The 224993-nt window shown below is 62.6% G+C and carries 221 protein-coding genes, 2 tRNA genes, 1 other RNA gene and 2 pseudogenes (2 of these 226 only partly in view); 104 read left to right on the top strand and 122 right to left on the bottom strand.

From position 1 onward, the window contains the following. Nucleotides 1-283 carry the final stretch of a response regulator transcription factor gene (locus YH62_RS12295; protein WP_046794518.1) on the top strand. 653 nt of this gene lie to the left of the window's left edge, so the window shows 283 of its 936 coding nt (coding positions 654-936); its start codon lies off the left edge, out of view; it ends in the stop codon at nucleotides 281-283. Nucleotides 284-376: 93 nt separating this feature from the next. On the opposite strand, the gene YH62_RS12300 is transcribed toward YH62_RS12295, so the two are convergent. The 7 genes from YH62_RS12300 to YH62_RS12330 all read right to left on the bottom strand — a co-directional run bounded on the left by YH62_RS12300 (nucleotide 377) and on the right by YH62_RS12330 (nucleotide 6410). Beyond that, a complete protein-coding gene (locus YH62_RS12300) occupies nucleotides 377-781 on the bottom strand; it encodes a VOC family protein (RefSeq protein WP_046794519.1) in 405 nt (134 codons plus the stop codon). An 82-nt stretch (nucleotides 782-863) separates the two neighbouring features. Continuing rightward, on the bottom strand, nucleotides 864-1982 hold the full coding sequence (locus YH62_RS12305; protein WP_046794520.1) for a branched-chain amino acid ABC transporter substrate-binding protein: 1119 nt from the start codon (nucleotides 1980-1982) through the stop codon (nucleotides 864-866). A 139-nt stretch (nucleotides 1983-2121) separates the two neighbouring features. After that, nucleotides 2122-2475 (bottom strand): DUF6867 family protein, encoded by a 354-nt coding sequence (locus tag YH62_RS12310; RefSeq protein WP_046794521.1) that lies wholly within the window; start codon nucleotides 2473-2475, stop codon nucleotides 2122-2124. A gap of 24 nt (nucleotides 2476-2499) precedes the next feature. After that, nucleotides 2500-3228, bottom strand: a complete 729-nt coding sequence (locus YH62_RS12315; RefSeq protein ID WP_046794522.1) for an ABC transporter ATP-binding protein — start codon at nucleotides 3226-3228, stop codon at nucleotides 2500-2502. Next, nucleotides 3228-4085 carry an ABC transporter ATP-binding protein gene (locus YH62_RS12320; RefSeq protein ID WP_170986325.1) on the bottom strand — a complete coding sequence of 286 codons (858 nt, stop codon included), beginning with the start codon at nucleotides 4083-4085 and terminating at the stop codon, nucleotides 3228-3230. Before YH62_RS12320 ends, YH62_RS12315 begins: the two co-directional genes overlap by 1 nt. Nucleotides 4086-4117: 32 nt before the next feature. Beyond that, the gene (gene livM, locus YH62_RS12325) at nucleotides 4118-5506 is read right to left on the bottom strand and encodes a high-affinity branched-chain amino acid ABC transporter permease LivM (protein WP_046794524.1); all 1389 of its coding nucleotides are present in this window, start codon (nucleotides 5504-5506) and stop codon (nucleotides 4118-4120) included. A gap of 1 nt (nucleotide 5507) precedes the next feature. Continuing rightward, the gene (locus tag YH62_RS12330; protein ID WP_046794525.1) at nucleotides 5508-6410 is read right to left on the bottom strand and encodes a branched-chain amino acid ABC transporter permease; all 903 of its coding nucleotides are present in this window, start codon (nucleotides 6408-6410) and stop codon (nucleotides 5508-5510) included. Nucleotides 6411-6925: 515 nt separating this feature from the next. Between YH62_RS12330 and YH62_RS12340 the strand changes: the two genes are divergently transcribed. From YH62_RS12340 to YH62_RS12350, 3 genes are all read left to right on the top strand, one after another. Next, nucleotides 6926-7951, top strand: a complete 1026-nt coding sequence (locus YH62_RS12340) for a DUF2793 domain-containing protein (protein ID WP_046794527.1) — start codon at nucleotides 6926-6928, stop codon at nucleotides 7949-7951. Between the two features lie 191 nt (nucleotides 7952-8142). Continuing rightward, entirely contained in the window at nucleotides 8143-8418 is a 276-nt protein-coding gene (locus tag YH62_RS12345) for a DUF1153 domain-containing protein (protein ID WP_018327815.1), read from the top strand. A 166-nt stretch (nucleotides 8419-8584) separates the two neighbouring features. Next, entirely contained in the window at nucleotides 8585-8866 is a 282-nt protein-coding gene (locus YH62_RS12350; protein WP_046794528.1) for a GNAT family N-acetyltransferase, read from the top strand. 103 nt (nucleotides 8867-8969) lie between these two features. Here YH62_RS12350 and YH62_RS12355 read toward each other — a convergent pair whose 3' ends face one another. Next, complete coding sequence (locus YH62_RS12355; RefSeq protein WP_046794529.1) at nucleotides 8970-9320, bottom strand: hypothetical protein; 351 nt, start codon at nucleotides 9318-9320, stop codon at nucleotides 8970-8972. A gap of 422 nt (nucleotides 9321-9742) precedes the next feature. On the opposite strand from YH62_RS12355, the gene ctrA reads away from it, so the two are divergent. Further along, complete coding sequence (gene ctrA / locus YH62_RS12360) at nucleotides 9743-10444, top strand: cell cycle two-component system response regulator CtrA (RefSeq protein ID WP_046794530.1); 702 nt, start codon at nucleotides 9743-9745, stop codon at nucleotides 10442-10444. A 140-nt stretch (nucleotides 10445-10584) separates the two neighbouring features. Here ctrA and YH62_RS12365 read toward each other — a convergent pair whose 3' ends face one another. Together YH62_RS12365 and YH62_RS12370 are read right to left on the bottom strand one after the other, a co-directional pair. Next, entirely contained in the window at nucleotides 10585-10947 is a 363-nt protein-coding gene (locus YH62_RS12365) for a response regulator (RefSeq protein ID WP_046794531.1), read from the bottom strand. A gap of 104 nt (nucleotides 10948-11051) precedes the next feature. Continuing rightward, nucleotides 11052-11699, bottom strand: coding sequence for a histidine phosphotransferase family protein (locus YH62_RS12370; protein ID WP_046794532.1), 648 nt, complete (start codon nucleotides 11697-11699; stop codon nucleotides 11052-11054). A gap of 177 nt (nucleotides 11700-11876) precedes the next feature. On the opposite strand from YH62_RS12370, the gene YH62_RS12375 reads away from it, so the two are divergent. Together YH62_RS12375 and YH62_RS12380 are read left to right on the top strand one after the other, a co-directional pair. Beyond that, nucleotides 11877-12470 (top strand): EipA family protein, encoded by a 594-nt coding sequence (locus YH62_RS12375; protein WP_046795062.1) that lies wholly within the window; start codon nucleotides 11877-11879, stop codon nucleotides 12468-12470. A 106-nt stretch (nucleotides 12471-12576) separates the two neighbouring features. Next, a complete protein-coding gene (locus YH62_RS12380) occupies nucleotides 12577-13770 on the top strand; it encodes a hypothetical protein (protein WP_046794533.1) in 1194 nt (397 codons plus the stop codon). A gap of 25 nt (nucleotides 13771-13795) precedes the next feature. Here the strand turns inward: YH62_RS12380 and YH62_RS12385 are convergent, their stop codons facing one another. Continuing rightward, on the bottom strand, nucleotides 13796-14638 hold the full coding sequence (locus tag YH62_RS12385) for an RNA methyltransferase (RefSeq protein ID WP_046794534.1): 843 nt from the start codon (nucleotides 14636-14638) through the stop codon (nucleotides 13796-13798). Beyond that, nucleotides 14635-15018, bottom strand: coding sequence for a hypothetical protein (locus YH62_RS12390; RefSeq protein WP_046794535.1), 384 nt, complete (start codon nucleotides 15016-15018; stop codon nucleotides 14635-14637). Before YH62_RS12390 ends, YH62_RS12385 begins: the two co-directional genes overlap by 4 nt. Nucleotides 15019-15055: 37 nt before the next feature. On the opposite strand from YH62_RS12390, the gene YH62_RS12395 reads away from it, so the two are divergent. The 5 genes from YH62_RS12395 (at nucleotide 15056) to rpoH (ending at nucleotide 18708) form a co-directional block, all read left to right on the top strand. Beyond that, nucleotides 15056-16081 (top strand): RluA family pseudouridine synthase, encoded by a 1026-nt coding sequence (locus YH62_RS12395; protein WP_046794536.1) that lies wholly within the window; start codon nucleotides 15056-15058, stop codon nucleotides 16079-16081. Between the two features lie 62 nt (nucleotides 16082-16143). Beyond that, nucleotides 16144-16977 (top strand): AraC family transcriptional regulator, encoded by an 834-nt coding sequence (locus YH62_RS12400; RefSeq protein ID WP_046794537.1) that lies wholly within the window; start codon nucleotides 16144-16146, stop codon nucleotides 16975-16977. An 82-nt stretch (nucleotides 16978-17059) separates the two neighbouring features. Then, nucleotides 17060-17221: a hypothetical protein gene (locus YH62_RS30495; RefSeq protein ID WP_170986324.1), complete on the top strand. Its 162-nt coding sequence runs from the start codon at nucleotides 17060-17062 to the stop codon at nucleotides 17219-17221. Nucleotides 17222-17299: 78 nt separating this feature from the next. Then, the gene (locus YH62_RS12405) at nucleotides 17300-17623 is read left to right on the top strand and encodes a DUF1127 domain-containing protein (RefSeq protein WP_046794538.1); all 324 of its coding nucleotides are present in this window, start codon (nucleotides 17300-17302) and stop codon (nucleotides 17621-17623) included. Between the two features lie 182 nt (nucleotides 17624-17805). Beyond that, nucleotides 17806-18708 carry an RNA polymerase sigma factor RpoH gene (gene rpoH / locus YH62_RS12410; protein ID WP_046794539.1) on the top strand — a complete coding sequence of 301 codons (903 nt, stop codon included), beginning with the start codon at nucleotides 17806-17808 and terminating at the stop codon, nucleotides 18706-18708. A 74-nt stretch (nucleotides 18709-18782) separates the two neighbouring features. Here rpoH and YH62_RS12415 read toward each other — a convergent pair whose 3' ends face one another. The 4 genes from YH62_RS12415 to YH62_RS12430 all read right to left on the bottom strand — a co-directional run bounded on the left by YH62_RS12415 (nucleotide 18783) and on the right by YH62_RS12430 (nucleotide 24490). Further along, nucleotides 18783-20207 carry a PepSY-associated TM helix domain-containing protein gene (locus YH62_RS12415; RefSeq protein ID WP_046794540.1) on the bottom strand — a complete coding sequence of 475 codons (1425 nt, stop codon included), beginning with the start codon at nucleotides 20205-20207 and terminating at the stop codon, nucleotides 18783-18785. Nucleotides 20208-20370: 163 nt separating this feature from the next. Then, a complete protein-coding gene (locus YH62_RS12420; RefSeq protein ID WP_046794541.1) occupies nucleotides 20371-20769 on the bottom strand; it encodes a hypothetical protein in 399 nt (132 codons plus the stop codon). A gap of 81 nt (nucleotides 20770-20850) precedes the next feature. Beyond that, a complete protein-coding gene (locus YH62_RS12425) occupies nucleotides 20851-23133 on the bottom strand; it encodes a hypothetical protein (protein ID WP_046794542.1) in 2283 nt (760 codons plus the stop codon). A 58-nt stretch (nucleotides 23134-23191) separates the two neighbouring features. Further along, the gene (locus tag YH62_RS12430) at nucleotides 23192-24490 is read right to left on the bottom strand and encodes an adenylosuccinate synthase (RefSeq protein WP_046794543.1); all 1299 of its coding nucleotides are present in this window, start codon (nucleotides 24488-24490) and stop codon (nucleotides 23192-23194) included. 297 nt (nucleotides 24491-24787) lie between these two features. Here YH62_RS12430 and YH62_RS12435 point away from each other — a divergent pair, with 297 nt between their 5' ends. Then, nucleotides 24788-25711, top strand: a complete 924-nt coding sequence (locus tag YH62_RS12435; protein WP_137326718.1) for a DMT family transporter — start codon at nucleotides 24788-24790, stop codon at nucleotides 25709-25711. On the opposite strand, the gene YH62_RS12440 is transcribed toward YH62_RS12435, so the two are convergent. After that, nucleotides 25669-25878: a hypothetical protein gene (locus tag YH62_RS12440; protein WP_046794545.1), complete on the bottom strand. Its 210-nt coding sequence runs from the start codon at nucleotides 25876-25878 to the stop codon at nucleotides 25669-25671. The genes YH62_RS12435 and YH62_RS12440 overlap by 43 nt on opposite strands. A gap of 249 nt (nucleotides 25879-26127) precedes the next feature. Here YH62_RS12440 and YH62_RS12445 point away from each other — a divergent pair, with 249 nt between their 5' ends. Together YH62_RS12445 and YH62_RS12450 are read left to right on the top strand one after the other, a co-directional pair. Continuing rightward, the gene (locus YH62_RS12445; RefSeq protein WP_046794546.1) at nucleotides 26128-26700 is read left to right on the top strand and encodes a transglycosylase SLT domain-containing protein; all 573 of its coding nucleotides are present in this window, start codon (nucleotides 26128-26130) and stop codon (nucleotides 26698-26700) included. Nucleotides 26701-26812: 112 nt separating this feature from the next. Then, nucleotides 26813-27493 (top strand): DUF1353 domain-containing protein, encoded by a 681-nt coding sequence (locus YH62_RS12450; RefSeq protein ID WP_245282098.1) that lies wholly within the window; start codon nucleotides 26813-26815, stop codon nucleotides 27491-27493. Nucleotides 27494-27586: 93 nt separating this feature from the next. Here YH62_RS12450 and YH62_RS12455 read toward each other — a convergent pair whose 3' ends face one another. The 6 genes from YH62_RS12455 to galE form a co-directional block, all read right to left on the bottom strand. Next, nucleotides 27587-29014, bottom strand: coding sequence for an aldehyde dehydrogenase family protein (locus YH62_RS12455; protein WP_046794547.1), 1428 nt, complete (start codon nucleotides 29012-29014; stop codon nucleotides 27587-27589). A gap of 70 nt (nucleotides 29015-29084) precedes the next feature. Continuing rightward, on the bottom strand, nucleotides 29085-29699 hold the full coding sequence (locus tag YH62_RS12460; RefSeq protein WP_046794548.1) for an alpha/beta hydrolase: 615 nt from the start codon (nucleotides 29697-29699) through the stop codon (nucleotides 29085-29087). Between the two features lie 24 nt (nucleotides 29700-29723). Continuing rightward, a complete protein-coding gene (locus YH62_RS12465; protein WP_046794549.1) occupies nucleotides 29724-30653 on the bottom strand; it encodes a VOC family protein in 930 nt (309 codons plus the stop codon). A gap of 135 nt (nucleotides 30654-30788) precedes the next feature. Then, a complete protein-coding gene (ung, locus tag YH62_RS12470; RefSeq protein ID WP_046794550.1) occupies nucleotides 30789-31478 on the bottom strand; it encodes a uracil-DNA glycosylase in 690 nt (229 codons plus the stop codon). A gap of 10 nt (nucleotides 31479-31488) precedes the next feature. Further along, complete coding sequence (locus tag YH62_RS12475) at nucleotides 31489-31884, bottom strand: VOC family protein (RefSeq protein WP_046794551.1); 396 nt, start codon at nucleotides 31882-31884, stop codon at nucleotides 31489-31491. A 14-nt stretch (nucleotides 31885-31898) separates the two neighbouring features. Next, nucleotides 31899-32888, bottom strand: a complete 990-nt coding sequence (gene galE / locus YH62_RS12480; protein ID WP_046794552.1) for a UDP-glucose 4-epimerase GalE — start codon at nucleotides 32886-32888, stop codon at nucleotides 31899-31901. 388 nt (nucleotides 32889-33276) lie between these two features. Between galE and YH62_RS12485 the strand changes: the two genes are divergently transcribed. Further along, nucleotides 33277-33639, top strand: a complete 363-nt coding sequence (locus YH62_RS12485; protein WP_046794553.1) for a YbaN family protein — start codon at nucleotides 33277-33279, stop codon at nucleotides 33637-33639. Here the strand turns inward: YH62_RS12485 and YH62_RS12490 are convergent, their stop codons facing one another. From YH62_RS12490 to YH62_RS12500, 3 genes are read right to left on the bottom strand one after another with little or no spacing between them, the layout of a single operon-like run. Then, entirely contained in the window at nucleotides 33640-34422 is a 783-nt protein-coding gene (locus YH62_RS12490) for a heme ABC transporter ATP-binding protein (protein WP_046794554.1), read from the bottom strand. Next, nucleotides 34419-35507 carry an iron ABC transporter permease gene (locus YH62_RS12495; RefSeq protein ID WP_046794555.1) on the bottom strand — a complete coding sequence of 363 codons (1089 nt, stop codon included), beginning with the start codon at nucleotides 35505-35507 and terminating at the stop codon, nucleotides 34419-34421. The genes YH62_RS12490 and YH62_RS12495 overlap by 4 nt, the downstream gene beginning before the upstream one ends. Then, on the bottom strand, nucleotides 35507-36391 hold the full coding sequence (locus tag YH62_RS12500) for an ABC transporter substrate-binding protein (protein WP_046794556.1): 885 nt from the start codon (nucleotides 36389-36391) through the stop codon (nucleotides 35507-35509). Before YH62_RS12500 ends, YH62_RS12495 begins: the two co-directional genes overlap by 1 nt. 164 nt (nucleotides 36392-36555) lie before the next feature. On the opposite strand from YH62_RS12500, the gene YH62_RS12505 reads away from it, so the two are divergent. After that, a complete protein-coding gene (locus YH62_RS12505; RefSeq protein WP_046794557.1) occupies nucleotides 36556-36903 on the top strand; it encodes an antibiotic biosynthesis monooxygenase in 348 nt (115 codons plus the stop codon). A gap of 11 nt (nucleotides 36904-36914) precedes the next feature. Further along, nucleotides 36915-37454 (top strand): heme utilization cystosolic carrier protein HutX, encoded by a 540-nt coding sequence (gene hutX, locus YH62_RS12510; RefSeq protein ID WP_046794558.1) that lies wholly within the window; start codon nucleotides 36915-36917, stop codon nucleotides 37452-37454. Nucleotides 37455-37590: 136 nt separating this feature from the next. Here the strand turns inward: hutX and YH62_RS12515 are convergent, their stop codons facing one another. The 3 genes from YH62_RS12515 to YH62_RS12525 all read right to left on the bottom strand — a co-directional run bounded on the left by YH62_RS12515 (nucleotide 37591) and on the right by YH62_RS12525 (nucleotide 39211). Then, nucleotides 37591-37821: a hypothetical protein gene (locus tag YH62_RS12515; RefSeq protein WP_046794559.1), complete on the bottom strand. Its 231-nt coding sequence runs from the start codon at nucleotides 37819-37821 to the stop codon at nucleotides 37591-37593. A gap of 18 nt (nucleotides 37822-37839) precedes the next feature. Next, nucleotides 37840-38949 (bottom strand): flavodoxin family protein, encoded by a 1110-nt coding sequence (locus tag YH62_RS12520; RefSeq protein ID WP_046795064.1) that lies wholly within the window; start codon nucleotides 38947-38949, stop codon nucleotides 37840-37842. Nucleotides 38950-39022: 73 nt separating this feature from the next. Continuing rightward, nucleotides 39023-39211, bottom strand: coding sequence for a DUF3008 family protein (locus tag YH62_RS12525; protein ID WP_046794560.1), 189 nt, complete (start codon nucleotides 39209-39211; stop codon nucleotides 39023-39025). Between the two features lie 95 nt (nucleotides 39212-39306). Between YH62_RS12525 and YH62_RS12530 the strand changes: the two genes are divergently transcribed. The 3 genes from YH62_RS12530 (at nucleotide 39307) to YH62_RS12540 (ending at nucleotide 41344) form a co-directional block, all read left to right on the top strand. Continuing rightward, on the top strand, nucleotides 39307-39612 hold the full coding sequence (locus YH62_RS12530; RefSeq protein WP_046794561.1) for a hypothetical protein: 306 nt from the start codon (nucleotides 39307-39309) through the stop codon (nucleotides 39610-39612). A gap of 179 nt (nucleotides 39613-39791) precedes the next feature. Then, complete coding sequence (locus tag YH62_RS12535; RefSeq protein WP_046795065.1) at nucleotides 39792-40571, top strand: nucleotidyltransferase family protein; 780 nt, start codon at nucleotides 39792-39794, stop codon at nucleotides 40569-40571. Beyond that, nucleotides 40568-41344 (top strand): metallophosphoesterase, encoded by a 777-nt coding sequence (locus tag YH62_RS12540; protein ID WP_082118336.1) that lies wholly within the window; start codon nucleotides 40568-40570, stop codon nucleotides 41342-41344. The genes YH62_RS12535 and YH62_RS12540 overlap by 4 nt, the downstream gene beginning before the upstream one ends. A gap of 146 nt (nucleotides 41345-41490) precedes the next feature. On the opposite strand, the gene lpdA is transcribed toward YH62_RS12540, so the two are convergent. From lpdA to YH62_RS12560, 4 genes are all read right to left on the bottom strand, one after another. Then, the gene (gene lpdA, locus YH62_RS12545; protein ID WP_046794562.1) at nucleotides 41491-42909 is read right to left on the bottom strand and encodes a dihydrolipoyl dehydrogenase; all 1419 of its coding nucleotides are present in this window, start codon (nucleotides 42907-42909) and stop codon (nucleotides 41491-41493) included. A gap of 15 nt (nucleotides 42910-42924) precedes the next feature. Next, a complete protein-coding gene (locus YH62_RS12550) occupies nucleotides 42925-44229 on the bottom strand; it encodes a dihydrolipoamide acetyltransferase family protein (protein WP_046794563.1) in 1305 nt (434 codons plus the stop codon). A gap of 1 nt (nucleotide 44230) precedes the next feature. Beyond that, nucleotides 44231-45244 carry an alpha-ketoacid dehydrogenase subunit beta gene (locus YH62_RS12555; protein ID WP_046794564.1) on the bottom strand — a complete coding sequence of 338 codons (1014 nt, stop codon included), beginning with the start codon at nucleotides 45242-45244 and terminating at the stop codon, nucleotides 44231-44233. A gap of 177 nt (nucleotides 45245-45421) precedes the next feature. Next, nucleotides 45422-46654 carry a 3-methyl-2-oxobutanoate dehydrogenase (2-methylpropanoyl-transferring) subunit alpha gene (locus YH62_RS12560; protein WP_046794565.1) on the bottom strand — a complete coding sequence of 411 codons (1233 nt, stop codon included), beginning with the start codon at nucleotides 46652-46654 and terminating at the stop codon, nucleotides 45422-45424. A gap of 258 nt (nucleotides 46655-46912) precedes the next feature. Between YH62_RS12560 and treZ the strand changes: the two genes are divergently transcribed. The 4 genes from treZ (at nucleotide 46913) to YH62_RS12585 (ending at nucleotide 53291) form a co-directional block, all read left to right on the top strand. Beyond that, nucleotides 46913-48724, top strand: a complete 1812-nt coding sequence (gene treZ / locus YH62_RS12565; protein WP_197082522.1) for a malto-oligosyltrehalose trehalohydrolase — start codon at nucleotides 46913-46915, stop codon at nucleotides 48722-48724. Continuing rightward, nucleotides 48721-51252, top strand: a complete 2532-nt coding sequence (treY, locus tag YH62_RS12570) for a malto-oligosyltrehalose synthase (protein ID WP_137326714.1) — start codon at nucleotides 48721-48723, stop codon at nucleotides 51250-51252. Before treZ ends, treY begins: the two co-directional genes overlap by 4 nt. A 420-nt stretch (nucleotides 51253-51672) precedes the next feature. Next, entirely contained in the window at nucleotides 51673-53010 is a 1338-nt protein-coding gene (locus YH62_RS12580) for an NAD(P)/FAD-dependent oxidoreductase (RefSeq protein WP_052760398.1), read from the top strand. Beyond that, nucleotides 53007-53291 (top strand): hypothetical protein, encoded by a 285-nt coding sequence (locus YH62_RS12585; RefSeq protein WP_046794568.1) that lies wholly within the window; start codon nucleotides 53007-53009, stop codon nucleotides 53289-53291. Before YH62_RS12580 ends, YH62_RS12585 begins: the two co-directional genes overlap by 4 nt. 37 nt (nucleotides 53292-53328) lie before the next feature. Here YH62_RS12585 and YH62_RS12590 read toward each other — a convergent pair whose 3' ends face one another. Then, complete coding sequence (locus YH62_RS12590) at nucleotides 53329-54186, bottom strand: SDR family oxidoreductase (protein ID WP_046794569.1); 858 nt, start codon at nucleotides 54184-54186, stop codon at nucleotides 53329-53331. Nucleotides 54187-54297: 111 nt separating this feature from the next. Continuing rightward, the gene (locus YH62_RS12595; RefSeq protein ID WP_046794570.1) at nucleotides 54298-54723 is read right to left on the bottom strand and encodes a DUF983 domain-containing protein; all 426 of its coding nucleotides are present in this window, start codon (nucleotides 54721-54723) and stop codon (nucleotides 54298-54300) included. Nucleotides 54724-54936: 213 nt separating this feature from the next. Here YH62_RS12595 and YH62_RS12600 point away from each other — a divergent pair, with 213 nt between their 5' ends. Next, nucleotides 54937-55746 (top strand): SDR family NAD(P)-dependent oxidoreductase, encoded by an 810-nt coding sequence (locus YH62_RS12600; RefSeq protein ID WP_046794571.1) that lies wholly within the window; start codon nucleotides 54937-54939, stop codon nucleotides 55744-55746. A gap of 11 nt (nucleotides 55747-55757) precedes the next feature. Here YH62_RS12600 and YH62_RS12605 read toward each other — a convergent pair whose 3' ends face one another. Further along, entirely contained in the window at nucleotides 55758-56048 is a 291-nt protein-coding gene (locus tag YH62_RS12605) for a lipoprotein (protein WP_046795069.1), read from the bottom strand. A 197-nt stretch (nucleotides 56049-56245) separates the two neighbouring features. On the opposite strand from YH62_RS12605, the gene YH62_RS12610 reads away from it, so the two are divergent. Together YH62_RS12610 and YH62_RS12615 are read left to right on the top strand one after the other, a co-directional pair. Beyond that, a complete protein-coding gene (locus tag YH62_RS12610) occupies nucleotides 56246-56509 on the top strand; it encodes a membrane protein (RefSeq protein ID WP_046794572.1) in 264 nt (87 codons plus the stop codon). A 641-nt stretch (nucleotides 56510-57150) separates the two neighbouring features. Then, nucleotides 57151-57720, top strand: a complete 570-nt coding sequence (locus YH62_RS12615) for a hypothetical protein (protein ID WP_046794573.1) — start codon at nucleotides 57151-57153, stop codon at nucleotides 57718-57720. Nucleotides 57721-57748: 28 nt separating this feature from the next. On the opposite strand, the gene YH62_RS12620 is transcribed toward YH62_RS12615, so the two are convergent. The 3 genes from YH62_RS12620 to YH62_RS12630 form a co-directional block, all read right to left on the bottom strand. Continuing rightward, a tRNA-Met gene (locus YH62_RS12620) sits at nucleotides 57749-57825 on the bottom strand. Between the two features lie 134 nt (nucleotides 57826-57959). Next, complete coding sequence (gene mnmA, locus YH62_RS12625; protein ID WP_046794574.1) at nucleotides 57960-59156, bottom strand: tRNA 2-thiouridine(34) synthase MnmA; 1197 nt, start codon at nucleotides 59154-59156, stop codon at nucleotides 57960-57962. 138 nt (nucleotides 59157-59294) lie between these two features. Beyond that, complete coding sequence (locus YH62_RS12630; protein WP_052760399.1) at nucleotides 59295-60416, bottom strand: mechanosensitive ion channel family protein; 1122 nt, start codon at nucleotides 60414-60416, stop codon at nucleotides 59295-59297. A gap of 125 nt (nucleotides 60417-60541) precedes the next feature. On the opposite strand from YH62_RS12630, the gene YH62_RS12635 reads away from it, so the two are divergent. After that, complete coding sequence (locus YH62_RS12635; protein WP_046795071.1) at nucleotides 60542-60985, top strand: DUF1810 domain-containing protein; 444 nt, start codon at nucleotides 60542-60544, stop codon at nucleotides 60983-60985. On the opposite strand, the gene YH62_RS12640 is transcribed toward YH62_RS12635, so the two are convergent. The 15 genes from YH62_RS12640 to ybgC all read right to left on the bottom strand — a co-directional run bounded on the left by YH62_RS12640 (nucleotide 60970) and on the right by ybgC (nucleotide 78941). Next, a complete protein-coding gene (locus YH62_RS12640) occupies nucleotides 60970-61998 on the bottom strand; it encodes a Tim44 domain-containing protein (protein ID WP_046794575.1) in 1029 nt (342 codons plus the stop codon). The genes YH62_RS12635 and YH62_RS12640 overlap by 16 nt on opposite strands. A 291-nt stretch (nucleotides 61999-62289) precedes the next feature. Beyond that, on the bottom strand, nucleotides 62290-63885 hold the full coding sequence (serA, locus tag YH62_RS12645) for a phosphoglycerate dehydrogenase (RefSeq protein ID WP_046794576.1): 1596 nt from the start codon (nucleotides 63883-63885) through the stop codon (nucleotides 62290-62292). Between the two features lie 80 nt (nucleotides 63886-63965). Beyond that, on the bottom strand, nucleotides 63966-65147 hold the full coding sequence (locus YH62_RS12650; RefSeq protein ID WP_046794577.1) for a phosphoserine transaminase: 1182 nt from the start codon (nucleotides 65145-65147) through the stop codon (nucleotides 63966-63968). Nucleotides 65148-65284: 137 nt separating this feature from the next. After that, nucleotides 65285-66412, bottom strand: coding sequence for a GNAT family N-acetyltransferase (locus YH62_RS12655; protein WP_052760400.1), 1128 nt, complete (start codon nucleotides 66410-66412; stop codon nucleotides 65285-65287). A 137-nt stretch (nucleotides 66413-66549) separates the two neighbouring features. After that, nucleotides 66550-67374, bottom strand: a complete 825-nt coding sequence (locus tag YH62_RS12660; protein WP_046794579.1) for an outer membrane protein — start codon at nucleotides 67372-67374, stop codon at nucleotides 66550-66552. Between the two features lie 185 nt (nucleotides 67375-67559). Next, nucleotides 67560-68912, bottom strand: coding sequence for a phosphoglucosamine mutase (gene glmM / locus YH62_RS12665; RefSeq protein WP_046794580.1), 1353 nt, complete (start codon nucleotides 68910-68912; stop codon nucleotides 67560-67562). Between the two features lie 377 nt (nucleotides 68913-69289). Beyond that, entirely contained in the window at nucleotides 69290-71224 is a 1935-nt protein-coding gene (gene ftsH, locus YH62_RS12670; RefSeq protein WP_046794581.1) for an ATP-dependent zinc metalloprotease FtsH, read from the bottom strand. A 101-nt stretch (nucleotides 71225-71325) separates the two neighbouring features. After that, complete coding sequence (gene tilS / locus YH62_RS12675) at nucleotides 71326-72639, bottom strand: tRNA lysidine(34) synthetase TilS (RefSeq protein WP_046794582.1); 1314 nt, start codon at nucleotides 72637-72639, stop codon at nucleotides 71326-71328. 16 nt (nucleotides 72640-72655) lie between these two features. Continuing rightward, nucleotides 72656-73672, bottom strand: coding sequence for a tol-pal system protein YbgF (gene ybgF / locus YH62_RS12680; protein WP_046794583.1), 1017 nt, complete (start codon nucleotides 73670-73672; stop codon nucleotides 72656-72658). 172 nt (nucleotides 73673-73844) lie between these two features. Further along, on the bottom strand, nucleotides 73845-74378 hold the full coding sequence (gene pal / locus YH62_RS12685) for a peptidoglycan-associated lipoprotein Pal (RefSeq protein ID WP_046794584.1): 534 nt from the start codon (nucleotides 74376-74378) through the stop codon (nucleotides 73845-73847). A gap of 189 nt (nucleotides 74379-74567) precedes the next feature. Further along, nucleotides 74568-75872, bottom strand: coding sequence for a Tol-Pal system beta propeller repeat protein TolB (tolB, locus tag YH62_RS12690; RefSeq protein WP_046794585.1), 1305 nt, complete (start codon nucleotides 75870-75872; stop codon nucleotides 74568-74570). 25 nt (nucleotides 75873-75897) lie between these two features. Next, nucleotides 75898-77022, bottom strand: coding sequence for a hypothetical protein (locus YH62_RS12695; RefSeq protein ID WP_046794586.1), 1125 nt, complete (start codon nucleotides 77020-77022; stop codon nucleotides 75898-75900). Nucleotides 77023-77028: 6 nt separating this feature from the next. Continuing rightward, nucleotides 77029-77487, bottom strand: coding sequence for a protein TolR (gene tolR, locus YH62_RS12700; RefSeq protein WP_046794587.1), 459 nt, complete (start codon nucleotides 77485-77487; stop codon nucleotides 77029-77031). Nucleotides 77488-77501: 14 nt separating this feature from the next. Continuing rightward, nucleotides 77502-78221 carry a protein TolQ gene (tolQ, locus tag YH62_RS12705; protein WP_046794588.1) on the bottom strand — a complete coding sequence of 240 codons (720 nt, stop codon included), beginning with the start codon at nucleotides 78219-78221 and terminating at the stop codon, nucleotides 77502-77504. 270 nt (nucleotides 78222-78491) lie between these two features. Continuing rightward, nucleotides 78492-78941: a tol-pal system-associated acyl-CoA thioesterase gene (gene ybgC, locus YH62_RS12710; RefSeq protein ID WP_046795072.1), complete on the bottom strand. Its 450-nt coding sequence runs from the start codon at nucleotides 78939-78941 to the stop codon at nucleotides 78492-78494. 123 nt (nucleotides 78942-79064) lie between these two features. On the opposite strand from ybgC, the gene YH62_RS12715 reads away from it, so the two are divergent. From YH62_RS12715 to YH62_RS12725, 3 genes are all read left to right on the top strand, one after another. Next, entirely contained in the window at nucleotides 79065-80285 is a 1221-nt protein-coding gene (locus YH62_RS12715; protein ID WP_046795073.1) for an NAD-dependent epimerase/dehydratase family protein, read from the top strand. A 193-nt stretch (nucleotides 80286-80478) separates the two neighbouring features. Further along, nucleotides 80479-81291 carry a glycosyltransferase gene (locus YH62_RS12720; protein WP_046794589.1) on the top strand — a complete coding sequence of 271 codons (813 nt, stop codon included), beginning with the start codon at nucleotides 80479-80481 and terminating at the stop codon, nucleotides 81289-81291. Then, complete coding sequence (locus tag YH62_RS12725; RefSeq protein WP_046794590.1) at nucleotides 81288-82175, top strand: NAD(P)-dependent oxidoreductase; 888 nt, start codon at nucleotides 81288-81290, stop codon at nucleotides 82173-82175. The genes YH62_RS12720 and YH62_RS12725 overlap by 4 nt, the downstream gene beginning before the upstream one ends. Here YH62_RS12725 and YH62_RS12730 read toward each other — a convergent pair. From YH62_RS12730 to ruvC, 10 genes are all read right to left on the bottom strand, one after another. Further along, nucleotides 82159-82539, bottom strand: coding sequence for a hypothetical protein (locus tag YH62_RS12730; protein ID WP_046794591.1), 381 nt, complete (start codon nucleotides 82537-82539; stop codon nucleotides 82159-82161). The genes YH62_RS12725 and YH62_RS12730 overlap by 17 nt on opposite strands. A gap of 52 nt (nucleotides 82540-82591) precedes the next feature. Further along, nucleotides 82592-83104 carry an NUDIX hydrolase gene (locus tag YH62_RS12735; RefSeq protein WP_046794592.1) on the bottom strand — a complete coding sequence of 171 codons (513 nt, stop codon included), beginning with the start codon at nucleotides 83102-83104 and terminating at the stop codon, nucleotides 82592-82594. Between the two features lie 4 nt (nucleotides 83105-83108). After that, nucleotides 83109-83981 (bottom strand): metallophosphoesterase, encoded by an 873-nt coding sequence (locus tag YH62_RS12740; protein ID WP_046794593.1) that lies wholly within the window; start codon nucleotides 83979-83981, stop codon nucleotides 83109-83111. Continuing rightward, complete coding sequence (gene ruvB, locus YH62_RS12745; RefSeq protein WP_046794594.1) at nucleotides 83982-85022, bottom strand: Holliday junction branch migration DNA helicase RuvB; 1041 nt, start codon at nucleotides 85020-85022, stop codon at nucleotides 83982-83984. Beyond that, entirely contained in the window at nucleotides 85019-85426 is a 408-nt protein-coding gene (locus YH62_RS12750) for a type II toxin-antitoxin system VapC family toxin (protein ID WP_046794595.1), read from the bottom strand. The genes ruvB and YH62_RS12750 overlap by 4 nt, the downstream gene beginning before the upstream one ends. After that, the gene (locus YH62_RS12755; RefSeq protein ID WP_046794596.1) at nucleotides 85423-85701 is read right to left on the bottom strand and encodes an AbrB/MazE/SpoVT family DNA-binding domain-containing protein; all 279 of its coding nucleotides are present in this window, start codon (nucleotides 85699-85701) and stop codon (nucleotides 85423-85425) included. The genes YH62_RS12750 and YH62_RS12755 overlap by 4 nt, the downstream gene beginning before the upstream one ends. A 68-nt stretch (nucleotides 85702-85769) precedes the next feature. Further along, complete coding sequence (ruvA, locus tag YH62_RS12760) at nucleotides 85770-86387, bottom strand: Holliday junction branch migration protein RuvA (RefSeq protein WP_046794597.1); 618 nt, start codon at nucleotides 86385-86387, stop codon at nucleotides 85770-85772. Continuing rightward, a complete protein-coding gene (locus YH62_RS12765) occupies nucleotides 86384-86815 on the bottom strand; it encodes a type II toxin-antitoxin system VapC family toxin (RefSeq protein ID WP_046794598.1) in 432 nt (143 codons plus the stop codon). The genes ruvA and YH62_RS12765 overlap by 4 nt, the downstream gene beginning before the upstream one ends. Before the next feature lie 3 nt (nucleotides 86816-86818). Then, nucleotides 86819-87073, bottom strand: a complete 255-nt coding sequence (locus YH62_RS12770) for an AbrB/MazE/SpoVT family DNA-binding domain-containing protein (protein WP_046794599.1) — start codon at nucleotides 87071-87073, stop codon at nucleotides 86819-86821. Between the two features lie 59 nt (nucleotides 87074-87132). Further along, the gene (gene ruvC / locus YH62_RS12775) at nucleotides 87133-87642 is read right to left on the bottom strand and encodes a crossover junction endodeoxyribonuclease RuvC (protein WP_046794600.1); all 510 of its coding nucleotides are present in this window, start codon (nucleotides 87640-87642) and stop codon (nucleotides 87133-87135) included. Between the two features lie 203 nt (nucleotides 87643-87845). On the opposite strand from ruvC, the gene YH62_RS12780 reads away from it, so the two are divergent. Beyond that, nucleotides 87846-88823: a methyl-accepting chemotaxis protein gene (locus tag YH62_RS12780; protein ID WP_046794601.1), complete on the top strand. Its 978-nt coding sequence runs from the start codon at nucleotides 87846-87848 to the stop codon at nucleotides 88821-88823. A 117-nt stretch (nucleotides 88824-88940) separates the two neighbouring features. Then, nucleotides 88941-89942, top strand: coding sequence for an LLM class flavin-dependent oxidoreductase (locus YH62_RS12785; protein WP_046795074.1), 1002 nt, complete (start codon nucleotides 88941-88943; stop codon nucleotides 89940-89942). A gap of 122 nt (nucleotides 89943-90064) precedes the next feature. On the opposite strand, the gene YH62_RS12790 is transcribed toward YH62_RS12785, so the two are convergent. The 8 genes from YH62_RS12790 to YH62_RS12820 all read right to left on the bottom strand — a co-directional run bounded on the left by YH62_RS12790 (nucleotide 90065) and on the right by YH62_RS12820 (nucleotide 95803). Next, nucleotides 90065-90811, bottom strand: a complete 747-nt coding sequence (locus YH62_RS12790; protein ID WP_046794602.1) for a YebC/PmpR family DNA-binding transcriptional regulator — start codon at nucleotides 90809-90811, stop codon at nucleotides 90065-90067. Nucleotides 90812-90931: 120 nt separating this feature from the next. Further along, entirely contained in the window at nucleotides 90932-91774 is an 843-nt protein-coding gene (locus tag YH62_RS12795; RefSeq protein WP_046794603.1) for an MBL fold metallo-hydrolase, read from the bottom strand. 123 nt (nucleotides 91775-91897) lie between these two features. After that, nucleotides 91898-92722: a YmdB family metallophosphoesterase gene (locus tag YH62_RS12800; RefSeq protein WP_046794604.1), complete on the bottom strand. Its 825-nt coding sequence runs from the start codon at nucleotides 92720-92722 to the stop codon at nucleotides 91898-91900. 11 nt (nucleotides 92723-92733) lie between these two features. Beyond that, a complete protein-coding gene (locus YH62_RS12805) occupies nucleotides 92734-93312 on the bottom strand; it encodes a 5-formyltetrahydrofolate cyclo-ligase (protein ID WP_046794605.1) in 579 nt (192 codons plus the stop codon). Continuing rightward, nucleotides 93312-94592: a hemolysin family protein gene (locus YH62_RS12810; protein WP_082118338.1), complete on the bottom strand. Its 1281-nt coding sequence runs from the start codon at nucleotides 94590-94592 to the stop codon at nucleotides 93312-93314. Before YH62_RS12810 ends, YH62_RS12805 begins: the two co-directional genes overlap by 1 nt. 322 nt (nucleotides 94593-94914) lie before the next feature. Further along, a non-coding RNA gene (ssrS, locus tag YH62_RS29460) (6S RNA) lies at nucleotides 94915-95073 on the bottom strand. Between the two features lie 66 nt (nucleotides 95074-95139). After that, nucleotides 95140-95517: a cell division protein ZapA gene (locus YH62_RS12815; RefSeq protein WP_046794607.1), complete on the bottom strand. Its 378-nt coding sequence runs from the start codon at nucleotides 95515-95517 to the stop codon at nucleotides 95140-95142. 13 nt (nucleotides 95518-95530) lie between these two features. Beyond that, nucleotides 95531-95803, bottom strand: a complete 273-nt coding sequence (locus YH62_RS12820; RefSeq protein ID WP_046794608.1) for a DUF4164 domain-containing protein — start codon at nucleotides 95801-95803, stop codon at nucleotides 95531-95533. Nucleotides 95804-96129: 326 nt separating this feature from the next. Here YH62_RS12820 and tkt point away from each other — a divergent pair, with 326 nt between their 5' ends. The 9 genes and pseudogenes from tkt (at nucleotide 96130) to YH62_RS12865 (ending at nucleotide 106032) form a co-directional block, all read left to right on the top strand. Continuing rightward, nucleotides 96130-98112 carry a transketolase gene (tkt, locus tag YH62_RS12825; RefSeq protein ID WP_046794609.1) on the top strand — a complete coding sequence of 661 codons (1983 nt, stop codon included), beginning with the start codon at nucleotides 96130-96132 and terminating at the stop codon, nucleotides 98110-98112. 42 nt (nucleotides 98113-98154) lie between these two features. Then, nucleotides 98155-99165, top strand: coding sequence for a type I glyceraldehyde-3-phosphate dehydrogenase (gene gap / locus YH62_RS12830; protein WP_046794610.1), 1011 nt, complete (start codon nucleotides 98155-98157; stop codon nucleotides 99163-99165). Between the two features lie 407 nt (nucleotides 99166-99572). Further along, on the top strand, nucleotides 99573-101417 hold the full coding sequence (locus YH62_RS12835; protein WP_046794611.1) for a potassium/proton antiporter: 1845 nt from the start codon (nucleotides 99573-99575) through the stop codon (nucleotides 101415-101417). Between the two features lie 92 nt (nucleotides 101418-101509). Then, complete coding sequence (locus tag YH62_RS12840) at nucleotides 101510-101755, top strand: type II toxin-antitoxin system ParD family antitoxin (protein WP_348625756.1); 246 nt, start codon at nucleotides 101510-101512, stop codon at nucleotides 101753-101755. Next, nucleotides 101748-102038: pseudogene (locus YH62_RS12845) on the top strand (type II toxin-antitoxin system RelE/ParE family toxin). Before YH62_RS12840 ends, YH62_RS12845 begins: the two are co-directional and overlap by 8 nt. Nucleotides 102039-102105: 67 nt before the next feature. Next, entirely contained in the window at nucleotides 102106-103308 is a 1203-nt protein-coding gene (locus tag YH62_RS12850) for a phosphoglycerate kinase (protein WP_046794612.1), read from the top strand. Nucleotides 103309-103522: 214 nt separating this feature from the next. Next, entirely contained in the window at nucleotides 103523-104419 is an 897-nt protein-coding gene (locus tag YH62_RS12855; RefSeq protein WP_046794613.1) for a fructose bisphosphate aldolase, read from the top strand. 149 nt (nucleotides 104420-104568) lie between these two features. Then, nucleotides 104569-105015 carry a hypothetical protein gene (locus YH62_RS12860; RefSeq protein WP_046794614.1) on the top strand — a complete coding sequence of 149 codons (447 nt, stop codon included), beginning with the start codon at nucleotides 104569-104571 and terminating at the stop codon, nucleotides 105013-105015. A 111-nt stretch (nucleotides 105016-105126) separates the two neighbouring features. Further along, the gene (locus tag YH62_RS12865; RefSeq protein WP_046794615.1) at nucleotides 105127-106032 is read left to right on the top strand and encodes a PhzF family phenazine biosynthesis protein; all 906 of its coding nucleotides are present in this window, start codon (nucleotides 105127-105129) and stop codon (nucleotides 106030-106032) included. Here the strand turns inward: YH62_RS12865 and YH62_RS30500 are convergent, their stop codons facing one another. Next, the gene (locus tag YH62_RS30500) at nucleotides 106033-106194 is read right to left on the bottom strand and encodes a hypothetical protein (protein ID WP_170986347.1); all 162 of its coding nucleotides are present in this window, start codon (nucleotides 106192-106194) and stop codon (nucleotides 106033-106035) included. It abuts the gene before it with no gap. 185 nt (nucleotides 106195-106379) lie between these two features. Between YH62_RS30500 and YH62_RS12870 the strand changes: the two genes are divergently transcribed. The 3 genes from YH62_RS12870 to YH62_RS12880 all read left to right on the top strand — a co-directional run bounded on the left by YH62_RS12870 (nucleotide 106380) and on the right by YH62_RS12880 (nucleotide 108701). Continuing rightward, nucleotides 106380-107675, top strand: coding sequence for an MFS transporter (locus YH62_RS12870; RefSeq protein ID WP_046794616.1), 1296 nt, complete (start codon nucleotides 106380-106382; stop codon nucleotides 107673-107675). Then, nucleotides 107659-107850: a DUF1192 domain-containing protein gene (locus YH62_RS12875; RefSeq protein ID WP_046794617.1), complete on the top strand. Its 192-nt coding sequence runs from the start codon at nucleotides 107659-107661 to the stop codon at nucleotides 107848-107850. Before YH62_RS12870 ends, YH62_RS12875 begins: the two co-directional genes overlap by 17 nt. A 338-nt stretch (nucleotides 107851-108188) precedes the next feature. Beyond that, the gene (locus YH62_RS12880) at nucleotides 108189-108701 is read left to right on the top strand and encodes a DUF1465 family protein (protein WP_046794618.1); all 513 of its coding nucleotides are present in this window, start codon (nucleotides 108189-108191) and stop codon (nucleotides 108699-108701) included. Nucleotides 108702-108735: 34 nt separating this feature from the next. Here the strand turns inward: YH62_RS12880 and YH62_RS12885 are convergent, their stop codons facing one another. The 3 genes from YH62_RS12885 to rpmE form a co-directional block, all read right to left on the bottom strand. Further along, nucleotides 108736-109161, bottom strand: a complete 426-nt coding sequence (locus tag YH62_RS12885; RefSeq protein WP_046794619.1) for a hypothetical protein — start codon at nucleotides 109159-109161, stop codon at nucleotides 108736-108738. Nucleotides 109162-109170: 9 nt separating this feature from the next. Further along, nucleotides 109171-109425 (bottom strand): type II toxin-antitoxin system prevent-host-death family antitoxin, encoded by a 255-nt coding sequence (locus tag YH62_RS12890; protein ID WP_046794620.1) that lies wholly within the window; start codon nucleotides 109423-109425, stop codon nucleotides 109171-109173. A gap of 143 nt (nucleotides 109426-109568) precedes the next feature. Continuing rightward, complete coding sequence (gene rpmE / locus YH62_RS12895; RefSeq protein WP_046794621.1) at nucleotides 109569-109790, bottom strand: 50S ribosomal protein L31; 222 nt, start codon at nucleotides 109788-109790, stop codon at nucleotides 109569-109571. Nucleotides 109791-109977: 187 nt separating this feature from the next. Here rpmE and YH62_RS12900 point away from each other — a divergent pair, with 187 nt between their 5' ends. Then, nucleotides 109978-111774 carry an ABC transporter transmembrane domain-containing protein gene (locus YH62_RS12900; RefSeq protein WP_046795076.1) on the top strand — a complete coding sequence of 599 codons (1797 nt, stop codon included), beginning with the start codon at nucleotides 109978-109980 and terminating at the stop codon, nucleotides 111772-111774. Between the two features lie 10 nt (nucleotides 111775-111784). Here the strand turns inward: YH62_RS12900 and YH62_RS12905 are convergent, their stop codons facing one another. The 6 genes from YH62_RS12905 to YH62_RS12930 form a co-directional block, all read right to left on the bottom strand. Next, a complete protein-coding gene (locus tag YH62_RS12905) occupies nucleotides 111785-112003 on the bottom strand; it encodes a hypothetical protein (protein ID WP_046794622.1) in 219 nt (72 codons plus the stop codon). A gap of 14 nt (nucleotides 112004-112017) precedes the next feature. Continuing rightward, a complete protein-coding gene (locus tag YH62_RS12910) occupies nucleotides 112018-113049 on the bottom strand; it encodes a peptidoglycan -binding protein (protein WP_046794623.1) in 1032 nt (343 codons plus the stop codon). A gap of 3 nt (nucleotides 113050-113052) precedes the next feature. Continuing rightward, the gene (locus tag YH62_RS12915) at nucleotides 113053-114108 is read right to left on the bottom strand and encodes a hypothetical protein (protein ID WP_046794624.1); all 1056 of its coding nucleotides are present in this window, start codon (nucleotides 114106-114108) and stop codon (nucleotides 113053-113055) included. A gap of 109 nt (nucleotides 114109-114217) precedes the next feature. After that, nucleotides 114218-115018: an inositol monophosphatase family protein gene (locus tag YH62_RS12920; RefSeq protein WP_046794625.1), complete on the bottom strand. Its 801-nt coding sequence runs from the start codon at nucleotides 115016-115018 to the stop codon at nucleotides 114218-114220. 297 nt (nucleotides 115019-115315) lie between these two features. Then, entirely contained in the window at nucleotides 115316-116452 is a 1137-nt protein-coding gene (locus YH62_RS12925) for a tetratricopeptide repeat protein (RefSeq protein ID WP_046795077.1), read from the bottom strand. Nucleotides 116453-116460: 8 nt separating this feature from the next. Then, entirely contained in the window at nucleotides 116461-117114 is a 654-nt protein-coding gene (locus YH62_RS12930) for a thiamine phosphate synthase (RefSeq protein ID WP_046795078.1), read from the bottom strand. Nucleotides 117115-117290: 176 nt separating this feature from the next. On the opposite strand from YH62_RS12930, the gene YH62_RS12935 reads away from it, so the two are divergent. Further along, nucleotides 117291-117551: a metalloregulator ArsR/SmtB family transcription factor gene (locus YH62_RS12935; protein ID WP_046794626.1), complete on the top strand. Its 261-nt coding sequence runs from the start codon at nucleotides 117291-117293 to the stop codon at nucleotides 117549-117551. A gap of 124 nt (nucleotides 117552-117675) precedes the next feature. Here YH62_RS12935 and YH62_RS29465 read toward each other — a convergent pair whose 3' ends face one another. Further along, nucleotides 117676-117852, bottom strand: coding sequence for a DUF465 domain-containing protein (locus tag YH62_RS29465; RefSeq protein ID WP_046794627.1), 177 nt, complete (start codon nucleotides 117850-117852; stop codon nucleotides 117676-117678). Between the two features lie 229 nt (nucleotides 117853-118081). Between YH62_RS29465 and YH62_RS12945 the strand changes: the two genes are divergently transcribed. The 6 genes from YH62_RS12945 (at nucleotide 118082) to YH62_RS12970 (ending at nucleotide 121942) form a co-directional block, all read left to right on the top strand. Continuing rightward, entirely contained in the window at nucleotides 118082-118285 is a 204-nt protein-coding gene (locus YH62_RS12945; protein ID WP_046794628.1) for a DUF465 domain-containing protein, read from the top strand. A gap of 13 nt (nucleotides 118286-118298) precedes the next feature. After that, on the top strand, nucleotides 118299-118790 hold the full coding sequence (purE, locus tag YH62_RS12950; protein WP_046794629.1) for a 5-(carboxyamino)imidazole ribonucleotide mutase: 492 nt from the start codon (nucleotides 118299-118301) through the stop codon (nucleotides 118788-118790). A gap of 21 nt (nucleotides 118791-118811) precedes the next feature. Continuing rightward, complete coding sequence (locus YH62_RS12955; RefSeq protein ID WP_046794630.1) at nucleotides 118812-119891, top strand: 5-(carboxyamino)imidazole ribonucleotide synthase; 1080 nt, start codon at nucleotides 118812-118814, stop codon at nucleotides 119889-119891. Between the two features lie 129 nt (nucleotides 119892-120020). Then, nucleotides 120021-120146: a type B 50S ribosomal protein L36 gene (gene ykgO / locus YH62_RS12960; RefSeq protein ID WP_003497670.1), complete on the top strand. Its 126-nt coding sequence runs from the start codon at nucleotides 120021-120023 to the stop codon at nucleotides 120144-120146. 95 nt (nucleotides 120147-120241) lie between these two features. Continuing rightward, complete coding sequence (locus YH62_RS12965) at nucleotides 120242-120871, top strand: hypothetical protein (RefSeq protein WP_046794631.1); 630 nt, start codon at nucleotides 120242-120244, stop codon at nucleotides 120869-120871. 27 nt (nucleotides 120872-120898) lie between these two features. Further along, a complete protein-coding gene (locus tag YH62_RS12970) occupies nucleotides 120899-121942 on the top strand; it encodes an alpha/beta hydrolase (RefSeq protein ID WP_046794632.1) in 1044 nt (347 codons plus the stop codon). A gap of 56 nt (nucleotides 121943-121998) precedes the next feature. Here YH62_RS12970 and pyk read toward each other — a convergent pair whose 3' ends face one another. Both pyk and YH62_RS12980 read right to left on the bottom strand, forming a co-directional pair. Beyond that, nucleotides 121999-123438: a pyruvate kinase gene (gene pyk, locus YH62_RS12975; protein WP_046794633.1), complete on the bottom strand. Its 1440-nt coding sequence runs from the start codon at nucleotides 123436-123438 to the stop codon at nucleotides 121999-122001. Continuing rightward, nucleotides 123438-123824, bottom strand: a pseudogene (locus tag YH62_RS12980) (DUF1036 domain-containing protein); the annotation flags it as partial. The gene pyk and the pseudogene YH62_RS12980, both read right to left, overlap by 1 nt. A 281-nt stretch (nucleotides 123825-124105) precedes the next feature. Here YH62_RS12980 and YH62_RS12985 point away from each other — a divergent pair. From YH62_RS12985 to YH62_RS13005, 5 genes are all read left to right on the top strand, one after another. Continuing rightward, complete coding sequence (locus YH62_RS12985; protein ID WP_082118339.1) at nucleotides 124106-124897, top strand: N-formylglutamate amidohydrolase; 792 nt, start codon at nucleotides 124106-124108, stop codon at nucleotides 124895-124897. A gap of 161 nt (nucleotides 124898-125058) precedes the next feature. Beyond that, nucleotides 125059-125331 (top strand): DUF2312 domain-containing protein, encoded by a 273-nt coding sequence (locus YH62_RS12990; RefSeq protein WP_046794635.1) that lies wholly within the window; start codon nucleotides 125059-125061, stop codon nucleotides 125329-125331. A gap of 229 nt (nucleotides 125332-125560) precedes the next feature. Then, on the top strand, nucleotides 125561-126334 hold the full coding sequence (locus YH62_RS12995) for an amino acid ABC transporter substrate-binding protein (RefSeq protein WP_046794636.1): 774 nt from the start codon (nucleotides 125561-125563) through the stop codon (nucleotides 126332-126334). Nucleotides 126335-126435: 101 nt separating this feature from the next. Further along, on the top strand, nucleotides 126436-127116 hold the full coding sequence (locus YH62_RS13000; protein ID WP_046794637.1) for an amino acid ABC transporter permease: 681 nt from the start codon (nucleotides 126436-126438) through the stop codon (nucleotides 127114-127116). Next, nucleotides 127113-127874, top strand: coding sequence for an amino acid ABC transporter ATP-binding protein (locus YH62_RS13005; RefSeq protein ID WP_046794638.1), 762 nt, complete (start codon nucleotides 127113-127115; stop codon nucleotides 127872-127874). Before YH62_RS13000 ends, YH62_RS13005 begins: the two co-directional genes overlap by 4 nt. 22 nt (nucleotides 127875-127896) lie before the next feature. Here the strand turns inward: YH62_RS13005 and YH62_RS13010 are convergent, their stop codons facing one another. Further along, nucleotides 127897-128793, bottom strand: a complete 897-nt coding sequence (locus YH62_RS13010) for a LysR family transcriptional regulator (protein WP_046794639.1) — start codon at nucleotides 128791-128793, stop codon at nucleotides 127897-127899. A gap of 142 nt (nucleotides 128794-128935) precedes the next feature. On the opposite strand from YH62_RS13010, the gene YH62_RS13015 reads away from it, so the two are divergent. Beyond that, entirely contained in the window at nucleotides 128936-129550 is a 615-nt protein-coding gene (locus YH62_RS13015) for a nitroreductase family protein (protein WP_046794640.1), read from the top strand. Further along, nucleotides 129547-130419 (top strand): EamA family transporter, encoded by an 873-nt coding sequence (locus YH62_RS13020; protein WP_046794641.1) that lies wholly within the window; start codon nucleotides 129547-129549, stop codon nucleotides 130417-130419. Before YH62_RS13015 ends, YH62_RS13020 begins: the two co-directional genes overlap by 4 nt. Nucleotides 130420-130496: 77 nt before the next feature. Here the strand turns inward: YH62_RS13020 and YH62_RS13025 are convergent, their stop codons facing one another. Then, the gene (locus YH62_RS13025) at nucleotides 130497-132320 is read right to left on the bottom strand and encodes a DUF882 domain-containing protein (protein WP_046794642.1); all 1824 of its coding nucleotides are present in this window, start codon (nucleotides 132318-132320) and stop codon (nucleotides 130497-130499) included. Between the two features lie 209 nt (nucleotides 132321-132529). Next, nucleotides 132530-134092, bottom strand: a complete 1563-nt coding sequence (locus tag YH62_RS13030; protein ID WP_137326808.1) for a sigma-54 dependent transcriptional regulator — start codon at nucleotides 134090-134092, stop codon at nucleotides 132530-132532. A gap of 170 nt (nucleotides 134093-134262) precedes the next feature. Here YH62_RS13030 and YH62_RS13035 point away from each other — a divergent pair, with 170 nt between their 5' ends. The 7 genes from YH62_RS13035 (at nucleotide 134263) to hemH (ending at nucleotide 143696) form a co-directional block, all read left to right on the top strand. Continuing rightward, complete coding sequence (locus YH62_RS13035) at nucleotides 134263-136119, top strand: M3 family oligoendopeptidase (RefSeq protein WP_046795080.1); 1857 nt, start codon at nucleotides 134263-134265, stop codon at nucleotides 136117-136119. A gap of 257 nt (nucleotides 136120-136376) precedes the next feature. Continuing rightward, complete coding sequence (locus tag YH62_RS13040) at nucleotides 136377-137546, top strand: aminodeoxychorismate synthase component I (RefSeq protein WP_046794644.1); 1170 nt, start codon at nucleotides 136377-136379, stop codon at nucleotides 137544-137546. Next, complete coding sequence (locus YH62_RS13045) at nucleotides 137531-138163, top strand: aminotransferase class IV family protein (protein ID WP_082118340.1); 633 nt, start codon at nucleotides 137531-137533, stop codon at nucleotides 138161-138163. The genes YH62_RS13040 and YH62_RS13045 overlap by 16 nt, the downstream gene beginning before the upstream one ends. 204 nt (nucleotides 138164-138367) lie before the next feature. After that, nucleotides 138368-139819 carry a homospermidine synthase gene (locus tag YH62_RS13050; RefSeq protein WP_046794645.1) on the top strand — a complete coding sequence of 484 codons (1452 nt, stop codon included), beginning with the start codon at nucleotides 138368-138370 and terminating at the stop codon, nucleotides 139817-139819. 206 nt (nucleotides 139820-140025) lie between these two features. Continuing rightward, nucleotides 140026-140397, top strand: coding sequence for an outer membrane lipoprotein Omp10 (gene omp10 / locus YH62_RS13055; RefSeq protein ID WP_046794646.1), 372 nt, complete (start codon nucleotides 140026-140028; stop codon nucleotides 140395-140397). A 216-nt stretch (nucleotides 140398-140613) separates the two neighbouring features. Next, nucleotides 140614-142539 carry a 5'-nucleotidase C-terminal domain-containing protein gene (locus YH62_RS13060; protein WP_046794647.1) on the top strand — a complete coding sequence of 642 codons (1926 nt, stop codon included), beginning with the start codon at nucleotides 140614-140616 and terminating at the stop codon, nucleotides 142537-142539. A gap of 122 nt (nucleotides 142540-142661) precedes the next feature. After that, a complete protein-coding gene (hemH, locus tag YH62_RS13065; protein ID WP_046794648.1) occupies nucleotides 142662-143696 on the top strand; it encodes a ferrochelatase in 1035 nt (344 codons plus the stop codon). A 4-nt stretch (nucleotides 143697-143700) separates the two neighbouring features. Here hemH and queE read toward each other — a convergent pair whose 3' ends face one another. Genes queE through queC form a run of 3 tightly spaced genes read right to left on the bottom strand, consistent with a single transcriptional unit; the run spans nucleotide 143701 to nucleotide 145498 of the window. Further along, nucleotides 143701-144435 carry a 7-carboxy-7-deazaguanine synthase QueE gene (gene queE, locus YH62_RS13070; protein ID WP_046794649.1) on the bottom strand — a complete coding sequence of 245 codons (735 nt, stop codon included), beginning with the start codon at nucleotides 144433-144435 and terminating at the stop codon, nucleotides 143701-143703. Further along, nucleotides 144432-144788, bottom strand: a complete 357-nt coding sequence (queD, locus tag YH62_RS13075; RefSeq protein WP_046794650.1) for a 6-carboxytetrahydropterin synthase QueD — start codon at nucleotides 144786-144788, stop codon at nucleotides 144432-144434. Before queD ends, queE begins: the two co-directional genes overlap by 4 nt. After that, a complete protein-coding gene (gene queC, locus YH62_RS13080) occupies nucleotides 144788-145498 on the bottom strand; it encodes a 7-cyano-7-deazaguanine synthase QueC (protein WP_046794651.1) in 711 nt (236 codons plus the stop codon). The genes queD and queC overlap by 1 nt, the downstream gene beginning before the upstream one ends. 238 nt (nucleotides 145499-145736) lie before the next feature. On the opposite strand from queC, the gene YH62_RS13085 reads away from it, so the two are divergent. Together YH62_RS13085 and YH62_RS13090 are read left to right on the top strand one after the other, a co-directional pair. Beyond that, nucleotides 145737-146753, top strand: a complete 1017-nt coding sequence (locus tag YH62_RS13085) for an SPFH domain-containing protein (protein WP_046794652.1) — start codon at nucleotides 145737-145739, stop codon at nucleotides 146751-146753. Nucleotides 146754-146756: 3 nt separating this feature from the next. After that, nucleotides 146757-147221, top strand: a complete 465-nt coding sequence (locus YH62_RS13090; RefSeq protein WP_046794653.1) for an NfeD family protein — start codon at nucleotides 146757-146759, stop codon at nucleotides 147219-147221. 50 nt (nucleotides 147222-147271) lie between these two features. On the opposite strand, the gene YH62_RS13095 is transcribed toward YH62_RS13090, so the two are convergent. After that, nucleotides 147272-148267 carry a KpsF/GutQ family sugar-phosphate isomerase gene (locus YH62_RS13095; RefSeq protein WP_046795082.1) on the bottom strand — a complete coding sequence of 332 codons (996 nt, stop codon included), beginning with the start codon at nucleotides 148265-148267 and terminating at the stop codon, nucleotides 147272-147274. A 157-nt stretch (nucleotides 148268-148424) separates the two neighbouring features. On the opposite strand from YH62_RS13095, the gene YH62_RS13100 reads away from it, so the two are divergent. Next, a complete protein-coding gene (locus tag YH62_RS13100; protein WP_052760402.1) occupies nucleotides 148425-149954 on the top strand; it encodes an outer membrane beta-barrel protein in 1530 nt (509 codons plus the stop codon). A gap of 177 nt (nucleotides 149955-150131) precedes the next feature. After that, entirely contained in the window at nucleotides 150132-151418 is a 1287-nt protein-coding gene (locus YH62_RS13105) for a sugar MFS transporter (protein WP_046795084.1), read from the top strand. Between the two features lie 90 nt (nucleotides 151419-151508). Here the strand turns inward: YH62_RS13105 and galU are convergent, their stop codons facing one another. Further along, entirely contained in the window at nucleotides 151509-152396 is an 888-nt protein-coding gene (gene galU, locus YH62_RS13110) for a UTP--glucose-1-phosphate uridylyltransferase GalU (RefSeq protein ID WP_245282089.1), read from the bottom strand. Between the two features lie 180 nt (nucleotides 152397-152576). Here galU and YH62_RS13115 point away from each other — a divergent pair, with 180 nt between their 5' ends. Together YH62_RS13115 and YH62_RS13120 are read left to right on the top strand one after the other, a co-directional pair. Then, on the top strand, nucleotides 152577-153797 hold the full coding sequence (locus tag YH62_RS13115; RefSeq protein ID WP_046794655.1) for a lytic murein transglycosylase: 1221 nt from the start codon (nucleotides 152577-152579) through the stop codon (nucleotides 153795-153797). Nucleotides 153798-153870: 73 nt separating this feature from the next. Next, entirely contained in the window at nucleotides 153871-155112 is a 1242-nt protein-coding gene (locus YH62_RS13120; RefSeq protein ID WP_046794656.1) for a DUF459 domain-containing protein, read from the top strand. Nucleotides 155113-155220: 108 nt separating this feature from the next. Here YH62_RS13120 and YH62_RS13125 read toward each other — a convergent pair whose 3' ends face one another. The 4 genes from YH62_RS13125 to gltB are packed head-to-tail and all read right to left on the bottom strand — an operon-like array spanning nucleotide 155221 to nucleotide 162226. Next, nucleotides 155221-155823 carry a nucleoside 2-deoxyribosyltransferase gene (locus YH62_RS13125; RefSeq protein ID WP_046794657.1) on the bottom strand — a complete coding sequence of 201 codons (603 nt, stop codon included), beginning with the start codon at nucleotides 155821-155823 and terminating at the stop codon, nucleotides 155221-155223. A 35-nt stretch (nucleotides 155824-155858) separates the two neighbouring features. After that, a complete protein-coding gene (locus YH62_RS13130) occupies nucleotides 155859-157313 on the bottom strand; it encodes a glutamate synthase subunit beta (RefSeq protein ID WP_046794658.1) in 1455 nt (484 codons plus the stop codon). A 12-nt stretch (nucleotides 157314-157325) separates the two neighbouring features. Further along, nucleotides 157326-157490 carry a hypothetical protein gene (locus tag YH62_RS30090; protein ID WP_156176944.1) on the bottom strand — a complete coding sequence of 55 codons (165 nt, stop codon included), beginning with the start codon at nucleotides 157488-157490 and terminating at the stop codon, nucleotides 157326-157328. Then, nucleotides 157487-162226 carry a glutamate synthase large subunit gene (gltB, locus tag YH62_RS13135; RefSeq protein ID WP_046794659.1) on the bottom strand — a complete coding sequence of 1580 codons (4740 nt, stop codon included), beginning with the start codon at nucleotides 162224-162226 and terminating at the stop codon, nucleotides 157487-157489. Before gltB ends, YH62_RS30090 begins: the two co-directional genes overlap by 4 nt. 467 nt (nucleotides 162227-162693) lie before the next feature. Between gltB and YH62_RS13140 the strand changes: the two genes are divergently transcribed. Then, a complete protein-coding gene (locus YH62_RS13140; RefSeq protein WP_046794660.1) occupies nucleotides 162694-163746 on the top strand; it encodes a low specificity L-threonine aldolase in 1053 nt (350 codons plus the stop codon). A gap of 13 nt (nucleotides 163747-163759) precedes the next feature. On the opposite strand, the gene YH62_RS13145 is transcribed toward YH62_RS13140, so the two are convergent. Further along, complete coding sequence (locus YH62_RS13145) at nucleotides 163760-164605, bottom strand: LysR family transcriptional regulator (protein WP_046794661.1); 846 nt, start codon at nucleotides 164603-164605, stop codon at nucleotides 163760-163762. Between the two features lie 100 nt (nucleotides 164606-164705). Here YH62_RS13145 and YH62_RS13150 point away from each other — a divergent pair, with 100 nt between their 5' ends. Genes YH62_RS13150 through YH62_RS13160 form a run of 3 tightly spaced genes read left to right on the top strand, consistent with a single transcriptional unit; the run spans nucleotide 164706 to nucleotide 166387 of the window. Further along, nucleotides 164706-165698: a bile acid:sodium symporter family protein gene (locus YH62_RS13150; protein WP_170986371.1), complete on the top strand. Its 993-nt coding sequence runs from the start codon at nucleotides 164706-164708 to the stop codon at nucleotides 165696-165698. 40 nt (nucleotides 165699-165738) lie between these two features. Continuing rightward, the gene (locus YH62_RS29470) at nucleotides 165739-165987 is read left to right on the top strand and encodes a DUF4160 domain-containing protein (RefSeq protein ID WP_082118341.1); all 249 of its coding nucleotides are present in this window, start codon (nucleotides 165739-165741) and stop codon (nucleotides 165985-165987) included. Further along, complete coding sequence (locus YH62_RS13160; protein ID WP_046794664.1) at nucleotides 165974-166387, top strand: DUF2442 domain-containing protein; 414 nt, start codon at nucleotides 165974-165976, stop codon at nucleotides 166385-166387. Before YH62_RS29470 ends, YH62_RS13160 begins: the two co-directional genes overlap by 14 nt. Nucleotides 166388-166459: 72 nt before the next feature. Here YH62_RS13160 and YH62_RS13165 read toward each other — a convergent pair whose 3' ends face one another. Beyond that, on the bottom strand, nucleotides 166460-166948 hold the full coding sequence (locus tag YH62_RS13165; RefSeq protein WP_046794665.1) for an Hsp20 family protein: 489 nt from the start codon (nucleotides 166946-166948) through the stop codon (nucleotides 166460-166462). 340 nt (nucleotides 166949-167288) lie between these two features. Between YH62_RS13165 and YH62_RS13170 the strand changes: the two genes are divergently transcribed. After that, a complete protein-coding gene (locus YH62_RS13170; protein WP_046794666.1) occupies nucleotides 167289-168257 on the top strand; it encodes an alpha/beta hydrolase in 969 nt (322 codons plus the stop codon). A 40-nt stretch (nucleotides 168258-168297) separates the two neighbouring features. On the opposite strand, the gene hisN is transcribed toward YH62_RS13170, so the two are convergent. Together hisN and YH62_RS13180 are read right to left on the bottom strand one after the other, a co-directional pair. Further along, nucleotides 168298-169077 carry a histidinol-phosphatase gene (hisN, locus tag YH62_RS13175; RefSeq protein WP_046794667.1) on the bottom strand — a complete coding sequence of 260 codons (780 nt, stop codon included), beginning with the start codon at nucleotides 169075-169077 and terminating at the stop codon, nucleotides 168298-168300. Between the two features lie 260 nt (nucleotides 169078-169337). Next, on the bottom strand, nucleotides 169338-170222 hold the full coding sequence (locus tag YH62_RS13180; protein WP_046794668.1) for an N-formylglutamate amidohydrolase: 885 nt from the start codon (nucleotides 170220-170222) through the stop codon (nucleotides 169338-169340). A 173-nt stretch (nucleotides 170223-170395) separates the two neighbouring features. Here YH62_RS13180 and YH62_RS13185 point away from each other — a divergent pair, with 173 nt between their 5' ends. The 4 genes from YH62_RS13185 to YH62_RS13200 all read left to right on the top strand — a co-directional run bounded on the left by YH62_RS13185 (nucleotide 170396) and on the right by YH62_RS13200 (nucleotide 174841). Further along, nucleotides 170396-170758 carry a response regulator gene (locus tag YH62_RS13185; RefSeq protein ID WP_046794669.1) on the top strand — a complete coding sequence of 121 codons (363 nt, stop codon included), beginning with the start codon at nucleotides 170396-170398 and terminating at the stop codon, nucleotides 170756-170758. Nucleotides 170759-170863: 105 nt separating this feature from the next. Then, a tRNA-Val gene (locus YH62_RS13190) sits at nucleotides 170864-170938 on the top strand. 313 nt (nucleotides 170939-171251) lie between these two features. Continuing rightward, a complete protein-coding gene (locus YH62_RS13195) occupies nucleotides 171252-173219 on the top strand; it encodes a BCCT family transporter (RefSeq protein ID WP_046794670.1) in 1968 nt (655 codons plus the stop codon). A 194-nt stretch (nucleotides 173220-173413) separates the two neighbouring features. Further along, a complete protein-coding gene (locus tag YH62_RS13200; RefSeq protein WP_046794671.1) occupies nucleotides 173414-174841 on the top strand; it encodes a mannose-1-phosphate guanylyltransferase/mannose-6-phosphate isomerase in 1428 nt (475 codons plus the stop codon). 578 nt (nucleotides 174842-175419) lie between these two features. Here the strand turns inward: YH62_RS13200 and YH62_RS13210 are convergent. Further along, nucleotides 175420-176406, bottom strand: coding sequence for an NADPH:quinone reductase (locus tag YH62_RS13210; protein ID WP_046794673.1), 987 nt, complete (start codon nucleotides 176404-176406; stop codon nucleotides 175420-175422). A 133-nt stretch (nucleotides 176407-176539) separates the two neighbouring features. Here YH62_RS13210 and YH62_RS13215 point away from each other — a divergent pair, with 133 nt between their 5' ends. Beyond that, nucleotides 176540-176875, top strand: coding sequence for a helix-turn-helix domain-containing protein (locus YH62_RS13215; protein ID WP_046794674.1), 336 nt, complete (start codon nucleotides 176540-176542; stop codon nucleotides 176873-176875). A 68-nt stretch (nucleotides 176876-176943) separates the two neighbouring features. Here the strand turns inward: YH62_RS13215 and YH62_RS13220 are convergent, their stop codons facing one another. Both YH62_RS13220 and YH62_RS13225 read right to left on the bottom strand, forming a co-directional pair. Next, the gene (locus tag YH62_RS13220; protein ID WP_046794675.1) at nucleotides 176944-178803 is read right to left on the bottom strand and encodes an ABC transporter ATP-binding protein; all 1860 of its coding nucleotides are present in this window, start codon (nucleotides 178801-178803) and stop codon (nucleotides 176944-176946) included. A 209-nt stretch (nucleotides 178804-179012) separates the two neighbouring features. Next, a complete protein-coding gene (locus YH62_RS13225; protein ID WP_046794676.1) occupies nucleotides 179013-179486 on the bottom strand; it encodes a VOC family protein in 474 nt (157 codons plus the stop codon). 230 nt (nucleotides 179487-179716) lie between these two features. Between YH62_RS13225 and YH62_RS13230 the strand changes: the two genes are divergently transcribed. From YH62_RS13230 to YH62_RS13300, 15 genes are all read left to right on the top strand, one after another. Beyond that, nucleotides 179717-180343 (top strand): TetR/AcrR family transcriptional regulator, encoded by a 627-nt coding sequence (locus YH62_RS13230; RefSeq protein WP_046794677.1) that lies wholly within the window; start codon nucleotides 179717-179719, stop codon nucleotides 180341-180343. Then, nucleotides 180340-181305: an HlyD family efflux transporter periplasmic adaptor subunit gene (locus YH62_RS13235; protein WP_046794678.1), complete on the top strand. Its 966-nt coding sequence runs from the start codon at nucleotides 180340-180342 to the stop codon at nucleotides 181303-181305. Before YH62_RS13230 ends, YH62_RS13235 begins: the two co-directional genes overlap by 4 nt. Then, nucleotides 181302-182240, top strand: a complete 939-nt coding sequence (locus tag YH62_RS13240) for an ABC transporter ATP-binding protein (RefSeq protein ID WP_046794679.1) — start codon at nucleotides 181302-181304, stop codon at nucleotides 182238-182240. The genes YH62_RS13235 and YH62_RS13240 overlap by 4 nt, the downstream gene beginning before the upstream one ends. Next, nucleotides 182237-183400, top strand: a complete 1164-nt coding sequence (locus YH62_RS13245; RefSeq protein ID WP_046794680.1) for an ABC transporter permease — start codon at nucleotides 182237-182239, stop codon at nucleotides 183398-183400. The genes YH62_RS13240 and YH62_RS13245 overlap by 4 nt, the downstream gene beginning before the upstream one ends. 129 nt (nucleotides 183401-183529) lie before the next feature. Further along, the gene (locus YH62_RS13250; protein WP_046794681.1) at nucleotides 183530-185947 is read left to right on the top strand and encodes a circularly permuted type 2 ATP-grasp protein; all 2418 of its coding nucleotides are present in this window, start codon (nucleotides 183530-183532) and stop codon (nucleotides 185945-185947) included. Continuing rightward, nucleotides 185947-186828 carry a transglutaminase family protein gene (locus YH62_RS13255; RefSeq protein WP_046794682.1) on the top strand — a complete coding sequence of 294 codons (882 nt, stop codon included), beginning with the start codon at nucleotides 185947-185949 and terminating at the stop codon, nucleotides 186826-186828. Before YH62_RS13250 ends, YH62_RS13255 begins: the two co-directional genes overlap by 1 nt. Before the next feature lie 161 nt (nucleotides 186829-186989). Beyond that, complete coding sequence (locus tag YH62_RS13260) at nucleotides 186990-188213, top strand: VWA domain-containing protein (RefSeq protein WP_046794683.1); 1224 nt, start codon at nucleotides 186990-186992, stop codon at nucleotides 188211-188213. A gap of 240 nt (nucleotides 188214-188453) precedes the next feature. Next, complete coding sequence (locus YH62_RS13265) at nucleotides 188454-190916, top strand: glycogen/starch/alpha-glucan phosphorylase (protein WP_046794684.1); 2463 nt, start codon at nucleotides 188454-188456, stop codon at nucleotides 190914-190916. Next, nucleotides 190916-193129, top strand: coding sequence for a 1,4-alpha-glucan branching protein GlgB (gene glgB, locus YH62_RS13270; RefSeq protein WP_046794685.1), 2214 nt, complete (start codon nucleotides 190916-190918; stop codon nucleotides 193127-193129). Before YH62_RS13265 ends, glgB begins: the two co-directional genes overlap by 1 nt. 20 nt (nucleotides 193130-193149) lie before the next feature. Further along, complete coding sequence (gene glgC, locus YH62_RS13275; protein ID WP_046794686.1) at nucleotides 193150-194412, top strand: glucose-1-phosphate adenylyltransferase; 1263 nt, start codon at nucleotides 193150-193152, stop codon at nucleotides 194410-194412. After that, nucleotides 194412-195857, top strand: a complete 1446-nt coding sequence (gene glgA, locus YH62_RS13280) for a glycogen synthase GlgA (RefSeq protein WP_046794687.1) — start codon at nucleotides 194412-194414, stop codon at nucleotides 195855-195857. Before glgC ends, glgA begins: the two co-directional genes overlap by 1 nt. Before the next feature lie 2 nt (nucleotides 195858-195859). Continuing rightward, entirely contained in the window at nucleotides 195860-197488 is a 1629-nt protein-coding gene (locus YH62_RS13285) for an alpha-D-glucose phosphate-specific phosphoglucomutase (RefSeq protein ID WP_046795085.1), read from the top strand. A 220-nt stretch (nucleotides 197489-197708) separates the two neighbouring features. Next, entirely contained in the window at nucleotides 197709-199637 is a 1929-nt protein-coding gene (gene glgX / locus YH62_RS13290; protein ID WP_046794688.1) for a glycogen debranching protein GlgX, read from the top strand. A gap of 80 nt (nucleotides 199638-199717) precedes the next feature. Further along, nucleotides 199718-200206 (top strand): MaoC family dehydratase, encoded by a 489-nt coding sequence (locus YH62_RS13295; RefSeq protein WP_046794689.1) that lies wholly within the window; start codon nucleotides 199718-199720, stop codon nucleotides 200204-200206. A gap of 104 nt (nucleotides 200207-200310) precedes the next feature. Further along, nucleotides 200311-201552: a cyclopropane-fatty-acyl-phospholipid synthase family protein gene (locus YH62_RS13300; protein ID WP_046794690.1), complete on the top strand. Its 1242-nt coding sequence runs from the start codon at nucleotides 200311-200313 to the stop codon at nucleotides 201550-201552. A 5-nt stretch (nucleotides 201553-201557) separates the two neighbouring features. Here the strand turns inward: YH62_RS13300 and YH62_RS13305 are convergent, their stop codons facing one another. From YH62_RS13305 to YH62_RS13325, 5 genes are all read right to left on the bottom strand, one after another. Next, nucleotides 201558-201866, bottom strand: a complete 309-nt coding sequence (locus YH62_RS13305) for a hypothetical protein (RefSeq protein WP_046794691.1) — start codon at nucleotides 201864-201866, stop codon at nucleotides 201558-201560. Between the two features lie 65 nt (nucleotides 201867-201931). Beyond that, the gene (locus YH62_RS13310) at nucleotides 201932-202501 is read right to left on the bottom strand and encodes a sarcosine oxidase subunit gamma (protein ID WP_046794692.1); all 570 of its coding nucleotides are present in this window, start codon (nucleotides 202499-202501) and stop codon (nucleotides 201932-201934) included. Continuing rightward, entirely contained in the window at nucleotides 202494-205472 is a 2979-nt protein-coding gene (locus tag YH62_RS13315) for a sarcosine oxidase subunit alpha (RefSeq protein WP_046794693.1), read from the bottom strand. The genes YH62_RS13310 and YH62_RS13315 overlap by 8 nt, the downstream gene beginning before the upstream one ends. Beyond that, a complete protein-coding gene (locus YH62_RS13320; RefSeq protein WP_046794694.1) occupies nucleotides 205469-205825 on the bottom strand; it encodes a sarcosine oxidase subunit delta in 357 nt (118 codons plus the stop codon). The genes YH62_RS13315 and YH62_RS13320 overlap by 4 nt, the downstream gene beginning before the upstream one ends. 19 nt (nucleotides 205826-205844) lie before the next feature. Continuing rightward, nucleotides 205845-207098 (bottom strand): sarcosine oxidase subunit beta family protein, encoded by a 1254-nt coding sequence (locus tag YH62_RS13325; RefSeq protein ID WP_046794695.1) that lies wholly within the window; start codon nucleotides 207096-207098, stop codon nucleotides 205845-205847. A gap of 311 nt (nucleotides 207099-207409) precedes the next feature. On the opposite strand from YH62_RS13325, the gene rpsU reads away from it, so the two are divergent. Together rpsU and YH62_RS13335 are read left to right on the top strand one after the other, a co-directional pair. After that, nucleotides 207410-207637, top strand: coding sequence for a 30S ribosomal protein S21 (rpsU, locus tag YH62_RS13330; protein WP_046794696.1), 228 nt, complete (start codon nucleotides 207410-207412; stop codon nucleotides 207635-207637). Between the two features lie 128 nt (nucleotides 207638-207765). Continuing rightward, the gene (locus tag YH62_RS13335; protein ID WP_082118343.1) at nucleotides 207766-208659 is read left to right on the top strand and encodes a tetratricopeptide repeat protein; all 894 of its coding nucleotides are present in this window, start codon (nucleotides 207766-207768) and stop codon (nucleotides 208657-208659) included. A 48-nt stretch (nucleotides 208660-208707) separates the two neighbouring features. On the opposite strand, the gene YH62_RS13340 is transcribed toward YH62_RS13335, so the two are convergent. The 9 genes from YH62_RS13340 to YH62_RS13380 all read right to left on the bottom strand — a co-directional run bounded on the left by YH62_RS13340 (nucleotide 208708) and on the right by YH62_RS13380 (nucleotide 217538). Then, on the bottom strand, nucleotides 208708-209730 hold the full coding sequence (locus YH62_RS13340; protein WP_046794697.1) for an LLM class flavin-dependent oxidoreductase: 1023 nt from the start codon (nucleotides 209728-209730) through the stop codon (nucleotides 208708-208710). A 152-nt stretch (nucleotides 209731-209882) separates the two neighbouring features. Beyond that, entirely contained in the window at nucleotides 209883-210287 is a 405-nt protein-coding gene (locus tag YH62_RS13345; RefSeq protein WP_046794698.1) for a PIN domain-containing protein, read from the bottom strand. Then, complete coding sequence (locus tag YH62_RS13350) at nucleotides 210277-210507, bottom strand: AbrB/MazE/SpoVT family DNA-binding domain-containing protein (RefSeq protein ID WP_046794699.1); 231 nt, start codon at nucleotides 210505-210507, stop codon at nucleotides 210277-210279. The genes YH62_RS13345 and YH62_RS13350 overlap by 11 nt, the downstream gene beginning before the upstream one ends. Nucleotides 210508-210614: 107 nt before the next feature. After that, entirely contained in the window at nucleotides 210615-212015 is a 1401-nt protein-coding gene (locus YH62_RS13355; protein ID WP_046794700.1) for an NAD(P)(+) transhydrogenase (Re/Si-specific) subunit beta, read from the bottom strand. Between the two features lie 16 nt (nucleotides 212016-212031). After that, nucleotides 212032-212451 carry an NAD(P) transhydrogenase subunit alpha gene (locus YH62_RS13360; protein ID WP_046794701.1) on the bottom strand — a complete coding sequence of 140 codons (420 nt, stop codon included), beginning with the start codon at nucleotides 212449-212451 and terminating at the stop codon, nucleotides 212032-212034. Further along, entirely contained in the window at nucleotides 212451-213755 is a 1305-nt protein-coding gene (locus tag YH62_RS13365) for a Re/Si-specific NAD(P)(+) transhydrogenase subunit alpha (protein ID WP_046794702.1), read from the bottom strand. Before YH62_RS13365 ends, YH62_RS13360 begins: the two co-directional genes overlap by 1 nt. Before the next feature lie 84 nt (nucleotides 213756-213839). Beyond that, nucleotides 213840-214064 (bottom strand): aa3-type cytochrome c oxidase subunit IV, encoded by a 225-nt coding sequence (locus YH62_RS13370; RefSeq protein ID WP_046794703.1) that lies wholly within the window; start codon nucleotides 214062-214064, stop codon nucleotides 213840-213842. 215 nt (nucleotides 214065-214279) lie between these two features. Continuing rightward, nucleotides 214280-215038 carry a hypothetical protein gene (locus YH62_RS13375; protein ID WP_046794704.1) on the bottom strand — a complete coding sequence of 253 codons (759 nt, stop codon included), beginning with the start codon at nucleotides 215036-215038 and terminating at the stop codon, nucleotides 214280-214282. A gap of 178 nt (nucleotides 215039-215216) precedes the next feature. Continuing rightward, nucleotides 215217-217538 carry an EAL domain-containing protein gene (locus tag YH62_RS13380; RefSeq protein ID WP_156176945.1) on the bottom strand — a complete coding sequence of 774 codons (2322 nt, stop codon included), beginning with the start codon at nucleotides 217536-217538 and terminating at the stop codon, nucleotides 215217-215219. Nucleotides 217539-217826: 288 nt separating this feature from the next. On the opposite strand from YH62_RS13380, the gene YH62_RS13385 reads away from it, so the two are divergent. Together YH62_RS13385 and YH62_RS13390 are read left to right on the top strand one after the other, a co-directional pair. Beyond that, entirely contained in the window at nucleotides 217827-218366 is a 540-nt protein-coding gene (locus tag YH62_RS13385) for a TRAP transporter small permease subunit (RefSeq protein WP_046794705.1), read from the top strand. 29 nt (nucleotides 218367-218395) lie between these two features. Next, nucleotides 218396-219901 (top strand): TRAP transporter large permease subunit, encoded by a 1506-nt coding sequence (locus tag YH62_RS13390; protein WP_046794706.1) that lies wholly within the window; start codon nucleotides 218396-218398, stop codon nucleotides 219899-219901. Between the two features lie 401 nt (nucleotides 219902-220302). Here YH62_RS13390 and YH62_RS13395 read toward each other — a convergent pair whose 3' ends face one another. Then, the gene (locus YH62_RS13395) at nucleotides 220303-221409 is read right to left on the bottom strand and encodes a TRAP transporter substrate-binding protein (RefSeq protein ID WP_046794707.1); all 1107 of its coding nucleotides are present in this window, start codon (nucleotides 221407-221409) and stop codon (nucleotides 220303-220305) included. Nucleotides 221410-221715: 306 nt separating this feature from the next. Here YH62_RS13395 and YH62_RS13400 point away from each other — a divergent pair, with 306 nt between their 5' ends. After that, nucleotides 221716-222510, top strand: a complete 795-nt coding sequence (locus YH62_RS13400; RefSeq protein WP_046794708.1) for a gamma-glutamyl-gamma-aminobutyrate hydrolase family protein — start codon at nucleotides 221716-221718, stop codon at nucleotides 222508-222510. Here YH62_RS13400 and YH62_RS13405 read toward each other — a convergent pair. The 3 genes from YH62_RS13405 to YH62_RS13415 form a co-directional block, all read right to left on the bottom strand. Then, complete coding sequence (locus tag YH62_RS13405; protein WP_046794709.1) at nucleotides 222473-223438, bottom strand: 2-hydroxyacid dehydrogenase; 966 nt, start codon at nucleotides 223436-223438, stop codon at nucleotides 222473-222475. The two genes, YH62_RS13400 and YH62_RS13405, sit on opposite strands and share 38 nt — an antisense overlap. Before the next feature lie 27 nt (nucleotides 223439-223465). Further along, nucleotides 223466-224488 carry a LacI family DNA-binding transcriptional regulator gene (locus tag YH62_RS13410; protein ID WP_046794710.1) on the bottom strand — a complete coding sequence of 341 codons (1023 nt, stop codon included), beginning with the start codon at nucleotides 224486-224488 and terminating at the stop codon, nucleotides 223466-223468. Nucleotides 224489-224598: 110 nt separating this feature from the next. Beyond that, nucleotides 224599-224993: the 3' portion of a MarR family transcriptional regulator gene (locus YH62_RS13415; RefSeq protein WP_046794711.1), read on the bottom strand. Its footprint extends 100 nt past the window's final position; the window shows 395 of its 495 coding nt (coding positions 101-495); the start codon falls outside the window, past its right edge; its stop codon occupies nucleotides 224599-224601.

A 224993-nucleotide genomic window follows, 5' to 3' on the forward strand; every position in this document is an offset into this window, starting at 1 on the left:
GATCGGCGCCGATGAACATCTCTTCCGGCTGACCGCGGCCAGCAACCGCGCCGATGACGAGGTGCTGCGCCAGCATTTTTCCCTCACCCCGCGTGAGTCGGAAGTGCTGCAATGGATCGCCAAGGGCAAGTCGAATCGGGACATCGGCGATATCCTGGGCCTGTCCGCCCGCACGGTGAACAAGCATCTCGAACAGATCTACGTGAAGCTCGGCGTCGAGAACCGGGCCTCAGCCGCCGTCAAGGCGGCTCATGTCCTCTACGGTGAGGAGCGGTTGGCATAGTCGACTAAACGATCCAGTGAATCGTTTCGAGCGACGAACGCCGCGAGCCGGAGCGAGCGCTGCCAGGGGACTGTCCGCTCGGCTGCGACGGACTCAAGGCCTTCCGTCAGTAAATTCAACAAGATCCCATAGATTGCCATATAAATCTCTGAACCCGGCAACGATCCCGTAATCGGCCTTCTTGGGCTCCCGGACGAACTCGACGCCCCGGCCAAGCAAACTGTTGTAGTCCCGCCAGAAATCGTCCGTGCGCAGGAACAGAAAGACGCGGCCGCCGGCTTGGTCGCCGATGTATTCTTCCTGATGAGCATTGGCAGCGCGCGCCAGAAGCAATGAAGTGCCGCCGTCTCCCGCAGGCTTCACGACGACCCAGCGCTTGTCCTGCTCCGGCTGGTAGGTGTCCTCCACCAGAACGAAGCCGAGCTTGTTCACGTAGAAATCGATCGCTTCATCGTAGTCGCGAACGACGATGGCGATCAGCGCCAGTTGCTGGTTCATTTCCTCTGTCCACCCTTCAGGCGCCCTGAATGCAAAGAAGCCCGGCAATGCCGGGCTTCCAGGATGTTTCGAGCAATAAAGCTTACGTGCCCTGCTGCACGTAGGTGTACTTGCCGTCCGCGCCCTTCTTCCACTCGTACATGACGTAGCCGGGAAGCTTGGGGTCGCCCTTCTCGTCGAAGGAGATTTCACCCAGAACCGTCGGGAACTTGCCCGACTTCATCGCCTTAGCAACCTCCTCCGGATTGGTGGAATTTGCAGCCTTCGCGGCTCCCGCAATCGTCTGCATGGCGGCATAGGAGTAGAGCGTATAAGCTTCCGGGTTGAAGCCGGCAGCCTTGAATTTCTCGACCAGATCCTTGTTTTCCGGACGCAGCGTCGGATCGGGACCGAAAGTGTTCAGCGTGCCTTCGACGGCGTCGCCGGCGATGGAGGCAAGTTCGTTGGAGACGATGCCGTCACCGGAAACGAGCGTTGCCTGCAGACCCTGATCCTTTGCCTGACGGATGATGAGACCGGCTTCGGTATGCAGGCCGCCCCAATAGATGACGGTGACGCCGGCTTCCTTCATCTTCGCGATCAGCGCCGAGAAATCCTTGTCGCCGACATTGACGCCTTCACGCACGACCTCGGTCAGGCCGGCGGCGTTCATCGCCTTCTTGGTTTCATCGGCAAGGCCCTGACCATAGGGGGTCTTGTCGTGGATGACGGCGATCTTGGCGTCCTTGAACTTTTCAGCGAGATAGGCGCCGGCAATGGTGCCCTGCTGGTCGTCACGGCCGCAGGTGCGGAAGGTGTTCCAGAGACCGCGCTCGGTGAATACCGGGTTGGTTGCAGCCGGCGTGATCTCCAGGATGCCGTTTTCGGCATAGACTTCCGATGCCGGGATCGACACGCCCGAGTTGAAGTGGCCGACCACGAACTGGACGCCATCGGCTGCGAATTTGTTGGCTACGGAGACGCCCTGCTTCGGGTCGGAAACGTCGTCGCCGACTACGATCTTGATCTGCTCGCCGTTGATGCCGCCGGCCGCATTGATGTCGGCGGCGGCCTGTTCGGCGCCCTTCAGAATCTGCGCTCCGAAAGCCGCGTTCGGACCGGTGATCGGGGCACCGACCCCGACGATGACGTCGGCCCATGCGCTGCCGCCGAAGGCGACCATGGCCGTCAGCGCAACCGCGGAAAGAAGAGACTTCTTCATTGATGTACTCCCAGTTTCTTAAGCGGGTCGGGTTATAGCCAGCGCAATCCCCACCAATACTGCGCCGGAAGTTGTTCCACTCTGGGTTTCCACTTGAGGTTTTTACCCAAGCCAATCTGATGGCAGAAAACTCTGCCTGTCAATCTTTCTTCTTCCATGAGAAAGCTGAGGTCGGCTCGTACAGCCAATAATAGTTCTGCACCATTTGGCGGGTGCGCCGCATGCGGAAACCGGCACTCGAAAAGACGAGCAGAAGCACCACGTCGATGATGTAGTAGAACGGGCTGATGAACGGGCCCTGGAACAGCGCATAGTGCATGAAGCGCATCACCATGCCGAGCAGCAGTGTATAGAGCACCACGGTCGAATAACCGCTCCAGCCCTCGGCCACCGCCTTGCCGGTGCGCCAGGCGGTCCAGAAGCCGATCAGCATCACCAGGAAACGCAGAATGTAGCGAACGCCGGTATCGCTCTCGAAGAAAAGCCCTTGCATGTCAAACTCTCCCTCTCGCCGTTCTCAATGCCGTCCGCCTTCGAGATAGGCGGCGCGCACTTCCGGATTGGCAAGCAGTTCCTTGCCGGTGCCCGCCATCGTCACTTTGCCGTTGACCATGACATAGCCCCTGTCGGAGAGCTTCAGCGCGGCGAAGGCATTCTGCTCGACGAGGAAGACAGTCAGCCCCTCCTCCTGGTTGAGCTTCTTGATTGCCGCGAAAATGCTCTTGACGATCAGCGGGGCCAGACCCAGCGAAGGTTCGTCGAGAAGCAGGAGCTTGGGTCTCGCCATCAGGGCGCGGCCGATCGAGAGCATCTGCTGCTCGCCGCCCGAAAGCGTGCCGCCGCGCTGGCTCTGGCGTTCCTTCAGACGCGGGAAGAGCGTGAAGATCTTCTCCACGTCTTCCTTGAAGTATTTCAGATTATCGAGACCCGCGCCCATCTGCAGGTTTTCCAGAACGGTCATGCGCGGGAAGATGCGCCGGCCCTCCGGGGATTGGGATATGCGCCGGCGCGCGATCAGATGCGTCGGCTGGCGGGTGATATCCTCGCCGTCGAAGATGACCGAGCCGCTGCGCGCCTGCGGGCTGCCGCAGATGGTCATCATCAGGGTCGACTTGCCGGCGCCGTTCGCGCCGATCAGGCTGACGATCTCGCCCCTGTTGACCTCGACATCGACGCCCGCGAGCGCGCGGATATTGCCGTAATAGGTTTCGACGCCCTGGACTTTCAGAAGGGGTTCGCCGGCCATCAGTTCGCCCCTCCGTCGAGTTCTTCCGCAATCACCTCTTCCACCTCGTCATCCTCGACGCCGAGATAGGCGGCGATCACCTTCGGGTCGTTCTTCACCTCGTCCGGAGTGCCGTCCGATATCTTCTGGCCGTATTCCAGCACCACTACGTGGTCGGAGATTTCCATGACCACCGACATGTCGTGCTCGATGAGCAGGATCGAGACGCCCTCGTCGCGGATCGAATGCAGCAGCGTGTTGAGGGCAGCCGATTCGCGTGGATTGAGGCCGGCTGCCGGCTCGTCCAGGCAGAGAAGCTCGGGGCCGGTGCACATGGCGCGGGCGATTTCCAGCCGTCGCTGGGCGCCGTAGGGCAGATCGCCGGCCGGATCGTCGGCTCTGTCGATCAATTCGGCCTTTTCCAGCCAGTACCTGGCCTTCTCGATCGCCGCCTTGGAAGCGTTTTTGTAGGCCGGAAGGCCGAGCAGCCCGAGGATCGTGTAGCCCGAAGCCTTCATCAGCGCGTTGTGCTGCGCCACCAGCAGGTTTTCCAGAACCGTAAGACCGGAAAACAGCCTGATGTTCTGGAAGGTTCGCGCCACCTTGGCGATCTTGGTGATTTCGAAATCCCGCAGCCGCTCCAGGAGGTGCGAGACGCCGTCCCTCTGGATGAGAGTGACCATGCCCATGGTCGGCTTGTAAAAGCCGGTGATGCAGTTGAAGACGGTCGTCTTGCCGGCGCCGTTGGGACCGATCAGCGCGGTGATCTCGCCGCGCCGCGCTTCGAACGAGAAGTCGTTGATGGCCATCAGGCCGCCGAACTTCATCGACAGATGCTCGACCTTAAGGATGGTATCGCCAGTCATCGTGGAAGTCATCGTATTCGTCTGGGTATCCACTTGGGGGGTCATCAGCCGTGACCCTCCTTGGTGAAGCTGCCGGCAATGGCCTTTCGTTCCTTGAGGAAGGCCGTCGGTTCTCTACTGCCGACGAAGCCGCGAGGCTTGAACAGCATCACGATGATCATCGCCAGACCGAAGAGCAGCATGCGGTAGAGCTCGGGCGTGAAGTCAGGCCCGAAGACGAGCTTCAGGAACGACATTTCGCGCAGCAGTTCCGTGCCACCGACCATGACCACCGCGGCGATCGCGATGCCGGTGAGAGAGCCCATTCCACCGAGGACGACGATCGCCAGGATGACGGCCGATTCCAGGAAGACGAAGCTTTCCGGCGAGACGAAGCCCTGGCGCGTGGCGAAGAAGGAGCCCGCGAAGCCGCCGAACATGGCGCCGATCGCAAAGGCCGTCAGCTTGGTCGTCACCGTATTGATGCCGAGCGAACGGCAGGCGATCTCGTCTTCCCGCAGCGCTTCCCATGCGCGGCCGATCGGCATCCGGCGCAGCCGGATCGTCACATAGGCCGTCAGCAGGCAGAGTGCCAGGATCACGTAGAAAAGGAAGATCTTGTAATAGGCCGACGACATCGGCAGACCGAAGGCTTTGGTGAAGTTGTTGGCCGCCCCGACATCGAAGGACCAGATGCCGAAGACGCTGGCCTTCGGGATGCCGGAAATGCCGAACGTGCCCTTGGTCACGTCCGTCCAGTTGATGAGCACGAGACGGATGATCTCACCGAAGGCGAGAGTCACGATCGCAAGGTAATCGCCCCGGAGCCTCAGAACCGGAAAGCCAAGGATGATGCCCCACATGGCCGACAGGATGCCGGCGAGCGGCAGGAGTATCCAGAACGACAGGCCGAAATGCTCCGACAGCAGCGCGTAGGAATAGGCGCCGACCGCGTAGAAGGCCACGTAGCCGAGGTCCAGCAGGCCGGCGAGGCCGACCACGATGTTCAGCCCCCAGGCGAGCATCACATAGATGAGGATCTGGATGCCGAAATTGTCGACATATTTCAGCGACCCTTGAGTTCCGGCGAGCATGACAGCTGCGACCGGATAGAGCACGAGACCGACGAGCGCGATCTTGAGGAAGTGCTGGCGGAAGAACCCCTTTTCCTCGGAGATTTCCAGGACCCCGCTCTTCGCCTTGGCGAGCTTGCGGCGGTCGATATGCGGCTTGATGAAGCCGACCACCAGGAAGCGGCCGATCGCAGCGACCGCGACGAAGATCGCGAGCAGTCCCCAGCGGGTGCGCCACACCAGCGCGTTGCTGATGTCCTGGTAGGTCTCGATGCCGACGAACAGGATGAACATGCCGAGTGCGAGAAGGCCGGCGAAGATGCCTTCCTTGACGGCCTTGGCCATCAGGCCGGGGGTTCCGGTTTCGGGAGAATTCGTCATGTCAGACTTTCTCCACTTCCGGACGGCCAAGAATGCCGGTCGGCTTGAAGATCAGCACGAAGGCGAGGATGGCGAAGGTCGCGACGTCCTTGTAGGCGATGGTGAAATAGGCCGACCACAGGGACTCGATGAGGCCGATCAGCAGCCCGCCGAGAACGGCGCCCGGAAGCGAGCCGATGCCGCCGAGGACGGCCGCAGTAAAGGCCTTGACGCCCGGAATGAATCCGTCGTTGAACGAGGCCACCCCGTAATACATGAGGTACATGGTGCCGGCCACGGCTGCGAGCGCCGCACCCATGATGAAGGTGATGGAGATTGTCCGGTCGACATCCACGCCGAGCAGCGCCGCCATCTTGCGGTCCTGCTCGGTCGCCCGCTGGGCACGTCCCAGCGGCGTCTTGTTGACGATGTACCAGAAGGCGGCGAGCAGCACGACCGTCAGCAGGACGATGATGATCTGCTTCAGCGAAATGGTGATCGCGCCGAAATGATAGGTATCGCTGACGAGCTGCGGGATCGGCTTGTTGCGCGGTCCCTGCGTCACCTGGATGAAGTTCGACAGCACGATCGACATGCCGATGGCGGTGATCAGCGGCGCCAGCCGGAACGAACCGCGCAGCGGCCGATAGGCGACCCGCTCGATCGTCCAGTTCCAGAGCCCTGTCATCAACATACCTACGACCAGCATTACCAGAAGCAGTAACGCCACCGGAATGCCCGCGAAGAAGGATGTCAGGATCAGGAAGATGATGAGAGCGGCGAAACCGCCAAGCATGAAAATATCGCCATGGGCGAAGTTGATCATACCGATAATGCCATAAACCATCGTATAACCGATGGCGACAAGGCCGTAGATGGACCCAAGAGTCAGCCCATTAATGAGCTGCTGGATAAAATACTCCATATAGATTCCCCCGGATGCGATTCCCTGAAGGGTTGCATCTCTTTGTTCTTTGTCCCAAGCGGGTACTTAAGCTCAGGGCGGATTCCATACCGGTTTCAAAAGAAATGTGAAGACAAAAAGCCGAGAGTCGGCCGGAAATGAGCCGGTTCTTAACAATGTGACGTCGAAAAGATCAGGAATTTCAAAAATTCAGCGTTCCTTGTCCAAAAATTAGCCGCAGAAGGCGATCCGCGAAACGGAATATCGGGCTCCCGTGGCGATCGACGCCCAACAGCCCCGGCAGCGGCTCCCGAAAGCCTCCCGCGGCGCAATAAAAGCGCTGCTTCCGTCCCTCCAGCCGCATGGAAACTCCAAGAGAGCCTTCGCCGAACTTCCGAAGATTGCGGAGCATCTCGCCTCGCGGACCGGGGATGAAAATGCCGCCCGGCCTAACCTCTCCAATGGCTTAGCTTGCTCCGCCTCCCCGCCCTCGCCCGCTGGAATAGAATTGCTCCGATCGAACCGGGAGCAGAACCATGGCGGATACCACGACGAATCTCGAAATGCCCTTCATCCTGCCGGCGCAGGCGCAGAAGCATGTCACCCATAACGAGGCGCTGCTGCGGCTCGATGCTATCGTGCATCTGACGATCGCCGCAGAACTCGCCGCTCCGCCCGAGGAACCCGCCGATGGCGCCTGCTATCTGGTCGCCGCACCCGCAAGCGGCCCATGGGCGGGCAAGGAGGGACAGATTGCCGCCCGGCAGGACGACGCCTGGAATTTCATGCCGCCGCGCGAGGGATGGCGGGCTTGGTTCACGTCCTCCGAGACATTCAGGATCTTCTCCGGCGGCTCATGGCGAGACCTTTCCGCCGGCATCGAAGGGCTTGAGCAGCTCGGCATCAACGCGGCGCCCGATGCCACCAACAGGCTGGCGCTTTCCTCGCCGGCGAGCCTCTTCAATCACGCCGGCAATGGCCATCAGGTCAAGATCAACAAGGCAGCGGCAGGCGACACCGCCTCCCTTCTTTTCCAGACCAACTGGACGGGACATGCGGAAATGGGACTGGCGGGCGACAATGCCTTCTCGATCAAGGTGAGCGACGGCACCGCCTGGAGGACCGGCCTTGCGGTTTCCGAGGCCGGCCACGTTTCCAGACCGAATCAACCGACGGTCCGCGCCAGTCGCGCGGGGACGAGTTTTTCTCCGACCGCCGGCCAGGAGAGCGGTTTCACGGTGCTGACGCTCAACCAGGGAGGGTTTGCTCTGGGGGCGGCAGCGGCCGGCGGCGGCAATCGCCTGATCGTTCCGGCAACCGGCCTTTATCTCGTCGCCCTCAATGTGGCGGTACTCACCTCTTCCGACCACACGACCAGCCTGCTTCTGAACGGTTCGCAAGTCCTCCTTTCGCTGAGCGGCGCGAGCGGCGGCGCTCAGGCGCAATCCGGCACGGGAATTTTTGCGCTCGCCGCCGGCGATTATCTGACGCTTCGGCACGCGGGAACCGCGCAACTGGAACTCGGACCGGGAAAAACGGAGCTTTCGCTGGCGATGGCCTGAAATTCGGACCGGCATTCGAAGCGGATTGCGGGACTGCGGCGGCATGCAACGCAGGCGGCAGTTTCAAAATGCGCTCTACTTCGGGACGATTATTTTCCCTCTAGGTAGAAAACGGCCATCACATTTAGTCAAATCTTAAAACTGCGGGCCTAGGCTGCCCGCCGTGGTCTTGTGTTTGTGTAGAGAGTCCCATGACCGAAATGATCCGACCCCGAGTAAAATATGTCATCGGCCCCGATGGCAGCCCGTTGACCATTGCCGATCTTCCGCCGGCCAATACGCGCCGCTGGGTTATCCGGCGAAAGGCCGAAGTGGTTGCAGCGGTTCGCGGTGGCCTGTTGAGCTTGGAAGAAGCCTGCGAGCGTTACACGCTCACCGTCGAGGAATTCCTCTCCTGGCAATCATCCATCAACGACCATGGCCTTGCCGGCCTCAGAACGACGCGCATCCAGCAATATCGCCACTAGCCGCGATATCAGCGCCAACGATTTGAAAAGGTGCCGTTTGCCAATGCAACGGCACCTTTCGTTTTGCCGACCGTTCCGCTTCCATTGACATAGCGTCCGCCCTCCCGGCTATTCCCCCGGGACTCGCCCTCTGCTTAGATCGGCGCAGAAACAGGAGCAGACACGAATGGATATCAGGAACGAAGAAAGCAAATCGGGCGGGCGATATCTGGCCGTAATCGAAGGTCACGAGGGCGAGATGACCTATTCGCGAACCTCCCCCGAGCTCATCATCATCGATCACACCGGCGTTCCGGATGCTCTTCGCGGCAAGGGTGTCGGCCAGGCTCTGGCCGTTCATGCGGTGGAGGACGCGCGCCGCGGCGGCTGGAAGATCATTCCGCTCTGCCCCTTCTTCCGCGCGCAGGTCGAACGCCATCCCGAATGGCGCGACGTCATCAAAGGCTGAATTAGGCTCGCCGAACAGGCCTGACGAACGCTGCGGGCAACGGAAAATGAAGCACGGGCCACCGGCCCGCCCCTCATGATAGCCCCGCAATTTCCGGCTTCGTTCAGGCGCGGACGCGCATCGTCCCGTCGCGTTCCTCCAGCGCCGAAGCCTTGGCAAATTCCGCCTGGGCTTCCTCGAGCGACATTTCGGCGCTCTCCTGCTGGGCTCTCAACTCGCGGATCGAGACCTGAAGATTATCCGCACGCTGCCGGGCGGCCTTTGCAAAGGTCGGATAGGCGAAGTGATTCGGATCGGCGATGCCGGATTTCTTCTCTTCCAGAGTGATCTGGTGTTCGAGCTCCTTAGCCATCCGCTCGAATTCGGCCATCATCAGTTGCAACTGCTGCAACTGCCGGCGTTTTTCGTTAACCTGAAATTCCTTCAGGCGAACAAGGCTGTCACGCGACTTCATACGCAATACTCCGTGGATAGCGAGACCCCGGCCCGTATACCCGGCGTGTTACACTCCGGGCCAAAAAACTTCCGCGACGTTAATAAAATCTAGGCCGCATTAACTTTTCATTTACGGGCATCATTAATGATAAGCCCGATCATTTAAGGGTAGGTAAATACCAAGGTCGATTTCGACGCGGCAATGTGCGAGTCGCTTGAATCAGTTAGCGGAGTTTCCTCATCCGCTAGTTCAAGTCTGGTGATGACCAATCCTCAAAAGAAAACAGGCTACTACTAATTTTGTTTAATGAACTGATACACCTTGCCAGAGTGAATCAGAATTTGTTAACCATTTAGTGGCAGCTTCCAAATCAGGCACAGTCTGGATCCGTGACGCGTAGGGGGCCAAGATTTACCTAGGCGGCGGTAAAGGGGATAAATATGCGGGTTCTACTCATCGAAGATGACAGCGCGACAGCGCAGAGCATCGAGCTGATGCTGAAATCGGAAAGCTTCAACGTTTACACCACCGATCTCGGTGAAGAGGGCGTCGATCTCGGCAAACTCTACGACTACGACATCATTCTTCTCGACCTCAACCTGCCTGACATGTCGGGCTATGAAGTGCTCCGCACGCTGCGGCTCTCCAAGGTCAAGACGCCGATCCTCATCCTCTCCGGCATGGCGGGCATCGAGGACAAGGTTCGCGGCCTCGGTTTCGGCGCCGACGACTACATGACGAAGCCCTTCCACAAGGATGAGCTGGTCGCCCGCATCCATGCGATCGTCCGCCGTTCCAAGGGCCATGCCCAGTCGATCATCATCACCGGCGAACTGATCGTGAACCTCGACGCCAAAACCGTCGAAGTTGGCGGCCAGCGCGTTCACCTGACGGGCAAGGAATACCAGATGCTGGAGCTGCTTTCGCTCCGCAAGGGCACCACGCTCACCAAGGAAATGTTCCTGAACCACCTTTACGGCGGCATGGACGAGCCGGAACTGAAGATCATCGACGTCTTCATCTGCAAGCTGCGCAAGAAACTCGCCAATGCGGCCGGCGGCGCGAACTACATCGAAACCGTCTGGGGTCGCGGCTATGTGCTGCGCGAGCCGGATGGCGCCGAATACGCCGAAACAGCCTGAAAACTGCGCCTTCCCCTTTTCGAAGCGCCTGTGCGAAAACCCTTCGCGCAGGCGTTTTGCTTTATGGATGCCCGCGCCATTCCGCGAGGAAGTCCTGAAACCGCGGCGCTGGCAGTCAGAAATGGCTGAAAATCTTTGGATCAAGCGGCCGCCGAAAGGCCGGAAAAGACCGAAGTCAGGATCTTGCGGTCGAAGGGCTTCAGCAGAAAATCGTCCGCCCCGGCGCGTTTCCCGATCATCATCTTCTTCAAGTCCGCTTCGATGACGCAATAGAAGATGCGGACATTCTTGCCGTTCGGCATGGCGCGAATGGCGGCAATGAGATCGACAGCCTCTTCGAGCGCCGAATCGACGATGAGGAAGGCGGGAAGTTCGGTCTGGCAGCCGAGGATAGCTTCACGCGCGCTGCCCGCTTCGGCGACGAGAAACCCGAGTTCCGAAAGGATGCGCTTGCCGACCTTGCGAACGATGTCTGAGCTGTCGGCAATCATCAAACGCTGCATCGCGATCCCCCTGACGACCCGCCTCCGGCAAATGGAAGCGAGCCCTCAATCATTAACGGGTTGCAGCTAACGAATCGTTACGCGGCAATCGCGAATCGGCGTTTTCACGCGACCGCCGCTTCGGCGATGAAGACGATCTTTTCGTCGGTCACGACATGCTTGAGATCCATGCCGCATTCTTCCGCCAGGAGTACGGTATAGTAAGGCTGGATCGAGTGGGCGTCGATCGCCTCCTCCAGGGTCCCGGAGAGGATTTCGGTGAATTTCGACGGCACCCGCATCATCCGCCCCTTCACGGTAATCGTGAACCTGGCGTCATATTCCGGGTTTTCGAGCACCACCTCCACCGAGCCGCCACGCGGGATGCCGGCATAGGCGACGAGGAAGAGGTTGAGCAGCAGCTTGACACGGTTCTTGGCGATGATCGCGCGCGGACCGCTCCAGCTGACCTCGGTCTTCCTTTCGGCGCTGGCGAAATCCTTGGCGGCTTTTTCCGCCTCGCCCGTATCGATCGAGGCGCCGACCGATCCGGAGGCCCCGAAGGCGAGCCGTGCGAATTTGAGACGGACGGAGGCGTTGTTGGCGGAAGTGCGGATGAGGTCCAGCGCATCGCCGTCGGCGGCGCCCTCGTCGAGCAGTTCCAGGCCGTTGTTGATCGCGCCGACCGGCGAAATCACGTCATGACACACCCGGCTGCACAGGAGAGCCGCAAGATCCGGCCCGCTGAGGGTGAGATTTGGATTCTTCGGCATGTTTTTCTCCTGTCTGGGGTTCGCTGTGCCATCTGGCCATGTCAAGGTTGCGTGGAGATGGTGCCGTGATATGAGCCACAATGACACCATATTTGGTAAACCGATTATTAAGGCCAACCAAGCAAAATGGGTATGCCGATGATCGGCGCCTGTACGACACAATCGACGGATCCGACGATGCGCTTGCTTCAAATCTCCGCCCTCACCCGCCTCCTGACCACTCTCGTTGCCGTAACGGCGGCGGCATGGCTCACGGTCCAGCCGGCCCGAGCGCAGGCACAGAACGATAGCCAGTACTCGGCGCAGGAGATCGTTGACGCCGGCCACGGCTTCTTCGGCTCCACCAGCGGCGGGCTTGCGAAGGTCGTCGAGAATGCCTTTCAGAAATACGGCCTCCCGAACGGTTATATCCTCGGGCAGGAAGGCTCGGGCGCCTTCATCGCCGGGCTCACCTATGGCGAAGGCGAACTCTATACCAAGAATGCCGGCCAGCATCCGGTCTTCTGGCAGGGCCCGTCGCTCGGCATCGATTACGGCGGACAGGGCACCCGCGCCATGATGCTCGTCTATGACCTGCCTTCGGTCGACAGCCTCTACGCCCGGTTCGGCGGCGTTTCCGGCTCCGCCTTCGTGGTCGCCGGCGTCGGCATGACGGTGCTGCGCAACAACAATGTCCTGCTGGTGCCGATCCGCACCGGCCTCGGCGCCCGCCTCGGCGTCAATGTCGGATATCTGAAGCTGACCCGCTCTCCGACTTGGAACCCTTTCTGAGCCTGGCGATTATTCCTGTCCCCCTGCAAGCGATGCTTGCCGGGCGACGCGCCCCATGTTTTAACGGAGGCAAAGACCTCCTATACGGTTTCAGCTTGGCTCTGACGTGATCGAATTCGCTCTCCTGTTCGGCCTGGGTTTCCTGAGCGCAACGCTTCTGGCGATGCTGATCGCGCCGGCCATCCATGGCCGCATCGTCCGCTATACCGAGAACCGGCTGAAGGCGACGCTGCCGATCAGCCCGCAGGAAGTGCGCGCCCAGCGCGACATGGCGCGAGCCGTCTATGCCGCCGAGAATGCCCGCACGAAGCAGGAGCTGACGCAGGAGCGCGACAGGCTGACCGCCCTGCAACTTCGCTACGACGCGCTCGCCGAGGAGGCCAAGCGCCTGCACGGCGAGAACCACGACCTGCACATGCAGATCAACGATCTGGACGTCGAAGCCGCCGAGGCCCGATCGAAGCTGCGCCACGAAGAGAGCCATATTCAGCAGTTGAAGGCGGCAATGGACGGAGCGGAGGAGGCAGGCATCGGCAAGGAACTGGAGATCGAAACGCTTCACAAGCGGGTGGCGAAGCTTGCGGCCGATGCCGACAATCTGAAGATCGATCTTTCCACCCGTGATACCGAGGTTGAAAACCTCAAGTTCCGGATAAACGCGCTGCGCGAGGAGCGCGACACGCTGCGAAACGACGTGAAGCTCCAGACCAACCGGGCCAAGGATGCCGAAACGCGGCTCGCTCAGGAGGAAAGCCGGTCGATGCGACTGGACGACAAGCTCGCCCGCGAGATTTCCGAACGCACCGACAAGGAAAATGCTCTGGAGCGTCGTTCCCAGGAAATCATCCGCCTTCGCGAAAAGGTGAAGGCGGCCAATGCCGAAGCACGCGAGGCAAACCGTGCATTGCGCGACGCTCCGCTGAAGCCGGGAAAGACGCCTGCTCCGAAGCGCAAGACCAGCGAGGACCGGACAATGGAAACCTCCTTCCAACCCTTGATCGCAAGGCTGCAGGACGGCGAACTCGATCCGGCAACCGCAGCGCTTGCGGAAGATGTCCGCAACCATGCCACGGCCGTGTCCGAACGATTGCTGAATGCAGCCTCCGGCGGCAACGACGAAGCGCTGCGGGAGGAGATCGCCTCGATCGCCGCCGACATGGTTGCGCTGACCGCCGATGTCGAAGGCTCCGCTTCGCCGATCCACCCCATTCTTTCCGGCAAGTCTGGCTCCGGCAAGAAGGACCGCCGGAGCCTCGCGGCCAGAGCGAAGGAAAAGCTCGAAAGCCTGCACGGCAACTGATGCCCAGCGGTTTCGGGGCAGTCCGCTAAAGCCGGCCCTGCGCCATTGCGATCTCGTAGAGCGCGATCCCGGTCGCCGTCGCTGCGTTGAGGCTGTCGAGCCCGGGCGCCTGTGCAATCCGGGCGGTCCGTACCCTGGAGAGGATTTCGGGTGGCAGTCCTTCTCCCTCGGTACCCGTTATCAGCGCCATGCGATCGGCCGCGGCAATCGACCGGATCTCCGCCTCGCCTGCCGGCGAAAGCCCCCAGACGGAAAATTCCCGCTCCATCAGCGCGCCGATGATATCGATCGCCGATCCGCCGCGCGCATAGGGCACCGAAAGCACCGAGCCCACCGAGACCCGCAGCGCCTTGCGATAGAGCGGATCGCATGAGGTGGCGTCGAGCAGCACCGCATCCGCGCCGAAAGCGGCGGCGTTGCGGAAGATCGACCCGACATTGTCATGGTTGGAGATGCCGAAGGCCGCGACGACGAGCGCCTTCTGCGGAAGATCGAGGATCAGTTCCCGCGCGGTCCTGTCCTCTCCGCGCCGCCCGAGCGCCAGCACGCCGCGATGCAGGTGAAAGCCCGCGATCGCATCGAGAACGGCGGCGGAGGCCACGAAGACCGGCACGTCTTCCGGAAACTCCACTAGTAGCTCCTCGACGCCCTGCACCCGGTTCTCGAGGAGCAGTATCTTTTCGGCGCTGAAGCCTCGTCTCGCCCCATGGGCGGCGGCGAGCATCCGCAGCACCACGGTGCCCTCGGCGATGAAGCGCCCTTCCCGTCCGGTCAGGTCGCGTTCGCGGATATGCCGGAACTCCGCGATGCGCGGATCGTCCGGATCATCGATCCGGATCGGTGGCGATGTCCGCCGTCCCCGTGTCACGGAGCCGCGCCGACCGTCACATCGGCGACGATGCGGCCGACCGAGAGGTCGAAGACGAAAGCCTTGCGCTCGCTCCCGAGCGATCCGTAGAAGAGGATCTGGCTGCCGGAAAGCGACGTCGACTCCACCGCGAAGCCGGCCGGAAGCGCGGCTGTCGCGGCAAGCGGCTGATCGGCCGGGACAGCAAAGCCGCCGCTGGCGGCAACCGGAGCCTCTTCCGAGGTCTGCGACACCTTGTAGACAACGGCAGCGAGGACGGCCATAAAGCAGACAAACATGATGCCGCCCGAAACCAGTTGCAGAAGCACCATTTTCCGGCGGATTCTCTCCATTGCCGGATCAAGCGGCTCTTCCTGTTCCTCGATATCGGGTTGTGACATGGGGGGTCCTTGTGCCGGAACTGCATCGGGTAAATGAATGAACGACCCCTTTAAACAAGGCGAGCCGCCAAGGAAAGTCCTGAAAGCAGCAGACGAAGCCGAAGGCCGCCTCGACGCCTGGCTGACCGGCGTGCTGGAGGGGGAGTTTTCTCGCAGCCGGATAAAGGCGCTGATCGAGCAGGGAGCGGTCTACCTGAACGGGAAGGCCTGCATCGAGCCGAAGAAGAAGATCGCCCCCGGCGACACGGTCGAGATCGCGCTTCCCGAGCCGGAAGACCCGAAACCGAAGGGCGAGGACATACCGCTCGAGGTGCTCCACGAGGATGACGACCTGATCGTCATCGCCAAACCCGCCGGTTTGGTCGTCCATCCCGGAGCCGGCAATTGGACCGGTACGCTCGTGAATGCCCTGATCCATCATTGCGGGGCAAGCCTTTCCGGCATCGGCGGCGTGAGGCGGCCGGGCATCGTCCACCGTCTCGACAAGGATACGAGCGGCGTCATGGTCGTCGCCAAGAACGACATCGCCCATCGCCACCTTGCCGACCAGTTCGCCGACCACGGCCGCACGGGTTCGCTGGAGCGGGCCTATCAGGCGATCGTATGGGGCCGTCCGGGACAGCTCCACGGTACGATCGACGCTCCGCTCGGCCGGGCGACGGGCGACCGCACCAAGCGGGCGGTCAAACGCGAGGACAGCGAGGACGCCCGCGAGGCGGTGACGCATTACGAGGTCGTCGAACGCTTCCATGAGAAGCCGGATGCGACCGCGCTCGCCTCGCTGGTGGAGTGCCGGCTGGAAACCGGAAGGACCCACCAGATCAGGGTCCACATGGCCCATATCGGCCATCCCCTCGTCGGCGATCCCGATTACAGCGCCGGCTTCCGCACCAAGGCCAACCTTCTGCCCGAACCGGCAAAGAGCGTAGTCGGCCGATTTCCGCGTCAGGCGCTGCATGCCTTCCTGCTCGCCTTCGAACATCCCCGCACCGGCGAAGTGATGGAGTTCGAGGCCCCCATGCCGAACGACATGCTGGAGCTGGTGGAAGCCTTCCGGACATAAACGGGTGGCAGGTGGGCTTGAGCAGGCGTATAAAGCACCTGCCCAACCTCCCGGAACATTCCATGAGCCAGTTTACGGTCACGAAACTTCTCTGTACGGAACTGGTCAGCGTCCGCGATGTGGTATGCAGCGGCGAATGCCGGCATAGAAGCGACGAGGAATGCGCGCATGCCACAAGCCTCGTCTTTCCCTATCGCGGCGTCTTCCTGCGCCATGTCGGCCGCGACGACGCGGTTGCCGAGGCGAACCAGGCGCTGTTCTTCAACCGTGACGAGGGTTACCGCATCAGCCATCCGGTCGAAGGCGGCGATGCCTGCCTCAGCGTGGATGTGCCGGAAGAAATGCTGGAAGAGCTCGTTCCGCAAACGCACCGCAATCCCAAGGGCTCGTACTTCGTCTTTAACAAGCAGCGTTTGAGGATCGATGCCCGCGCCCAGGCGCTGGTCGCGCTGCTGCGCCATAGCCTGAGCCGCGGCAGCGCCGAGACACTCGAAGGCGAAACCCTTGCCATGACCCTGATCCGCCGGGCGGTCGGGGAGCGCACGGCGCATGCCGCCGCCTCCAGCATCGGCCGCCAGAAGCTGGTGGACCGGGCTAAACTTGCCCTCGCCTCCGATCTGGCGCGGCGCTGGACGCTGGCCGAGATCGCCGGGGAGACCGGCGTTTCGCCCGTCTATCTCACCCAGGCTTTCCAGCAGGTGGAGGGCACGCCGCTCTATCGCTATCAGCTCCGGCTGCGGCTCGCCCGCGCGCTCGATCTGCTCGGCAGCTATGACGACCTGACCCGGCTCGGGCTCGATCTCGGCTTTTCCAGCCACAGCCACTTCTCCGCCGCCTTCCGTCAGGCCTATGGCCGCACGCCGGCGGAGTTCCAGCGCTTCGCCGGCCTGCGATAAAATCGCTAAAGAATCTGACAGCGCCGCCTATCCCAAAAGTGCTTTCCTTCTCCTGCAATCATTCATTCGGGAGATGAGACCCATGAAAGCGAACACCTGTGCCGCCTGCGACTGCGAACTCGACGAGACGCGGATTGCCGTGAAGATCGGCGGCAAGACGGTCGAAGTCTGCTGCGAGGAATGCGCCGAGGCGCTGAGAGAAGCCGAAGCCGCGACCCGCACTGCCCTAGCATCTCGAAAGTAACGAGCCTCCTCACCAAGGCCCCTAAGCACCCGATGATGTCGGCTTCCGCAAAGCCGGCATCTTTTCCGGAGAACCACGATGAAAAACGAAGCGCCAACGGTCCTGGACCGGGGGTCGGAAAAGCACGACCTCATTCTTGAACTTCCGCTCCCTCCAGCTCCGCGAGCTGAAGAGGCGGAGGCATTCACAAGCGCTCCCGAACCGCATCGCCGGCTCGGCTTGCTGCTCCATCTTTTCGCCTTCCTCGCGCGCAGGCTTCGCCGACGCCGCACCCGGCTGGCGCTCCTGGAATTGACGGAGGATCAGTTGAAGGATATTGGTCTTTCCAGAAGTGAAACATATGGCGGATACAGCCGTTACCGGCGTGGCGCCTCCCACGCTCTGGAGCGCAAAATTCCATGAGCCTACATTACCAAACTGTAATGGTATAACGCTTCTGTGAACACTTGAATCACCGTTTTGCCCTACTTATTTGTTAGCTGGGTTGGTGCGGGGTCGGAAATGACCCGCATCCGCGGCTTGCCTTCGGCCGTTGGGCTAAATCCAAGAGGGAGCCGGAAAATACGATCACAAGGGGGTGCTCTATGGCCCGCAATACATTGCCGTCCATTACCGCCGGCGAAGCCGGTCTCAATCGATATCTCGACGAAATCCGCAAGTTCCCGATGCTGGAACCGCAGCAGGAATACATGCTCGCGAAACGCTATGCCGAACATGGTGATCGCGACGCGGCCCACAAGCTCGTGACCAGCCACCTGCGTCTCGTGGCGAAGATCGCCATGGGCTATCGCGGCTACGGTCTGCCGATCGGTGAAGTCGTCTCGGAAGGAAATGTCGGTCTCATGCAGGCCGTCAAGAAGTTCGATCCGGAGCGTGGCTTCCGCCTGGCTACCTATGCCATGTGGTGGATCAAGGCTTCCATCCAGGAATATATCTTGCGGTCCTGGTCGCTCGTGAAGATGGGCACGACCGCCAACCAGAAGCGCCTGTTCTTCAACCTGCGCCGGCTGAAGGGCCGCATCCAGGCGATCGATGACGGCGATCTGAAGCCGGAGCACGTCAAGGAGATCGCCACGAAGCTGAACGTCTCCGAAGAGGAAGTGGTTTCCATGAACCGCCGCCTTTCCGGCGATGCCTCGCTGAACGCGCCGATCCGCGCCGCCGAAGGTGAAGCCGGCCAGTGGCAGGATTGGCTGGTGGACGAACAGGACAGCCAGGAAGAAGTGCTGATCGAGCAGGACGAGCTCGACACTCGCCGCCGCATGCTCTCCAAGGCGATGAGCGTGCTGAACGAGCGCGAGCGCCGCATCTTCGAGGCTCGCCGCCTTGCCGACGATCCGGTGACGCTGGAAGAGCTTTCGTCCGAGTTTGACATCAGCCGCGAGCGCGTGCGCCAGATCGAGGTCCGCGCCTTCGAAAAGGTGCAGGAAGCCGTCCGCAAGGAAGCGCTCGCCCAAGCGCAGGCTCTGCGCGTCGTCGACGCCTGAGCCCATCCAAAACTGAACGTGAAAAAGGGCTGCCTCGGCAGCCCTTTTTTCTTTGCGCGCAAAAGACCCGGCAATTACTCTGCCGGAGCCTTGACGCCGCCACTCGCGCCCTTTCGGCTCGAGAGCCTCCATCGGACGATATCCACGGCCAGAAACGCCATCAGGCTTGCGCCCATAACCGGCAGCGCCCAACCGAGCGCGACGGCCACGAGGATCACGCCGACCTTCGCCGGCAGGGAAAGATAGCACCACGCGCGGATAAGTGTGCGCGGCACGGCGCCGGGAGCCGGTCTCCTCGTCCACCAGATCCGGTAGCCGTAGACGATCATCACGATCAGCGCGGTGCCGAGCGCTGCCATGACGATCTGGTTCGCCACGCCGAAGAGTATGCCCATATGGGCATCGATCCCCCAGCGGATCAGTTTCGCCACGATCGGAAAGGTCTCGAAATCCGCCCGGCTGGTCACCTGAAGAGTTTGCGGATCGATGGCTATCGTATCCACCTGGGTCGGCCATTGCCGATCATATTCGCGCACCAGCCAGGCCTGACCGTCGGCTCGCGGCGGGCGAAGTTCGAGCATGCCGGAATCGATGCCGGCCTCCCGCGAGACGGCCAGAATCCGATCGAGCTGCGCCACCGGATCGACTGCCGCCTCCTGCATGGCCATATGACCATGCCCTTCCCCGCCGCCGTGATGGGCATGGTCTCCCTGCGGGGCCGCGGGGGAAGTACCGCCGAGCGCCAGCGAGACCGAGGGCGTGACCCAGCCGACCTCGGACCGGAACTGGTCGATGCGGTCTCCCGCCCAGCGGGACCAGGTCAGTCCCGTCGCCGAAAGGAACAGAAGCCCCACCGCGATCCAGAGGCCGATCAGGCTGTGGAGACGGCGCATGGCGAAGGCTTTGCGCGCCTTTTCTGCTGCGGGCCGGACGGCCTTGCGCCGCCAGAACCAGAGGAAAACGCCACCGAGCACGGCCAGCCACAGCCAGGAGGCGGCAAGCTCGCTGTAATAACGGCCGGGTTCGCCGAGAAGCAGGTTGCGGTGGAGATAGTCGAGCGTCGTGCGGAACGGCAGAACACCGCTGGTGCCGTAGACCACCAGGTCTCCCTGGATCTTCAAGGAGGCCGGATCGACAAAGATCGCCCGGCTTTCGGATTCGCCGAGACCGGGCTCGCTGAACATCACCTGCGTTGTCATGCCCTCTTGCGGCGCCGGGCGGATCGCGAAAAGCCTCGGCCCCTCGCCTATGAACGCGCGCGCCGCCTCAGCCTGCGCGGCAAGCGGCTGAGGGCTGCCTGCCGTCGCTGCGTAAAGCTGGTCGCGATAGAGCCAGGTTTCGATCTGCGGCGTCACGACATAGAGCACGCCGGAAAGTGCTGCGCCGAGAATGAAGGGGCCGACGAAAAGTCCGACATAGAAATGCAGCCTCAGGATGAAGAGCTTCATCGCTCCCTCCTGATCGCGGGCTTCGGAACGCGGGCTCGCATCAATAGCCATGCCGCCCTCCTCCCGGAATGGCTTGCCCGAAAACCGGACAAGGAGGTGAAACGGTCAAGGCGACGCGCAGCGAAACGAGCCGCGCCTGCGGAAGGCTGAACATGGTTTTCTCCAGGGACGTATGGGGCGGCGTGCGCTTCACGCCGGATCGAGCGGTCGAACGTCAGATGGAGAATGGCGGAGGAGCGCGCGCCTCCCCCGTCAGCCCGAGGGCGCGCGGAGCGAGGTCGGCAAAAACTGTCTCGAAGGAATGGTGTGCCGCATGCGGCCGGTAATTATTGAGGACGAAGCTTTCCGGCGGAAAGCCATGCCCGATCGTGCATGCGATCTGACACGCCGCGGAGCAGCAATCCGGCCATGAAGCATCGGGAGAATGCTTTTGCGGCAGCGTCTCCGTGCCGTGCGTGGCGCAGATGACGAGCACCGGATCGGTTTCAGCCGATGCCATCGAGGCCTGCGCATAGGCGCCGATCGCGCCCTGCATCGTGAGCATGACGACGATCAGCGCGGCGAGAACCCCGCCGCTCATTGCATCGCCGATGATCCGCCTGATGTCGCGCATGGCTTCACATGCCCCGGCAAGCCGCCGCTTGTCACTGCGGCACGTTGACCTTCAACGCGCCGCAGTGGAATTAAGCTCGCATCACTGGCTGCTGGCGGAGTTCCCGAGCGCGGCCCATTCGCGGATCGCCTCGTTGAACGCCTGCACGCCTGCCGGCCCCTTCTGCAGGGTAAGCAAGGCGCGGCGGCCATTCCGGTAAGCCAGCGGGATGTCCATCCAGTCGCGGCTGCGCAGCAGCTCGAGATTGGTGGCCCGCGCATCCGGGAAATCGTTGAGCGCGATCATGTGGAAATCGTCGGTGATCTTCGCCGGAACGGCGATCAGCGCGTTGCCCCGATCCTGCTCGGTCTGCTTCATCGCGATGCGCTGTACGCTGTCGATCGCCCCGCCCTCGAAATCCGGCGGAACCGAGAAGACGATTTCGATCAGATGGCTTGCCGGCAGCGACGGGTCGGCATTGCGCTTGACGGTGAGAAGCGCGGTCAGCCCACGGCCGGGTACGGCGATGCGCCCCTGCACCACCGGCTCCTGCGCGCCGTTCTCGCCCGGTTCGCGCTGGAGGGACCAGGAAACCGCTCCCTCGATCGCGGTCGGAGCCGTCTGGCCGAGACGCTCCTCGTAGAGGAACATCTTCTCGCCCGCCAGCGCCGGCGCATCCGACGGATTGGCGGTCGGAGCGGGCTGATCGCCAGCGGCTTCGGCGCCTTGCTCGCTCGTGGCAGCAGGCGTCGTTCCCTGAGCGGGTGTATCGGAAGCGGCAGGCGCCGGCGGTGAATTCAGCGAAGCGACGGACTGGCCTTCGGCACCGCTTGCAGGCGCGCCGCCTGGTCCTTCATCCACTTCCGAACCGTCCGGCAGCAGACGCTGCGTGAACTTGCTGCCAGCGACCGATCCGTCGTCCGGTGTCGGCGCCGCGGCGCCGTTTCCATTGCCGTTCGACGGCTGCGCGGGCGGCGGCGTCTGCGGCGTGGCGGGCGCCGTCTCGGCGGATGGCGTTTCCGTTCCGGGTGGGCCGGGCTCCACGAAGGCGCTGACCATCTCGGTCAAAGCCTCGCGGTTGAGCCAGAGGCCGTAACCGCCGCCGAGAACGACGACGAGGCCCAGCAGGCCGAGCACCACACCGGTGTAGCCGCGCTTCTTTTCAGGGGTGACGCGATAGGCCTTGGCGGCGGGCGCATCGTCCTTCGCGCTTTCAGCCGCGAGCGGATCGCGCGCCGTACCCGTGAAGGGAGCGTCCTTGTTGTAGCCGATCAGCTCCTCCAGGTCGGCCCAAGGGTCGTTTTCCTCCTTGCGGGCGCCGTCCGCCTGCCGATTATCGGCATCGGACACAGCATGCGAGGGCTTTGCCCCGAACTCGGGAAGATCGGAGACGGAAGGCATGCGTACCGAATCGGCCGCGACATTGTTCTCCTGAACGAAACGGGCGTCGACCGGCTCCGATGCGGCGGCATGGGCGTCGGCCTCTGCCCCCTTGCGAGCCGGCAACGAAAGGTCCGGGACGTCGTTCCATGCCGATTCGGCTTCCGCAGCGTGCCGCGTTTCGGCCGGGTCGTTCCAGCCCCAATCCTCTTCCGGACGCTGCGCGGCGGCTGCCGGTTCATGCTCCCAGGCGGGCTCCTGCGGCTGGCCGGCTGCTACCGGCTCTTCCTCATGCGCCGGATGGTAACCATCGGCGGCATATTCGGATGCCGGCGCCGGCTCCTCGGCAAGCCTGTCCGATGTATCCTCCAGGCGCGGGATCGTCTCGTAGGCCGGCTCATGCGGCGAAACCGTATCCTCGTCCGGTATTTCGTCGCGCCAGTCGCCGTAGCGTTGAGGCTCCTCGCCCGAAGGCCCCTGCTCGTCAGACGCGGCAGTTACCTGTTCCGCTTCCTCTTCCGGATAGGCGGGCTCTTCCGGATAGGCGGGAGTGGTTTCCGCATAGGCTTCGCTTTCGGCCTGCGGCTCCGGCTCATGCGCCTCGGCTTCCTCCGCAACAGGCTCTTCGGCCGCAGCGGTTTCCTGCCCCGCCTCATGCACGTCGCGCTCGGCCGGCTCCTCGTAGGTATCCGGCTCCTCCTGGGCAGCCGGTTCCTCGGGAAGGGCCGCATCGGTCTCCGCCGGATAGGCAACCGGCTCCTCGGCAAGCGCCTGTTCTTCGATCGGCGGCAGGGCCTCGGCGTGCTCGCCTTCCACCTCGACGATCGCCGCTTCCAGCTTTTCCATCTGCCGGCGCAACATGTCGTCCGAGGGACGCGGCTTCATGTTCTCTAGCTGCCGCTGGACCGCGCTACGAGCCTTGTCGTAGACCTTCGTCCGCATTTCGGGCGTATTGTTCGCCAGACCGTCCACGGCGCGGCGGATAACCGCTACAAAATCAGCCATCAGCACTTTCTCACGTTCATCGGCTTAACGCCGGATGAAAGGTAACCATTTTGAGACATTAGTCTTCAAACGGATCAGTCACAAGTATGGTGTCCTCGCGCTCCGGACTGGTCGAAAGTAGCGCGACGGGCGCACCGATCAATTCCTCCACCTGGCGGACGTATTTGATCGCCTGAGCCGGCAGGTCCGCCCATTTGCGGGCGCCCACAGTCGATTCCTTCCAGCCTTCGAGCGTGATGTAGACCGGCTCGACGCGTGCCTGCGCGCCCTGGCTTGCCGGCAGGTGATCGATCCGCTCGCCATCGAGCATGTAGCCGACGCAGATTTTCAGCTCGTCGAGGCCATCGAGCACATCGAGCTTGGTCAGCGCGATGCCGGTGATTCCATTGGTCGCCACCGACTGACGTACCAGTGCTGCGTCGAACCAGCCGCAGCGGCGCTTGCGGCCCGTTACCGTGCCGAACTCATGGCCCTTCTCGCCGAGGAACTGGCCGATCTCGTCGTTGAGTTCAGTCGGGAACGGCCCCTCGCCGACGCGGGTCGTATAGGCCTTGGTGATCCCCAGGATGTAGCCGAGCGCGCCGGGCCCCATGCCGGAACCGGCGGCCGCCTGGCCGGCGACCGTGTTGGACGAGGTGACGAAGGGATAGGTGCCGTGATCGATATCGAGGAGCGAACCCTGGGCGCCTTCGAACAGGATGCGCGAACCCTTGCGGCGCTCCTTGTCCAGAAGCTCCCAGACGGTCTCGCGGTAAGGCAGGACCCGCTCGGCAACCGACATGAGCTCCTGCATGATGGTCTCATGCGAAACTTCCGGAACGCCGAAGCCGCGACGCAGCGCGTTGTGATGGGTGAGGATGCGATCGACCTTGGCCGAAAGCGCTTCCGGATCGGCAAGGTCCATGACGCGGATGGCGCGGCGGCCCACCTTGTCCTCATAGGCCGGGCCGATGCCGCGGCGGGTGGTGCCGATCTTGGTGCCGCTGTTGGAGGCCGCATCCTCGCGCATGCCGTCCAGTTCGCGGTGCAGAGAGAGAATCAGCGTCGCGTTGTCGGCGATGCGCAGGTTGTCCGGGGTGATATTCACCCCTTGTGCTCCGAGCTTGTCGATCTCGGCGACCAGCGCATGCGGATCGACCACCACGCCGTTGCCGATAACCGCCAGCTTGCCGGGGCGCACGACGCCGGAGGGCAGCAGGGAAAGCTTATAGCTCGTGCCGTCGATCACCAGCGTATGGCCAGCATTGTGCCCGCCCTGGAAGCGCACGACGATATCGGCGCGTTCCGAAAGCCAGTCGACAATCTTGCCTTTGCCTTCGTCGCCCCACTGCGAACCGATCACTACGACATTCGTCATTTTTCGCTTCCTGTTTTCCGGGCAAAGCCCAAACGTCCATACGCGCATAGCCCCATAGATCGAAATGATCCATGGAAGGGATATGCGCCGATCCGAATTCCCACAGCGTTTTGCCTGTCGCACACGGCAAACGCGCTGCAAACGGCCGCATCTATAATGCCTTGGCGGAAGGAAAGCGACCTGTTTGTGGCCATGCCATGGTTTTTGCGTGACAAATCACCGAACGGCGCGTTATTGCGCCTGTCGCCGAAGGTTTGATGCGCCTTTGCGCCGGCGAAGGAGAATGTCTTGCGCAAAATGGCCTATTTCTATCTCGCCACGGCAGCGCTCTGCTGGGGCGGCAACGCGGTGGCGGGTAAGCTCGCGATCGGCCATGTGAGCCCGATGATGCTCACCTTCTGGCGCTGGTTCTTCGCAACCGCCATCATCTTCGCGATCTCGGTTCCGCAGCTCGTCAGGGACTGGCCTGTCGTGAAGAAAAACCTGCCGATCTTCATCTTCTACGGCATCATCGGCTACACCATTTTCAATGCCGCGCTTTATACCGCCGTCAACTACACGACGGCGATCAACGTGACGATCGAGCAGGCCGGCATTCCGATGCTGATCTTCGTCCTCAATTTCCTCCTGTTCAGGACGCGGGTATCGTTCGCGCAGATCGCCGGCTTTTCGCTGACGCTGGCGGGCGTTGCGCTGACCGCCGCCCATGGCGATCTTGGAAGCCTCATCCATCTCGGGGTCAATTTCGGCGACGCTATCATGATCATCGCCGTCGTGGTCTATGCCCTCTATACGATCGCGCTGCGCTGGAAGCCGCGCGTCGACTGGCGCACGCTGATGGCCTTCCCGGCACTGTTCGCGATGCTGGCCACCGCGCCGCTGGTGGCATGGGAATATTCCCGCGACGCCCTCGTATGGCCGGATACCGAAGGCTGGGTCATCGGCCTCTATACGGCGATCTTCGCCTCACTCATCGCGCAGATCTTCTACATCAGGGGCGTGGAAACCATCGGCGCCAACCGCGCCGGCCTCTTCATCAACCTTGTGCCCGTCTTCGGCACGCTGCTGTCCGTCGCCATCCTCGGCGAGGACCTGCAGCTTTTCCACATCCTCGCGCTCGCACTGGCGCTTGGCGGCATCGCGATCGCCGAAATTGGAAAACCGGCCTCCGCAGGCGATCAGGCCGGCATCTCGGCGCCTTCGGCAAACAGATCGAAATAGCCGTCCAGCGCGTCCATCGTGCCGAGATCGCCTTCGGCGCCCTCGAATTGCACCGAGGGCGAGGCTGCGAAATCGCGGACGAGGCCGGTCGGTCCGGCCGCATCGGCTTCCTTGCCGGCGATGAGAACCGTCAGAACGATCGCGGAAATGATGAGCTTCTTGACCATTGCCTGAACCCTGTTTCGTCGGACGGCCAGCCCGCCGTCTCTTTTTCTCGATGAAGCCAGCCTAGGATGGCAGGTTTTCGGCGCGCTTAAGCCGATAACTGCAATTTTAATGAAATCGCGCTTTTTCCCACAATGAGACGCCGCCTGGGGGACGCCACCGGGGGCGCTGTCGGCGCGACATCCCGATTCCTAAACTTTTCCTTAAATTTTACGGGTCATTAATCTCTCGAAACCGAGAGAGACTAGGCGATGCGTATTGCGTTCTCCATCGCTCTCCTGCTGCTGCTTTCCGCCTGTGCTTCCGCTCCCAACCGGATCACGAATGCCTGTGCGATCTTCGAGCAACGGGACGGGCTTTTCAACAACTGGGCACGCGATGCCAGGGCAGCCGAGCGCGAATTCGGCGTACCCGTACCCATCCTGATGGCGACGATCTATACGGAATCCGGTTTCCGCTCCAACGCCCGACCGCCGCGCACCAAGCTGCTCGGCTTCATTCCGTGGAAGCGCCCCTCCTCCGCCTATGGTTATGCGCAGGCGCTCGACGGAACCTGGCTCGAATACAAGCGCGCCACCGGCCGCTGGAGCGCCAGCCGTACCGATTTCACCGACGCAATCCACTTCGTCGGCTGGTATCATAACCGCAGTCACATGCGGAACGGCATTCCGCTCAACGACGGCTACAGGCTCTATCTCGCCTATTATTCCGGCCACGCCGGCTATTCGAAGGGCCAATTCGGCTCCGGCGTCAGGAAGGCGGCCCAGCGCTCCGCCGCCATGGCATCGAAATACGAGGCGCAGTTGAGGAACTGCGGTTACTGAGGCTGGAACGTGGAAACACGCGACGATTGAATTCCGTCCTCCTTCCCCTAAATTCCGACCGGATTTGGGGGGAAAGGCAATGAGGGCTCGCCTGAAGGGCATCATCGCATCCGTGTTGGCGCTGGCGGGCTGCGGCTCGATTTATTATCGGGATCAGCCGCCAGGCAGGTTCAGCGGCAGTCTTGTGGTCATGTGGGTGGGCGAAGGCGGCCCGAGTGGAGACGGCAAATTCGTCTTCGTTCCTCGACCGGGCGCACCGCTGACCTTCACCCGCCCGAACGGCAATCAGCCCGCAACGGTTATCAAGCCGGGCATCATGTATACCGATGGCGGCTCCGTCCCAAGAGGTGCGCAGATATTCAAGGGCCTTTCACCCTGGGGCTATGCGCCGGCTTACATGATCCACGATTGGTTGTTCGAAGCACGGCATTGTCTTCTCGACGGGGAGCGCAATCCCCGTTTCGACGGGCTTGAAGACGTAACTTTCGAGGATTCTGCAAAAATTCTGGGCGAGGCCATCCAGGCGCTGATCGTGCAAAACAAGGTGGACCGCAACGATCTTGCCGGAAACGCCATTACATCCGCCGTCAGCGGAGCAATTGCGAAGAAGGTGTGGAATGAACAGGGGGCCTGTGCTCGGGGCCACATCTCTGAGGAACATCGCGCGGAAATCGATGCGGCCTTTCCCGAAGTGGCTCCCGAGGAGAAGGACCGTGTATTTCGCACGCCTCCGGCCCCACCGCGCATCGCTGGTGCCCGGCCGGGAAGGATCATCTCGGCCATCGACTTTTAGCAACCCGCTGCGGCTCTGTGCCTGAAGCCCGTTGCTTCGGCTTACGCGATCAGAACACCCGCAGGTTTGCGAACGGATGGAGGATTGAAAGTTTCATTCGCCGTAGCCGACGATGCCCTTGATCTCCAGGAAGTCGTGGATGGCCCAGTCGGCATATTCCCGGCCATTGCCGGATTGCTTGTAGCCGCCGAACGGCGCCTTCGTGTCCCAATCGGGATAGTTGATGTAGACTGAGCCGGCTCTTAGCCGTGCGGCGACCTTGCGGGCATGGGCGAGATCACCCGACTGGACGTAAGCCGCGAGGCCGTACGGTGTATCGTTGGCGATCTCGATCGCCTGTTCCTCGTCCCTGTAAGGCAGGATCGACAGCACCGGCCCGAAGATTTCCTCGCGGGCGATGGTCATGTCGTTGGTCACGTTTGCGAACACCGTCGGCCGCACATAGTAGCCGCGATTGAGATTTTCCGGCCTGCCCGGTCCGCCGGTCACGAGTGTCGCGCCCTCCTCGATACCGGCCTCGATCAGCCGCTGGATCTTGTCGAACTGGGCCTTGCTGACGACCGGACCGAGATCGGTATCCTTCGCGCGCGGATCTCCCGTCTTCACCTTTTCCGCGGCTGCCTTGGCGATCGCAAGCGCCTCGTCATGCCGATCGGCCGGCACCAGCATGCGCGTCGGCGCATCGCAGGACTGGCCGGAATTGCCGAAGCAGGACGTGACCCCTTCGGAAACCGCCTGTTCGAGATCGGCATCGGGAAGGATGATGTTGGGAGACTTTCCACCGAGTTCCTGCGCCACCCGCTTGACGGTATCGGCCGCCGTCTTGGCGACGATAATGCCGGCGCGCGTCGAGCCGGTGAAGGACACCATGTCGACATCCGGATGGCCGGCCATGACCTGCCCGACATCGGGACCGGTGCCGTTCACCAGATTGAACACGCCCTTCGGCGTGCCGGCCGCCTCCATCACCTCAGCGAAGATGATGCCGCTGATCGGCGCGATCTCGGAAGGCTTCAAAACCATGGTGCAGCCGGCGGCGATCGCCGGCGCCACCTTGCAGACGATCTGGTTGAGCGGCCAGTTCCACGGTGTGATGAGGGCGCAGACGCCGATCGGCTCCTTGACGATGGTCGTCGTGCCGCGCTTCTCGGTGAACTCGTAAGCCTCGAAGGCTTCGATCGTGGCGATGAGGTGCCCCTTGCCGGCGGCGGCTTGCGAATTGCGGGCGAAGGTGAGCGGCGCCCCCATTTCCTGCGAAACCGCTTTGGCAATGTCTTCGTAGCGCTTCTCGTATTCAGCGAGGATGCGTCGCAGGAGCTTCAGCCGCTCCTCCTTCGGCCAGACGGAAAAGACAGGAAATGCGGCTTTCGCCGCGGCCACCGCCTTATCCACATCCTCCTTCGAGCCGAGAGCGATCCGCGTGAAGGCCTCTTCCGTCGAAGGGTCGATCACGTCCAGCGCCACGGGGATTGCAGGCTCCACCCATGCGCCGTCGATGAAGAATTTCAGGTGGTTGCTCATGGGAGACCTCCGATCGAACAGGCATGACCTGGATACTATCGACCATGGTCATGCCTGCCGCAAGCAGAACTCACCCACTGTAAGGAGCAAAGAACGTCCTTACCGCCTCGATCTCGTTGGGGCGGATTTCATGCCCGCCGGCATGCCATTCCACCGTCACCTTGTCGCCCTGGCTCTGGAAATAGTCCGCGAGCGCCTGCGTCTCGGTCACCGGGCAGATCGGGTCGTATTGACCGGCAGTAATCAGCACACGTGCCGTCTCCCCTTTGCTGCGGTCCTTGGGCACGAACGGGATCAGCGGGTGCATCAGCACGCCCGCATGGAAGAGGCCGGGTTTCTCGATCATCATATTGGCGAGAATGTTCGCGCCGTTCGAAAAGCCGAGTCCGAGCACGGCCGAGGAGCCGTGGCGGTCACGGTTGGCCGCCACGAAGTCGCTCATCCGCTCGGTTGCCCGGGAGAGATCGTCCAGATCGTAGACGCCCTCGGCCCTGCGCCGGAAGAAGCGGGCCGCACCATGTTCGGCAACATCGCCGCGCGGCGAGATCACCGTGGCGTTCGGCAACAGCCGGCCGCCGAAATCGAAGAACTGGTTCTCGTCGCCGCCCGTGCCGTGAAAGACGAACAGGATCGGCGATCCGGGTGCACCGGGCCTCGCCCGGTGCACATAGCTGTCGTGACTCATTTCTGTTCTCCTGTCCCGAAACCCTTATGCGATCGGTTCGAGATGCTGTTCGAGGGTCCTTCTCAGGTGCTCGTGCTGCATCGGCAGCTTCAGCGCCTCCCCGAGATGGGCGGTATCCTCGTCGCGATCGAAGCCAGGTTCGTTGGTGGCGACCTCGAACAGCACGCCGCCCGGCGTGCGGAAATAGATCGCCCAGAAGTAATCCCGGTCGATAACGGGGGTTACCTGATAGCCGGTATCCATCAATGCCTTGCGGACTTCGAGCTGCTTTTCGCGGTTCTCTACCGCAAAGGCGATGTGATGCACGGAGCCCGCGCCGGGGCGCGCGCCGTTGATGTTCGGCATGGTTTCGATATCGATGACATCGGCTCCGTTGCCGCCCGGAATACCGAGCCTCGTGACCCCGTCCTTCGCATCCACCTGTTCATAGCCCATGAACTTCAGGAGTTCGGCGGTCGCGCCTTCGTCGCGAAGCCTCAGCGAAGCGGAATGGAAGCCGCGGATCGCATGGTCTTCGGAAACGCCGTTGCCGGTCCAAGGCAGGCGGGCATCGTCCTTGACCTCGACAAGCGCGAAGCCGTCGCCGTCCGGGCCTGCGAAATGCAGCCGGTTTTCACCGAAGGCGCTGTCGGCCTTGATGCCTTCGACGCCCGCCTTCGTCAGCCGGTCGGTCCAGAAACCGAAGGAGCCTTGCGGCACGGAGAAAAGCGTGGTCCCCACTTCGCCCGTGCCGGGACGGCCGCGGGCGATATGCGGGAACGGGAAATAGGTCATCACCGAACCCGGCGTGCCGACTTCGTCTCCGTAATAGAGATGGTAGACATCCGGCGCATCGAAGTTGACGGTCTTCTTGACCCGGCGAAGCCCGAGCGTATCGGTGAAGAACCTGTTATTGGTGCTGGCGCTGGCCGCCATCGAGGTGACGTGATGGAGACCCTTGATCTGATCGAGCATTTGAAACCCCTTTCCGGCTCTAAAAGCCTTTGTTCTGGGGCAAATGTGGTCGATCGGGTGGGACTTGGATAGGCTACCGTCCCCGAACGCATTGTTCACTGAATGGATATCACGAAGTCCGTATCGTTCACTGAACTAGACGCGTTCAGGCAATTGCCACTCCACTGGCTGTTTGCCGCGCGAGGCCAGGAATTCGTTCGCCTTGGAAAAATGACGGCAGCCGAAAAAGCCGTTATGGGCCGAAAGCGGCGAGGGATGCGGAGCACGCAGCACGAAGTGCTTTTTCGTATCCACGAAGGCCGCCTTCTTCTGCGCGTAGGAACCCCAGAGCATGAAGACGACGCCGTCGCATTCCTCGTTGACGGCGCGGATCACGGCATCGGTGAAGCGTTCCCAGCCGCGCCCCTGATGCGAGGCCGCCCTCGCCTCCTCCACGGTCAGCACGCTGTTGAGCAGCAGCACGCCCTGCTCCGCCCAGTGTTCGAGGAAACCGTGATTGGCGGGCGGAATGCCGAGATCGGTCTGCATTTCCTTGTAGATGTTGACGAGCGACGGCGGAATGCGCACGCCGGGCCGGACACTGAAACAGAGGCCGTGCGCCTGCCCGTAGCCGTGATAGGGATCCTGCCCGAGGATCACCACCTTGACCTTGTCGAGCGGCGTCAGGTCGAGAGCCCGGAAATATTCCGAGCCCTTCGGAAAGACGTGCTTGCCCGCCTCCTTTTCGGAAATCAGGAAACGGCGGAGCTCGCTCATATACGGGTTTGCGAATTCCGGTCCGAGCACCCGCTTCCAGCTTTCCTCGAGCTTCACGCCCTCCGTCATCTCCATCTCCTTACTGGAACCGCCCGCCTCTCTGCAGCACTTCGATCTTGTAGCCGTCCGGGTCGGTCACGAAGAAGAAGCGCCCGAAGGGCTTACCGCCGTGCTGCATATCCACGAGCTTTCCGACCGGCAGTCCAAGCCCGGTGAAGCGCTCGTATTCGGCATCGACATCCTCGACGGAGACTGCAAGGTGGCCATAGCCGTTGCCGAGCTCATAGGGTTCTCCCCGGCCCGCATTGACCGTCAGCTCCAGTTCGAAGCCGGTCTCCGGATTGGAAAGATAGATCAGCGTGAAACCGTCGAAGGGAACGCGCTGCGCCACCTCGAGCCCGAAGGCCTGCCGATAGAATTCAACTGACCGCGCCTCCTCCAGCACGCGGATCATCGAGTGGATCATCTTCGCCATGACTGTCTTCCGTATCATTCCAGGATGTGATTGCTGCGCGAATGCCAGTCCCACGCGGAGCGGATGATATCCGTCAGACTGTATTTCGGCTCCCAGCCGAGCACGGCGCGCGCCTTGTCGTTGTTGGCGACGAGCGAGGTGGAATCGCCGTCCCGCCGGCCGACATATTCCACCGGGAAGGGCTTGCCCGATACCTCGGAGATCGCCGCCAGCAGTTCCTTGACGGTCGTGCCGGTTCCGGTGCCGAGGTTGAGTTCCACCGTCTCCCCGCCATCGAGCAGGTAGTCGACGGCGCGCACATGCGCGTCCGCGAGGTCGAGCACGTGGATATAGTCGCGCACGCAGGTGCCGTCGCGGGTATCGTAATCGTCGCCGAACACCTTGAAGCCCTGACGGCGGCCGAGCGCGGCCTCGATCGCCAGCGGGATCGCATGGGTTTCCGGCGTATGCCACTCGCCGATCCGGCCTTCGAAATCCGCGCCGGCGGCGTTGAAATAGCGCAGCATCACCGAGCGCAGGCCCTTATAGGTGCCGTAATCCTTGAGCGCCTGCTCGATCACCCACTTGGTGCGGCCGTAAGGATTGATCGGAGCCTGCTTGTGCGTCTCGTCCATCGGCACCCGGTCGGGCAGGCCATAGGTGGCGCAGGTCGAAGAGAAGACGAAGGCCTCCACGCCGGCATCGATCACGGCAGCCAGAAGCGTGAGCGCGCCGACGACGTTGTTGTCGTAGAAGCCGACGGGGTTCTTGACCGACTCGCCGACCTCAATCAGCGCCGCGAAATGCAGCACCGCATCCGGCTTGTGCTTGGCGAAGACTTCGTCGAGGCGCGCACGATCGCGGATATCCCCCTGCTCGAAGGGCCCCCAGCGCACGAATTCAGAATGACCGTTGGAGAGATTGTCGAAGACGATGGGTTCATAGCCCCGTTCCGCCAGCACTAGGCAGGTATGGGAACCGATATAGCCGGCCCCGCCGACCACGAGCACTTTCTTTTTCGACATCATGTCTCCTGAAGGCTGTTGAAGTCGGCGGCACTATAACGGGCATGTCCGGAAAAGCCAGCCGCAGCGGCGAACATCAGGATGCTTAAACTCAACATCGGGACTGCGGCCGGTTCACTGGTTTGACCGGAGTGCAGGTGCTACTTTCGTCATTCCTGTTCCTCGGGTTAAACCCGAGGATTGTCACAGGAATCCAGCCGCGCGAAGTCTTTTGTGTGAAAGGACTCTTCCCCGTCGCGGACGCGACGCCGCTGGATCCCTGTGACAAGCACAGGGGGATGACGATTTGAGGCATCGACAGCCCCTGGAAAAAACTTATGCCTTGCTACAAAATCATGAGAAAACATGAGCTTCAGGGACTTACCTGAATCATTCACGAAAGCACCTGATGCGCCTTCTGTACCTCTGTCTCGGCTGGCTTTTCGTGGCACTCGGCGTGGTGGGCGCGTTCCTGCCGGTGCTGCCGACGACGCCTTTCCTGCTGCTGGCGGTCGCCTGCTTCGCGCGCTCCTCGCCGCGGCTGGAAGCTTGGCTGATGGAGCATCCGAAGTTCGGCCCTCCTTTGAAGAACTGGCGCAGGGAAGGTGCGATCAGCAGAAGGGCGAAGATCGCCGCGGTTACGCTTATGGCTGCAAGCTATGCGCTCTTCTGGTTCGGCACGTCACCGCCCTTCTGGCGGGCGATGCTCGTTGCGGCCGTGATGATCGTTCCGGCGGTCTTCGTGGTGACGCGGCCAGAACCGAGTTCCTGATCAGCGCTCGCGTGATTGCGGCAGCACATAGGGAATGTGCTCGGCCGGAAGACGCCCCACCGCACCGGCGATACCGTAGACGCTGGCGATAATCCCGTCGTTCACCGTTTCGAGACAAGGGCCTTCCGCCACCACCCGGCCATGGTTCAGCACCACGAGATGATCGGCGAACTCGGCCGCCAGGTTGAGGTCGTGCAGGATTGCAAGGACGGCGCCGCCGGCGCTGGCGAAATCACGGGCGATCTCCAGCACGGCGATCTGGTGGCCGATATCGAGGCTTGCGGTCGGCTCGTCGAGGAAGAGCGCCCGCGGCAGGCCGTCCGCGACCGGATGCGGCACCTGCGCCAGCGCCCGAGCGAATTGCACGCGCTGCTGCTCGCCGCCCGAAAGTGAGAAATAGGGGCGGCTTTCGAAGCCGCGCAATCCGACGCGGGAAAGCGCCTGACGGGCCTGTTCGGTCGGGTTCAGCGCCCCTTGAGCCACCGCCCCCATGCGCACGATCTCGAGAGCCGTGAAGGGAAAGGCAAGCTGGATCGCCTGCGGCAGGACCGCCCTCCTCCGCGCGAGGTCGGCGGGCTTATAAAGACGGACATCGGTGCCGTGATAAGTAACTGTGCCTCGATCTGGCTCCATCTCTCCCGAAATGGCCTTCATCAGCGTCGACTTGCCCGCTCCGTTCGGGCCGATCACCACCGTGAATTGGCCCGGTTTCAGCTCGATGCTGATATTGTCGACCAGATTTCGACCATCTCGGGTGACGGTAATCTGTTCCGCGGAAATCATGGCGCATCCCTCATTCCGAGGCCGCCTCGCCTGCCGAGCAGCAGGAAGAGGAAGACAGGCGCTCCGAAGAGCGCTGTGATGACGCCGATCGGCAATTCGGCGGGTGCGGCCACGGTCCGGGCGACACTGTCGGCGATGAGTAGCAGCGCGCCGCCGCCGAGCGCCGATCCCGGCAAAAGGAAACGGTGCGACGGCCCCATCACGAGACGCAGGAGATGCGGCACCACGATACCGACGAAGCCGATCGAGCCTGCGACCGCGACGGTGGAGCCGCAGGCGGCCGCGACCGCCACGATCACGATCTTCTTCAGCCGCTGCACCGGAATGCCCATGTGGAAGGCGGCGGCATCGCCGAGCACCAGAGCGTCCAACCCGCGGGCTACGAAGGGAATGATCGCCATCACCAGCACGATGAAAGGCAGGATCGACAGCACGCGCCCGGAGGTCGCTCCGCCGAGAGAGCCGAGGCTCCAAAAGGTGATGTCGCGCAATTGCCGGTCATCGGCCATGAAGATCAGCAGCCCCATGAAGGCCGCGGCAAAGGCGCCGATCGCGATGCCGGAAAGGATGAGCGCGGTCGTGGAGGTCTGCCCGTCACGGGTTGCGATGACATAGAGCAGCCAGGTGTTCAAAAGCCCGCCAAAAAACGCCATCAACGGCAGGAAATAGCTGCCGAACAGAGCCGAAAGCGGCGCCAGAACCGTTCCGCCGAGCACGATCGCGATAACGGCGAAAAGCCCGGCGCCGGAGGTGACCCCGACGATGCCGGGGTCTGCGAGCGGGTTACGGAAGAGCCCCTGCATCATCGCTCCGGAGACCGCGAGCCCCGCGCCGACCAGAAGCCCGAGCGCGGTGCGCGGCAGGCGCACCGCCTCCAGCACCACCCGCTCCTGATCCGAAAGGCTGGCCGTGTTCCCGGTCAGATAGGCCCAGAGTTCGGAGAGGCCGACCCCTGTCGGGCCGCTGCCGAGCGAGACGAGGCAGGCGGCGACAAGCAGGAGGACGAGCAGCAGGAGGACGATCGCTCCCTGGTGCGTCCGGTCTCCATCGGCTGCCAGCCGGAAGGGCATTGCCAGCGTCTTCATCAGTTCATCGCGCCCGGATAGAGGCTTGCGGCGAGCGTGCGGGCAGCCTCGGGCGTGCGCGGGCCGAAGCCGAGCAGAAGCAGGCCGTCCATGGAAACCAGCGCCTTGTTGGCCGCAGCCGGCGTTGTTTGCATCGAAGGCAGCGCAAAGACTTCCTCCGGCTTCAGCTGATGGTCGCCGCGCGACATGGAGAGGATGACATCGGGCTTTGCCGCGATCACCGCCTCGTCGGAGAGCGGCTTGTAGCCGGTGATCGTCGGGGCGGCATTGATGCCGCCGGCCATTTCGATAATGGCACCGGCCTCCGTATCGGCGCCGCCCGCCATGATGCGGCCGTTGGAAACGGACAGCACGAAGAGCACCCGCTTCTTCTCGCCGCCCAGCTTGGCGACGTCTTCCGCAAGCGTCTTGAGGTCCTTATCCGTCGCGCTTGCGAGCGCTTCCGCCTTGTCGGAGAGGCCGACCGCTGCGCCGACATCCCTGATCTTCTGGGGAATGGCCTCGGCCTTCGGCGGCGTCGGGATCGTCACCATCGCAACTTCACTCGCCCGGAGGATGTCGAGAACGGGCGGCGGTCCGGAGCCTTCCTCGATGAGGAGCAGATCCGGCTGCTGGCCGAGAATGCCTTCGGCGGAAAGGGCGCGCATATAGCCGACATCCGGCTTGGAACCTGCTTCGGAGGGATAAAGGCTCGTCGAATCCACCGCGACGATGCGGTCCTGCGCACCGAGAGCATAGAGGATTTCGGTTACCGTGCCGCCGACGGAGACGATGCGCTGGGCCTCCGGATTACCCTTCTCCGCGGCAAAAACGTTATGGGACAGCATGCTTCCCGTCAGGACGATGGCTGCGAACAGCCCGCGAAAAACAAAGGAAGACCTCATGATTTCTGCCCCTTTCCCATCCGTTCGGAGCACGTCCGACCGCGCCTGCCATTCTCGATGGCATCAATAACTTGAGTTGACTACGCAAGTTTTTTCAGCTTTTCAAGAGCACCGGCCGCAGATATCTTGAGCCGAAAATGAAACATATGTGAGGGACCGATCCAATGTACATCGCCATGAACCGTTTCCGCGTCGTGCCGGGCTATGAAGAAGCCTTCGAAGCCGTCTGGCGCAGCCGCGAAGGTCGGCTGGCCGAGCTTCCGGGCTATATCGAATTCCACATGCTGAAGGGCCCGAAGGCGGAGGATCACACCCTCTACGCATCCCACACGGTCTGGGAGAGCTACGAGCATTTCCACGCCTGGACTCAGTCGGAACAGTTCCGCGCGGCCCATGCCAAGGCCGGCGAAAACCGCGGCAAGGTCGAATACCTTTCCGGCCCGCATTTCGAGGGTTTCGAAGTCATCATCCATGAAGACAGCAAGGGCGTTCGCCGCGCCGATGCCGCGTGAGGGAAACAGAGATGAACGCAGCCGCTGACATCAAGCCGGGCCACATCAACCCCGATCCGCGCGCCCGCGCGCTCGAAGCCCTCGCCGCCAAGCCGGATGGCGTCGTGGAGGCGATCGCCTCCACCGCCGACGTAACACCTGCCGAAATCCTCGAAATCCTGCCCAAGGGCGCGGCTGTGATCGCCTCCAAGGAAGCCTTCGCGGATATCTGGTCAGAACTGACCACCTGGGGCGAAGTGCTGTTCATCGTCCACACGGACGATATCGTGCTCGAGGCCGAAGGCAGCCTGCCGGCGGGCTCCGAAGCCCATGGCTGGTTCAATATTCACGGCGACAGCCCGATCGGCGGTCATATCAAGAAGGACAATTGCGCCTCGGTGACCTTCGTGGACCGGCCCTTCCACGGCCGCCGCTCCTGTTCCGTCTGGTTCATGAACGAGAAGGGGTCGGCCATGTTCAAGGTCTTCGTCCGCCGTGACGAGAACCGCGAACTGATCACGGAACAGCTTGCGAAGTTCGAGGGCCTGCGCGACCGTTACGCCGCGCTTTGAAAGGAACCGGCCCAGGAAGTTTCTCCCGGGCCGAAAAACCTGAACCATGCCGCCGCGCCGCTGGCGGACCGTTCGCCCTCCCCGTGCGTAACAAGGAAGGTGATCTTGAGTGGCGCGGCGCACTTTTCGTGGCCTCTCAGATCGCCGGCACCCATTTCCAGAAGACGCCTTCCATTCGATCCGGATAATATTTGAACTCGCATTCGAAGCGCCGGCCATAGATTGCCGCGGCCTTCAGCGCGTTTTCGCTCACGGGTTTCATTCCGGTCCCTGGCGCGAACCAGTCCTCGAGAAGATCGTCGGGAATATAGACGCCTACCCGCAAAGGCAGCGCCGTCAGGGTCGCTTCGAGTTCATCCGGCGGCATGATAATCCCTCCTCGTTTTTATTTCGAACGCGGCTCCTTCAGCCCCGCACCGGCGCCGATCCTGTGCCCGGCATGCTTGGCCAGGACCGCCTCCAGGAGCGTGCGCGCGGCGTTGCGAACCTCTTCCTGCATTGCCTGGTCGCGGTCGAGCGCCTCGTGGCTGGTGGCATAGGGCTCCCAGTATCCGATATAGCGGTCCAGTTCCGCAAGCGGTCCCGCCGGCATCAGGTGCATGAAACGCAGCCAATCGGAAAGGCTGCGGCGGACATTCTCAGCACCTTCCACGTCGCCGTGGCTGATGACGGAATAAAGCCGCCCTTCGAGATCCCGCGGATAGTCCCAGCCGCGCATCTCGATTTCCTTGGCTTCCTTGGCGTGCTTGCCATGTGTGGTGGTGGGATCGGGATTGCCGCCATCGGCGCAGACGAGCCGGTCCATCATCAGCTTCACCGGCGAGGAAACCTGATACCAGTTGACCGGCGTGATGATCATGATGCCATGCGCCTCCACCCAGAGCGGATAGATCTCGTTCATCCAGTCGTGAACCTGCCCGAGCGAATAATTCGGATAGCAGGAGCATGGCCAGTGACAGAGCGCCGGGGAGGTTGAAAAACAGGCCTTGCAGGGATGGATATGACGTCCGTATTCGGAAGCGAGCCGGCTCAAATCAAGCACTTCCACCGAAACGTTCTCAGATTGCCTGAAAACTTCCTCCGCCACTTTCACCAGCCGGTAACTCTTCGAAAGTTCGCCGGGACAGGTGTGCTCGCTGCGCGACGAGCCGCTGACCAGCAGGAAGCGGCGCGGACCATGAGTATCCTCATGGCGAGCCGCGGCCGCCTGAACGGCATCGCGGGCGTTCAGCCAGTCGACGGCAAGATCGTAATCGGGATCGGCGAATCCTGGACCGGCCTTGCGCGTCTTCGGGCTCTTGCGGGAATTGTAATAGGCATCCCAGGCGGCATCCGCGATCCGCCCGAGTTCGGCCGAAAGCGGATCGTAGGCCCTGTCCTGGAACTGGTTGAGAAAGCGGCGCTTGAACTCTGCTTCGTCGAGGCGGGGACTCGGGCTTCCCTTGCGGGGTTCAAGGTCATGAGCTTGCGGCGTTTCACCTGAATTTGCAGGCATGGCAATGTCCCGGAACAAGGAAAGGGCGAGCGCCTTCGTAACGCTCGCCCTTTCGTGAAGGTTCCGGCTCCGCTCAATGATGAGCGTTGTGCTCCGGCTTGCCCTTGCGCTTGGTCGAAGCCATGTCGTGCAGCTCCTTTTCGCTCATGGATTTCTCCATGCCTTTCGAAGCGCCCTTGAGCTCGCTCTTCTTGATATCGCCGCGCTTGGCGGCGAGCGCGGCACCGGCCGCCTTCTGCTGTGCCTTGGATTTCGCTGGCATGTCTGCCTCCTCGGATGATTGGCAGGGAATCCAACAGGTGAGAGGGCAGATGGTTCCGGGATAGCCGGAACCACACGCCGGTGCGGGAGGTTCTGGTGATAGTCGCGATCACCGGATCGCGGCAGGAAACCGAAGAAAGGCATGGGATCATGGAACGCAAGGCAAACGATGATCGCGAGAACAATCGTTTCGAGCAGAAGGATCGTCAGCGGGTGGACGACGAATTGCATGCGCAGACGGACATGACCAAACATGAGGCGCAGAAGGAAGCCTCCGAACTCGGCGGCGGCGACACTTACCTCGTCGAGACCGATCTCGATGAGCGGGATCAGCGGGAAGACGAAGACCAGCCCGATGGCCGCGCAAGCCCGATGGCGAATACGGACAATCCGAAGGATTGACCTCGCCGTTCGGTTCTCCCGCCCGAATGGAAATCGGCCGGGCACGGAACCTCCGGCCTTCCCAAGGTGTTCATCTGCGCGGACCAAAGTTTCGGAGATGGCCGATGAATGCCGAAGTCAACGCAGCGCAGAACCTGCCTCGGGAGGGCACAACGCACCCGGTGGAGACCATGCCCGGCATGGAGGTGAAGGCCGCGCCGACCCTCATCGACGCGGAAGCCGAAGCCTTTGTGGCCCAGGCGGTGGAAGATCTGGCCAATTGCCACATCCCCTTCCTGCTCGCCGGCACTTTCGCGATCAGCGCCTATACGGGTATCACCCGGCAGACCAAGGATCTCGACATCTTCTGCAAGGCGGGCGACTACGCCCGCATCCTCGCCCATTTCAAGGAGAAGGGTTACGAGATCGAGGTGGAAGACGACCGCTGGCTCGGCAAGGTCAAGCGGGGCCGCCACTTCTTCGACGTGATCTTCGCCGGCTCGAACGGCACCATGCCGATCAGCGACGCCTGGTTCGAAAACGCCCGCCAGATCGACATGAACGGGCACAAGGTGCGCATCATCGCACCGACCGAGCTCATCTGGTCGAAATGTTTCGTGCAGCTTCGCCACCGCTATGACGGCGGAGACGTGGTGCACATGATCCTGCGCGCCCACGACCAGGTCGACTGGCAGCGGCTGCTCAACCACATGGAAGTGCATTGGGAAGTGCTCCTCATCCACCTTCTGAACTTCCGGTGGATCTATCCGACCGAGCGCGACAAGGTGCCCGACTGGCTGCTCGACGAACTCCTCGACCGCCTGAAAGCACAGCGCGAACTGCCCCTGCCGCAGATGAAGATCTGCCGCGGCCGGATGTTCAGCCGGGTGGATTTCGAGATCGACGTGAAGGAATGGGGCTTTGCCGATGTCGGCGGCGAGGGTGACCTGCGCGAGGACCTGGAAGGAACACTCGCATGAAGAACCCCACGGAAGCGAAGAGCCAAACCGCGAAACCGGAAGCGAGCGAAACGAAAAAGGCGAACGGCAAGCTGAAGATCGCCGCCATGGGCGACCTGCATATCAAGGAACATGGCGGCAATTCCTACAAGGAACTCTTCACCGAAATCTCGCAGTCAGCCGACATCCTGGTGCTGACCGGCGATCTGACCGATCTCGGCAAGCCGAGGGAGGCGGAAATGCTGGCCGCCGATCTGCGCTCCTGCTCCATTCCGGTGGTGGGCGTGCTCGGCAATCACGATTACGAATGCGGACATGTCGAGGAGGTGACGGCGATCATCAAGGATGCCGGCATGCACCTGCTCGAAGGCCAGGCGGTGGAGATCGGCGGCGTCGGCTTTGCCGGCGTGAAGGGTTTCGCCGGCGGCTTCGGCCGCCATATGCTGGGCTCCTTCGGCGAGCCGGCGATCAAGGCCATGGTGGCGGAAAGCGTCGAAGAGACCATGAGGCTCGAAAACGCGCTCCGGCAGGTGCGTTCCGAGCGCGCCATGGTGGTTTTGCATTACGCGCCGATCGTCGAGACGGTGGAAGGAGAGCCGAAGGAAATCTATTGCTTTCTCGGTTCCTCGCGGCTTGCCGAAACCATCGACCGGTTTCCGGTATCGGCCGTGGTGCACGGCCATGCCCATCGCGGCAAATACGCCGGCAAGACGCCTGGTGGAGCGCCGGTCTACAACGTCGCCTCGCATGTCGAGAAGCCCACCGGCCGGCCCTATGCGCTGATCGAGCTGTAGAAGCATCTCCCTATCAAGTGGGAGGTCGTCGCGAAGCGAGGGGTGGGGGTGACAAACTGATCACGGAGCGCTCTTCTTTCCGTCATTCCTGTGACAAGCACAGGGATGACGGTGGGAAAGGCTCCTGCCCTCAGCAACACAACACCTCAAATATGCAGCGCGTGCCCCAATCCCTTCAGCGCCGCCTCCGCGAAAGCCTCCGACTGCGTCGGATGCGCATGGATCGTGCCGGCAATGTCCTCCAGTCGCGCGCCCATCTCGACCGCCAGCGAAAAGGCGGCCGAAAGCTCCGACACCCCTGCCCCGACCGCCTGGATGCCGAGAACCAGATGATTGTCCGCCCGCGCCACGACCCGCACGAAACCGTCCTCCGATGACAGCGTCATGGCCCGACCATTGGCGGTGAACGGGAACTGTCCGATCTTCACTTCGCGGCCGTCCGCCCTCGCTTCCTCCGGCGACAGGCCGACCGAGACGATTTCGGGATCGGTGAAGCAGACGGCCGGGATCGCCCGCTTGTCCCAGCTTCGCCGGTTGCCCGCAACGATTTCCGCCACCATTTCGCCCTGCGCCATGGCCCTGTGCGCCAGCATCGGCTCGCCGGTCACGTCACCGATCGCGTAGATGCCGCGCATGGAGGTGCGGCATTGATCGTCGATGCGAAGATACCGGCCGTCCAGCTCGAGCTCCAATTCCTCGCGGCCCCAGCCCTCGGTGACCGGCTTGCGCCCCACCGTCACGAGCACCTTGTCGGCCGCGATGCGCTTTTCCTGACTGTCTCCGTTTTCGGCAAGCAGGGCTTCTCCATTGGAAGAAAGCCCCTTCACCTTCGTGCCGGTGAAAACTTCGATGCCGAGGGCGGCAAGCCGCTTGGCGACCGGTTGGGTGAGCTGCGTATCATAGAGCGGCAGGATGCGGTCGAGAGCCTCCACGATCGTTACCTTCGCACCGAGCTTGGCAAACGCGATGCCGAGTTCGAGACCGATATAGCCGGCACCGACCACCGCCAGCCTCTGCGGCACCTCCTTCAGCGACAATGCGCCGGTGGATGAGATGACTTTTCCGCCTGACGGCGATTTGGGGCCGCCGAAAGGCAATGCCGGCAGTTCAACCGGCGCCGAGCCGGTGGCGATCACGATGTTTTCCGCCCGAATGACCTGCTGGCCGGTTTCGGTTTCCACCTCCACGGTCTTGCCGTCCCGGAATTTCGCCCGGCCCATGACGATCTTCACGCCGGCTTTCTTCAAGAGGTTCGCGACCCCCATGGTCAGCCGGCCGGTGATGCCGTCCTTCCAGGCCATGGTCTTCGCCAGATCGATCGACGGGCTTTCCGCCTTGATGCCCATGGCGTTCCGACCGGCGGCCATGGCGACGGTCCCGGCATAGTCGTCCGCCGCATGGATCAGCGCCTTGGAGGGAATGCAGCCGATGTTGAGGCAGGTACCGCCGGGCTTTACCATCTCCACGATGACCGTATCGACCCCGAGCTGGCCGGCCCGGATGGCGCATACATAGCCACCCGGACCGGCACCGATGACGAGGAGCTTGCAGGTGATTTCCTTCATTGTTCTTCTCTCACCTCACTCCTCGACGAATATCAGCGCAGGCGTTTCCAGAAGCGCCTTCAGCCGCTGCACGAAGGTCGCCGCATCCCAGCCGTCGATCACCCGATGATCGAAGCTCGACGAGAGGTTCATCATCTTGCGGGGCACGAACTGCGTTCCGTCCCAATGCGGCCGGATCGCCATCTTGTTGACGCCGATGATCGCCACCTCCGGATGGTTGATGACCGGCGTCGAGACGATGCCGCCCATGGCGCCGAGCGAGCTGATGGTGATGGTGGAGCCGGAAAGCTCCTCGCGCAGCGCCGTGCCGTTCTTGGCAGCCTCGCTGAGGCGGCCCACCTCGCGGGCGCAATCGAAGATGTCGCGCGCCTCCGCATGCCGGACGACGGGCACCATGAGGCCGGCTGCCGTCTGTGCCGCAATCCCGATATGCACGCCTCCGAACTGCCGAATGACGCCCGCCTCGTCGTCGTAGTGGGCGTTGATGCCCGGCTGTTCGGCGATCGCCTTCACCGTGGCCCGCATCAGGAAGGGCAGGATGGTGAGCTTCGGCTTGCCGGGCTTCAGATTACCGTTGAGGCGGCCGCGAAGCTCTTCCAGAGCCGTCATGTCCACCTCCTCCACATAGGTGATGTGGGGGATGCGGGATTTGGAAAGCGCCATCTTCTCGGCGATGCGGCGTCGCAGGCCGACGACCTTGATCTCCTCGATCTTCTTGTTCGGCTGCAAACCGGGGGCAATACCCGAGCCGCCCTCGCGACTCAGGAAGGCGTCGATGTCCTCATGGGTGATGCGCCCCGCGGGCCCGCTGCCCGGCACCTGTCGAAGGTCGATGCCCGCTTCCTTCGCCCGCAGGCGGACCGCCGGCGGCGCAAGCGGCCTTTCGCCTTCCGCCCGCGGCGCACCATGCCCGCCATTCCCGTTTTTCACCGCTCCGCCCGCTACCGATTTAGGCGGAATGATCTCCGCTGCCGGCTTCGGCTTTTCCACCGGCGGGGGGGATGTTCTTTCCGGCTCGGGCTTCGGAGCCGGCTCTGCCGGGGAAAGCTCGACCTCAGCGTCCTCTTCTCCGGCCTCACCGGCCGTCCTGATCTTGAGAATCACGGTGCCGGTGGCGATCACGTCGCCGATTTCGCCATGTCGGAAGGTCACCTCGCCTTCCACCGGCGAGGGGATCTCCACCGTCGCCTTGCCGGTCATGACAGCGGCGAGCACCATGTCCTCGCGCACGATATCCCCGACGTTCACATGCCATTCCACGAGTTCGGCTTCGGCAACCCCTTCGCCCACATCGGGCAGCTTGATGATCTTCTCTCCCATCTCAAGCCTCCATCATGTCGCGCAGCGCCTCGCCGATGCGGGCCGGTCCCGGAAAATAATCCCATTCCTGCGCGTGTGGGTAAGGCGTATCCCAGCCGGCGACGCGGATGACCGGCGCCTCCAAGTGGTAGAAGCAATGCTCCTGCACCAGCGACACGAGCTCCGCGCCATAGCCGGAGGTAAGCGTCGCCTCGTGCACCACCATGCAGCGGCCGGTCTTCTTCACCGATTGCACGATCGTCTCCAGATCGAGCGGCAGGAGGGTTCGAAGATCGATCACCTCGGCGTCTATACCGGTCTCCTCGGCCGTCGTCTGCGCCACATGCACCATGGTGCCGTAGGCGAGCACCGTGACGGCGGAACCCTCGCGCCGCACCACTGCCTTGCCGAGCGGCACGGCGTAATGATCCTCCGGCACCTCGCCGAGCGAATGGCCGGCCCAGGATGTGACGGGGCGGTCGTGGTGCCCGTCGAACGGACCGTTATAGAGCCGTTTCGGCTCCAGGAAGATGACCGGATCGGGGTTCTCGATCGCCGAGATCAGCAGCCCCTTGGCGTCATAAGGATTGGACGGCACCACCACCTGCAGCCCGCAGACATGGGTGAACAGCGCCTCCGGGCTCTGGCTGTGCGTCTGCCCGCCGAAAATGCCGCCGCCTGTCGGCATGCGCACCACCATGGGGCAGGTGAATTCCCCGTTCGAACGGTAGCGCAGCCGCGCCGCCTCCTGCGTGAGCTGGTCATAGGCCGGATACATGTAGTCGGCGAACTGGATCTCGATACAGGGTTTCAGGCCATAGGCCGCCATGCCGATCGCCGCGCCGACGATGCCGGATTCGGAAATCGGCGCGTCGAAACAGCGCGTCCTGCCGTATTTCTGCTGGAGCCCCTGCGTGCAGCGGAAGACGCCACCGAAATAGCCGACATCCTCGCCGAACACGACCACGTTCTCGTCGCGCGCCATCGAAACGTCCATGGCGCTGCGGATAGCCTCGATCATCGTCATGCGCGCCATGGGGAGACCTCCGATGCGGCAACGCCCCCTCTGGCCTGCCGGCCATCTCCCCCACAAGGGGGGAGAAGACAAGCGGCGCTGCCTCGGCCCCAATCTGCCGTGGTTGCGGCTGGGTTAACCCCTCCCCCTTGTGGGGAGGGGTTGGGGAGGGGTCTTCCAAGAATGATGACGGCCATATCACACCCCCGCCTGTTGGCGCTGACGCTTCAGATGCGGCGGCATTTCCGCATAGACGCCCTCGAACATGTCGCGCATCGAAGGCCTGCCGCCGGAATGCAGCGTGCCATGCCGCTCCGCCTCCTTCTGGGCGGCGACGACGGTATCGCGGATTTCCGCCTCCGCCTGTTTGTGACGCTCCTCGCTCCAGGCGCCGATGCGGATCAGGTGGTTCTTGAGCCTGATGACGGGATCGCCGAGCGGCCAGGCTTCCGACTCCTCCTTCGGGCGATAGGCGGAGGGATCGTCGGAGGTGGAATGCGCGCCAACGCGATAGGTCACGTATTCAATCAGTGTCGGGCCGATATTCTGCCGCGCCCGCTCCGCTGCCCATTTGGCGACCGCGTGCACGGCGAGATAATCGTTGCCGTCCACCCGCAGCGAAGGCAGGCCATAGCCGAGCCCTCTTGCGGCGAACGTTCCGGAGCCACCCCTAGCAACGCCCTGGAAGGTGGAGATGGCCCATTGGTTGTTGACCACATTGAGGATGACCGGCGCGCGGTAGGTGGAGGCGAAGACCAGCGCGGTATGGAAATCCGATTCCGCGGTGGAACCGTCGCCGATCCAGCCCGCTGCGATCTTGGTATCTTGTCTGATGGCCGATGCCATCGCCCAGCCGACCGCCTGGATATATTGGGTCGCAAGATTGCCGGAGACGGTGAAGAAGCCATGTTCCCTAGCCGAATAGAGAACCGGCAACTGCCGCCCTTTCAGGGGATCGGCATCGTTGGAATAGATCTGGTTCATCATGTCGACCATCGGATAGCCGCCGGCGATCAGCAGCCCCGCCTGCCGATAGGTCGGGAAATTCATGTCCCCCGGCTCGAGCGCCCGCTGGAATGCGCAGGAAACCGCCTCTTCGCCGAGATGCTGCATGTAGAAGGAGGTCTTACCCTGCCGCTGCGCCGTCAGCATCCGCGCATCGAAGCTGCGCAAAAGCATCATGTGCCTCAGGCCTTCCAGAAGCTCTTCCGTGGTCAGCGTTCCAGCCCAGGGGCCGACAGCCTCTCCTTCCCGGTTCAGCACGCGGATGATGGAAAAGGCGAGATCGCGAATGGTTTCCGGGTCTGCATCGACCTCCGGCCGCCGCACCGAACCGGCCTTTGGAATGGTGACCTTGGAAAAATCGGGCTTGTCGCCCGGACGCACCTCAGGCTCCGGCACATGCAGGCTGAGCCTCTGTCCATCCCTCATGCGTTTCTCCTCCCAAAGAACCGATGAAATGAAGCGCTTCCTCCTCGAAAGCACCTGTTTTTAATCTAGGACGGGTCGTGCTTTCCGGCAATTTCCTTCCCTGATGTCTACTTGCGAATAATTGCGCGGCTGAGCAATTTTCTTTCGCCCCATCCCCATCTGGCTCTTCCGCGTGCCGAATCACCGCTTCGGGCAGATGGAACCACAAACCGCCGTGAGCCGTTTGGCCCTCACTTGAGACGATGGGGCTGGCCAATCATGTCCGCAATGAGCACATTCAGCGAATTCCGGGCCTTTCCGAAGACGTGGGGCTGCGAATTCGTCGCCGCCGGCGAAGCCGCCTTCCGGTTGTGGGCGCCCGGACAGGCAGCGCTCTACCTGCGCCTCAACGACCGCGAAACGCCGATGACCCGCAGCGATGACGGCTGGTTCGAGCTGCTCGCGGCCGGCATCGAGCCCGGAACGGAATATGCCTATGTGCTCCCCAGCGGAATGGCGCTTCCCGATCCCGCCTCGCGCGGCCAGAAGGAGAGCGTGACCGGCCCATCCCTGGTGATCGACCCCACCTCCTATCAATGGCGGAACCTCGACTGGCAGGGCCGGCGCTGGGAAGAGGCGGTGATCTACGAGCTGCATGTCGGCACCTTTACGCCCGAAGGTACCTTCCGCGCCGCGATCGAGCGCCTGTCGCACCTCGCCGCACTCGGCATCACAGCCATCGAAGTGATGCCGATCGGCCATTTCGCCGGCGCACGCGGCTGGGGTTACGACGGCGCGCTCATCTACGCCCCGCATGCCGCCTACGGCGCACCGGAGGATTTCAAGGCTTTCGTCGATGCCGCCCACGGACATGGGCTGATGGTCCTGGTCGACGTGGTCCACAACCATTTCGGACCGGAAGGGAATTTCCTGCCGCTTCTGGCTCCCGATTTCTTCCATCCCGAAAAGCACACGCCCTGGGGCGCGGCGATCGCCTACGAGAACGATCCGGTGCGCCGTTTCTTCGTGGAGAACGCTCTCTACTGGCTGGAGGAATTCCACCTCGACGGCCTCCGTTTCGATGCGATCGACCAGATCGAGGACCCGTCCGAAAAGCACATCATGGTCGAGATCGCCGAGCACATCCGCGCCGAATTCGGCGACCGCCACATCCATCTGGCCACCGAGGATTCGCGCAACCTCACTTTTCTGCACGAGCGGGATGAGCAAGGGCGCGTGAAGCTCTTCACCGGCGAGTGGAACGACGACTTCCACAACGCCATGCATGTGCTCGCGACCGGTGAGACAGACGGCTATTACCGCGATTTTGCCGATAGCCCGGAGAAGCTCGCGGCACGCGCGCTCGCCGAGGGTTTCGCCTACCAGGGCGAGGTCACGGTGCGGACCGGAAAACCCCGCGGCGTGCCGAGCGCGGCGCAGCCGCCGACCGCTTTCGTGGATTTCATCCAGAACCACGACCAGGTCGGCAACCGGGCGCATGGCGAGCGCCTTCTTTCCCTCGCCGGCAAGGACAAGGTGAAGGCGCTGACGGCCGCCCTTCTCCTCTCGCCCCACATCCCGCTCATGTTCATGGGTGAGGAATACGGGGAAACGACCCCCTTCCTCTTCTTCACCGATTTCCACGGTGATCTCGCCAAAGCCGTGCGCGAGGGAAGGCAGAAGGAATTCGAAGGCCATAATGGTCACGGAGAAGAGACCGTTCCGGACCCGAATGCGAAGACGACCTTTCTCGACTCCAGGCTCGATTGGAGCAAGGCCGAAAATGACGAAGGCCGCGAATGGCTGAAATTCACCCGCGAACTCCTCTCCGCCCGCAGGAGGTTCATCGTGCCGCTCATCGGTTCGGCGGCAGGCAATAGCGGCCGCGTTCTCGCCACCTCCAGCCGGTTCATCGCCGTCTCATGGAGCTTCCCGGCGGGCCGCCTGCACATGGCGATAAATCTCGGCGAGGAGGCCCGCTCAGCGCCTGGCCTCAAGGGACAGCTCGTATGGGGCGAGCCCGTCGATGGCGGCGCGGTGCCGCCGAAGGCGGTGCTCGTCCGCCTCGAAGCGGCCGGAGGCGGGCCGTGATCCCGCCGCTCGCCACCTACCGCATCCAGTTCCGTAACGGCATGACCTTCAACCGTGCGGCAGCGCTGGTGCCCTATCTGAAACGCCTCGGCATCAGCCATCTCTACGCTTCGCCGATCTTCTCGGCCGTCAGCGGCTCGACCCATGGTTATGACGTGACGGATGCGAACGAGATCGACCCCGCGATTGGCGGGCGAGAGGGGTTCGATCGGCTTTCGGATGCGCTGAAGACCGCCGGGCTCGGCCTCATCCTCGATATCGTGCCGAACCATATGGCCGCCTCGCTCGAAAATCCCTGGTGGCGCAGCGTCGTGGAGCTCGGCGAGGCGAGCCCCTATGCCCGCCATTTCGATATCGACTGGAGCCGGCGGCTCACCCTGCCCGTCCTGGCCGAGACGTTCGAGAAGGTGCTGGAAAGGGGCGATCTCTCGGTTAGGCCCGATCCCAGGACGGGCAAGCCGGCACTTGCCTACCAAGGCACCTGCTATCCGCTGACGCCGTCGAGCTATGCGGGACGGGAGGCGGAAGTGCTGGCCACCACCGCGCCCGACGCCATCGCCGGTTTGCACGACCTGCAGCCCTGGCGCCTCATCCCGTGGCGCGATGCGTCGCGCGAGCTCAGCTATCGTCGCTTTTTCGAAATCACCAGCCTCGTGGGCATGCGGGTCGAGGATGGCCGGGTGTTCGATGACATGCACCACACCGTGCTGGAACTCGTCCGCACCGGCCGCGTCGATGGACTCAGGATCGATCATGTGGACGGCCTTGCCGATCCCAAGGCCTATCTCGAACGGCTGCGGCACGAGGTCGGGCCGGATATCTATATCGTGGTCGAAAAGATCCTCGGCGAGGGTGAACATCTGCCCGCCGACTGGCCGGTCTCCGGCACGACCGGATATGAACTCATCTCCGCCCTTGCCGATGTCTTCGTCGACGGCCGCAAAGCCGGAAAGCTGACGGATGCCTATACCCGCACGTCAGGAAGTCCCGTTGATGTGGCGGAGGAGCTTCGCCAGGCCAAACTGCTGATGGTCAACAACAATTTCGCTGGGGAGTTTGCCGCCCTGCTGCGCATGGCCGTACAGATCCAGCGGGCCGAGGACTGGGAAGCGCCGCTTGTGGAGGATAGTCTGGAAACTGCGCTGCGCGAGCTTCTGGTCGCCTTTCCCGTCTACCGCACCTATGGCACGAAGGCCGGCCTTTCGCCGGCCGATCGCAAGCTCCTCGCAAAGGTGCTCGACCAGGTGAGGACCCGCTCCATCACCACGTGCCGCAACGCGCTGGCTTTCCTGGAACGCATCCTGATCGGCGATGTCGAACCTCCGCTTGCCGCAAAGGCGGCCCTCTTCCGTAGCCGCTTTCAGCAATTGACCGGGCCGCTGATGGCGAAATCGGTGGAAGACACGCTTTTCTTCCGCCATCACCGGCTGCTCGCGCTGAACGAGGTGGGAAACGAGCCGCTTCCCAGATCCTCTAACATCGAGCACTTCCACCGCCGCATGGAAACCAGGCGGGGACGCGTGCCGCTTTCGCTTTCGGCAACCTCCACGCATGACACCAAGCGCGGGGAGGATGCCCGTGCGCGGCTCTATGCCATCAGCGAAGCGCCCGAAGCCTGGGCCGAGGCCGTGGAGCGATGGCGCGGCATGCACCGGCATCTCGTACGGGAGCTGAAGGGCGGCCCCGCTCCGGAGCCCGAATTGGAATGGATGCTCTATCAGGCGCTTGCCGGCGTCTGGCCGGCGGACCTGTCGGTGGACGAACCCGAGGAATTGGAAGCACTTGAGGAGCGTTTCCTCGCCTATGTCGAGAAGGCTTTGCGTGAAGGAAAGCTGCGCACGAGCTGGAACGATATCGATCCGGACTATGAGCAGGCGGTGACCGGCTATGCCCGGGGATTTTTCTCCTCAGAGGCTTTTCTCGCGGATTTCACCGGCACGCTGCAGCCCTTCATCCGGGCCGGTCTGGCGAATGGTCTCAGCCAAGCCATCCTCAAGCTCACGGCACCCGGCGTGCCCGACATCTACCAGGGAAGCGAAGCGCTGGATTTCAGCCTCGTCGATCCCGATAACCGCCGCGAGCCGGATTTCCGGCGTTTGGAAACCTGGCTGACGGCGAACGATGCCCCAAGCTTCACCCAGGAAGACGATTGGCGAAGCGGCAGGCTCAAGCAGCACGTCATCGCAACGCTGCTGCACCTCAGACAGGAGAAACCGCAACTCTTCCTGGAGAGAGCCTATCTGCCCCTGCGGCCATCCGGTATGCGGGAGGCGGACATCGTCGCGTTTGCGAGAGCGGACGAAGCGGACGCGCTGATCGTGATCCTTCCCCACCTGATCTTCGCCGCCTTCCATGACGGTCTGCCGCGACCCGACTATTGGGCGGATACGCAGATCACGCTTCCGCCGTCTCTTGCGATCCGATCCTACCGGGAGATATTCACCGGCGAGGAATTTACCGGCTCCGTGCCGATCGTCATCGGCCTTGCCTTCGGCCAGCACCCTTTCGCCGTCCTCGCCGCACGGTGAACTTAAAAATGAAAGAGGCGCCGATCGAGGGAACCCGGCGCCTCTTATTCCTCCTCCGGCAGCCAGCCGATCAGCCGAAGCCCAGCAACGACAGAACTGCAAGAACGATGACCACGGCTCCGACGAGCCAGATGATGCTGTTCATGGCTGCCTCCTTTCTATCCAAGAGGTTCGTGGGCGACGGACCCGGCACCTCCGGCATTCGGCCTCACGCGAAGCCGACCAGGTTCAGGATCGCAATGACGATGACGATCGCGCCAACCAACCAGACGATGCTGTTCATGACTTCTCTCCTTGTCTGTTGTGGGAATGAACGGCGGGGTCAACGAAAGGTTCCGGGCTTGAGGTGAACGGAACTTTTAGCCAGAGTGGAATGTTGAAAGGCATCACGGGCGATGCCGTGCTCGAGGCGGGGACAGGATGACTGGCGAGATCACGACCATCGAGACACTCGATCAACCGGACGAAAAGACCGGCGCTCCGCGCGTGGTGATCGTCGGGGCCGGCTTCGGCGGGCTCGCTGCGGCGCGCGAGCTCGGCAATACCGATATCGACGTCACGGTCATCGACCGTCGCAACCACAATCTCTTTCAGCCGCTGCTCTATCAGGTGGCGACCGCCGCCCTTTCACCGGCCGATATTGCCGAGCCGATTCGGCGAACGCTGGGCCGCTTTCACAATATCAAGGTCATGCTGGCCGAGGTGACGGGCATAGATACCGCCGCCAAGACGGTCCATCTCGATTACGGCGCCGACGTCGCCTATGACCGGCTGGTCGTCGCCACCGGCTCGGAATACAACTATTTCGGCCATGAGGATTGGCGCGCCGCGGCACCAGGGCTGAAGACCATTCACGAGGCGCGGCTGATCCGGCAGCGTTTGCTTCTCGCTTTCGAAAAGGCCGAACTCAGCCAGGATCCGGAGGAGAAGAAGGCCCTTCTGACCAGCATCATCATCGGCGGCGGCCCGACCGGGGTCGAGATGGCGGGCGCCATTGCCGAACTCGGCCGCTTCATGATCAGCCGGGATTTCCGCAAGCTGGAGCCGGACCATATGCGGGTCATCCTGATCGAGGCTGGGCCGCGCATCCTTTCCGCCTTTCCCGAGAGCCTGGTGGCCTATGCTCAGCGTGCGTTGGAAAAGATGGGCGTGGAGGTAATGACCAATCTTCCGGTCGAATCCGTCAGCAAGGATGAGGTGGTGGCCGGCCCGCATCGCTTCCGTACCGGCTGCGTCATCTGGGGCGCGGGGGTGAAGGCCTCGCCGGCGGCGGGCTGGCTCGGCATAGAGGGCAAGGCTGGCGGGCGCATTCCCGTCGAGCCCGATCTTTCCATTGCCGGTCACCCGGATATCTATGCGATAGGCGATACCGCCCTCGGGCTGAGCGACGACGGCAAGCCCCTGCCGGCGCTCGCCCAGGTCGCCAAGCAGCAGGGCGGCTATATCGGCAAGGCGCTGCGGCGCAAGCTCCTGGACGGAAAGGACAGCCCACCCTTCCGTTTCAACAATCGCGGCAATACGGCCGTCGTCGGCCATAAGGCGGCGATCTTCGACTTCGGAACCTGGCGGCTCAAGGGAAGGATCGCCTGGTACCTGTGGGCACTCGTCCACGTCTATCTGCTGGTCAATTTCGAAAAACGCCTGCTCGTCAGCACTCAATGGGCCTGGCGCTATGTCAGCCGCCAGCGCGGCGCCCGGCTGATCGACGAGAACGCCGCATCCTTCGTGCCGTCTTCCACACAAAGGACCGAGACATGAACACCGCAAACCCACAGCTCGAAGGGCTTTACCTGGCGGTCGCCGCCATCAACCGCCTGTTGGTGGAGAAGGGGCTGGCCACCCATCAGGATATTCACGAAGCGCTGCAGGGCGCCGAGCAGACGGTCCTTTCCGATGCCGGACAGCTGACCATCTCCGCCTCGCACCAGAAGGCCGTCGCCTTCCCGATACGCTTCCTGATGCTCGCCAACGAAATGGCCGAAAAGGGCGGCGACTGTCAGTTCGAACCTCTGGCAAGGGAAATCGGCCGCCGGACGTAACGGCGGCGCGAGGTTCACGCCAGCGGCTCCACCGGGCTCAGAGGATCGGCTTGCCTCCGGTGACCGCGATGGTCGCTCCGGATACGTAGCTCGACAGCGGATCGGCGAGCATCACATATGCGGTCGCGAGTTCCGCCGGCTGGCCCGGCCTCTTCATCGGCACCTGCTTGCCGAAATTGCTAACCGTGTCTTCCGGCAAGGTCGAGGGGATAAGGGGCGTCCAGATCGGGCCGGGCGCGACCGCATTGGCGCGGATGCCCTTCTCCGCCAGAAGCTGCGCCAACCCCGCCGTGAAGTTCTGGATGGCGCCCTTGGTGGTCGCATAGGCGAGCAGCGTCGGGTTCGGAGTGTCCGAATTGATCGACGCCGTATTGATGATCGCGCTACCGGGCTTCATGTGCGGCACGGCGGCCTTGGTAAGATAGAACATCGCATGGATGTTCACCTTGAAGGTCAGCTCCCACTCCTCGTCGGCAATATCCTCGATCGACTTGAACGTCGCCTGATGGGCCGCGTTGTTGACGAGGACGTCGATACCGCCGAGTTCCTTGACCGCCTTGTCGACGATCGCCCGGCAATGGGCCGGGTCCTGGATATCGCCCCGCACGAGCACCGCCTTGCGGCCCGCCTCCTCGACCACACGCTTGGTATCCTCGGCGTCCTCATCCTCGGCGAGATAGGAGATCAGGAGATCGGCGCCCTCGCGGGCATAGGCGATCGCGACTGCCCGGCCGATGCCGCTGTCGCCGCCGGTGATCACCGCCTTCTTGCCGGCAAGCCTGCCCGATCCGCGATAGGAACGCTCGCCGTGATCCGGCACCGGGTCCATCCGGCCGGTAAAGCCCGGCATCGGCTGCTGCTGTTCGGGAAAGGGCGGGCTGGGATAGTTCGCCATGGCGGCATCCTCCGTGGGCTGGTGGAATGAAGATGGCTCCCCAACCCGCTTGCGCCGCCGAATGTTCCATAGGCGAGGCCATGCCGAACGCCCCGGACGGCCGGCTTCCCGTCAGCTACGGCTTGCCGGAGGGCGCGTTTCGTCGCCGGCGGCAGTCGTCCCGCGATCGAGCTTGCCCTGCTCTGCCTTGTAGAAATACTGGCTCGCCACCAGCCAGCCCTTGAGCGGCCTCAAGGGCAGGATGCAGGTCGCAAGCATGAACGGCACCGAGATCAGCAGATGAACCCAGAAAGGCGGCTGGAACGCCAATTCCAGCCATACCGCGAGCGCCATGCTCGGCACGCAGGCGAAGCACAGCACGAAGAAGGCCGGCCCGTCGGCGGGATCGGCAAAAGAATAGTCGAGGCCGCAGGCTTCGCACCGGGGGCGCAGCTTGAGGAAGCCATCGAAAAGATGTCCCTGGCCGCAGCGCGGGCAACGCCCCCGCACGCCGGTGCTGTAGGGCGAAAGCGGCGCCCATTTCGCTTCATCTGCCATGACGTCCGCCTTTCGTGACCCGACGCGATAAATTCATGCCCGCGATATCGCTCAATCCGCCTCGGCGGCAAGCGGTTCCACCGCCGTGCTTCACTCTGCCGCGCCCCGCATTGTTCGCTTCCGGAACCATTTTAACCGCCCTCCGTTCAAACCTTGTACATCGCTTGAGAAAATCCCGGCAAAGGGAGATCGAGGCGAAAGCGCCGACCCGGCATGGGGAGGAGTGAAATGAACGCAATCCGCGAACTCGCCGTCGTGACAGGCGCCTCCTCCGGCATCGGCTTCGAACTGGCGAAGCTTTGCGCCACCGAGGGCTATGACATCATCGCGGTGGCCGACGAGCCGGAAATCCACGACGCCGCCGAAAAGCTCGCGAACGAGGGCACACGCATCACCGCCGTCGAGGCCGATCTTGCCCAAAAATCCGGTGTCGATAAGCTGATGGCTGCGATAGACGCGGATGGCCGCCCCGTCGAGCTGCTGCTTGCCAATGCCGAGCGTGGTCTGCGCGAAGGCTTTCTCGACCGTGACTTCAAGGAGATCGAGCACGCCCTCCATACCAATATCACCGGCACGCTCGACGTGCTTCACAGGATCGGCATGCAGATGCGCGAGCGGCGGCGCGGCCGCATTCTCATCACCGGCTCGATCGCCGGCTTCGTCCCCGGCAGCTTTCAGGCGGTCTACAACGCCTCCAAGGCCTTCCTGAACAACTTCTCCTTCGCGCTTCGTAACGAGCTGAAGGACAGCGACGTGACGGTCACTTGCCTGATACCCGGTCCGACCGACACCGAATTCTTCGAACGCGCCGATATCGCCGACATGCCGCTCGGTGAGATGAAGAAGGGCGACCCGGCTTTCGTTGCCCGCATTGGCTTCGAGGCCATGATGGAGGGAGAAGGCGATGTCGTGAGCGGCTGGAAGAACAAGCTTCAAGCGGCCATCGCCAATGTCACGCCCTCCGAGATGCTGGCCGAGCAGCACCGCGAGTTGGCCGAGCCGGGCGGCGGAAAACCAACCTGACGACGGACCGCTCAATCATCATCCCAGAACGGTCCGCGATAGACGCGGCGGCTGACGAGCTTGAGGCTGCGATCCGGCTGGAGGATGTATCTTTCCTCGACCCGCTGGCCGAATTCGTTGCGGAATTCATGATTGACGACGCTGCCGATCGGCGACCGGGTAAGGCGCGAGCGCGGCTGTCCGCCATAGGTGATGCTGCCGGGGATGGGCTCTAGGTCCGGCCCCGCTCCGTAGGTGACCGCACCCGCCGTGCAGCCGGAAAGGAGCGCGGCAAAACCCGCAATGATGACGAACTGTTTCAACGTGTGATCCTCCGCAATCGCCGGGCGCATGGGACATTGGCCATTTTCCGCAGTCAGCATCCGCCGATTTGATCGGCGGATGCTATCGATATAGTCCGAGGCGTGTTTTTTGGAACATCCGGCAGACGAAATCGGCAACCGGCATCATGAAGATTGATGTTTGCTCGCAGGCTCCTAAGTTTGACCACGGAGGAGCCATGCGCAGCATTTTCGTCAGTATCTCTCTCATCCTGGTTCTTGCCGGCTGCACCGCGCATGAGGCAGGGCTGGAGCCGATCCCCGGCAGCATCACCTATGGCGGGCAGCCGCGCACGAAGCTCACCAAGGCGCCCGTCGGCAGCACCGTGACCAACCGGCTGAACGACGAACTCGGCCGCCCGGCGGAGGAAACCTACATCATCCAGCCAGACCGGTCGCTGAAACTCGTCAGCCGCCACATCATCGAGTTCCGCGACGATTGAAGCCACCTCAATCCTTTGGGTGAATTGAATGGGATGAATTAGCAGTATCTAATTAGAAAACCAAAGCACAGAGTGGGAACATGACAGTCGAGGAGAAATTGGAGGCGATCTGCCGAAAGGAATGGAGTCGGGTCCTTGGACTTCCGACGCGCGGGGCCTCGAGACCGGCGTCGGCTGAAAAGAAGGCAGCCCCCTCGCCCTCCGATCGCTTGACGGGCCGTCCCCCTCGCCTTCCGCCCAAGCCGCCCCAGGGCTGATGCTGCGGTAATGCCACCGCCCGAACGCGAAAGCCGCCCCGGACCGGAGCCGCTTCAACCTCTCATGATCCCTCTCGCCTTAAATCTTCGTGATCTCACAGCGTGATCCGGAGCACCTGCCAACCCGAACCACGGCTTGAATACATCGCACGCCAACCACAACCATTGGCCGCGTCATCCTGCGTATTCAATTTATTGTTGCATATTAAATGGAATGCAACTAACCTTCCCTTGTCGACCAGGCTGGCCCGCGAGGGAGGAATGTCCATGGCGGCGGGTGCGGCAAGCCCGGAATGCGTGGCCGCAGCCCGACCGATAGCTCGCGCCGCCTGGTCGGCACCGTGAGCGACATATCCCGACCCCGTCGAAGAGGAGGATCGGTCCATGGACCGGATACGTGCTTTCTATGCCGCCGATGCCAAATTGCGCGGTCTTGCGGAGATTGCCTGGGAAATGTGGAGAAGGCGGTTTTCGCGCGCACCACGGCAGGAAGCCGCCGCAGCCGGCGGGGCGAGACGGTTCGACAGGGGGCCCTCGGCCGATCTTTCAAGGGTGCTGCAGGAAGCCCAATTCCCGGCCAGGAACACCAGCGGGTGGCTGCGCTACCATGGAGCGAAGGATGGGGTACGCATCATCATTCCGCCCTATGAGACGATGCGTCCCGGCGACGTGGTGACGCTTCTCTGGGTCGCCCACGACGACCTCTGGCTCGGCGGCAGGAATATTCCCGGAACCGAGTTCGCCGACGAGAAACGCGTGACGCGCCAGGATATCGCCGATGGTATCGAGTTTCTCGTCGGGCCCTACCAGGCCAAGGTCCGGCCCATCCTCAAGTCTCAGAAGCTCTGGGGTGCCGCCCGGGTCTTCTACATGGTGACCCGCAATCGCGGCATCTTCTGCGGGCCGGAAAGCACGGTGCGGATCAACCTCTTCGAGGATCCGGACCTCGGATAAGGCTTTGCAGGATGAATTTTCTGGAAAATGGTAGCGGGAGAGGGACTTGAACCCCCGACACGCGGATTATGATTCCGCTGCTCTAACCACCTGAGCTACCCCGCCACAGGGTCAACGGGGCCGTCCGCAAAGCGTCGATCCCGTGGGATGGGGGGCTTATAAGGTCGCTCCCCGCTTTGTGTCAAGCATATGATCGGAGAAAAACCGCCTCCGCCTGAAACCCGCCGGAACGGCCAGCTTCAGGCCGCCACCGGCGCCGAAAGAAGCGCCTTCAGCGAGGCTTCCGCCGCCGCTGCGCGTTCCGAGCGCTCGATGAAGCCGCCGCCATAAACGCGCGCATCCGCACCCTCCGCCGAATAGAGAACGCAGGCCTGACCGGGCGCGACGCCCGCTTCGCCGACCAGCAGGTCGACATAGACGCCTTGGCTGTCGCAATGGAGGGTAGCCGGCGTCGGCGGGCGCGTGGAGCGCACCTTGGCGAAGCAGGCAAAACCATCCTTCGTATCGTTTTCCAGCGAGCTGTCGCCGATCCAGTTCATATCGCGCAGATAGACGCGGTGCGTATCCAGCGCTTCCTTCGGCCCGACGATTACCCGGCGGGAGCGGGCGTCGAGAAAGACGACGTAGAGCGGCTCGCCGGTCGCGACCCCAAGCCCCTTGCGCTGCCCGATCGTGTAGTTGACGATGCCTTCGTGCCGGCCGAGCACCCGCCCATCGAGATGCACGATCTCGCCGGAAAGCGCCGCGTTCGGCTTCAACTTGTTGATGATGTCCGTATACTTGCCCTGCGGCACGAAACAGATGTCCTGGCTGTCGGCCTTCTTGGCGACGACCAGGCCCATCTCTTCCGCAAGCGCCCTCACCTCGGCCTTGGACATGCCGCCCAGCGGAAAGCGCAGGTAATCGATCTGCTCCTGCGTGGTCGCGAACAGGAACCAGCTCTGGTCGCGGTCGCTGTCGATCGGGCGGAAAAGCGCGCGGCGGTTCGGATTGTCCGAGCTCGGATTGCGGGCCGAGCGGATGTAATGGCCGGTCGCCAGCGCGTCAGCCCCGAGTTCCCTGGCCGTTGCCAGGAGATCGGCGAACTTGACCGTCTGGTTGCAGGCAACACAGGGGATCGGCGTTTCGCCCATGGCATAGGCCTCAGCGAACGGGTTTATGACCGTTTCGCGGAACCGCTTCTCGTAATCGAGCACGTAATGCGGAATGCCGAGCGTTTCGGAAACGCGGCGCGCATCCTCGATATCCTGGCCGGCACAGCAGGAGCCCGCGCGATGCACGGCTGCGCCATGGTCGTAGAGCTGTAGCGTGATGCCGAGCACATCGTAGCCCTGGCGTTTGAGCAAGCCGGCCACCACGGAGGAATCCACTCCCCCCGACATGGCGACGACAACGCGCGTGTCTTCCGGCCTCTTGTCAAAATCCAGCGTGTTCAAGAGTAACTCTCTCGGTCTCTCTGCCGCCGATGCAAGGCAGCCGGGCGAACGTCGGTCCCGCGGGCGGTATCGGCCGTCCGTCAGGCAATTGGCTGAGGATATAGAAAGGATTGGGCTTCGGTGCAAGGAGGAGCCCAATCACGACTGCAGGGACTGGTGACGCCCCGCCTCGCCGACGACCGCCGCATTGCCATTGGCCGCTCCCTCAGCCCTCACCCGCGGCAGGGCGGAGGGATATTCCCGCTGGATGAAATCGATGAGCTTTTCGCGCATCTCGCAGCGCAGATCGAAGGTTTTAGGCGCATTGTTGGCCGAAGCCAGAATGCGGATCTCCATGACGTTCTCCCGGAAATCCGTTACCTGCACGGCGACCACCTTGCGGTCCCACAGCTTCGAGGCGGCGGCGATCTCTTCCGCCTTGCTGCGGACGACGGCCACCGGCACGCTGTAATCGAGGTAGATCATCACCGTGCCGATCAGCGCGGAACCTTCGCGTGTCCAGTTCTGGAAGGGCTTTTCGATGAAATAGCTGAGCGGCAGGACCAGCCGGCGCCAATCCCAGAGCTTCATCACGACATAGGTGGAGGTGATCTCCTCGACATTCCCCCATTCGCCCTCGACGATCAGCGCGTCGTCGATGCGGATCGGCTGCGTTATCGCAAGCTGGATGCCGGCGAGCAGGTTCTTCAGCACCGGCTGCAGGGCAAGGCCGAGAACGATGCCGGCAACGCCGGCGGAAGCCAGCAGGCTGACGCCATATTGCTGCACGGCCGGAAAGGTCATGAGGATCGCCGCTAACGTAACCGCGACGATCACGATGCTCGCGATCCGCTCCATGATGCGCGACTGCGTCACATGCTTGCGGGCGAGCAGGTTGTCCTCCGCATCCAGCTTGAAGCGGCGCAGATAGACCGTCATCCAGATGTGCAGCGCGATCTTCGCCATCCAGCCGACGACGATGATGAAGCCGATAAGGAGGATGTGGCGCAGCGTCGTTGCCTGGTAATCCGTGAGCGGCGCTACGGCCGCCCCGAAGGAAAGCGCCCAGGTGAGAATGGCGAGCCGCATCGGCCGGCGCGTGCGCGCCACCAGCGAGCGCCAGAAGAGATCCTTATTCTCCACGAGCCGGGTCAGGATGCGGAAGCCGAGGCGCTGGATGAAGAGACCGAGCCCGAAAGCTGCGGCAAGCACCGCGATCGAAACCGCCCAGTCGGGCAGCCAGGCAAAATCGCTGCGGAATTCCTCGATGAAGCGTTCCATGCCCGAGAGCTAGGGTGCATGGCAGCATGGTAAAGGCCACGAGGGGAAATTTGCCCGTCTCACGCTCCAAAAACTCGGATCACGCCCTATCCTTCAAACGAAATGGAATGGAGGAGGCCATGATCATGGCGAACGGGGACGAGTTCGATCTCCAGCGTTTCGTGGAAGCACAACATCCGGTCTACCGCCAGGCGCTGCAGGAGCTTCGCGACGGCCGCAAGCGCTCGCACTGGATGTGGTTCGTCTTTCCTCAGGTGGAGGGTCTCGGCTTTTCGGCGATGTCGCAGAGATATGCCATCCGCTCCAAGGCCGAGGCACGGGCCTATCTCGTCCATCCGGTTCTCGGCGCACGCTTAAACGAATGCGTGGAGGCGATGCTGACCCACAAAGACCGCTCGGCGCACGAAATCCTGGGCTCGCCGGACGATATGAAATTCAGGAGTTCGATGACGCTGTTTGCGGCCGTCAGCGAAAAGGGCTCGCCTTTCGAGCGAGCCCTTCAACAATTTTACGACGGAGAGCGCGACCGCAAGACGATCACGCTCCTGGAAAATCAGGCGGCCGACTGAATGGCCGAGAGCTTCCAATCATTGGCGGGCTTGCGCACGAAGGTCCAGACCTCGACGATTTCGGTCGCGTTGTCCGGATCGCCTTCGGCCACCGCGCCGGTATTGCGGTCGCGCATGTAGTCGATGCTGGAATAGCGCAGCGCCACCGTCGCATAATCCTGACCGTTTTCGCGCCAGGCCTCAGCCAGGTCGCCCTGCAGAAGCTGGACGTCCTTCACCTCGTTCTTGAGCCCGTTGGTGGCGTTTTCGCCCAGCTCTTCGGCAAGGTAGGACATGGCCTCCGGCGTGGTGAGGTTGCGCAGCTTGCCGTAGTCCTCCTCCGCATAGGCAGCCTGGACGTCCTTCAACAGCTTCTCGAAGTGGTCGAGATCGCGATTGGTGATGCCGATCTCGTCCGTTTCCGGTCCCGCCTGACGCGGCGCGGCAGCATATCCGCCTGCCCCGCCTGCGGCGGCACCGCCGAGCGAGCCGATCTTCGGGATCTGGAAGCCGGAGTTGCCCTGCTGCGGGGGTTCATAGGCGGCGTTGCGCTGCTGGCCGTAATTGCCGGACGGACCGGCAGGCTGCTGCTGCCGACGACCGAAGAAGCGGAAGGCAAGCATGGCAAGGCCGGCGATGACCGCGATCTGCAGAAGCATGCCGAGGAAGCCGGCCATGCCGCCGAAGCCGCCGCCGAACATCATGCCGAGCAGGCCACCCATCAGGAGGCCGCCCATCAGGCCGCCAGCGATACCACCGAAGAGGCCGCCGGGACGCTGCTGTTGGGTCGCGTTAGGACGCGCAGCGTTCTGCGTCGCGCCCTGCGGACGCGGGGTCATGGAACGCTCGATGCCGGTTGCGGGGCCAGGCGCCGTGTTCGTGGCAGGCGGTGCCGAATAGGTGCGGGTGCCGCGGCTGCCGAAACCACCGCCGCCGCGACGGGCTTCCGCGAAGTCCACGGCTGTCAGCGAGACCGCAAGCCCGAGCGCGGCAACCGCGAAGAGCTGCTTGAAACGCCGAAGGGATGACAACATCATTCTCTCCTCTTGAGCCGCGGATGCGGCCGTTCCCGATTCATATAGCAATGCAGGCCTGATGATTTGAGTCCCGCCATCGCATTTTTCACGTTGTGGTAGATAACCAACTTTGAAACGGGAGCCAAGTTCCAAAAATACAACCTATGCGAATTGTAGCGGTGCGAATGGTCGCAGGCGACAGAAAAGGAAAAGCCCGGCGCGAGACGCGCCGGGCTTTGGTAGGACGGTTTAGTCGAACAGGCGAGCCGCGCACGCCCCACCCTCCCCTTGAGGGGGAGGTGGGATGTCTCAATCCACGTTGAAGACGAGCGGCTTGGCCTGCCGGATCGCCGGGTTGGCGCGAAGCTGGTCCAGCACCTCTTCGGAAACCGGGCCGTCTACATAGAGAAGCGCGATCGCGTCCCCGCCTTCCTTCTCGCGACCGAGCTGGAAGTTGGCGATGTTGACGCCGGCATTGCCGAGCGTCGTGCCCATGAAGCCGATCATGCCCGGCACGTCCGTGTTGGTGATGTAGATCATGTGGGCGCCGACATCGGCATCCATGTTGATGCCCTTGATCTGGATGAAGCGCGGCTTGCCGTCGGAGAACACCGTGCCCGCAACCGAACGGACCTGGTTCTCGGTCTTGACCGTCAGCTTGATGTAGCCGTCATAGACGCCCGACTTGTCGCGCTTGACCTCGGAAAGGATGATGCCCTTCTCCTTCACCATGATCGGCGCCGAAACCATGTTGACGTCGGCGACCTGACTGCGGATCAGCCCGGCCAGAAGCGCGCTCGTCAGCGCCTTGGTGTTCATGTTGGCGGTGGCGCCGTCATAAAGAATCTCGATTTCCTTGGTCGGGCTTTCCTGCACCTGGCCGACGAAGGAGCCGAGAACGTCGGCAAGGCGGATGAAGGGCTTCAGCCGCGGCGCTTCCTCGGCCGTGATCGAAGGCATGTTGATCGCGTTGGAGACGGCGCCCTTGATCAGATAGTCCGACATCTGCTCGGCGACCTGCAAGGCGACGTTTTCCTGCGCTTCCGTGGTGGACGCGCCGAGATGCGGCGTGCAGACCACGTTGTCCAGGCCGAAGAGCGGGCTTTCGGTGGCCGGCTCCACCTCGAACACGTCGAAGCCGGCACCGGCGACGTGGCCGGACTTAATGGCTTCGGCAAGGGCTGCCTCATCGACCAGACCGCCGCGTGCGCAGTTGACGATGCGAACGCCCTTCTTGGTCTTGGCCAGCGCTTCCTTGCTGATGATGTTGCGGGTTTTGTCGGTCAACGGTACGTGCAGGGTGATGAAGTCGGCGCGCTCCAGAAGCTCGTCCAGTTCGACCTTGATGACGCCCATCTCCTCGGCGCGCTCCTTGGAGAGGAAGGGATCATAGGCAAGCACGTGCATGCCGAGCCCGATCGCCTTTTTGCAGACGATACCGCCGATATTGCCGGCGCCGATGACGCCGAGCGTCTTGCCGGTGATCTCGACACCCATGAAGCGCGACTTCTCCCACTTGCCCGACTGTGTGGAAACGTCGGCTGCCGGAAGCTGGCGGGCGACCGCGAACATCAGCGCGATCGCATGCTCGGCGGTAGTGATCGAGTTGCCGAAGGGCGTGTTCATGACGATGATGCCGCGGCGCGACGCAGCCGGGATATCGACATTGTCGACGCCGATGCCGGCGCGGCCGATGACCTTGAGGTTGGTCGCGGCGGCGATCAGCTTCTCCGTCGCCTTGGTGGCCGAGCGGATGGCCAGACCATCGTAATTGCCGATGATCTCGGCGAGCTTTTCCTTGTCCTTGCCGAGCTTCGGCTGGAAATCGACTTCGACGCCGCGATCACGAAAAATCTGGACGGCGGTTTCCGAAAGTTCGTCGGATACGAGAACGCGAGGTGCCATTGGTCACGGGCTCCTTGAAAGAGGTTCGAACTTCTAAAAGCGGGATGATGCGGCCCCGCCTGTCGCGGGGCCGGAACCGGTCAGGCGGCAGCCTTGGCGAGCGCCGCCTTCTGCGTCTCGAAGGCATAGGAGAGCCACGGCATCAGAGCCTTCATGTCGGCTTCCTCGATGGTGGCGCCGGCCCAGATGCGCAGGCCCGAAGGGGCATCGCGATAGGCGCCGATATCGAGCGCCACGCCTTCCTTCTCCAGGATCGAAACGATGCCCTTGGCGAAAGCCGCCTGAGCATCCGCATCGAGTGCGGCGACCGCCGGATCGACGATCTTGAGGCAGACGGAGGTGTTCGACCGGGTGGCCGGATCGACCGCGAGGTTCTCGATCCAGTCGTTTGCCGCAACGAAATCGAAGATCACCTTGGCGTTCGCGTCGGCACGGGCGATCAGGGCCTTCAAGCCGCCCGCCGACTTCGCCCAGTTGAGCGCATCGATATAGTCCTCGACGCAGAGCATGGAGGGCGTGTTGATGGTCTCGCCGGTGAAGATGCCTTCGATGAGCTTGCCGCCCTTGGTCATGCGGAAGATCTTCGGCAGCGGCCAGGCCGGAACGTAGCTTTCCAGGCGTTCGACAGCGCGCGGGGAAAGGATCAGCATGCCGTGGCCGCCCTCGCCGCCCAGCACCTTCTGCCAGGAGAAGGTAACGACGTCGAGCTTGGAGAAATCCATGTCCTGGGCGAAGGCCGCCGAGGTGGCGTCGCAGATCGTCAGGCCCTTGCGGTCCGCCGGAATGAAATCGGCATTCGGCACGCGCACGCCTGACGTGGTGCCGTTCCAGGTGAAGACGACGTCGCGGTCGAAATCGACTTCGGCAAGGTTCGGCAGCAGGCCATAATCGGCCTCGAACTTGCGCACGTCCTTGAGCTTCAGCTGCTTGACGACGTCAGTGACCCAGCCGGCGCCGAAGCTTTCCCAGGCGAGCATGTCGACGCCGCGCTCGCCGAGCAGCGACCAGAGCGCCATTTCGACGGCGCCGGTATCGGAAGCCGGCACGATGCCGATGCGGTAATCCGCCGGCACATCTAAAATTTCACGGGTAAGATCAATGGCCTGCTTCAGCTTCGCCTTGCCGATCTTGGCGCGGTGCGAACGACCGAGCGGTGCATCGGAAAGCGCTTCGAGCGTCCAACCGGGGCGCTTCGAGCAAGGGCCAGAAGAGAAATGGGTATTATTCGGACGCACGTCCGGCGGGGTGACGGTCTTCGTCATGATGGCTATCCTCTCAGATAGAAAGCCCTTCGTTGGGGAAGGGTGTCCCGCCGCCGTGGGTATTCCTGTCCGGCTTCATAGTCAAGCGGGTTGTGTCGTTCCGAGATAAATTTTTGCCGCAGTGGCTAACCCGCGCCTTACCGCACGCCCCGAAGGATTTTCCATTTGAGCGGGCGCAGCGCCTGCCACAACGCCGTCGCCCGCAGCGCCGCGATCAATCGCGCTCTTGCGGCGAAGAGACGGCCTCTCAGCGTGACGGCGGACTGCCTCGCCGTGAGCGGAAAGGTCGTCTCGCAGCTTTCCAGCTTCCATGGCTCATCGCCGATCCCGAGGTCCAGCCATTCGAAGCCATGCTCGTGCAGCCATTGCAGGGTTCGGTAGTAGAGCGCGCTGCCGGGCGAGAATTTCGCCCAATCGCCCGCCTCGAAGGAAAGCATGATGGCGTAATAGCGCCTGCCGGCGGTGAGCCCCCATATCGTGGCGATGATCGTCTCACCCGACTTGAGATAGAAAAGTTTCAGCATTCCCTCACGGGCGAAGACCTCGGTGCCCTTGTCGAAGAAATCGCGCTTGTCCAGATCGACGTCGAAGCCCGGAACCAGCGTCTGCTCGAAGCGCCACTGCTTTTGGCGGATGAAGGCCGCGGTCGCTTCCCGACGCTCAGACTCGTCTTCCGCAAGCCCGAAGACCAGCGGCGCCAGCTTTTCGAGATTCCTCATCTTGCGCATCAGCGTCTTACGCTGCGGCACCCCCGCCTCCACCTCCTCCCAGGTCCGGCGAAGATCGTTTCCGTGGCAGGAAATCTCGTTCGGCCGATCTCCGAGAAGCGACAGCGGGTTGGGAATCCCATCGATATCGCGCGGCATTTTGCTGAGCGACAGGAAGTCGAAGGGCGGCAATGCGTCTGTGATCTGCCGCCAGAGGAGGTCCACGGTCTCGCGGTCCCAGGCGATCTCCGCCGGAAACAGCACCGGCGCGTTGTAATCCGCAGCCTCGTCGTCGATGAATTCCAGGATGCGCGCGCCCTTGCGGCGCGCAATACAGAGCGGCAGGAAGAGGATGGGCCTGCCTCCGTCATCACGCACTTCGATGAAATACAGGCTGCGTCGGCCCGAACGGCCGAAACTCTCCAGCCAGACGCGAAGGAATGTAACCGTCTGGAATGGATGATAGCGGGCGCTCTCGGAATCCGTCGCGCCGCTCGGCCAATCGGCGGAGACCTCGTCCAGGCTATGGAAAACGGAAATCCTGAATTGCGGCTTCATCAAGTGCCCTGTCGCGATGCGCGGCTTCCGATACCAACTGACGGGTCAGGCTTGAAGCTCAAACCTGTCCCATCGTTAATGGCAAACAGGCCCTTAGAAAGAAGCCGCCCGATGGGCGGCTTCCGGCGGTTCGTGGATCACTTGTAGACGATCGGTTCCGGCGGCGGCTCGTAAGCGACTGGGGTTTCGCAACCGTTGAAGACGTAGCGGGCGCCGACGCGGGCCTCATGCATGTCGAAGCCCTTGTCACGGCCGGGACCGCCGTTGTCCATATAACCGAACATGTCGCCGCCCGAGATATGGCGGAAGCGGTAGCCGATATCGGCCTTGAGATTGCAGGTGAGATCGATCGTCGCGCCGGCCATCAGAGCATAGCTGAAGCGCCAGCTTCCCTTGCCTTCGTGGTCGCTGCCGTAGCAGCCCGGCATGGAGGGATCATCGCAGATCCTGTTGCGCAGCTTGCCCCATTTCACGTAGCTGCCGCCGATGCCGGCGCCGACATAGGGCGTGACGCGGCCATAGGTGCCGAGATCGACATAGACATTGGCCATGAGAGAATAGGCGCGCATCTCCGCCTCGTCGCGGGAGGAGCACATCACCGAGCCGCACCAGCCCGTCGTGCTGCCGCGGAAATCCGACTTGCCCAGATAGTCGAAGGTAAGATCGGTGCGCAGATAGTTGTTGACCTGGTAACCGACACCGGCGCCGACCACGAAGCTGTCCTTCAAGGTGGTGCGGTCGAAATCGGCCAGGAAGGCGTTTGAGCCCTGGAAGTATTCGGCACCGCGCATGTGGTTGAAGGAATATCCGACATCACCGCGCAGATACCAGCCGCTGGCTTCCTGGATTTCCACTTCCGGCGCGTCGATGATCGGCTCGGGCTGGGGCTCGTATAAATCGGCGGAATAGGCTGCACTTCCTGCCAGCGCCAGCAAGGCTGCGCCGATCAGACTCTTCTTCATGGTTCCATCTCCAAGATCCATCTCATTGAACGGCGACGCGCCTATCAACGGGTTTATCCGGCATGGATAATGAAGGAGAAAGGTTAAGCCTCGCTTAACCATGTCCGTTTACCAGTAAAAATCGGGGATAGACAAGAAAGCCCACCGTGAAGGGCCGGCTTTCTTGCAAAAGGACTTGGTGTTCTTCAGGCCGCGCTGCGGACGTTGGAGATGACGCCGATCAGTTCGCCGACGATGCGCTCGATCTGATCGCGATCGTCGCCTTCGGCCATCACCCGGATCAGCGGTTCGGTGCCGGAGGGGCGGATCACCAGCCGGCCCTTGCCGGAAAGCTCCTGCTCCGCATCGGCGATCGCCTGCCGCACGATGATATCCTCCAGCGGCTTGCCGCCGGCATAGCGCACGTTTTTCAGGAGTTGCGGCACCGGCTCGAACCGCCGGCAGACCTCGCTGACCGGCAGGTCGAGCCGCTTGACGCGGGCAAGGATCTGCAGGGCCGCGACGAGCCCGTCGCCGGTCGTGCCGAAATCGGACAGCACGATATGGCCGGATTGCTCGCCGCCCACGTTGAAATCGTGATTGCGCATATGCTCGACGACATAGCGGTCGCCGACCTTGGTGCGGGCGAGCTTGAGTCCCTTCCCGTCCAGGAAGCGCTCGAGGCCAAGATTGGACATGATCGTCGCCACGATGCCGCCGCCGGTCAGCTTGCCGTCGTCGGCCCAGCTCTCGGCGATTGCCGCCATGAGCTGATCGCCGTCGATGATCTCACCGCGCTCATCGACGATGATGACGCGATCGGCATCCCCGTCGAGGGCAATCCCGATATCGGCCCGCACCTCATGCACCTTCTTCTGCAGCGCCGAGGGGCTGGTCGAACCGCAATCGAGATTGATGTTCGTGCCGTTCGGCTCGTTGCCGATCGTCACCACGTCGGCTCCGAGCTCCCAGAGAGCCAGCGGCGCTACCTTGTAGGCGGCCCCGTTGGCGCAGTCGATCGCGATCCTCAGCCCATGCAGCGTGACATCGCGCGGCAGCGTGCGCTTGGCGTGCTCAATGTAACGATAGATATCGCCCTCGACGCGCTTCGCCCGGCCGATATCGGCGGACTTGGCGAGCTGGGTGTACATATCCTTGTCGAGCAGTTCCTCGATCTGCATTTCCAGCTCGTCGGAAAGCTTGTAGCCATCCGGACCGAAAAGCTTGATGCCGTTATCCTCGTAAGGATTGTGCGAGGCCGAGATCATCACGCCCACATCGGCGCGCAGCGAGCGGGTAAGCATGGCGACGGCCGGCGTCGGGATCGGACCCAGCAGGAAGACATCGAGCCCGGCGGCGGTGAAACCCGCCACCATGGCATTTTCGAGCATGTAGCCCGAAAGGCGGGTATCCTTGCCGATCACCACCCGATGCCGATGGTTACCATTCCTGAAGATCGTGCCGACGGCGATCCCCACGCGCATGGCGAGATCGGGCGTCATCGGGAAAACGTTGGAATGTCCGCGGATGCCGTCGGTACCGAAATAGCGACGTGTCATATAAGCTCCTTCGTCATCGCGCCCTGATGGCGCGGTCTTGGCGCATAGCCCTCAAAACCGGGGCACAGCGCTATGGCAGGCGAACCTGCAACCATAATCTCCGGCAGAGCCGGTCCATGCTCGGCTCATGCCACAGTCTGCATGTATAAGCACGTAAATTAGCGTCAAAATTGATTATATCTCGTTACCAAGTAAGGTTACATCGCTCCCCGACGGTCAAACCGTGACGAAGGGCAGCAACATCTCTTTCGTCATTGCGACATGAGCAAATCCTCGACACACCGAGGGTGACGCCGCGTATGCCGAGGGGTTTATCAGCAAGCAAAAACCGCCGCGGATTGCTCCGCGGCGGTTTCCTTGAATGCTGTGCAGCCGGATCAATGCGGCTGAGGTTCGAGGCCGCTTTCCGGCTCGTCGCCCTTGGGCTGGCCCTTCTTGGCGCCAGCCTTCGGCACAGCCGAACCACGCGCCGGCGGCGCATCGTCGCCGAGGTCGCGGGAAGGTTTGTGCCCCTTGATGAGGGCCTTGATCTCCTCGCCCGAAAGCGTTTCGTATTCGAGAAGCCCTTCCGCCAGCACCACGAACTCGTCGTGCTTTTCGGTCAGGATACGGCGAGCCTCGGTATAGGCCTCCTCGATGAGGCGGCGCACCTCCACATCGATCTTCTGAGCGGTCGCCTCGGAGACGTTCTTCGATTGCGAGACCGAGTGGCCGAGGAACACTTCCTGTTGGTTCTCACCGTAGGCAACCTGACCGAGCACGTCGGAGAAGCCCCATTGCGTGACCATGGCGCGGGCAAGCTTGGTTGCCTGCTCGATGTCCGAAGATGCGCCGGAGGTGATGTTCTCCTTGCCGAAGGTCAATTCCTCGGCAACGCGGCCACCCATCATGATGACGAGGCGCGAGACCATCCACTTGTAGCTCATCGAATAGCGGTCGCCTTCGGGAAGCTGCATGACCATGCCGAGCGCGCGGCCCCGCGGGATGATCGTTGCCTTGTGCAGCGGATCGGCCACCGGCACATGCAACGCCGTGATCGCGTGGCCGGCCTCGTGATAGGCAGTGAGCTTCTTTTCCGCCTCGGTCATGGCCGAGGAGCGGCGCTCCGCACCCATCATGATCTTGTCCTTGGCGTCCTCGAACTCGCTCATGGTGACGAGCCGCTTGTTGCGACGCGCTGCCATCAGGGCTGCTTCGTTGACGAGATTCATGAGATCGGCGCCGGAGAAGCCGGGCGTGCCGCGTGCCAGAACCTTGAGATCGACGTTCGGCGCCAGCGGCACGTTGCGCACATGCACCTTGAGGATGCGTTCGCGTCCGACGATATCCGGGTTCGGCACGACGACCTGGCGGTCGAAGCGGCCGGGACGCAGGAGCGCCGGGTCAAGAACGTCCGGACGGTTGGTCGCGGCGATCAGGATGATCCCCTCGTTCGCCTCGAAGCCGTCCATCTCGACCAGCAACTGGTTCAGCGTCTGCTCGCGCTCGTCGTTGCCGCCGCCGAGGCCTGCGCCACGGTGACGTCCGACGGCGTCGATTTCGTCGATGAAGATGATGCAGGGCGCGTTCTTCTTGGCCTGTTCGAACATGTCGCGGACGCGGGACGCGCCCACACCGACGAACATTTCAACGAAGTCGGAACCCGAAATGGTGAAGAAGGGAACGTTGGCCTCGCCCGCGACGGAGCGTGCGAGGAGCGTCTTGCCCGTGCCGGGAGGACCGACCAGCAGCACACCGCGTGGGATTCGGCCGCCGAGGCGCTGGAACTTCTGCGGGTCACGCAGGAAATCGACGATTTCCTCGAGATCCTGCTTGGCCTCGTCGACGCCTGCGACATCCTCGAAGGTGACGCGGCCATGCGCTTCCGTCAGAAGCTTGGCCTTGGACTTGCCGAAGCCCATGGCACCCCGCGAACCGCCCTGCATCTGCCGCATGAAGAACAGCCAGACGCCGAGGATGAGCAGCATCGGAAGAAGCGTGCCGAGATAGCTCAGGAAGCCGGAAGACCCATCGGTTTCCGGGCGTGCCACCGTGGTCACGTTCTTGGACTGCAGCCGCTCCACGAGCGCGTCGTCGATGACGGGCGAATAGGTCTGGAAGCCTGCGCCGTTCTCGACATAGGTTCCAAGCACGCGATTGCCGGTAATGACGACGTCGCGCACGCGACCGGCATCGACCTCTCGCAGAAATTGCGAATAAGGGATCTCGCGCGAGCTGGTCTGCGAAGGTGCCGTCTGGAACATGCTGAACAAAGCGATCAGCAGGAGGGCAATAACGGCCCAGAGGGCGAAATTACGTAGGTTTGGGTTCATCGAACTCCCCGGAACTGCGACGGCCGACTTCCGGCCACCGCCTTGCTTGCCCATAACATAGGGTTACGCCACGGCCTTGCCAAGGCAAGCGGCGGCTACGATCACCTTTTGCGTGCGGAAACCTTAACGCGCATAGGGGGAAAATCGTCGCATCCGAGCAAATACGCCAGGCGAGCAGCTAAAGTATAGTCGAACTGCGGCAAAAAACGGTCGAACGGGGCAAGCACCGGCTGGATAACCGTCTGGTCTGCCGCCGAGATACAGGGCATCACGGCCATCGCCCGCATCGCGACCGGCGGCGGCACGTCCGGGAACAACATCGAGGCCTCCTTGCGATCCGACGCGGTAGGGCCGACGACGATTTCCCCGTCGCCGCGATTGGCGACACGATAGCGCCCATCCCAGAGAGCCCACTCTCCAGGAATGAGATGGAGGGGCTGCAGGCCGCGGTTCTCGCGGGAGAGGTAGAGCCCCTCGCGGCGACGGTCGAAGATCACCCGCCCGGCGGTGATCCGCCCTGCCCCGCTGCCGTCGAGCACGGCCACGACCCGGTCCATGCTTTCCCGGCCCGGCACATATGTCCGTCCCCCGAGAGCCGCCGCGAGATATCCGAGCGCATGCCGCCGGGCCGCCGCATCGGCTGCGAAGAATTCCGGCGCGAGGTGAACGAGAACGCCGTGATGAGCGATCGCATGATCGGTAAGAAGGCTCGCGGCCTGTTTCGAAAGCTGCGCGCGGCGGCAAGCGGCGGCATCGAGGCTCGCAAGGTCAAATACTCCCCCACCCGCAAGCCGCTGGCGCGTTCTCACGCGCTCATAGCGAGGGTCGAGATTGCTGGGATCGTCGATCCAGCCGAACCCCTCCCCTTGAAGAAAGGCGCGAATATCCGTGCGGCGGGTCCGCAGGAAGGGCCGCAGCAGCCAGAGTTTCCGATCGAGAAGCACAGCCTCCGCCATGCCGGCAAGCCCCGGATCGTCCCCGCCGACGCTGCGGGCACCGCGCATGGCCACCGTCTCGGCCTGGTCGTCCAGCGTATGCCCGGTAAGGATCGCCATCGCGCCGACCTCCTCCGCGATCTCGGTCAGCAGGCGATAGCGGGCTTCGCGCGCGGCAGCGGAAACCCCGCTCTTCGGCTTTTCGCCCTCCCAGCGGCGGGTGACATGCGGGATGCCCAGTTTCCCGCAGAGTGCGGCCACCTCCCGCGCCTCGTGGGCGGATTCCTCGCGCAAGCCGTGGTCGATCGTCGCGGCATGAAGAGTAATGCCCTCCGGGGCGGAACGGGAAAGGGCGACGAGCAGGCCCGTGGAATCGCTGCCGCCGGAGATCGCAATGAGCAGGCGCGCCGGCCTTTCAAGCTCCGCCAGGAAGCGGCGGATCGCGTCTTGGGGAGAAAGCGGCTTCGGGGCGGCGGTCAAATGCGTGGGCCGCCGATCAGCAACTCAGGCGCTTCTGCTCGCTCGTTACCTTGCCGAGCACCGAACGTGGCGCGCTCGGGTAACGCTTGCTCACCTCCTTCAGGGTGGCGCAGGCTGTTTCCTTGTTGTCGAGCGCGGCAAGCGACATGCCGAGCTTCAGGAGCATTTCGGGAGCCTTTGGAGATTTGGCATAGGTCTGGTGGGCGTTGAGAAAGGTCTTAGCCGCCTCGTTGAACTTGCCCTGCGAATACTGAGCCTCACCAAGCCAGAAATTGGCGTCCGCCGCACGCGCGCCTTTCGGATAGCTTTCGAGATAGCTGTTGAACTCGCGCTCGGCGAGCTGATAGTCGCCGGAGAGCACATGCCCGTAGGCCGCCTGATAGACATCGTTCTCGCTGCCGAGCGATGCAGTCTGCTGCGGGTCCGGCCGTGCGCCGCCGCGCGGGTTCGACGGGCTATCCACGCCGGGAAGGCCGGAGGAATTGTTGGCGTTCTCGTTGCGCCTCGCCCCGACGGGATTGCCGCCCTGATCGAACTCTATGGAACCGAGCGTCGTTTCCGGCGCGCCGGTATCAGGGTTCCGGCCGCTGCCCTGGTTCTGGGTTCGACCCTGGCCTGGCTGCGGCGTTTCGATCACGCGGGCGACATCGTCTTCCTGCCTGGGCGGCTGGGCAGCCGGAGCGCGGTTGGAGGCGGTGGCGGCCGGTTTCCCGGCCGCTCCGTTCTCGCTTTTCTCCAGTTCCTGGAAGCGGAACTCATTGTCTTCCTGGGCCTTGCGTATCTGCTCCTGCATCTGCAGAAGCTGGAAGCTCATTTCCTCGATACGACCATTGAGCTGCCGGATCTCTTCCTCGAGCTGCTGGACGCGGATGGCCGCATCTCCGCTCTGGGCGAGAATCAGCGGTTGCCCGCCCTGACGCGGCTCGGCCGCAGCCTGATTGCCGCCCTGGAAAAGTTTCGGCAGCGTGAGCGCCCCAGCCGGGCCGCTCGCCACCATGAGCCCCAGCATCGCTGCCAAGACAAGTTTCTTCATGTCGTCCGTCCTTTGATCTGCACCTGATTTGGCGCGAGAAGGAGATTTTTCCAACTGCCCCGAAAAAGCAACCAAGCCGACGGTCAAAAATCCTAAGAATCAGGGCCAAACTATGGAAAAAGCAAAAAGGCGGCCCGAAGGCCGCCTTTTATTCCTGGCCGTGTGGCCGGAATTACGAACCGGCGCCGCCGAGAACGGTGACCGCGCGGCGGTTCTGCGACCAGCAGGAGATGTCGTCGCAGACGGCGACCGGGCGCTCCTTGCCGTACGAGATCGTGCGCATGCGGTTCGCCGGAACGCCGCGGGCGGCGAGATAGTCGCGGGTAGCGGCCGCGCGGCGCGCGCCGAGCGCGAGGTTGTACTCGCGGGTGCCGCGTTCGTCGGCATGGCCTTCGACGGTGATCGCATAGTTCGGATAGCGGGCTAGCCACTGAGCCTGACGGTCGAGGGTCTGCTGCGCGTCGGCGCGGATCGAGGTCGAGTCGGTATCGAAGAAAATGCGGTCGCCGACGTTGACGGTGAAGTCTTGGCTCGAACCGGGCGTTGCGGCGCCCGCGCCACCGAGGCCGAGATCGCCGGCGTTGTTCGGCAGGTTCTTCTTGTTGGCGCAGCCGGCAAGGGCAAGCGCCAGTGTCAGCGCGATGACGGCGGGGTTGCGGGCGAGGTTCTGCATGCGGCTCATCGCCGGGGTAACGGTACGGCTCATGGCCGGTCTCTCCTTGGATCAGTATTTCAGAAGAACGGTATTTCAGAGTTGCCAGACCCTAACCGCTTTCGGTTAACCATGTTCGAACGATTATGGTTAATGATTTGGCAACACGTCCCTTAATGGCTCCTTTTTCAGGAGATTCAGGCGGGAAAGAGGCGCGGAGCGCCTCTTGTCCTTCATCCCGCCTTATTCGAGCAGCGGCGACCAGGCCGGATCGGAAGCATAGGCCGGCGTTTTGACGAGCTGCTCGTTATAACCGGTCAGGTCGATCGAATAGAGCTGCGGTCCGCCCGAGCCCGCCGCCTGGCGGAAGAACATGAGAACGCGGCCGTTCGGAGCCCAGGTCGGGCCTTCGTTGTGGAAACCCGTCGTCAGAATGCGCTCGCCCGAACCGTCCGGCTTCATCACGCCGATCGAGAACTTGCCGCCCGACTGCTTGGTAAAGGCGATGAGATCGCCACGCGGAGACCAGACCGGCGTCGAATAGCTGCCGTCGCCGAAGGAAATGCGCGTCTGGCCGGAACCGTCGGCATTCATCACGTAGATCTGCGGCTTGCCGCCGCGGTCGCTCTCGAAGGCAACGCGGTTGCCGTCAGGAGAATAGGAGGGCGACGTATCGATCGCTGCGGTGGAGGTGAGCCGCGTCGTCGTGCGCGAGCGCAGATCCATCGTGTAGATATTCGAATTGCCCTCCTGCTGCAGGCTCATGATGACCTTCTGGCCATCCGGCGAGAAGCGCGGAGAGAAGGTCATGCCCGGGAAGTTGCCGACCACCTCGCGCTGGCCGGTTTCGAGCTGCAGCAGATAGACGCGCGGCTGCTGGTTGGCGAAGGACATGTAGGTGACTTCCTGCCGGTTCGGCGAGAAACGCGGCGTGAGCACAAGGTCGCTGCCGTCCGTCAGCATGCGGACATTGAAGCCGTCCTGATCCATGATCGCGAGCTGGCGCTTGCGGGCGGTCTTCGTGCCCGATTCGGAAACGAAGACGACGCGGGTATCGAAATAGCCATCCTCACCGGTGATCTGCTTATAGATCGCATCGGCGATGATATGCGCCACGCGACGCCAGTTCTCCGGCTGAGTGTAGAACTGCTGGCCGGTCATCTGCTGACCGGCGAACGTGTCCCACAGACGGAATTCGGCGCGCAGGCGACCGTCGCCCTCGCGCGTCACGCGGCCGGTGACGAGCGCCTGGGCGTTGATGACCTTCCAGTCCTCGAAGCGAGGCTGCTGGTCCGGATTGGAGATCTTTTCGATGAAGGCCGTCTTGTTGATCGGCGCGAAAAGGCCAGAGCGCTGCAGGTCAGCGGCAATCACCTGGGAAATCTGAGCGCCGAGCTCGTTGCCCGAAAGGAAATCGGTGATCGCAATCGGCAGCGGCTCGACATTGCCCTTGTTGATATTGATTTCCACCACCGCGTGGGCCGGCGCGAATGTCATCACCATGCCGGCAAACGCGATCATCAGGCGGATGAAAGAGCGTTTCATCATTATGTTAGCCTTTCAGCTATCTAAGCTACAGCATTTCGCTTGGGTCAAAGTGAAGTATGACTTCTTTCCAGGTGTCGTACTTGTCTGGAGGCAGGTTCTTGAACGGAGCTGAGCGCATCACAGCTCGCACCGTGCTACCCTCAAAGGTCCGGCGCGCAGTATCGGTGCCTCCCTGGGATGAAACCTCCGGACGTCCGATGATCTGACCCGTTTCGTCAAGATTGATCTTGACGGTGATGATCATCCCCTCCGCGCCCTCGATACCTGCGACAATTGACCAATTTTTCTCGACCTGCCCTTTGAGCGCATCTATTTCGCTCTGAGAAAGCGTGGAGCCGCCCGTCGTCTTTTTGCCGCCAAGTGCCGCCTGCTGCTGCGAACGCTTCGCGCCGCCATTCGCGGGTGCCTGCTTGTTCAGCAGCGCTGCAATCTCGTCGGCGTTGAAGTCGCTTTCCTTGGAGGAGGAAGCCTTGGCCACTTCCTGCTTCCTGTCGGCCACCTTCTTGTCGCTCGGCTTCTCGGCCGCCTTGGGCGTCTCGGGTTTCTTCTCCGGCGGCTTCTCGGCAGGCTTGGCTTGCTCCTTCGGCGGCTCGGGCTTCGGCCGCATGGCCGGCACCGGCACGCTGTCGGGCAGCGGCATCTGCTCTTCCGGCTGGGCGGCCGTTTCCGGTTGCGGCGTGGGCTCGGGCGCAGGTGTGGGCGGCGTCACCTCAGGCTTGGGCTGAGGCAAGGAGGCCACCTCCTGCGGCGGCGGAGCCGTATCTTCCTTGGCGATTTCGGTGGATGCGGTCGGTTTGTCATCGACCACAGGTGCAGGCGTTTCCTGCTTGGCGGGAGCTGCCGCCGACTCGTTGTCGCTCGGCTTTGCCGTTGGCGTCGGCGGTGCCTTGATATCCACGTTGTTGTCGCCGAAGTTCTCGGCATTTTCCACCGGATCGGGCCTCGTCGTCGGCACCGGTGCCGCTCTCTCGGCCTTGGGCGCGTTCTTGTCGCCCTGCTGGATCTGGCTGAATTCCTCAATCGGCACGAGGTCGACCGGCAATGATTCCGAATAGGAAACGTCAAGCGGCTCCGGCGCGCCAAGCGATACCAGCGCGAAGGTCAGCGCCGTCGCATGGATGATCGCGGATGTGGTAAGGCTCGCCTTCATTGCCGTTTATCGGTTTTCCTGCCGTTGCTGCGTCACGAGGCCGATGTTCTTGTATCCGGCCCCCTGGATGCGGGCCATGACATCGGCGACGATGCCATAGGCGGACGTGGAGTCGGCGCGAACGAAGATCCGCTCGGAATAACCGGTCGTGGAGATCGCCTGCAGCTTGGCAGTGATCTCGTCCGCCGTTACCGGCGTCTCCTGCAGGTGGATCTGGCCATCCGCATTGACGGAAATGGTGATCGGCTGCGTTTCCGAGTTGAGCGCCGAGGCCTGCGTCTGCGGCAGGTCTACCGGAACGCCGACCGTCATCATCGGCGCCGCCACCATGAAGATGATGAGCAGCACGAGCATGACGTCGACGAGCGGCGTCACGTTGATCTCGCTGACGGGACCGTGCTTGCGTCCGCGACGCCTACGACCACCGCCGCCCGATGCGTTCGCACCTCCTGCCGACATACCCATGGCGTTACTCCGGCTTACTGCGCTGCCTGGCGCGTCTGCAGTTTCTCATCGATCTGGCGCGAAAGGATGGCGGAAAATTCATCCGCAAAACCTTCCATGCGCGCCGAGAGCTTGCCCGCGTCGGCGGTGAACTTGTTGTAGGCCACGACGGCGGGAATGGCCGCGACGAGACCGATTGCGGTAGCAAGCAGCGCCTCGGCAATACCCGGCGCGACGACCGCGAGATTGGTGGATTGCGAGCCGGCGATTGCCTGGAAGGAGGTCATGATACCGACGACCGTTCCGAAGAGGCCGATGAAGGGACCGGCGGAGCCGATCGTGGCGAGCGAGCCGAGACGCGCCTCGTAGCCCTCGGCCTCGCGGGCCATGGTCACGTCCATCGCCCGGTCGATACGCATTTGCAGGCCGATCGGCGAACGCGCGCCGCGCTCGAAGCTTTTCTTCCACTCGCGCATGGCCGCAACGAAGATCGCCGCCAGACCGGTATTCTGCCGTTCCGCGAGCGTTCTATAGAGCTCCTCGAGCGACTGCCCCGACCAGAACACTTGCTCGAACTGGTCGAACTGACGACGCGCCTTGGCGAAGTTGAGATACTTGTCGATCACGATCGCCCAGGTCCAGACGGATGCGCCAAGCAACCCGATCATGACCAATTTGACGACGAGACCCGCCTGCATGAACAGCGCCCACAAGCTGACATCATGCGTCGCTGCGGCCAAACCTACCTGTTCCATCTATCCACTATCCCCGAATCCAAACGCCCGGCCTTGAGACCGGGCGGGTTCAAAAGCGCGCTCGCGAAAGACGCCTTACCGTAACCGCTGAATGCGCTCTCTACCTTTAGGTGCCCTGAGCTTTCAGCTTGGCTTCTCGCCTTCAATTTTGGTCAAAGGAAGGCGTGCATCGCACAAATCCCTTGAGAGTGATTCCATTCATCCTGAATCGCTCTACTAGGGATTAAGACATCATTATCGTTAAGAATGCGTTACAGGAGGCGAGTCTATCTACTTGGGATGACTCAGGAACTTCTCCGCGACACTTTCCGGAAGCCGGCGCGGGCGCCCGTGCTTGTTGATGACGGCGATAATCACCTTGGCTGCGATCAGCAGCGTACCGTTCCGGCGGATCTCCTGGTTCAGCACCATCTTGGCGCCGCCCGCCTTCTCCGTGACTGTCTCGATGGTCAGGATATCGTCCATCCGGGCCGGCTGCTTGAAGTCGATCTCCATGCGATGGACGACGAAGACCAGGCCTTCCTCATCCGCCGACAAGAGCGCGCTCTGCTCGCATCCGAGGCAGCGGAGATAGTCGGTCCGGCCGCGCTCCAGGAAATGCAGATAGCGGGCATGATAGACCAGGCCGGAGAAATCCGTGTCTTCATAATAGACGCGCTGGGCGAGCCTATGGCCCATTTCCGTCAATTCGCCGGACAATAAAAAACTGTGTTCGTTCATGCGCTTGCCTTGGAAAATCCTCATTGCTCACTGGATAATCGTGGAACGCTGACCCAGTATTGAAAGCCTGTCACACTTCCTCCCTATCAGGAAAATCGGCGAAAACCAGTGGAGACGAATTTCATGAAGATAGCAGTCCTGGGCGGCGACGGCTTCGTCGGCTGGCCGACATCGCTTCACCTCTCCGAGGCCGGCCATGAGGTGCATATCCTCGACAATCTCTCCCGCCGCTGGATCGATACCGAGCTCGGCGTGCAATCGCTGACCCCGATGGACAGCATCCAGGAACGCACCCGGGTCTGGCATGCGGAAACCGGCAGGCGCATCCATTTCCACCTCATCGATCTCGCCAAGGACTACGAGCTTCTCAAGGGCTGGCTCGCCAGGCATCGCCCGGACGCCATCATCCATTTCGCCGAACAGCGTGCCGCGCCCTACTCGATGAAGAGCGACCGGCACAAGAACTACACGGTCAACAACAACGTGAACGCCACGCACAATCTGTTAAACGCGCTGGTGGAGCTCGAACTCGACGCGCATCTGGTGCATCTCGGCACCATGGGCGTCTACGGCTACTCGACGGTGGGCGCCGCCATCCCCGAAGGCTATCTGCCTGTCGGGATCGAGACCGTCGATGGCCGCACCGTCTCCCAGGAAATTCTCTATCCGGCCAATCCCGGCTCGATCTACCACATGACCAAATGCCTGGATCAGCTCCTCTTCCAGTTCTACGCGAAGAACGACGGGCTGCGGATCACCGACCTGCACCAGGGCATCGTCTGGGGCACCCATACGGAGCAAACGCGCCGCCACCCGCAATTGATCAATAGATTCGATTATGACGGGGATTACGGGACGGTCTTGAATCGTTTTCTCATCCAGGCGGCGATCGGTTATCCGCTGACCGTGCACGGCACCGGCGGGCAGACCCGCGCCTTCATCCATATCCAGGATTCGGTCCGCTGCATCGAGATCGCGCTCAACAATCCGCCGGCGCGCGGCAGCCGGGCGGAGATCTTCAACCAGATGACGGAAACTCACCGGGTGCGCGACCTCGCCGAGATGGTGGCGAAGATGACCGGCTCGAAAATCGCCTGGTTGCCGAACCCGCGCAAGGAAGCGCCGGAAAACGAGCTGGTCGTGAAGAACGAAAAGTTCCTAGGTCTCGGCCTGGAACCAATCACGCTCGGCGAAGGCCTGCTCGGCGAGATCGTCGATGTTGCGAAGAAATTCGCCTATCGCGTTGACAGGACTCGCGTTCCTGCCGTTTCGGCGTGGACCAGGGACATCGCCGCCAAGGTCGAGCACGATCCGGAAGGCAAGCGGTTGAAATCGGTATCGTGAGTCGGATGGGAACGCCGAGGGTTGCCTCACATACCGTCATTCCTGTGCCTGTCACAGGAGTCCAGCGCGCCCAAGTCCTTGGGCGCAGAAGACTCATTGATCGAAAAAGGCTCATTCACGGCGCAGACGCGCCGTGGCTGGATTCCTGTGACAAGCACAGGAATGACGGAGAGTGTGGAGAGCACCAAGCCTCATGAAGCACGCCTTCGTCACTCTCGTCACCAATGCCGATTACGCGATGGGAGCGAAAGCCCTCGCCCAGTCGATCCGCCAGACAGGAACGAAAGCGGATATCGTCGTGCTGCATACCGGCGGAATAACCCATTCCGAACTCGCGCCGCTCGAAGGGCTGGGTTGCCAGCTGATCAAAGTCGCTCACCTGCCGCTCTCCGATGCGTTCAACGAGCGTCACGCGCGCCGCAACCTGCATGGCGCGGCGCCTTTCACCAAGGGCCGCAAGCCGGACTTCCACACGCCCCTCGACAATTTCTGCAAGCTCCGGCTCTGGCAGCTCGTCGAATACGAGACTTGCGTCTTCATCGATGCCGATGCGCTGGTGCTGAGAAACGTCGATAAGCTCTTCGGCTATCCGGAATTCTCCGCCGCGCCGAACGTCTACGAGAGCCTTGCGGATTTCCACCGGCTGAATTCCGGCGTTTTCGTCGCGAAGCCTTCCATGGAGACCTTCGACCGGATGCTGGCGGCGCTCGACCGTTCGGATGCCTTCTGGCGGCGCACCGACCAGACCTTCCTCGAAACTTTCTTTCCCGATTGGCACGGCCTGCCGGTCTTCATGAACATGCTGCAATATGTATGGTTCAATCTGCCGGAACTCTGGGACTGGAACAGCGTTTGCATCCTCCACTACCAGTATGAGAAGCCTTGGGAAAAGGATCATCCTAAGATGGAGCGGTTGCGGCCCCTGATCGATCTCTGGCATGCGGTGCATGACGGTGCAGGCATCCCAGATCTTTCCAGCATGCCGAAACCGAAGCCAAGCCCATGAAGGTGCTGGTCTCCGGCGGAACGGGCCTTGTCGGCCGGCATATCGTGGAAGGCCTCCTTGCCGGCGGCTACCGGGTCATCATCGGCGGGCAGCGCCCACCGCCGGACAGCTGGTTTTCACGGCCGGTCGGCTTCGTTCCCCTCTCGCTCGATCCCGATGCCGACCAGATCGAAGCCTTCGACGATGCCTATTTTTTCGTCCATGCCGCCTTCGATCACGTGCCGGGAAAATACCGCGGCGGCGAAGGAGATGATCCGGAGCGCTTTCGCCGGCTGAATCTCGACGGCACCGTGCGTCTCTTCGAGACGGCGCGCAAAGCCGGCACGCGGCGCGCGGTCTTTCTTTCCAGCCGCGCCGTCTATGACGGCCTCCCGCCGGATACGGTGCTGACCGAAGACCTGGCGCTTGCCCCGAAAAGCCTTTACGGCGAGATCAAGCTGCTCGGCGAAATGGCGCTCGCCGCCCTCTCCAGCCCAGGCTTTGCCACCGCCAGCCTCAGGCTCACCGGCGTCTACGGCCATTTCACACCCAACAAATGGGATGGCCTCATTGCCGATTATCTGGCCGGGAACCCGGTTTCGCCACGCGCCGGAACCGAGGTGCACGGACGCGATACCGCGGCGGCCGTGCGGCTGATGCTTGAGGCCGAAGCCGGCAGGATCGACCGGCAGGCTTTCAACGTCTCGGATATTCTGGTCGATACGCGCGACATCCTCTCCGCCCTCCCCGACCGGCCGCATGAACTGCCGCCGGCCGCCGATCGCGGCGCGATCGATGTCATGTCGACGGATAAGATAGAAACGCTCGGCTGGCGGCCCGGAGGCGAAGACCTCTTCCGTGAGACCATCCGCGAGATCGCCGCAGCTTTCAGCCCTGCCGGCTGAACCGTCGCGTCCGAGCTTCGCTTTTCGCCTTTTCCATGGCCTGCTTATGCTCTTCCGCCCAGGCCTTGCCGGCATCGCCACCCCAGAGCAGCCAAGCGATATAGCCGGTGGAAGGGTTCTCCTCGTTTCCGAAATTCTCGGCTCGGCTCTCGCTCTTCAAGCGCTTGAAGTAGCGGATCATGCGCCGCATCGTCTGCTCGGAAAGCGGTCTGCGGTTCTTGAGATCACGTGCCCTGGCAATCGCCGCCATCGTGCCTCCGCGCCGGAACTGGGTGCGAAGCTTCAACCCCCTCTCGGCAGCCACCGCGACCTCGGGCGGCGGAACACGGCTGGGATATTCTTCAGCCTTCTCGATATGTTGCATGAGGTTTCTCCTTCGGCAGGAGAACCGGAAACGACCGGCGATGTTCCGAAAATCAGGGTTTCAAGTCGAGATCGCCATCACGCCAGACGAGATGGCGCGGGCTTGGCGGCAGGCTTTCGATCTCTTCCGCGATGAAATAGGGCGGAATGTCGAGTGCCCGGAGCGAAGCGACCGTCGCCGGCACCCATTTGAATTCCAGCTCGTGCTCGTCCTGAACCCGGTGGACGATTTCGTGCGGCCGGAAGGGGAAATGCGCCGGCACATCCATGTGGTAATAGAAGCCGAGTTCGTGCCAGTCGCGCTCCTCGTACTGGAAGAAGTTCTCGACCACCCAGAGAAGCCGCCCTACCCCCACCTCGACGCCGAGCTCCTCGATCATCTCGCGCCGAAGCGTCTCCTCGGAAGTTTCCCCGATTTCGGCCCTGCCACCCGGAAAGGTCCAGAACGGTTCATGCACGGCCCGGTGCACCAGCACATGGCCTTCGCGAAAACCCAAGCCCGCCACCCGCATCTGGAAAACACGCTTCGGCTTGGACTTAATTCGGATACGGGTGCGGCCGGGCATGTGTCTAACCTAAGTCGACGACTGTGATTTCGGGAGGAGAGCCTAGGCGCACCGGCATGATGGAACAGCCGAGCCCGCCCGATACGACGAGATTGCGGGCATCCTCCACCACATGACCATAGGCATAGCGATTGCCGAATTGCGAGGGAACCATGGGCGAATAATCGAACAGGCGGATCTGGCCGCCATGGGTATGTCCAGAAAGCGTGACCGCGATCCGCGGCGGCACGCGCGGAAAGATGTCCGGCTCATGCGCCATGAGGATGACCGGTGCGTCGTCCGTGACCTGGGCGAGTGTTCCAGGCAGATCATCCTGTCCGCGGCGCGGCTCGAGCTGGTCGGCAAGCCCGGCCAACCAGAAAGCTTGCCCTTCCTTCTCGAACCGCTCCGCGCGGTTGTCGTAGACCAGTATGCCGACGGAGGCGAGAGCGCGGTGCGAAATCGTCGGCCCCTCCATTTTCGCCATGGCTTCCGGGTCGTCGCCCCAATCGTGATTGCCCATGATGGCATGCACACCGAGCGGCGCGGAAAGCTTCGCCAGCTCTCCGGCCCATATTTCCGGCGCGACCGTGCCCAGCGACAGCGTCATTCCGGAAACGAAATCCCCGAGAAGGAGGATCATGTCGCCGCCGAGCCGGTTTGCCTCCCCGCAGATGCTCCGGATGCGCCAGGCCGGCATCCACGGTTCGCAGGCATGCAGGTCGGCGAGCAGCACCAGCCGCAGGCGCAAACCTTCCGGCCAGTTCGGCGGCGTGATCCGATAGGTCGCGGTCCGCAGGCGGAAAACCGGTTCATAGGCCACCGCATAGGCGCCGGTCGCCACGCTGGCAAGCAGCATCGTCCCGAACGTCCGCAGCAAGCCCCGACGGGTAACCACTCAGTCTTCCTCTGTGAACAGACGGAACTGCGCCGCCTCGATATCCTTCGGCGGTTGGAGACCCAGATGCTTCCAGGCATTGGCCGTCAGCACCCGGCCGCGCGGCGTGCGCTGGATGAAGCCCTGTTGGATCATGTAGGGCTCGATGATGTCCTCGATCGCGTCCCGCGGCTCGGAAAGCCCGGCCGCGATCGTCTCGATGCCGACCGGGCCGCCGCCGAAATTCATCGCGATCATGCTGAGGTAGCGCCGGTCGAGCTGATCGAGCCCCATATTGTCGACAAGGAGCCGGTTGAGCGCCTCGTCGGCGATCTCGCGTGTGACCGCCTCGGCGCGCGCCACCTCGGCAAAATCGCGCACCCGGCGCAATAGGCGCCCGGCGATGCGCGGCGTCCCGCGCGCCCGTCTCGCCACCTCGCGCGCCCCGTCATCGGTCATCGGCAGGTTCATGAGCCGCGCCCCACGCCGGACGATCAGTTCCAGTTCCTCGACGGTATAGAAGCTGAGCCGCACCGGAATGCCGAACCGGTCCCGCAACGGCGTGGTGAGGAGGCCGAGCCGGGTCGTCGCGGCCACCAGCGTGAACTTCGAAAGGTCGATCTTGACCGAACGCGCCGCCGGACCTTCGCCGATGATGAGATCGAGCTGGAAATCCTCCATGGCCGGATAGAGGATTTCCTCGACAGCCGGATTGAGCCGGTGGATTTCGTCGATGAAGAGCACGTCGCGCTCTTCGAGATTGGTGAGCAGCGCCGCTAGATCGCCGGCCTTGGCGATCACCGGGCCGGAGGTCGAGCGGAAATTGACGCCGAGTTCCTTCGCCATGATCTGGGCCAGCGTCGTCTTGCCCAGCCCCGGCGGCCCGACGAAGAGCACGTGATCCAGCGCCTCGCCACGATTCTTCGCCGCCTCGATGAAGATTTTCAGATTGGCGCGCGCCTCCGCCTGGCCGGTGAAATCGTCCAGCGTCTGCGGCCGCAGCGTCGTATCCAGGTCTTCGCCACGCTTTTCCGGCGTTATCAGGCGGGCGGGTTCATTCATGCGAGAAGTTCCATTCCGGGTACGCGGCTTGCTGCCTTTTTGTCGAAGGTCATTGTCGTGCTGCAGCCGTCGATTCGATTCATTTCACTCAGCAGGGCATCGGCGAAATCTACATTGAACATCCGGCAGAAATGGACGGCATTGCCAACCGCCTCATAAGCCGCCACTTCGAATTCGCGGCGCTCCAATATGGCCTGAATGAAATCCAAAATACGGTCCTTTGGATAGCGATATTTGCGATTCAGAACCCAATTCGCTTCAAGTATGACGGAGACATTGACAAAGAGAATGTCGTCAGTGCCCAGCCGATCCAAGAGCCTGCGAAGGGCATCCACCTGCCTCACGTCGTCGGGAATGGCAATCCGCAACAGAACGTTGGTGTCGATGCCGATGCGCTCACTCATTCTCCACCGCTCTGCTCGATCGCTCTTTCATATCGCTCGACGGCCGCATCCATAACGGCATCATCAATATCCCTCTGCAAGAACGGCGCATCAACCGGCGGCTTGCCGAGTATGCTTGCCAGTTCGCTTAGGGGTTTGTTCCTTGGGATGACCACCATCTCCCCGTTGCGAACCCAGGCATAACACTTGTCACCCGGCTTGACCTTCAGTTGATCGCGCAGGTCCTTCGGGATGGTCATCTGCCCCTTGGATGTGATCGTGATATTGAAGCCCATCTTACAGCTCCGCTCCGCCTCGCCTTACATTTTTAGAATAGTAAGGCAGCATACCCTTTGCAATCCTTCTATCGCGCCAGCTCTTTCAGCCCCAGCCGGATCAGCTTGGCGCTGTCGGCCTCTTCACCCCCGTTCTTCAACGCCGCAGCGACCGCATTTGCGGCCTGGTCGCGCGAGTAGCCGAGATTGGTAAGCGCCGAGACAGCATCCGCGACGGGCGCGGCGGCCACCCCTTCGCCGAGTTCCTGCTTGATGCCGATATTGGCGGCGGCATCCCCTGCAAAGGCGGGCGCCTTGTTCTTCAGTTCGGTGACGATGCGCACCGCGACCTTCGGCCCTACCCCCGGCGCACGGGCGACTGTAGCCTTATCCTGCAAGGCAATGGCATTGGCGAGCTCGGAAGGCGTCAGCGTCGAGAGCACCGCAAGCGCCACCTTGGCGCCGACCCCCTGTACGCTCTGAAGCAAGTTGAACCATTCGCGCTCCAGAGCCGAGGCGAAACCGAAGAGCTTGAACTGGTCCTCGCGCACATAGGTCTCGATGAACAGCACCACCGCCTCGCCCACCGACCCTATCTTCGAAAGCGTGCGTCCCGAGCAGAAGGCTTCGTAACAGACGCCATGCACGTCCACGAGCAGGTAGTCCTCGCCGATCTCGTCGATGGTGCCTTTGAGCTTGCCGATCATCTGGTCAGGTCCTTCATGGGGTGGGTTTCCGGCGTGATCAGCTCGACCATGGGGAAATAGCTGCGGTATCCGGAAGGGTCGCGCGTGAGGATCGGATATCCCCGGATGGCCGCATGGGCACCGATCAGGAAATCCGGAAGCACCCGCTCCTTCTTGCCCCCTCCCGCCCGATAGAGCCGGAACGCCTGTGCCGCCGCGAATGCAGCGGGCCAGGGCAGACCTTCGCGCAGAAACTCGGTTTCGGGAAGCAGCCTCTCAACCTCGTCGGGATCGTCGTAGCGATAGGAGAATTCGGAGTAGATGATCTGGTTTATGATGACGGCGCCGCGCCCGGCCGCAGCAAACAACTGGTTGAGCGACCATGAATGCCAGTCCGGGTCGCGAACGGCGACATCGACCAGCACATTCGTATCGACGAGCGTCGCCACCGGTTAATCACGGTCCCGCGTGATGCGCATCAATGCGTCCGCATCCACAGCCTGATCGCCGGTTCCCTCCACCCTGCGAAGCGCCTGCATGAAGCGATCGAGTCGCTGCCGGTCGGCCGCCATTCGCCGATCCACCTTCGGAACAATGGTAATCTTCCCGCCTTCCATGGCAAAGACCACCTCGCTGTTGGTTTCGATCCCGGCGAGCTCGCGCAGATCCCGTGGTATGGTCACTTGGCCTTTCGATGTCACTCGCATCACGCCCTCCGTAATACGAGTAAGAAATATCCTTACATTAAGAACAAGTCAAGAACAAACTAGCCGGCGAGCACCGCGCGCATTCGCTGGCCGCCCCGATGATGCGCGTGGCAGATGGCGATGGCCAATGCGTCGGCTGCGTCGTTGCCGGTGAATGTCGCCTTCGGCATCAGGATCTTCAGCATCATGTGGATCTGCTGCTTTTCCCCGTGGCCGACACCGATCACCGACTTCTTCACCGCGTTCGGGGCGTATTCGGAAACCGGCAATCCGGCCCGCGCCGGCACCAGCATGGCGATCCCCCTCGCCTGGCCGAGCTTCAGCGTGGCGACGGCATCCTTGTTGACGAAGGTCTGCTCCACCGCCGCCTCGTCCGGCTGGTAGGCGTGCACCACCTCGGCAAGCCCGTCATGGAGCTGGCAAAGGCGGGAGGCGAGATCCATGTCGCCATCGGAAATGACGGTGCCCGAAGCGACGAAGCGCAAGCTGTTGCCGAGCGTCTCGATGACGCCCCAGCCGGTGCGCCGGAGGCCCGGATCTATGCCGATGATGCGAATCGTCTCTGTCATGCCTTACCCTACCTTTCGGCATCGGCAAGTGCCACGAGAATGTGAACAAAACAAAAACGACGCATGCGCCCGATTTAGGTTAACCGCTTGTTAAGTCTCCGGCCAAGGTTTCGGGGAGAACGGTCTTAGCCGATGCAACGACCTCTTCCTTTCCGCATTCCGCTTCGACGAAATGCGGGCCCGAGATGCCAGGAGAGCCGACCATGCTGAAGGATCGCGAGAACATCGAGATCGAGGTGCAGAACCTGCGCAGCGTCGTCAGCGCGCTGGATGCGGGCTTGCGCAGCCTCGCCTCCGGCGATCTCTCCCACGTCATCGAAACGCCCTTCCCGAGAGCCTACGAAGGGCTTCGCAACGATTTCAACCGAAGCCTGCGCATGATCGCAGGCAGCATGGAGGCGGTGGCGGAAAGATCCGATCTCCTGCGCGATGCCTCCTATAACCTACGCCAGGAGCTGGAAGGCCGGGCCGATGCGGCAGCCGCCCAGGCTTCGATGCTGACCAAAGCCTTCGCCGAAGCGAGCGAGCTCGCGCTGACCGCCGGACGGCAGAAGACCCAGGCTGAGCATGCGGGCGCGATCGCCCATAACGCACGGCTCGACATGCGCGAGCCCCGGCAGGCCTGTGAGGCTTCCCTTGCGGCGCTCGGCAACGCAGAAGAAGCAACGCTTGATCTGACGCCGCTGGTCGCCGCGATCGAGCAGACCGCCGGCGAGGCCGGGAAACTGGCATCGAAGGCAGGAAACGAGGCCAACGGCAAGGAACTTCGCGCGCTGGCCGAAGGTCTTGCAGCCACGGCAGGCATGCTCTCGGCGGCCGTGGCTGGGTCGGCGCAAGCGGCAACCCTCGCCCGAGATCGCGCCGAGCGGACAGGCCGCGAGATCGCCGCCATCTCCCTCTATGTCGATGCTCTGGACGAGCATGTCCGCGATCTCGCGACGGGCGCGGTCATCGAGGCCGACGCGGCCTCCGCCTTGCAGGCCGATCTTTCCGAGCTTGCCAGGGCAAGCCGCCAGGGAAATGCCGGCGAACACGCGCTGAGGATGATCCTCGACCGGATGGATCGGGAGATCGCGGCAATCGGCCAGCAGGCCGGACGGTACATTCCCGTCACCGTTCTGACGCCGCAACCTCCGACGCCATCGCGGCCGGGCACGCATCTGCGCCTCGTCAAATCATGAGCGGCAGCGTCAGGCCGGCCTGTTTCCGGTGATTGGCGGAGGGGTCGCATTTCGCCGGCGAGTGCCTACATGAGGGGCGAACAATCCCGCCCCTCAACCGCCCTATTGGACATGCCGATGATCCCCTTCTCCATTCTCGATCTTTCACCGATCGGTGAAGACCATTCCGCGCGCGATGCCCTCGAACAATCCCGCCGCATGGCGATCAAGGCCGAAGAACAGGGATATAAGCGCGTCTGGCTTGCCGAGCATCACGGCATGCCGGGCATTGCCAGTGCCGCGACCTCTCTGGTCATCGCCCATCTGGGCGCGGCGACGAAGACCATCCGCGTCGGCTCCGGCGGCATCATGCTGCCGAACCATTCGCCGCTGGTGATCGCCGAGCAGTTCGGCACGCTGGAAGCGCTCCTTCCCGGTCGCGTCGATCTCGGCCTCGGCCGGGCTCCCGGAACCGACATGCGCACCGCCCAGGCCCTGCGCCGTAACCTGGAATCCGGCGCGGAAAACTTCCCGCATGACATCGTCGAATTGCAGCGCCTTCTTGGGGCGCCGGAGGAAAATCAGCCTATCCTGGCCGTACCCGGAATGAACAGCCAGGTTCCGATCTGGCTCCTGGGCTCGAGCCTCTACAGCGCCCATCTCGCCGCGGCCCTGGGCCTCCCATACGCCTTCGCCTCGCATTTCGCGCCGGACATGCTGATCGACGCCATTTCCATCTATCGCGACCGCTTTCAGCCCTCCGCGTCGCTGGACAAACCCTATGTCATGGTGGGCGTGATGGGCGCTGCGGCAGAAACGGACGCGGAAGCCGACCGGCTCTTCACCTCGTCGCAGCAGCAATTCGTGAACCTTCGCAAGAACATCCGCACGCGCTTCCCGAAACCGGTCGACAGCATGGAAGGCCTCTGGACGCCGATGGAGAAGCTGAGCGTCGAGCATACGCTTCGCTATGCCGCGGTGGGCTCGGTTTCCACGATCGAGGCGAAGCTCACGGATTTCCTGAAGGAAACGGAAGCGGACGAACTCATCATCTCGATGCCGATCCACGACATTGAGGCGCGACTGAGGTCGGTCGAGCTGTTTGCAACCCTGCCGATGATGGAGAAGGTGGAAGCATAGCACTACCCCCTCTGGCCTGCCGGCCATCTCCCCCACAAGGGGGGAGAAAATTCGCCGCACCCCAGCAGGGTTCGACGGATTAGCCCCTCCCCCTTATGGGGAGGGGTTGGGGAGGGGAAAAATTAGGCCGAGAGCTTGGCCATGACCTCGTCGGAAACCTCGAAGTTCGAATAGACGTTCTGCACGTCGTCGTCGTCCTCGAGATTGTCGATGAGCTTCATCAGCGACTGGGCTTTTTCCTCGTCCACCTCGATGGTGTTCTGCGGCCTCCAGATCGCCTTGACCGTTTCGGCCTCGCCGAGCGTGGCTTCAAGCGCCTTGGAAACTTCGCCGAGGCTTTCGAACTCGCAGATAATGGTGTGGCCGTCTTCGTCGGAGGTCACGTCGTCGGCGCCGGCCTCGATCGCTGCTTCCATCACCGTGTCGGCATCGCCGGCGGAGGGCTTGTAGGTGATCTCGCCCACATGGTCGAAGGAGAAGGAAACCGATCCGGTTTCGCCGAGCGCGCCGCCCGCCTTGGAGAAGATCGAGCGGACATTCGAAGCCGTGCGGTTGCGGTTGTCGGTCAGCGCCTCGACGATGACGGCCGTGCCGCCCGGGCCGTAACCCTCGTAGCGGACCGCATCATAGGTCTCGGCGTCGGCACCGGATGCCTTCTTGATGGCGCGATCGATATTGTCCTTCGGCATGGACTGCGCCTTGGCGTTCTGAACCGCCAGACGCAAAGCCGCATTCATGGTCGGGTCGGGCAGACCCGCCTTTGCCGCAACGGTGATTTCGCGCGCAAGCTTGGAGAACAGCTTGGACCGGATCGAATCCTGGCGACCCTTGCGGTGCATGATGTTCTTGAACTGTGAATGGCCAGCCATGGCACCCCTGATGTTTTAGCTTCGGCTTGTTCTGGAATGGGCGCCTTATAATTTCGAAGGGCTGCCCGTTCAAGAGCATTCGATGCTTTTGCTGGCGGGGCGAAGGCAGACGCTAGGGCCTCAAAGGCCCTGCGGCACCATGATCGTCGGCTTCCTGGGCAGCGTGCGCAGCGAAACGCGAAGCGTGCGTTCGCTCGCATGGGCGATGTCGAACCTGCCGTCGAACATCGAGAGGAAGCGGTCGAGCGGCGGTCCCCAGCGGTGCATGGGCAGGATGAGCGCCGAGCGCAGCCGCTGCACGACGCGGCTCATGCTGTCCGCACCCATGGTGAGCCCGCCGTCGACCGGCACCATGAGAACGTCGAGGCGGCCGATCTCGGTATAGTGGTCGTCGGTCAATTCGTGATGCAGATGCCCGAGATGGCCAATGCACAGGCCGGCGATCTCGAAGATGAAGATCGAATTGCCGTTCTCCTCGAAATCGCCGCCCCATGAGCGGATGTCGGTGGTGACGTTGCGGATATAGGCATCCCCCACCGCCAGGTTATGCTTGGCCATTTCTCCCGGCACATCGCTCCATCCATGCAACACATGTTCGATCTCGGGATCGGGGTTGAGGGTGTAATGCGTCGAATGCGCCTTGTTCATCGTCACCACGTCTGGAAGACGATCGGGCTGATATGCGCCGCTGTAATCCGTCGCGATCCCGACGCCGCCGGGGGATTCGATGAAATAGGTCGAATGGCCGACGAAGGTGATCCTGACTTCCTCTCTGGCCGAAAGCGCGTCATCGCTCTTCGCTTGCGCCAGCAGGAGATCGGCCGGTTTGAGGCTCGCGAAGGTGACGTCGGGAAGCTTGCTGGCGATTGCATGGCACTGGCTGACGGGCGCATCCTGCGCGCTGGCCGCCGCTGCGAAGAGAAGAAAACCGGAAAATGCGAATGCGACGGTCCGCAGCATCATGCCACCCTCAAGTCCATTCAACGGCCAAGAAGATGCGGCAATGCGAAAACCCGGTCCAGCCGGTTTTCGCCGGCCGGGCCTCACATTTCCGTCATTTCAGCGGTGGCGTACCCGCAAGCGGTGTCAGTTCCAGAAGTCCGGAATGCTCTCCGAAAGCCTCGGGCCGATCCTCAGCGGCGCGATCTTTTCCGCAAGTCCGGTTGAATCGGAAATCTCGATCCCGAGCCCACAGATTGTGGCCGGGCCGGTCGCGGCTTCGAAACGCCCCTTCGGCATCTTCGAGATGAAGCGGTTCAGCGGCTCCTCCTTGTCCATGCCGAGAGAAGAGTCGTAATCGCCGCACATGCCCGCATCGGTCATGTAGCCCGTGCCGCCGTTCAGGATCTGGCAATCGGCGGTCGGCACATGCGTGTGCGTTCCCACCACCAGGCTGGCGCGGCCGTCGACGAAATGCCCGAAGCATTGCTTCTCGCTCGTGGCCTCCGCATGGAAATCGAAGACGATCGCATCCGCCTGCTCCTTCAAGGGGCACGCGGCGAGGATCGCTTCGGCTGACTTGAAGGGATCGTCGAGTTCGGGATGCATGAAGACGCGCCCCATGATGTTGGCGACCAGCACGCGGGCGCCGTTGCGGGCATAATAGATGCCCGAACCCCTGCCCGGCGTTCCGGCCGGATAGTTCGCAGGTCTCAGGAACTGGTCGTGCCGCTCGGAAAAGGAGACCGCCTCCTTCTGGTCCCAGACGTGGTTGCCGGTCGTCACCACGTCCGCACCGGCATTGACCGTCTCGAGGAAGATTTCCTCGGTGATGCCGAAGCCGCCGGCGGCGTTCTCGCCGTTGACGATGACGAAGTCCAGCTTCAGGTCGGAGACGAGGCCGGGGAGCTTTTCCCAGACCGCCGTGCGGCCGGTCTTGCCCACCATGTCCCCCAGGAATAAAAGACGCATATCAATCCAATCTACCGGCTGAAAGGCCGGAAACCGCTTTCGGTCAGGACGGCATTCAATCTGACGTCGTGATCTTCAGCGGGCACAAATGCCACCTCCTGGCAATCGAATGCAATCCCGATCAGCAGCGGGTCCCGGCCTTTTTCGTGCAGCCGCCGGATGGCGCGGTCGTAATAACCACCCCCGTAGCCGATCCGATGACCCACCGCGTCGAAGGCCGAAAGGGGCACGAGCATGATGTCGGGCTCGAGTTCCGGCGCCTCCGGTCCGGGCCCTGAAGTGCCGAAAACGCCCTTCACCAGTTCCGCGCCGCGGATGAGTTCGCGGAAGACGATGGTCTGCTTGTCCAGGATGACGGGAACGCAGATACGCGCGCCGCGATCCCTCAAGAGAGCCATCAGAGGCCGAATGTCGGCCTCCGAACGTATGGGAAGGAAGGCGGAAACGATCGTGCCCGGACGGATCTCGACTACCTCCTGCCCGAAAGCCACCATGGCAAGGCTCTTTTCGATGCGCTCTTCGGGCGGGATCGCGTCGCGCGCGGCAAGTCGCCCCTCCCTCAAGGCTGCCTTCCTGCGGCTCTCCGTCATCAGTCGTCCGCCCGCCGCACGAGCAATTTGTCGATGCGGCGTCCGTCGAGATCGATCACCTCGAAGCACCAGCCGTCCTTTACGAAGCTCTCGCCGAGTTCGGGAATATGCTTCAACTCGTCCAGCACGAAGCCGGCGACCGTCTCGTAGTCAGGATCATTGCCCAGCGAGAAGCCCATCTGGTCGGAGAACTCGTCGACCGGCATCCAGCCGGCAATCAGGAACGAACCGTCATCGCGCGGCACGATGGCAGGCTCCTGCTCCTCGTCTTCCTGGAAGACGCCGGTAATGGCCTCCAGCACGTCGCCGGAGGTGATGATGCCTTCGAAATGGCCGTATTCGTCATAGACCAGCACCATATGGGCCGGCGCGCGCCGAAGCGCCTGGATCACGTCGAGCGCCCCGGTCAGATCCGAGACCACCGGCGCGTCGCGCATGATGTTCTTGATATCGAACAGCTTGCCGCCGGCCATGAAATCATAGGCATCCTTGACGAAAAGCACGCCAACGATTTCGTCGGAACTGCCCTTGCGCACCGGCAGGCGGGAACGGGTCGTCGCCCTGAGCTGCGTCCGGAGTTCTTCCGGATCGTCCTCGGTATCGACCACCTCGACGTCGCGACGCGGCGTCATCAGGCCGCGCGCGGTACGGTCGGCAAGCCGCATGACGCCCGAGATCATCGCCGATTCCTCGTTCTCGATCACGCCGGCGCTCTGCGCCTCGGCAAGCACGGTGCGGATCTCCTCGTCCGTCACCCGGTCGCCGGTCTCCCCCCTCTGCCCCAGAAGTCGCAGCACTGTCCGGCCGGAAACGTCGAGGAACCAGACGATCGGCGCTGCGAATGTCGCGAGCAATTTCATGGCGGGTGCGACACGCGCCGCGACCGCCTCCGGTGCGCGCAACGCGATCTGCTTCGGCACGAGTTCGCCGACGATCAACGAGAGATAGGTGATGGCGACCACGACCGAGCCGACGCCGAGCGCATCCGCCGCGCTTGTCGAAAGGCCCTGGACCTGCAGCCAGTTGCTGAAGCGGGCGCCAAGCGTCGCGCCCGAGAAGGCGCCGGACAGAATGCCGACGAGGGTAATGCCGATCTGAACACTGGAAAGAAAGCGGCCCGGATCTTCCGCAAGCCGTATGGCGGTCGCCGCCCCCCGGTTGCCCTGCTCGGCCATGACTTTCAGACGTATGGGGCGGGATGAGACGACGGCAAGTTCCGACATTGCGAGGACACCGTTCAAAACGGTGAGAGCAATGACGATGAATATTTCAGTTAACAAGAGAAGCTCTTTAGCTGGGACAATATCCTGCGCACGAAACAGTTCACCGCTTCGAAGGCCATGCCGCTGCAAAACGGCGGGCAATCCTGGAAACGATGTTTCGCGCACAGTTCAGAAAACCGGAGCCGGTTTTCGGAGCTATGCACCTTCACTCGGGCCCGATCATAGGGGGGCAACCCGGCCAATGCAATGCTTGGAACAAAAAGCGGAAGGAATGTTTGGGAGATAATGCCTCAAGCCGGTGAAACCCGACGGCACAGCCGGTTCGCGGACGCCGTGAAAGGAGGATGCCACGGCCTCACGAAACTCGAAAAAGAAGAAAGCGCGATCCACGGCAACCGATGGAGATTTACGATCCTGGGCGCCTACAAACGTAGGTGGGCACCGTGTGTCCAAGCCCACGGGCCTGGTCAGGGACAGCTCCCTTTGGATCGAGTATGGCCCCAGGGATTGTGGTTCCTGTCGAGAGGCGCAGACCGCGTTCGCAATATAAGGGCGAAGCTTGATTTGCGCCAGTGGCGCCTATTGATTTTTCCTCATGGCCGGATCAATTGACCGTTGCGGCAACACGGCCGTTGAGCTTGGCCGTCAGCCCGTTGAGCCGCACGGCGAGGTCGCTGAGCGCCAGCGCCACGGCCTCGTCGCTGCGCTGCTGCACTTCCAGGGCGCCGTCGCGATTGGACGCGAGCGAAGCGATCTCGCCTTCCAGCGCCGCGATCTTGCGCGTCATTTCCGAAAGCTCGTCCATGATCATGATGCCGGCCATCACCGTGATGCGCAGATCGCCGATTTCTCCGAACTGCCCCTTGAGATGACCCACATAGCTGTCGAAGCGATCGGCGAGTTCGGCCAGGTGATTCTCCTGCCCCTCCTCGCAGGCCATGCGATAGGCCTTGCCGTCGATCGTCACCGTAACCTGGGCCATCCCATATCCTCGTTTAACGATCCAGCACGGCGCGGATCGTCTCCATCGCCGTCACCAACCGCCGGGAAACCTCCCGGTTGACCTCTTCCAGACGGTTCGCCCTGAATTGCGACTGGTCGAGTTCCTGTGCGAGCCTTGCCCGGTCGGCATGCACCCGCTTTACCTCGCCCTCGACATCGCTGTTCATGCGCTGTCGCTCGATGCGCATATCGACGGCGTTCTCCAGGCCCCCGATTGCTGCCTTGAGTTCCGAAATCGCCTGCTCCACCGTCTTTTCCGCGGGCATCCACTTTTTTCCGCTGCTGGCACCGAGGGCTGGCCGAATCGTGAAGCCGCCCTTTCCGACATGACGCGAGACTAGTCCCCGTCACGAAACCGGTCAACAAACCCGCGGTTAAGTGCCTGTCCTACCTGTGGATCACCGCTTTTTTCGAAGTATTGCAAGCACTCGCCATGCCTGCTCATAATTCAAGCAGGCTGCGGGATTGTTGGCCAAGAGGCCCTTTTCCGGGGCGCAGTTTTATTGACTTGCGCGTTGCACCTGCTAAGGATCACCCGCTTTCATACGGTCCTCTCCCAGACCGTGATCGACACCGGAAAAACGGATTAGCCATGACCTCTCGCGACAAACATAACCGGATGGCGAATGCGATCCGATTCCTTGCCATGGATGCTGTGGAAAAGGCCAATTCCGGCCATCCCGGCCTTCCGATGGGCGCGGCCGACATCGCGACGGTTCTCTTCACGCGCTACCTGAAATTCGACCCGAAGAACCCGCTCTGGCCCGATCGCGACCGCTTCGTTCTGTCCGCCGGCCACGGCTCGATGCTGCTCTATTCTCTCCTCTACCTCACCGGCTACGAGGATATGACGATCGAGGATCTGAAGCAGTTCCGCCAGCTCGGTTCGAAGACCGCCGGCCATCCGGAATACGGCCACGCCTCGGGCATCGAGACCACCACGGGTCCGCTCGGCCAGGGCATTGCCAACGCCGTCGGCATGGCGATCGCCGAGCGCAAGCTCGAAACCGAATTCGGCAGCGATCTGCAGAGCCACCATACCTATGCGCTGTGCGGCGACGGCTGCCTCATGGAAGGCATCAGCCAGGAGGCGATCACGCTCGCCGGCCACCTGAAGCTCAACAAGCTCGTCCTCTTCTGGGACAACAACTCCATCACCATCGACGGCGCCGTTTCGCTGGCCGACTCGACCGACCAGGTCGCCCGCTTCAAGGCCGCCAACTGGAACACGATCGCCATCGACGGCCACGACATCGACCAGATCGCGGCCGCGATCGAAGAGGCGCAGAAATCGGATCGCCCGACCTTCATCGCCTGCAAGACCGTCATCGGCTTCGGCGCTCCGAACAAGGCCGGCACCCACAAGGTCCACGGCGCGCCGCTCGGTGCGGAAGAAATCGCCGCCACCCGCAAGGCGCTGAACTGGGAGGCGGAAGCCTTCACCGTTCCCGCCGACGTGCTGGATGCCTGGCGCCTCGCCGGTCTGCGCTCCACCAAGGCCCGCAAGGAATGGGAAGAGCGCCTTGCCGCCACCGCCCCGGAGAAGAAGGCGGAATTCGTGCGGCGCTTCGCCGGCGACCTGCCGGGCGGCTTCGACAGCGCCATTGACGCCTTCAAGAAGAAGGTCGCCGAGAACAACCCGACGGTCGCCACCCGCAAGGCGTCCGAGGACACGCTCGAGATCATCAACAGCATCGTCACCGAGACGATCGGCGGATCGGCGGATCTGACGCCGTCCAACAACACCAAGACCAGCCAGATGAAGTCGATCACCCCGACCGATTTCACCGGCCGCTACGTGCATTGGGGCATCCGCGAGCATGCCATGGCCGCCGCCATGAACGGCATCGCGCTTCACGGCGGCCTCATCCCCTATTCCGGCGGCTTCCTAATCTTCTCCGATTACTGCCGTCCCTCGGTTCGCCTCGCCGCACTCATGGGCATCCGCGTCGTCCACGTCTGGACGCATGATTCCATCGGCGTCGGCGAAGACGGCCCGACCCACCAGCCGGTCGAGCATCTGGCGGCACTCCGCGCCATCCCCAACCTGCTCCTCTTCCGCCCGGCCGACGAGACCGAAACGGCGGAATGCTGGCAGCTCGCGCTGAAGGAGAAGCACCGCCCGTCCGGCCTGGCTCTCACCCGCCAGAACCTGACGCCGGCGCGCAAGGAATACGAAGAGAAGAACCTCTGCGCCTATGGCGCCTACGAGCTGATTTCGGCAAGCGATGCCAAGGTTTCGATCTTCGCTTCCGGCTCGGAAGTCGAGATCGCCATCAAGGCTCAGGGCGTGCTGGAGCAGAAGGGCATCCCGACGCGCGTCGTCTCCGTGCCCTGCGTCGAGCTCTTCGCCGAACAATCGGAAGATTATATCGAGGCGATCATCGGCCATGCGCCGGTCAAGATTGCCGTAGAGGCTGCCGTCCGTGAGGGCTGGGACCACATCATCGGCTCCGACGGCGTCTTCATCGGCATGAAGTCCTTCGGCGCCTCCGGCCCCGCCAAGGAGCTGTTCAAGCACTTCGGCATCACCGCGGAAGCGGTTGTCGCCGCTGCTGAACAGCGTCTCGGCTGACGCAACAACGTGAAGATTTGAGAACAAGCGGGAGTTTGTGAAATGACTGTGAAAGTGAGCATCAACGGCTTCGGCCGCATCGGCCGCAACATCCTGCGCGCCATCGTCGAATCCGGCCGCACCGACATCGTAGTGGTGTCCATCAACGATCTCGGCCCCGTCGAGACCAATGCTCACCTGCTGCGCTACGACTCCATCCACGGTCGTTTCCCGGCCGAGGTGAAGGTCGAGGGCGACACCATCACCATCAACAACGGCAGGCCGATCAAGGTCACCGCGATCAAGGACCCGGCAACCCTGCCGCACAGGGAACTCGGCGTCGATATCGCGATGGAATGCACGGGCATCTTCACCGCGCGTGAAAAGGCCGCAGCACACCTGACCGCCGGCGCCAAGCGCGTCCTCGTCTCGGCCCCGGCCGAAGGCGCTGACCTGACGGTCGTCTATGGCGTCAACCATGACCAGCTCACCAGCGAGCACATGGTCATCTCCAATGCGTCCTGCACCACGAACTGCCTGGTTCCGGTCGTGAAGGTTCTTGACGACGCAGTGGGCATCGACCACGGCTTCATGACCACGATCCACTCCTACACGAACGATCAGCCCTCGCTCGACCAGATGCACAAGGATCTGTACCGCGCCCGCGCTGCCGCTCTGTCGATGATCCCGACCTCCACCGGCGCCGCCAAGGCCGTCGGCCTCGTCCTGCCGCACCTCAAGGGCAAGCTCGACGGCACGTCGATCCGCGTTCCGACCCCGAACGTCTCGGTCGTCGACTTCAAGTTCGTCGCCAAGAAGGCAACCACGGTCCAGGAAATCAACGAGACCATCAAGGCCGCCGCCAACGGCAAGCTGAAGGGCGTCCTCGGCTACACGGAAGAGCCGCTCGTCTCCCGCGACTTCAACCACGACAACCACTCCTCGATCTTCGCGATCGACCAGACCAAGGTCATGGAAGGCAACTTCGTGCGTATCCTCACCTGGTACGACAACGAATGGGGCTTCTCCAACCGCATGAACGACACCGCGGTCGCTTTCGCGAAGCTGATCTGATCCTTCCTATCGATTGCCCCTCATCCGCCTGCCGGCACCTTCTCCCCGTTCTGACGGGGAGAAGGACATACGCCTCGATGGTCCGCCATATCCGCAACGTCGAGTGTGGCACGTCCCCTCTCCCCGCAAGCGGGGAGAGGGTTAGGGTGGGGGGCAATTTCATCCAGTAAAGAAGAGCGGGCCGGAAAATCTCCGGCCCGCTCTTCTTTTTCGTTGCCTGCCCTTCTCTTGCCGGAATTGTTCCTGCCTAATCAGGTCATTGTCCGATTCCCCGGCGCTCCCGCCGGAATCCGCCTCATACCTCAGCGTCGCCCGGCGACAACGGCACGGTGCCCGCCATTGGCGGGTGCTGGGAGGCGGGAATCGTGCGGACGGCATGGGCTGTGTGTGAAGGAAGGAACGGCTTCGTGGAGGCATTCTACATCATCCTCTTGGTCGGCACGATCCTGGTGCTGGCGGCCGCATTCTCGAGCTTGCTCGCCTACCGCTTCGGCGCGCCGCTGCTGCTCATCTTCCTGTCGATCGGGCTGATCGCCGGCGTCGATGGCCTCGGCATCCAATTCGACAATTTCCCCTTCTCCTACATGCTGGGCTCCCTGGCGCTGGCGATCGTGCTCTTCGATTCCGGCTTCGGCACTTCGATCCACTCCTTCCGCATCGCCGCCCTGCCGGCGCTCACGCTTGCCTCCGTCGGCGTGCTCGTGACGGCGGCCATCTTCGCCTTTGCCGCCTCGCTGCTTCTCGGGCTCTCGCTTCTCGAAGGCCTGCTGCTCGGTTCCATCGTCGCGTCGACGGATGCGGCGGCCGTCTTCTTCCTGCTGCGCATCGGCGGCATCAACATCCGCGACAAGGTGCGCTCCACGCTGGAGGTGGAATCCGGCACCAACGACCCGATGGCGATCTTCCTCACCATCGCCCTCGTCGATCTGCTGGCGTCGGGGCGGGGCTTCGGAGGGCTCGACCTGCACTTCCTGTTTCTCTTCATCGAGGAAATGGGGCTCGGCATGATCTTCGGCCTGCTCGGCGGCATGATGATCGTATGGGTGCTGAACCGCTTCACCTCCGATCGCGGGCTCGCGCCGATCTTCGCGCTGACGCTGGCACTCCTCGTCTTCGCCTTCACCGGCGCGATCGGCGGCAGCGGCTTTCTTGCCGTCTATGTCGCCGGTATCTATGCGGGCAACCGCCGCATGTTCGCCAAGCAGGCGATCGCCCGTTTCCATGAGGGGCTTACCTGGCTGGCGCAGATCATCATGTTCCTCGTGCTGGGCCTGCTCGCCACGCCTTCGCAGTTCCCGCCGATCATCCTGCCTGCGGTGGCGCTAGCGCTTTTCCTGATCTTCGTCGCCCGCCCGATCGCCGTATGGCTCAGCCTGATGCCCTATGACCTCACGCAGCAGGAAACAGGCTTCGTCGCCTGGGTCGGCCTGCGCGGCGCGGTCTCCATTCTGCTCGCCATCCTGCCGGTCATCGGCGGGCTCGAAAACGGCGTGATCTACTTCAACACCGCCTTCATCATCGTGCTTGTCTCGCTCTTCCTGCAAGGCTGGACGATCAAGCCGGTGGCCCAACGGCTCGGCCTCATCACTCCGCCCAGGATGGGCGCGGTAGACAAGGTGGAGCTCGACCTGCCGGGCGCCGCCCATCACGAGCTGATCTCCTACCGCGTCGTGAAGGACAGCCCCATTCTCAGCGGCGAGCGCATTCCGCGCTGGGCCATGCCCTCGCTCGTCATCCGCGACGGCAAGAGCATGCGCTATCAGTATGCCGGCCGGTTGCGCGAAGGCGATCAGGTCTATCTCTTCGTCTCGCCGGCCTATACGCGCCTGCTCGACCGGCTCTTTGCCAGCCGCGTACCGGTGGAGGAGGACGATACCGAATTCTTCGGCGCCTTCTCGATTTCACCGGCCGGTCCCGCCAAGGAGCTCGACGCGGCCTATGGCCCCGGCCTGCTCACCCCTGCCGAAAAGGACATGACCGTCGGGGAACTGATGGTCCACCGTCTCGGCGGCAAGGCGGATTACGCCGACCGCATGCGTTTCGGCTCGATCGTGCTGATCGTCCGCGAACTCGACGAGCACGACAATATCCACGGCATCGGCATCTCTCTGGAACCGGTCGAGCCCGCGACCAACCTGCCGATCTTTATCAACATGCGCGAGATCGCCCACCGTGTCCGCGATTTCCTGCGCAGGCAGAGAGGCAGACCGGCAACCGGCGGTCCACCGGAAGGTCCCGGCACCACCGTTTAATTGGTTGCGATAAGAATTTTTGTGATTTTTTCCTATTTATGTCATGATCAACGGAATAGGAGATTTGATATGGCAACCATGACCGTGTCTCCTTGCCCGATCCGATGAAGGAATGGATCGAGGCGCAAGTTGAAAAAGGTGAATATGCCAGCGCCAGCGACTATGTGCGCGATCTGGTTCGCCGCGACCGGGAGCGGCGCGGGCGCGAATTCACCATGGATGAGCTTCGACAGCTCGTTGCAAATTCTCGTGCCAGCGGAATCGGCGCCCGCAGCTTGGATGATCTTTTCGCAGAAGCCGAACATATAGCGGCAACCCGCGAGGGTATTCGTGAATAGCTACCGGCTGACCGCCAGGGCGGAAAGCGAAATCCTCGATATCTTCATCTACGGTATCGAGCAATTCGGGTTGAGGCAGGCTCGTCTTTACAAGGACGATATGGAGGACTGCTTCCAGCTTTTGGTAGACAATCCGCGAATGGGACGGCCCGCCACCTAGATTGGCGAGGGCGTCCGGCGGCATGAACACGGAAGCCATATCGTCCTCTACGAAATCGACGGCTCCGGCATTCTCATCCTCGCCGTCATACATCAGAGAAGCGTTCGTCGCCTAAAACTCTAAGTCTTGCGTCACCGGTCAGGCATAGTATGGTCCGGCTCCAACCACTTCCCAGGAGATGCATCCAGCCATGCCGGCCTTCAAGACCCTCGACGACCTTTCCGACATCGCAGGCAAGCGCGCGCTCGTGCGCGTCGATCTCAACGTTCCCGTTGCCGACGGCAAGGTGACGGACACGACCCGTATCGAGCGCGTCGCGCCCACCATCCTGGAATTGTCTGAAAAGGGCGCCAAGGTGATCCTGCTCGCCCATTTCGGCCGTCCGAAGGGTGAGCCCGTTGCCGACATGTCGCTGTCGCTGATCGTCCCCACTGTCGAGCAGGTGCTCGATCATGCGGTTCTCTTCGCTTCCGATTGCATCGGCCCCGCCGCCGAGGAAGCAATCGCGAAGATGGCTGACGGCGATATCCTGCTTCTGGAAAACACCCGTTTCCACAAGGGTGAAGAGAAGAACGACCCCGCCTTCACGAAAGAACTGGCGAAGAACGGCGACATCTACGTCAACGACGCCTTTTCCGCCGCCCATCGCGCGCATGCCTCGACCGAAGGTCTTGCCCACCATCTGCCGGCCTATGCCGGCCGCACCATGCAGGAAGAGCTGGAGGCCTTGGAAAAGGGCCTCGGCAATCCGGTCCATCCGGTCGTGGCGATCGTCGGCGGCGCCAAGGTTTCCACCAAGATCGACCTCCTTACGAACCTCGTGAAGAAGGTCGATGCGCTGGTGATCGGCGGCGGCATGGCCAATACCTTCATCGCCGCGCGCGGCACCAATGTGGGCAAATCGCTCTGCGAGCACGACCTTGCCGATACCGCCAAACAGATCATGATCGAGGCCGCATCCGCCGGCTGCGCCATCATCCTGCCGGTGGATGGCGTCGTCGCACGCGAGTTCAAGGCGGGCGCCGCCAACGAGGTGGTGAGCATCGATGCCATTCCCGCCGACGCCATGGTGCTGGATGTGGGGCCGAAATCCATCGAGGCGATTAATTCCTGGATTTCCCGGGCCAATACCCTCGTCTGGAACGGTCCGCTCGGCGCTTTCGAAATCGAGCCCTTCGATGCGGCGACGGTCGCAGCCGCAGAACACGCGGCCGAAGAGACGAAAGCGGGCAAGCTGATCTCGGTCGCCGGCGGCGGCGATACGGTGGCAGCTCTCAATCATGCTGACGTGGCCGACGATTTCAGCTATGTTTCCACAGCCGGGGGCGCTTTCCTGGAATGGATGGAAGGCAAGGAACTGCCTGGCGTGGCCGTGCTCGCCAAGAACGCCTGAGCCGGATTCGGTGGAAACGGCGCTCGGACATAGGCCCGGGCGTCAACCGGTCAAGAGCTTTTAAAAAATTTATTTGTTTTAAACGATTGAAATAATTTCAATCGTTTCAGTCGTTTAAGGCAGGATTTTCCTTCTCTATAACTTCTGTTATCGGCGAATTGTCAGATTGGGAGATGAGCGCGTTTCGCGCCAAGTTTAGGGACAGGAGTGTAGTATGGTGGACGCGAAGATGTTGAACAAGATGAGTTCTGCGCCCGGATTTATTGCGGCGCTGGACCAAAGCGGTGGTTCAACACCTGGAGCGTTGCGCCTTTATGGCGTATCCGATGCCGACTATCAGGGTGATGAGGAGATGTTCCGCCTGGTGCACGCCATGCGCGTCCGCATCATGAGCGCGCCCGCCTTCATGGGCGACAAGGTTATCGGCGCTATCCTGTTCGAGCGGACCATGGACGGCGACGTCGATGGTCAGGCTGTTCCGTCCTATCTCTGGGAAAAGCGGGGCGTCGTGCCCTTCCTCAAAGTCGACAAGGGCCTGAACACCGAAGAAAACGGCGTTCAAACGATGAAGCCCATGCCCGATCTGGATACTCTCCTGATCCGCGGTCGCGAAAAGGGGATATTCGGAACCAAGATGCGCTCGGTGATCGGCCACGCCGATAAGGCCGGGATCGCCGCCGTCGTGCAGCAGCAGTTCGAGGTGGCGCGCCGGATCATCGGCCAGGGTCTCATGCCGATCATCGAGCCTGAAGTTTCCATCAAGAGCCCGACGAAGGAACAGGCCGAAGCCATTTTGCGCGATGAGATTGCACAACAACTCGACAAGCTTCCCGCGGGCGAGACAGTCATGCTTAAATTGACGATCCCGACGGTCGCCGATTTCTACGCTCCTCTGATCGCTCATAAGTCGGTCGTTCGCGTCGTCGCCCTTTCCGGCGGCTACAGCACCGCGGAAGCCTGCGAAAAGCTCGGCCATAACCATGGCATGATCGCGAGTTTCTCCCGCGCCTTGGCGGAAAACCTGCGCGTCACGATGAGTGACGCAGAATTCGATGCGAGCCTGGCCGAAACGATCGATCAAATCTACGCCGCAAGCGTCAAGAAGTCCTGATGATCGGCTGTAAAGCATATCGTTAATCTCAGGCGATATGCCATGTCCGCGCTCTGCGGGATGGCCGTGCCGGCACTCCGGCACGGCCTTTCATTTTGCGCCTCCGAACCTAATTGCACCTCTGGCGTTCCATGGGAAGGAGGTGAACCATGAGCGACTTGAACACACAGGTCCGCGCCCTGTTCGATGATTACGGCCGGATCAGCGACCAGGCTCTCACGGACCCGCAGGCGGCAGATTTCGATCGCCTTGCCGACGCCTTTGCGGAACACTTCGTCGGCTCGGCCCCGCAAGGCGTGTTCGCCGGCACCAATGACGACAAGCTCAGGGCGGTGATACCCCAGGGCTTCGCACATTACCGAAAGGTCGGCGGAAAGCGGATGCTGCTGCAGGGTCTGCAAATCACGCCGCTCGACGAGCTTCATGCGGTCGCGGTGGTCGATTGGGAATTCGCCTACGAAAACAAGGCGCGCAAGGCAGGCACTATCCGCTTCACCAATTTCTATTTCGTCACGATCGCGAGCGGCGAACCGAAGATTTTCGCCTATGTCACCGCCGACGAACAGAAGGCAATGAAGGACCACGGCCTCGCCTGACGCGAAGCCCTCCTGTCGCTTCTGTTTTGCTGATGGAGCGATCAAAAACATTGGCTGGTGGACGCTGGGACGAAGCGTTTAAATCGCGATACTCTCTTCAGAGGAGGCTCCATGCCGACCGCCGAATACGTCACCGTCGATGTCTTCACCTCCGAACGCTTCAGCGGCAATCCGCTTGCCGTGATCACCGATGCGCGTGGCATTAGCGACGAGGCCATGCAGAAGATCGCGGCGGAGTTCGGCTATTCGGAAACCACTTTCGTGTTGCCGCCCGAAGATCCGGAAAACAGCGCCTGTGTGCGCATCTTCACGCCGACGGTGGAAGTTCCCTTCGCCGGCCATCCGAATGTCGGAACCGCCTATGTGCTCGGCCAGCGGCCCGAACTCTTCGGCACGCCGGTTGGCGACAGGCTGCGCTTCGAGGAACTGGCGGGATTGGTGGAGGTCGAACTCCTGCGGGAGGAAAGCCGCGTCATCGGCGCCACCATCCGCGCGCCGCGCCCTCTTGATGTCGGCGACGAGGTGACGCCCGATCTTATCGCCCGCTGCGCTTCGATCGAGCCCGCCATGGTGCTGACCCAAACGCACGCGCCGATCTTCGCCTCCGTGGGCCTGCCCTTCGCGCTTGCCGAGATCGACAGTCTCGAGGCGCTTGGTGCCGCGTGCCCCGATCTTTCCGCCTTCCGCGAAGCGGCAGGCCGGCACCAGGTGACGGACTTTTCGCTTTTCCTCTATGTCCGCCAGGAGCCCTGGCGGGTGCGCGCCCGCATGTTCGCGCCGCTCGACAACGTGATGGAAGACCCGGCGACCGGTAGTGCTTCGGCAGCACTTGCCGCCTATCTGGCGACGCTTGCCGAGGAGGCGGATCTCGATACCCACATCACCGTCGAGCAGGGCGTGGAGATGGGCCGCGCGAGCGTCATCGAGCTCGACGTGAGAAAGCAGGGCGGCATCGTCCGCGATGTCAGCATTTCCGGCCGATGCGTTTCCGCCATGCGCGGCGCTATCGACTGGTGATCAGGTAAATTCCCTGAGCAGCAGCGCCACCGCCCATATCGCGAAGGCGAAAACCGCAAGCTTCCAGAAATCTCCCCGCCGCCTCAGGCCCGGCAGGTCGAGCGGACGGATGATCTGCACCAGCATGGCCAGGATCAGCAGGACCGAGATTGTTTTCGTCATCGCTTTTTAACCTCGCCCCGCCGCCATAGGCTGGACATTTTTGCACTTCACCACAGATAGCCTCAGCAAGGGAACATCCGCCGAGGACTGCGTTAACGCCTGCTTTACTACAAGGCAACATAGCTACTCGCTGCCCTGCATTTTCAGGGTTGATCACCGGTACGAGAGAAAAAGACAGTATCGAAATGAGCCGAAACCTGCTGCCAGTCCTCGCCCTCCTCACCGGTACACTTTTTCTCTTCCTCGGCAACGGTCTCCAGGGATTGCTTCTGCCGCTCCGCGGCACCCAGGAAGGTTACTCCAACGATGTTCTCGGCCTGCTCGGAACCACCTGGGCCGCAGGCTTCGTGCTCGGCTGCTTCGTGGCTCCGAGCGTGGTACGGCGTATAGGCCATGTGCGGGCGTTTTCCGGCTTCCTGGCGCTGATCTGCTTCAACGTGCTCATCACCGGCATTTTCGTCGAGCAGACCTCCTGGCTGGTGCTGCGCGCCATCACCGGCTTCTGCACGGCCGGCACCTCGATGATCATCGAAAGTTGGCTGAACGAGCGGGCGACCAACGAGAGTCGCGGTACGATCTTCTCCTTCTATATCTCCATCACCCTGTTTGGTGTGGTCGGCGGGCAGCTCATGGTGCCCTTCTCGGATGTTTCCACGCCGCTGCTCTTCATGGTCTGCGGCATGCTCTATTGCGTCGCGCAATTGCCGACGACGCTTTCCAAGGCCGCCTCCCCGCAGCCGCTGAAGCGCGTTAACCTTGATCTCAGGGCGCTCTTCCGCAATTCGCCCATCGCCTCTGTCGGCATCCTCCTGATCGGCATCGCAAACGGCGCCTACGGTACGCTCGGCGCCGTCTTCGCCACGCGTGTGGGGCTGGACCACGGCGCGGTCGCCGCCATGGTCAGCATCACCATTTTCGCGGGCGCCATCATGCAGTTCCCCGCAGGCCGCCTTTCCGACCGCATGGACCGCCGCCATGTGCTGGCGGGGCTTTCCGCCGTCTCGGCAGTCGCCGGGCTGGCCCTCGTGCTTTTCCAGCCGGTAAACGTCTACGCCATCATCGTTCTGGTCGCCCTTTACGGCGCGACTGCCAACGCGCTCTATCCAATCGCCGTGGCGCACGCCAACGACTTTGCCGCACCGGAGGATTTCGTGAAGGTCTCGGGCGGGCTGCTGCTGCTCTTCGGCATAGGCACGATCATCGGCCCCAGTCTCGGCGGGCCGGTGATGACTTCGCTCGGGCCGCATGCGGTCTTTGCAGTTACCGCCGGTGCGCATATTCTAGTGTCGGCCTATGCGGTCCTGCGCAGCCGCGCCCGTCCCCCCGTACCGGTGGACGAGCGCGACACCTACACGACCGCGCCCGCCGGGACGACACCGCTGGGAACGCCGGAAGGACTGTCGCTCGATCCGCGCGCCAACACGGAGGCCGCAACGGACACGAACCAACCGCAGGAGAGTCAGCATGAGCTTTCTCGATGACGATAGACCGAAAAAGCCTGCCGCCCACGAACTGGGCTCCGATCTTTCGATGCTCTCGGTGGACGAACTCGACACCCGCATCGGGTTCCTGAAGGAGGAAATCCTCCGGATGGAGGCGGAGAAGGAGCGCAAGACGGCCGGCCGGCGCGCGGCGGACAGTTTCTTCAAGAGCTGAAAGCCTGCGTCAAACCGGGAATTCTGTGAAACCGGCAACCGGCTTAACCCCGTATTAATCATTAATGGACTATATCATGGGGCATCCAGACCTTCTGGATTCAGACAGTTTCACCGTTCGGCGAATGGGTCTGATTTTCTCCCTGTTTTACCTTGAGAGCCGCTTTTGCGGCTCTTCTTTTAATGGTTCCCACCGAAATTGTGGGTATTAACCTTTCCTTAAGAAACGTCTTGCGGATTTCCGCTATAAGGCTCATGTTCAGGTCAATTAGAACGGCACGGGAACCTTCTGCCGACGTCCCCATTGCCTGAATGTGATGCGTTAGCGGGAATGAAATCATGTCAGAACAGGGATTGAACACGATCAGCTTTGCTGGACGCGCCGCTGCCTCCCCGCAGTTCAAGGCGCTCTATTCCGAAGGCATGGCACTGGTCGAGGAGACCGCGAGCTATCTCGACGGCACCGGGCGCGCCGCCTCCAAGGTTCTGCCCCGCATGGCATCCGTTCTCTATGCCGCTGAATCCATGCGCCTCACCACCCGCCTGATGCAGATGGCTTCCTGGCTGCTCCTGCAGCGCGCCGTCAACAATGGCGAGATGAGTCGCGAGCAGGTGCTTTCCGAAAAGAGCAAGGTCCGCCTCGACGGCTTCAACGTCGATCGCAGCGCGCCCGGCTGGCTCGACCTGCCGGAAGGCTTCCGCGATCTCGTCGAACGCTCGCTGCGCCTGCAGAACCGCATCGCTCTCCTCGACCGCGAGATCTATCGCCCGGGCGACGCTCCGGTGATCCCGGACAACGAAAACAGCGTCCGCGCCCAGATCAGCCTGCTGCACACCGCCTTCGGAAATTGAAGAGAACGGCAGCCGCTTCTGTAGGCCCAAGAGTTCAACGGCGTATAGCGGCGGTTCTCTTCGACTTTGCCAATTCCAGGAATTTGGTTTTGATCGCCGTGAACAGACCCGGCGGAATGAACCCGTAGCTGAATTCGCCGGTTCGGTTCGGCACTTGCGACAAGCCGCCATTCGGCCATTCGTCAACGTTATACTCCGAAACGATGACCCAGCTCGGTAGATCGTCCAGGCCGATCGCGCTCTTCACCTTCGAGGGGATCTCAATTCCGATCGTATCGCCCGATGGCGGCGTATGGGTTATCGGCAACAGCACGACATAGCGCGGACGAGCCGCACTGTCGCTGGCGGCCACAAGACAGGTAGGGCGATCCTTGCGGCGATCCTGTCCTGCCGCCGCTTCATGCACCCATACATAATCGTAGCGAACGACAAGACCCGGCTTGGGATCAGGCAAACCCACCGGATCACCTTACTTCAGGAGATCGTCGAGCTTTGCTTGCTCGGGTTCCATCTCAGCTCGCTCGACCGCTTCGGTGACGATATCGGTTGCGTCCTCTGTACGATGGGCTCGCTGCGCCGCAGCTTTCAACCAGTCATATTGGCTCGCCGACATGAGCACGAACTCACGCCGGCCGTGACGAGTGATCTCAACCGGCTCCCGCTGCGCTTTATGCTGATATTCTCCGAACTTGCGTTGGAATTCGAGAGAACCGACCGTAGCCATCCAGGGTATCCTTATGCAACAAAACGGATTATACGTATAATTCGGAGTTTGGAAAGCTGATCGTCTCGCCCATGCTGGCATTCCCAAAAACAAAAAAGCCCGGCTTGCGCCAGGCTCCTTGTTCGTTCGATCCAGACAAGGAATCAGAGGCCGAGGCCACCGAAACGCTTGTTGAACTTGGAAACGCGGCCGCCGCGGTCCATGAGCTGCTGGTTGCCGCCGGTCCAGGCCGGATGGGACTTCGGATCGATTTCAAGGTTCATGGTCGCGCCTTCCGAACCCCAGGTCGAGCGGGTCTCGTATTCGGTACCATCGGTCATGACGACCTTGATCGTGTGGTAGTCGGGATGAATGTCAGCCTTCATGTCGATAATCCTGCTCTCACGAGGTCCATTTGTCGCAATTGCGAGCGGGAAGCCTCTTCAATAAATGAAGCCGCAGACCGATCCGGCCACGGCTTCCCAATTCGATGCGGAGCCTATACAGGAAGGTCGCCGGAAGTACAAGTACCCGTATGGCCTTGAAGCGGCCGAAGGAAAACAGAGGGAAAAATTGGCCGAAGCCCAAGAAACCGAAAACAAAGGCAGGGCGCTGAAACCGCTCGCAAGGCTCCTCCCCTATCTTGCCCGCTATCGCCGGCTGGTCGCCGCCGCCGTTTTCTTTCTGGTACTGGCCGCCGCGACTACACTGGCGCTGCCGCTTGCCGTGCGCCGCATGGTGGACCATGGCTTCGCCGCCGCCGACGGCAGCTTCATCAACAACTATTTCGGCATGCTGCTGGCGCTCGCCGCCCTTCTCGCGGTTGCCAGTGCCATGCGCTATTATTACGTCATCACCATCGGCGAGCGAGTGGTGGCGGATTTGCGCCGCGAGGTCTTCGCCCATGTGACGCGGCTTTCGCCCTCCTTCTTCGACGTCAACCAGTCGGGCGAGATCGTTTCCCGGCTGACGGCGGATACGACACAGATCAAGTCGGCCTTCGGCTCGGCGGCCTCCCAGGCGCTTCGCAATACGATTCTCTGTCTCGGCGCGATGGGCATGATGATCTATACGAGCCCGCGCCTCTCGGGTCTCGTGCTCGGCGCCATCCCGCTGATCGTCTTTCCGCTCGTCGCCTTCGGACGCTCGGTGCGCCGACGTTCGCGCGCGGCCCAGGATACGCTTGCCGAAACCTCCGCCTTCGCCGCCGAAACCATCGGCGCGACCCGGACGGTTCAGGCTTTCGGTAGCGAGGCCGCTTCCGAAAGCCGCTACGGCGGAGCCGTGGAGGCAGCTTATGATGCAGCGCGCGCCGCCATCCGGGCGCGGGCGCTGCTGACCGGCTTTGCCATCCTCCTCGTCTTCGGCAGCATCGTCGGCGTCCTCTGGTATGGCGCCCAAAGCGTTCTTTCCGGCACCATGACCGCCGGCACGCTCGGTCAGTTCGTGCTCTACTCAGTCATCGTCGCCAGTTCTCTCGGCCAGCTTTCAGAGGTATGGGGCGAGCTTTCCCAGGCGGGCGGCGCGGCCGAGCGGCTGACCGAACTGCTGCACGAAGTGCCTGCCGTCCGCGATCCCGAGAACCCGGTCGCGCTCCCCTCCCCGGCACGCGGCGAAGTGGAGTTCGAGGGCGTCTCCTTCGCCTATCCGGCGCGCGTCAGCGCCATCACCCTCAACGATCTTTCCTTCCGGATTCGAGCCGGTGAGACCGTCGCGATCGTCGGCCCCTCCGGCGCCGGCAAGAGCACGATCCTCTCGCTGCTCCTGCGCTTCTACGATCCGACCGCCGGCGCCGTGCGCCTCGACGGCGTCGATCTCCGTCAGGCCGCGCTCTCCGATCTCCGTTCGCGGCTCGCCATCGTGCCCCAGGACGTGACGATCTTCGCCGCCTCCATCCACGACAACATCGCCTTCGGCCGCCCGGATGCAAGCCGCGAGACCGTGCGCGCCGCGGCCGTCGCCGCACAGGCGGACGAGTTCATCTCAAGGCTCGACCGGGGCTACGACACCGTGGCCGGCGAACGCGGCATCACGCTTTCGGGCGGCCAGCGCCAGCGGATCGCAATCGCCCGGGCGATCCTCAAGAACGCGCCGGTGCTGCTGCTCGACGAGGCGACCTCCGCGCTCGATGCCGAAAGCGAGACGCTGGTGCAGAAAGCCCTGGATGGCCTTATGCGGGATCGCACGACGCTGGTGATCGCCCACCGCCTGGCGACGGTGCTGAAGGCGGACCGTATTCTGGTTATGGATGATGGCCGCATCGTCGAAGAAGGCACTCATCAGAGCCTCGTCGCCGCCGGCGGGCTCTACGCCAAGCTCGCCCGGCTGCAGTTCCACGATATCGAACGGCAGAGCGCCGCCGCTCTCTGAAGCCCACCGGTTACTCTGCGGGTTTGAAGGTCCACTTCACGACATACTCGCCGTTGCGCTTCACCTTGGTCTTGGTCCGCACTTCGACCGGTCCGCCGAGCAGCACCTCCGCCTGTTCGAAAGCTTCGCGGGCTTCGGCTATGGCCTTGTGATAGGCGCTGTTGTCGCGCTTGGGGCTTTCGGCGACCGCCTTCAGGAGGGCGGCCATGTCCGGCTTGCGATTGGCCATGAATGGGTTCTTGCTCAGCGCTCGGTCAGCTTCAGTTCGATGCGGCGGTTCTGCGAACGCGCCTCCGGCGTGTCGCCCTCGGCGATCGGCTGATATTCGCCGAAGCCCGCGGCCACGAGGCGGTTCGCCGGCACCCCCTTGGAAATCAGGTGTTTGACGACCGAAGTGGCGCGGGCCGAGGAAAGCTGCCAATTGTCCCGGAAGCGGCCGGAGCCGGAAAGCTGGACATTGTCCGTATGCCCGTCGACGCGCAGCACCCAGTTGATCTCGGGCGGAATTTCCTTGGCGAGGTCGAGCAGCGCGACGGCAAGCTTGTCCATCTCCGCCTGTCCTGCGGGATCGAGCTGATCGCCGCCTGGCGGGAAAAGCACTTCCGACTGGAAGACGAAGCGGTCGCCGACGATGCGGATATTCTCGCGGTCCGAGAGGATTTCCCTGAGCCGGCCGAAGAAATCGGAACGGTAGCGGTTGAGCTCCTGCACGCGCTGGGCAAGAGCCACGTTGAGGCGTCTGCCGAGGTCCGCGATCTGGGTCTGAGAGGCCTGATCCTTCGCTTCGGAAGCCTGCAAGGCCGCCTCCACAGCGGCGATCTGGGCGCGCAGCGCGGCGATCTGCTGGTTGAGCAGCTCGATCTGGTTCATGGCGCGCGCGCTCACCTGCTGCTCTTCCGAGAGCTTGCCGGTCAGCTCGCCGATCTGCGCATTGGCGGCGTTGCTGCTGCCGGCGCCCTGGTCGAGCAGGGTCTGCAGGCGGGAACGCTCGCTTTCCGAAGTGGCAAGCGAGGACTGCAGCGTGGCCAGCATATCCTCCATGTCCTGGTTGTTGCCCTTTTCGAGCGCCAGGAGCTCCGTCAATTCGGCGATCTGGCTGTTCAGCCGGTTCAGAACCGCGTCGCGGCCGCTGATCTCGCGGCTGAGCAGATACTGCGCCAGCACGAAAACGGTGAGCAGGAACATGATGGCGAGCAGCAGCGTGGAAAGCGCGTCCACGAAACCCGGCCAGTAATCGACACCCCGCTCGCGACGGCGGTTCTTTGCGAGCGCCATCGCCTACTTGCCCCCGATCTTGTCGGAAAGCCGGTCGAGGGTCCGGCGCAGGGCCCTGGATTCCTCCTGCTGCGCCTCGATCCAGTCGCGCAGCATCTGCTGTTCGTTGCGCATGTTGCGCACGAGGCCCTGAATGCCTTCGGCAAGATTGGCCATGGCGGCAAGCGAGCGGTCGCTATGCGGCCCATCCTGGCTCTTGGCGAGCGCCGCCTGGCTGGCGGCAAGCTTGCGCAATTGCTCCGCCACCAACCGCAGATCTTCCGTCGAACCGGCGGCGCCCGCCGTTTCGATGAGCGCGGAAGGCAGATCGGAACCGACATCGGTCACGGAGGAGAGCCAGTTCTCGAGTTCCGTGTAGAAGCGGTTCTGCGCGCGGCCGGCCTGCAGATCGAGGAAGCCGAGGATCAGCGATCCCGAAAGGCCGAGCAGCGAGGAGGAGAACGCCGTGCCCATGCCGGAGAGCGGCTGGGCAAGCCCGCTCTTGATCGCCGCGAGTACGTCGCTCGATTCACCGGAATTAGGGTCCAGCGCGCCGATGACGTTGCTGATCGAGCCGATGGTCTGGATAAGGCCCCAGAAAGTGCCGAGCAGGCCGAGGAAGACCAGGAGACCGATGAGATAGCGGGACGTGTCCCGCGATTCGTCGAGCCGGGTGCCGATCGAATCGAGGATCGAGCGGAAGGCCGCGGTCGAGAGCCGCGTCTGGCGGCGGCCGATCAGCGAACGCATCGGCGCAAGCAATCTGGGTTCGCGCCCAGCCTTCTCGACGCTGCCCGCAGCCCGGAAGGAATTGAACCAGCGCACCTCCGGAATGAGGCCGATCACCTGGTTGAAGACGAGAACGATGCCGATCAGGAGGACGCCGAGGATGAGGCCGTTGAGACCCGGATTGGTCTGGAAGGCATGCGCGGCCTGCCGGTAGAGGATGGCGGAGACAAAACCGACGATGATGAGGAAGAGCACCATCGTCCAGAGGAAGGGGACGGGATTGGAGAGCTTGTAGTTGTAGCCGCGGTCCGCTTCCGCTTCGTCCAGATCGTCCACCCTCGCATCCATCATGATATGCCTTTTGCCTCCGGGTACCATTGGCCGGAGGCTAGTGGAAAAATGCGACGAATTGAAGTGTGCAGGCCGTGGAAAACACGGGACTATTGCCCGCAGATAGCGCTCAGCGGGTCGGTACCGGCCGGTTGACGACCTCGATCAGCGCCTTGTGGATGAGTTCGTTGCCGGCGACCACGTTGCCGCTGCCGAAAATATCGGTCGTGCCCTTCATGTCGCTGGTGAACCCGCCCGCCTCGCGGATGAGGATGAGGCCCGCCGCCATGTCCCATGGCGAAAGGTCGGCCTCCCAGAAGCCGTCGAGACGGCCAGCCGCCACATAGGCGAGATCGAGCGCGGCCGCGCCCATGCGCCGCATACCGGCTACCTCGCCCATCACGTGGCGCAGCTCCACCAGGAACTTGCCGTGATTGCCGCGCCCGAGATGCGGCACGCCGCAGCCGATGACGCAGTCGGAAAGCACGCGGCGGGAGGCGACACGGATGCGGCGATCGTTGAGGAAGGCGCCGCCGCCCTTTTCGGCGGTGTAGAGCTCGTCCGTCGCAGGATTGAAGATGACGCCGGCGACGATCTCGCCGTTGCGTTCGAGCGCGATCGAAACCGCGAATTGCGGGATGCCGTGCAGGAAGTTCGTCGTGCCGTCGAGCGGATCGACGATCCAGCGATGCGCGCCGTCCGTGCCCTTCACCTCCTGGCTCTCCTCGCCGAGGAAGCCATAGGTGGGACGCGCCTTGATCAGCTCCTCGCGGACGATCTTTTCTGCCCTAAGATCCGCCTGGGAAACGAAATCGCTCGGCCCCTTCACCGAAACCTGCAGGTTCTGCACCTCGCCGAAATCGCGGCTGAGAGACTTGCCGGCCTTGATGGCAGCCTGAACCATGACGTTGAGAAGGGCGGAGCGGGCCATGCGGGAAATCCTTGGCGGGTGTCCCGTATTCGTGTGATCGGGACGGACGTTTTACGGGCGATGTCGAGATTGGCGGTTCAAGACCACAAAACCGCGGGAAATTCAAGCCTTGCGACTGAGGCTTGCGTTTTGACGAGCGGCCACCAACATTGTTGTTCGTGCCATTACGGATATATCGTGGGGCAGAAGCATGGAATTGGTGTAAAGTCTCCCCTCCGGCCCTTCGCTTACGCTTCGGGCGTTCGTCGCTGAAATCGATTCATAGGATCGATTTCTCCGGCTTCGCCGGATCGCTCCTCACCCACGCCGGAACTTGTTCGCCGCGTCGATCGCCTGGCGCTGCTGGTCGTCGTTGATACCGAGATAGAAATCCTCGAGCGCCGGGTCCTGCAGGCCGGCGCGACGGGAAAGCACATACCATTTCGCCGCTTCCACCGGGTTCGGCCGCGTGCCGAGCGCGTTGATGTAGAGATGCGCGAGCTTGTTCTGGGCCACCACATTGCCGCGATGAGCCGCTATCCTGAGCCAGTCGAAACCCTTCTCGTAATCGCGCGGGCCACCGACGCCGTTCACCAGCCACAGCCCCATATCGAGCTGGGCGGTATCGAAACCGGCCATGGCGGCGCGCTCCATCCACTCGCGGGCCTGGGTCTTCTTCTCCGCCGGCGCGTCCTTGACGGCGACGTAGAGCTGCGCGACCGCATATTGCGCATCGGCAAGCCCCTGCGCGGCAGCCTTTTCGTAAAACGGCAGCGCGAGCTTCAGCCCTTTCTCGCCGGGATTGTCCGAAACCAGGATCTGCGCCCAGTTGAACTGCGCCGAGGAGTTTCCGGCCTCCGCGGCCTTGCGCATGTATTCGTCGGCCTTCGCCTTGTCATGCGCGACATGCCTGCCGCTCATCAAGAGCAGCGCATATTGGAACATTCCGGCCGGATCGCCGCGCTCCGCCGCCTGCCCGTACCAGAAGGTGGCGGCCTCCGCGTCGCGCTTGATGCCGAACCCCTTCATCATCATTTCGGCGACCAGCGTCTGGGCTGCGGCATCCCCTTTCTGGGCGCGGGCGAGCGCCAGGTCGAGCGCAGTCACGTAAAGGCCTCGCTGATAGGCGCCGTAAGCCTCATCGGCAGGCCCGGTAGCGGGCTTTTCAGCGGGCGCCGGCGGTAGTCTCGCGCCCATGCGCTGATAGAGTTCGACGCCTCCGGAAGGCACGATGCCGTCCGGCTGGGCCTCCGGCTCCTGCATGCCGCCGGCCTCCGCATTACCCTCCTGCGCCCCGACCCTTCCCTTCTTGATCGGCTCGGCGACCGGCTCCAGCGGACGCGCGACAGCCGGCGGCTGAGCTTGCGCCGCGGCAAGCCCGGGCAGGATGGCGCAGGCGAACGCGGTCGCCAGCAGCGCATCACGGATAGATCGGGTTCGGCGGTTCAGCGGCATGGGCTCCATCAAACCTCAAACCGTGGCGCTTTTTCGTCCAGCATCGCGTTGATTTCCGCAACCGCGACAGCCGCGCCGGCAGGATGGGCGAAGACCGCGGAGCGGAGGGCGACGAATTCCGCCCCCGTCTCGGCCACGGCAAGAGCCGAGGCAATGTCGCTGCCGCCCATCACGACACAGGGGATTTCCACCATCGAGGCCCACCATTCCCCGAGCGCCAGGTTCTTGGGATGCGCCTCCGGCTTGATATCGCCATCCAGCTTTCCAAAGAAGATATAGTCGGGCCTGAGCTCTCCGATCTCCAGCGCCGTATGGCGGTCGGCTACTCCGCCCGCGCCGACGATGAGCTTCGGCGTGAACTTCTCGATCGCCTCGCCGATTTCCGCGGGGCCGCCGCTCATGTGCAGGCCGTCCGCCTTCGCCCGGCCGGCCACCCGGCTATCGCCCGCGATCAACGCCGCCGCACCCGCCGCCTGAATGATCGGCACCAGTTTCTCGACCCCCTTCTGGAAGGCCTGGTCGTCAAGACCATATTGCGGCAGGATGACGGAAGATACGTCACCGCCCCGCAAAGCATCCTCGACATCCTTCGCCTGTGCTGCCGCATCCTCGCCTTCCGGCACGATCAGCACGAGGCGGCAACGGTCTTCCGGTTCGGTCATGGCATATCCTGTTTGGGCGCGGCATTTGTTTATCTTCTGGAACAATCCGATAGACCGGACGACGGCAAGGATCAACCGCTAGCCTCCGGCAGCAGAGGCACAAAGGCGAGGAAAGCTCCTGCTGCAATGCACAATAAAATCTTGCCGTCATCCGGCGTTTACCGTAAGTTCGGGGAATGACGAGCGTTGATCCCTTCGCAGCCATAGCTGATCCGAACCGGCGGCATCTGCTGGAAGAGCTTCGGCGATCCCCGAAAACGGTCAATGAATTGGCGCAGGGCCTGCCGATCAGCCGCCCCGCGGTTTCGCAGCATTTGAAGGCGCTGCTCGAAAGCAATCTCGTGACGGTCGCCGCCAGGGGAACCCGGCGGGTCTATTCCGTCAACAACAAGGGGTTCGACAAACTGAACCTCTGGCTGGATCAGTTCTGGTCGTGACACCGGCCACGACCAGAACCGTGATGATTTCCTGAAATTTATCTCGGGATTGGTTTGCCGCCTGCTTTCCCTGATACTCAACAAACCCGGCGCGGGCGGCGAAGGATGTTTTCGTTTACGACGATCAGTGGCGGGTCTTGGACCTTAGGCGCTCCATCTCGTCTTTGAGGAGCAGTTTGCGCCGTTTGATTGCTGCGATCTGTTGGTCGTCGGAAGAGGGGGACGATAGAACACTTTGCAACTCTTCTTCGAGAGCACTGTGCTTCTTTTCGAGAGATGCAAGATGAGCCTGAATGGTCATGTGGCATGTCCTCCTTTAGGTACCTGCCCCCGCCAACTCCTGGGCCGGAGGCTTCAGGTTTGCGACGGGAGTGTGACACGATCAGAGCCGTTTGTCGAAGGTCAAATCTTGTTATCGACGCGGCAAAATCGTGGCAACGCCTAACTTCCAGTTAATGGCTTTTGGTGGTAGGAGCTTGCGCACGTCGCGGCAACCAGGCAGAGACCGGAAGCGGAATAGGGACACAAACATGGCCGATCAGGAACAGGCGGATGTCAGGCTGGCGCTCGCGCGGCTCCGCCAGGAGCACGAGGATTACGACGCTGCCATCAACGCCATGATCCAGGTCGGATGCGATGCCCTGCGAATCCAGCGAATGAAGAAGAAAAAGCTCGCGCTGAAGGACAAGATGAGCCAGCTCGAGGACCAGATCATTCCAGATATCATTGCGTGAGGAGGGCAAGATCATGTCGCCGGAAAGACCTGCGGTAGCCATCATCATGGGGAGCCAGTCCGACTGGGAAACCATGAAAAACGCCGCCGATACGCTGGAAGCGCTGGATATCGGCTACGAGGCGCGTATCATTTCGGCGCATCGCACGCCCGACCGCCTGGTGAGCTTCGCCAAGGGCGCCCGCGAGGAAGGTTTCCAGGTCATCATCGCCGGCGCGGGCGGAGCCGCCCACCTGCCGGGAATGGCCGCCGCCATGACCCCGCTGCCGGTTTTCGGCGTACCGGTGCAATCGAAGGCGCTTTCCGGCCAGGACAGCCTGCTTTCGATCGTGCAAATGCCGGCCGGCATTCCGGTCGGAACGCTGGCGATCGGCAAGGCCGGCGCCATCAATGCCGCCCTGCTCGCAGCCGCCGTGCTCGCCCTGCAGGATGACGATATCGCCGATCGGCTCGATGAATGGCGCCTCCGCCAGACGGCCACCGTTGCCGATTATCCGATCGATTGAGTGCCCGAGAGTGAAGACCGCATGACCATCAGGACGATCGGCATCATCGGCGGCGGACAATTGGGCCGCATGCTTGCCGCCGCCGCCGCGAGGCTGAATTTCCGCACCGTCATCCTTGAGCCGCAGCCAGACTGTCCAGCCGCCCAGGTGGCGAACGAACAGATCGTCGCCGCCTATGACGACCCCGCTGCCCTTGCCAAACTCGCGCGCCGCTCGGACGTCGTGACCTATGAATTCGAGAACGTGCCGGTCACCGCCGCCGAAGCGCTGCAGAAGACGGTTCCCGTCCACCCCCCCGCCAAGGCGCTGGAAGTCTCCCAGGACCGGCTGACCGAGAAGACGTTCCTCAATGCCTGCGGCATCGAGACGGCGAAGTTCCATGCCATAGACAGCCAGGCCGATCTCGATGCGGCGCTTGCCGATTTCGGAGGCAAGGGCGTGCTGAAGACCCGCCGCTTCGGCTATGACGGCAAGGGCCAGCGCGTCTTCCGCTCGGCTGGAGACGATCCGGCCGGGACATTCGAGGCTCTGGGCGGCGTGCCGCTCATCCTCGAGAGCTTCGTGCCGTTCGAACGCGAAGTGTCGATCATCGCCGCGCGCGGCAAGGACGGCAGGGTTTCCTGCTACGACCCGGCGGAAAACGTCCACAGGAACGGCATTCTCCACACCTCCACCCTGCCCGCCCGCATTTCGGAGGATGCGGCGCAAGCCGCCCGCGAATCGGCGGAGAAGCTGCTCGCCGCGCTCGATTACGTCGGCGTCATCGGCATGGAGTTCTTCGTGATGGCGGATGGCCGGCTGATCGCCAACGAGATCGCCCCGCGCGTCCACAATTCCGGCCACTGGACGGAAGCGGCCTGCGTCATCTCCCAGTTCGAGCAGCATATCCGCGCCATCACCGGCCTTGCCCTTGGCGATTCGTCCCGCCATTCCGATTGCGTGATGACGAATCTGATCGGCGACGACCTTCATGCCGTGCCCGAATGGCTTGCCCGAAAGGACGTGCTGGTGCATCTCTACGGCAAGACGGAAGCCCGGCCCGGCCGGAAAATGGGGCATATCACCGAATTGAAGGGCCGGAAAACGCCCTCGCAAGGTTGACAGGCGCGATAGCTCGGGTTATCTGCACCCCCAACTGAGAGCGCGCCCCTCGCACCAACAGGCGGCGCGCTTTTGATTGATAGAAAGACAAGCGGCCTGAAAAGGCCCACAGACTGCTGGACCAGTACAATGAAGATCAAGAACTCGCTCAAGGCGCTGAAGGCTCGTCATCGCGATAACCGTCTGGTTCGCCGCAAGGGCCGCGTATACATCATCAACAAGCAGAACCCGCGCTTCAAGGCCCGTCAGGGCTGATCGATACCGGCAGCTTTTGCGCTGCCGCTGATCACATTGTCGATAACGCGACAATTCGGGTTTGAACTTCAGCGCATGCGGATTACCTTATCCGCATGCGCTGTTTTCGTTTCGCGACCTTGATTCTCGGCACTGCCCTTCTCGCCACGCCCGGTTGGGCGCAGGCGCCCGATGCGGTAGCTCCCTCCCCGGCTCCCGAGGCGACGGCACCTTCGCCCGCTCCGCAGGCGGAAGCCCCAGAGCCCGCCAATCCGCTTGATCCGCTGTTCGAGGCGCTGAAGCGCGAGCGAAACCCGGAAAAGGCGCGCGGCATTGCAAGCCAGATAGCCGCCGAGATGAGCGATTCCGGCAGCCCCACCGTCAACCTCTTGATGCAGTGGGCTTCCACCGCCGCGGAGGAGAAGCGCAACGCCGCCGCGCTCGATTTCCTCGATCGGGCAACGCTGCTGCAGCCGGCCTATACGGAGGCCTGGAACCGCCGCGCCACCCTGCATTACACCATGGGCAACAAACGCAAATCCATGGGCGACATCAACGAGGTGTTGAAGCGCGAGCCTCGCCATTTCGGCGCGATCGCCGGCATGGCTGCGATCCTCACCGAGGCCGGAGAGGATGAACTCGCTCTCAAGGCCTGGGAACGCTATCTCGAAGTCTACCCTGCCGATCGCGATGCGCAGGAGGCGGTGACGAAAATCTCCGAGAAGCTTGCGGGCAGCAGGACGTAACAACCGGCCGCTGCTATATTGCCTTCCATGCTCCTCCTGCCTCTCGTTTTCGCCGGCCTGATCGCAGCCGCCTTCGGCTTCTCCGCCTGGAAGGCCTCCGCCATTGAGGCCGAATTCCCGAATGCAGGCGAACTCGTGGACGTGGGCGGGTTTTCGATGAACGTGCTGCACGTCCCCGCCCGCGCCCCGGCGGAGTGCCCGCCGATCGTCTTCATCCATGGCGCAAGCGGCAATCTCAAGGATCAGGAGACCGCTTTCCGCAGGCCGCTTGAAGGCCGCGCCGAACTTCTTTTCGTCGATCGCCCCGGCCACGGCTATTCCGAACGCGGCGGGCAGGAGAACGGCTTTCCGGATGGGCAGGCGGCGGCGATCGCAAGGCTGATGGAGAAGCGCGGCATCGGGCGCGCCATCATCTGCGGCCACTCCTTCGGCGCGGCGATCGCCGCGAGCTTCGCCCTTCATCATCCGGAAAAGACACTCGGCCTCCTCCTTCTTGCGCCCGCCACGCATCCTTGGCCAGGTGATATCGATTGGTACTACAAGCTCGCCAGGCGCCCCCTTTCGGGCTGGCTCTTCAGCCGCCTGCTTGCGCTGCCGGCTGGACTGGCGCTGATCGAGAGCGCCACCCGCTCCGTCTTCCACCCCAATCCGCGACCCGAGACATATCTTTCGGAAGGCGCGCCGGCTCTGGTGCTGAGGCCCAGGGCATTCCGTCACAATGCGATCGACGTGGCCAATCTGAATGAATACGTGACCCGCGTTTCGCCGCGCTACCGCGAGATCACGGCTCCGACGATCATCGTCACCGGAGACAGCGACGCCATTGTTGCCGAGGAAATCCACTCGCGCGGCCTCGCCCGCGATATCGCCGGTTCCGAACTTGTCTTCATCCGCAATCTCGGTCACAAGCCGGATTACATGGCGACCGACGTGGCAATCGCGGCAATAGAGAAACTCTCCGGGTTCGAGCGGGACCTTGAGGCCGCCGCGCGCATTGCCGAAGCGAGGCTCGCCCCTCGTGCAACGGAACTCGAGCCGATCATCGACCTTTCGATCGAAAAGACCTCATAAAGAAATGGACCCGCCGGATCGCTCCGGCGGGTCCTTTTCTTGAACCAGGCTTGTGTTTAAACGCCCGTCTGGCCGTCCGAGCCGATATAGGCGATACGCAGCATGTTGGTGGCACCGGGAGTTCCGAGCGGCACGCCCGCCGAAATGATGATCCGGTCTCCCGGCTTGCCGAAACCTTCCGACACAACGATGCGGCAGGCCCGGTTGACCATGTCATCGAGATCAGTGGCGTCATGCGTGACGACGCAATGCAGGCCCCAGCAGATGGAAAGCCGCCGCGCCGTCTGGATGATCGGCGAAAGCGCGATGATCGGCACCTGCGGCCGCTCGCGCGCGGCGCGCAGGCCAGTCGTGCCGGACGAGGTATAGGTGACGATTGCCGAGAGCTTCAGCGTTTCGGCGATCTGGCGGGCGGCAAGCGAGATGGCATCCGCCCCCGTCGCCTCCGGCGTGGCGCGCTGGGCATAGATGATGGTCGGATAGAGCGGGTCCTGCTCCACCTGGCTGGCAATGGCCGTCATCATCGAGACCGCCTCGACCGGATACTGGCCCGAAGCGGATTCGGCCGAGAGCATGATCGCATCGGCGCCTTCGAAAACGGCGATGGACACGTCCGAAACTTCGGCGCGGGTCGGAACCGGCGCGGTAATCATCGATTCCAGCATCTGGGTGGCCACGACGACCGGCTTGCCGGCGCGCCGACACAAGCGGGTCAACTGCTTCTGGATGCCCGGAACGGCTTCGATCGGCATTTCGACGCCGAGATCGCCGCGCGCCACCATGACCGCATCGGAAAGCTCGATGATCTCGTCGATGCGCTCCAGGGCCTGGGGCTTCTCGATCTTCGACATGATGCCGACGCGGCCGCGGGCGATCTTGCGCACTTCGGCAAGGTCGTCCGGCCGCTGCACGAAGGAAAGCGCCACCCAGTCGACTTCGTCCGTAGCCAGCACGGCGTCGAGATCGACGCGGTCCTTGTCGGTCAGCGCACCGACGGGAAGCAGCGTATCGGGCAGGCTCACGCCCTTGCGGTCGGAAATGCCATTGCCGGCGATGACGGTGCAGACGATGCTCTTGCCGTCCGTCTTTTCGGCCTTGAGCGTCAGCTTGCCGTCGTCGATCAGCAGTCGGTGGCCCGGTTTGACGGCTTCGAGAATTTCCGGATGCGGAAGGAAGACGCGGGTTTCGTCGCCCGGCTCGTCGCGATTGTCGAGCGTGAAGGTCTGCCCGGGCGCCAGCGCAACCTTGGTCGCGGCGAATTTGCCGACGCGCAGCTTCGGCCCCTGGAGGTCCGCCAGAATGCCGATCGGCCGGCCCGAGCGGGCTTCCACGGCACGGATGCGCTTGATCAAGCTACGCATCACGTCATGGCTGGCATGGCTCATGTTGATGCGGAAGAGGTCGGCGCCTGCCTCGTGCAGTTTCTGAATCATCTCCTCCTCGGACGAGGCGGGACCCAGCGTCGCGAGGATTTTCACTTTACGATTACGCTTCATCAATTCTGGCCTTCCTGCGTAGCAGGCGTATCGGAAAGCTGGACCATCCAGCTTCCCTGTCGTCCGGTGTCGTATTCCTTGAAGCCCATCCGCTGATAGCCGCGGGCAAAGCAATCCTGAACACCGCCGATCTTGAACTCGTTTTCGGCGACGCACATGTTCACGTCGCCCGTCCAGCGGCCGCCGCGGGCGGCATCCTCCGCGTAAAGGTAGTAGTAGCGGGATTTCAGCTCGCCCTCGATCAGCGTGGCGCAGGTGGAGGCCGGCACCTGCCACCAGCCTTCGGTGGTCCAGCCTTCCTCGGCCCGGTAGCCGATCGCGACACCGACCAGGTTCTGGGTCCCGTTGCAGACGCGGAAATCCGCATGCGCGGCATCGGCAATAAAGAGGGGCGCACCGAGCGCCGCCGCGAATGCCAGTGCCGGGAAAGTTGAGAAGGAGCGGATGGGAAAAACGGAGGATCTCTTCGACACGGTTTCCGATGGGACTCCATGGTTATTCGTGAGAGACTTTCTTCGCGCGACAGGTTCCGAAAGTCAACGAAGGTCTAATCGATTATAGGCTTCTTCCCGGTGGAACACCTTCATGCGAACGCAGCTTGCGCCGGCATCGCCCCCGTGTCATCAACACCGATCGGTTCGGGACTTCGGGATTACCTTTTCCACATATGCAGGACTTCATTCCTTTCGAAATCATAGAAGGCGATTATGACAGCGGCATGGTGCTCCTCGCCGACCATGCGATGAACCGCCTGCCGCAGGCCTATGGAAGCCTCGGCCTGCCCGACGAGGCCTTCCGGCGTCATATCGCCTACGACATCGGCATAGAGGGCCTGACGCGCAGGCTCGCCGCCACGCTGAACGTGCCCGCCGTGCTGGGCTGCTTCTCCCGCCTGCTGATCGATCCGAACCGCGGCGAGGATGACCCCACCCTCGTCATGAAGATTTCCGACGGCGCGATCGTTCCCGGCAATTATCCGATCACCGATGAGGAATGGAATTTTCGCCTCGATACCTATCACCGCCCCTATCACCGCGCGGTGGAGAGAACGCTCGCGAAGGCGGGCGCATCCGGCCGGGCGCCGCTCGTGCTCTCGCTGCATTCCTTCACGCCGGCCTGGAAGGGCGTGCCCCGCCCCTGGCACGCCGCCGTGCTATGGGACAGCGACCATCGTGCCGTGCTGCCCTTCCTGGAACTCCTGCGTCAGCCCGGCGATATTCTGGTCGGGGACAACGAGCCCTATGACGGCGCGCTGCGCGGCGACACCATGTACCGGCATTGCATGACGTCCGGCACGCCGCATGCGCTCCTGGAGGTTCGGCAGGATCTGATCGGCGACGAGGCCGGCATCGAAGCCTGGGCGGAACGGCTTGCGCCGATCTTTGCCACGCTCAACGCCGATCCCGCCTTGCACGAATACAGAGTGTTTCCCTCGCGTACCGGGCCGTACCCGGCGTGAAAATCTCCACCAGTCCGAACCCGAGGATGCTCAAAAAGCCGCATTCGGCGTGAACAAACCCGCGCATGGTTGATCTGTCGGGGATTCGCCCTTGACCTTGCGGCGGCTTTTCGGCAGTTGACGACCACTCATTCGAATTTTCAAAGATCAGGAGACACTCGATGTCTGATGCACATGGCGTCGCCCGCGACCAACTCCGCGCATTTGTCGAGCGCATCGAACGGCTGGAAGAAGAAAAGAAGACGATCGCCGACGACATCAAGGACGTCTATGGCGAGGCGAAGTCCATGGGCTTCGACACCAAGATTCTGAAAAAGGTTATCGCGCTTCGCAAGAAGGACGAGCAGGAGCGCATGGAAGAGGACCTGATCCTCGATACCTATCTGCAGGCGCTCGGCATGATCGAGGCACCGCAGGACCAGGACGCCGCCTGATCGGCACGCGCCCCATCCGATACCTTCAACCCGCCGGGCTTCCCGGCGGGTTTTTGTTTGCCTCGCGCCCCTGAACTCTTGAAGCTTAGCCTCGCTCCACCCGGCTTGCGGCAAGCTTGAGAAAAATATTTGCATCTGCCCGTTTTCTTTGCAGTTTTCTTTCCTTCGAAGCTTCCCATTTTCTGCGATGTATGCGCCACCATCTGCCAGCTTCGAAAGGATTAATGAAATGAGTTGGTTGAAAACCATTGCCGCTGCCACGCTGATCCAGGCGGCAGCCCTGATGCCGGCGCTCGCTGGCGAAAATCTCGCCGCCATCAATTCCGCCGGCGCCATCAAGATCGGCACCGAAGGCACCTATGCGCCCTTCACCTATCATGATGCGACCGGCAAGCTCGTCGGGTTCGACGTCGAGATCGGCGAGGCGGTCGCCGCGAAGCTGGGCGTCAAGGCCGAGTTCATCGAGGGAAAATGGGACGGGCTGATCGCCGGCCTCGACGCCAAGCGTTACGATGCGGTCATCAATCAGGTCGGCATCACCGAGGCTCGCAAGCAGAAGTATGACTTCTCCGAGCCCTATATCGCCTCGAAGGCCGTCCTGATCGTCCGGGAAGACAACGAGGACATCAAGGGCTTTGCCGATCTCAAGGGCAAGAAGTCTGCCCAGTCGCTGACCAGCAATTTCGGCAAGCTCGCCGAACAGGCCGGCGCCGAGCTCGTCGGAACGGACGGCTTCGATCAGTCCATCCAGCTCGTGCTGACGCGCCGTGCCGATGCGACGATCAATGACAGCCTCTCCTTCCTCGACTTCAAGAAGCAGAAGCCCGACGCGCCGGTGAAGATCGCCGCCGAGCAGGAAAACGCCGAATATTCCGGCATCATCATCCGCAAGGAAGAGCCGGAGCTTCTGGAAGCCATCAACAAGGCGCTGGCCGACATCAAGGCCGACGGCACCTACCAGAAGATATCGGAAAAGTATTTCGGACAGGACGTTTCGAAATAGGTTGAAGTGTCCTGCGGGTTTCCCGCGCAACCAACATGAACTATTAGTTCGATGCGTCCGGCCGCCGGCCGGACGCCTATCATTTTTTGAGGGGTCGCATCGTGCCGCACTGGCTTCAACTGATGGCGGATTCGCTGCCCACGCTTCTGTGGGCCGGTATCAAGTTCACGATCCCGCTGACGCTGCTTTCCTTTTTCTTCGGCCTCATTCTCGGCCTGGCCACTGCGGTCGCGCGCCTGTTCGCCCCCGCGCCCGTTGCGCTCGTCGCGCGTTTCTATGTCTGGGTCATTCGCGGCACGCCGCTGCTGGTGCAGCTCTTCGTCATCTTCTATGGCCTGCCCAGCATCGGCATCCTGCTCGATGCCTTCCCCGCGGCACTGATCGGCTTCACGCTCAATATCGGGGCATACAGTTCCGAGATCATCCGCGCCGTTATCTCCTCCGTGCCGAAGGGACAGTGGGAGGCCGCCTATTCCATCGGCATGTCGTGGCGCCAAGCCATGAGCCGCACGATCATGCCGCAGGCCGCACGCGTCGCCGTACCGCCTCTTTCGAACACTTTCATATCGCTGGTGAAGGATACCTCGCTGGCCGCGGCGATCACCGTGCCGGAGCTTTTCCAGGCTGCCCAGCGAATCGTCGCGACGAGCTATGAGCCGCTGATCCTCTATATCGAGGCCGCACTCATCTATCTCGTCCTGAGCTCAGTGCTATCCGCACTGCAGGTCCGCCTGGAACGGCGTTTTGCCCGCTATGGCGGCATGCTGGAGGCAAACACATGATCGAGCTTTCGGATATCGAAAAGCGTTTCGGCGATTCCGTGATCCTGAAGGATATCAGCCTCCGCATTCCGGAGGGCAGCGTCACCGCCCTTGTCGGTCCGTCCGGCGGTGGCAAGAGCACGCTGCTGCGCTGCATAAACCTCTTGGAAATCCCGACCGCCGGCTCCATCCGCCTCGGCGAGGAACGGCTGGACTTCCAGCCCGGCAGGAAGGTCGGCTGGCAGGCGATCCAGAAGATCCGTCGTCAGACGGGCATGGTCTTCCAGAATTTCCAGCTATTCCCCCACCGCACGGCGATCGAGAACGTCATGGAAGGGCTGGTCACCGTTCTCAAATGGCCGAGGGAAAAGGCGCAAGCTCGCGCCATGGAACTGCTGACCAAGGTTGGCATGGCCCATAAGGCCGATGCCTGGCCATCGACGCTTTCCGGCGGGCAGCAGCAGCGTGTGGCGATCGCCCGTGCGCTGGCGCCCTCGCCGCGCGTGCTTCTCTGCGACGAGCCGACCTCCGCTCTCGACCCGGAACTCTCCGCGGAAGTCGTCGACGTGCTGGGCAGGCTTGCCAATGAGGGGACGACCATGGTGATGGCGACCCACGACCTGCGCCTGGCCTCCCGCATCGCGCATGCCGTCGTTTTCCTGGAGGCCGGCAGGGTTGTCGAGACCGGCAGCGCCCGGTCGATGTTTACCTCCCCAGAGCATGAGCGCACGAAGCAGTTCATCTCGACCATCAACGCCGCCCATAGCTACGATATCTGAACTCCGGCCCACCAACCGGCGCTCAGGCAGGATCGCCCCCGAATTCCTCGACCAGGAAGTCGAGGAACACCCTGAGCTTCGGGGCGAGAAACCGCCGGGACGGGTAGATGGCATAGAGGTTCGTGTCGGCCGTGGACCAATCCTCGAGCGCCGTTTGCAGCAATCCCTTTTCCAGATCCTCCTGAACATAGGAGCGCGGAATGAGGCTGAGGCCGAAGCCGGCGCGCAGCGCGTCACGAACCGCGAGGCTCGACGTCACCTTGTAGCGGCCGTTGATGGCGATGCGCGCCACGCGGTCCTCCTTCCGGAATTCCCACATATCGGCGCTGCCCGAGAGGCTGAACTGGATGCAATCATGCCCCGCCAGTTCTTCCGGCGTCGCCGGCCGCCCGAAGGCCTCGAAATAGGAAGGTGCGGCACAGACCACATGCGGCATGGAGGCAAGCTTGCGGGCGATCAGGCTGGTGTCCTCCAGCTGATCTCTGCCGCGGATGGCGATGTCATAGCCTTCGCTCACGATATCCACGCGCCTGTCGTCGAGGTTGAGATCGAGCGACAGGTCGGGATATCGCGAAAGAAACCGGGGGATCGCCGCCGATAGCCGCGTCAGGGTCACCGTCATCGGGGCCGCCACCTTGAGCAGTCCGCTCGGCGCGTCCTGGAGCGGCCCCATGGCACGGTCGGCCTCCTTCAATCCGTCCAGGATGCGCGCGACATGGTCGAGATAGACCACGCCCGCCTCGGTAAGGCTGACCCGGCGCGTCGTGCGGTTGAACAGGCGGACGCCAAGATGCGTCTCCAGTTCGTTGATGTTCTTGCTGATGGCGGGCGGTGAGAGACCGAGCCGCCGCCCGGCTTCGGCGAAATTCTTCAGTTCCGCTACATGCCGAAACACATTGAGCGCGGTTAGTCGATCCACTTTTATTTCCTATTGGTGAATAATCATATCACCATATAGCTTATTATCCCCGGCAAGTGAATTCGGTAAAAACAGCCTGACAGCCAAAGAGCTGCTCGAAAGCGCCGAGCGAGGCGCGAAGACCGCATTCAGAGATCCGATCATGACCCATCCGACCATTACCCTCATCGAGAAACGCGTTTCCGCCAATCTCTTCGATCCGTCCCATACGCTGCCGGCTGCCGATATCGAGCGGCTGGTCGGCCTGGCGACGCGGGCGCCCACCGCCTATAACCTGCAGAACTGGCGCTTCATCGCCGTCCAGTCGCCCGAGGCCAAGGCGCGGCTGCGCGCCATCGCCTATGGGCAGAAGAAGGTGAGCGACGCAGCCGTTACCTTCATCCTCTGCGGCAGGCTTCCCGATGCGGCCACGCTTCCCGATCGGCTGCGACCTTTCATCCAAGCGGGCTTCATGCCGCCGGCCATGGCCGATGCCTGGCGGGAAGGCGCCGATACTCAATATGGCGGTTCACAGGCCGCCCGCGACGAGGCGTTGCGCTCCGCCACCTTTGGCGCGGCGACACTCATCTACGCCGCCGAAGCACTCGGCCTTTCCTCCAGCGCCATAGTCGGGTTCGATCCGGATGCGCTCCGGGAAGAATTCTCCTTGGAACCCGATGAAATACCTGCATTGCTGGTTGCCGTCGGCCGCGCGGCCGAAGGCAATTGGCCGCAAAAGCCCCGTCGCCCCGTCTCGGAGGTTTTGGACATACTATGAAAACATCCAGCTTCGATCTGCTGATCACGGCTCTCGCGCCGGCCATCTGGGGCAGCACCTATATCGTCACCACCCAGTTCCTGCCGCAGGGCTATCCCCTGACGGTCGCCGTCCTTCGGGCGCTGCCGGCCGGTTTGCTCCTGCTCCTCTTCGTCCGCCGGCTGCCCTGGGGCACATGGTGGATGCGCATCGCGATCCTGGGAGTTTTGAACTTCTCCTTCTTCCAGGCCATGCTCTTCATCTCCGCCTACAGGCTGCCCGGAGGCATTGCCGCAACCGTCGGCGCCATTCAGCCGCTGGTCGTCGTCGTGCTCGCACGCCTCCTGCTCGGAAGCCCTATCCACCTTCTGTCGGTCGTCGCCGCGATCGCCGGTCTCGTGGGCGTGGCATTGCTGGTCCTTGCTCCGGGCGCGGCACTCGATCCGCTCGGCATTGTCGCCGGCCTTGCAGGCGCTGCCTCCATGGCCGCCGGTACCGTCTTGAGCAGGCGATGGCAGCCGCCGGTCTCGCTGCTGACCTTCACAGCCTGGCAGTTGACGGCGGGCGGCATTCTCCTGCTGCCGGTGGCCTTCTGGTTCGAGCCGTCCTTGCCGCCGCTCACCGCAACCAACCTGCTGGGGCTGGCATGGCTCAGCCTGATCGGGGCCGCAGTGACATATGTTATCTGGTTCCGGGGAGTTGCCCGCCTGCCGCCCTCCGTGGCTTCGTCGCTTCTCCTTCTGAGCCCAATGGTGGCGGTCCTGCTCGGCTGGATATTTCTCGATCAGACCCTGAGTGCCGTACAGATCGCCGGCAGCCTTCTGGTGGTCGCCAGCATCCAGCTCAGCCACCGTGCCCAGTCCCCAAGCCCGCAACCGGCCACTCGGTAAGCCGGGAACGCAACCCAGAATGCGAAAACCCGCCGGAATGACCGGCGGGTTTTCGTTTGTCTTGGTTTTCCCAGTGTTTAGCGCTTGATGCCGGCCGGACCACTAAACCGGTTCGGGTCGATCGACCTTGCCGCGGTGACCGGCTTGAAGCCGCCGCTCGCATAGGCTGCCGAATAATCCGCGTTGAGCGTGCGGGTGACGACGCGCGGCGCCTTGACGGAAGCCATCTCTCCCGCGCGATTGTTGTTGACGGCCCATTTGGCGATCACGTCGCCGGTCAGCGCGCCGTCGTCCGGCTTTTGCTGGCTGGGCTTTCCTGCGCGTCCGCCCTTTACGACGGCCGCCGGCTTGGAGCTCTCGACGGGCGCATCGAAGCCGTCGCCGAAGCGCATTCCGTTTCCGGAAGGCTGTGCGGGTTTGGAAGGAATTGCCGCCATCTCCATCGGCCTCGCCGCGGGATGTGCCGGCTGCATCTGAGGCGTCATGGCTGCCCGGGCTTCTGCCGCGCTCTGGGTGAGCGCCGCGACGACGGACGGCGTGAGTTGCTGCTGTTCCACGAGATCCGCTTCGCTTTCCGGATCGGCCTCGACGGAAGCAAGCAGAGGTTCGGCGACCGAGGGCCGGGCGACCGGCAGCGGCACGGCCGCAAGCTCGCCGGCAGGCAGCGTGCCATCGGCCGAAGCGGTCATCACGCCCTGTTCCGCATCGCCTTTCAGGCCGCGCGGGCCGAGCAGCGTCGGAACGGGAATGGCATATTGGGCAAGATCGGCGAAGTTTTCGCCTTCAGGCGGCCGCGGCTGCGGCGGCATCGCTGCCTGCAGGGCCTCCTGGGCGGTGTTGCGGGTGGGGGAATAGAGCGCCGTGGCCAGACCGCCCGGCCCATTCTCTTGGCGCAGCGCGGGGCGCGAAAGCGGCACGGGTGCTGCGATATTCTCGGGCTGCTGTGGCTCGACCGCCGCCACCATGACCGGCTGCTCGGCTGCCGGCTGAGGAGCTACCGGCTGCGGGGCGGGTTCCGCCTGCCTCTGCCGCGCGGGGGCAACCGGGGCCGGGGCCGCGATGGCATCGGCATCCTCGTCCTCGTCGCCGCCGAAGAGCACGGCCAAAAGGTTGCGCCGCTTGCCGCTCGAACTGCCGGAAGCGCTGGCGATCTCGATCTGCTGGCCCGAGGAAAGGCGCTTCTTGTAGGAGGCGAGCGCCGTATCGTAGCCCGGAAGCGGCTTGCCGTCGGAAGGAAGATGAACGGTATTTCCGTTCGGGAAGAGCCTGGCCAGTTCCTGGCGGCTCATGCGCGGCCATGCCCGCACTCCACCAACGTCGAGATGCACGAAGGGCGAGCCGGAATTCGGATAATAGCCGACGCCGCCCACTTCCATCTTCATGGCCGTGCTGCGCAGCGTCGCGAGCTTTACGCCGGGAATGTAGAAATCCATCGCCTTGCCGAGCATGTGCTGGCTGTTCTTCGCCACGCCTTTGGTGCGCGAACGCAGCGCGCCGTTGGTCGCGGGAGAACGGTAGGCGGAGACGACGTGGATATAATCGGTAGCGCCGCTGCGCCGGTAGACTTCCCAGACGAGGTCGAGCAGCCGCGGGTCCATCTTGGTGGGCTCATTGCGGCGCCAATCCCGCAGGAGTTGGTTGACCTGCTGCAGCCCCTTGGGATCGAACCTGCCGTTCCGCTTGTAGGTGATGATCGCCCTTTCCTTCGTGTGGACGAAGTAGAGCTTGAGACTGCGATTCTCCGCAGCCGCCTCAGAAACGGAAGCCAGGGTAAACGGGATGGCCATGCACATCAAAAACGCAGCCGCGGCGGCACGCTTCGCGAGAGCCCGGAAAAGCCCGGCATGGAGACCGCGCACGCTTTCACCCGAAGGCGTTTGGCTGGCATTCAGATCAGGCAAGGCTATCCCCGTCTTGTAGGCAACATTCCCCTGTTGCCTCAAATGACTGTCAATTGCGGTGACACGATGGCAATTTTGCCACACATTCACAAGCTTCTCACATTTAGTCAATAATCGACTAACGAGAGATTGACAAAGGGTGACAGAACATCCTTGCCCGAAAGTTAACACCAGCTCACATGCTAATGCCTTGATTTGGCTGGCGGACCTCAGGCCGCCTCCTTCAGCGGATCGTCGGGATCGATGCCGTAATCCTTCAGTTTCCGATAAAGCGTGGACCGCCCGATCCCCAGCTTTCGCGCCACCTGGCTCATCTGGCCGCGGTAGAACTTTAAGGCAAAACGAATGAGTTCCTCTTCCACATCCGCGAGCTTGCGCACTTCGCCGGCTTGATCCGTGCTGGAGATGACGTTTTCCGCGGAAGGATAAGCCGCCGCGAGAAGCGCGCGCGGATCGGGCCTGTCCGGCCGGGGAGGCTCGCCGCGTTCCCTGGCTGCCGCATCGAGCGGCAGGGTGATGACCGGCTCGTAGCGGACGGACGGCGCGATATCCTCCTCCGTGGCGGAAAGCTCGGCACTCCGGAATTCCGGAACCTGCGCGGCGATCTGCGGGAAATCTGCTTCCGTCAGCTCGTCGCCCTCCGCCAGCACGACGGCGCGGAAGACGGCGTTTTCGAGCTGGCGGATATTGCCCGGCCAGTCATAGGCCGTCAGCAGGGCAAGCGCCCCGGCGCCGACCGACAGCATTTTCGGCAGCTTCTGCTCGAACGAGAAGCGCTCGGCAAAGACGCGCGCCAGGTGCGGAATGTCCTCCTTGCGACGGCGAAGCGCGGGAATGGTGATCGGGAAGACGTTGAGCCGGTAATAAAGATCCTCGCGGAACCGGCCTGCCCTCACCTCCTCGATCAGGTCCTTGTTGGTGGCCGAAATCAGCCGGACATTGACCTTCTGCACCTTTGCGGCGCCGACCGTCTCTATCTCGCCCTGCTGCACGGCGCGCAACAGCTTCACCTGCACCTCGAGCGGCAGATCGCCGATCTCATCGAGGAAGAGCGTGCCGCCGTCGGCCTCCACGAACTTGCCGGTATGCCGCTCGGTGGCGCCGGTAAATGCACCCTTTTCATGACCGAACAGGATGCTTTCGACGAGATTGTGGGGAATGGCGCCGCAATTGACGGTGATGAACGGCTTGGCCGCCCGGTCGCCGCCGGACTGGATGGCCCGCGCGATGAGTTCCTTGCCGACGCCCGATTCACCTTCGAGCACCACAGGAATGCTGGATTGCGAGGCGCGCCTGGCCAGATCGATGACGCGCAGCATCTCGGTACTGGCCGAAACGATATCGGTGAAGTTGACGGAGCTGGAGCGGACGCGGCGGCCGGCGCGGTTGCGCCCCTCCCGCTGGTCGAGCTTCAGCGCATTGGAAATGGAGGCGGCGATGCGCTCTGGCGAGACGGGCTTGACCACAAAATCGAAGGCGCCGGCGCGCATGGCCTGCACGACGGATTCGATGCTGCCCTGCCCGGTCTGCACGATCACCGGCGTCTCGACGCCCATTCCACGGATCGTTTCGAGGAAGGTGAGACCGTCCATTTCCGGCATCATCAGATCGAGCACGATGACGTTGATCTCGGAGCGGGAGCGCTTCAGGAACTCGAGCGCGGCACGGCCGTTCTCTGCGAGATGCGCCGCATGACCGTGGCGTTCCACGGCATTCTTCAACAGGCGGCGCTGGATGGGATCGTCATCGACAACAAGGATTTGCGCAATCATGCTCGGCTCCTGGCAGCGGTCATTATGTCCCCTCATGGGCTCATTACAGGCCGCTTGTCCCATAAAGGGTTGAACATCCCCTTTTGAGAAAAGCTTGCATTTTAACTGCTGGCGCGGAAAAGAAGCGAGCATGACGGAAGCGGCGACCCAGGAGAAACAATATGTTGAATATGCCCGCAATCGCAATTCCCCGTGCTCTTGCCCCTGCGGGTAAGGGTGCCGCCGCCGATCCCGCGCTCGGCCTCCTGCCCGTCTGGAAGCTTTCCGATCTCTATGAGGACAAGGATTCTCCGGCTTTCCGCGCCGACCTCGACAAGGCTGCGAAGCTCGCCAGGGAATTCGAGGCGAAGTGGAAAGGCAAGCTCGCCGAAGCAGCCGGCAAGACGGGCAGCGGAGGCATCGGCGAGGCGCTTGCCGAATACGAGGTGATCGAGGATATCTTCGGCAAGATCGGCTCGTTTGCCGGCCTCACCTATTTCTCCGACACGTCCAACCCCGCAAACGGCAAGTTCTACGGCGACGTGCAGTCGAAGCTCACCGATCTTTCGGCGCATCTCCTGTTCTTGCCCCTGGAGCTGAACCGTATTGACGACGCGGTGATGGACGCCTGCATGGATCGTGACCCGGCGGCCGGCCATTATCGCCCCTGGATCGTCGATCTCAGGAAAGACAAGCCCTACCAGCTCGAAGACAAGCTCGAGCAGCTCTTCCTCGAAAAGTCCATGACCAGCAGCGCCGCCTTCAACCGCCTCTTCGACGAGACCATGGCGGAGCTCCGTTACGACATCGACGGCGAGAAGGTGCCGCTCGAAGTGGCGCTCAACATGCTGCAGGAGCCGGACGAGCCGACCCGCGCCAAGGCGGCGGCCGCGCTTTCGAAGACCTTCAAGGACAATATCCGCATCTTCACGCTGGTCACCAACACGCTCGCCAAGGACAAGGATATCTCCGACCGCTGGCGCGGCTTCGAGGATATCGCCGATAGCCGGCACCTCGGCAACCGCGTCGAGCGCGAAGTGGTGGATGCGCTGGCCGAAGCGGTCAAGGCCGCCTACCCCCGCCTCTCGCACCGCTACTACGCCATGAAGGCGAAGTGGCTCGGCATGGAAGAGATGAATTTCTGGGACCGCAACGCGCCGCTGCCGGAAACCTCGAACGCGCTCATTTCCTGGGAGGAAGCGAAAAATACGGTTCTCTCGGCCTATGGCGGCTTTGCCCCGGAAATGGCCGATATCGCCCGCCGCTTCTTCGATGAGGAATGGATCGACGCGCCGGTGCGCACCGGAAAGGCGCCGGGTGCGTTTGCGCATCCCACCGTCCCGTCGGCGCACCCTTACGTGCTCGTCAACTATATGGGCAAGCCGCGCGACGTGATGACGCTCGCCCATGAACTCGGCCACGGCGTGCATCAGGTGCTGGCCGGCAAGCAGGGCGCCCTGATGTGCCAGACGCCGCTGACGCTTGCCGAGACCGCCTCGGTCTTCGGCGAGATGCTGACCTTCCGCGCCCTTCTCGAAAAGACGAAGGACAAGCGCGAGCGCAAGGCCATGCTCGCCCAGAAGGTGGAGGACATGATCAACACGGTCGTGCGTCAGATCGCCTTCTACGAGTTCGAGCGCAAGGTTCACACCGCCCGCAAGGAAGGCGAGCTGACATCGGAGCAGATCGGCGAGCTCTGGCTTTCGGTTCAGGCGGAAAGCCTGGGGCCCGCGATCCGCATCTCGGAGGGCTACGAGACCTGGTGGGCCTATATCCCCCACTTCATCCACTCGCCCTTCTACGTCTATGCCTATGCCTTCGGAGATTGCCTGGTGAACTCGCTCTACGCGGTCTACCAAGGCGCGGAGCCCGGCTTCCAGCAGAAGTATTTCGAGCTTCTGAAGGCCGGCGGCACCAAACATCACTCCGAATTGCTGAAGCCCTTCGGCCTCGACGCCACCGATCCCTCCTTCTGGTCCAAGGGGCTTTCGATGATCGAGGGCCTGATCGATGAGCTGGAGGCTTTGGACAAGGGTAATCGCCTTTAGGGGAGAATGCCCTCATCAGGCTGCCGCCACCTTGTCCGGCCCTTCGCTTCGGCTCAGGGCGTTCGTCATTCGAAACGATTCACTGGATCGTTTCGTCGGCTGCGCCGACCATTCCTCACCCCCGCATGCGGGGAGAAGGGATATGCCGCGACCTCTTCGTCATTCTTTGCCGGCAAGTTCGGCAGGTCCCCTCTCCCCGTCTGACGGGGAGAGAGTTAGGGTGAGGGGCAAGCAAACCTTCGGAAACCAACACGTAGATGGCAGACCACCCACCTTATGCGCTGTTTCGCGACGATCCTGCCGGACGGAGCCTCGTCTTCGACCGGCCGAGAGAGATCGTGACCGCGCATAAGGCCGAGGATGTGCTGCCCGCGTTGGAACGCTTGGAAGAAGCGCGCCGTGCCGGCCAATGGCTCGCGGGCTATATCTCCTACGAAGCGGGCTACGTCTTCGAGGAGAAGCTCAAGCCCCTGATCGTCCCGGAGAGACCGACGCCGCTCATCGCCATGGGCATTTTCGATGCCCCCGCCGGCGAGGACCATCCGCTTGCCGCGCCGCTTGCCGCCAGAAACGAAGAGCCCTTCACCGAACCGCGCGCCGCCTGGGATTTCGAAACCTATCGCGAGCGGTTCGACCACCTGCATCGGCATCTGCGCAACGGCGATTGCTACCAGGGAAACCTCACCATGCCGGTCACCGCCCGCTGGCAGGGCGATCCGCGCTCCGTCTTCTGGTCGCTCGTCGCGCGCCAGCCGGTCCGCTATGGTGCGCTCGTCGATTTCACCAGGGATGCGGGCGGCCCGGTCGTCCTGTCGCGCTCGCCGGAGCTCTTCTTTTCGGTGGATGCCGGGCGCTTCATCGAAACCCATCCGATGAAGGGTACGGCCCCGCGCGGCAAGACGCCGGAGGAAGACAAGGCGATCGTCGAGGCCATGCTCGCCGACGAGAAGACGCTTGCGGAAAACCGCATGATCGTCGACCTGCTGCGCAACGACATCTCACTCGTCAGCGAAGTGGGCACGCTTGACGTCCCGAAGCTGTTCGAGATCGAGACCTACCCGACCGTCCACCAGATGGTGAGCCATGTGCGGGCGAAGCTGAGGCCCGAAATCGGCCTGCCGGAAATCCTCGCCGCGCTCTTCCCCTGCGGCTCGGTCACGGGAGCGCCCAAAATGTGGGCGATGCAGATTCTCAGGCGACTGGAAGCCGATTGCCGCGATGTCTATTGCGGCGCGATCGGCTGGTGCGATCCGGCCGGGCCGATGCGGTTTTCGGTGGCGATCCGCACGATCTCGCTTTTCAACGACGGCAAGGCCGTCTTCAATGTGGGGGGCGGCATCGTCTTCGATTCGAAGGCCGAGGCCGAATACGAGGAATGCCTGTTGAAGGCGCGGTTTGCGGTAGGCGATCAATGGATTTCTCGCTGATCGAAACGATGCGGTGGGAGCCCGAAACAGGCTTCGTTCGGCTGGAGCAGCATCTTCGCCGCTTGAGCCGTTCGGCCGATGCGCTCGGCTTCCGTCAGCCGCCGCTGGATACGCTCAACCAGCTCGAAGCCGCAGCCGGCGGCCAAGTGCCCTTGCGCGTCCGCCTCGTCATGACCTATCGCGGCAAGATCGAGATCACGACCACACCCTTCACACCGATCCCGGAAGGTACGGTCTGGCGCCTGCGCATCGCCAAAGCCGCCCGGCTTGCCTCGGACGATCCCCTCTACCGCCACAAGACATCGAGACGCGAGCCCTATGAGGCCGCCCGCGCCGAGTTTTCGCCCGAAGAGGCAGACGAGGTGCTGCTCCTCAATGAGCGCGGCGAAGTCTGCGAAGGCACGATCACCAATGCCTTCCTCGAGGAGCCGGACGGCTCGCTTCTGACGCCGCCGCTGACCAGCGGCCTGCTGCCCGGCATATTGCGCGCCGAACTCATCCGTGAGAGGAAGGCACGCAGCCAGGTTTTGAAGCCCGAAGACCTCGGGACCGGAAGGCTCTTCGTCGGCAATTCGCTGCGCGGATTGATCCCCGCCGAACTCGTCGGAGAATCATGAGCCCTGAGTGTGGATCTCGGGGCATCTGCAGACTGGAAACGGCGTTTTCCCGCTCCATTTGACAGGCTCTTTATTGTGACGAGATTTTATGATCTTAGAGCCTGCGAACTGCCCAGTTGAAAACCGACCCACGCGTAACAATCATTCCTTCCACTGCCGCACAGTCGGACCACGGCCGAGAGGCCGCCGATCAAGGAGAAACACATGTCAGAAAAGACCTATCCGGTGTATGGCGAGATCACCGGCCCGATCGTGATGATCGGCTTCGGTTCGATCGGCCGCGGAACGCTGCCGCTCATCGAGCGTCATTTCAAGTTCGACAAGAGCCGGATGGTCGTGATCGACCCGCGCGATGACGCCGATCACACAGAGATTCTGGCAAAGCACGGCGTGCGGCACATCAAGTCGTATGTCACCAAGGAAAACTACAAGAAACTCCTGAAGCCGCTGCTGACCGAAGGCGGTGGCCAGGGCTTCTGCGTCAATCTTTCCGTCGATACCGGCTCGCTCGACATCATGAAGCTCTGCCGCAAGCTCGACGTGCCCTATATCGATACCGTGGTCGAACCCTGGCTCGGCTTCTATTTCGACAAGAACATGAAGAATGCCGACCGCACCAACTATGCGCTGCGAGAAACCGTGCGCAAGGAGAAGGAAAAGAACCCGGGCGGCGCGACCGCCGTTTCCACCTGCGGCGCCAATCCGGGCATGGTTTCCTGGTTCGTCAAGCAGGCGCTCGTCAACCTCGCCAACGACACCGGCCTGAAATTCGACGAGCCCGACCAGCATGATCGTGAAGGCTGGGCGAAGCTCATGAAGAAGCTCGGCGTCAAGGGCGTTCACATCGCCGAGCGCGACACCCAGCGCACCAAGCACCCGAAGCCGCTCGACGTCTTCTGGAACACCTGGTCCGTCGAAGGCTTCATCTCCGAAGGCCTGCAGCCCGCCGAACTCGGCTGGGGCACCCACGAGAAGTGGATGCCGAAGAACGCCAAGAAGCACAAGAAAGGCTGCAAGGCGGCGATCTATCTGGAGCAGCCCGGCGCCAATACCCGCGTGCGCACCTGGTGCCCGACGCCCGGCCCGCAATATGGGTTCCTGGTCACCCATAACGAATCCATCTCGATCGCCGACTATTTCACGGTGCGCGACAAGGATGGCGACGTGACCTTCCGCCCGACCTGCCATTATGCCTATCACCCGGCCAACGATGCCGTGCTGTCGCTGCACGAGATGTTCGGCAATGGCGGCAACGCACAGCCGGTCCACCACGTTCTGGACGAGGACGAACTGGAGGACGGCATCGACGAACTCGGCGTCCTGCTCTACGGCCACGAGAAGAATGCCTACTGGTTCGGTTCGCGCCTGTCTCTGGAAGAGACCCGCCGCATCGCCCCCTATCAGAACGCAACCGGCCTGCAGGTGACCTCCGCCGTGCTCGCAGGCATGGTCTGGGCGCTGGAAAATCCGAACGCGGGCATCGTCGAGGCGGACGAGATCGACTACAAGCGCTGCCTCGAAGTCCAGCTTCCCTATCTCGGCCCGGTCGAGGGCCATTATACCGACTGGACCCCGCTCGAGGGCCGTCCCGGTCTCTTCCCGGAGGACATCGACACCAGCGATCCCTGGCAGTTCAGGAACGTCCTGGTCCGCTGAGGCGAGCCTCCCTCCATTGACCTTTATGAAACGCCCGCCTTCCCGCGGGCGTTTTCATGTGTTGAAAAGAAGAGCCTGTGGATAGTTGGACTTGGAGCGCTAGCTGTCCACAGGCCTTGGCCCTATGAAACTGCGCGCCTTGCGTTACATAGGCCTTCGCGGCATGGTTTAGCGCCAGGCCAGATCGAATCGCGGGAGACAGAGTCATGAAAATCAGAGCGAGCCTCGTGCTCATTGCCGCCGCCACGCTCAGCGCGTGCGTGTCCTCTCCTCCTCCCGGTCGCCTGCCGCCGCCCTCCGGAACGCCGCAGGCGCGGGGCGTCGAGGGCAGCTGGGCCGATCCGAACGGGATCGTCTCCACGTTCCAGGCCGGCACCTTCAGCACCCGGTCGACCGACAGCAATGCCCTGCTTGCTTCCGGCAACTACAGGAACGTCTCGCCCACGCTCGTCGAGATCAACATGACCTCGCTGGTGCGCAACACGACCTCCAGGGTCAACTGCGCGCTCGTCTCGCCGAACCAGCTGAACTGCACGCAGGATAGCGGCGCGCAATTCTCGCTCGCACGGCGGAGCTGAGCGACTTCCATCCTCACGGTTCCGAAACCCCGCTCCGGCGGGGTTTTTCGTATTTTCCCGGAGACGCGAAACGCCGCGCCTGCCTGTCATATTTCCCTTGAAACCGACCTTTGTTGATGAAAACATGCCCGGCAGAACGGCTGTCATGGTGGGATGTTACGACGGCCGGCAGTGAAGCGGTGCAACGCCGCCAACAAAGGGAACAGGAGAGGCAACATGATGAAAACATTGAGACTTGGGCTGATGACCGCATCGGCCATGGCTCTTTCGTGCGGCGCCGCACTCGCCGATTACGAACTCAATATCCTGCACATCAACGATCTTCATTCCCGCATCGAAGCCATCAACAAATTCAATTCCACCTGCACCGCGGAAGAAGCCTCCAAGAACGAGTGCTTCGGCGGCATCGCCCGCGTGAAGGCCGCCATCGACGGCCGCCGCGGCGAACTGAACGGGCAGAACCTGCTGGTGCTGGACGCCGGCGACCAGTTCCAGGGATCCCTCTTCTACAGCACCTTCAAGAGCGGCCCGGTCGCCGATTTCATGAACGGCATCGGCTTCGATGCCATGGCGATCGGCAATCATGAATTCGACGATGGTCCGGAAGAACTCCTGAAATTCATCGACGCCGCCGATTTCCCGATCATTTCCGGCAATACGATCGCCGCCGACAACAGCCCGGTCGCCAAGAAGTTCGAAGGCTACATCGTCAAGGACATGGGCGGCCAGAAGGTTGCCGTCGTCTCCGTTCTCGCGACCGATACCGACGAAACCTCCTCGCCGGGCGACACTATCCGCTTTGAGGACGAGGTCGAATATCTCAACAGGATCGTGCCGGAGATCGAGGCTCAGGGCGTCAACAAGATCATCGTCCTGTCGCATGTCGGCTATGTGCGCGACCAGGAGATCGCCGCAGCCGTGAACGGCATCGACGTCATCGTCGGCGGCCATAGTCACACGCTGCTCTCGAACACCGATGAAAAGGCCGCCGGCCCCTACCCCACGCTGGTGAAGAACCCCGTCGGCGTGGACGTCCCGATCGTTCAGGCCTATGCCTACTCGAAATACCTCGGCGACCTGAAAGTGGTCTTCGACGATAACGGCGTGGTGAAATCGGCGGAGGGCGCCCCGAAGCTCCTCGATGCCTCGGTCACGCCGGATGCCGCCTATGTCGCCAAGGTCGCCGAACTCGGCAAGCCCCTGGAAGAACTGAAGAAGAAGGTGGTCGGCGTTTCCGAAGGGCCGATCGAAGGCGACCGCACGGTTTGCCGCGCCAAGGAATGCACGATGGGCAATCTCGTGGCCGAGGCCCAGCTCGACCGCGTGAAGGGCCAGGGCATCACCATCTCGATCGCCAATGGCGGCGGTCTGCGCGCATCGATCGACGGCGGCGATGTGACCATGGGCGAGGTGCTGACGGTGCTGCCGTTCCAGAACACCATCGCCACCTTCCAGCTCAAGGGCTCCGATCTCGTCACCGCGCTCGAAAACGGCGTCGGCCAGATCGAGGAAGGCGCCGGCCGCTTCCCACAGGTCGCCGGCATGAAATATTCCTTTGACCGGTCCAAACCTCCCGGCGGCCGCGTGAGCGACGTTCAGGTGAAGGAAGGCGAGGCCTTCGTGCCGCTCGATCCAAACAAGACCTATGGCGTCGTCACCAACAACTATGTGCGCGGCGGCGGCGATGGCTACAAGACCTTCGCGACCAACGCCGTCAATCCATACGATTTCGGCCCCAACCTCGAACAGGCGGTTGCCGACTACCTGACGGCCAATAATCCCTACAAGCCCTTCACGGATGGCCGCATCACCGACCTTACCCCGGCTGATTATACTCCGCCGGCCAAGGAGGCTCCCGCGGCATCCTCTTCCGCTGCGGCTCCAGCGGCACCCGCCCCCGCCGCTCCGTCGTCCGGCCAGACCGCTGCCGCTCCCGCAACCCAGGCACCGGCGCCTGCGACGCCCGCTCCGGCCGTCGGCGGACCGAAGACCTATACGGTCGCCCGCGGCGATTCTCTGTGGAAGATCGCGGAAGCCGAGTATGGCGATGGCAACCAGTGGACCAGGATCGCCGAGGCCAACAGCCTGCGCAATCCGAACCGCATTCTGGTTGGCGCGGAACTGGAGCTGCCCGCCCAATAAGCAGCTAAGACGATTTGTCTCGCTTGAAGAACCGGTCCGGGCCTTTCCCGGATCGGTTTTTGTTTCTAAATAGGCCGCAATCCGGGCAGCCAATGCCCGCTAGTGAGATCGAAAGAGTGTCCATGGCTTCCGAAACCGCGCATATGCCGATCCTCCAACCGGAGACGAGCTTCGGCAAGGTCGGCGTATTGCTGGTCAATCTCGGAACGCCCGACGACACGAGCTACTGGCCGATGCGCCGCTATCTCTCCGAATTTCTCTCCGACCGGCGGGTGATCGAGTGGTCGCGCCTCTACTGGTATCCGATCCTCCAGGGCATCGTCTTGAGCAAGCGCCCGCAGAAGGTGGGCAAAGCTTACGAGGCGATCTGGAACAAGGAAAAGAACGAGAGCTTTCTGCGCACCTATACCCGCAACCAGGCGGAGCTCATGGCCGAGGCGCTCAAGGACCTGCCGAACGTGGTGGTCGATTGGGGCATGCGTTACGGCCAGCCCTCGATCGCCGCGCGCATCGACGCGCTGAGGGAAAAGGGCTGCGAGAAGATCCTCGTCTTCCCGCTCTATCCTCAATATTCCGCCTCCACCACGGCGACCGTCAACGACAAGGCCTTCGAGCATCTGATGAAGCTGCGCTGGCAGCCGGCGGTGCGCACCGTGCCGCCCTATCACGACGACCCGACCTATATCGAGGCGCTGGCGAATTCCTACAGGCAGACTCTTTCCAGTCTCGATTGGGAGCCCGAGGTTCTACTCGCCTCCTTCCACGGCATCCCCCTCTCCTATTCAGAAAAGGGCGATCCCTATCGCGGCCATTGCGAGACGACCGGGCACCTGCTCCGCGAAGCGCTCGGCCTGCCGCCGGAAAGGTTCATGGTCACCTTCCAGTCCCGTTTCGGCCCGGAGGAATGGCTACAGCCCTATACCGACAAGACGGTCGAGAAGCTGGCAGGCGAAGGCGTCAAGCGCATCGCGGTCATGAATCCCGGCTTCGTCTCCGACTGTCTGGAGACGCTGGAGGAGATCGCCGGCGAAGCGGCCGAGAGCTTCCTGCACCACGGCGGCGAGAAATTCGTCCACATCCCCTGCCTCAACGACAGCCCGGATGGAATGACGGTTCTGGAACAGGTCGTCCGCCGCGAGCTTCAGGGCTGGGTTTGACCGCTCAAACCCCGCGCCGGTTTCCCCAGAGCAGAACATGAAGCTGTGGCAGCACGCGGGCTGCGAACCAGCGATCCTCCGTCACCTTGCCGACGAGCCACAGCATCCGGTCCATGACCCCGTCGATATCGACCACCGCCTCGTCGTCATCCGGTGGCGGCGGCGTGTGATTGCCGGGCTGCAGATAGACCGGCAGATGCGGAAAGCGCGCCGCCGCGTGCCTGGCGAAAGCATAGTCGGCATCGTCGAACACCACGATCTTCAACACCGTCTGCGGCTTGCTGGCCGCCATGTCGAGACAGTTTTGCAGGGCATGCCAGTCCGTTTCCATGCCGCTCGAAGGCGGCTTCGGGCTCAGCACCAGCGTGTCGAGATTTTCGAACCAACCCTTGGCGATGCTGCCCTGTGTTTCGAGCGCGAAGCGGTAGCCCCGCCGATTTCCGTGCTCGATCAGCGGTCCGAGCGGCTGGATGGCCGGATTGCCTCCGGAAAGCGAGACCGTCAGCGGCACGCCGCCGGAAAGGCGCTCCACCTCGGCCCAGATCGCCTCGACGCTCATCGGCTTCCACTCGTCGCGATAGGCGCTGTCGACCGCATGCAGCGTATCGCACCAGCCGCACCGATAGTCGCAGCCGCCGGTGCGCACGAAGACCGTCGGCTGACCGATCAGCACGCCCTCGCCCTGGATCGTCGGCCCGAAGATCTCGCTTATCCGGATGCGGGCATCCGCGCCGGTCATGGCCGGTATTCCGCCCAGGTCTTCGGCGTTTCGCTGACGCGCACGGCAGACGTTTCCGGCAGCCGCGCCTTGCACCAGTCGTAGAAATGCCGGGCGAGGAATTCCGATGTCACCCGCTCGTGCCCGAAGACCTCGTTCAGGTGCCGGTGGTCGAATTTCTCGTCGATATACTGTTTGAGCGGCTTCAACTCGTGATAGTCGCGTACGAAGCCGTCCTCATCGAGCTCGGCGGCGGCAAGCTCCACCACGACGATATAGTTATGGCCGTGCAGCCGGGCGCATTGATGGTCGGCCGGCAGATGCGTGAGCTGATGCGAGGCGGAAAAGTGGAACTCCTTGGTGATCCGGTACATCAGCGGACCTCCTCGGCCCGGAAGCCTTCGGTCGCGGCGATCCAGAAATCCGGGTCCTCGTATTCCGTCGGGTCGGCGATACCGGCCAGATGAAAGGCTTCCCGCCGCTCCACGCAGGTGCCGCAGCGGCCACAATGCCGCTCGCCGCCCTTGTAGCAGGACCAGGTTTCGGCAAAGGGCGTGCCATGGGCCGCACCATCCTTCACGATCTCGGCCTTCGATCCATGGACATAGGGCGCCAAAAGCTTCACCGAGGCATAGCCTTCCAGCGCATGGTCCTGCATCGCCTGGAAGGCGTCGATGAAGCCGGGGCGGCAATCGGGATAGATGAAGTGGTCGCCGCCATGGACGGCGATCGCCACCGCGTCCGCCTCGCGCGCCGCCGCCACGCCGAAGGCGATTGCCAGCATGATGGCGTTGCGGTTCGGAACCACGGTGATGCGCATGGTCTCTTCCGCATAGTGCCCGTCCGGCACATCCACGTCGTCGGTGAGCGCCGAGCCGGTCAGCCGGCTGCCGATGCCCCGCATGTCGATGATTTCGTGGAAGACGCCGAGCCTTTGCGCGCAGGCGGCGGCATAATCGAGCTCCTTGCGGTGCCGCTGGCCGTAATCGAAGGAGATCAGTCCGATAAGTTCGTGTTCCGCAGCGATTCTGTGCGCGAGCGAAACGGAGTCCAGTCCGCCGGAGCAGACGACGATGGTTTTCATAGTCAGGTGTCCTTGTTTTGTCCGGGTAGGCTGCGACCGGTCTTCAAGGCGGCCTCTTTAGAGACTGAGGCCCGCCGCGTCAAACATCCTGTGCAAAGTTCCCGCAACCCACCAGAACTACTGGGTACTGCTTCCCGGATTCGGGTATAAGGGCGGCAAGGACCGTGCTTGTGAACGGCGCGGCGTGTCGACAGCATTGCGCAGCGGGACGCATCACAGCCCCCATAGGAGGGAATTCATGGTTCTGGATGGCTTCGATATCTTCGTGCTGATACTGGTCCTGTTGGTCATCCTGGTGCTGTTCGCCGGCATCAAGACCGTGCCCCAGGGCTATCGCTACACGGTGGAACGCTTCGGCCGCTACACGCGCACGCTCGATCCCGGCCTCAACATCATCACCCCCTTCATCGAACGCATCGGCGCGCGCATGAACGTGATGGAACAGGTGCTCGACATACCCACCCAGGAAGTCATCACCAAGGACAATGCCAGCGTCTCGGCCGATGCCGTTGCCTTCTACCAGGTGCTGAACCCCGCCCAGGCCGCCTATCAGATTTCCGATCTCGAAAACGCCATCCAGAACCTCACCATGACCAATATCCGCTCGGTCATGGGCTCGATGGACCTCGACGCGCTGCTTTCCAACCGCGATGTCATCAACGAGCGGCTGCTGCGGGTGGTGGACGAGGCGGTCGGCCCCTGGGGCATCAAGGTCACCCGCATCGAGATCAAGGACATCCGCCCGCCGACCGACCTGGTGGATGCGATGGCGCGGCAGATGAAGGCCGAGCGCGAGAAGCGCGCCCAGGTGCTGGAGGCCGAAGGTTCCCGCAATGCGCAGATCCTGCGCGCCGAGGGCGCCAAACAGGCCGCCGTCCTCAAGGCGGAAGGCGAACGCGAGGCTGCCTTCCGCGAGGCCGAGGCCCGCGAGCGCCTGGCGGAAGCGGAAGCCAAGGCCACCCGCTCGGTTTCCGAGGCGATCGCCGCCGGCGACATACACGCCATCAATTACTTCGTCGCCCAGAAATACACCGAGGCGCTGACGGAAATCGGCACAGCGTCCAACAGCAAGATCATCCTGATGCCTCTCGAGGCCTCGTCGCTGATCGGTTCGCTCGGCGGTATCGGCGCGATCGCCAGGGAAGTCTTCGGAGATAGCGGGGCTGCGCCCGCCCCGGCGTCTGCTCGGCCCCGCGCAGCGCCGCCGCGCACCACGCCACCCGTCAGGCCCTCCACCCCACCGTCAGAGACCTGAGCCATGGTCCAGTCGCTCGCCGCTGAACTCGGGCCCTGGAGCTGGTGGATCGTCGGCCTCGTGCTACTGGCCGCCGAACTCGTCGCGCCCGGCGTCTTCCTGATCTGGATCGGGCTTGCGGCGATCGTCGTCGGCATCCTCTCCCTGCTCCTGTGGGGGACGCCCTTCTGGTCCTGGCAGGTGCAATTCCTGGTCTTCGCCGTGCTTTCGGTCGTATTCGCCCTGGCTGGTCGCCGCTTCTACGCCCGCGACAATCACACAAGCGACGAGCCGATGCTCAACCGGCGCGGCGAAAGCCTGATCGGCCGCACAGCCACGCTTGCCGAACCGATCACGGAAGGGCGCGGGCGGATTCGTCTGGACGATACCTGGTGGGCGGTCATGGGGCCGGATCTGCCGGCCGGCACGCGGGTAAAGGTGGTTTCATCAACCAGTAGCGGTCTGACCGTCGAAGCCTCGGATATCTGAAAAGACCGCCTCCGCGACGCCGACGCAGAGCTTTACTCCGAAGTGCCTTGTCAGGCGACGCCGACGCGCAGCAGGTCGTGGAAATGCACGATGCCGACCGGCCGCCGGTCCTCGTCGGTGACGATCAGGGCGGAAATATTGTGCTTGTTGAGCAGCCCCATGGCCGCGGTGGCAAGCATGTCTTCCGTCACCGTCTTCGGATTGCCGGTCATGATGTCGTCGACCACCATCTGCGAGAGATTGAGGTTCAGGCCGCGCGCAAGGTCGCCATCGGTGACGATGCCGCAAAGCCGGCCTTCCTCGTCGAGCACGCCGACGCAGCCGAAGCGCATTTGCGAAAGCGTCATCACCGCCGTCGGCAAGGGCGTGCCCTTCTCTACGAGCGGAATGCGATCGCCGCGATGCATGAGGTCTCCGACCCGGCTCAGCATCGCGCCGAGCTTGCCGCCCGGATGGAAGACGCGGAAATCGAGCGCGGTGAATCCCCGAGCTTCGAGCAGCGCCACGGCCAGCGCATCGCCGATCGCAAGCTGCATGATGGCCGATGTGGTGGGCGCCAGCCCGTGCGGGCAGGCCTCCTGCTCCTTCGGCAGCAGCAGAACGATATCGGAAAGGCGCGCGAGCGTGGAAGCCGCACCGGAGGTGATCGATACCAGCGGAATGGAGAAGCGGCGGCAGAAGCTGACGATCCCCTGAAGTTCGGCGGTCTCCCCGCCCCAGGAAAGGGCGAGCACCACGTCCTCGGAAGTAATCATGCCGAGATCGCCATGGCTGGCCTCGGCCGCATGAACGAAGGACGACGGCGTTCCGGTGGACGCGAAGGAGGCAGCGATCTTCACGCCGATATGCCCGCTCTTGCCGACCCCGGTAACGATGACCCGTCCCTTGATGCCGCCGATCAGTTCGACGGCCTTTCGGAACGGCTCGGCAAGCTCATTGCGCAGCGCGTTCTCGAGGGCCTCGAGCCCCTGTCTTTCAATAGAGACTGTCCGAATGGCGGAATCGACCAAGTCCATCTCGACGATTTTTAGAGCTCTCTTGATCATGCTGCCGTTTAGCGTGTTTCGCCGCTCAAGTCCATTGGCATCCATTTACAGCCATTTACCTTCCGTGACCCTGTTCCACAGCAAATTCAGTTGGACAACCAATAATTAACCACATGGCTTTACGTTTGGGTAAGCTTTCGGGTGCCCAGGCAGGTTCATGGCAATCAGCGGCAAAACAGGTGCAACGCTTCCTCGGCGCGGGAGACCGCTCGCGCTGCTGCTTGCCTGTTCCGTGCTCGTCCAGCCGCTGCATGCAGGTGCGCAAAGCGTCTTCCCGCCGCAGGAGACAGCCGGCGCCACCGGCACGCCCATTATCGGCCGCTCCGCCTGGCCGGGCGCGGTGCCGCCGGCGGATGGCGCTCCCGATGCCACCGATCCATTGGGGGCGAACACTGTCGATCCCGGAACCGATACCTCGCTTGCCGGCGATGCCCGGCTTCGCATGGGCGAAACCTCCGCGGGTACCGCCGGGGAGGCCTCTTACGCGGCAGACCTGAACCAGCCCTACGAAGAGGATGACAACCTACCCGCCGGACCGATCGAGGGAGATCAAACACCGCGCGCGGAAGTCGATGCGACCGGCATTCGGCTCGGCACCTTTCTTCTCCGCCCCTCGGTGAACCAGAGCGTCAACACCGAACGGCGCTCGGGGGGGACAGACGAAAAGCGGAACTATCTCGCCACCACGGTTCGCGGCACGCTCACCTCCGACTGGGCGCGCCATGCGCTGACGGTCAACGGCGAAGGCACATTCGAGCGGACGATCAGCGGGGACCGAGAGAACGAGCCGGAAGCGCGCATTGATGCCGATCTGCGGCTGGACCTTGCGGGCGATACCGTCGCCCACCTCACCGGCGGCTATGGTTTCGAGCGCGAGGATAACGACGATCCGAACGCCATCGGCGGCGCGGCCACTCAGTCCGGCGTGCACCAGTTCGATGGCGGCCTCTCGGTCGAGCGCGATCTCGGCGTGATTCGCGGTCTTGCGGCGGTCGCCGTCAGCCGCGAGATCTATACGGAAGCCAAACTCAGGGACGGCACGACCGTCGACCTCAGCGATCGCGACCGCACCGGCATCGATGGCAGGCTGAGGCTCGGCTACGAACTCTCCCCGGCCCTGATACCCTTCGTGGAAGTGGCGACCGGCCGGACCTTCTATGACGAGAGGCGCGATAGCGCCGGTTACGCCCGTTCCTCGCGCAGCTATGCGGCGCGCGGCGGCGTGGAATTCGATTTCGGCGAAAAGCTGCATGGCGAGATCGGCGCGGGCTACGAGACCACGCGCTATGACGACGACCGCCTCGCCTCGCTCGATGCCGTCACCTTCGATGGCCTCGTGGCCTGGTCGCCGAAGCGCGGCACCGATGTCAATATCGGGCTGGCGACGACCATGCAGGATGCGACCGCGCCCGGCCAGAGCGGCTGGGTGGAATATGCGCTGACGGCGGAGGTTACGCACCAGCTCCGCAGCAATCTCGTGGCCCGCTTGAGCGGCGGAACGACGCTGCGCGACTTTTCCGGCGAAACCTCCAGCGAGACTGGCTGGATCACCGGGGCCGGGCTGACCTGGAGCATCAGCCGCTATCTCGATCTCACCGGCGATGTTGAATACGAGCGCAACGAAAATTCGGGCCGCGCCAGCGACAATATCTTCCGCGCCGGTGTCGGCCTCACGCTGCGCCGCTGACGCTTTTCGAGCGGCCGCTTTTCACCAGATATGGGTTTCCTGAACGGTGAAGCCACCAAATGTGAACCGTCTCGGCCTTCCAAACTTCGCAGATGCAGCATATTAGGGCGCAGGCGGAGAAAATCCCGCCGCACCGCAGCATCGACTGCGCCTTTGTGTGTGTAGGAAGGTTTGAACGTGGCTAGTTATTCCAATAGCAGCGTTACGACGGGCGGAAACAGCTCCGCTGCCGGGTCGAGCGCCAACAATTATCAATTCGCACTGATTGCCCTCACCACCCTGTTCTTCATGTGGGGCTTCATCACCTGCCTGAACGACATTCTCATCCCGCATCTGAAGAGCGTCTTCTCGCTGAACTATACGCAGTCCATGCTGATTCAGCTCTGCTTCTTCGGCGCCTATTTCATCGTGTCGCTTCCCGCCGGCGCGCTCGTGAAGCGCATCAGCTACAAATGGGGCATCGTGGTCGGGCTCCTCGTCGCGGCAGTCGGCTGCGCGCTTTTCATTCCAGCGGCCAGCTACCGCGTCTACGGGCTCTTCCTCGGCGCTCTCTTCGTGCTTGCCGCCGGAATCACCGTGCTGCAGGTCGCGGCCAATCCCTACGTCACGGCACTCGGCGCGCCGGAAAGTGCGGCAAGCCGGCTGACGCTCACCCAGGCGTTCAATTCGCTCGGCACCACGCTCGCCCCCATGTTCGGCGCCTTCCTCATCCTCTCGGCCGCAACCGCGAGCCTGCCGGGCGCAAGCCCCGAACAGATGGATGCGCTCCGGGCGGTCGAGGCGGATGCCGTCCGCTTCCCCTATCTCCTTCTCGCCGTCGCCTTCATCGTCCTGGCCGCGATTTTCGCCGCCTTGAAACTCCCGAACGTCGATGAGGAAGAGACCGAAGCCGCAGGCGTCAAGGAAGGCTCCGCCTGGAGCTACCGCCATCTGGTGCTCGGCGCGATCGGCATCTTCGTCTATGTCGGCGCGGAAGTCAGCATCGGCAGCTTCCTGGTGAATTTCCTCGGTGAGCCGACGATCGCCGGCATGCCGGAGGCCGAAGCAGCCCATTACGTCGCCTATTTCTGGGGTGGCGCTATGGTCGGCCGTTTCATCGGTTCGGTAGCGATGCGCTACATCAACGACGGCAAGGCGCTCGCCTTCAATGCCGCCATTGTCATACTGCTTCTTCTCGTCACGATCCTGACGAGCGGCAAGCTGGCCATGTGGACCGTGCTGGCCATCGGTCTCTTCAATTCCATCATGTTCCCGACGATCTTCAGCCTGGCATTGAAGGGTCTTGGCCGCCACACCAGCCAGGGCTCCGGCATCCTGTGCCTTGCGATCGTCGGCGGCGCGCTTCTGCCCGTCGTCCAGGGCGCCCTTGCCGATACGGTCGGCATTCAGCATGCCTTCGTGCTGCCGATCCTCTGCTATCTCTACATCGCCTTCTACGGCGTGAAGGGACACAAGCCGGTCTGATCGCGCAGGTCCCGCTCCGCGACTTGCAAGCAATAAAAAGCCCTCGCGGTCTCCCGCGAGGGCTTTTCGTTTGGATAGATCGAGCGGTCTTTACTTGAGGCCGGATACCATCGCCTTCAACGGCCCTTCGATCGCCGGGCGGATATCCTGGCGCTGCAGGGCGAATGCGAGGTTCGCCAGGATGAAACCGTCCTTGGCGCCACAGTCGTATGTCTCGCCCTTGAAGTGGTAAGCCGCGAATTCCTGTGCCTTGGCGAGCGCCAGCATGCCGTCGGTAAGCTGGATTTCGTTGCCGGCCCCCCGCTCCTGCGTCTCCAGGATCTTGAAGATTTCCGGCTGCAGGATGTAGCGGCCGTTGATGTAGAAATTCGACGGCGCGGTGCCCTTGGCGGGCTTTTCCACCATCTGGGTGATCTTGAAGCCCTCGTTACCGACCGCGGAACCCTTGCCGACGATGCCGTATTTGTGGGCCTGGTCCGGATCGCACTCCTGCACGGCCAGAACGTTCCCGCCGGTCTGGTCGTAGAGTTCCACCATGCCCTTGAGGCAGCTTTTTTCCGAAGACATGATCATGTCCGGCAGAAGCACTGCGAACGGCTCGTCGCCGACGATGTCGCGCGCGCACCAGACCGCATGGCCGAGCCCGAGCGGAACCTGCTGGCGCGTGAAGCTTGCGGTACCGGCCGTCGGCAGGAGATCGGAAAGCAGGGTCAGCTCGGCATTCTTGTTGCGCTCGCGCAGCATCTGCTCCAGCTCGTACTGGATGTCGAAATAGTCCTCGATGACCCCCTTGCCGCGGCCGGTCACGAAGACGAAGTGCTCGATGCCCGCCTGGGCCGCTTCATCCACCACATACTGGATGACCGGCTTGTCGACGACGGTGAGCATCTCCTTCGGCACTGCCTTGGTCGCGGGCAGGAAACGTGTCCCAAGGCCGGCAACCGGAAAAACTGCTTTTCTGATCTTCTTCTGTCCCACGCATACCTCCTGCGGCATTTTCGATGTGAGCCTTTACTAACGGTTTGCTGCCGTTTCGCAAAGAGTGCGCTCGTCCTCTCTCTATGGTAAAGAATTTGTTGACTCTATGATGCTAATCGGTCGTGGAGCCGCTTTGAGCACTCGCCGATGTTAACACAAGAGCAACGGACACGACTGCCGATGACCATGTTTCGCACCAATCGCTTTCGCGGGCTTGTTTTCTCTCTGATCGTAGGCATTGCCGCCGCGACAACTCCGATAGATGCCCGGGCCAACGACAGCTTCAAGTCCTGGATCGCAAAATTCTATCAGACGGCCGCGGCAAGCGGCATCAGCCGCTCGACCTATGAAAAGGCATTCGCAGGCATCACGGAACCTGATTCGGCGGTTCTGGACAAAGCGAACTATCAGCCGGAGTTCAAGGCGAAGATCTGGGACTATCTGGATTCGCGGGTGAACCCCTATACCGTTCGCATCGGCCGAGAAATGAAGGCCAAGCACGGCTCGACGCTCAATGCGATGGAACGCCATTTCGGCGTCGACAAGCACATACTGCTCGCCATCTGGTCGATGGAATCGAATTATGGCGCGGTGCTCGAAAAGCCGGACCGGCTGCATTACGTGCCACAGGCGCTCGCGACCCTTGCATGGGGCGATCCCAAGCGCGCGAAGTTCGCCCGCAACCAGTTGATCGCGGCGCTGAAGATCCTGCAGGCCGGTGATATCACCCCGAAGCACCTCACCGGCTCCTGGGCCGGCGCCATGGGGCACACGCAATTCATCCCGACCAGCTATCTCCTCTATGCGATCGATGCCGATGGCAACGGCCGCCGCGATATCTGGAACTCCATTCCGGATGCGCTGGCGACGTCGGCCAATCTTCTCGCCAAGAACGGCTGGCAATCCGGCAAGACCTGGGGCTATGAAGCCGTCGCGCCTTCCGGCGCTGCAAAATACGAAGGGCAGACGAAGACGCTCGCCCAATGGGCGGCCCTCGGTTTTGCTCGCCCCAACGGCAAGGGCTTTCCCCGCGGCTCCGATCGTGCCGAGCTGAAGATGCTCGGCGGTCCCAACGCTCCTGCCTTCCTGGTGCTGAGGAATTTCTTCGTCATCAAGCGTTACAATGCCGCCGACAGCTATGCGCTCGCGGTCGGCCTGCTGGCCGATGAGATCGCCGGGCATGGCGGCGTGCATCAGCGCTGGCCCCGCCCGAACGGCACCTTGGACGTGAAGGAAAAATTCGAGCTGCAGAGCAAGCTCAAGGAACTCGGCTATTACGACGGCGAGATCGACGGCAATTTCGGCTCCGGCTCGAAGGCCGCCATCTCGGCGATCCAGCAGAGGCTGGGCATGCAGTCGGATGGTGAGCCCTCGCAATCGCTTCTCGAAGCCTTGCGTTGACAAATGCTTGCTCGCGCCCAAGATCGCTCCTATGAGAGCGATCTGCCGGGGGGCGAGAGCGAACGGCTGAACCATGACGGTATCGAGGCGGACGGATATTAAACCTGTTTGGGGCCGGCTGGTCGCGATCCTGCTCGTCCTCGTCGTGGCCGTTCCGCCCTATGCGCCGCCCGTGGCCGCGCAGGAACGCCGCAACCTTCTGGAAATGCTGTTCGGCATCCGCCCACGCGAGGAGCGATACGATCGCTATGAGCGGTATGAGGGATACGAACGATACGAGCGGCGGCCGAGATACAATCGCCGCGACCGTTCCGTCATAGAAACGCCATCCCGCCGCCAGCGCGACCGCAGTACGATACGGGCCGCCACGCCCCGGCCGCAGCGGCCTGCCGCGCCGCCCAAGCCCGCACCGATCCCCAAGCTTGAAAATGCCCGCAAGATACTGGTGGTGGGCGACTTTCTCGCGGGCGGGCTCGCCGACGAGCTGAAGACCGCCTTCGAAACCTCCCCCAGCGTTGCGGTGGAAAACCGCACCAACGGCTCCTCCGGGCTCGTGCGCGAAGACCATTACGACTGGCCGCCGGCCCTGCCCAAGCTGATCGGAGAGGTCGATCCGGCCATCGTCGTCGTCATGATCGGCGCCAACGACCGCCAGCAGATGCAGATCGGCTCGACTTCGGAAAAATTCCGCACCGACGCCTGGTTCAAGGAATACGAGCAGCGCGTCAGCCGGCTTGCCGCGATCGCCACCGCGCGCAAGCTGCCCCTGCTCTGGGTTGGCCTGCCTTCCTTCCAGTCTCCTTCCATGATGGCCGATGCGGTGACGCTGAACGGCATCTACCGTGACCAGGTGGAAAAGGCCGGCGGCGAATTCGTCGATATCTGGGAAGGCTTCGTGGACGAGGAAGGCAAGTTCATCCTCACCGGCTCCGACATGAACGGCCAGCAGGCTCGCCTGCGCGGCGGCGATGGCATCACTTTCACCACCGCCGGCAAGCGCAAGCTCGCCTTCTATGTCGAGAAGCTCGCGCGCCGCCATCTTGGCGAAATGACCGATCCCGACCTCGTGAAGCTGGATGCGAGCAACCTTCCGGCATTGGCTACACTTCCGCCGGCCGCCAATGCGGTGCCCACTCAGCCGATCAGCCTGGCCGATCCCGAGCTCGACGGCGGCACCGACCTGCTCGGCGCCGGCCAGCCGCCCGTCAGCCTCGTGCAGTCGCCGCGCGACCTGCTGGTCAAGCGAGGCGAACTGCCCCCCGCCCCTTCCGGCCGTGTGGACGACTATCGGATACCCGCCGCGACGACGCGGTAGTTGCCGGAAGTCTCGCTCCGCCCCTCATCCGGCTGCCGCCACCTTCTCCCCGCGAGCGGGGTTAGGGGCAATTTCAAAATGATCTGCCGTCGCGGGACAGGATACGCATCAACCTACAGGATCGACCACTCGCGCCTTGTCCACCCGTTGCCTCTCCGCATACCATCTGAGGCATTCCTCGAAGCCCGTAAGATCGGTATAGAGCGCATCGGGTGCTGCCGCATGGACGGCGATATGGCCGCCGCGCCGTTCGATGCCGCCGTGAAGCATGAGATTGTCGATCATGTCGAAATCTTCGAGAGACATTCCGTCCGGCCCACGACGCCGGCCGTCCTCGCCCTCGCGAACGTTTCCGTCGTAAAACCCGGCGGTTCGCGCAAAGTGGCTGTCGGCGACATTGGTATAGGCCGCGACCACCTTGCCCTGCGCGCACATATAGCCGAGCTCGAAGGTCGTGCCGATATCGGCGGCGATGCCCCGGAACGGCGTGAGGTTTGCGATGATGCCGTCGGCCGCATTCATCATGCCCTCGTCGACGGCACTGATCTTCAAGCCGAATCCATGGCGCGTCGGCGCCGGCTCGATGGAGATGTCGCCGGGGCAGATCGGCTGGAAACCATAGGTCCGCGCCAGGGCCGCCTTCGCATCGAGCATCTGCCGGGCATTCGGAAGGAAGACCTCCGGTCCGGCAAGGTAGAGTTTCAGGCTCATCGGACCGTGGTCTCCCGCTCGAACGGCTCTGCCGCTCAGCGCGGCAGGACCGAGCTTCCCATCAGCGCCTCGTCGATGGCGCGGGCCGCCTGACGGCCCTCGCGGATCGCCCAGACCACCAGCGACTGGCCGCGGCGCACGTCGCCGGCCGTCCAGAACTTGTCGACCGAGGTCTTGTAGTCACGGTCGTTGGCGACGACGTTGGTCGAGCCGCGGCGGTCGAGATTGAGCGTCAGCTTGCCTTCGAGCTCGGCAAGAATGCCGTCCGTCAGAGGGCCGGAAAAGCCGATGGCGATGAAGGCGAGATCGGCCTTGATGATGAATTCCGTGCCGGCGATCGGCTTGCGGCGCTCGTCCACCTCGCAGCAGCGCACGCCGGTCAACTGTCCGTCTTCGCCGATGAACTCGAGAGTGGCCACCTGGAACTCGCGGATCGCGCCCTCGGCCTGGCTGGACGAGGTGCGCATCTTGGTGGCCCAGAACGGCCAGACGGCGAGCTTGTCTTCCTTTTCCGGCGGCTGCGGGCGGATGTCGAGCTGCGTCACCTTGACGGCGCCCTGGCGGAAGGCGGTGCCGACGCAGTCGGATGCCGTATCGCCGCCGCCGACGACCACCACATGCTTGGCGCCGGCAAGGATCGGCTCCGCCGCCCATGCCACGCTGTCGATGTTCTCGCGGCCGATCCGGCGGTTCTGCTGCACCAGATAGGGCATGGCGTCGTAGACGCCGTGCAGGTCGGCGCCGGGAATGCCGGCCGGACGCGGCGTTTCCGAGCCGCCGCAATAGAGAACTGCGTCATGCTCGGCGATAAGCTTCTCGACGGGCATGTCGACGCCCACGTTGACGCCCGTATGGAAGGTAACGCCCTCGCCCTTCATCTGCTCGACGCGCCGGTCGATGAAGTTCTTCTCCATCTTGAAGTCCGGAATGCCGTAGCGCAGCAGCCCGCCGGGCTTGGATTCACGCTCGTAGACATGCACTTCATGGCCCGCGCGGCCGAGCTGCTGGGCGGCCGCCATGCCGGCCGGGCCCGAGCCGATGACCGCGACCTTCTTTCCGGTATGAACCGTCGCCGGCTGCGGCGCGATGAAGCCCAGTTCATAGGCCTTGTCGGCGATCGCCTGCTCCACGGTCTTGATGGCGACCGGCGTATCCTCGAGGTTCAGCGTGCAGGCCTCCTCGCAGGGCGCGGGGCAGACGCGGCCGGTGAATTCCGGGAAGTTGTTGGTGGAATGGAGGTTGCGAATCGCCTCCTCCCACTTGTTGTTGTAGACGAGATCGTTCCAGTCCGGGATCTGGTTGTGCACCGGACAGCCGGTCGGCCCGTGGCAATAGGGAATGCCGCAATCCATGCAGCGCGCCGCCTGCTTGGTAACTTCCGCATCGGACATCGGGATCGTGAATTCGCGGAAATGGCGGATACGGTCGGAGGCCGGCTGATACTTCGCCACGCTCCGGTCGATTTCCAGGAAACCCGTTACCTTGCCCATATTTCTACCTCTTCAAAGCAGGGTGCCCGTAGGACCCCAGTACCAGTAGGCGAAACCCATGACCGCCCCCAGTACGATGAATTCGATTGCGACTTCGCCGTTCATTCCGAATGCAACCGCCGGAACGGCGATCGCGATCAGCACCGAAATCAGCCGGTGCATGAAGGGCCAACTCATTCCGCGGCAATGCCCATCCGCATGCGCTCCATTTCCTCCAGCGCGCGCCGGTATTCAACCGGCATGACCTTGCGGAACTTCGGCCGGTACTCGCTCCAGCGATCAAGGATTTCCTTGGCGCGGGTCGAGCCCGTGTAGTGCATGTGGTTGGAGATGAGCTGGTAGAGGCGCTCCTCGTCGTGGCGCGTCATGTCCTCGGAAACGTCCACGCGTCCCTTGTGCATGATGTCGCCGCCATGATGGTGCAGCTTCTCCAGCATGTCGTCCTCTTCCGGAACCGGCTCGAGCTCGACCATCGCCATGTTGCAGCGCTTGGCGAAATCGCCCTGCTCGTCGAGCACATAGGCGACGCCGCCGGACATGCCGGCCGCGAAGTTGCGGCCCGTCTCGCCGATCACCACGACGACGCCACCCGTCATGTATTCGCAGCCGTGGTCGCCCACGCCCTCGACGACGGCGATCGCCCCGGAGTTACGCACGGCGAAGCGCTCGCCAGCCACACCACGGAAATAGCACTCGCCCGTGATCGCGCCGTAAAGCACAGTATTGCCGACGATGATCGAGTTTTCGGCCACGAGCTTGGAGTTCTCCGGCGGGCGCACGATGATGCGACCACCCGAAAGCCCCTTGCCGACATAGTCGTTGCCGTCGCCGACGAGATCGAAGGTGATGCCGCGCGCGAGGAAGGCGCCGAAGGACTGCCCGGCCGTGCCGGTCAGCGTCACATGGATCGTATCGTCCTTGAGGCCCTTGTGGCCCCAGCGCTTGGCAAGCGCACCGGAAAGCATCGCGCCGGCGGAGCGGTCGACGTTCTTGATCGGCACTTCGAAGACCACCGGCTCCTTGCTTTCGAGCGCCGGCATCGACTTTTCGATCAGCTTGCGGTCGAGGATGTCGTCGATCGGGTGCTTCTGCCGCTCCGTCCAGTAGGTCGCTTCCTTGGGAGCCTCCACCTTGTGGAAGATCTTCGTGAAGTCGAGCCCCTTGGACTTCCAGTGGGCGATCGCCTCGTCCTTCTCCAGCAGTTCGGACATGCCGATGATGTCGTCGAGTTTGGTGAAGCCGAGCGATGCGAGGATTTCACGCACCTCTTCGGCCACGAAGAAGAAGTAGTTAATGACGTGCTCGGGCGTGCCCTTGAAGCGCTTGCGCAGAACCGGGTCCTGCGTGGCCACACCGACCGGACAGGTATTCAGGTGGCACTTGCGCATCATGATGCAGCCGGCGGCGATCAATGGCGCGGTGGCGAAGCCGAATTCGTCGGCGCCGAGCAGCGCCCCGACGATGACGTCCCGGCCGGTCTTCAAGCCCCCGTCCACCTGCAGCGCGATGCGCGAGCGAAGCCCGTTCAGCACCAGCGTCTGCTGGGTTTCGGCAAGGCCGATTTCCCAAGGTGATCCGGCATGCTTCAGCGAAGTGAGCGGCGAAGCCCCAGTGCCGCCGTCGAAGCCCGCGACCGTGATATGGTCGGCGCGCGCCTTGGCGACGCCCGCCGCAACCGTGCCGACGCCCACTTCCGAGACGAGCTTCACGGAAATGTCCGAGGTCGGGTTGACGTTCTTCAGGTCGTAGATCAGCTGCGCCAGGTCTTCGATCGAATAGATGTCGTGGTGCGGCGGCGGCGAAATGAGGCCCACACCCGGCGTCGAGTGGCGGGTCTTGGCAACCGTCGCATCCACCTTGTGGCCGGGCAGCTGGCCGCCCTCGCCGGGCTTTGCGCCCTGCGCCACCTTGATCTGCAGCATGTCCGCGTTGACCAGATATTCGGTCGTGACGCCGAAGCGGCCGGACGCGATCTGCTTGATCGCCGAGCGTTCCGGGTTCTGGCTACCGTCCGCCAGCGGCATGTAGCGGTCGCTTTCCTCGCCGCCCTCGCCGGTGTTCGACTTGCCGCCGATCCGGTTCATGGCGATCGCCAGCGTCGTATGCGCCTCGCGGGAAATCGAGCCGAAGGACATGGCGCCCGTCGAGAAGCGCTTGACGATATCGACTGCCGGCTCGACCTGATCGACGGAAACCGGCTTGCGGCCGATCTGATCCGCCGTCTTGATGTTGAACAGGCCGCGGATGGTGTTCATCCGAAGCGCCGTCTCGTTCACCATCTCGGCGAATTCGCGGTAGCGGTCCTGGCTGTTGCCGCGCACGGCATGCTGCAGGGAGGCAACCGCATCCGGCGTCCAGGCGTGGCTTTCGCCGCGCATGCGGTAGGCGTATTCGCCGCCGATATCGAGCGTGGAGGCTAGAACCGGGTCCTTGCCGAAAGCGGCATGGTGACGGGCGACCGTCTCTTCGGCGATCTCCTTGAGGCCGATGCCTTCGATCGAAGTCGCCGTGCCGAAGAAATATTTCTCGACCAGTTCCGAGGAGAGGCCGATCGCATCGAAGATCTGCGCGCCGCAATAGGACTGGTAGGTCGAAATGCCCATCTTGGACATGACCTTGAGGATGCCCTTACCCACCGCCTTGATGTAGCGGTAGACGATCTCGCTCGCATCGACTTCCTTCGGGAATTCGCCGCGCATGTGCATGTCGGTCAGCGTATCGAAGGCGAGATACGGGTTGATCGCTTCCGCGCCGAAGCCGGCAAGACAGCAGAAGTGATGGATTTCGCGCGGCTCGCCCGATTCGACGACAAGACCGACCGAGGTGCGAAGCCCCTTGCGGATCAGGTGGTGATGCACGGCCGCGGTCGCCAGCAGCGCCGGGATCGCGATACGGTCCGGCCCGATCTGGCGATCGGAGAGCACGATAATGTTGTAGCCGCCCTTGACCGCCGCTTCCGCGCGCTCGCAGAGGCGGTCGAGCATCTCCGGCATGCCTTCGGCGCCACGCTCGATGTCATAGGTGAAATCGAGCGTCTTGGTATCGAAGTGATCTTCGACATGACCGATGGAGCGGATCTTTTCGAGATCGCCATTGGTCAGGATCGGCTGGCGCACCTCCATCCGCTTCGCCCGCGCCATGCCCTCATGGTCGAGGATGTTCGGACGCGGACCGATGAAGGAGACGAGGCTCATCACCAGTTCTTCGCGGATCGGATCGATCGGCGGGTTCGTCACCTGCGCGAAGTTCTGCTTGAAATAGGTGTAGAGCAGCTTCGACTTGTCGGACATGGCCGAGATCGGCGTATCGGTGCCCATCGAGCCGATGGCTTCCTGACCCGTCGTCGCCATCGGCGACATCAGGATCTTGGTGTCCTCGCTCGTGTAGCCGAAGGCCTGCTGGCGGTCGAGCAGCGATACGTCGCGGCGCAGCGCCCGCGGTTCCACCGGCTTCAGGTCTTCCAGAATGAGCTGCGTGCGGTCGAGCCAGTTCCGATAGGGATGCTTGGTCGCAAGCTCGGTCTTCACCTCTTCGTCTGAGACGATGCTGCCCTTTTCCATATCGATCAGCAGCATCTTGCCGGGCTGCAGGCGCCACTTCTTGACGATGCTCTCCTCCGGCACCGGCAGCGTGCCCGCTTCGGAGGCAAGAATGATGCGATCGTCGTCGGTCACCATGTAGCGGGCCGGACGCAGGCCGTTGCGGTCGAGCGTCGCGCCGATCTGCTTGCCGTCGGTGAAACAGACGGCGGCCGGGCCGTCCCACGGCTCCATCAGCGCCGCATGATATTCGTAGAAGGCTTTGCGCTCCTTCGACATGGACTGGTTGCCCGCCCAGGCCTCCGGGATCAGCATCATCATGGCATGCGCCAGCGAATAGCCGCCGCGCACGAGGAATTCGAGTGCGTTGTCGAAACAGGCCGTATCCGACTGGCCCTCGTAGGAGATCGGCCAGAGCTTGGAGATGTCGTCGCCGAAGAGCGGCGAGGAGACGGAAGCCTGACGCGCTGCCATCCAGTTGACGTTGCCGCGCAGCGTGTTGATCTCGCCGTTATGGGCGACCATGCGGTAGGGATGCGCGAGCTTCCACGACGGGAAGGTGTTGGTCGAGAAGCGCTGGTGCACGAGCGCCACGGCGCTCTCGAAGCGCGGATCGGCCAGGTCCTTGTAATAGGCGCCGACCTGGTAGGCCAGGAACATGCCCTTGTAGACGATGGTCGAGGAAGACAGCGACACCGGATAGAAGCCGGTCTCCTGACCGCCGAACTGATCGTAGATGCGGTTGGAGATCACCTTGCGGATGAGAAAGAGCTGCCGCTCGAATTCCAGGTTGGTCGCGGCATCCCGGCCGGCGCCGATGAAGACCTGCAGGTGATAGGGCTCGGTGGCGGCGATATCCGGCGCCTTGGAGAGCGAGGAATTGTCGACCGGCACGTCGCGGAAACCCAGGAACTGCTGCCCCTCCTCCGCGATCACATCGACGATCACCTTCTTGAAATGCTCGATCTGCTCTGCATCGCGCGGCAGGAAGAAATGGCCGACCGCATATTCGCCGGCCTTCGGCAGGGTGACGCCCTGCTTCGCCATCTCCTCGCGGAAGAAGCGATCGGGAATCTGCACCAGAATACCCGCGCCGTCACCCATCAGCGGGTCGGCACCCACCGCGCCGCGATGCGTCAGGTTTTCGAGAATGAAGAGGCCGTCCTTGACGATCTGGTGCGACTTCTTGCCCTTCATATGGGCGATGAAGCCGACGCCGCAGGCGTCATGCTCGTTGCGGGGATCGTAAAGACCTTGGCGCGCCGGCACGCCGGAGGCCTTGAAGGACCCGGCCGGGGGGACGAGCGCTTTCGTCTCGGCGGACATCGGGACCATCTGGCCGGACATCTCGGAGATTATCTTCGTCATCGTCATCCCTCCTGTTGGCCGCTTCTTCGAGCGGGCAAAGTGGCTCTCAACTGTTTCTTCCGGATGACAGGCCGCGGCCATTCCGTTCGCACGAATGGCGCCGCTCCAGCGTTTACCGCAGCCTTGATAGGAGCAGCATAACCCGGATCGGCGCGAGCGTCACGGAAAGCCTGGAACCGAAGCCTCCGAATTCTCGAAAATAGGACAACACTTCTGTCCTATTTCTCAAAATCTATGACACGCTTTCGCCCCGTTCACAAGAGGCGTCTTCAAAAAGTTGGAGCCGAAAACGACAGGAGATTATCCCATCATCAAGACGTGCGAAATTTAATTACGCGGAATGCCTGATCGATTCCGTTTGATTGCGTACGGCAACAGGTCACGCTCTCTACGCAAAGGTAACGATTGATTGCCGTCTCAAAAGGCTTAATTTCACGATCGCCTCCCCCGACGTTTCAAGGTGATTTTTCAAGATGTTCTTCGCTTCCGACAACTGGGCCGGCGCCCATTCCACCATCAATGAGCGCCTCCTTAAGGAATCCACCCGCTTCGCCGCCGCCTATGGCACCAGCGAACTCGACAAGTCGATCGAGCTGCGCTTCAACGAACTCTTCGAGCGTGAAGTCTCGGTCTATTTCGTCGCGACCGGCACGGCCGCCAATTCGCTCTCGCTCGCAAGCGTCGCAAAGCCCGGCGGCGTAACCTTCTGCCATTCGGAAGCGCATGTGATCGAGGATGAATGCGGCGCGCCGGATTTCTTCAGCGGCATGCGCATGATCCCGGTCGAAGGCCCGCACGGAAAGATGGACCCGGAAAACCTTGTCGAGCGTATCGCCCGCTACCCGCAGGACGCCGTGCACCATGGCCGCGCCGCCGCCGTCACGCTCACCCAGGCGACGGAAGTCGGCACCGTCTATTCGCTGGAAGAGATCGATGCGGTCTCGAAAATCGCCAGGGAAAACGGTCTGCCGCTCCACATGGATGGCGCCCGTTTCGCCAACGCGCTCGTGGCGCTCGGCGCAACGCCTGCGGAAATGACCTGGAAGCGCGGCGTCGATATTCTTTCCTTCGGCGGCACCAAGAACGGCTGCTGGTGCGCGGAGGCGATCGTCTTCTTCGACCCCGCGCTCGCCAAGGACTTCGCCTTTCTCCGCAAGCGCTCGGCCCAGCTCTTCTCCAAGAGCCGCTTCATCGCCGCCCAGTTCGAAGCCTATCTGCAGGATGGTCTGTGGCTGAAGCTTGCTGCCCATGCCAATGCCATGGCGGACCGCCTGCGCGCCGGCCTCGACCGCTCCAACAGCGCCCGGCAGGCCTGGAAGACGACCTCCAACGAGATCTTCGTCGTGGTCAAGAAGGACGCCGCCCAGGCCGCCGAGGCGAAGGGCGCAAAGTTCTACGACTGGCTGGAGCCGCGCGACATGCCGGAGCCGGTGGGCAAGGACGAGATGCTCGTTCGTCTCGTCACCAGCTTCGCCACCACCGAAGAGGATGTGGACCAGTTCGTCGCGCTGGCGACCGGCCGCTGAATCAGGTTCGATTCTACGGCACGATCCGCGCCACGATGAGGCTCGAAAGCGCCTCCGTGAGCGCGGCATCGGCGCCGCGCCTCGGCACCAGCACGAATTCCACGTCCTCGAGCTGAGGCAGCTTTCCGGCCGCTATTTCCTTGAGGCCCGCCGGCGCCATGCTGCGCGGCTGCACCAGCACGCCCATGCCGGCGCGCGCCGCGGCGGTCAGCCCGCTGAGGCTCCCGCAGGTGCAGACGATCCGCCATGGCACCTTCTCCCGGTCGAGCGCCTCCTGGGCGATCCTTCGCGTGATGCTCGGCGGTGGAAAGGCGATCAGCGGCAAAGTATCCCCGCGGGAAAGAATATGATCGGGATCCCGCGCCAGCCATACAAGCGGTTCGCGATAGAGTAGACGGCCCTGGGTCTCCCCGATATGCCGCTTGGCCAGCACAAGGTCGAGATCGCCGACATCCTGCATCTGGTAGAGCACGGCGGAGAGCGCCACGGTAAGCTCGAGATCGACGAGCGCATGCAGCCTTATGAAGTCTTCGAGGATCGAAGTGAGCCTGCTCGCCACCACGTCTTCCGAAACCCCGAGCCGCAGCCTTCCCCGCAATCGGCTTTCGCCGAAAAGCGATTCGACCTTGCCGTTGAGGTCGAGCATGCCGCGGGCATAGCCGAGCAGCGCCTCGCCTTCAGTGGTCAGCTTCACCTCATGGGTGCTGCGATGGATGAGCTGCTTTCCGAGTGCCTTTTCCAGCCGCTGGATATGCTGGCTCACCGTCGACTGACCGACACCGAGCCTTGCCGCGGCCTGCGTGAAACTGCCGGTCTGCTGCAGCATGACGAAGCTGTTGAGGTGTGAGAGGTTCAGCATGGTTATCGCCGATCGTGATAACTGTTAATGTTTGCATCCTGCTTCATGATGGGCAAAAGAGAAAGCCTCGCTTCCAGGAACCATGCCCAGGAACCATTCTATGGCCCGCTTTCTGCCCGACCGTTTCACCGTGATGCTGATCTGCACCGTCATTCTCGCGACGGTTCTGCCGGTCCAGGGCATATGGGCGGAATATTTCGGCATCGCCACCGATATCGCGATCGCGCTTCTCTTCTTCCTGCACGGCGCGCGCCTCTCGCGCGATGTGGTGATCGCAGGCGTCCTGCACTGGCGGCTGCATCTGACGATCCTCGCAACCACCTTCGCGATCTTCCCGCTGCTCGGGCTCGCCGTCGGCTTCGTACCGGAGGATATCCTCCCCGCCCCTCTCTACATGGGCATTCTCTTCCTCTGCGTGCTGCCCTCGACTGTCCAGTCCTCGATCGCCTTCACCTCCATGGCGGGCGGCAACGTGCCGGCGGCGATCTGCGCCGCTTCGGGTTCCAATCTTTTCGGCATGTTCCTGACCCCGCTTCTGGCGGGCATCCTCCTGTCGACCACCGGCGACGGGGGCTTTTCCTGGGATGCCCTGGAAAAGATCATGATCCAGCTCCTGGCGCCCTTCGTCCTCGGCCAGCTTCTGCAGCCCTGGATCGGCAATTGGATACGCGCCCGCAAGACGCTGCTTGCGCCCGTCGATCGCGGCTCGATCCTGATGGTCGTCTATCTCGCCTTCTCAGCGGCGGTGATCGAAGGCCTCTGGCACACCTTCTCCCTTCGCGACATCGCCGTGGTCATCGCGATCGATATCCTGCTTCTGGCGATCGTCCTTTGCCTCACCATGTTCGGCAGCCGGGCGCTCGGCTTCTCCAAGGAAGACGAGATCGCCATCACCTTCTGCGGTTCGAAGAAGAGTCTCGCAAGCGGCGTGCCCATGGCCAACGCCATCTTCGCGGGCCAATCGATCGGCGCCATCGTGCTGCCGCTGATGCTCTTCCATCAGATTCAGCTCATGGCTTGCGCCGTGATCGCCCAGAAATACGCGAACCGGCTGAAGGAAAGGCAAGCCCAAGGCGCGACCGCAGCGGCATAAACCGCTTTCCAAAGCGCTTGGGTTTTTGTAAGCTCAATCCATGCCGACCCTTTTACGTTTTGCCGGCCTGCGGGTCGTGATCTATCCAAACGATCATCGTCCTGCGCATGTTCACGTAAAAGGCGCCGGTGGAGAAGCGGTATTCCTCTTGAATTGCCCTGACGGACCGCCGGAGTTGCGGGAAAGCTATGGCTTCAAGCTTCCGGATCTTCGTCGCATCGAGGATGCCTTGACGAGCGAACTCGCTACGCTTTGCGTGGCATGGAGTGAACACCATGGCGATTTCTGAGCAGGAATTAAAGGCGGCGGAAAACCGCATGCAGGAGCAGCGCGAGGCGGGTTATGCCGTGTCAGCGCGCTACGATCGGCGTTCGGGCCGCATCGTCATCGAGCTGAACACGGAAGTTCAGTTCGCCATTCCAGCAGGAAAGATCGAGGGGCTGTCGGAAGCAACGGCAAGCGACCTCGCGGAAATAGAAATCAGCCCTTCCGGTCTCGGTCTTTATTGGCCGAAGCTGGATGTTGATACCTATGTTCCCGGATTGCTGCAGGGCGTATTTGGGTCCAAGCACTGGATGGCAGCCCAGCTCGGTGCCGTCGGCGGCAGGGTGCGCTCCGCAGCGAAGGCCGCGACTGCACGCGAAAACGGCCGAAAAGGCGGACGCCCGCGCAAGACCGCCGCCCGTTGATCCAAACGGAAAACGGCTCCTCCCTTTCGGGAAGAGCCGTGGGCTTGCTGGCCGTTTAGGGCCTGCGGAGGATTAGTTGACCTGTTGCGGGGTCACCTGAGCCTCGATCGTCTTCGGCGCGTCGATCGCCTCGGCGGCGATGGCGATGCGGCGCGGCTTCATCGCTTCCGGGATGTTCCGCAGAAGGTCGATATGAAGCAGGCCGTTCTTCAGAGAGGCTGCCTGGACTTCCACATGGTCGGCAAGCTGGAAGCGGCGCTCGAAGGCGCGCTTGGCGATGCCGCGATAGAGAAACTCCGTCTGACCGGTCCTTTCCTCTTCGCTCTTCTCGCCCTTGACGGTCAGAACGTGAGCCTGCGATTCGATCGACAGCTCCTTCTCGTCGAAACCGGCGACGGCCATGGTGATGCGGTAGGTATTCTCACCCGTCCGCTCGATATTGTAGGGCGGATAGCTCTGGCTCTGGCCCTGGTCGGGCTGACCGAGGCTGTCGAGCATGGTGAAGAGGCGGTCGAAGCCGACCGTGGAGCGGTAAAGCGGAGAAAAATCGACGTGACGCATAGTGTCCTCCTTGGAAGCGACGTTTGCGAATTTTGACTTGGGTGGCCGCATCCCTTCTTGGCGATGCGGCTCCCGCTGGGGCGGACCCTTTCGGCGCCCGCACAACCAAGATGGGAATTGCCTTTTCCCGCTTCAAGACCCCCTTTTCGCGAAACGCCGCCTTGCCTGAACCCCTTATGAATGCTCGATTTTGGTAAGGTTCAGGACCTTTTCGATAGAAGGGAGGGGCAAGAAGGCGGACAGCCTCCAAGACTGGTATTATGCGTCCCTTCGGTCTACATTTGCCGGAACCGGGAACCCGGTTCCGGCTTCTTTTTTCATGACCTCGACGGCAGTTTCCATGGACGACATTCTCCGCGTAACACCCGGCAATCCCATGCCGCCGAATGCCACGGCCGGTTATTTCGAAGGTTATCGCGGCGCGAAGCTGAGATATGCCCTCTTTCGCTCCGATATTTCGCCGGCCGCCGGCACGGTGGTGCTCCTGCAGGGGCGCAACGAATTCATCGAGAAATATTACGAGACGATCCGCGACCTCAACGCCATGGGTCTCTGGGTCGCGACTTTCGACCTGCGCGGCCAGGGCGGCTCCGACCGATTGACGAAGGACCCGCGCAAGGGCCATGTCCGCCGCTTCCGCGATTACGAGCGGGATCTCGAAATCTTCCTGGAAAAGATCGTGCTGCCGGATGCCCGGATGCCCTTCTTCCTCATCGGCCATTCCACCGGCGCGCTGATCGCGCTGTCGGCAGGGCCGCGCCTTGGTAACCGCATCAGCCGCATGGCGCTGCTCGGACCCTATATCGGCTTCCAGAACCAGGAAGCTCCCGAGGCAGTGGTTCGCCCGCTTTCGGCCCTGTTGAGCTGGACCGGCCTCGGCCATGTCTCGCTCGGCAAGGACAAGAGCCGGCTGCCCTTCGAGAACAACGGTCTCACGCGCGATCCGCGCCGTTTCGAGCGGAACACCGAGATCATAAAGGCCTATCCGGACCTCACCGTTGGCGCCCCGACCGCCCGCTGGGTGCACGAGACGCTGAGTGCGGCCCGCCGTGTTTCCCGGCAGACCCTCCTGACCGAGATCACCATCCCGACCCTCATCCTCGCGCCCGTTTTGGATGGCGTGGTGCCCTATGCGCTGCAGGAGGAACTGTCGCGCAATTTTCGCGCCGCCCAGCTCGTCACCATCACCGGCGGGCGCCACGAGATTCTGCAGGAGAAGGATATCTACCGCGCCCAGGCTCTGGCGGCTTTTCAGGCCTTCATGCCGGGCGAGGACGGCGGCCTCGATCTTACCGAAACCGCCGCGTGAATTTGAATACGCGCCTGAAAGCCTAAACTTCGGCTGAGGCTCAGGCTGCTCCCGAGAGCAGCTCCAGCGCTTCTTCGTGCACCGCCTTGCTGCCGGCCGCCAGAATGCTGCCGCCCGCCTCCGGCCGGCCGCCGTCCCAGGTGGTGATGATGCCGCCCGCCTGCTCGATGAGCGGGATCAGCGCCCCGACGTCATAGGGTTTCAGCCCGTTTTCCACCACGATATCCACGTGGCCCGCTGCCAGCAGCGCATAGGCATAGCAGTCGCAGCCGTAGCGGAAGAGCCGCACGCGGCTTTCCACCACCCTGTACTTTTCCATATCCCCGCCCACGAAGAGATGCGGCGAGGTGGTGAACAGAATGGCATTGGAAAGAGACCCACAATCCCGCGTCGAAATCTGCCGCTCGCCGTCCGGCCCGCTATACCAGGAGCGCTTGCCGTCGGCGAAGTAGCGCTCGCCGGTAAAGGGCTGGTCCATGAGGCCCATGGTCGCCCGCCCCTCAGATTGGAAGCCGATCAGCGTGCCCCATACCGGCAGGCCGGAGATGAAGGCTCGCGTGCCGTCGATCGGGTCGATCACCCAGATATGCTCGCGGTCGAGGCCGATATTGTCGTGCTCTTCGCCGAGGATGCCGTGCTCGGGAAACTTTTCCGTAATCAGTGCGCGGATCGCCGTTTCCGCCGCCCGGTCGCCCTCGGTTACCGGATCGAAGCCGCCCTCCATCTTGTTCGTCACATAGGCGCCGGTGCGGAAACGCGGCAGGGTCTCGGCCTTGGCGGCGTCGGCAAGGGCATGGAAAAAGGCGCGATCGGGAAACATGGGACACCGGCGAAGGATGAAGATGGGCTGTTTTAGACACGTTCGGCGACAAAGCAAATCGCATTTGCACCCGCGGGCACGTGATCAAATTATAATCAGCAGATAAAGTTGCTTGACATTTGTGCAATGCACCATTAACGTCACAGCTACAGTCTTTCGACTGTAAATACCCTCCTTGGGTGTTTCCTCCCTAGACTTAGCCGCGCCAAAAGCGCGGTTTTTTTTGCCCGCATTTTCTATTCGATCGAAATTATTGCCGGTTATTCAGCCGCGAGCGCTGTGTCGCCCGCGAAATCCTCGACGAACTCCGCCATCCGGCGCATGAAGGCCGAAAGTGCTGCGGCAAGCAGCTCGAATTCCGGCCTTTTGGCGAGCGTCATCTCATCGACATAGAGGGAGCGGTTGATCTCGATCTGCAGCGCATGCAGGCCGCGCACCGGCCTGCCGTAATGCTCGGTGATGAAGCCGCCGGCATAGGGCTTGTTGCGCACCGCCGAAAAGCCGAGATCCTCAAGAAAGTGCAGCGCCGCGCGGGAAAGCTCGGTCGAGGCGCTGGTGCCGTAGCGATCGCCGATGATGAAATCGGGCCGGATATCGGAACCGGAAAGGCGGATATTGCCGGGCATCGAATGGCAATCGACCAGAACGCCGAAGCCGAATCGTGCATGGGTACGGGCGATCAACCGCCTCAGGCAGGTGTGGTATGGCTTGTAGATCGTCTCGATGCGCAAAAGCGCCTCTTCCACCGGCAGGCGCCGCCGGTAGATCTCCATGTTTTCCGCCACGATCCTGGGGATCGTGCCGAGCCCGCCGGCCACCCGCATGGAGCCGATGTTCACATAGGGAGGTAGCGGCCCGTCGAACATGCGCGGGTCCAGCTCATAGGGCTCGCGGTTGACGTCCAGATAGGCGCGCGGGAAATGGGCGAGAAGCAGTGGCGCGCCGAGCTCCGTCACCCCGGCGAACAGCTCATCGACATAGTGATCCTCGGAACGGCGGATCGCCATGGAATCGAGCCGGGTTTCGGCAAGGAGGGAGAGAGGATAGCAGCGGCCGCTATGGGGGGAATTGAAAACGAAGGGGATGGTCTGCTCTACGGGTTCCCTCACCTCGAAGTGCTCGAATTCTCCCGTCACCCAGTCCATCCGGCCTTTACCATTTCACCAGTTTGTTTATCACGGCATGTTGCCAGTTGCCCGGCGCGAAGTCCATACTATCTATACCTCACCATAAGCGGTCCTTCCCCTATTAAACGGATGTTTACCATAAGTTTGATAGCGTGGGCGGACTCATAACATGCGGAATTACGGTCCTGGAGATGATGCAGAAAATCCTTCTCGCCGAAGATGATAACGATATGCGCCGCTTCCTTGTGAAGGCGCTGGAAAAGGCGGGGTACAACGTCGCTTCCTTCGATAACGGCGCAAGCGCCTACGACCGGCTCCGCGAGGAACCCTTCTCGCTTCTCCTGACCGATATCGTCATGCCGGAGATGGACGGCATCGAGCTTGCGCGCCGCGCCACCGAGCTCGATCCGGACCTCAAGGTGATGTTCATCACCGGCTTTGCGGCTGTGGCGCTGAACTCCGATTCCAAGGCCCCGAAGGATGCGAAGGTGCTTTCCAAGCCCTTCCACCTGCGTGATCTTGTGGACGAAGTGAACAAGCTGCTGGCGGCCTGAACCGCGCGATACCGGGTTTGCAAGGCTTTCAAAAAAGCTTCGCATTTTCTGGCAAAAACCAGTTGACGGCCCGATCAGCTTATGGTCTATGCGCCGCCATCGGATGGGCGTGTAGCTCAGCGGGAGAGCACTACGTTGACATCGTAGGGGTCACAAGTTCAATCCTTGTCACGCCCACCATTCGAATTCGCTGAACAGCAAGGGCTTTCGGGAAACCGAAAGCCCTTTTTGCATAGTGGCCCCTAGGCTCATCGAACCTGATGCCGGCATCGCTGCCCGCAACGCCTCTTGAGGCGGCGGGAGCGAATACCCAGCGGCATACCCGCGCTCAAAAACTTTCCACAGACGAAATCACGACTGCCGCTTTCACCGTCGGCAGGAGATCATTCCGCTGCTTCGGTGCCGGCCGCGTGCCATGCAAATCCGATGCGTATGTTGGACTTTACGGAGACGCCTCTAGATTAATGATGAAACCCGCTGGAGATGACACGAATTGCAGAAACCTCCGCTATCCGGCATCTCACCAATCTCCTTTTTTGGCTCCGCAGTAATCTCGCTCGGCCTGATCCTCTTTGCGACCGTGGCCCCAGCCACAGCCTCCAGAGTTTTCGAGACCGCGAACAAATGGATCGTTGAGGAGGCGGGCTGGCTCTACATGCTGGCGGTTGCCGGTTTCGTCATATTTCTGCTCTGCCTTGCGATAAGCCCGCTCGGCAAGATCAAGCTTGGCCCAGACGATTCGTCTCCCGACTACAGCTATGGAACCTGGGTCGCGATGCTGTTCAGCGCGGGGATGGGGATCGGCATCGTCTTCTTCGGCGTGGCCGAACCGATCACGCATTTCTCGACGCCACCGGATGCGCCGGCCCGCACTCCCCAGGCCGCGCGCGACGCGATGGAGATAACCTTCTTCCACTGGGGCATTCACGCCTGGGCGATCTATGCGGTGATCGGCCTCTCGCTCGCCTATTTCGGCTATCGCAGAGGCGAGCCGCTCGTCATTCGCTCGGCTTTTCGGCCGCTTCTCGGCGACAGGGTGAACGGGCCGATCGGCGACATGATCGATATCTTCGCGGTGGTCGGCACTCTCGCCGGCCTTGCGACTTCATTAGGTCTCGGTGTTGCGCAGCTCAACGCCACCGGCGCCTATCTCTTCGGCCTTGAGCAGAACATCACGACGCAGGTCGTCCTGATCGGCATCGTCACGATACTGGCCACAATCACCGTCGGCACCGGCCTCGACAACGGCATTCGCCGCCTCAGCGAAATGATCCTCATCGTTTCCTTCATATTGATGGGACTGATCCTCGCCGTCGGCCCGACCCGTTTCCTTCTTCAGGCGTTCGTCGAGAATATCGGCCTCTATCTCAACGGCTTTGTCTCGCGCACCTTCCATATCTATGCCTATGAGCCCACCGACTGGGTCGGCACCTGGACCCTGTTCTATTGGGGCTGGTGGATCTCGTGGTCACCTTTCGTCGGCATGTTTATCGCGCGCATTTCACGCGGACGGACGATCCGGCAGTTCCTCCTCGGCGTGCTCTTCGCACCCGCCGGCTTCAGCTTCATCTGGTTCACGATTTTCGGCGACGTGGCGATCTGGCTCGATCTGAACGCAGCCAATGGCGAGCTGTCGCGCACGGTTGCGGAGAACATGCCAATCGCGCTCTTCACGGTATTCGAATATCTGCCGTGGTCAGGCCTGCTCGCCTGGATCACGGGCCTGCTCGTCGCCGTCTATTTCATAACGGCGTCCGATGCAGGCGCCCTGGTCATCGCGATGATCACGTCGCGGGGAGACGAAGAACCGGTGCTCTGGCTTCGCGTGTTCTGGGCGCTTGTCTGCGGCGGGGTCGCCGCCTGCCTGCTCCTGGCGGGCGGGTTGGATGCGGTTCAGATGGCGGCGGTCATTGCCGCCCTGCCGCTTGTCATCGTCATGATCCTGATGTGCTATGGCGTCTGGAAGGCTCTCCACGACGAAGTGGCGCTGACCGAAAGCGCCGCCCTCCCCCCGGCGCCGCTTGTTCCGAACGAAGGGACCTTCCTTTGGCGGCGGCGATTGGGAGCGATCGTCAGCCATCCCACACGCCGCCAGATCACCACCTATATCGATAGCACGGTCCGCAAGGCGCTGGATGCCGTGGTCATCGAATTGACGAAGCGGGACCTGTCTGCGACCGTCGAAGATGCCGACGACAGTTTGCGGTTGATCGTCAGCCACGGGCAGGAAGCGCCCGATTTCATCTATGAGGTCCGCCCCATCAGCCAGCCGATACCGGCCTTCGCGCTCACGGACACAGCCCGGGGAGAAAGTGGCCGCAACCGATACTACCGGGCGGAAGTATTCCTGGCGCAAGGCGGCAGGGGCTACGACATCTACGGCTATGACGCCGAACAGGTGATCGCCGATATCATCAATCATTACGACCGCTTCCGGCATTACCTTTCGCTGAAGGTATGATGCCGGTTTGCGGACCTGTCTTCTCCCTCTCTCCTACCTCCTTGTACGATCTTGCTTTAAAGAAACCGATCATGCAGCTAGAAGCATGTCGCGCAAAAGTGTGAAGCGGTTTTGCGATAACGACATGCGTAGAAGCACTCATGCGCACCTGCATTCGAGATTCTTCGCCGAACGGTATTGGGAGCAAACGAGCGATGGCCCAGAAGATCATTCCCGTCATCATGGCCGGCGGCAAGGGCACGAGGCTCTGGCCCCTATCGCGCGCCAGCGCGCCGAAGCAGTTCATCCAGTTCATCGGCGACCGCACCCTCTTCCAGGCAACGCTGACGCGGGTCTCCGATCCCGCGCTTTACGAGGCGCCGGTCGTCATCACCAACGAGGATTTCCGCTTCCTGGTGGCCGAGCAGGCCCGCGAACTCGGCGTCAAGTTGGCAGGCACCCTGCTGGAACCAGTCGCCCGCAACACCGCCGCAGCCGTGGCCGCTGCAGCCGCCTTCGCGAGCAGCCGCTTCGGCAAGGATGCCGTCCTCCAGGTGCTCGCCTCCGACCATGAGATCGTCGCCGATGCCGCCTATTTCGAGGCGATCCGGATCGCCCGCGATACCGCGCTAGAAGGCAGGCTCGTTACCTTCGGCATCACGCCCAGCGAGCCCGCCACGGGCTATGGCTATATCGAGATCGGCGAGAAGCGTCCCTCCGGCGCCCATGCGGTGAAACGCTTCGTCGAGAAGCCGGCCCTGCCGGAGGCCGAACGCATGCTCGCCGCCGGCGGCTATTACTGGAACTCGGGCATCTTCATGTTCAAGGCTTCCCAGGTGCTTGCCGAGATGAAGGCACTCGCGCCCGAGGTCGAGGCCGCCGCCCGCGAAGCCACCGCCAAGGCCACCAGCGATCTCGATTTTACCAGGCTCGATCCGGAAGCCTTCGCCAAAAGCCCGGATATCTCGATCGACTATGCGATCATGGAAAAGACCGCCAATGCGGCCGTCGTGCCCTCCTCCTTCACCTGGTCCGATCTCGGAAGCTGGGATGCCGTCTGGAAGCTCGGCAAGCGGGATGAGGCCGGCAACGTCACCGCCGGCAACGCCACGGTCGTCAACACAAGGAACTCGCTCGTCATGTCGCGCACCAGCCATCTGGCTGTGCAGGGACTGGAAAACGTCGCGGTGATCGCCAGCGAGGATGCCGTCTATGTCGGGCGGCTGGAGGATAGCCAGAGCGTCGGCAAGCTCGTCAAGCAGCTCGCCGCCGCGAAGGCGACGGCAGCGCTCACCGAGACGCACCCCACCTCCTACCGCCCCTGGGGCGGTTATACCTCGGTGCTTAACGGTGACCGCTTTCAGGTGAAGCGCCTCTTCGTCTCGCCGGGCAAGAAGCTGTCGCTGCAGAAGCATCACCACCGCGCCGAGCACTGGATCTGCGTGAAGGGCACTGCGGAAGTGACGATCGGCGACCAGGTGAGGATCATCCGCGAAAACGAGTCCGTCTACATCCCCCAGGGCGAGGTGCACCGGCTCGCCAATCCCGGCAAGATCACGCTCGAGATGATCGAGGTGCAGACCGGCTCCTATCTCGGCGAGGACGATATCATCCGCATCGAGGATACTTTCGGGCGGAGCTGATTTGGCTCGATGCCGCTGGTGGATGGCGCTTTACGCCACAAGCGGACTTTCAGGGCGAATACCAGTCAGCAAGGTCTGTGAGAGTTGAGACCATGATACGTGCTGCCACCTCCAAGGATGCAGAACAAGCCATCCGCGTTATACAGCGGTCCATTGAGGAACTGTGCGTTTCCGATCACCTGCGAGACGAAAACGTTCTGAGCATGTGGCTTTCGAACAAAACAGCCGAAAACTTTCGCCTTTGGCTAGAATCGCCAGACCAAATTCTCCTAGTGACCGAGCGCGATGGAGTGATTTGCTCCGTCGGGGGAGCGACACGAACTGGTGAGATCACCTTGAACTACATTCTGCCCGGCACTCGCTTCAGCGGGTTAAGCAAGGCCATGGTCATAGCGCTGGAACGAATCTTGCTGGACTTGGGCAACTCGCGCGTTCGTCTCACAAGCACTCGGACGGCGCAGCGGTTCTATCACTCTATTGGATACCAGGATGTCGGGCCCCCAGTGTTCTGGGGGCGACTGCCCGGTTACCCGATAGAGAAAATCATCGCATGAAACGATCCGCTTCGGCCCGCTGCATCATTGAATATCGACAAGCACCTTGCCGACGACCGAACCCGTCTCCAGAGCTTCGTGAGCCTCGACGATACGATCGAGCGGAACCTGCATGCCGATTTTCGGGACATATGCCCCGGATGCGATGCAGGCGTTTATGGCGTCGATCGCATCACGCTTCGCCTCGAACGGTACGTTGTAGATGAACACGAACCGGAACACGCATCCGCCGACCATCGCCTTGAGCAATGGCAGGGAAAGCTCGTCGCTTGCCTGTCCGGTCGCGTAGGAACTGACAACGCCGCCCTGCGCAAGGCAGGCCATGTCGATCGCGAGATTGGCCTTGAGGTTGACGTCAACGATCCGGTCCACGCCGCGGCTATCGGTCTGCGACCGAATGACGGCAGGGACATCCTCCTTCAAGAGATTGATGACGAGGTCGGCACCTGCTGCCTTGGCGACCGCGACGTGGTCGTCGCTGAGCACCGTCGCCGCCACCCAGGCCCCGGCCCATTTGGCGAGCAGGATGGCGGCCGTGCCGACAACGCCTGCCCCGCCATGGACAAGGACGCGACGTCCCTTGATGTCACCGTCTGCAAACAGGCATCTGTGGGCAGTCAGCGCGGGAATTCCAAGGCTTGCTCCAACCTCGAAGGAAACATTCCTTGGCAACGGCACGGCATTGGTGGCGAGTGTAATCGCGTATTCGGCGGCGGTTCCGCTCGCCCGGCCGTACTGCGCCTCGAAAATCCAGACACGCTCACCAAGTCGGCTTTCCGGAACGCTGTCGCCGACCGCATCGATGATTCCGGCCCCATCCTGATGAGGAATGATTCTCGGGAAGGCCATGGTTGCCGAAAAGCCGGTGCGGGCCTTGATATCCGTCGGGTTGACGCCGGACACGTGAATGCGGACACGAACCTCGCCCGGGCCAGGTTGGGGCGTGGACACTTCCCCCACGGCGAGGACATCCCGGGCTTCGCCCTGGCGATTGTAATAAGCAGCTCTCATCCTAATGTTTCCCATTGTTTGGTTCGGGTTGCGCGACGACGATGCATCATGGTTAAATCTGCCCATGCAGGCCATTGCGCAAGAAGGGAAACATTTTATATATAGGGATACTAATTATACTAATGGAGCTCGAATGCCCGTTTCAGAAAGCGGATATCGCTGCGCCGTCGAGGCGACCGTTCATGTGGCGGGCGGCAAATGGAAGCCGATCATCATCCATTATCTGATCAGCGGCACGAAGCGTTTCGGTGAACTCCGCCGCCTGATCGGCGGCATCACGCAACGCTCGTTGACCCTACAACTGCGCGAACTCGAGGAAAGCGGCGTGATCACCCGGGAGGTGTTCGCGGAGGTGCCGCCGCGCGTCGAATACACGCTGACGGAATTCGGGATGACACTGGCGCCGGTACTCTCAGCCATGAAGGAATGGGGAGAGATCTATATCCAGCGCAGGCTCGATAAACAGTAGCGACGCCCGCTTCGGGCAGAAAGCGGACGAACGTCGCCTACGCTCCAAAAGAGCATGACGCCTGAAATTCAGCCTTCCTCGTCCACATCCGCGATATAACCGCCGGTCTGCCTCTTCCAGAGCCGGGCATAGAGCCCATCGCGCAAAAGAAGCTCGTCCGGCGTTCCTTCCTCCACGATCCGGCCTTTGTCGATCACCACGATCCGGTCCATCTTAGCGATAGTCGACAGCCGGTGCGCGATGGCGATCACCGTCTTGCCCTCCATCAGCACGGCGAGCTTGTCCTGGATCGCCGCCTCGGATTCGCTGTCGAGCGCGGAGGTCGCCTCGTCGAGCACCAGGATCGGCGCGTCCTTCAAAAGCACCCTCGCGATCGCCACTCGCTGCCGCTGGCCGCCGGAGAGTTTGATGCCTCGGTCGCCGACGAAGGCGTCATATCCGCGCCTGCCTTCACCGTCGGCCAGTTCGGCGATGAAGCCGTCCGCTTGGGCAGCCCTGGCTGCCTCCTCGATTTCCTCCTGGGAAGCCGACGGCCGTCCATAGCGGATATTGTCGCCCACCGAGCGATGCAGCAGCGCGACATCCTGGGAAATCACGCCGATATTATCCCTGAGGCTTGCCTGCGTCACCGACCGGATATCCCTGCCGTCGACCAGGATCGTGCCGCCCTTCAAGTCGTAGAACCGCAGGAGCAGGCTCACCAGCGTCGTCTTGCCCGCCCCGGAAACCCCGACAAGCCCCACCTTTTCACCCGGCCGGATGATCAGGTTCAGATCGTCGATAACCGTTCCGGTCGGCCGGTAAGCGAAGCTGACGTTCTCGAAACGGATTTCGCCCCGCTCCACGACGAGCGTCGCGGCATCCGGCGCATCGGTGATGGTCGGCGGCGTGGTCATCACCGGCATGGCGTCGCGGATGGTGCCGACCGCCTGAAAAATCTGCTGGCCCATCTGGAGAAAGGTGAAGGTATGGCCGGACAGCCGCTGGAGGATATAGACTGCCCCGACAAACTCCCCGACCGTGATGAAGCCGTCGACGAGGCCCGAGAAACCGATCGAAAGCATCGCCAGCCAGAGAGCCATGTTGAGCGCCACGACGATCAGTTCCGACGTACGATAGACGCGCTGCTCCCTGTGCTGTGTCTGCACCGCCTTCTGTATGATGCGGCGGATGACACCCGCCTCGCTGTCTTCGGCCGCGAACTGCTTGATCATCTGCATGTTGGTATAGAGATCGGTGATGGCGCCGGCCACCAGGCTGCGCTGCTTGGCGGTGCGGCGCGAGCGTTCAACGAAGATCGGCGCCATCTTGACGGCGAGCGCCACATTGAGCGCGATCCAGACGACGACCGGCAGGGCAAGTTGCCAGGACAGCGCGCTGAGCAGGATCACGGAGCCGACCATCTGCAGCAGGAAACGCGGGATCGTCTGGAAAGCAGCAATGATCTGCTGCTGGACGGCAGACGCTACCTGCGACAGGCGCGAGGCCACCTGGCCGGCGAAGAGATCATGGAAAAATCCGAGATCCTGCCGCTCCACCGCCTTGTGCCCCTGCCACTGGATGGCGGCCGGCATGGCGACCCCGAGCGTGTGCGAATTAAGAGTATTCAGGAGGAAAGAGGCGATCGGCATGGCCGGAAAGATCAGAAGCCCGAGAAAAGTCAGAAGCGGCCATTCACTGTTCAGGAAGTTAGAAGCTCCGTGTTGTGTCACGCCATCGACGATAACCGAAAGTCCCCAGACAATGGTCAGATTGATGGCCTCGATCGCCATGGAGGAAAGCGCGAGCGCGATCAGAACCCCGCGGAACATCGAGATGAAATGCAGAAGGACCGCCACCGGCCCGCTCGAAGGCAGCGGCCGGTAAGGAATATCGAGGGGCCGGATCAGCGTCTCGAAAGGGCGATAGACGAATTCGGAAAGCGACATGGCAGCTCGTCACAGCAATGGAGGGTGGCACCATTCCGCTCGTGCGTATGGCCGGGTAACCGAAAAATTGAGTCTATCGGAAAAGTGTACCGCCAATTGCGGTGTGACGCCAAGCGGAGCTTGCCCGTGGCGAAGCATGGCCAAAGGGCGCCGCCGGGCTCATCCGGCGCCGGCTGCAAACACGGGGCCCGGCCCGTGCTGATCGCGGATCAGCCGCGCCGCGCGGCCTCGATCGCCGCGACGTCGATCTTCCTCATGGTCATCATCGCATCGAAAGCGCGCTTTGCCTGATCGCCGCCTGCCGCGACCGCCTCGGTCAGGACGCGTGGCGTGATCTGCCAGGAGACGCCCCACTTGTCCTTGCACCAGCCGCATTCGCTTTCCTGGCCGCCATTGCCGACAATGGCGTTCCAGTAGCGATCGGTTTCCTCCTGGTCGTCGGTTGCGATCTGAAAGGAGAAGGCTTCGTTGTGTTTGAACATGGGGCCGCCGTTAAGGCCGATACAGGGGATGCCCGCCACCGTGAATTCAACGACCAGCACGTCTCCCTGCTTCCCGTCCGGATAGTTTCCAGGCGCGCGGATGAGGGCACCCACCGCGCTGTCGGGAAAGGTCTCGGCATAGAAGCGGGCGGCCTCCTCTGCGTCCTTGTCGTACCATAGGCAGATAGTGTTCTTTGCCATTGCATCGTCCTCTCATCCTTCGTTTTTCAGGCTCATGTGTTGTCCTGATACTACTATGACGAACGTGCCCTGGGTGATCCGACATCGCACCGAAAATAAATTGGAAGCATCCGCGTGCCGGCAAGCATCTCAACAGCAAAACCTGGTTGTGACAGTTCCCACCCTACTTCCTTGCAAAATCTTCCAGCCCATGATAATGACTGTCCAGTCAGTCATAATTGGAAGAGACGATGACGAAGGAAAGGACCAGACGCAAGCTGGAGCCGGAGCAGCGCCGGGCGGAAATCCTGCAGGCGGCATTCGCCTGTTTTTCCGAGCGCGGCTTCGCCGCCACCCGCATGGAGGATGTCGCCGCCCGCGCCGGCATCGCCAAGGGCACGGTCTACCTGCACTTCCCGGACAAGGAGGCCCTGTTCACCGCGCTCGTCTCCGGGGTCGCCTCGCCCATCCTCGGCGAAGTCGAGGCCATGCTTGCCACGCAGGATGTCTCACCCCGTTTCGTCGTCTCCATGTTCTACGCCCTTTTCGAGCGGGAAGTGCTCAATACCGACCGCCGCCATCTGCTGCGGCTGGTGATCGCCGAGGGCCCCATGTTCCCGCGGGTAACGGAATTCTACCATCGCGAGATCATCTCCAAGGGCCTTTCCATCCTGCGGCCGGTGCTGAAGCGGGCCGCCGAGAACGGCGAGCTGCGCAACCCTGCGCTTGCCGAAACCCCGCAGGTGGTGATGGCGCCGGCGCTGCTCGCCGTCATCTGGTCGACACTTTTCGAGCGCTATGAACCGCTCGATGCGCGAAAGCTGCTGGATGCCTTTCTCGACACCCTGTTCCTGCCGGAAGGAGGAACCTCGCCATGAAACGCATCGTGTTCATCGTCCTCATTGCCGTCGCGGCCCTTGCCGCCCTCCCCTTCTTCCTGCGGGATGAGGCCCCGCGTCCCTATCAGGGCTGGGTGGAGGCGGACACGCTCTTCATCGGGGCCGAAAGCGTCGGACGGCTCGCCGCCGTCGATGTCGAGGAAGGCGGAACGGTCGCCGCCGACGCCTCTCTTTTCCGGCTCGATACCGAAAACGAGGAGGCCGCCGTTTCCGCCGCGCGTGCCGCGCTCGCCCGATCCCAGGCCGAACTCGATCTCGCCGAAGCCGCCCAGAAGCGGCCGGAGGAGATCGACGTGCTGCGCGCCTCGGAGCGTGAAGCGGTCGCCCAGCTCGAACTCTCGAAGCAGGAGCTGGCGCGCACCCGCTCGCTCGTCGCCAAGGGCACCGCCACCCAGGCTAGCCTCGACGTGGCGGTCGCCACCGAAGCGGCGAACCGCGCCTCGCTCGACAGCGCCCGCAGCCAGATCACGCTCGCCACGCTCCCCGCCCGCGAACAGGCCGTGCGCCAGGCGCGCGAGAACGTCGAGGCCGCGAAGGCCGAGCTTGCCTCCGCTGAGGCTGCACTTGCCAAGCGCGCCGTCTCCGCCCCTGCCGCCGGCAGCATCGAAAGGCTCTATTATCGCCTGGGCGAGGTCGTGCCCGCCGGCAGGCCTATCGTCGCCCTGCTGCCGCCGGAAAACGTCCGCATCCGCTTCTTCGTGCCGGAGACCGAGATAGCGAGGCTTTCGCTCAGTGAACCGATCCGCGTCACCTGCGATGCCTGCGAGCCGTCGGACGCCCGTATCAGCTTCATCGCGACGGAAGCGGAATTCACCCCGCCGGTCATCTACAGCATGGAGGAGCGCTCCAAGCTCGTCTATCGCGTCGAGGCGATCCCCGCTCAACCGGCGAAGCTGCGCCCCGGCCAGCCGGTCGATGTGGTTCCCGGAGCCGGATCATGATCGCCGAGAACGCGCCCGAGGTCGTCATCGACGTCCATCACCTGACCAAGAGCTTCGGCGGTCGCAAAGTGGTCGATGACGTTTCCATGTCGGTCAGGAAGGGCCGCATTCATGGCTTTCTCGGACCCAACGGCTCCGGCAAGACGACCACGATCCGCATGCTCTGCGGGCTCTTGACGCCGGATAGCGGCACCGGCACCTGCCTCGGCTTCGATATCCTCACCGAAAGCGATCGCATCCGCCGCCGCGTCGGCTACATGACCCAGAAATTCTCGCTCTATCAGGACCTCTCGATCCGCGAGAACCTGGAATTCGTGGCCCGCGTCTACGGCCTGCCCGATCCGCGCGAAAAGGCGGGCGCGGCAATCGAGCGCCTGGGTCTCAAGGGGCGCGAGAAGCAGCTTGCGGGCGAGCTTTCCGGCGGTTGGAAACAGCGCCTCGCGCTCGGCGCCTGCATCCTGCCGGAACCTGCGCTTCTCCTGTTGGACGAACCGACCGCCGGCGTCGATCCCAAGGCCCGGCGTGACTTCTGGAACGAGATCCATGCACTTGCTGCCGAAGGCCTCTCGGTGCTGGTCTCCACCCATTACATGGACGAGGCGGAGCGCTGCCACGAGATCGCCTATATCGCCTATGGCAAGCTTCTGGCCGAGGGCACGGTGGACGAAGTGATTGAAGGCACCGGCCTCGTCACCTTCACCGTCTCCGGTCCGGATGTGCACCGCCTCCAGTCCGAACTCGACGGCGTGCCGGGCATAGACATGATCGCCCCCTTCGGCACCAGCCTGCATGTCGCGGGCCGCGATGCGGAAGAGCTGGAAAAGGCGATCGCCCCATGGCGCGACCGGCCGGGCCTCAAGTGGGAAAAGGGAGAGGCGACGCTCGAGGATGCCTTCATCGACCTGATGCGTCGCTCGGAGGACAATTTCCGATGAGTGCGAACGGCCCGAACAACAGCAATAGTAACGGCAACGGAGGCTTCTTCGGCCGCTTCTGGGCGATGACGGTCAAGGAATTCATCCAGATGACCCGCGACCGCATCACGCTCGCGACCATGATCATGATCCCGATCATGCAGCTTCTGCTGTTCGGCTTCGCGATCAACACGACACCGCACAACCTGCCGACCGCCGTGCTGATGCGCGAGAATACGGATATCGGCCGCTCCATTCTCGCAGCGCTTAAAAACACCGATTTCTTCGAGGTCCGCTCGGTCGTCACCCGCGCCGAGGACATGGACCGGCTGCTCGAATCCGGCGAGGCGCTCTTCGTCGTGGAAATTCCCGAAGGCTTCGAACGCAGTCTGAGGCGCGGCGATACCCCTGCCCTGCTGATCGCCGCCGATGCCACGGACCCGGTTGCGGCAAGCTCGGCGCTCGGCGCGCTTTCCGGCATCGTCACATCCGCGCTCGCCGGCGATCGGCAGGTGGAGTTCGCCGAACCGGCAAAACCGGCCTTCGAGGTCATCCAGCACCGGCGCTACAACCCGGCCGGCTCCTCAACGCTCAACATCGTGCCCGGCCTGCTCGGCACCATCCTGACGATGACGCTCTTGATCTTCACCGCCCTTTCGGTGACGCGCGAGACGGAACGCGGCACCATGGAAAACCTGCTTTCCATGCCCATCAAACCGCTGGAGATCATGCTCGGCAAGATCACGCCCTACGTTTTGATCGGGCTCATCCAGGCGCTCATCATCATCGCCGCCGGCATCCTGGTGTTTCAGGTGCCGATCATCGGCCATCCGGCCGCGCTCGCCGCCATCACGGCTCTCTTCGTCATCACCAACCTGTCGATCGGCTACACCTTCTCCACCATGGCCACGAACCAGTTGCAGGCCATGCAGATGGCGATGATGTTCTTCCTGCCGAACATCCTGCTCTCCGGCTTCATGTTTCCTTTCGCCGGCATGCCGCGCTGGGCGCAGTGGATCGGCGAGGCGCTCCCCCTCACCCATTATCTCCGCGTCGTGCGCGCCGTCATGCTGAAGGGCGCGGAAATCGGCACGCTCGCCTATGATACGGCAGCACTCGCCGGTCTCACCCTCATCGCCATGCTGATCGCGGTGCGCCGCTTCCGCCGCACGCTGGATTGAGCCCCACCTTGCTTTCTTTGCGTGCATTGCAGAAAATCCCAACCGGAATCCTCTTGACCCTTGATCTGCGCCGGCCGACAGGGAACGTCGAAATCAAGGCTGGAAACATCAAGGCCAGAAAGATCAGGAATGTCGAAAGGCTCCGCAACCGAACTGAAGCACGGGCAGGATAGCGCCACCCCGGCCGATCCTGTTTTCGGCTATGCGGCCCTGCCGGGCGTCCCCGACGAGATGCAGGACGCCGACGGCAATATCCGGCCCGTCTGGCGAAACCTCATCTCGGCGCTTGGCCGCATGCCCGAAAGCGAGCTGCAGGAGCGCTTTGCCCGCGCCGACCGTTATCTTCGCGATGCCGGCGTCTTCTACCGCACCTACGGCACCGAAAGCGGCAGCGAGCGGGAATGGCCGATCTCCCACATTCCGGTGCTGATCGACGGCCGTGAATGGGAAGCGGTCTCGAAAGGCCTCATCCAGCGCGCGAACCTCCTCGAAGCCATCATGGGCGATCTCTACGGTGAGAACCTCCTGGTGCGGGAAGGTTTCCTGCCCCCGGCGCTGGTGGCGGGCAATCCGGAATTCCTGCGCCCGCTGGTGGGCGTCAAGCCGGCCGATGGCCACTACCTGCACTTCTGCTCCTTCGAGATCGGACGAGGGCCGGACGGCAACTGGTGGGTCCTGGCGGATCGCACGCAGGCGCCCTCCGGCGCGGGTTTCGCGCTGGAGAACCGCGTCGCCACCACTCGCGCCCTTTCCGATATCTACGCCGAAACCCATGTGCATCGGCTCGCCTCCTTCTTCGGCGCCTTCCGCGATGCGTTGCAGGCGAAGAAGAAATATCCGGACGACCGCATCGCGGTCCTCACCCCCGGCCCCGCCAACGAAACCTATTTCGAGCACGCCTATATCGCCCGCTATCTCGGTTTCATGCTGCTGGAGGGGGAGGATCTGACCGTCGTCAACGACCGGGTGATGGTGCGCACCGTCGCAGGCCTCAAGCCCATCAGCGTACTCTGGCGCCGCCTCGACGCCTCCTTCGCCGATCCGCTCGAACTCGACCAGAACTCCCATATCGGCACGCCCGGCATGGTGCAGGCGCTGCGCTCCGGCTCGGTGACGCTCGTCAACGCGCTGGGTTCCGGCATCCTCGAAACCCGCGCTCTGCTCGCCTTCACGCCGGCCATCTGCCGCCGGCTCATTGGCGAAGACCTCCTGATGTCCTCGATTGCCACCTGGTGGTGCGGGCAGAAGGCTGAGCGGGATCATGTGGCGGAAAACATCGACCGGATGGTCATCGGCCCCGCCTATTCACGGCTGCCCTTCTTCGATGACGACGGCCAGTCGGTCGCCGGCTCCGGGCTGCGCGAAACGGCAAAGGGCTCGATCGCGGATTGGCTCGCCTCCGACGGCGCAAGGCTCGTCGGCCAGGAAGCCGTGACCCTTTCCACCACGCCGGCCTACGTCAACGGCAGGCTGATCCCGCGGCCGATGTCGCTGCGCGTCTTCGCGGCCCGCACCGAGCACGGCTGGCAGATCATGCCGGGCGGCTTTGCCCGCATCGGCTCCGGCGACGACGTGGCGGCGATCGCCATGCAGGCAGGCGGCACGGCAGCCGACGTCTGGATCGTTTCCGACAAGCCGGTCGCCAGACCGACGTTGCTGCCGCCGGAGGAAAGCTTCAACCGCAACATGCCGGGCAGCCTGCCGAGCCGGGCCGCCGACAACCTCTACTGGCTCGGCCGCTATATCGAGCGGGCGGAAGGGGCGCTGCGCATCCTGCGCGCCTGGCACCTGCGCTATGCGGAATCGGCAGATCCGAGCCAGCCGCTGCTGGCCGATGTCGCCCGCTATCTCGAAAAGACTGGCATCGACATGCAAAGAGCGGTGCCTGCGCCGCTGCTGCGCAATATCGATAGCGCCATCGGCTCGGCCAGCAATATCCGCGACCGCTTCTCGCCGGATGGCTGGCTGGCGCTGACCGATCTCGCCAAAACCGCCCGCCGCTTCCACGAAACCGTGCAGTCGGGTGATGACGCCGCCCATGCCATGACCGTCCTCTTGCGCAAGCTGGCGGGTTTTGCCGGCCTCGTGCACGAGAACATGTATCGCTTCACCGGCTGGCGCTTCCTGTCGATCGGCCGGCATCTCGAACGCGGCCTGCATATGACCCGTCTGCTCGGCCACATGTTCGGGAAGGATGCTCCGGATGGCTCGCTCGACATGCTGATCGAGATCGGCGACAGCGTCATGACCCACCGCCGGCGCTATAACGTCAACACCGCCCGGCTGACGGTGGCCGATCTCCTGGCGCTCGATCCCTTGAATCCGCGTTCGATCCTCTTCCAGTTGAATGAGATCCGCGCGGACGTCGAGCAATTGCCGAACGCGCTCGTCAACGGCCAGATGTCGCCCTTCTATCGCGAGGCTATGCGGCTGCATTCCACTTTGGCTGTCATGACGCCGGAAGCCATGTCGGAGGAGATATTCCGCAAATTTGAGCTCGAACTGGAAAGCCTGTCCGATCTCCTAGGACGGACTTACTTCCACTAATGCTGTACGATCTGACGCTTCATATGGGCTATGCCTACGATGTTCCAGCATCCGGAGCCCGGCATGTCATCCGCGTCATGCCGCTTTCGCTGCCGGACCGGCAGCGGCTGGTCGCCGGCTCGCTCTCCATCTCCCCTGCGGCCGACGAGAGAACCGCCTTCCTCGATTTCTTCGGCCAGCAGGCGACCTCCATTCTGGTGCGTGCGCCGCATGACCGGCTGGATATCCGCATGCAGGCCCGTGTCATGGTCGAAAACCAGCCGATCACCGCCGACCTTTCACCGGAGCTTGCAAGGCTGCCCGAGGAGCTTGCGGCGGTCTGGTCGATCGATGCCGCCTCCCCGCACCATCTCGCGGCTGCGAGCCCGCGCCTTCCTCAGGAGGCCGAAATCGCCGCCTATGCCCGCGAGCTGGTGGAGCCCGGCCGGACGGTGCGGGAAATCGCGCTCTCGCTCTGCGCCCGCATCCACCGGGATTTCACCTACGATCCGGAAGCGACCACGGTCGATACGACGCCGGGCGAGGCCTTCCGGTTGAAACGCGGCGTCTGCCAGGATTTCGCCCATGTGATGATCGTGGCGCTGAGAAGCCTTGGCATTCCAGCCGGTTATGTCAGCGGTTTCCTGCGCACCATCCCGCCACCCGGCAAGGAGCGGCTGGAAGGGGCGGATGCCATGCATGCCTGGGTGCGTGTCTGGTGCGGCGGCGTCATGGGCTATGTCGAGCTGGACCCCACCAACGACATGCCGGCGGGCAGCGACCACATCGTCGTCGGCTATGGACGCGATTATTCCGACATCGCCCCCGTCATCGGCGTTCTCAAGGGTTACGGCAACCAGAAAAGCATCCAGGCGGTCGATGTTGTCCCGGTGAACCAATAAATCCCCCTAAAAATTACAGGGATAACGCGCAATAGACCGATTTTGGCACTGATTCAGCCGATCGTTAAAATGCCGCCTGTTTCCTTAAGCCTCGATACACCCGCTTGCCCTAATGGCTCCCATAGGCATTGGGGTTGTCCTTCACGAATGGGACTGGGGTTATGAGAAACTGCTTTTCGATCGCGCGGTTCGCGAAGGACCGCGGCGGCAATTTCGGCATGATGACTGCAATATTGCTCCCGGTATCGCTGGGAGTGGGTGGCGTGGCGATGGATCTCGTCCGCGCCTCAGAACTGCGCACGCAAATGCAGGCGGCAGCCGATGCAGCGGCTCTGTCCGCCGCCTCCGCCATGGCCTACAAGGAGGCTTCCGAAGCGGAAGCCGTAAGGGTGGGGCAGGATACCAACTCGAGCTCGCTGGCCCATTCTCAGGCCGCTCCCGACGATACCGCGGACCGGCTCAAGCAAATGCAGGAGGAGATCGGCAAGGATACGGACGTGCGGGTCACCAAGACCAATACGCCATCCGGCGAGATCTATGGCGTCACCATCACGTCCAGTTTCGACATGGGCCTCAATCCGCTCACGACGCTGCTCGGCAAATCCACCATGACGGTTGCCGTCACCAGCTCGGCGGTGAGCACCGCGGTCACCGAAAGCCCGGTCTCGATGTATCTCGCTCTTGACCGCTCGGGCTCCATGTCCTTCAAGACGGACACTCGGCATCCGACGAAATCAAGCTGCGACAACTATACGAGCAAGTCCTGGCCGAATACCACGGGATCGAAAAACCCCTGCTACCTCCGCAAGATCGAAGCGCTCCAGACCGCCGCAGACGCGCTCTTCGCGGGCATGGAAACAGCCGACCCGAAAGGTAACCTCGTGCGGATCGGAGCGGTCTCCTACACGCACCAGACCCAATCCGCCCAGAAGATCGAATGGGGCGTGACCAAGGCCAAAGCCTATGTGGACGCCCTGCCCTACAAGCCGGAAGGCGGCACCGATGCAAGCGGCGCGATGCAGGCAGCCTACGATGCGCTGAAGACGCAAAACAAGACCGAAGCGGATGCCCACAAGTCCAAGGAGCACGAGGCCTTTACGCGCTACATTCTCCTGATGACCGACGGCGAAATGACGGGCAACAGCTCGACGTGGAATTCCGCCCTCGACAAGAAGACACGCGACCTTTGCACGACCGCCAAGAAGGACGGCATCATCATCTTCTCCGTCGCCTTCATGGCTCCGGAGAAAGGCCAGAAGCTTCTCAGCGATTGCGCCAGCGGAGCGGAGAACTACTACCAGCCGGACAATATGGAACAGCTCGTCAAGGATTTCGGCGAGATCGCCGCCAAGGCCAACAAGACGGTGCCGCGCCTCACCAACTGATCGGCTTGGTTATCGGAATGCTCACGCTCCCGCCGTTCCTCGGCGGGAGCTTTTCGTTTGTCCGAACGGATACACCGAGCGGATACTTCGGAAGGATGCTCCGGCGTAATTCGCCGTTATCAAATCCTGTGTTGCCAGCGCCTCGCAACGGTGCATAAACTGTCGGTCCACATGGTCGAACCTCATGGAATTCCTCCAGACCCGTCCACACCCGTTGCTCCCAAAAACGCTGGCGATCTAATGAATCCAAACACTTCCCCGGTCGATCTACCCCAGCCCGCTCCCCGCAGCTCCCGCCCCGAGATCATGGCGGAAGAGATCATCGAGCGCCTCACCTACCGCATCGGCAAGGATGCCAAGGTCGCCAAGCCGCATGACTGGCTGATCGCCACCATTCTCGTGGTGCGGGACCGCATCATCGACAAGTGGATGGAAAGCACCCGCAAGGCCTATCATACCGGCGCCAAGCGCGTTTACTACCTGTCGCTGGAATTCCTGATCGGCCGCCTGATGCGCGACGCCGTCACCAATATGGGGCTGATGGAGGAGATCCGCGACGCGCTCTCCTCGCTCGGCGTCGATCTGGAGATTATCGCCGGGCTGGAGCCGGATGCCGCACTCGGCAATGGCGGCCTCGGCCGGCTGGCCGCTTGTTTCATGGAGAGCATGGCGACCGTCGATATCCCCGCCTATGGCTACGGCATCCGCTATGTCCACGGCCTCTTCCGCCAGCAGATGGCGGACGGCTGGCAGGTGGAGCTGCCGGAGACCTGGCTCGCCCACGGCAACCCTTGGGAATTCGAGCGCCGGGAAAGCTCCTACGAGATCGGCTTCGGCGGCTCGGTGGAATCGATCGGCAGTTACGACGACCCGCCCCGCTATGTCTGGAAGCCGGCCGAGCGCGTCATCGCGACCGCCTATGACACGCCGATCGTCGGCTGGCGGGGAAAGCGCGTCAATACGCTGCGCCTCTGGTCGGCCCAGCCGATCGACCCGATCCTGCTCGACGCCTTCAACGCCGGCGACCATATCGGCGCGCTACGCGAGAGCAACAAGGCCGAGAGCCTGACCCGCGTGCTCTATCCGGCGGACGCCAACCCGGCCGGCCAGGAACTGCGCCTGCGCCAGGAATATTTCTTCTCCTCCGCTTCGCTCCAGGACATCCTGCGCCGCCATCTGCAGCAATATCCTGATTTCACGAACCTGCACGAGAAGGTGTCTATCCAGCTCAACGACACCCATCCGGCCGTTTCCATAGCCGAGCTGATGCGCCTTCTCTGCGACGTCCACGGCATGGATTTCGACCACGCCTGGGAGATCACCAGGCAAACCTTCTCCTATACCAACCATACGCTTTTGCCGGAGGCGCTCGAAAGCTGGCCGGTGCCGCTCTTCGAACGCCTTCTGCCGCGCCACATGCAGCTCGTCTATGCCATAAACGCTCAGATCCTGATCGAGGCGCGCAAGGAAACGCGCTTCTCCGACACCCAGATCCGCGCCATATCCCTGATTGATGAGGGCGGCGAGCGGCGCGTCCGCATGGGCAATCTCGCCTTCGTCGGCTCGCATTCCATCAACGGCGTCTCCGCGCTCCACACCGATCTCATGAAGGAGACGGTGTTTTCCGATCTCCACACGCTCTATCCCACCCGCATCAACAACAAGACCAACGGGATCACTCCGCGCCGCTGGCTGATGCAGTGCAATCCCGGCCTCACCGAACTGATCAGGGAGGTGATCGGCGATGCCTTCATGGACGATACCGATGCCCTGCAGGCGCTCGATGCCCATGCGACCGATAAAGCCTTCCAGGAGAGGTTCGCCGCCGTCAAGCGCGTCAACAAGGAGCAGCTCGCCCATCTCGTCGGCAGCCGCATGGGTGTGCGCCTCGATCCCTCGGCGCTTTTCGATATCCAGATCAAGCGCATCCACGAATACAAGCGCCAGCTCCTGAACATCATCGAGGCCGTGGCGCTCTACGACCAGATCCGCTCGCGGCCCGAACTCGACTGGGTTCCGCGCGTGAAATTCTTCGCCGGCAAGGCGGCGCCGAGCTATCACAATGCCAAGCTCATCATAAAGCTCGCCAACGATGTCGCCCGCGTCATCAACAACGACCCGGCCGTGCGCGGCCTGCTGAAAGTGGTCTTCGTCCCGAACTACAACGTCTCGCTCGCCGAGATCATGGTGCCGGCGGCCGATCTTTCGGAACAGATATCCACCGCCGGCATGGAAGCCTCCGGCACCGGCAACATGAAGTTCGCGCTGAACGGCGCGCTCACCATCGGCACGCTCGACGGCGCCAATGTGGAGATGCGTGACCATGTGGGCGCCGAGAACATCGTGATCTTCGGCATGACGGCGGAAGAGGTGGCGAAGGTCCGGGCCGACGGTCACAATCCTCGCCCGATCATCGAGGGCTCGCGCGAGCTTTCGCAGGCGCTTTCGGCGATCGCCTCGGGCGTCTTCTCTCCCGATGATCGCTCCCGCTTTTCCGAGCTCATCGACGGCATCTATAATCACGACTGGTTCATGGTGGCCGCCGATTTCGATTCCTATGCCCAGGCGCAGCGCGACGTCGACCGCATATGGAGCGACCCGAAGTCCTGGTACTCGAAGACCATTAGGAACACGGCGCGCATGGGATGGTTCTCCTCCGACCGGACGATCCGCCAATACGCATCCGAAATCTGGAGAGCCTGATGAAGAAATCGCCGCGAGAAGTCGATGACGGGAGAGCCCCAGGCGAAATTCCGTTGTCGGAGATCGAGGCGATTCTGGAGGGCAGGCATACCAATCCCTTCGCCGTCCTCGGCCTCCACAAGCTGAAGGATGGTTTTCGCGCCCGCTGCTTCATTCCAGGCGCCGAGGAGGTCACGGCACTCACGCTTGAGGGCGTCGAAATCGGCGAGCTGAAGCGCCGGCACGAAGACGGCTATTTCGAAGGGCCGGTCGACGCCTCCAGCCTGCGGCCGCTGCGTTACCGCGCCCGCCGCGGCGATGTGGAATGGGCGGTCACCGATCCCTACAGCTTCGGCCCGGTGCTCGGACCGATGGACGATTATTTCGTCCGGGAAGGTTCGCACCTGCGCCTCTTCGACAAGATGGGCGCCCATCCGATGAAGCACGAAGGCGTGGAGGGCTTCCACTTTGCCGTCTGGGCGCCGAATGCCAAGCGCGTCTCGGTCGTCGGGGATTTCAACAACTGGGACGGCCGCCGCCATGTCATGCGGCTGCGCGTCGATACCGGCATCTGGGAAATCTTCGCGCCGGATGTCTCCGCCGGCTCCGCCTACAAGTTCGAGGTCGTCGGCAAGAACGGCAAGCTTCTGCCGCTGAAGGCAGACCCCTATGCCCGCCGCGCCGAGCTGAGGCCGGACACCGCCTCGGTTACCGCGCCTGAGCTCGCGCAGAAATGGGATGATGAGGCCCACCAGGAGTTCTGGTCGAAGGCCGATCACCGCCGCCAGCCGATCAGCATCTACGAAGTGCATGCCGGCTCCTGGCGCAAGCGCCAGGACGGCTCCTTCCTCTCATGGGACGAACTCGCCTCCGAACTCATCCCCTACTGCGTCGACATGGGCTTCACCCATATCGAATTCCTGCCCATTACCGAGCATCCCTTCGATCCTTCCTGGGGTTACCAGACGACTGGGCTCTTCGCGCCCACCGCCCGTTTCGGCGAGCCGGAAGGCTTTGCCCGTTTCGTCAACGGCTGTCACAAGGTCGGCATCGGCGTCATCCTCGATTGGGTGCCGGCCCACTTCCCCACCGACGAACACGGCCTGCGCTGGTTCGACGGTACGGCCCTTTACGAGCACGACGATCCGCGAAAGGGGTTCCATCCCGACTGGAACACGGCGATCTACAATTTCGGCCGCATCGAGGTTCTCTCCTATCTGGTCAACAACGCCCTTTACTGGGCGGAGAAATTCCATCTCGATGGGCTGCGCGTCGATGCCGTCGCCTCCATGCTCTACCTCGACTATTCGCGGAAGGAAGGCGAATGGGTGCCGAACGAATATGGCGGGCGCGAAAATCTGGAGGCGGTGCGCTTCCTCCAGAAGATGAATTCTCTCTCCTACGGCGCCCATCCCGGCGTGATGACGATCGCCGAGGAGAGCACCTCCTGGCCCAAGGTTTCCCATCCCGTCCACGAAGGGGGGCTCGGCTTCGGCTTCAAGTGGAACATGGGCTTCATGCACGATACGCTGAGCTATCTGAAGCGCGAGGCCGTGCACCGGAAGTTCCACCACAACGAAATCACCTTCGGCCTGCTCTATGCATGGTCGGAGAATTTCGTGCTGCCGCTGTCCCATGACGAGGTCGTGCACGGCAAGGGCTCGCTGATCGCCAAGATGGCCGGCGACGACTGGCAGAAATTCGCCAATCTGCGCGCCTACTACGCCTTCATGTGGGGCTATCCCGGCAAGAAGCTCCTGTTCATGGGGCAGGAATTCGCCCAATGGGCCGAGTGGAGCGAGGAGCGCCCGCTCGACTGGAACCTCCTGGCCTATCATCCGCATGAGGGCATGCGCCGCCTCGTGCGCGACTTGAACTTCTGCTACCGCTCCAAGCCCGCCCTGCACGCCCGCGACTGCGAGCCGGACGGTTTTCGCTGGCTGATCGCCAACGACCAGGAAAACTCCGTCTTTGCCTGGATACGCATGGCGCCGGATGCAAAACCGGTCGTGGTCATCACCAATTTCACGCCGGTCTACCGGGAGAATTACCGCATCCCCTTGCCAAGCGCCGGAAGGTGGCGGGAAATTCTCAACACGGATGCGGAAATCTACGCCGGCAGGGGCAAGGGCAACGGCGGCAAGGTGCAGGCGGTCGATGCGGGAGGAGAGATTTCGGCCGAGATAACATTGCCGCCGCTGGCGACGATCATGCTGGAACCGGAACAAGCCTGAGACAAACGGGAGGGGAACTGATGAACGACAGAAGAATCCAGCCCTTGGCGCGCGATGCCATGGCCTATGTACTGGCCGGCGGCCGCGGCAGCCGCCTCAAGGAACTGACGGACCGCCGCGCCAAACCGGCGGTCTATTTCGGCGGCAAAGCACGCATCATCGACTTCGCGCTGTCCAACGCGCTGAATTCCGGCATCCGCCGCATTGGGGTGGCCACCCAGTACAAGGCTCATTCGCTGATCCGCCACCTGCAGCGCGGCTGGAACTTCTTCCGCCCCGAGCGCAACGAAAGCTTCGACATCCTGCCCGCCAGCCAGCGCGTTTCCGAAACCCAGTGGTATGAGGGCACCGCCGACGCGGTCTACCAGAACATCGACATCATCGAGCCCTACGGCCCGGAATACATGGTGATCCTGGCCGGCGACCACGTCTACAAGATGGATTACGAATACATGCTGCAGCAGCATGTGGATTCGGGCGCGGACGTCACCGTCGGATGCCTCGAAGTGCCGCGCATGGAGGCGGTGGGCTTCGGCGTCATGCACGTCAACGAGAAGGACGAGATCATCGATTTCGTGGAAAAGCCCGCCGATCCGCCGGGCATTCCCGGCACCCCCAATCTGGCGCTCGCCTCAATGGGCATCTACGTCTTCCACACCAAGTTCCTGATCGAGTGCCTGCGCCGCGATGCGGCCGACCCCTCGTCCAGCAGGGATTTCGGCAAGGATATCATTCCGTGGATCGTCAAGAACGGCAAGGCGGTCGCCCACCGCTTCGCCAAGTCCTGCGTCCGCTCCGATTTCGAGCGGGAGCCCTATTGGCGCGACGTCGGCACGATCGACGCCTACTGGCAGGCCAATATCGACCTGACCGCGATCGTTCCCGACCTCGACATCTACGACAAGTCCTGGCCGATCTGGACCTATTCGGAAATCACCCCGCCCGCCAAGTTCGTCCATGACGACGAGGACCGGCGCGGTTCCGCCATTTCCTCCGTGGTGGCGGGCGATTGCATCATCTCCGGTTCCACGCTCTATCGCAGCCTGCTCTTCACCGGGGTCCGGGCAAATTCCTATTCGCGGCTCGAAGGCGCCGTCATCCTGCCCGAGGTTCACATCGGCCGGCACGCCCAGCTTCGCAATGTCGTCATAGATCACGGTGTAACCATACCGGAAGGGCTGATCGTCGGAGAGGACCCGGAACTCGATGCCAAGCGCTTCCGCCGCAGCGAAAACGGTATTTGCCTGATCACGCAGCCCATGATCGATAAACTGGATATTTGATGCAGGTTCTTTCAGTCGCGTCCGAAATCTACCCCCTCATAAAGACCGGAGGTCTTGCCGATGTCGCGGGCGCGCTGCCGCTGGCTCTCAAGCCCCATGGGGCGGCGACGAAAACCCTGCTGCCGGGCTACCCCGCCGTCATGTCGAAGATCAAGGATGGCGTGGTCCGCCTGAGCTTCGCGGACCTCTTCGGCAGCCGCGCCGACGTACTTGAAGTCCGCCATGAGGGCCTCGACCTCTTGGTTCTCGACGCGCCCGTCCATTTCGACCGGCCAGGCGGGCCCTATGTGGATTCGAGCGGCAAGGATTATCCGGACAACTGGCGCAGGTTCGCCGCCCTTTCGCTTGCGGCGGCCGAAATCGCCGCCGGGAACATGGAGGGCTGGCGGCCCGATCTCGTGCACCTGCACGATTGGCAGACCGGACTGGTGCCAGCCTATATGCGCTATTCCGGAGCGCCGGAACCGCCGAGCCTCCTCACCATCCACAACATCGCCTTCCAGGGGCGTTTCGAGGCCGATGTCTTCCCCTATCTCGGCCTGCCCCCGCAAGCCTTCGATCTCGACGGCATCGAGTATTTCGGCGGCATCGGCTTTCTCAAGGCGGGGCTCCAGATGAGCTCGGCCATCAATACCGTGAGCCCCTCCTATGCCGAGGAAATCCTCACACCGGAATACGGCATGGGGCTGGAAGGCCTGCTGCAGTTCCGCTCGGCCGATCTCACCGGCATAGTCAACGGCATCGATGCCGCGCTCTGGAATCCCGAAACCGACCCTAAGCTGAAGCGCAACTATGCGGCCGCGACGCTGAAGCATCGCGGCGAGAACCGCAAGGCGGTGCTGGACCGCTTCGGCCTTGCCGAAGATGGAGGCCCCCTCTTCTGCGTGATCTCCCGCCTCACCTGGCAGAAGGGCATGGACCTGCTGGCCGAGGTGCTGGACGAACTCGTGGCCCTCGGCGCAAGGCTGGCCGTACTCGGCTCCGGCGATCGCGAGCTGGAGGAGGCCTTCCATGCCGCCGCCGTCCGTCACCCCGGCCGAATCGGCATCGTGACGGGCTATGACGAGCCGCTCTCGCATCTCATGCAGGCGGGCTCCGACGCGATCCTCATTCCCTCCCGCTTCGAGCCCTGCGGGCTTACCCAACTCTACGGCCTGCGCTACGGCTGCGTGCCGGTGGTCGCACGAACGGGTGGCCTTAATGATACCGTAATCGACGCCAATCCAGCGGCCCTCGCCGCACGCACGGCAACCGGCGTCTCCTTCGGCCCGGTCACAGCCGACAGCTTGCTGCGGGCGCTGCGCCGCACGGTTCGCCTCCACAACGATCCGAAGGCGTGGACGCAGATGCAGAAGCAGGGCATGAAATCCGATGTCTCCTGGGAAGGGAGCGCCGGACTCTACGCCGATCTCTATTCCAGCATTCTTTCGAAAAAAGGCGCATGACCATGATTAAGACCGTCGCAACCGCTCCTTATCAGGATCAGAAGCCGGGCACTTCGGGGCTCCGCAAGAAGGTCCCGGTCTTCGCTCAGGAGAACTATGCCGAGAACTTCATCCAGTCGATCTTCGACAGTCTCGAGGGTTTTCAGGGCAAGACGCTGGTGATCGGCGGCGACGGCCGCTACTACAACCGCGAGGTCATTCAGAAAGCGGTCAAGATGGCCGCGGCCGCCGGCTTCGGCAAGGTCATGGTCGGCCAGGGCGGCATCCTTTCCACGCCCGCCGCCTCCAACGTCATCCGCAAATACGGCGCCTTCGGCGGCATCGTGCTTTCCGCCAGCCACAACCCCGGCGGGCCGACCGAAGACTTCGGCATTAAATACAATATCGGCAATGGCGGCCCGGCGCCGGAAAAGATCACCGATGCCATCTTCGCCCGCTCCAAGGTGATCGATGAATATAAGATCGCCGATGTCGCTGACATCGATCTCGACAAGATCGGCAGCTTCGATCTCGCCGGCATGAAGGTAGAGGTGATCGATCCGGTCGCCGACTATGCCGAACTGATGGAAAAGCTCTTCGACTTTTCGGCCATCCGCGCGCTGATCGCCGGCGGCTTCCGCGTCGCGATCGACTCGATGGGCGCCGTCACCGGCCCCTATGCCAATGAGATTTTCGAAAAGCGGCTCGGCGCGCCTGAAGGCTCTGTGCGCAATTCCACCCCGCTGCCGGATTTCGGCGGCCACCACCCGGACCCGAACCTCGTACATGCGAAAGAGCTCTATGACGACGTCATGAGCCCGCAAGGCCCGGATTTCGGCGCGGCCTCCGATGGCGACGGCGACCGCAACATGGTGGTCGGCAAGGACATGTTCGTCACCCCCTCCGACAGCCTCGCGATCATCGCCGCCAACGCGACCGTGGCACCCGGTTACGCCAAGGGCATTTCCGGCATCGCCCGTTCCATGCCGACGAGTGCGGCCGCCGACCGGGTGGCCGAAAAGCTTGGGCTCGGCATGTACGAGACGCCCACCGGCTGGAAATTCTTCGGCAACCTGCTCGATGCCGGCAAGGTGACGGTCTGCGGCGAGGAAAGCTTCGGCACCGGTTCCGACCACGTGCGCGAGAAAGATGGCCTCTGGGCGGTTCTCTTCTGGCTCAATATCGTCGCGGCTCGCAAAAAGAGCGTGGCCGAGATCGTCACGCAACACTGGGCGGAATACGGCCGCAACTATTATTCCCGCCACGACTACGAGGAAGTGGACACGGACGCCGCGAACGGCCTCGTGACAGCGCTGCGCGAAAAGCTCCCGTCGCTTCCGGGTCAGAGCTTCGGCAGCCTCAAGGTGACCGCCGCCGACGATTTTGCCTATCACGACCCGGTTGACGGCTCGGTTTCGAAGAACCAGGGCATCCGCGTGCTCTTCGAGGGCGGCTCGCGCGTCGTCTTCCGCCTCTCCGGCACTGGCACCTCCGGCGCGACGCTGCGCGTCTATGTGGAACGCTACGAGGCCGATCCGGCCAAGCACGGCATCGATACCCAGGAAGCGCTCTCCGATCTCATCACCGTCGCCGACGAGATCGCCGATATCCGCAAGCGCACCGGCCGCGACAAGCCCAGCGTGATTACGTGAAACCCTCTCAACATTTGCCCCTCACCCTAACCCTCTCCCCGCACGCGGGGAGAGGGGACGTGCCCCAAGCAGTGCTGCCGATCCAAGGAAGCGCCGCGGCAGGCTGCGGCTCCCCAAAGGGGGAGCTGAATGGTGCGGCATATCCCTTCTCCCCGCCTGCGGGGAGAAGGTGGCGGCAGCCGGATGAGGGGCAAGTAGCTACCCTGCAGTGCCGGCGCCCATGACGGTTCTTCTCGGCGCCACCCTCACCTCATCCGGCATCATCTTCCGTGTCCGCTCCGAGACCGCCGAAACTATCGACCTTTGCCTCTTCGACGAAACCGGCACCCGCGAAACCGCTCGTCTGCCGATGGCGCGTGAGGGCGAAATCTTCACTCTTGAGGTCGAGGACGCCCGCGAAGGCACACGCTACGGCTATCGCGCCCACGGCCTCTACGATCCCGATCGTGGTCTCTGGTTCGACCCATCAAAGCTGCTGGTCGATCCTTATGCAAGGGAGCTCGACCGGGCCTTTCACCACGACAAGCGCCTCTCCGCCTTCGGCCTCGATACGGCCGATCTGGTGCCGAAGGCGATCGTCACCCGCGACGGTAAGGCGAAGATCTCAAAACCCCTGTTTGCGCCCGGCGGCTTCATCTACGAGGTGGCCGTCAAACCCTTCACCATCCTGCATCCGGACATGCCGGAGCATCAGCGCGGGACCGTCGCGGCGCTCGCCCACCCTTCCGTCATCGCCCACCTGAAACGGATCGGTGCCGATGCCGTCGAACTGATGCCCATCACCGCCTGGATCGACGAGCGGCATTTGCCGTCGCTCGGGCTCGCCAATAGCTGGGGCTACAATCCCATCGCCCTCATGGCGCTCGATCCACGCCTCTGCCCCGGCGGCGTGAAGGAACTGCGCGAGACGGTCGCAACGCTCCACGGAGCGGGCATCGGCGTCATCCTCGACCTCGTCTTCAACCATACCGGCGAGAGCGACCGCCATGGCGCGACGCTCTCCATGCGCGGCCTCGACAACCTCTCCTACTACCGCCATCTTCCGAATGAGCCGGGCACGCTCGTCAACGACACGGGCACTGGCAATACGCTCGCCTGTGAGAGGCCGCATGTCCGCCGCCTGATCCTGGATACGCTGCGCCATTTCGTGCTCCACGCCGGCGTGGATGCCTTCCGCTTCGACCTCGCCACCGTCCTCGGCCGTACGGAAAACGGCTTCGACAGCCGCGCCGAAACGCTTCTCGCCATGACCTCGGACGAGGTGCTGAAGGACCGCATCCTGATCGCCGAGCCCTGGGATATCGGCCCAGGCGGCTATCAGCTCGGCAATTTTTCGGAAGCCTTCCTCGAATGGAACGACCGCACCCGCGACGACATCCGCCGCTACTGGCGCGGTGACCAATGGACGATCGGCGCGCTCGCCACCCGGCTTGCCGGCTCCTCGGATGTCTTCTCCGGCAGCGGCACCCGCAGCGTGAATTTCCTCGCCGCCCATGACGGCTTCACGCTGATGGACCTCATCTCGCACGAAAGAAAGCACAACGAGGAAAACGGCGAGGACAATCGCGACGGCCATAACGAGAACTTCTCCTGGAACAGCGGCGCGGAGGGCAAAACGGACGATCCGGCCATCCTGGCCGCCCGCCGACGCGATTTGACCGCCCTCCTCTCCACGCTCTTCGCGACCCGCGGCGCGGTGATGCTGACGGCCGGCGACGAGGGCGGCCGCAGCCAGCGCGGCAACAACAATGCCTATGCGCAGGACAACGAGATCACCTGGCTCGATTGGCGATCACTCGATGAAAACCTTATCGAGCACACCGCCATGCTGGCGGCGTTGCGCAAGCGTTTCGCCGTCTTTTCCGAGACCCACTTCTTCAGCGGCGACGGCGATGTCGAATGGCTCGCACCCTCCGGCAACCCGATGACGGTAGCCGATTGGGAGGCGCCGGACGCCTCGGCAGTGGGCATGATCCTCGAGACCCTCGACCGTGAAACCGGAAAGCCCGCGCGCCTTGCGGTGCTCTTCAACCGTGCCCATATCCCGCTGGGTTTCATGCTTCCCGGCAAAGGCTGGCGCGAGCTTGCTTCCGGCGCGCCATGGCGGAAAACCTTGCCTGCTCGCTCGGTCTTCTTCTGCATCGAATGAGATGCTGCAGTGCAAAATACCGCTATCAAACGACGGGAAACCTTGTAAAAGTTCCGGTGTCGAAAACGCAGTGAGGAAGCATGTCGCGCAAAATTTCATTGGTCGAGGTGCAGGACCTGGTCGGCACGGAAGTCGGCATATCCGACTGGATCAGTGTCGGCCAGCCGATGATCGACCAGTTCGCGGATGCCACCCATGACCACCAGTTCATCCATGTGGACCCCGAGCGCGCCAAGGCCGAGAGCACTTTCGGCGGCACGATCGCACACGGCTTCCTGACGCTTTCTCTTCTCTCCGCCATGAATTTCGACTGCGTGCCGAAGATCCGTGAGCAGACAATGGGCATCAATTACGGCTTCGACCGCGTCCGCTTCATGTCGCCGGTCAAGAGCGGCACCCGTGTCCGCGGCCACTTCAAGCTCGTCGAGGCGCGCTTCCGCGGCGCCGGCATGCTGATGACCACCTACGAGGTCTCGGTGGAGATCGAGAACGAGCAGAAGCCGGCGCTCACCGCCAACTGGATCACCATCATCCAGTTCGATCCGAAGGACCGGCCGGAAAGCGTTTGACCACGGCCCTCCGAAGCAGAAATCCTGCAGGCTTTCCGCGAAGTGTTGATCGCAAATCTCGGAACTTGATGCTAGCTTCTCGCCCAGTGGTCGGGGAGAATCTGATGTTTCCACTGTCGCATATGATGAAGTCCTTCATCCGCCGTGGCCGCCTGACGGTCATCGATGCGGAGGGTAAGCGCCATGTGTTCGCCGGAACGCCCGGCCCGTCGGTGACCATGCGGTTGACGGACAAACGGCTCTACCGGACGCTGGTGTTCAATCCTGAACTGGCGGCAGGCGAAGCCTATATGGATGGCACGATGCGGTTCGAGGAAGGCTCGACGCTCCGCGATTTCCTGACGCTGTTTTCCGTCAATCGGCTGTCGCTCGGCTCCTATCCGCTGCAGAAGGTTCTGCGCAGCATCAAGATGCGCTTCCGCAAGCGGCAGCAATCCAACCGCAAGGGCCAGGCACAGCAGAACGTCGCGCACCATTACGATCTCGGCAACGAGTTCTACAAGCTGTTTCTCGACGAGAACATGCTCTATTCCTGCGCCTATTTCCGTGAGCCGACCGAGACGCTGGAACAGGCGCAACGCAACAAGCTGCGGCTCCTGGCGAGCAAGCTCTGCCTCAGGCCCGGCATGAAGGTGCTCGACATCGGCTGCGGCTGGGGCGATCTCGCGCTTTACCTCGCCAGGCTCGAAGAGGTCGAGGTTGTCGGCGTCACCCTGTCGAAGGAACAGCAGGCGCTGGCCTCCGCACGCGCAGAAGCGGCAGGGCTCGGCGACCGTGTCCGCTTCGAGCTCAAGGATTACCGGGATGTGACGGAAAAATTCGACCGCATCGTTTCGGTCGGCATGTTCGAGCATGTCGGCGTGCATCACTACGACGAGTTCTTCGCCAAGCTGAACAGCCTGATGCCGGACGACGGGCTGGCATTGCTGCATTCGATCGGCCACATGAGCCCGCCCGGCATGGCAAGCCCGTGGCTGCGCAAATACATTTTTCCGGGCGCCTATTCGCCGGCCCTGTCGGAAGTTTTCGAGGTGGTGGAACGCAACAGCCTGTGGGTGACCGATCTCGAATTCCTGCGCCTGCATTATGCCACGACGCTCGCCCACTGGACCGAACGATTCGAAAAGAACCGGGATGCCGTCATCGCCCTTTATGACGAGCGTTTCGCCCGCATGTGGGAATTCTACCTCATCAGCGCCGAGATGATGTTCCGCACCGGCAGCCAGTTGGTCTTCCACATGCAGCTCTCCCGCTCGCGTGATGCGGCACCTATCGTTCGCGACTACATCACCGACAAGCAACGCGCCTATATCGACCGGGAAGCCGCGTTAAATCTCTCCCTGTGAAGCGTTTAGACGCCCATTTCCATCAGCAGGAAGCCCAGCATCGGCGGCACGGCCGCGCCGATCAGGATATTGGCCGTCATGGGGGCTGAAAGCCCGAGCACGGCGCCCGAAACACCCGCTCCGACAAGGGCGGCGAGCGGCATGGCGAGGCTCCGGTCGAAACCCGGAACGAAATAGGCGGCAATCGCCGCCAGCGCCGCCACCGCCGCGACGAGTACGCCCTTCCAAAGCTCGATCTTCGTAAGCTTCGCCGCGATCGCGCCGCCAGCGACCGCCACGGCAAAGCCGAGCCCCATCAGTTGAATATGGTCCATGAATACCCTCCCGTTTCAACGCGAGAGTGCTGTTCCTGAACGGCAAGTCAAGTCAGGCTATCGTCTTACAATGCCGCATCCTGCGCACCTTCGGCGAGCAGGCCGAAGGCGTAATCGGAGAATGACCGCCAGACTTCCACCCGGAACGCATCCTCCGCAGTCCGGAGCAGCACGATCTCCACCTTGGCCAGAACGGTCCGCGAGCAGGCGCCGATGGGAAAGGCTGTGAGCGACAGATCCTGCGGGCAGCCGGCATTGATGGCGCGCGCAGCACCCGGACCGGAAACCAGGATCGCCGTGTTGCGGTGGGAGACATCGGCGGCCGAGTGCGGGACGCCGGAAGAGGCCGCCGCCTGCATCAGCCTGCCCCCAGGGGAAACAGTGCCTTCGTCGATCACCAGCCATTCGTCCGGGCCGAGCCACAGCGCCGTGCGCCCGTTGGCCGTGGCGGATGTCTTCGGCTTCACCGGCAGGTCGAGCCCGAGCGCACCGGAGAGAGCCGGCACGTCGTCCGCACTCGCGCGCAGCGAAATGCGTTGGGCGGGCGCCGCCGCCTCCAGCCGGACGGTCGAGGAGCCGCCATGGAAACCCGCGAGCGGCAGCGTACGGCTCGCATCAGTCTTAGATTTAGCCATTGATGCGGCCTCCTTCCTTGTCGAAGAACACCATGTCGGTGACTTCCACCGCGATCGTCCTGTCCTTCATCGGCACGTAGAGCGTCTGGCCGATGCGCGCCCTGCCGCCGGCCACCAGCGCGATCGCGATCGATCGGCCGCAATTCTCCGACCAGTAGGAGGAGGTGACATGCCCGAGCATGGTCATCGGCTTCGGCTGGTTCGGATCGGCAACGATCTGCGCGCCTTCTTCCAGCACATCGCTTGGTTTGTTGGTGAGAAGCCCTACGAGCTGCTTGCGGCCGTCCCTCGCGAGATCCGGCCGCTTGAGGCCGCGAATGCCGACGAAATCCGTCTTCTTCTTCGAAACCGCCCAGGAAAGCCCGGCATCGTCCGGCGTCACCGTTCCGTCCGTGTCCTGGCCGACGATGATATAGCCCTTCTCGGCGCGCAGCACGTGCATGGTCTCCGTGCCGTAGAGGCAGGCACCCATGGATTCCGCCCGCTCCCAGATCGCCTTCCAGACGGCCGGACCGTAATCGGCCGGAACATTCACCTCGAAGCCGAGCTCGCCGGTGAAGGAGACACGGAAGAGCCGTGCGGGCACGCCCATCACCGTGCATTCCGCCACGCTCATATGCGGGAAGGCTTCGTTGGAGATATCCACGCCTTCCACGAAGGGCTGGATGATCTCCCGCGCCTTCGGCCCCTGCACCGCGATCACCGCCCATTGCTCGGTCGTCGAGGTGAGCCAGACCTTCAGGTGCGGGAATTCCGTCTGGAGATAGTCTTCCATATGGTGCAGCACGCGCGGCGCGCCGCCGGTCGTCGTCGTCACATGGAAGCGGTCTTCGGCAAGCCGCCCCACGACGCCGTCGTCATAGACGAAGCCGTCCTCGCGGGTCATGATGCCGTAGCGGCATTTGCCGGGCTTCAGCGCATCCCAGGCATTGGTGTAGAGCAGGTTGAGGAACTGCGCCGCATCCGGGCCGACCACCTCGATCTTGCCGAGCGTCGAGGCGTCGAACACGCCCGCCGCCTCGCGCACCGTGCGGCACTCGCGGTTGACGGCAGTTGCCATGTCCTCGCCGCGCTTCGGGAAATACCAGGCGCGCTTCCAGTTGCCGACATCCTCGAACTCCGCGCCCTCGGCAGCCTCCAGCGCATGCATCGGCGTCTTGCGGGCGGGATCGAAGAGATCGCCGCGCGAGTGGTTGACGAGCGTGCCGTAGGTCACCGGCGTATAGGGCGCGCGGAAGGTGGTGAGCCCCACCTGCGGGATCGGCCGGTCGAGCACTTCCGCCGCGATCGCCAGACCATGCATGTTGGAAAGCTTGCCCTGGTCGGAAGCCATGCCATTCGTCGTGAAGCGCTTGATGTGCTCGATCGAGTGCATGCCCTCGCGCACCGCAAGGCGGATGTCCTTGGCAGTCACGTCGTGCTGGAAGTCGATGAAGGCCTTCACCACCGTATCCGGTCCAGCGCCTTCCGCAGCACCTATCATGCCGCCGGTCCATTCGAACCGGTTCTCGCCGGCAAGCGCGATCGAACCGCCGCCGGCCACGATCGCCTCGTCGATCAGTTCGGCCAGGTCGTCGGTGCCGTTGCAGCCGCCGATCGAAACGCAATCCTGCGCATAGATGTCGGGCAGGAAGCGCTGACCCTTCTCGTCGAAGCGCAGCTTGCCGCGCGACTGGGAGAACAGGTGGACGGAAGGCGTCCAGCCGGCCGAAACGATCAGCGCGTCCACCTTGATCTTGCGTGCATTTGAGCCGCCGTTGCGCACCACCGTCATGGAGGAGATGCGCAAGCGGCCGAAAGTATCCGTCACCGAATGGCCGGTCAGCACATCGATGCCGAGCGAGCGGGCCTCTGCCAGCACCGCCTCGCCGGGCTCGGCGCGGCAATCGACGATGGCGGCGATCGAAACGCCGGCTCGCTTCAGGTCGAAGGCGGCTTCATAGGCCGAATCATGCGCCGTATAGACCCCGACCTTCCGGCCGACCGCGACCCCGTGATGGTTGAGGAAGGTGCGCGCGGCCGACGCCAGCATGATGCCCGGCCGGTCGTTGTTGGAAAACACCATGTGCCGCTCGATCGAGCCGGTGGCGAGGACGACACGGCTTGCGCGGACCTGCCACAGCCGCTCGCGCGGGCTGCTCTTGCCTGGGCGGGCGAGATGATCCGTCACCCGCTCGGCAAGCCCGAGGAAGCCGTGATTGTAGTAGCCGAACACCGTCGTGCGGGTCAGCACCGTCACGTTCGGCATGGCCTTGAGCTTCGCGGCGGCGGCCTGCGCCCATTCATAGCCGTTCTGCCCGTCGATCGTGGTCGCGCTATCCGCATGCAGCGCCCCGCCGACTTCCGGCTGCTCGTCGACCAGGATGACCGAGGCGCCAGTCGCAGCCGCCGAAAGGGCCGCCGTCAGGCCCGCCACGCCCGCGCCGGCAATCAGCACGTCGCAATGGGCATAGCGGTTGGCATAGTGGTCCGGGTCCTCTTCCGTCGGCGCAACGCCGAGGCCCGCGGCGCGGCGGATGAAAGGCTCGTAGACCTTCATCCAGGCTTCCTTCGGCCACATGAAGGTCTTGTAGTAGAAGCCCGCGGCGAAGAAGGGCGAGAGCAGGTCGTTGAAGCCGCCGACATCGAATTTCAGCGAAGGCCAGCGGTTCTGCGAAGAGATTTTCGCGCCGTCGAACACTTCCTGAACGGTCGCCCGCACGTTCGGCTGGCGGCGGGCCGCATCGCGCGAAACGTCGATCAGCGCGTTCGGCTCCTCCGCGCCGGCGGAAAGAATGCCGCGCGGCCGGTGGTATTTGAACGAGCGGCCGACGAGATGCACGCCATGCGCAAGCAGCGCCGAGGCGACCGTATCGCCTTCCATCGCAGTATAGGTCTTGCCGTCGAAGGTGAAGCGCGCCGTACGGGCGGGCGTCAGGCGGCCCGCGCCCTTGATGCGGAACGCACCGATATTCTTGCCGGAAACGCTCATCGGGCGTCTCCTTCCGTCGCTTCCCAGGTCTCGACGGTCTTTTCCTCGGCGACCGCCGTTGCTTCTTCCGCCGGCGGGATAGATTGCTTCGGCAGGCCCGCCTTGTAGGTCATCAGGAACCTGTCGCTCACCGTATCGCGCGCCGCGTTGAAGAAGCGGCCGCAGCCGTGGATGTGCCGCCAGCGCTCATAGGTGAGGCCCTTCTCGTTGTTGCGCAGGAAGAAATACTCGGCGAACTCCTCGTCGGTGATCGCCGCGATATTTTCCGGCCGCGCGATGTGGGCCTCGCCCGCCCAGCGGAATTCCAGCTCCGAGCGGTCTTCCTCGCAATAGGGGCAGTGGATCAAAAGCATCTCGTCTATCCCCTATATATCAATGCGCAACGGCTGCAGCCGCAGCCTCGTCGATCAGCCGCCCGGTGCGGAAGCGATCTAGGTTCAGCCCCGCGGCCAGACGGTGCGGCTCGCCCCTGGCGATGAGATGCGCGAAGAGGTTCGCAGAGCCCGGCGTCGCCTTGAAGCCGCCGGTTCCCCAGCCGCAATTGACGAAGAGGCCCGGAACCGGCGTCACGCCCTGGATCGGCGAGCGGTCCGGCGTGTTGTCGGTGATGCCGCCCCACTGGCGCATCATCTTCACCCGGCGGAAGATCGGGAAGAGTTCGCAGATCGCATCCAGCGTATGGGTGATGATCTGCAATCCGCCGGTCTGCGAATAGGAGTTGTACTGGTCAGTGCCCGCGCCGATCACCAACTCGCCCTTGTCGGATTGCGAGATATAGGCATGCACCGTGTTCGACATGACGACGCAGGGGAAGATCGGCTTCAGCGGTTCGGAAACCAGCGCCTGCAGCGGGGTTGAATGAAGCGGCACGCGCACGCCCGCCATCTCCATGACGACGGAGGAATGGCCGGCGGCCGAAACGCCAACCTTCTTGGCGCCGATGAAACCGCGGTTCGTCTCCACGCCCTGCACCTCGCCGTTCGGCCCGCGGCGGATGCCGGTCACCTCGCAGTTCTGGATGATGTGGACGCCGCGATCGGCAGCGGCGCGCGCATAGCCCCAGGCGACCGCATCATGACGAGCCGTGCCGCCGCGCCGCTGCAGCGCCGCGCCATTGATCGGATAGCGCGCCGTCTTGGAGATATCGAGCGGCGGACAATATGCCTTCGCCTGCTCCGGCGTCAGCCATTCGTTGTCGATGCCGTAGAGCCGGTTCGCATTGATATGCCGCTTGAACGACTGCTGGTCATGGACATTGTGCGACAGCATCATCACGCCGCGCGGCGAATACATGACATTATAATTGAGCTCCTGGCTCAAGCCCTCCCAGAGCTTCAACGAGTGCTCGTAGATGTCCATGCTCTCTTCATAGAGATAGTTGGAGCGGATGATGGTGGTGTTGCGCCCGGTATTGCCGCCGCCCAGCCAGCCCTTCTCGATCACCGCGACATTGGTGATGCCGTGTTCCTTGGCGAGATAATAGGCGGCGCCCAGCCCGTGCCCGCCCGCCCCGACGATGACGACGTCATAGGCGCTGCGCGGCTCCGGCGAGGTCCATTGAGCCTCCCAGCCCTTGTGGGCACGCATAGCCTCGCGGGCTATGGCGAAAACCGAATACTTGCGCATCTCGCCCTTCAAACTCCCTGTCCGACGGTATCGTGGGTAGAGCCATACCCATCGCAAATCAATATCCGACGCAATGGCTGTTTTGCGACGCATTCAAAGATTGTTTCGACACGCGGCATCGTGGTCCCGCATACGGGCTTTTTCGCCTACCAATTTCGTCGATGTTTGAAAGTTAGCGTCTGGACTTCGGCAGACTCATCTGCTATCTCGCTTCATCAATCGCACGGCCGCGCGCCGGGCAAGAGTATTCTATCGCCTCGTGTCACGTCGATATCGGGCGAACAACCAAACCAAAGGAACGGGATTTTCACGTGCAGGTACTTGTCCGCGACAACAACGTCGACCAGGCTCTCCGCGCTCTCAAGAAGAAGATGCAGCGCGAAGGCATTTTCCGCGAAATGAAGATGCGCGACTACTACGAAAAGCCGTCGCAGAAGCGCGCTCGCGAAAAGGCTGAAGCCGTTCGCCGCGTCCGCAAGCTGGCTCGCAAGCGTGCTCAGCGCGAAGGCCTCGTCGCCGGCCCTCGCACCGGTCGTTGATCGGCCGTTTTTTCGACGTTTTCACGTGCTTGTAAGGCGGGGGCGACTAGGGCGCCGCCGCTTTTTTCGATTTTGTCCGGATCGGTCCAAAGACCGCTCCCGCTGCCCGATACGAGGAAACGCGCCTGATGGCCGCAAAGATTGCCGTTCGCTTCCGCGGAACTGAAACTTCCGGCCTCTTGCCGTCCATCGCCTTTCCATCCCAAGGAAAAACAGCGCTATCCCTCGCGGTTCTGGCTTCGCTCGCGCTTGCCGGCTGCTCGTCCACCCAGACGACCGACCTGATCACGGTCGATCGCGCGCAGGGTTCGCAGGAAAACATCGCCTCCCTTTCCTCCGTCATCCAGGCCAATCCGCAGGACCCGGAAGGCTATAACGTGCGCGGTTCGGCCTATGGCCGCTCCGGCGATTTCCGCCGGGCGCTCGACGATTTCAGCCGCGCCATCCAGCTCAATCCGCAGTTCTACCAGGCCTATGCCAACCGGGCGCTGGTCTACCGCAACATGGGCAAGCCGGTCGAGGCGATCAACGATTACAACCGCGCCATCCAGATCAACTCGAGCTATGACGTGGCCTATGTCGGCCGTGGCAATATCTACCGCCAGGCGGGCCGCACCAACGAGGCCTTCAACGATTTCAGCCGGGCGATCGAACTCGATACCACGGATGGCCGGGCGTGGCACAATCGTGGCCTGATCTACCAGGTGCGCAACCAGCACGCTCAGGCGATCGAGGACTTCTCCAAGGCGATCTCGCTTTCGCCGAATTCGCCCGAGCCCTATAACGGCCGCGGCATCTCCTATGTGGCGCTGAACGACGACGAGAACGCTTTCGCCGACTTCAACCGCGCCATCGAACTTAACGGCGACATCGCCGAATCCTGGGCCAACCAGGGACTGGTCTACGAGCGCCGTGGCGACAAGGCCAAGGCTGCCCGCTCCTATTCCCATGCGGTGCGTCTCGATCCGAACTACAAGCCCGCCAAGGACGGCCTTGCCCGCACCCGCGGCGCATCGAGCTGATCGATGCCGTCCGGTGACGACAGTCACCGGACCCGACATTTTCCCGGATCAGCGCCAGCCGAGAGCCGGCGCGACATGCTTCAGGATCGCCTCGATGACATGGGCGTTGTACTCGACGCCGAGCTGGTTGGGCACGGTCAGGAGCAGCGTATCGGCCTCGGCAATCGCCTCGTCCTGCCTCAACTGCTCGATCAGCACATCCGGCTCTGCGGCATAGCTGCGACCGAAGATCGCCCGCGTCTTCGCATCGATGAAGCCGATCGAATCGTCCTCCTTGCCGCCACCGCCGAAATAGGCGCGGTCCCGGTCATCCACCAGCGCGAAGATGCTGCGGCTGACCGAAACGCGCGGGGTCCGCGCATGTCCCGCCTCTTTCCAGGCCTCGCGATAGGCGCGGATCTGCTGCGCCTGCTGGATATGGAAGGCTTCGCCGGTCTCGTCGTCCTTGAGCGTCGAGCTCTGAAGGTTCATGCCGAGCTTCGCGGCCCAGACAGCCGTGGCGTTGGAGCTTGCACCCCACCAGATTCGGTCCCTGAGACCCTCAGAATACGGCTCGAGACGCAGCAGTCCCGGAGGATTGGGAAACATCGGCCGCGGATTGGGTTGCGCGAAGCCCTCGCCGCGCAGCACGTCGAGGAAAACCTCCCCATGCCGCCGGCCCATATCGGCGTCGCTTTGCCCCTCGGCCGGCTGGTAGCCGAAATACCGCCACCCGTCGATCACCTGCTCGGGAGAGCCTCGGCTGATGCCGAGCTGCAGGCGTCCGCCGGCAATCAGGTCCGCCGCGCCGGCATCTTCCGCCATGTAGAGCGGGTTTTCGTAGCGCATGTCGATGACGGCCGTGCCGATCTCGATGCGGCTCGTCTTCGCACCGACCGCCGCCAGCAGCGGAAAGGGCGAGGCAAGCTGCCTTGCAAAGTGGTGGACGCGGAAATAGGCGCCGTCCGCCCCGAGTTCCTCGGCCGCGACGGCAAGGTCGATCGACTGAAGCAGGGTGTCGGAGGCCGAACGCGTCTGCGATTGCGGCGAGGGCGTCCAATGCCCGAATGAAAGGAAACCGATCTTTTTCATGGGTCGCTCCGGAAGGGTGTGCGAAAGGATTGTTGCCCCTTACATGGCATGTCCCGCGGCTATCCGTTAGCCCGCCCCTACCGCATTTGCCGAAACGGATTGTTCGTCGATGCTGAACGATGGCTCGGAACGAGGCTGCGGAAACTGCACGATCACGCGAAGCGCTTCAGCGGATTGAAGACCGTAAGCCCATTGATGGCCATACCGTCCTGAAGGTCTTCGGAAAACAGCACGTCGCATTCGCCGGACAAAGCCGCAGCGACGATCATCGCATCATATACGGATAGCTGGTAGCGCGCCGCCAATAGCAATCCCTCGTCGTGAACGGCCGCCGTGAGAGGCAGAACATCAAGCACTCCGCGAATCGTCGCAAGAAAGGATTGGACCTCGTCCCATGAAAACCCCAGCTTTCGCCAGGCGACATGCGCGAACTCGTTCAGCACCTGCACGCTGATCGATCCGCCCATTGCCACAGCCCGTTCGGCGGCATCCGCCTTGGCGGGATCGCCCGAGGCGAGATAGATCAGAACGTTCGTATCATGGAAATTACCGGGCATTTGCCTCTTCGCGATCGAACACGAAATCCTCGGGCAGGCGTCCACGGAATTTTCTCAGCCGCTCGAGCAGTTCCCGGCGGGTCGGCTTGCGTGCCACCTCGAATTCCAGCGTATCGACCGCGCGGATCTGGATATCGTCGCCTTCCTTGAGGTCGAGCGCCTCCACGACCGACGCGGGCAAGCGGACGGCAAGACTGTTACCCCATTTCGAAACCTGCATGGCGCCACCTGGATAAACGTTCTCGATAACGTATATCTAGCATGCCTTGCATCCACGAAAAAGCCCGGCATTGCCGGGCTCTATTCGCTATTCGCTATTCGCTACTCTCAATGCTTCATCGCCTTGACGATGTCCTCGGTCATCTTCTTGGCGTCGCCGAGCAGCATCATCGTGCCGTCCTTGTAGAACAGCGTGTTGTCGATGCCGGCATAGCCGGAACCGAGCGAGCGCTTGACGAAGAGGCAGGTCTTGGCCTTGTCCACATCGAGGATCGGCATGCCGTAGATCGGCGAGGTCTTGTCGTCGCGCGCCGCCGGATTGGTCACGTCGTTGGCGCCGATGACATAGGCGACGTCGGCCTGCGCGAACTCGGCATTGATGTCTTCCAGCTCGAAGACCTCGTCATAAGGCACGTTCGCTTCCGCGAGCAGCACGTTCATGTGGCCGGGCATGCGGCCGGCGACCGGGTGGATCGCATATTTCACCTCGACGCCGTGTTCCTTCAGCGTATCGGCAAGCTCTCTGAGCGCGTGCTGCGCCTGGGCCACCGCCATGCCGTAGCCCGGCACGATGATGACCTTTTCGGCGTTCTGCATCAGGAAGGCCGCGTCGTCGGCCGAGCCCTGCTTCACCGTCTTGTCGGAATTGTCCGCCCCCGCGCCACCGCCATTGTCGGTGCCGAAGCCACCGAGGATGACGGAGATGAAGGAGCGGTTCATGCCCTTGCACATGATGTAGGAGAGGATCGCACCCGAAGAGCCGACCAGCGCGCCGGTGATGATCAGCGCCAGGTTGCCGAGCGTGAAGCCGATGCCGGCAGCAGCCCAGCCGGAATAGGAGTTCAGCATCGACACCACGACCGGCATGTCGGCGCCGCCGATCGGAACGATGATGAGCACGCCGAGGATCAGCGCCAAAAGCACCACCAGCCAGAAATCGAAATGGCTTTCGGTCTGCACGAGACCGACCATGAAGACGACGATCAGCACCAGGAGGCCGATATTGATGAAATGCCGGTAAGGCAGCATGATCGGCTTGCCGGACATGCGCCCGTCGAGCTTCAGGAAGGCGATGACTGAGCCGGTGAAGGTGATGGCGCCGATCGCCGCGCCGAGCGCCAGTTCGATGAGTGCCTGGCCGTGGATCGCACCGATTTCGCCGATACCGAAGGAATCCGGCGCATAGAGAGCCGCGGCCGCCACCATGACGGCGGCAAAGCCGACCAGCGAGTGGAAGCCGGCGACGAGCTGCGGCATCGCCGTCATCGGAATGGTGCGGGCGATATAGGCCCCTGCCCCGCCACCGATGGCGAGCGCCAGCACGATCAGCAGGAGGCCGCCGAAGCTCGGGGTGGCCAGGAGCAGCGTCGTGCCGATGGCAATCCCCATGCCCACCATGCCGTAGACATTGCCCTTGCGGCTGGTGGTCGGGTGAGAAAGGCCGCGGAGCGCCATGATGAACAGCACGCCGGAGACGAGATAGAGGAAGGCTGCGAGGTTCTGCGACATGTTTCTTCAGAACCCCTCAGCGATCTTTTTTCTTGTACATGGCAAGCATCCGGCTGGTCACCAGGAAGCCGCCGAAGATGTTCACCGAGACGAGCACCAGCGCGATGAAGCCGAAACCGGTGGCAAGCCCGCTCGCCGCAACACCGACCGCCAGCAACGCGCCGACGACGATGACCGAGGAGATGGCGTTGGTGACGGCCATCAGCGGCGTATGCAACGCCGGCGTCACCGACCAGACGACGTAGTAGCCGACGAAGATCGACAGCACGAAGATCGCCAGACGGAAGACGAAGGGATCGATCGCCCCGCCCGAAACGCCGTGCGCCGCGGCACCGACCGCATCGGCGACGGCGGGGGCCTGCTCGGCAGCGCTCCTGACAGCCGAAACCGCCTGGTCGAGACCTTCCAGCGCCTTGTTCATGATTTCATTCGCCATCAAAGCCCCTCCTTCTTCGCGGCATCGTCTTTCGCCGGTTTCCGGCGCGACCGGACGGCTTTTTCCACCGGCGCGGCGTCCGCCGAAACAGGCTTGGACTTGCTCGGCGCGGCTTTCTTGGGCTTGGCCGGCTTAGGCTTGGCCGGCATGGCGGGCTCCCCGGCAAATGCCGCGGCAGCCGCCTCGAAGGTCGGATGCACCACCTTGCCGCCATGGGTCAGCAGGGTCGCCCTGACGAGTTCGTCCTCGGCGTTGATCGAAAACTCCTTCGTCTGCTTGTCCACGAAGGTTTCCAGGAAGGCGAAGAGGTTGCGGGCATAGAGCGCCGAGGCGGAGGCGGCGACGCGTCCGGAAACATTCGCATAGCCGATGACGGTGACGCCCTCGACCGTTGCGATCCCGCCCTTTTGCGAGCCCTCGATATTGCCGCCGCGCTCGACGGCGAGATCGACGGCGACCGAGCCCGGCTTCATGGAGGAGAGCATGGTGCGCGTCACGAGGCGGGGTGCGGGCCGGCCGGGAATCAGCGCCGTGGTGATGACGATGTCCTGCTTGGCGATATGATCTGCCACCAGCGCGGCCTGCTTCGCTTGATAGGCTTCCGACATCGGCTTGGCATAGCCGGCCGCGGTTTCGGCCGCCTTGAACTCGTCGTCCTCGACCGCGATGAACTTCGCGCCGAGCGAGGCGACCTGCTCCTTGGCGGCGGGGCGCACATCGGTTGCGGAAACGACCGCGCCTAGGCGGCGGGCGGTGGCGATCGCCTGCAGGCCGGCGACCCCGGCACCCATGACGAAGACCTTTGCGGCGGGAACCGTGCCGGCAGCCGTCATCATCATTGGCATGGCCCGGCCATATTCATGCGCCGCATCGACCACCGCGCGATAGCCGGCGAGGTTCGCCTGGCTAGAGAGCACGTCCATGGACTGCGCGCGGGTGATGCGCGGCATCAGCTCCATGGCGAAGGTGGAAAGTCCCGCCCTGGCCATCTCGGCTAGCGCGGCCTCATTGCCATAGGGGTCCATGCAGGCGAAGACCGCCGCGCCGGATTTATAGGATGAGATTTCGGCCGAAGTCGGCCGGTTGACCTTGAGCACGATATCGGCCGAACCGGCATCCGCGGAGCGCCCGATGCGCGCGCCCGCTGCTTCGTACTCGGCATCGGGAATACCCGACGCCACCCCCGCTCCGCTTTCCACCACGATGGAAAAGCCGAGGCCCGCAAGCCGTTTCACCGTTTCGGCTGAAACGGCGACACGCCGCTCCTCCTGACCTTCGCGGCCGACAAATATCACCTTTGGCAAGAACCTGCCTCCTCCCGGTCAGAATCCCCCTCGGGACGGAGCAGCACTCCGTCCGCTTACCCCCATGCCTCCCCTGCCGCGCGATCAGCGCAGCAGCAGGAAACCGGCGATATTGAGGATGATGAAGAGGATGGTGGCGCCGAGGAAGCCGGCCGCCGTGAAGAAGCCCGCCGCCATGGCGATCAGCAGCACGACGAGCATCATGGTGCCCCACTTGGTGCCTGCAATGAACAGGTCGTAGGTGCTCTCATGCTCCTCGTAGTTCATCGGCGCGCCCGTTTCCACCGGTCCGCTGTGATGATCGTCCATCAATCCGTCTCCTTCAGACAACCGCTCCGCCAAGCCGCGGAAAGGGCGGCTCTTGCGGGCGGAGAAACCCTCGCTACCGTTCCGAATCCTGCCCTCGGACAGGACGGAACGCCCGTTCTGGCCTTACACAAAGCCGCCGCAAAGCGCAATGCCACCTCGGCCCCACATCGGTACGCTTCGCCGCTGCCTGCGCGTCAGGGTCACCGCCTGCGACGTCAGGCCACGTAGGCCATCTCGGGCGAACCCGGACGCACAGCGCGCCGTGCGGTCGGCAGGATGGTGAGCGGCGCGAGATCGAAGCGCGAGGACCGCTCGAACATCATCCGGCGCTCATATGCTTCCGATTGGAAAACGGGGAAGCGCCGCATCAGCTTCTTGCGTATCTCCCGCGTCCGCGAGGCAAGCAAGGTCAGGTCGAAGCCGTAGGTCTTGGTCATGGTGGGCGGCACGACGGTATCCGCGTAGAAGAACCGTTTGTAGAATGCGGCATGCGCCGGCCGGATATGCTGCAGCATGCGATCCGCATCGAAATGGATGGCCGCCATGATGGTCGGTCTGACGGTGAGATAGGGCAAGGTCGAGCGCTCGTTCGCAAACTCGGCGTCGATGGCGAACCGGGCCGGGTCGATCAGGGTCAGGCCGGCATCGAGGAAGGCATTGATCGCATCGGGAAAAATGCCGCTCGACTGGCTGACCCGATGTTCCGGCGTCACGTAATGGACCCGCAACGTGCTGACGAGTTCTTCGTAATAGTAAACACCGAAGACATAGGCGTGGCTGTCGAAGTCTGTTTCGTCCAGCATGCTGCGCGCCGCGACCGGCAGCACGTTATGCGCCTTGTAGGCCTTGTAACGGAGCCGGGCTATATCTTCGAAATCCTCGTTACTTTGGATTCGGCGATATTCGATATGGTCAAGGGTCTCCAGAAGTCTGGACGAGAAACTTCCATCTGTGCTGTTTTGATCTATCCACATCTTGGCAATCCTTGGCTGTTTACCAAGAATTAACCCTACACAGCGCGCCTACCGCAATGCACCAAAGGCAAAGTTTAATAGAATTTTAAGTGTTATGGTTAACAGCGAAGGCCACCCCGGCCCAAAACCCTGGATTGCGCCAGGATACTAGGATCAATCGGCACTCAGCCGATGGTGCTTAGAGTGCGGGTTTGAGACCCTTTGCGGCTACGCCGGGCGGTGCCTGCGGATTTGGCGGGAGAGCCCGGCTTCGAGGCAATTTCCTCGATCGCATCGGCAGGAACGGCGGCGAAAAGACATATCCCTGCACCAGATCGGCAAAATCGTGCTGGTTGATCAGCGCGAGCTGCCCTTCCGTCTCCACCCCCTCGAGGACGACCTTCAAGCCGAGTTCGCGCGACAGGTGGACGATGCCGCTCAAGAGCTTCAGATGCCGCGGCTCTCCTTCGATGTCCTTCACGAAGGCGCGGTCGATCTTGACGATATCCAGCGGCAGGGAATGCAGATAGCTGAGGCTGGAAAAACCCGTTCCGAAGTCGTCGATCGCGATCGTGACGCCCTTCGCCCGGAAAAGGTTGAGTATGGCGCTGACGGCAACCGGCTCGTTCATGAAGCAGCTCTCGGTCACCTCCAAGTGAAGCCTCGAAGGCTCCAGCCCGTATTTCGAGAGCACATCCGCCGCATAGGCGACGAGATCGGAATTCTGCAGATCGTGTATCGAAAGATTGACGGAGACCGGTATCGGCCTCTTCCAGGAGGCGCAATCGCGGCAGGCCTGCTCGATGACGAACCGCGTGATCTGCGAGACGAGCGCCATGTCCTCGGCCAGCGGAATGAAGACGTTCGGGCCAATCAGCCCTTTCTCGGGATGCTTCCAGCGGACCAGCGCCTCGAAGCATTCGACCTGCGAACCATCCGGCCGGTACATCGGCTGATAGACGACGTAGAGGCCGCGATCCTCGATCGCCTGACGCAGATCGGCCCTGAGCTTCTGCTCCTCGACATAGCGGGCATCCATCTCCTCGCGGAAGAACGTGAGCGTTCCGTTGCCCCTGGATTTCGCATCGTTGAGGGCAAGGTCGGCCCTGATCTGCCAGTTCTCCATATCGAAGCCGCCGGCTCCATCGATGACGCAGCCGCCGTTCATCGACACGGTGAGGCGCAGGTCTCCGATCGGATAACTTCCCTGGATCCTGGCATGGAGGTCCCTGATGCGCTGCTCGAGGGCGGCGCGATCGGCGCCCCCCATGATCAACAGCACGAACTCGTCGCCGATGAGACGGCCCGCCACGACGTCGTCTCCTGCAAGTGCCGCCATGCGCATGCCGATGAAGGCCAGCAGCCGGTCGCCCACCACGTGGCCGCGCATGTCGTTGACATGCTTGAACCCGTCGACATCGAGAACGAGGAGGGCCGCAAGAGCGTTTTCATCAATGGTCTGGAGTTTTCCGGTTGCCAGTTCGCTGAAGTAACCGCGGTTCGGCAGGGCCGTCAGCGCGTCGAAACGGACCATGTGCAGGATCTTCTCCTCGGTCGCCACGCGCGCGCTCACATCCTCGAAGATGAGAACGACGCCGCCATCGGAGCGATGGCTGGCGGAGAATTCCAGATGGCGGCCGTCACCGAACTGCAGCAGCGCACGGCGCTGCGCTCCCTCGGCAAGACGCGCCACCTGCCACATGATGGCCTCGGACGGCGCAACGGCTGCCTCCCGCTGCAGCACCGTCACCAGATCGCGATCCTTCACCTCGGCGACCGGATCGAGATGGAGAAGGTCGCGCGCCTGGCGGTTGATCACTTCGATCTTGCCATCGCCGTCGAGCATGACCAGGCCATGCGCCATGGTCTTGAGAGCGGTATCGAAGCGCCCGGCTATGACCGTGATGTCGCGGGTCGCAATGACGTTCTCATAAAGGAAGTCCCGAACGCCCATGGCCATGGAGCGCGTCGTCAGACCGAAGGGAATGAGCAGCAGCGACATCAGCGCCAAATGCAGCTGGCCCGAGAGAAGGCAGGCGCCCATGATCGGCAGACAGCATGCCATCGTCTGGTAATCGACGGCATGGCGCGAACCGTAATTGCGCCCCACGATCGACATCATGGAACCCAGCGTCATCGCAATACAGGTGAAGGCGGCGAACGTGTTCTGAAGAACGAGCAGCGCATAGCCGCTGGCGATGCCGAGCAAGAGGGCGGTCAATGCCGCCCCGACGACATAACCGCATTCGACCTTGGCGATCTCCCGGCGAGACAAGGATTGCTTGTCCATCTTGTCGAATTTCGCAAAGCCGACCATGCGGTAGGCGAAGACCGCCATGAAACTTGCGGCCATGGCAAGATAGAATACGGAACCGGTACTGCTGAATACGATGAAGCACCAGACGACATGGACGACCACGCCGGTCACAAGCGTACCGCGATTTCCGAACAGCGAACTGACGAACGACAGATAGACATCTGTCGGCAACGTCTTCGCTTCCATCTGCTTCATCGGGCTCATCCCTAATTCCGCGGCGAACAGTGAAGAAAACACTTTAAAATTTGCTTGTCGGGCCTGATTTTTCCCCATAGCGATCTAGGGGTTCGCCGGAATATGCTTAACAAACTTTCAATGAAATCGGTAAACTTTAAAGCTCTCTCCACGATGTAAGGCAAGCGGCACTGGACGATCAGCCGTGTAGAACCTGAAAACACCCCGCCAATAACCGCTTTTCTTTTCAGAAGCGTTGGTTTACATCGCCTCCAAGGCGGTCGGGAGAAAAAGGAGCCGCCGGGAGAATGGGAGCATATGTCGGCACTTCTGAAGTTCAGTGCTCTGATCGATCGCGTCAGTGAGGTCATCGGAAGGTTTTCGGGATACCTCGTTCTGGCCTGCTGCATGATCAGCGCCGGCAACGCCTGCGTTCGCTATCTTTTCAACTATAGTTCGAACGGCTGGCTCGAAATACAATGGTATTTGTTCGCGTTCATCGTGCTTCTCGGCGCCTCTCACACGCTGAGACTCAATGAACATGTGCGCGTCGACCTCATCTACGGCGCAGTCTCCGACCGCGTCCGGCTTTGGATCGACATTCTCGGCCTCGTCATCTTCCTGATCCCCGCCTGCCTCTATCTCGCCTGGCTGTCCTGGCCCTTCTTCACCGTTTCCTATGCCCAGGGCGAGATGTCGTCGAACGCCGGCGGCCTCATACGCTGGCCAGTCAAGCTCATCATCGTCTCCGGTTTTGCCCTGCTCGCGCTTCAGGGGCTCTCGGAACTGGTGAAGCGGATCGCCGGCCTGAGAGGCCTGCTCCGGGTCGACACCACCTACGAAAAGCCGCTTCAATAAAATCAATGCTTCGGGGGGAATAAGCGCGCATGTTCGAATACGGCATAATGCCGCCGGCAATGTTCCTGGGCATGATCATCTTCATGCTCTACGGCTTCCCGGTCGCCTTCTCGCTATCGGCCGTCGGCCTCTTCTTCGGCCTGCTCGGCATCGCCACCGGCCACTTCGAATTCGCCTTCCTGCAGGCGCTTCCGCTGCGCATCTTCGGCATCGTCTCCAACGACCTCCTGCTCGCCATCCCCTTCTTCACCTTCATGGGCGCGATACTCGAGCGCTGCGGTCTCGCCGAGGACCTGCTGGAAGGAACCGGCAAGCTCTTCGGCGCCATTCCGGGCGGCCTCGCCTATGCGGTGATCCTGGTCGGCGCCATCCTCGGGGCGATCACCGGCACTGTCGCGGCATCCGTCATCACCATGGGCGTGATCTCGCTGCCGATTATGCTGAAATACGGCTACAGCCCGCGGCTTGCCACAGGCGTCATCGCCGCCTCCGGAACGATTACCCAGGTCATCCCGCCCTCTCTCGTGCTGATCGTGCTCGCCGACCAGCTCGGCCGCTCGGTCGGCGACATGTATCTCGGAGCGATCGGCCCCTCGATCCTGCAGGTCGTCATCTTCATGCTCTTCATCCTCGGCCTGTCGATCTTCCGGCCGAAGGACGTGCCGCCCCTTCCGCCGGAAGCGCGCGGCGAGCTGAACATGGCGCTCGTTGCCCGTGTGCTGTGGGGCATGATCCCCTCGATCGTACTGATCTTCCTCGTGCTCGGCACCATCTTCATGGGATTGGCGACCCCGACCGAAGCCGGCGCGCTCGGCGTCGTCGGCGCCATGGTGCTGGCCGCTCTGCACCGTCGCCTCACCTGGGACCTCGTCCGACAGGGCATGCACTCGACCATGACGATCACCTCCATGGTGGTCTTCATCCTGGTCGGCGCCACCTGCTTCAGCCTCGTCTTCCAGGGCATGGATGGCGGTCACTGGATCGAATACCTGCTGTCGCACGTGCCCGGCGGCGCGATCGGCTTCCTGATCTTCGTCAACATCTTCATCTTCTTCCTGGCCTTCTTCCTCGATTTCTTCGAGATCGCCTTCATCGTGCTGCCGCTCCTGGCGCCCATCGCGCAATCGCTCGGCATCGACCTGATCTGGTTCGGCGTCTTGCTCTGCATCAACATGCAGACGAGCTTCATGCATCCGCCTTTCGGCTTTGCGCTGTTCTACCTGCGCTCGATCGCCCCGAAGACGGTCAAGACCAAGGATATCTATCTCGGCGCCATCCCGTGGCTCGGCATGCAGCTCATCCTCGTCGCGATCGTCATTTTCTGGCCGGAGTCTGTGACCTACTGGCTGGATAAGGCGGCCGATGTGGACCTCAATACGATCAAGATCGAGATCCCTGGCTTCGGCTCGGGCGGTGGAGGAAACCAGATGCCGAATTTCGGCCTGCCGCCGATGGAGGGAGCACCCGGCCAGCCCGCGCCGCCCAGCCAGCCGGCCATGCCGAATTTCGGGGAGCCGCCACAGATCAATCCTTGAGGATCAGGCATCGCTTGTCAGTTGCAAGGTGAAGGCTTATATTCGTGGAGTGGAGTGGAGGGCAGGGCGGCAACCCTACCCTCCGTTTGCTACTAAGTTCGGAATTGGAATCGGACGGAAACTGACCAGCCCGTCCGATTTCTCCTAACCCACAGCGTAATGCTCAGTGGTTTCCACATCGCACTACCTCCAGTTCGAGAGCAAGGCTCTTGCCTGAGTCGGTGAAGCCCGTCTTCACCGATGCTCCGGCTGGTCGCGGAGCGCGCTGCTTTAGCTCTCGATCCTGCGACAATACAGAAACGGTTGCAGTTGTCGAGCTGGCACAACCAGGCGCGTCGGACAACGAAAAACCCCGGATCTTTCGAGCCGGGGTTCATTGAAAGCTGATCTCCAACAGTCGCTTAGAGCTTGCCGTTGCGCTGCTGGATCATCATGAAGGTATCGAAAGTGTATTCCGAAAGCTGCATCCAGAGATAGCCTTCCTTCTTGAAAGCCACCTGGTCCTCGTAGATCTTCTTGAAGGTTTCATTCGAGGCCGAGATCTCCTTGTAGACCTCGAGGGATGCGTTGTAGCAGGCCTCCAGGATTTCCTGGCTGAACGGCCGCAGCACCGCACCTTCGGCAACGATCTGCTTGATCGCCATCGGGTTCTTCGCGTCGTACTTCGCCATCATGTTGGTGTTGGCGTAGGCGCAAGCATCGATGAGCGCTGCCTGATAGTTCTTCGGCAGGCTGTTCCACTTGTCCAGGTTGACCATGCCGTGGATGACCGGACCGCCCTCCCAGAAGGCCGGATAGTAATAATACTTGGCCACCTTGTAGAAGCCGAGCTTGTGATCGTCATAGGGGCCGACCCATTCGGCGGCGTCGATCGTGCCCTTTTCAAGCGCCGGATAGATATCCCCGCCGGCGATCTGCTGCGGCACGGCGCCGAGCTTTTCCAGCACGCGGCCGGCAATACCGGCAATGCGCATCTTGACGCCCTTGAAGTCGTCGACCGTATTGATTTCCTTGCGGAACCAGCCGCCCATCTGCGCGCCTGTATTGCCCGCGATCATGCCGTAGAGATTGTGTTTGGCATAGAATTCGTTGAGCAGCGTGTTGCCATTGCCCTCGTAGAACCAGGAATTGGTGAGCCGGGCATTCAGGCCGAAGGGAATGGCGGTGCCGATCGCGAAGGTCGGATCCTTGCCGACATAGTAATAGGAGCAGGTGTGGCACATCTCCACCGTGCCGGAACTCACCGCATCGGCCGCCTGCAGGCCGGGCACGATCTCACCCGCCGCGAAGGGCTGGATGGTGAAATTGCCGCCGGTCGCTTCCGAAACATGCCTGGTAATGTCTTCCGCACCGCCGAAAATCGTGTCGAGCGACTTCGGGAACGAAGACGTCAGACGCCAGTTGATCTTCGGGTTCTCCTGCGCGATGGCAGGAGCAGCAAGCGCAGTAGCAGCCGCGGCACCCGCGCCCGTTGCGGCTGCCTTCTTGAAAAATGCACGACGATCCATGAATTACCTCCCATAGGACACTGCAGAGGGTTCCGTTCCCATTTCCCCCGGTCCTGCGGCGAAGTAAACATGTTGCACAATGGCTTGCAAGCGGTGGTGCTAATATTCCTTGAACTGCAGGCGTCTTCCCGAGTTATACTTTGGTCTGCCTCTCGCCGTGGTCAATTCACGAGGTATTTCAAGGAGAAAATGCTCGCTCCTCATGAAAGATGAAACTGCCCGAAAGAGCCCAACTTGACTTGAGCCGGGTTCCGGAGCGACAACCAAACCGATCGCAAACCGCCTGCCCCCGTGCCGGAGAATTCCATGCCGAAACCCATCATCGCCATTCCAGCCGATATCCGCGAAATCGAAGGCGCGATATGGCATGCCTCGCCGAACCAGTATGTTCAGGCAGCACTCAAGGTCGCGGGCGCGATGTCTTTCATCATTCCCGCCTTTGAAGAGGGTAATGAGATCGATGCCATTCTCGACCGGGTGGATGGCGTTCTCGTCTCCGGATCGGCGACCAACGTCCATCCTTCGCTTTACGGAAAGGACGCTGCGGAAGGCGACGGCCCGTTTGATCCGGCCCGCGATGCGACCTCCCTGCCGCTCATCCGCCGGGCGCTCGACCGCGGAATTCCGCTTCTCGCCATCTGCCGCGGCATACAGGAACTGAACGTCGCGCTCGGCGGCACGCTGGCAAGCGAAATCCAGGAACAGCCGGGCATATGGGATCACCGCAAGCCCAACGTACCGGAGCGTGACAAGGCCTATGCGATCCGCCAGCCGGTGATCGTGCAGGAAGGCTCCTGCATCGCCCGCCATCTGGGCCTCGCCGGCGAAATCCAGGTCAATTCCCTGCATAGGCAGGCAATCGCCGAAACCGCGCCGCGGCTGCAGGTCGAGGCGACGGCGGAGGACGGCACGATCGAGGCTGTTTCCGTGATCGATGCGAAGAATTTCGCCGTCGGCGTGCAGTGGCATCCCGAATACTGGGCCGAGACGGACGCGCCTTCCCGCGCCCTGTTCGAGGCCTTCGGCGATGCGGTGCGCGCCTTCGCCGCCTCCAGGTCGCGGGTTACCCGCGCCGAACCGGCGTTTCCGGAACCGGCGTAAGCACCTGCCCCTCGCGGAACCAGCCGATCAGATTGTTGACGACGAGATCCGCCATGGCATTGCGCGTCGGCACCGAGGCGGACGCCACATGCGGCAGCAGGCTGACATTCGGAAACTCCAGCAATTCAGCCGGCGCATTGGGTTCGTCGTAGAAGACATCGAGCCCGGCTCCGGCGATCGTGCCGCTGCGCAGGGCCGCGATCAGCGCATCCTCGTCCACGCTGGTGCCGCGCCCGACATTGATGAAGACGCCTTCGGGACCGAGGGCGGAGAAGATCTCGGCATTGAAGATCCTGTGCGTCTCGGCAGTGCCCGGCAGGACGGAGATCAGCGTATCGACCTCCTCGGCCATCGCCTTCAATGAGGCATAGTGGGTATAGGGCAGCCCCTCGCGCGGCGTGCGGGTGTGATAGCCGATCCTGACCTTGAATGGCTCCAGCCGGCTTGCGATCTCGCGCCCGATGCGGCCGAGCCCGACGATGCCGACATGCCGCCCCTTGAGGGACAGCGGCACGAGCGGAAACGGCCCTTCGCTCTTCCAGCGCCCCTCGCGCAGCCAGGTCTCCGCCTGCGGCAGGCGGCGCACCGTGTTAAGCAGGAGCGCGATGGCGGTATCCGCCACCTCATCGTTCAGCACGTCCGGCGTGTTCGTCACCACGATACCGCGTTCGGCGGCCTTGGCCGTATCGACGCCGTCATATCCCACGCCGAAATTGGCGATGACCTGAAGATTGGGCAGGAGGTCGAACCACTCGTTTGCGAATTTGCCCGAAAGCGCCACGCCGCGGATGCGGGCGAGCACCGCGGGATCGATATCCGCGGAGGGCGCCTGTGAGGCGGTGACCACCTCGAAAACCTGCGCAAGCTGTTCCGGAACACGTGGATTGATCCGACCGGGCACAAGTACGGTACCGAGCTTTTCCGACATGCTGCAAACCTCTTTGTGAAAAGAACCTTAGGAACGCGGACGATGGACGCCAGTCGACTGGCGGATACGCATCTCCGGCTTGATGAGATGGAGGCCGTCCGGCTCGTGGCTGCCTGCGAGGCGGTCGAGCAGCGCGCGCGCCGCAAGCCTGCCGACTTCCGCCTGGCCGTTGGAAACCGTGGTGAGCGCCGGCGTGGCGATCGAGGCCTCCTCCAGATCGTCGTAACCGGTCACCGAAATATCCTGGCCGGGCACGAAGCCAGCGCGGGCGATGCCGTTCATCAGCCCGATCGCCACGAGATCGTTCCAGCAGACGGCGGCAGTCGGCTTCTGCGGCAGCGAGAGGAAATGCACCGCTGCTTCGAACCCGCCCTGCTTGGAGCGCGGGCCGGGAATGCGCAGGTTCGGATCGACCTCGATCCCCGCCTTGCGAAGCGCATTCACATAGCCCTGGTAGCGGTCGCGGCCGGTCGAAGTCTGGTCCGTGCCGCCGATCATGGCGATCACGCGATGGCCCAGCCCGATCAGGTGATTGGTGGCGAGCGAAATTCCATAGGCATCGTCGCCGCGATAGGTTGGCAGGTCGACGCCTTCCATCGAGCGGGCAACGAGGATCGCCGGCATGCCGTTCTGCTCCGCCAGCGTCGCATCCTCGACCGGCGTGCCGATCGCGGGCGACATGATGACACCGTCGCCGCCGAGCTGCAGCAGCGTTTCGATGAAGGTCCGCTGCTTTTCGACGGAATCGTAGTGATTGGAAAGGATGAAGGTGTGCCGGCTGCGATCGAGCTCCATCTCGATGGCTTTGAGGATTTCCCCGTAGAACGGGTTCATGATGTCGTGCACCACGACGCCGATAATGCCCGACCGGGAGGTCCGGAGACTGGCGGCGCGGCGATTGTAGATATAGCCGAGCGCGCGGGCCTGTTCCTTGATCTTCTCGCGGGTGTCGACGGCAACCAGCGGGCTGTCGCGCAACGCGAGCGAAATGGTCGCGGTCGAAAGCCCCAGGCTTTCCGCGATGGTCGATAACTTGATCTTCTGAGCCACGCCCCCTCCCCGAGACAGAACAGCCGATCGGTAGCCGGCCGGATTAAATGTTTAAATAAACAATTTAATTCGACGCAGCAATCCCGCAAGAGGGGATTTCCGATGGGAAATCAATCGTCCCCGAGTGCCGGCAGAAGGTTCTGGTCCACGGCTCGCAGGAGCTTGAGGAGCGTGCGGACCTCCTTGTCCGAGAGCCCCTTGGTCGCCAGCGAACCGCAATCGGCGACCGAGCGGCCGATCTGCTCGACGCTTTCGCGGCCGGCAGGCGTCAGGTGCACCTTGGTGAGCCGCCCATCCGTGCCGTCCGCCCGCCTTTCGAGAAAGCCCTGGGCTTCCATGCGGCCGATGGTGCGCGTCATGGTGGGAGCCTTCACGCCGAGGCGCTGTGCAAGCTGGCCCGGCGTCAGGCCGTCCTCTCCGGCAAGCGTCAGGATCACGCCATCCTGCCCGGCATAGAGACCGCTTTCCGCAAGGCTGCGGCTGAGCGCCGTGCGCATCGAACGCG

This window comes from Rhizobium sp. LC145, from assembly GCF_001005825.1.
In the GTDB taxonomy this organism is placed as follows: domain Bacteria; phylum Pseudomonadota; class Alphaproteobacteria; order Rhizobiales; family Rhizobiaceae; genus Neorhizobium.

Excerpts from the sequence above, each read along its gene's own strand:
- YH62_RS13345 (WP_046794698.1), bottom strand. The coding sequence starts at position 210,287 with ATGCCCGGTAATTTCCATGATACGAACGTTCTGATCTATCTCGCCTCG.
- YH62_RS12355 (WP_046794529.1), bottom strand. The coding sequence starts at position 9,320 with ATGAAGTCGCGTGACAGCCTTGTTCGCCTGAAGGAATTTCAGGTTAAC.
- tkt (WP_046794609.1), top strand. The coding sequence starts at position 96,130 with ATGACCTCTCGCGACAAACATAACCGGATGGCGAATGCGATCCGATTC.
- YH62_RS13380 (WP_156176945.1), bottom strand. The coding sequence starts at position 217,538 with ATGAGCCCGATGAAGCAGATGGAAGCGAAGACGTTGCCGACAGATGTC.
- YH62_RS12715 (WP_046795073.1), top strand. The coding sequence starts at position 79,065 with ATGAAGATAGCAGTCCTGGGCGGCGACGGCTTCGTCGGCTGGCCGACA.
- YH62_RS12820 (WP_046794608.1), bottom strand. The coding sequence starts at position 95,803 with ATGCCCGCGGAAAAGACGGTGGAGCAGGCGATTTCGGAACTCAAGGCA.
- YH62_RS13230 (WP_046794677.1), top strand. The coding sequence starts at position 179,717 with ATGACGAAGGAAAGGACCAGACGCAAGCTGGAGCCGGAGCAGCGCCGG.
- YH62_RS12425 (WP_046794542.1), bottom strand. The coding sequence starts at position 23,133 with ATGGCTGATTTTGTAGCGGTTATCCGCCGCGCCGTGGACGGTCTGGCG.
- YH62_RS12540 (WP_082118336.1), top strand. The coding sequence starts at position 40,568 with ATGAAGAACCCCACGGAAGCGAAGAGCCAAACCGCGAAACCGGAAGCG.
- YH62_RS12315 (WP_046794522.1), bottom strand. The coding sequence starts at position 3,228 with ATGGCCGGCGAACCCCTTCTGAAAGTCCAGGGCGTCGAAACCTATTAC.
- livM (WP_046794524.1), bottom strand. The coding sequence starts at position 5,506 with ATGACGAATTCTCCCGAAACCGGAACCCCCGGCCTGATGGCCAAGGCC.
- YH62_RS12635 (WP_046795071.1), top strand. The coding sequence starts at position 60,542 with ATGGCGAACGGGGACGAGTTCGATCTCCAGCGTTTCGTGGAAGCACAA.
- omp10 (WP_046794646.1), top strand. The coding sequence starts at position 140,026 with ATGAAAATCAGAGCGAGCCTCGTGCTCATTGCCGCCGCCACGCTCAGC.
- YH62_RS13050 (WP_046794645.1), top strand. The coding sequence starts at position 138,368 with ATGTCAGAAAAGACCTATCCGGTGTATGGCGAGATCACCGGCCCGATC.
- YH62_RS12925 (WP_046795077.1), bottom strand. The coding sequence starts at position 116,452 with ATGCCGCTGAACCGCCGAACCCGATCTATCCGTGATGCGCTGCTGGCG.
- YH62_RS13215 (WP_046794674.1), top strand. The coding sequence starts at position 176,540 with ATGCCCGTTTCAGAAAGCGGATATCGCTGCGCCGTCGAGGCGACCGTT.
- YH62_RS13405 (WP_046794709.1), bottom strand. The coding sequence starts at position 223,438 with ATGTCGGAAAAGCTCGGTACCGTACTTGTGCCCGGTCGGATCAATCCA.
- YH62_RS12560 (WP_046794565.1), bottom strand. The coding sequence starts at position 46,654 with ATGAGGGATGGACAGAGGCTCAGCCTGCATGTGCCGGAGCCTGAGGTG.
- YH62_RS12640 (WP_046794575.1), bottom strand. The coding sequence starts at position 61,998 with ATGTTGTCATCCCTTCGGCGTTTCAAGCAGCTCTTCGCGGTTGCCGCG.
- YH62_RS13005 (WP_046794638.1), top strand. The coding sequence starts at position 127,113 with ATGATCGAGCTTTCGGATATCGAAAAGCGTTTCGGCGATTCCGTGATC.
- YH62_RS29470 (WP_082118341.1), top strand. The coding sequence starts at position 165,739 with ATGCCGACCCTTTTACGTTTTGCCGGCCTGCGGGTCGTGATCTATCCA.
- YH62_RS12615 (WP_046794573.1), top strand. The coding sequence starts at position 57,151 with ATGGACCGGATACGTGCTTTCTATGCCGCCGATGCCAAATTGCGCGGT.
- YH62_RS12650 (WP_046794577.1), bottom strand. The coding sequence starts at position 65,147 with ATGACGAAGACCGTCACCCCGCCGGACGTGCGTCCGAATAATACCCAT.
- YH62_RS12965 (WP_046794631.1), top strand. The coding sequence starts at position 120,242 with ATGCGCTGTTTTCGTTTCGCGACCTTGATTCTCGGCACTGCCCTTCTC.
- YH62_RS13115 (WP_046794655.1), top strand. The coding sequence starts at position 152,577 with ATGACCATGTTTCGCACCAATCGCTTTCGCGGGCTTGTTTTCTCTCTG.
- YH62_RS12600 (WP_046794571.1), top strand. The coding sequence starts at position 54,937 with ATGGGGAGGAGTGAAATGAACGCAATCCGCGAACTCGCCGTCGTGACA.
- YH62_RS12580 (WP_052760398.1), top strand. The coding sequence starts at position 51,673 with ATGACTGGCGAGATCACGACCATCGAGACACTCGATCAACCGGACGAA.
- YH62_RS13400 (WP_046794708.1), top strand. The coding sequence starts at position 221,716 with ATGCCGAAACCCATCATCGCCATTCCAGCCGATATCCGCGAAATCGAA.
- YH62_RS13360 (WP_046794701.1), bottom strand. The coding sequence starts at position 212,451 with ATGGCGAATGAAATCATGAACAAGGCGCTGGAAGGTCTCGACCAGGCG.
- YH62_RS12790 (WP_046794602.1), bottom strand. The coding sequence starts at position 90,811 with ATGGCTGGCCATTCACAGTTCAAGAACATCATGCACCGCAAGGGTCGC.
- YH62_RS12440 (WP_046794545.1), bottom strand. The coding sequence starts at position 25,878 with ATGGTCAAGAAGCTCATCATTTCCGCGATCGTTCTGACGGTTCTCATC.
- YH62_RS12515 (WP_046794559.1), bottom strand. The coding sequence starts at position 37,821 with ATGCCGCCGGATGAACTCGAAGCGACCCTGACGGCGCTGCCTTTGCGG.
- YH62_RS13240 (WP_046794679.1), top strand. The coding sequence starts at position 181,302 with ATGATCGCCGAGAACGCGCCCGAGGTCGTCATCGACGTCCATCACCTG.
- ruvA (WP_046794597.1), bottom strand. The coding sequence starts at position 86,387 with ATGATCGGCAAGCTCAAAGGCACCATCGACGAGATCGGCGAGGACTAC.
- YH62_RS13145 (WP_046794661.1), bottom strand. The coding sequence starts at position 164,605 with ATGCTGAACCTCTCACACCTCAACAGCTTCGTCATGCTGCAGCAGACC.
- YH62_RS13140 (WP_046794660.1), top strand. The coding sequence starts at position 162,694 with ATGTTCTTCGCTTCCGACAACTGGGCCGGCGCCCATTCCACCATCAAT.
- galE (WP_046794552.1), bottom strand. The coding sequence starts at position 32,888 with ATGTCGAAAAAGAAAGTGCTCGTGGTCGGCGGGGCCGGCTATATCGGT.
- YH62_RS13385 (WP_046794705.1), top strand. The coding sequence starts at position 217,827 with ATGTCGGCACTTCTGAAGTTCAGTGCTCTGATCGATCGCGTCAGTGAG.
- YH62_RS12750 (WP_046794595.1), bottom strand. The coding sequence starts at position 85,426 with ATGAGTGAGCGCATCGGCATCGACACCAACGTTCTGTTGCGGATTGCC.
- YH62_RS12815 (WP_046794607.1), bottom strand. The coding sequence starts at position 95,517 with ATGGCCCAGGTTACGGTGACGATCGACGGCAAGGCCTATCGCATGGCC.
- YH62_RS12375 (WP_046795062.1), top strand. The coding sequence starts at position 11,877 with ATGCGCTTGCTTCAAATCTCCGCCCTCACCCGCCTCCTGACCACTCTC.
- YH62_RS13165 (WP_046794665.1), bottom strand. The coding sequence starts at position 166,948 with ATGCGTCACGTCGATTTTTCTCCGCTTTACCGCTCCACGGTCGGCTTC.
- YH62_RS12910 (WP_046794623.1), bottom strand. The coding sequence starts at position 113,049 with ATGGCGCTCGCAAAGAACCGCCGTCGCGAGCGGGGTGTCGATTACTGG.
- YH62_RS12695 (WP_046794586.1), bottom strand. The coding sequence starts at position 77,022 with ATGAAGGCGAGCCTTACCACATCCGCGATCATCCATGCGACGGCGCTG.
- glgX (WP_046794688.1), top strand. The coding sequence starts at position 197,709 with ATGACGGTTCTTCTCGGCGCCACCCTCACCTCATCCGGCATCATCTTC.
- YH62_RS12865 (WP_046794615.1), top strand. The coding sequence starts at position 105,127 with ATGCCGACCGCCGAATACGTCACCGTCGATGTCTTCACCTCCGAACGC.
- queD (WP_046794650.1), bottom strand. The coding sequence starts at position 144,788 with ATGTACCGGATCACCAAGGAGTTCCACTTTTCCGCCTCGCATCAGCTC.
- treZ (WP_197082522.1), top strand. The coding sequence starts at position 46,913 with ATGTCCGCAATGAGCACATTCAGCGAATTCCGGGCCTTTCCGAAGACG.
- YH62_RS13320 (WP_046794694.1), bottom strand. The coding sequence starts at position 205,825 with ATGCTTTTGATCCACTGCCCCTATTGCGAGGAAGACCGCTCGGAGCTG.
- YH62_RS12610 (WP_046794572.1), top strand. The coding sequence starts at position 56,246 with ATGCGCAGCATTTTCGTCAGTATCTCTCTCATCCTGGTTCTTGCCGGC.
- YH62_RS13030 (WP_137326808.1), bottom strand. The coding sequence starts at position 134,092 with ATGATTGCGCAAATCCTTGTTGTCGATGACGATCCCATCCAGCGCCGC.
- YH62_RS12490 (WP_046794554.1), bottom strand. The coding sequence starts at position 34,422 with ATGATTTCCGCGGAACAGATTACCGTCACCCGAGATGGTCGAAATCTG.
- YH62_RS12725 (WP_046794590.1), top strand. The coding sequence starts at position 81,288 with ATGAAGGTGCTGGTCTCCGGCGGAACGGGCCTTGTCGGCCGGCATATC.
- gltB (WP_046794659.1), bottom strand. The coding sequence starts at position 162,226 with ATGACGATGACGAAGATAATCTCCGAGATGTCCGGCCAGATGGTCCCG.
- YH62_RS12905 (WP_046794622.1), bottom strand. The coding sequence starts at position 112,003 with ATGGCCAATCGCAAGCCGGACATGGCCGCCCTCCTGAAGGCGGTCGCC.
- YH62_RS13245 (WP_046794680.1), top strand. The coding sequence starts at position 182,237 with ATGAGTGCGAACGGCCCGAACAACAGCAATAGTAACGGCAACGGAGGC.
- ybgF (WP_046794583.1), bottom strand. The coding sequence starts at position 73,672 with ATGAAGAAACTTGTCTTGGCAGCGATGCTGGGGCTCATGGTGGCGAGC.
- YH62_RS13285 (WP_046795085.1), top strand. The coding sequence starts at position 195,860 with ATGATTAAGACCGTCGCAACCGCTCCTTATCAGGATCAGAAGCCGGGC.
- YH62_RS12990 (WP_046794635.1), top strand. The coding sequence starts at position 125,059 with ATGTCTGATGCACATGGCGTCGCCCGCGACCAACTCCGCGCATTTGTC.
- glgC (WP_046794686.1), top strand. The coding sequence starts at position 193,150 with ATGAACGACAGAAGAATCCAGCCCTTGGCGCGCGATGCCATGGCCTAT.
- YH62_RS12390 (WP_046794535.1), bottom strand. The coding sequence starts at position 15,018 with ATGTCACAACCCGATATCGAGGAACAGGAAGAGCCGCTTGATCCGGCA.
- YH62_RS12805 (WP_046794605.1), bottom strand. The coding sequence starts at position 93,312 with ATGACGGAGAGCCGCAGGAAGGCAGCCTTGAGGGAGGGGCGACTTGCC.
- YH62_RS12455 (WP_046794547.1), bottom strand. The coding sequence starts at position 29,014 with ATGAGCAACCACCTGAAATTCTTCATCGACGGCGCATGGGTGGAGCCT.
- YH62_RS12550 (WP_046794563.1), bottom strand. The coding sequence starts at position 44,229 with ATGGGAGAGAAGATCATCAAGCTGCCCGATGTGGGCGAAGGGGTTGCC.
- YH62_RS12420 (WP_046794541.1), bottom strand. The coding sequence starts at position 20,769 with ATGCGCGACATCAGGCGGATCATCGGCGATGCAATGAGCGGCGGGGTT.
- YH62_RS12590 (WP_046794569.1), bottom strand. The coding sequence starts at position 54,186 with ATGGCGAACTATCCCAGCCCGCCCTTTCCCGAACAGCAGCAGCCGATG.
- ftsH (WP_046794581.1), bottom strand. The coding sequence starts at position 71,224 with ATGAACCCAAACCTACGTAATTTCGCCCTCTGGGCCGTTATTGCCCTC.
- YH62_RS12320 (WP_170986325.1), bottom strand. The coding sequence starts at position 4,085 with ATGACTTCCACGATGACTGGCGATACCATCCTTAAGGTCGAGCATCTG.
- YH62_RS30500 (WP_170986347.1), bottom strand. The coding sequence starts at position 106,194 with ATGACGAAAACAATCTCGGTCCTGCTGATCCTGGCCATGCTGGTGCAG.
- YH62_RS13180 (WP_046794668.1), bottom strand. The coding sequence starts at position 170,222 with ATGGACTGGGTGACGGGAGAATTCGAGCACTTCGAGGTGAGGGAACCC.
- YH62_RS13305 (WP_046794691.1), bottom strand. The coding sequence starts at position 201,866 with ATGGACCATATTCAACTGATGGGGCTCGGCTTTGCCGTGGCGGTCGCT.
- queE (WP_046794649.1), bottom strand. The coding sequence starts at position 144,435 with ATGACCGGCGCGGATGCCCGCATCCGGATAAGCGAGATCTTCGGGCCG.
- YH62_RS13370 (WP_046794703.1), bottom strand. The coding sequence starts at position 214,064 with ATGGACGATCATCACAGCGGACCGGTGGAAACGGGCGCGCCGATGAAC.
- YH62_RS13150 (WP_170986371.1), top strand. The coding sequence starts at position 164,706 with ATGGCCCGCTTTCTGCCCGACCGTTTCACCGTGATGCTGATCTGCACC.
- hutX (WP_046794558.1), top strand. The coding sequence starts at position 36,915 with ATGAACGCAGCCGCTGACATCAAGCCGGGCCACATCAACCCCGATCCG.
- YH62_RS13355 (WP_046794700.1), bottom strand. The coding sequence starts at position 212,015 with ATGTCGCAGAACCTCGCAGCCTTCCTCTATCTCGTCTCCGGCGTGCTG.
- YH62_RS12655 (WP_052760400.1), bottom strand. The coding sequence starts at position 66,412 with ATGAAGCCGCAATTCAGGATTTCCGTTTTCCATAGCCTGGACGAGGTC.
- YH62_RS13295 (WP_046794689.1), top strand. The coding sequence starts at position 199,718 with ATGTCGCGCAAAATTTCATTGGTCGAGGTGCAGGACCTGGTCGGCACG.
- YH62_RS13090 (WP_046794653.1), top strand. The coding sequence starts at position 146,757 with ATGGTCCAGTCGCTCGCCGCTGAACTCGGGCCCTGGAGCTGGTGGATC.
- YH62_RS13335 (WP_082118343.1), top strand. The coding sequence starts at position 207,766 with ATGGCCGCAAAGATTGCCGTTCGCTTCCGCGGAACTGAAACTTCCGGC.
- YH62_RS12555 (WP_046794564.1), bottom strand. The coding sequence starts at position 45,244 with ATGGCGCGCATGACGATGATCGAGGCTATCCGCAGCGCCATGGACGTT.
- YH62_RS13060 (WP_046794647.1), top strand. The coding sequence starts at position 140,614 with ATGATGAAAACATTGAGACTTGGGCTGATGACCGCATCGGCCATGGCT.
- YH62_RS13170 (WP_046794666.1), top strand. The coding sequence starts at position 167,289 with ATGGACGACATTCTCCGCGTAACACCCGGCAATCCCATGCCGCCGAAT.
- YH62_RS13300 (WP_046794690.1), top strand. The coding sequence starts at position 200,311 with ATGTTTCCACTGTCGCATATGATGAAGTCCTTCATCCGCCGTGGCCGC.
- YH62_RS12500 (WP_046794556.1), bottom strand. The coding sequence starts at position 36,391 with ATGAGGTCTTCCTTTGTTTTTCGCGGGCTGTTCGCAGCCATCGTCCTG.
- YH62_RS13120 (WP_046794656.1), top strand. The coding sequence starts at position 153,871 with ATGACGGTATCGAGGCGGACGGATATTAAACCTGTTTGGGGCCGGCTG.
- YH62_RS12855 (WP_046794613.1), top strand. The coding sequence starts at position 103,523 with ATGGTGGACGCGAAGATGTTGAACAAGATGAGTTCTGCGCCCGGATTT.
- YH62_RS12535 (WP_046795065.1), top strand. The coding sequence starts at position 39,792 with ATGGAGGTGAAGGCCGCGCCGACCCTCATCGACGCGGAAGCCGAAGCC.
- YH62_RS12780 (WP_046794601.1), top strand. The coding sequence starts at position 87,846 with ATGCTGAAGGATCGCGAGAACATCGAGATCGAGGTGCAGAACCTGCGC.
- YH62_RS13225 (WP_046794676.1), bottom strand. The coding sequence starts at position 179,486 with ATGGCAAAGAACACTATCTGCCTATGGTACGACAAGGACGCAGAGGAG.
- YH62_RS13350 (WP_046794699.1), bottom strand. The coding sequence starts at position 210,507 with ATGCAGGTTTCGAAATGGGGTAACAGTCTTGCCGTCCGCTTGCCCGCG.
- ruvB (WP_046794594.1), bottom strand. The coding sequence starts at position 85,022 with ATGAATGAACCCGCCCGCCTGATAACGCCGGAAAAGCGTGGCGAAGAC.
- YH62_RS13390 (WP_046794706.1), top strand. The coding sequence starts at position 218,396 with ATGTTCGAATACGGCATAATGCCGCCGGCAATGTTCCTGGGCATGATC.
- YH62_RS12935 (WP_046794626.1), top strand. The coding sequence starts at position 117,291 with ATGACGAGCGTTGATCCCTTCGCAGCCATAGCTGATCCGAACCGGCGG.
- YH62_RS12520 (WP_046795064.1), bottom strand. The coding sequence starts at position 38,949 with ATGCCTGCAAATTCAGGTGAAACGCCGCAAGCTCATGACCTTGAACCC.
- YH62_RS12495 (WP_046794555.1), bottom strand. The coding sequence starts at position 35,507 with ATGAAGACGCTGGCAATGCCCTTCCGGCTGGCAGCCGATGGAGACCGG.
- glgB (WP_046794685.1), top strand. The coding sequence starts at position 190,916 with ATGAAGAAATCGCCGCGAGAAGTCGATGACGGGAGAGCCCCAGGCGAA.
- gap (WP_046794610.1), top strand. The coding sequence starts at position 98,155 with ATGACTGTGAAAGTGAGCATCAACGGCTTCGGCCGCATCGGCCGCAAC.
- ybgC (WP_046795072.1), bottom strand. The coding sequence starts at position 78,941 with ATGAACGAACACAGTTTTTTATTGTCCGGCGAATTGACGGAAATGGGC.
- YH62_RS13160 (WP_046794664.1), top strand. The coding sequence starts at position 165,974 with ATGGCGATTTCTGAGCAGGAATTAAAGGCGGCGGAAAACCGCATGCAG.
- tolR (WP_046794587.1), bottom strand. The coding sequence starts at position 77,487 with ATGGGTATGTCGGCAGGAGGTGCGAACGCATCGGGCGGCGGTGGTCGT.
- YH62_RS13220 (WP_046794675.1), bottom strand. The coding sequence starts at position 178,803 with ATGTCGCTTTCCGAATTCGTCTATCGCCCTTTCGAGACGCTGATCCGG.
- YH62_RS13085 (WP_046794652.1), top strand. The coding sequence starts at position 145,737 with ATGGTTCTGGATGGCTTCGATATCTTCGTGCTGATACTGGTCCTGTTG.
- YH62_RS12875 (WP_046794617.1), top strand. The coding sequence starts at position 107,659 with ATGAGCTTTCTCGATGACGATAGACCGAAAAAGCCTGCCGCCCACGAA.
- YH62_RS13200 (WP_046794671.1), top strand. The coding sequence starts at position 173,414 with ATGGCCCAGAAGATCATTCCCGTCATCATGGCCGGCGGCAAGGGCACG.
- YH62_RS13265 (WP_046794684.1), top strand. The coding sequence starts at position 188,454 with ATGAATCCAAACACTTCCCCGGTCGATCTACCCCAGCCCGCTCCCCGC.
- YH62_RS12525 (WP_046794560.1), bottom strand. The coding sequence starts at position 39,211 with ATGCCAGCGAAATCCAAGGCACAGCAGAAGGCGGCCGGTGCCGCGCTC.
- YH62_RS12995 (WP_046794636.1), top strand. The coding sequence starts at position 125,561 with ATGAGTTGGTTGAAAACCATTGCCGCTGCCACGCTGATCCAGGCGGCA.
- YH62_RS13255 (WP_046794682.1), top strand. The coding sequence starts at position 185,947 with ATGCTGTACGATCTGACGCTTCATATGGGCTATGCCTACGATGTTCCA.
- YH62_RS29465 (WP_046794627.1), bottom strand. The coding sequence starts at position 117,852 with ATGACCATTCAGGCTCATCTTGCATCTCTCGAAAAGAAGCACAGTGCT.
- YH62_RS12365 (WP_046794531.1), bottom strand. The coding sequence starts at position 10,947 with ATGCAGCGTTTGATGATTGCCGACAGCTCAGACATCGTTCGCAAGGTC.
- YH62_RS12770 (WP_046794599.1), bottom strand. The coding sequence starts at position 87,073 with ATGCGAGTGACATCGAAAGGCCAAGTGACCATACCACGGGATCTGCGC.
- serA (WP_046794576.1), bottom strand. The coding sequence starts at position 63,885 with ATGGCACCTCGCGTTCTCGTATCCGACGAACTTTCGGAAACCGCCGTC.
- YH62_RS12460 (WP_046794548.1), bottom strand. The coding sequence starts at position 29,699 with ATGAGTCACGACAGCTATGTGCACCGGGCGAGGCCCGGTGCACCCGGA.
- YH62_RS12945 (WP_046794628.1), top strand. The coding sequence starts at position 118,082 with ATGGCCGATCAGGAACAGGCGGATGTCAGGCTGGCGCTCGCGCGGCTC.
- rpoH (WP_046794539.1), top strand. The coding sequence starts at position 17,806 with ATGGCCCGCAATACATTGCCGTCCATTACCGCCGGCGAAGCCGGTCTC.
- YH62_RS13375 (WP_046794704.1), bottom strand. The coding sequence starts at position 215,038 with ATGTGGATAGATCAAAACAGCACAGATGGAAGTTTCTCGTCCAGACTT.
- YH62_RS12405 (WP_046794538.1), top strand. The coding sequence starts at position 17,300 with ATGAAAAACGAAGCGCCAACGGTCCTGGACCGGGGGTCGGAAAAGCAC.
- YH62_RS12395 (WP_046794536.1), top strand. The coding sequence starts at position 15,056 with ATGAACGACCCCTTTAAACAAGGCGAGCCGCCAAGGAAAGTCCTGAAA.
- YH62_RS12800 (WP_046794604.1), bottom strand. The coding sequence starts at position 92,722 with ATGCGTCTTTTATTCCTGGGGGACATGGTGGGCAAGACCGGCCGCACG.
- ctrA (WP_046794530.1), top strand. The coding sequence starts at position 9,743 with ATGCGGGTTCTACTCATCGAAGATGACAGCGCGACAGCGCAGAGCATC.
- YH62_RS12860 (WP_046794614.1), top strand. The coding sequence starts at position 104,569 with ATGAGCGACTTGAACACACAGGTCCGCGCCCTGTTCGATGATTACGGC.
- YH62_RS12445 (WP_046794546.1), top strand. The coding sequence starts at position 26,128 with ATGCGTATTGCGTTCTCCATCGCTCTCCTGCTGCTGCTTTCCGCCTGT.
- YH62_RS12330 (WP_046794525.1), bottom strand. The coding sequence starts at position 6,410 with ATGGAGTATTTTATCCAGCAGCTCATTAATGGGCTGACTCTTGGGTCC.
- YH62_RS12870 (WP_046794616.1), top strand. The coding sequence starts at position 106,380 with ATGAGCCGAAACCTGCTGCCAGTCCTCGCCCTCCTCACCGGTACACTT.
- YH62_RS13250 (WP_046794681.1), top strand. The coding sequence starts at position 183,530 with ATGTCGAAAGGCTCCGCAACCGAACTGAAGCACGGGCAGGATAGCGCC.
- YH62_RS13340 (WP_046794697.1), bottom strand. The coding sequence starts at position 209,730 with ATGAAAAAGATCGGTTTCCTTTCATTCGGGCATTGGACGCCCTCGCCG.
- YH62_RS12660 (WP_046794579.1), bottom strand. The coding sequence starts at position 67,374 with ATGAAGAAGAGTCTGATCGGCGCAGCCTTGCTGGCGCTGGCAGGAAGT.
- YH62_RS13125 (WP_046794657.1), bottom strand. The coding sequence starts at position 155,823 with ATGAGCCTGAAACTCTACCTTGCCGGACCGGAGGTCTTCCTTCCGAAT.
- YH62_RS12915 (WP_046794624.1), bottom strand. The coding sequence starts at position 114,108 with ATGATGGATGCGAGGGTGGACGATCTGGACGAAGCGGAAGCGGACCGC.
- YH62_RS30090 (WP_156176944.1), bottom strand. The coding sequence starts at position 157,490 with ATGAGTTGGCCCTTCATGCACCGGCTGATTTCGGTGCTGATCGCGATC.
- YH62_RS12340 (WP_046794527.1), top strand. The coding sequence starts at position 6,926 with ATGGCGGATACCACGACGAATCTCGAAATGCCCTTCATCCTGCCGGCG.
- rpmE (WP_046794621.1), bottom strand. The coding sequence starts at position 109,790 with ATGAAGGCTGACATTCATCCCGACTACCACACGATCAAGGTCGTCATG.
- YH62_RS12930 (WP_046795078.1), bottom strand. The coding sequence starts at position 117,114 with ATGACCGAACCGGAAGACCGTTGCCGCCTCGTGCTGATCGTGCCGGAA.
- YH62_RS12755 (WP_046794596.1), bottom strand. The coding sequence starts at position 85,701 with ATGGGCTTCAATATCACGATCACATCCAAGGGGCAGATGACCATCCCG.
- YH62_RS12585 (WP_046794568.1), top strand. The coding sequence starts at position 53,007 with ATGAACACCGCAAACCCACAGCTCGAAGGGCTTTACCTGGCGGTCGCC.
- YH62_RS12310 (WP_046794521.1), bottom strand. The coding sequence starts at position 2,475 with ATGCAAGGGCTTTTCTTCGAGAGCGATACCGGCGTTCGCTACATTCTG.
- YH62_RS12400 (WP_046794537.1), top strand. The coding sequence starts at position 16,144 with ATGAGCCAGTTTACGGTCACGAAACTTCTCTGTACGGAACTGGTCAGC.
- YH62_RS13015 (WP_046794640.1), top strand. The coding sequence starts at position 128,936 with ATGACCCATCCGACCATTACCCTCATCGAGAAACGCGTTTCCGCCAAT.
- YH62_RS13260 (WP_046794683.1), top strand. The coding sequence starts at position 186,990 with ATGAGAAACTGCTTTTCGATCGCGCGGTTCGCGAAGGACCGCGGCGGC.
- lpdA (WP_046794562.1), bottom strand. The coding sequence starts at position 42,909 with ATGAAGGAAATCACCTGCAAGCTCCTCGTCATCGGTGCCGGTCCGGGT.
- ruvC (WP_046794600.1), bottom strand. The coding sequence starts at position 87,642 with ATGACAGAGACGATTCGCATCATCGGCATAGATCCGGGCCTCCGGCGC.
- YH62_RS12465 (WP_046794549.1), bottom strand. The coding sequence starts at position 30,653 with ATGCTCGATCAGATCAAGGGTCTCCATCACGTCACCTCGATGGCGGCC.
- YH62_RS12435 (WP_137326718.1), top strand. The coding sequence starts at position 24,788 with ATGGCCTATTTCTATCTCGCCACGGCAGCGCTCTGCTGGGGCGGCAAC.
- YH62_RS12785 (WP_046795074.1), top strand. The coding sequence starts at position 88,941 with ATGATCCCCTTCTCCATTCTCGATCTTTCACCGATCGGTGAAGACCAT.
- YH62_RS13185 (WP_046794669.1), top strand. The coding sequence starts at position 170,396 with ATGATGCAGAAAATCCTTCTCGCCGAAGATGATAACGATATGCGCCGC.
- YH62_RS12985 (WP_082118339.1), top strand. The coding sequence starts at position 124,106 with ATGCAGGACTTCATTCCTTTCGAAATCATAGAAGGCGATTATGACAGC.
- ung (WP_046794550.1), bottom strand. The coding sequence starts at position 31,478 with ATGACGGAGGGCGTGAAGCTCGAGGAAAGCTGGAAGCGGGTGCTCGGA.
- YH62_RS12345 (WP_018327815.1), top strand. The coding sequence starts at position 8,143 with ATGACCGAAATGATCCGACCCCGAGTAAAATATGTCATCGGCCCCGAT.
- hisN (WP_046794667.1), bottom strand. The coding sequence starts at position 169,077 with ATGTTTCCCGATCGCGCCTTTTTCCATGCCCTTGCCGACGCCGCCAAG.
- tolB (WP_046794585.1), bottom strand. The coding sequence starts at position 75,872 with ATGATGAAACGCTCTTTCATCCGCCTGATGATCGCGTTTGCCGGCATG.
- YH62_RS12970 (WP_046794632.1), top strand. The coding sequence starts at position 120,899 with ATGCTCCTCCTGCCTCTCGTTTTCGCCGGCCTGATCGCAGCCGCCTTC.
- YH62_RS12890 (WP_046794620.1), bottom strand. The coding sequence starts at position 109,425 with ATGGCTACGGTCGGTTCTCTCGAATTCCAACGCAAGTTCGGAGAATAT.
- YH62_RS13210 (WP_046794673.1), bottom strand. The coding sequence starts at position 176,406 with ATGAGAGCTGCTTATTACAATCGCCAGGGCGAAGCCCGGGATGTCCTC.
- pyk (WP_046794633.1), bottom strand. The coding sequence starts at position 123,438 with ATGAAGCGTAATCGTAAAGTGAAAATCCTCGCGACGCTGGGTCCCGCC.
- glgA (WP_046794687.1), top strand. The coding sequence starts at position 194,412 with ATGCAGGTTCTTTCAGTCGCGTCCGAAATCTACCCCCTCATAAAGACC.
- queC (WP_046794651.1), bottom strand. The coding sequence starts at position 145,498 with ATGAAAACCATCGTCGTCTGCTCCGGCGGACTGGACTCCGTTTCGCTC.
- YH62_RS12415 (WP_046794540.1), bottom strand. The coding sequence starts at position 20,207 with ATGGCTATTGATGCGAGCCCGCGTTCCGAAGCCCGCGATCAGGAGGGA.
- YH62_RS12300 (WP_046794519.1), bottom strand. The coding sequence starts at position 781 with ATGAACCAGCAACTGGCGCTGATCGCCATCGTCGTTCGCGACTACGAT.
- YH62_RS13095 (WP_046795082.1), bottom strand. The coding sequence starts at position 148,267 with ATGATCAAGAGAGCTCTAAAAATCGTCGAGATGGACTTGGTCGATTCC.
- YH62_RS12735 (WP_046794592.1), bottom strand. The coding sequence starts at position 83,104 with ATGCCCGGCCGCACCCGTATCCGAATTAAGTCCAAGCCGAAGCGTGTT.
- YH62_RS12880 (WP_046794618.1), top strand. The coding sequence starts at position 108,189 with ATGTCAGAACAGGGATTGAACACGATCAGCTTTGCTGGACGCGCCGCT.
- YH62_RS12305 (WP_046794520.1), bottom strand. The coding sequence starts at position 1,982 with ATGAAGAAGTCTCTTCTTTCCGCGGTTGCGCTGACGGCCATGGTCGCC.
- YH62_RS13310 (WP_046794692.1), bottom strand. The coding sequence starts at position 202,501 with ATGGCTAAATCTAAGACTGATGCGAGCCGTACGCTGCCGCTCGCGGGT.
- YH62_RS13020 (WP_046794641.1), top strand. The coding sequence starts at position 129,547 with ATGAAAACATCCAGCTTCGATCTGCTGATCACGGCTCTCGCGCCGGCC.
- YH62_RS13130 (WP_046794658.1), bottom strand. The coding sequence starts at position 157,313 with ATGGGCAAGGTAACGGGTTTCCTGGAAATCGACCGGAGCGTGGCGAAG.
- YH62_RS12595 (WP_046794570.1), bottom strand. The coding sequence starts at position 54,723 with ATGGCAGATGAAGCGAAATGGGCGCCGCTTTCGCCCTACAGCACCGGC.
- YH62_RS12485 (WP_046794553.1), top strand. The coding sequence starts at position 33,277 with ATGCGCCTTCTGTACCTCTGTCTCGGCTGGCTTTTCGTGGCACTCGGC.
- purE (WP_046794629.1), top strand. The coding sequence starts at position 118,299 with ATGTCGCCGGAAAGACCTGCGGTAGCCATCATCATGGGGAGCCAGTCC.
- YH62_RS30495 (WP_170986324.1), top strand. The coding sequence starts at position 17,060 with ATGAAAGCGAACACCTGTGCCGCCTGCGACTGCGAACTCGACGAGACG.
- YH62_RS13100 (WP_052760402.1), top strand. The coding sequence starts at position 148,425 with ATGGCAATCAGCGGCAAAACAGGTGCAACGCTTCCTCGGCGCGGGAGA.
- pal (WP_046794584.1), bottom strand. The coding sequence starts at position 74,378 with ATGAGCCGTACCGTTACCCCGGCGATGAGCCGCATGCAGAACCTCGCC.
- YH62_RS13040 (WP_046794644.1), top strand. The coding sequence starts at position 136,377 with ATGGCAGACCACCCACCTTATGCGCTGTTTCGCGACGATCCTGCCGGA.
- YH62_RS12475 (WP_046794551.1), bottom strand. The coding sequence starts at position 31,884 with ATGGCGAAGATGATCCACTCGATGATCCGCGTGCTGGAGGAGGCGCGG.
- hemH (WP_046794648.1), top strand. The coding sequence starts at position 142,662 with ATGGCTTCCGAAACCGCGCATATGCCGATCCTCCAACCGGAGACGAGC.
- glmM (WP_046794580.1), bottom strand. The coding sequence starts at position 68,912 with ATGACACGTCGCTATTTCGGTACCGACGGCATCCGCGGACATTCCAAC.
- tolQ (WP_046794588.1), bottom strand. The coding sequence starts at position 78,221 with ATGGAACAGGTAGGTTTGGCCGCAGCGACGCATGATGTCAGCTTGTGG.
- YH62_RS13315 (WP_046794693.1), bottom strand. The coding sequence starts at position 205,472 with ATGAGCGTTTCCGGCAAGAATATCGGTGCGTTCCGCATCAAGGGCGCG.
- YH62_RS12630 (WP_052760399.1), bottom strand. The coding sequence starts at position 60,416 with ATGGAACGCTTCATCGAGGAATTCCGCAGCGATTTTGCCTGGCTGCCC.
- YH62_RS12430 (WP_046794543.1), bottom strand. The coding sequence starts at position 24,490 with ATGACGAATGTCGTAGTGATCGGTTCGCAGTGGGGCGACGAAGGCAAA.
- YH62_RS12795 (WP_046794603.1), bottom strand. The coding sequence starts at position 91,774 with ATGATGCTGCGGACCGTCGCATTCGCATTTTCCGGTTTTCTTCTCTTC.
- YH62_RS12350 (WP_046794528.1), top strand. The coding sequence starts at position 8,585 with ATGGATATCAGGAACGAAGAAAGCAAATCGGGCGGGCGATATCTGGCC.
- YH62_RS12850 (WP_046794612.1), top strand. The coding sequence starts at position 102,106 with ATGCCGGCCTTCAAGACCCTCGACGACCTTTCCGACATCGCAGGCAAG.
- YH62_RS12720 (WP_046794589.1), top strand. The coding sequence starts at position 80,479 with ATGAAGCACGCCTTCGTCACTCTCGTCACCAATGCCGATTACGCGATG.
- ykgO (WP_003497670.1), top strand. The coding sequence starts at position 120,021 with ATGAAGATCAAGAACTCGCTCAAGGCGCTGAAGGCTCGTCATCGCGAT.
- YH62_RS12920 (WP_046794625.1), bottom strand. The coding sequence starts at position 115,018 with ATGGCCCGCTCCGCCCTTCTCAACGTCATGGTTCAGGCTGCCATCAAG.
- YH62_RS13035 (WP_046795080.1), top strand. The coding sequence starts at position 134,263 with ATGCCCGCAATCGCAATTCCCCGTGCTCTTGCCCCTGCGGGTAAGGGT.
- YH62_RS12955 (WP_046794630.1), top strand. The coding sequence starts at position 118,812 with ATGACCATCAGGACGATCGGCATCATCGGCGGCGGACAATTGGGCCGC.
- YH62_RS13395 (WP_046794707.1), bottom strand. The coding sequence starts at position 221,409 with ATGGATCGTCGTGCATTTTTCAAGAAGGCAGCCGCAACGGGCGCGGGT.
- YH62_RS12505 (WP_046794557.1), top strand. The coding sequence starts at position 36,556 with ATGTACATCGCCATGAACCGTTTCCGCGTCGTGCCGGGCTATGAAGAA.
- YH62_RS13045 (WP_082118340.1), top strand. The coding sequence starts at position 137,531 with ATGGATTTCTCGCTGATCGAAACGATGCGGTGGGAGCCCGAAACAGGC.
- YH62_RS12370 (WP_046794532.1), bottom strand. The coding sequence starts at position 11,699 with ATGCCGAAGAATCCAAATCTCACCCTCAGCGGGCCGGATCTTGCGGCT.
- YH62_RS13325 (WP_046794695.1), bottom strand. The coding sequence starts at position 207,098 with ATGCGCAAGTATTCGGTTTTCGCCATAGCCCGCGAGGCTATGCGTGCC.
- YH62_RS13235 (WP_046794678.1), top strand. The coding sequence starts at position 180,340 with ATGAAACGCATCGTGTTCATCGTCCTCATTGCCGTCGCGGCCCTTGCC.
- YH62_RS12730 (WP_046794591.1), bottom strand. The coding sequence starts at position 82,539 with ATGCAACATATCGAGAAGGCTGAAGAATATCCCAGCCGTGTTCCGCCG.